Origin of the sequence: Thiohalophilus sp., from assembly GCF_034522235.1 — a bacterium.
Taxonomy (GTDB): Bacteria; Pseudomonadota; Gammaproteobacteria; order UBA6429; family Thiohalophilaceae; genus Thiohalophilus.
The window spans coordinates 1823105-2053790 of sequence record NZ_JAXHLN010000003.1 but is presented as its reverse complement, the minus strand read 5'-3'; the positions used below and the strand labels follow the sequence as shown (position 1 = coordinate 2053790).

The window sequence follows — 230686 nt, the reverse complement described above, 5'->3', positions numbered from 1 at the left end:
TGCAGGCCCCACCCGGGGCCTGTTGTGTTTCGGGCTGGTTGAATTTGCTTTGTTAGTAATTATTAATCTCCATAGATACGGAATGGAACTTGAGCCCGGTTGTCTGGATGCGATTTCGTGTGTAGTGAAGTATCACAGTGTGTTTGATCAATTGTAGTTATAGACTGGTTATTGAGTCGCCAATCGCTCGTTTATTAATCATCTGTCATTTCGTAGCACCTTGCTCAGGACCGAACCGGATCAAGCGCGGCCCTGGCGCGAAACGGTCGCGATGAGCGATGGCCATGTAGTGGTGACGCTGGATGAACACAACGTGGCCAGCTTTCTGGAGCTGTATGACGGGCAATCCCTGGCGGAGGATGAAATCCTGCTGCGCTATCGGGTGTGCCACGGCCGGGTGAAGGCGGATTAATCCATTCTGATGTTATACAGAGCCCGTTTTATTGCCGTTAAACTGTGAACCCGTTCACAGTTTGTCGGCCCGTCGGATGAGTTATGTGGTTTTTCTTATAAAGGATTTTAGATGTATACCGATATTCTTATACATAACGAAGCGTCGATAACCGAACGGTTGTCGATTAATTGATTAATTAAATCGCAGAAAGGATTCTATGTTCATCACTGTCAAACAGCTTGGGGCGCTGTCTTGAAGCCGGCCATAGTGGGATTACGAGGCCGCCTGTTGCTACTGGTCTTGCTGGCGGTGATCCCGGCATTTGTGCTGATCGGTTACACGGCCTATCAGCAACGCCAGCAGGTAGCGGCGGATGTGGAAGAACGGGCACTGAGCATTGTACGGGGTGCAGCCCGTGAGCAGCGTCAGCTGATCAGCATGACCCGCCAGTTGCTAATGAGTATGGCGCAACTGCCGGCGGTCCGTCCGGATAACCGGCGTGTGAACGTGTGCAGTGATATTCTAAGCATGCTGCGCAAACCCAATCCCTATTACACTAATTTCGGCGTGGCCACGCCCGACGGTGAGATGTTCTGCAGTGCATTGCCGATGCATAAGCGGGTCAATATTACCGATCGCGGCTACTTCCAACGCGCGCTGCGCAGCCGGGATCTGGGCATTGGGGAGTATCAGGTGGGCCGGATCACCGGCGTGCCGGCAATCAATTTCGGTTATCCAGTCACCAATGATAATAATGAAATTGTCTCGGTGGTGTTCGCCGCGCTGAATCTCTCCTGGCTGGAGGAGATGATAGGCAGTGTGGAGCTGCCCAATGGCGCCAGCCTGATGGTGATCGATAATCTCGGAACACTCCTGGCCCGTTATCCGGAAACCGCCTGGTCGGGTGAATCCCTGCGCGGTGAGAAGATCTTTGCTGCCATCAAGGAGCAGGACAATGAGACGGTACTGACGCTGCAGGACCCGCAGGGCAAATCGGTGCTTCATGCCGTCGCCCCGCTGCACTACAGTACCTCGGGTCGTATCTATATCAGCATCGGCATTCCTTCCGGTGTGGCATTTGCCGATGTCAATGAGTATCTCTATCGCAGTGCCAAGTTGCTGCTACTGGTGGTAATGCTGGTGTTCGCGGCGGCCTGGTTCGGCGGTGATGCTCTGGTATTACGGCGTATCCGCGCTTTGAGAAGCGCGGCGGAGAAACTGGCGGCCGGCGACATGTCCGCGCGCAGCGGTCTGCCGCGTGGCGCCGAGGAGCTGGGCCAGCTGGCGGCGACCTTTGACGATATGGCCGCTACGCTGCAACGGACGAATCGGGCGTTGCGTACACTCAGCGCGGGTAACCATGCCGTCGTGCGCGCAACCGACGAGTCGGGCCTGCTACGCGCCATGTGCGACAACATCGTAACTTCCGGCGGCTATCAGTCTGCCTGGGTGGGCTATCGTGATGGGCAAAACCCCCGGCAGGTGCGGCTCAAGACGTTGGCACCGCAGGACGACGATGTCCCGACGGAACAGGATCCCCTGGCCCTGGTCGGCTCGGCGGAACAGGCCGACAGCCCCCTACACAGCGTGATCGATCAGGGCGAACTGTTTGTCAGTCGGGATCTGATTAACGATCCCCTCATGACGCCATGGTGCGTCATGGCCAAACGTCACGGAATTAATGCACTCTTACTGTTTCCACTACAGGTTAATCACCGAATCATCGGCATTCTCGGGATCGGCTCATCCGATTCCAATGCGTTCGATGCGAATGAAATATCGCTGCTGGAAGAGGCGGCCGAGGATCTGGCTTACGGTATTCGTGCCCTGCGTATGTCGGCGGAGCACGAAAAGGCCCACGCCACTATCGCCCACATGGCTTACTATGATGCCCTGACCGATTTACCCAATCACACCCTGTTCGATGAGCACTTACACAAGCGTATTACCAAGGTGCAGCCCACTATTTTACTGTTTATTGATCTGGATCGTTTTCGCGAGATCAATGAAGCGCTGGGTTTTCATCGCGGCGATACTCTGTTACGCGATGTCGGTGCGCGCATCAGTCAGTGCCTGCCTGACGAAATGGTCCTGGCGCGCATGCGTGGTAATGAATTTGCGCTGTTGGTGCCGGGCGAGAAGGCGGGGGTAGTGGAGAAAACGATTCAGGATATTCTTGCTTCACTGGAGACGCCCTTTAATGTTGACGACCTGACCCTGGATGTCAGCGTGACCATTGGCGTGGTCCGTTTTCCCGAACATGGCAATGACATTCCCGTGTTGATCCGCCGGGCGGAAACGGCGGTGCGTCAGGCACGCAATGCCAGTGAAAGTGTTGCTGAGTACAAACCCGAAGACGAGGAGCTTGGCCAGCGTCGTCTGTCTCTGGCTACTCAGTTGCGTTATGCGATTGAAAATGATGAGCTGGTGTTGCATTACCATCCCAAGGTCGACCTGCACAGTGAAAAACTGTTGGGCGTCGAGGCACTGGTGCGCTGGGAACATCCTCGCGAAGGCATGATCCCGCCGGATCATTTTATTCCCCTGGCCGAGGAGACAGGCCTGATCAAGCCGTTGACCGATTGGGTACTCAGAACCGCCATGTGTCAGTCTACCAGCTGGCGCCGGAATAATCTTCGCCTGCCTATCTCTGCCAATCTCTCCGCCCGCAATCTGTATGATCGCCATCTGGTGGAGAAAATCGAGCATATGCTGTATGTCTGCGATACCGATGTCAGCCTGATCAATCTGGAGTTGACCGAAAGTGCCCTGATGACGAACCCGGACAAGTCAATGGAGACCCTCAGAAAGCTGCACAAGCGAGGCTTCTCGTTGTATATCGACGACTTTGGCACCGGCTACTCGTCACTGAGTTATCTGCAGAAGATGGCTGTTTCCGTGCTGAAAATCGACAAGAGTTTTGTTCAGGCGATGCTCTCTGCTCCCGAGTCACTGACCATTGTCAGCTCCACCATCACCATGGCCCATGATCTGGGACTGAAAGTAATTGCCGAAGGGGTCGAGACCAAAGCCGAGTGGGTACGCCTGCAAGAGCTGGGCTGCGATGCGGGGCAGGGTTACTACATCACCCGGCCGTTACCGGTGGACGAACTTGAGGCCTGGCTTGTCCAGTCGCCCTACAGGACCGATTCCCTCAACGAGTGATCGATTTATCGGCTGCACCTTGATTCATGCTCCAGGCCTTGCTAAACATAAAACCTGATAACAATAATATCGCTAAACGATCTGTTCGAAAGGTTTCATCCTGCTTTCAATCGGCGAGGCGCAAGGGTGTATTTGACGTGGGTGTTACCAGTGGACCATATACCTCGGCGGGTTTCGCAGAGACGAAAACATCCGGCTGAAATTTTTCAGTCCTTGCTGCATTCAGAATCACTTCTTCATAGAGCCAGTAGATCAATCCACTTTCCTCTACCCGGTAACGCCATTGATAATGAGCCTGTATCCAGGGTTCATACAGGCTGCCGAGAACATTCCAGCTTCTATCGTCGGTATAAGCCAGATGCTGATCATCAATATGGAAGCGATCGATTCGCAGAGAGTGATCCGGCAGCGTCCGGTATTGCAGTCGGTTACCCAGTCGATCATCGCCGTGACAATCAATAATGATATTATCAGAACCGACTCTCTGTGCCGGCAGCCGTTCGAGGGGGTAGCGATCCGGCAATGCTGCACGTCGCTGGACATCGACTTCAGTGCATTCGCCCTTATCCCATTGTCGAAAAATAATCTGCAACAGCAGTTGGTCCATGGGATGTCCCGCTCACAGGGTTATGCTGTCATTATCGCAACTTGCCGGATAACATGTCACCTATCGGATAAGGGTTATTTCCCGCTATTCAATATCTTCGACGGTATAGCGTGAGACTTTCAGTGTGTCGGACCAGTAGTCGGCCGGCAGGCCGGCCTTGAGTTTCAGATGTTGCAGAAACTGTTCGGGGTGGGGCAGGCTCTCCCAGACGGAGGGCAGAAAGGTTCCCCGGTGCTCCCCATCCTCGAGGATCAGGCCATCAACCTGTGGACGAAGCTGTTTCAGCAGATCGGCTTGATCCTTAAATTGCATGGCTTTGGCCGGATTGAGCAGGGAAATATGATATTCAAGATAGGGGAATTCGGCGGCGGTTAATGGCGCAAAGCGGGGATCGCGAAAGGCGGCGGCAAAGGCGTTTTCAGCCACATCGATCACCAGGGGGCGATGCGCTTGCAGACTGCCGATGCAGCCGCGTAACTGCCGATTTAACATCAGCGTGACAAAACTGGCGCCCGGGTGTTGTAACGACTCGTCATAGTCGCAGGGGTCGATGGTTAAAGGTCGGCTATGTTGCAGGCCGTGTTGAATGGACTGGCGGGCAATGGCCAGTAACTGTCGGCGCTGGTTGTCGTCCATCACTGGATAAGATACGCCCCGTAACCAACGACCTGATCCCGGGGGCCGGCGGTATCACCGGAGTTACGCAAATCCACCATGGTGGCATGCAGACCGTGTTCCCGGGCGAACTGCAACAGACCGTTGACCGGATTACGACCGCAGGCATCACCATAGCCGATGGCATCGGGCTGCAAGGACTCGATGGCCTTTGATGTTGCACTGTCGAGTCGTTGTGCGGTGGCATAATCATGGTAATGGCTGAGATCGGAGCTGATGACGATCAGGGTCTGATCATCCCAGAACTGTTCAATGACCTCATCCACTTCATGGGGATCGGCATCACCCACGACCAACGGTACCAGGACAAATTCATCCAGTACTATTTGTAAAAACGGCAACTGTACTTCCAGACTATGTTCCATTGCGTGGGCCTGATCCGCACATGTCACTTGTGGTAAAGTTTCCAGCCGTTCGATTGCCGCACGATCCAGCGGAATCTGGCCGAACGGTGTGAGAAAATGGCTTGCGCTGCTGGTGGCCAGCCCACGCACTGCCACGCGGTGTGATGGACCGAGTAACAGCACCCGTTTGAAACGTGCGTGGGCGGGCTGAATCCGGGCGTAAGCGCTGGCAGCGACCGGACCGGAATAGACGTACCCGGCATGCGGGGCGATGATGGCGCGCGGTACCGGTTGTTCGGTGTCGAGTTTGGTCCTGGCCTGCTGCAGATACTCTTCGAGCATCGAGCGCAGCCGGGCGGGTTCGGCGGGATAAAACATCCCGGCCACGGCGGGTTGGCGAATGTGCTGGCTCATAATCTCACCATAGGGTCACGGTGACTGGGTTTCAAGATAACCCTGAGCTAAAAGCGGTAAATAATCAAGGCAGGAAATATATGTTTTCAAGAGGTAGTGCGCCATACAACTACATCCTGGTCGGGTTACTGATGGTGTTGGGAACAACCCCGCTGATGGCGGCAGAGGAGGGCGAGCAGTCCGGGGCAGAGCAGAGCCCTCCCGCTGAAGAGGCCACCCCGGCTCCGAGCAAGTGGGACGGTGCGGCTGAGCTGGGCTTTATTATGAACCGGGGTAATACCGAGACCGAGACGCTGAATGCCCAGTTCCGGGTGGAAAATACCCGCGCCAAATGGTTGCACCGGGCGGAGTTCAAGGTGCTGCAAGCCTCCGAGCAGGAGACCACCACCGCGGAGAGCTATGAACTGTCGGGGCGTTCCGAGTATTCACTGGACGACAACGATTACCTGTTCGGCAGCCTGCGCTACGAGGATGATCGGTTTGCCGGCTATGATCGGCGCACCACCGAGGTCGTCGGTTACGGGCACCAGTATCTCAAAAGGGAAGATATGACGCTCAAGGGTGAGTTCGGTGTGGGTAGCAGACAGAGCAAAAATACCGACGGCAGCAGTGACAGCGAAGGCATCGCCCGCGTCGGACTCGACTATAAATGGCAGATTACCGATACCAGCTCCTTCGGTGAAACCGTTTATGTGGAACACGGTGAGAATAATACCTATACCGAATCGGTCACCGCTGTGACCGCGAAAATCAATAACAGCCTGGCCATGAAGGTGAGCTATACCATCAAGGATAACAGCGATCCGCAGCCCGGTTTCGAGAATACCGATACCCGTACCGCCGTGACCCTGGTGTATGATTTTTAAAACCAGAACCTTTTTCCATTCAAGCATGCAGCAAGCGAGATACGTATGACGCAGCGAGTTCAAATAGGCATCGTAACCGTCTCAGACCGCGCCAGTCGGGGCGAGTACGAGGATCAGGGCGGGCCGGCGATCAAGGATTGGCTGGACAAGGCGTTGATCAATGAGTGGGAGGCGGTAACGCGGCTGGTGCCCGATGAGCAGGATCAGGTCGAGGCGGCACTGAAAGAGCTGACGGACGAACAGCAATGTTGTCTGATCGTCACCACCGGGGGTACCGGCCCCGCGCGGCGCGATATTACCCCCGAAGCCACCGAAGCGGTATGCGACAAGGTGCTCGACGGTTTTGGTGAACAGATGCGCGCGGTCTCCCTGCAATATGTTCCCACCGCGATTTTGTCACGACAGATGGCCGGGATCCGGGGGGGCAGCCTGTTGATCAACCTGCCGGGCAAGCCCTCGGCGATAGCCGATTGCCTGGATGCGGTGTTTCCGGCGGTGCCGTATTGTATCGATCTGATCGAGGGGCCGTATCTGGAAACCCGCGATGAGATGGTCAAGGCCTTTCGTCCCAAACATGCGCAAAAGCCGGCCGGCTGATCGCGATGGACAAAACCGATATCTATCGCGCATTGGCCCCGGCAGCCGATATGCGCGAATTGATCCTGCAAAGTGAGTCTCTGCTCGATGCAAGCGGGATCTATTTCGGCCACGGTACCGACAATGCGCTGGACGAGGCGGCTTATCTGGTTTCCTACAGCCTGGGATTAGCGCCGGATTTCACCGATCAGGATCTGCAACGTCAGGTCACTGATGAACAAAAACAGCAATTGGCCGATTTGTTGTGGCAGCGAATCAGCACTCGCAAGCCCGCCGCCTATCTGACGCATGAGGCGTGGTTCGCGGGCTTGAAGTTTTATGTGGACGAGCGGGTGTTGATCCCGCGCTCGCCCTTCGCTGAACTTATCGCGGATCAGTTCGAACCCTGGGTGGATGCGGCGCAGGTGCAGCGAGTCCTGGATCTGGGCACCGGTGGAGGGTGTATTGCCATTGCCATGGCCGAGGCCCTGCCGCAGGCCCGGATCGATGCCAGTGATGTCTCTGCCGAGGCACTGGCGGTGGCCCGGATCAATGTGGATCAATACGACCTGGCGGATCGGGTTGAACTGATCGAATCGGATCTGTTTGCCGGGCTGGGCGGGCGGCGTTACGATTTGATTGTCAGCAACCCACCCTATGTGGATGCCGATGATATGGCCGCGCTGCCCGAGGAGTACCGGCACGAGCCGGCCATGGGTCTGGCTGCCGGAATGCAGGGACTCGATTTTGTCCTGCCCATGTTGCGCGCGGCCCCGCAACACCTGAACCCGGGCGGGGTATTGATCGTGGAAGTGGGGAACAGTGCCGACACCCTGGCCGACCTGTTGCCCGACGTGCCATTCACCTGGCTCGAATTCGAATTCGGCGGCCATGGCGTCTTCCTGCTCACCGCCGAACAACTGAGCGCGGCATTGCCTGCAATTCAGAAATTATGAATAAAAAATTTCACCGCAGAGACGCAGAGAACGCAAAGTAATTCATAAAAATCTCTGCGTCTCTGCGGTAAAAATTCAAAATTACAGTGGTAGGTCGGACATAGCAACGCGGTGTCCGGCAATCGGCGGTGTTGCCCGATACCGCGGAGTTTATGCCCGCAGGATGCTTTATCGGGCCTACGACTCCCTGAATTCTTCGTTGCTTGACCAGCGGGGTCGAATGACGATGAACGCGGAAAAGCCTTCACCACGAAGACGTGAAGCCACGAAGGTTTGATGAATTTGTCACTTCGCGTTCTTCGTGCCTTCGTGGTGAGCTCTTTATCCCTGATTTGAGCGACGTCCGCGAATCATGAAATACGCCGGATTTGATCCAGATCATAGTCCGCAGGCGCCAAAAATGCCGATAATGTCGGCAATTTCCCGGGGGAATGGCCATGTATGAGCTGGAATTCGACAAGGAGCTGATTCGCCGTTACGACAGGGCGGGGCCGCGCTATACCTCCTATCCGACCGCGGTCCAGTTTCACGAGCAGTTCCGGGCGGACGACTATTGTCATATGGCGGATCTGAGTAACCAGCAGGGTCAGCCCCTGTCACTCTATTTTCATCTGCCGTTTTGCAATACGGTCTGCTTCTATTGCGCCTGCAGCAAGATTATTACCGCCAATCGTCGTCGCGCCGCGCCTTATCTGCAACGGTTGCACCGGGAGATAGAGCTGCAGAGTGAATTGTTCGATGCCGGGCGCCCGGTCGAGCAGCTACACTGGGGTGGCGGGACACCGACCTTCATCAGTCATGATGAAATGCGCGAGCTGATGGCCAAGACCCGGGAACATTTCCAACTGCTGGATGATGATACGGGCGAGTATTCCATCGAGATCGATCCGCGCGAAGCCGATCGTGAAACCATCGCTCTGTTGCGCGAACTGGGTTTCAACCGCATCAGCCTGGGTGTACAGGATTTTGAGCCGGCGGTACAAAAAGCGGTCAACCGCATCCAGTCCGAGGCACAGATCGCCGAAGTGATGGCGGCCGTACGGGAGTACGGGTTCCGTTCCACCAGTTTTGATCTGATCTACGGGCTGCCGTTGCAAACGGTCGAGAGTTTTGCGCGCACGCTGGACAAGGTTGTGGCGCTGCAACCGGAACGCTTATCGATCTTCAACTACGCCCATCTGCCCGAGCTGTTCAAGCCGCAACGCCAGATCAATGCGGATGATCTACCCGGCCCTGACGAAAAGCTGGCGATTCTCAAGTATTCCATCGAGAAATTAACAGAGGCAGGTTACGTCTATATCGGCATGGATCACTTTGCCAGGCCCGATGATGAGCTGGCCATCGCCCAGCGCAACGGGACTCTGCATCGCAATTTTCAGGGGTATTCGACCCATGCTGACTGTGATCTGGTTGCCATGGGCATGACAGCAATTGGCAAGGTGGCCGACAGTTACAGCCAGAACGTCAAGACGATGGACGAGTATTATGCGCGTATCGATCAGGATCAGTTACCGGTGTTTCGCGGGCTGGAACTGGACGATGATGATTTACTGCGCCGGGAGGTTATCAATCAGCTGATCTGCCATTTCCGGCTCTCTTTTCCGGCGCTGGAGCTGGCTTTCGGGATTTGTGTGCCGGAGTACTTTGCCACCGAACTGGCGGAGCTGAAGGCCATGCAGGAGGACGGTTTGTTGCAACTCGACGAACGGGGTATCACTGTACTGGGGGCCGGCAAGCTGCTGATCCGCAACATCTGCATGGTGTTCGACAAGTACCTGCGCCAGCAGCAGACCCGGCGCTATTCCAAGGTTATCTAATACATCTTCGTAGCCATTTCAGGGCGGCAGTCCCATCTGTCACACGACGCCGAGTTCCATTACAATGGGTGTTCCTGAACCCCATTGGAATGCGCGAAAAATGTCCGGTAACAGTTTCGGCAAGTTGTTCACCCTCACCAGCTTCGGCGAGAGCCACGGCCCGGCCATCGGCTGTGTCGTCGACGGTTGTCCGCCGGGTCTGGCCCTGAGCGAGGCTGACCTGCAGCAGGATCTGGATCGCCGTAAACCGGGCAAGACGCGGCATACCACCCAGCGCCGCGAGTCGGACGAGGTGCAGATTCTCTCCGGGGTGTTCGAAGGGCAGACGACCGGCACGCCGATTGGACTCATTATTCATAATACCGATCAGCGCTCGAAGGATTACTCGAATATCATGCGCCAGTTTCGTCCGGGGCATGCCGATTACACCTATCAGCAGAAATACGGCGTGCGCGACTATCGCGGCGGGGGACGCTCCTCGGCCCGCGAGACTGCCATGCGCGTGGCAGCCGGGGCGATCGCCAAAAAATATCTGCACGAAAAACTGGGGATTCGGATCCGCGGCTACATGAGTCAGCTCGGGCCGATCAAGGCCGAGACCTTTGACTGGGCGGCCGTGGAGGAGAACCCGTTTTTCTTTCCCGATGCCGCCAGGGTCGGGGAGCTGGAAGATTACATGGACGCACTGCGCAAATCCGGGGACTCCATTGGTGCGCGCATCAATGTGGTGGCCGACGGCGTCCCGCCGGGACTGGGTGAGCCGATTTTCGACCGCCTGGATGCGGACCTGGCGCATGCCCTGATGAGTATTAACGCGGTCAAAGGCGTGGAGATCGGCGCCGGTTTTGCGGCGGTGGAGCAAAAGGGCACCGAGCACCGCGATGAAATGACGCCGGACGGTTTTTTGAGCAATCATGCCGGCGGGGTGCTCGGCGGTATCTCCAGCGGCCAGCCCATTGTGGCCAGCCTCGCGCTCAAGCCCACCTCCAGCCTGCGCCTGCCGGGCAAGGGCATCGACACCGAGGGCAATCCCATCGAGGTGATTACCAAAGGACGCCATGATCCCTGCGTCGGTATTCGTGCCACCCCCATCGCTGAAGCGATGATGGCGATTGTGTTGATGGACCATCTGTTGCGCCATCGCGCCCAGAACGCGGATGTGCACTCCACCACGCCGGTGATCCCGCCCGCCGTCCGCTAACGGTGACCGGGATCGTGGTGCAATCCGGATTCTGTCTGCCAGCTTTGAGTTATAAAGCGCAGGAACCACCGAACACACCGAACGCCCCGAAATCACTGAAGTTGTTTCATCGCAGATATCTTTTTCGGTGTATTCGGCGTGTTCGGTGTGTTCAGTGGGTGATCTCCAGCTCATGCCTGTGGAAGCTGTTGGCCGGTTTGATGTGTCCCCTTGAACAATGGGCCGAGGTTTGAACGTGTCGTCCAAAGCGCCGTACTGGCGGTTATCCGCGTTTTACCTGTTTTATTTCGCCAGTCTCGGTGCGCTGGTGCCGTACTGGGGGCTGTACCTCAAGTCGCTGGGCTATGAGGCAGCCGCCATCGGGACGATCATGGGAGTGGTTATGGCGACCAAGATTGTCTCGCCCAATATCTGGGGCTGGATTGCCGATCATACCGGCAAGCGCATGGCGATTGTACAACTCGGCAGTCTGCTGGCGTTACTCACGTTCACCGGTGTCTATTTGTCATCGGATTTCTGGTGGCTGGTCCTGGTGATGGCGGTGTTCAGTTTCTTCTGGAATGCGGCACTGCCCCAGTTCGAGGCGACGACCTTCAATCATCTGGTCGGTCAGGTCCATCGTTACAGTTCCATTCGTCTGTGGGGGTCGGTCGGGTTCATTCTTTCGGTATGGGCAATCGGTTCCACCCTCGAGGGCGAAGCGATTCGCTGGTTGCCTCATGTTCTGCTGTTCCTGTTCGCCGCGATCTGGCTCAGCAGTATCGTGGTCCCCGAAGAGGCGGCCGGCCATATGCCGCTGGATCATCCGCCGTTGCGCCAGGTGCTCGCCAAACCGGCGGTCGCGGGCCTGTTGATCGCCTGTTTTCTGATGCAGGCCAGTCATGGGCCTTACTACACCTTCTATTCCATTTATATGGAAGAGGCCGGCTACTCGCTGGATAAAATTGGTTTGCTCTGGGCACTCGGGGTACTGGCGGAGGTGGCGGTGTTTCTGGTGATGCACCGGCTGGTCCCACGCTTTGGCCTGCGCGGGCTGTTAATGCTCAGCCTGCTGCTGGCGACCTTGCGCTGGGTGCTGATCGGACTGTTTCCGCATTGGGTTTTGATTATGGTGTTTGCCCAGCTGCTGCATGCCGCCAGTTTCGGCATCTATCACGCCGCGGCGATCCAGATGATTCACCTGTTTTTCAGCGGTCGCCATCAGGGCAAGGGGCAGGCATTGTATAGCAGCCTCAGTTTCGGTGCCGGTGGTGCGGTGGGCAGCTTCTATAGCGGTTATTTATACGATTTGAGCGGGCCGTTGGTAATGTACAGTCTGGCCGCGGCGCTGAGTCTCATCGGTATGCTGGTGGTTTACGTGTTTGTTTATCCTCCCACTGATGAATCCGTTGCGGTAAAATAAATGTCCCGCGCCGGCAGCCGATAAATCAACTCCGCAGTTTTATAAACCCTGACAGGTAAAAGGTGTTATTCCCCCGATGTTAACCCAGGCAAGAATCCATGATGGACCGATTTATGATGTACTGATTATTGGTGGCGGTATATCCGGCGCTGCGCTTTTATATACGCTGGCGCGTTATACCGATCTCGGTGAGATCTGTTTGCTGGAAAAACACGACAGTATTGCCGATCTCAACTCCCATGGCCGTAACAACAGTCAGACCCTGCATTGCGGTGACATCGAGACCAACTACAGCCTGGAGAAAGCGGTCAACGTGCAGGCAACCGCGCGCATGGTGGTCAACTATTGTCAGCGGGTGCCCGAACAGGAGAGCCTGATCTTCAAGTATCCTAAAATGGTACTGGGAGTCGGGGCCAAAGAGTGTGCCGAATTACGGGAACGTTATGCCCGGTTTCATGATCACTTTCCGGGGATGCGGCTGCTCGAAAAGAACGAGATTGCCGAAATCGAACCGCGCGTGACACAACAGCGTGGCAATGAGGAACTCGTGGCCCTGGCGGTGCTGGATGAATACAGCGCCGTCGATTTCCATGCCCTGTCCAACAGCTTTATTCATCAGGCCCGCCAGGAGCGCAACAAGCAGGTTGACGTACATCTTTCCACTTATGTAAAGGATATTCGTCGCCATGATGGCTATTACGAAGTCATCAGTAGCCGGGGCACCTACCGAACAAAATTTGTGGTGGTCTCCGCCGGCGCACACAGTCTGTTATATGCCCAGCGTCTGGGTTACGGCCTGAACTACTCTTGCCTGCCGGTAGCGGGGAGTTTCTATTACACACCGAGGGTACTTAACGGCAAGGTCTATACGGTACAGAATGAGAAGCTGCCGTTTGCCGCGATTCACGGTGATCCCGATGTTCTGGTTCCGGAGAAAACCCGCTTCGGTCCGACCGCACTGGTGCTGCCACTGCTGGAACGTCATAACCTGCGTACGGTCGGTGAGTTTCTGCGCGTCTTTCGCCCGGACTGGGGCGTTATGAAAGTATTATGGGATCTGTTCAAGGTTTCGGACATTCGCAACTATATGTTCAAGAACTTTCTGTTTGAGATTCCTTTTGTTCGCCGGCTATTGTTTTTACGCGATGCGCGCAAGATTGTCCCTGATCTGACACTCAAGGAACTGAAATTTGCCAAAGGTATCGGTGGGATACGACCTGTCATGATCGATAAACTCAACCGAAAGTTACATCTCGGCGAGGCGAAGATTAATCCGGGTAACGGTATCATTTTCAATATGACGCCTTCGCCCGGCGCCACCAGCTGCCTGGGCAATGCCGAAAAGGATATGCGAATTATCGCCGATTATCTGGGTTGCAAGATCGATGAGACACGCTTTAGCGCTGAACTTTTAGCCCAGGAATCGTCGCCTAAAGGCTGTTTCTCTTCTGAATAATTCTTCCTGATTTATCCGAATTTGCTATACCGGAAAGTTTAACCGGAGGTTAAGTATGCGCTCGAATGCCATTATGACATCGACAATGGATATGACATCACAGCTTGAGGAAGCACAGCAAAGACTTTGCGAGCATCCTCTTTATCAGGTTCTGGATGATCCCCGGGCTTTAACCCTGTTTATGCAATATCATGTTTTGCTGTCTGGGATTTTATGTCGTTATTGAAAGCTCTGCAAAAAGGATTGACCTGTCTGGAAGTGCCATGGCAGCCGGTTAGCGGACCAAAAGAGGTGACACGGTTTGTTAACGAGATTGTTCTCGGGGAGGAGAGCGATCTCGATCAAAACGGAGAAGCGTGTGATCATTATGGGGAAGCGCACTCGCACCTGGCCCGGCGGTGCCTGGACAGCCTGTGCCAAGACGATCCGGCGTTACTCGATGAGGCCTATGAAACTGCGTTTATGAGTCTCGAGTTGCGCAGCCGGCTGTGGGATGCCGTGCTCGAGCAGTACCGTCAATCCTGAATCAATTTCAGCCTGGCGTTGACCTGTTTCACGCCGGGCGTCTTGCGGCACAGACTGATGATTCTTTGTCGGGTGGCTTCATCGCTGACCTCGCCATCCAGTGTCACCATACCCTCTGTCGTGTTGATTGCAACACGCCCCGCATTGATGTCGGGATCCTGAATGAGTTGCCGTCGAATGGCGGCACCGATACTGGCATCGGACGGTGTTGTGCCCTTGCTGTCAAAGCCGTATTCACTGCTGCCGCTGTGTCCTCCGGTGGCGGCGAGCGTACCACACGCCGTGATCTGAATTGCCAGCAGCAGGGCGATCAGCAGGGCAGGGAGTCGGAACATGGCATTGCGCTCGATGTTGGCTGGTTTGGCGAGTTTAACCCGGATCGGCGTTTTGTTGCAGACATTCCAGCATGGACCTGGCGGCATTGCTCAGGGTGCGTCCGGCGTGCCAGACCACGCCCAGTTGCCGTTCCAGCTTGAGTTGCGGCAACTGCAGCGTCTGCAACTCGTTATCGAGCAGGGTTTGCGGGAGTACGCTCCAGCCCAGACCGATGCTGACCATCATCTTGATGGTCTCCAGATTATTGGTGGCGAGTTTGACCTGGAGGACGCTATCGGGACAGGCATCCGCAAAGGCCTGCTCCACCAGTTCACGGGTGTAGGTGCCGCGCATCGGCAGGATGACCGGATAATCCAGTAATGTGTCGGGATCGGTGGATGCGGTGTGGGCCAGTGGATGGCCCAGACCGATCACGATAGTCAGCGGATCACGCCAGATCGGCTGAAATTTGAGTTCCGCGGGGGGCGCCAGCGGCAAAGTGACCACACCCAGCTCGCAATCGCCGTGCAACACGCCATGACAAACCTGCTCCGATTCCATGAACTGCAGATCCAGTTCGACAGCAGGATACGCCGCCGTATAGTGACGCAGCACCGCTGGCAAGCGATGCAGGCCGATGTGATGGCTGGTGCCCACGCTCAGTTGACCGGCGATCTGGCCGGAGAGGTTGCGGATGGCGCGGCGGCTGTCCTCCAGATCCAGCAGCAGCTGGCGGGCCCGGGGCAGCAGTGCCCGGCCTGCCTCGGTCAGCTGCACCTGATGGCCGATGCGGTCAAACAGCGGACTGCCCAGCTCCGCCTCCAGCGCCGCGATGCGTTTGCTGATGGCCGGCTGGGTGAGAAACAGCTGGCCGGCGGCGCGTGAGAAGGAGCGCTGCTCCGCAACGGCGATGAAGGCTTGCAAATTGGCAAAATCCATGAATAAAAGTTATAGATAATATGAAAATAATGAATTTGGGTAATAGTAGTTTGCAGGTTAAACTTTGTCCAATCCGGACACAGGAACAGGAACGATGAGCGCCAGAACCTTATACGACAAATTGTGGGATCGGCATGTGGTACGCGATAATGGTGACGGCACCGCGCTGCTGTATATCGATCGGCACCTGATCCACGAGGTGACCTCGCCCCAGGCCTTCGAAGGCCTGCGCCTGGCGGACCGCCAGCCCTGGCGGGTCGGCGCCAATCTGGCCACGCCCGATCACAACGTGCCGACCACCGATCGCCGTGGGGGCATCGCCGATCCGGTCTCGCGCCTGCAGGTGGAGACCCTGGATCAGAACTGCCAGACCTATCACATCACCGAATTCGCCATGGCCGATTTACGCCAGGGCATCGTGCATGTGATTGGCCCGGAGCAGGGCGCGACCCTGCCGGGGATGACCGTGGTCTGCGGCGACAGCCATACCTCCACCCACGGCGCCTTCGGCGCGCTGGCCTTTGGCATCGGCACCTCCGAGGTGGAGCACGTGCTGGCCACCCAGACCCTGGTGCAGCAAAAGTCCCGATCCATGCTGATCAGCGTCGACGGCAAGACCCCGGCCGGAGTGACCGCCAAGGATATCGTGCTGGCGGTGATCGGCCGGATCGGGACCGCCGGCGGGACCGGTTACGCCATCGAATTCGGCGGCGAGGCGATTCGGGATCTCTCCCTGGAAGGGCGCATGACCCTGTGCAACATGGCCATCGAGGCCGGTGCCCGGGCCGGCATGGTGGCGGTGGATGACAAGACTATCGACTACGTCAAAGACCGGCCCTTCGCGCCCAAAGCTGAACTGTGGGAACAGGCGGTGGCCGACTGGCAGGATCTGCACAGCGATGCCGATGCGAAGTTTGACAAGGTGGTGCATCTGGATGCGACAACCCTGCAACCGCAGGTCACCTGGGGCACCTCGCCGGAGATGGTGGTCGGCGTCAACGGTGTGGTACCGAAACCGGAAGATTTTGCCGAACCGGTCAAGCAGGAGGGCGCGAAGGCCGCGCTGAAATACATGGGTCTGGACGGCGGAGGCATGCCCATCAGCGAGATAAAGCTCGACAAGATCTTCATCGGCTCCTGCACCAATTCGCGTATTGAAGATCTGCGCGCCGCCGCCGCCGTGGTCGACGGCCACAAGGTGGCGGACAATATCACGCTGGCGATGGTGGTCCCGGGCTCCGGGCTGGTCAAACAGCAGGCCGAGGTCGAGGGGCTGGATAACATCTTCATCAAAGCCGGCTTTGAATGGCGCGAGCCGGGCTGTTCCATGTGCCTGGCGATGAATGCGGATCGGCTGGAGCCGGGCGAGCGCTGTGCCTCGACCTCGAACCGCAACTTCGAAGGCCGCCAGGGCCAGGGCGGACGCACTCACCTGGTCAGCCCCGCCATGGCCGCCGCCGCCGCCATCGCCGGCCACTTTGTCGATATTCGAGAGCTTTCATTATGATCGCAGAGGACGCAGAGGCGCAGAGTCGCAGAGGAAAACAATATTATTATTCTCCGCGTCTCTGCGCCTCCGCGAACTCCGCGTTAATTATCGGGATCTGAATCATGGAAAAATTCGAAACGTTAACCGCCATCGCCGCGCCGCTGGATCGATCCAATGTCGATACCGACGCGATCATTCCCAAGCAGTTTCTCAAGTCGATCAAGCGCACCGGCTTTGGCCCGAATCTGTTCGACGAGTGGCGTTATCTGGATCACGGCGAGCCGGGCAAGGACAATAGTCACCGGCCGATCAACCCGGACTTCGTGCTCAATCAGCCGCGTTATGCGGGCGCGCAAATCCTGCTGGCCCGCGATAACTTCGGTTGTGGTTCCAGTCGCGAGCATGCGCCCTGGGCATTGCTGGATTACGGTTTTCAGGTGATTATCGCGCCCAGCTTCGCCGATATTTTTTATAACAACTGTTTTAAAAACGGCATCCTGCCCATCGTGCTGGATAGCGATACCGTGGATAAGTTGTTCAGGGCCGTGGAAGCGCAGGAAGGCTATCAACTGACGGTGGATCTCGAGCAGCAACAGATCCGCGCGCCCGACGGCGCGGTCATCCCCTTCGAGATCGATGCCTATCGCAAACAGCGTCTGCTCGAAGGCCTCGACGACATCGGCCTGACCCTGCAGTATGCCGAGGAAATCCGCACCTACGAGGAACAGCAACGCCAACAAAGACCCTGGTTGTTCAGTCAGTAAGCATTGTCTCTGGGAATCAACGCGGAGTTCGCGGAGTCGCAGAGACGCAGAGGAAAACGTTATTGTCATTCTCCGCGCCTCTGCGACTCCGCGTACTCTGCGTTAAATAGACGAATTTAAAAAGGGAAAGAAAAGCTGTGTCTGAAAATATTGGTACTAAGGCACGAATCCCTGCAGAATATCGACGCACTCCGTGTTTATGAGAAAGAGCAACGGCAGCAGCGTCCATGGTTGTTTAATCAATAATAGACGCTCGGGAAAATAACGCGGAGGTCGCAGAGGCGTTTATGTCCGTTGTTTGGGTGCAAAGACGCAGAGGAAAAAAACAATCAATTATTTCTCCGCGGCTCTGCGACTCCGCGTCCTCTGCGTTAAATAGACGAATTTGAAAGAGGAACAGAAGTGTCAATAACGTCCGTGGCTGTTTCGTTAATTAGTTGATGCTCTGGGAAGCAACGCGGAGGTCGCAGAGACGCAGAGGAAAACGTTATTGTCATTCTCCGCGTCTCTGCGACTCCGCGTCCTCTGCGTTAAATAAACTGAATTTGATAAAGAGAAAGAACTTATGACGAAAAAGATTCTGGTACTCCCCGGCGACGGAATCGGACAGGAGATCGTGGCCGAGGCGGTGAAGGTGTTGAACGCCCTGCGCCAGGACGGTCTCGATATTGAACTGGAAGAGGCGCTGGTCGGCGGTACGGCCTATGACGCGCACGGTACGCCGCTGCCCGCCGAAACCCTGAATCTGGCCAGGGAGGCGGATGCGATTTTGCTCGGCGCGGTGGGTGGTTATAAATGGGAGTCGCTTGAGATCGCGGTGCGCCCGGAAAAAGGGCTGCTGGGCCTGCGTTCGGAACTGGAACTGTTTGCCAATCTGCGCCCGGCGATCCTCTATCCGCAGCTGGCCGACGCCTCGACATTGAAGCCGGAAGTGGTGTCCGGGCTGGATATCATGATCGTGCGCGAGCTGACTGGCGGCATTTACTTTGGCCAGCCGCGCGGTATTCGCACCCGCGAGGACGGCCAGCGCGAAGGTTACAACACCCTGGTCTACAGCGAGTCGGAGATCGAGCGCATCGCCCGGGTCGCCTTCGATATCGCCCGCAAGCGCAACCACAAGGTCTGCTCGGTCGACAAGGCTAATGTGCTGGAGTGCACCGAGCTGTGGCGGGAAGTGACCACCACGGTCGGCAAGGAGTACGATGATGTGGAACTGAGCCATATGTATGTGGATAACGCCGCCATGCAACTGGTGCGCGCGCCCAAGCAGTTCGACGTAATGGTCACCACCAACATGTTCGGCGACATTCTCTCCGATGCCGCCGCCATGCTCACCGGCTCCATCGGCATGCTGCCCTCGGCCTCGCTGGATGCCCATGGCAAGGGCATGTACGAGCCGATCCACGGCTCGGCCCCGGACATCGCCGGGCAGAACGTGGCCAATCCGCTGGCAACGATCCTTTCCGTGGCGATGATGCTGCGTTATTCCCTGGACGAGCCGGCCATGGCCGATCGGATCGAGCAAGCGGTCAATACCGTGCTGGATGAGGGGCTGCGCACCGCGGATATCTATCAGGATGGCATGCAGAAAGTCGGCACTTCCGAGATGGGGGATGCGGTGGTTGCTGCGCTCCAAGAATAAAAGGGCCGAGGGACGAGTTACGAGGGACGAGGAAAAACGGAATGAGCGATAACTCGTCAGGAATTTATCAGCCTCGTCACTCGTCCCTCGTACCTCGGCCCTGTTCGGGGTTACAATAACGGTACAGTTTTTAATTGAGGTGGAGTAGTGATGAAACGCACGGGTTTGATAGGCTGGCGCGGTATGGTGGGGTCGGTCCTCATGCAACGCATGCGCGAGGAAAACGATTTCGATCATATCGAGCCGGTGTTCTTTTCCACCTCGCAGACCGGTCAGCCCGGTCCCGACATCGGCAAGGACGTGCCGCCGTTAAAAGACGCCAATGACATCGATGAGCTCAAGCAGATGGAAGTCATCATCTCCTGTCAGGGCGGCGACTATACCGGGAAGGTCTATCCCGCACTGCGCAAGGCGGGCTGGGACGGTTACTGGATCGACGCGGCTTCCACCCTGCGCATGCAGGACGACAGCATCATCGTGCTGGACCCGGTCAACAAATCCGTCATCGAGGCGGGACTGGACAAGGGGATCAAGACCTACGTGGGCGGCAACTGTACCGTCAGCCTGATGCTGATGGCCGTTGGCGGCCTGTTCGACCGGAACCTGGTCGAATGGATCTCGCCCATGACCTATCAGGCCGCCTCCGGCTCCGGTGCGCAGCACATGCGCGAGCTGATCCGGCAGATGGGTGCCATCAACGAGTCGGTCAGGGAACTCAACGCCGATCCGGCCACCGCCATCCTGGATATCGATCGCCAGGTGGCCGAGTTCATCCGCAGCAAGGACTACCCGGTCGACCAGTGGGGTGTGCCCCTGGCCGGCAGCCTGATCCCCTGGATCGACAAACCGCTCGACAGTGGCCAGACCAAGGAAGAGTGGAAGGCCCAGGTCGAGTCCAACAAGATCCTCGGGCGTAGCGACCGGCCGATCCCGATCGACGGCATCTGCGTGCGCATCGGCGCCATGCGCTGTCACAGCCAGGCGCTGACCATCAAGCTGAATAAAGATGTCCCGCTGGATGAAATCAGCGACATCCTGGCGCAGGCCAACGACTGGGTGAAAGTCATTCCCAACGATAAGGACGCCAGCATGCAGGCGCTGAGTCCGGCCAGTGTCACCGGCAAGATGCACGTGCCGGTCGGGCGCCTGCGTAAACTGAGCATGGGTAACGACTACCTGTCCGCCTTCACCGTCGGCGACCAGCTGCTGTGGGGCGCCGCCGAACCCCTGCGCCGCATGCTGCGCATCCTGCTCGAGCACTGATGCTGCTTCCATTTCGAGGCTCTGAAAATAAACGCAGAGCACGCGGAGTCGCAGAGGCGCGGAGAAAAACAAATATTAATCTCTGCGTCTCCGCGCCTCTGCGTCCTCCGCGTTTGAATTCCCATTTATGAAAGAAGTGAGTATGTTGGGTATGCCTTACAGTCGGATTTCTTTTGATGGTTAAAAGCGTGGATATCGCAATTGTCGGGGTCACCGGCGCGGTGGGCGAGGTGATGCTGGAGATTCTCGAGCAGCGGGATTTTCCGGTCGGGGCGATCTATCCGCTGGCCAGCGCCAGCTCGGCCGGCAAGCGGGTGGAATTTCGCGGCAAGTCGCTGGTGGTCAGGGATCTGGCGGATTTCGACTTTTCCCGGGTGCAACTGGCGCTGTTTTGTGCCGGCGAGACGGTGGCGGCCGAGTATGCCCCCCGTTCCGCGGCGGCCGGTTGTGTGGTGGTCGACAGCAGCGCGCGGTTTCGTGCTGATGAATCGGTGCCGCTGGTCATCCCCGAGGTTAATCCCCGGGCGATTGCCGGTTATACGGCGCACCACATCATCGCCAGCCCCGACGCGACCACCGTGCAACTGTGGGTCGCCCTGAAGCCGCTTTACGACACGGTCGGGATCGAGCGGCTCAATGTGGCGACCTACCAGGCGGTGTCCGGCAGCGGCAAGGCCGGGGTTCAGGAGCTGGCGGGACAGACGGCGAATCTATTAAATGCCCAGCCGCTGAAAAACCGGGTGTATGATCGGCCGATCGCCTTCAACGCCCTGGCACAGCTCGGGCCGCTGGAAGAGAACGGTTATACCCGGACCGAGATGAACCTGGTGCGCGAAAGTCGCAGACTACTTGGCGATGAGAACCTGCCGATTAATCCGACCGCGGTAACGGTTCCGGTGTTTTACGGTCACGGCATGGCCGTGCATCTGGAAACCCGCGATAAACTCGGTGCCGGGCAGGCGCGGGCCTTGCTGGAAGATGCGCCGGGTATCACGTTGATGGATGAAGGTCGCGAACACAGCTATCCGAGCCCGGTCACTGATGCTGCCAACGAGAATGCCGTGCTGGTGGGACGCATTCGTGAGGACATCTCCCATCCGCGGGGGCTGGATTTGTGGATAGTGAGTGATAATGTGCGAAAAGGTGCCGCATTAAACAGTGTTCAAGTTGCTGAAATTTTGGTAAAAGAGTATTTATAAGCTATAGTTAGTGCATACTCATAAAAAATCTTCCAAGAATCCGGGATAAGTTGTTGAATTACAAAAATAAAATGGGTTACCGCCAGTTTGGGGGGAGCGGGAGCATGACAGACTGGAGAATTTCTATGTTGCGAAAGCTGGTTTTGGGCCTGGCTTCGGCCTGTCTGGTTTTGCTGCCGATGAGTGTCCAGGCGTTGGGATTTGGCAACATCAAGCTCAATTCCGCCCTCAATGAACCCCTCGATGCCCGCATTGATCTGATCTCCCCGACCGAAGCAGACCTCGAAAGTCTGACGGTAAAACTGGCTTCCGAGGGCGCCTTTACCCGTGCCGGTCTCGATCGGCCGCATTTCCTCAGCAGTCTTGAGTTCGAAGTTGTCGAGAAAGAAGGCGTTATCCGGGTTCGTTCCAAACAGCCGATCCGCGAGCCGTTTGTCAATTTCCTGGTGGAGTTCAGCTGGGACAACGGCCGCATGCTGCGCGAATATACCATGCTGCTGGATCCCCCCGGGCAGATGATGCGCGAGCCGGCGCCGGCCATGGCCGAGACGCCGGTTACAGAAGAGCCGAGCGATACCATCCAGCGTTATGAGCCGCAACCCTATACCCCGGAACCGGTTACCGAAGCCGAGCCGACCGCGCCTGACGCCCCTGAAATGGCGCAGCAACCCGAGCCATCAGCCCCGCAGGCGCAGCCGGAGATCACCGACGAACCCGGATTCGCCGCAGAAGAAGAGATGGCCGAGGCGCAAGCGGAGGATGTGGCGACTGACACCGGGACGGCTTCCGATCGCTATACCGATCCCTTTGTCGATGACGGCTCCCTGTTCCCGCGTATCGATATCAGTGGTTATCGTTCGACAGGTGAAATAGAACTGGGCGAGCTGGACTACGGCGTCACCAGGCAGGGTGACAATGCCTGGACCATCGCCGAAAAACTCAAGAGTAACGCGGGTTCGGCCAGTATCTACCAGATCATGATGGCCCTGCTGCAAAGCAACCCGGAGGCCTTTGTCGACGGCAATATTCATCGACTTAAAACCGGGCAGGTCTTGCGCATTGAGGATCCCTCGTTGCTCAACGCCATGAATCAGCAACAGGCGGCCAACGAATATATGGCCCAGACCGAAAACTGGGAGCAGTATCGCCAGGCGGTAGCGGAACGGACCGGTCGCCAGGCCGTGGTTGCCGAAGCCGGTACCCGGGAGCAGCCGGTGCGTGCCGAGCAGGGCGGGGAATTGACTCTCTCGTCGCCGGATGGTGATCAGTTGCAGGCCGGTGCGGGCGCCAGTGAAGAGGCAATGAGTAACGATCTGATTGCCCTGCGGGATGAAATGCGCCAGTTGCGCGAGAACGCCTCGAGTACCCAGGAACGGAACAGCGAACTGAACCGGCAACTGCAGGAGATGGAAGAGGAGCTGGCTCGTCTGCAACGTTCTGTTTCCATCAAGGATGACGAACTGGCTGCCTTGCAACAGCAACTGGCCGAACTGAACGCCAAACCGGCGCTGCCTGAAACCCCGGCCATTGATGAGGCGGCCGGCGCAGAGGCCGTCGAGCCGCAACCGACCGAAGAGGCCACACCTGAACCGGAGATGGCGGCCGCGGAAGCCGGGGCTGAAAGGGAAGCCGCTATGGCGCCGCAGCCCGAGGAGGCGGAACCGGCTGAATCACCTCAGGCGCCGGTCGAAGACGAAGCCCCTGCCGCGGAGGACGCGCCTCAAGTCACCCCTGCGCCGGAAACCGAGACTGAACCCAAAGGCATGGTCGCGGAATACCTCGCCATGGCCAAAGATATCTTCAACAGTGCCGTCGGTGTTGTCACCGGCATGATCGGCGCTTCCGGCAATTCGTTGCTGATGTATGTGGCGGCGCCGGTGTTACTGGTGCTGGTCATTCTGATGCTGATCGTGGTGCGCCGGCGCCGCCTGGCCGAAGGGAACTATCAGGAGAGCATTCTCTCTGGCGGTCCCTCCACCATGACTAACAGTACTGAAACCGGTGCCGAATCCGGGGAGTCCTCGTTTCTGAGTGACTTTGCGGTCAGTGGCGCCGGGGCGATTCAGACCGAGGATTCGGAAGTGGATCCGTTGACCGAGGCGGATGTGTTCATCGCCTATGGCCGTTATGAAGCCGCCGAGGAGCGCCTGCAGGAAGCGATCGAGCAGGAACCGGGTCGCAAGGAACTCAAGCTCAAGATGCTGGAGCTGTATAACACCACCCAGAACGCCAGTGCGTTTGAAAATCTGGCCGAGGAATTTTATGCCAGTCTGGGCGGCGAGGCCGAATCGGATCCCATGTGGGAGAAAGTTGTGGGCATGGGCAAGCAGCTGGCGCCGAATAATCCCCTGTTCGCCGCCGGCGCTGCGGCTGCCGCAGCTTCCACCGCCTTTGGCAATGACGATTCCGGTGTGGGCCTCTCCGATAGCCAGGTGATGGATATCGGACTGGACAGCGGCGTTTTCGACAGCAGTGATTTTGCCGGCGGCGGCCAGGCCGAGTCCCAGGATTCGGAGCTCGATTTCAATCTTGATTTTGGCACGGACAGCGATACCGCCAGCGCCTCTGAGCAAGCTGACGGCGGGGGACTCGACTTCAGTCCGGGCGAGGGCGGCGAATCAAGCCAGACTGCGGATTCGGAACTGGATTTTAATCTGGGCGGCGGCTCGGACGACACGGAAGGTGGGCTGGACTTCAACCTCGGCGGCGAGAGCGACAGCGGTGATACCAAAAATGATCTGGAGTTCAATCTCGATGATATGGGTGGCGGTGCCGACTCCCAGGCCGATAGCGGCCTGAGTCTCGACTTCGATAGCGGCAACGAACAACCGGCCGCAGGCGGCGGGGATGCGGGGCTGGATTTCAATCTCGGCGGGGAGGACGATACCCAGTCGCTGGATACCGGCGGCGGTGAGCAAGCCGCTGACGAGGCGACCCTGGCCCTCGACGCAGGCGGTCTCGATTTCGGCGGCGCGGATGAAGGCGGGAGGGATCTGGAGCTGGACACGAGCCCGGATTCCGGCGAATCGGACATGCCACTGGGCGGCGGGGATGAAGTGGGGACCAAACTGGATCTGGCCCGTGCCTATATCGACATGGGCGATCCCGATGGGGCCCGCAGCATCCTTGATGAAGTGCTTGATGAAGGCGACGATTCGCAGAAACAGGAAGCTCAGCAGCTGATTCAGCAGATCGCCTGAACCCGATGCATCCGGTCATCCGGGTTGTCAGCTTCCTGGTATTTTGTGTTGCCCTGGCGCGTCCCGAACCCGGTCAACTGATCGTCGCTATCCTCATCATTGGCGGCCTGTTGTTTACCCTGACGCTGGTACAGGTGCGTCAAACCCTGGTGATGGTGCGACGGCTACGCTGGCTGCTGCTCTCCATACTGGTTATTTACGGCTGGTTCACACCCGGTGTTCCGCTGGATCTGCCGCTCCCCGAGTACCTGCTGCCGACCCGCGCCGGGCTGGAAGACGGCTTGCCGCGGGTCCTGACACTGATTCTGATTCTGCTGGCGGCCGGTATTCTGCTTGTCAGCACCTCACGCCAGCAGCTCATCGCGGCCCTGTACTGGTTATTGTCGCCCTTGCGTCATCTGCGCTGGCCGCCCGAGCGTCTGGCGGTGCGTCTGGCACTTACGCTGGATTATGTCACCCAGCAGGCGTCGTTGTGGCAGATCCCGCCGACCACGCCCGCAACCCGGGGCATAAGAGGGCGGATCACGCACATCGCACAACACCTGGCGGGGCTGCTGCCGCGCTTGTTTGAACAGGCTGAACAGCCATCGACCCGGGAAGTGACGCTGGATATACTGCCGCCGCCATCGGTGCGCCAATGGGGTTGGCCCGTGCTGCTTGTTATCGGGCTGATGGCCGGCGCCCTGATCGAACTGTAATAATCTTGTCATTATTTCCCGGGGGAATTGTGCGGATTGCGGCAGGCGTAGAATACGACGGCAGTGCCTTTTGTGGCTGGCAGTATCAGGAACACTCGCCCAGCGTGCAGGTGGCGGTGGAACGTGCGCTGGCAAAGGTGGCCAATCACCCGGTGCGGGTTGTTTGTGCGGGGCGTACCGACACCGGCGTGCACGGGGCCGGGCAGGTGATCCATTTCGACATGCATGCCGAGCGCAGCGAGTTTTCCTGGGTACGCGGTGCCAACAGCAATTTGCCCTACAGCGTTCGTCTGCTCTGGGCCCGACCGGTTGAGGCGGCTTTTCACGCCCGTTTCAGTGCCCGGCGACGCTATTACCGGTATGTCATTTTCAATCGCGCGATTCGCCCGGCCTACCTGCATCGGCGGGTGAGCTGGGAATACCGCCCGCTGAATGTCGAGCCGATGCGGCAGGCGGCACACTATTTACTCGGCGAACATGATTTCAGCGCCTATCGCGCGGTGGCCTGCCAGGCCAGGAGTCCGGTGCGTACCCTTTACCAGCTGGATGTGGTGCGCCGTGGCGAGTTTATTATTCTGGATCTGAATGCCAATGCCTTTTTGCATCACATGGTGCGGAACATTGCCGGGGTATTGATGACCATCGGTGCCGGTGAGGCCGAACCCGACTGGGCCCGACAGGTGCTTGAGCAACAGGATCGCACCCTCGGCGGTGTTACCGCACCGCCCGACGGGCTCTATTTCATGGGAGTCGATTATCCCGCCGAGTTTAATCTGCCCAAACCGGTTGTTGCTGATCCGATCTGGTGAGCCAGGATAACCACCGGGAAATCACTCAATAGACTTGTTTGGCAATTACCAGGACGGCTTTCTTATTATATTTTGTATGTTCGGTGTCTTCGGTGATTCACTTCAGCCCTGGCAATAACCGATGGGCATGTTTTGCCCCTATGAACGCTTTTTTCGCTTAATTGATTTGCATCAAATTATTCGGCACGCATTTTCGGCACTCTGACATCTGCTAACGGTGTATTCTCCATAGCTGATTTTTCCCGCCGACCCCCGGCGGGATTTTTTTGCCCTGTACTCTCTGCTTCGTTCCTGTCCGTGCCTCAAGCTTCATAGTTAGACTGAATGCTATATACACAACCTCGTGCTCATTGACGGTATAGAGTCTGACCGTCGGCTGAAACTGGTCATGAACGTCACTTTTTTGTTCATCTGAAGTGTTCCGTGCCAGGCCGTCCTTTTTCTTGCGGTTGTGTGCTAAGTACCTGTAAAATCAATAACCTTTGTATCCGACCGGGGTTATCACCGGGCGGGTAACCAGTGCTCAAACGGAATCCGACGCGCATGCAAACCAGGGTGAAAATCTGCGGCATTACCCGTCCGCAGGATGCCATAGCGGCGGCCCAGGCCGGTGCCGATGCGATTGGACTGGTGTTTTATCCGCATAGTCCCCGCGCTATCGAGATCGAGCAGGCCCGGGAGATCATTGCCGCCCTGCCGCCGTTTGTGACCCCGGTAGGGCTGTTTGTCGACGCCGAAGAGACGACGATTCGTCGGGTGCTGGCAGCGGTACCGCTGGATATGCTGCAATTTCACGGTGAGGAATCCCCGGCCGAGTGCCGGCGTTATGCCCGGCCCTATCTCAAGGCGCTGCGTATGCGCGAGCAGGCCGATGTGCTGGCCACCGCAAGGCAGTATCACGATGCCGCCGGATTGTTGCTGGATACCTACCAGGCCGGCATGCCCGGCGGTACCGGCGACCGCTTCGACTGGCGGCGGGTGCCCGCGCAGCTGGCCATGCCGGTGATTCTGGCGGGCGGTTTGAACGCGGAGAATGTCGCCGAGGCGGTGACCACCGCGCGCCCTTACGGAGTGGATGTCAGCGGCGGGGTCGAATCACAAAAGGGCATCAAGGACGCCTATAAAATCCGATCGTTTATCGCAGAGGTAGAACGCGTTGGCAGAGACTAAATCCAAATATCACTATCCGGACGCCCGTGGCCATTTCGGCCCCTACGGCGGCCGGTTCGTGGCCGAAACCCTGATGGGGCCGCTGGAGGAGCTGCGCGAGGCCTACGAGCGTTATATGGCCGATGCCGATTTCCAGGCCGAACTGGACGAGGAACTGCGCCAGTATGTCGGCCGGCCCAGCCCGCTCTATTACGCCCGGCGCTGGAGCGACAAACTCGGCGGGGCGCGCATCTATCTCAAACGCGAGGATCTCAATCACACCGGCGCCCACAAGATCAACAATACCGTCGGCCAGGCCCTGCTGGCCCGGCACATGGGTAAGACCCGGATCATTGCCGAGACTGGCGCCGGCCAGCACGGCGTGGCCACCGCCACCGTGGCGGCCCGGCTGGGGCTCGAATGCGTGGTCTACATGGGTGCCGAGGACGTGCAACGCCAGTCGATGAATGTCTATCGCATGAAACTGCTGGGCGCGCAGGTGGTGCCGGTGGAGTCGGGCTCGCGCACGCTCAAGGATGCGTTGAACGAGGCGATGCGCGACTGGGTGACCAACGTCGACAATACCTTCTATATCATCGGCACCGTGGCCGGCCCGCATCCGTATCCCGCCATGGTGCGCGATTTTCAGGCGATCATCGGCCGCGAATCCCGCGAGCAGATACTGGCCCAGGAGGGGCGTCTGCCCGACGCGCTGGTGGCCTGCGTGGGCGGGGGCTCCAACGCCATCGGCCTGTTCTACCCGTTTATCGATGATGAATCAGTGGAGATGTACGGTGTCGAGGCCGCGGGTTTCGGCCTGGAGACCGGCCAGCATGCCGCACCGCTGTGTGCCGGCAAGTCGGGTGTGCTGCACGGCAACCGGACCTACCTGATGGAAGACGCCCACGGCCAGATCATCCATACCCATTCGATCTCCGCCGGTCTGGATTATCCCGGGGTCGGCCCCGAGCACGCCTGGCTGAAGGATTCGGGACGGGCCCACTATGTCGCGGTCAATGACGACGAGGCGCTGCAGGGCTTCCATGATCTGACCCGCATCGAGGGTATTTTGCCGGCGCTGGAGTCGAGCCATGCCCTGGCCTATACCACCAAGCTGGCGCCAACGATGAACAAGGATCAGATCATCGTGATCAACCTCTCCGGACGCGGCGACAAGGATATTCACACCGTTGCCACCCATCAGGGGATCAGCCTATGAGCCGTATCGCCGGTTGTTTCACGGCCGCCCGCCAGATCGGCCGCAAGGTGCTGATTCCCTATATTACCGCCGGGGATCCCGCCCCCGAACAGACCGTCACCCTGATGCACGCCATGGTGGAGGCCGGGGCCGATATCCTCGAGCTGGGGGTGCCGTTCTCCGATCCCATGGCCGAGGGGCCGGTGATTCAAAAAGCCATGGAACGGGCCTTGACCCATGATGTGACCCTGGATGATGTGCTCGACATGGTGCGCACCTTCCGCCAGCAGGATGAGCGGACGCCGGTGGTGCTGATGGGCTATCTCAATCCTATCGAGGTCAAAGGCTACGCCCGCTTCGCGGCCGAGGCGTCCGCGGCGGGCATCGACGGCGTGCTGACGGTGGACCTGCCACCGGAAGAGGGCGAGGACTACATCCGCACCCTGCAGGAGCATGCTATCGATCGGATCTTTTTGATCTCGCCGACCACCGATGCCGAGCGCATGGGTGTGGTCAGCCGGGCGAGCAGCGGGTTTATCTATTACGTCTCCCTCAAGGGAGTCACCGGGGCGGCCAATATTGACACGAAAGCGGTAGGTGATCGCGTTGCGAGGATTCATGCGTTGACAGATTTGCCGGTAGGAGTAGGCTTTGGCATTAAAGATGCCGAGTCCGCCGCCGCCGTGGCCGCCGTGGCCGATGCCGTAGTGGTCGGCAGTGCGCTGGTGCGGCAGATCGAGGCGAATATGACCTCGGCCGAGAAGATTAACCACGCTGTGGCGGCGTTGCTGAGCGACATGCGCCGGGCGATGGATGCCCGCTGAGGGCATCACCAACATGACTTAAGGTTGTTCATCGATGAACTGGTTTACCAAGTTATTACCCTCCCGCATCCGCACCGAAGGCGGTAACCGTAAAAGCGTTCCCGAAGGGCTGTGGAGCAAGTGCCAGGCCTGTGGCGCCGTGCTCTACCGGGCGGAAATGGATCGCAATCTCGATGTCTGCCCCAAGTGCGATCACCACATGCGCATCGGCGCCCGCCAGCGTCTGGAACAGTTTCTGGACGAGGCGGGACGCGAGGAGATTGCCGCCAATCTCAAGCCGGTCGACGCCCTCAAGTTCCGGGATATCAAAAAATATAAAGATCGTCTGGCTCAGGCTCAGCGGGCGACCAGTGAAAGCGATGCTCTGGTGGTGTTGCAGGGCACACTCAAGGGAATGCCGCTGGTGGCCGCCGCGTTCGAATTCAAATTCATGGGCGGCTCCATGGGGTCGGTGGTGGGCGAGCGTTTCGTGCGCGCCGTCAATACCTGTATCGAGCACAATATGCCGCTGATCTGTTTTTCCGCCAGTGGCGGCGCGCGCATGCAGGAGGCGCTGTTCTCCCTGATGCAGATGGCCAAAACCAGCGCCGCGCTGGCGCGCCTGAATAAAAAAGGCATTCCGTTTATTTCGGTGATGACCGATCCCACCATGGGCGGCGTCTCCGCCAGTCTGGCCATGCTCGGGGATATCAACGCCGCCGAGCCCAATGCCCTGATCGGCTTCGCCGGACCCAGGGTGATTGAGCAGACCGTGCGCGAAACCCTCCCCGAAGGCTTCCAGCGCAGCGAGTTCCTGCTCGAACACGGGGCCATCGATATGATCATCGACCGCCGCGAGATGCGCGATCGCCTCGCCAATGTGCTGGCCATGCTTACCAGACAACCCTCTCTCTAAAAGGGACGAGTGACGAGTTACGAGGGACGAGGTGATTTGGGGCTTGTAACCTCGCTCCTCCTTGTCATCAGCCTGGAATCTTTTCGCCGATAAAATCGCCTCCCACACCAATTGTCTATGCGTTTTAAAACCCTTTCGGAATGGCTCCGTTGGCAGGAAACGCTGCATCCCAGTGAAATCGAACTCGGGTTGGAGCGCGTCAGCCGGGTTTTTCATCAGTTATGTCCTGAGCCGCTGCCGTTTACCGTGGTCACGGTGGCCGGGACCAACGGCAAGGGCTCGAGTATCGCGGCGCTGGAGGCAATGCTGCGGGCCGGAGGGTACCGGGTCGGTGCGTATACCTCACCGCATTTACTGCGTTACAACGAGCGGATTCGTCTCGATGGCGAGGAGGTGACTGATACGGCGCTGGTCGAGGCCTTCGAGCGGGTGGATCAGGCGCGCGGCGACACCTCGCTGACCTATTTCGAATTCGGCACTCTGGCGGCGTTGCGCATCTTCGCCGATGTCACGCCGGATATCGTGCTGCTCGAGGTGGGCCTGGGCGGGCGGCTCGATGCGGTCAATATCGTCGATCCCGATGTGGCGCTGATTACCGCCATCGGCATCGATCACACCGCCTGGCTGGGGGCGGATCGGGAAACGATCGCGGGCGAAAAGGCCGGTATTCTGCGCCCGCATCGGCCGGTGGTGTGCAGTGATCCGGCGCCGCCGGCGGCCATTCTCGATCAGGCCCGGGCCCTGGGCGCGCCGCTTTATCAGCTGGGCCGCGAGTTTGACTATCAGTTGACCGGCGACTCCTGGCGCTGGCACTGCCGGGTTCCAACGGCGTCCGAGCAGACGGATCTGCTCCGGCCGCTGCTCGGGGGCGAGCACCAGTATCGCAATATCGCCGGCGCGTTGATGGTGTTGGCGCTGCTGCAGGGGGCATTTCCGCTCGAGCGTCGGCAGATCGACGCCGGACTGGCCCGGTTGCAGCTGCCCGGCCGGTTGCAGTTGATCCCCGGCGAAGTGCCGCTGCTGCTGGATGTGGCGCATAATCCCGACGGGGTGGCCCAGCTGGCCGCGGCGCTGCGGGCCGAGCCGGTGGCCGGGCGCAACTGGGCGATTGTGGGGATGATGGCGGACAAGGATCTGCGCGGTGCTCTGACGCCCCTGTTGCCGCTCATCGACGGCTGGTTTCCCGTGAATCTGTCCGCCGTGCCGCGGGCCGCGTCTGCCGACCGACTGGCTGGCCTTCTGAATGAGCTGGGTGCCGGGACCGTGGTCCCCTGTACTGATTTGCCCCAGGCCCTGCAACAGGCCCGCGCCGCCGCCCGGCACGGGGATCGTATTGTGGTGTTTGGATCGTTTTATACGGTGGCGCAGGCCCTGGCCGAGCCCCTATAATACGCCCTTGTTTCCAGTGCCCTGTTCGGGAGTATCGTGGACGAGAACCAGCTTAAGCAACGTATCGTAGGTGCCATTGTGCTGGTTGCCCTGGCGGTGATTTTCATTCCCATGTTGCTCAGTAGCGATCGGGACGGGGACATAGCGATTATCGAATCCAATATCCCGCCCAGGCCGGACAATGTGGCCCGGGTCAAAACCCTTGATATCAAACCTGATAGTCCGGCCCCGAAGCCGGTCGAGACCCCGAGCTCCCGCACGCCCGTTGATGAACACACCCCGGAAGCGGATGACACGCCAGCCTCCGACGAGACACCCGATACACCGGCCAGCGAGGAACCCGAAACGACTCAAGCCGCTACGCCGGCGAACGATACCAATACCAATACCGATACGGATCCCAAGGCCTGGGCGGTACAGGTTGGCAGCTTCCGCAAACAGAGTAATGCCCTGGGGCTGCGGGACAAGTTGCGCGATCACGGTTACCGGGTTTTTGTCGAGAGAGTGGCAACGGACAAAGGCAATGTCTATCGGGTGCGGGTCGGTCCGGAGGTTCGCCGCAGCAAGGCCGAAGCGCTGCAAAACGATCTGCAGACGAAGCTTGAACTCGAGGGACTGGTAGTCGCTCACCCATGACAGAATCTGAACGCGCGGCATTCTGATGCTGGGAGTCGATTACGCGATCCTGGGAATCCTGGTGATTTCCACGTTCATCAGCCTGTTGCGCGGCTTTGTTCGCGAGGCCCTGTCGCTGGCCGGCTGGATACTGGCGTTCTGGGTCTCACTGACATTCGCCACCGGATTGGCCGGGTTGCTGACCAATACCTTCGAGGATCCGACGTTCAGATTGATTGTGGCCTTTGTCGGGCTGTTTGTGTTGTCCCTGATCGTTTCGGGCGTGGTGAATTTTTTCGCGGTCAAACTGGTTTATCGTACCGGGTTGACCAAAATGGATCGGTTTCTGGGCTTGTTGTTCGGATTCGGACGTGGCGTGTTGATTATCTCGATACTGGTCCTGCTTGCGGGGCTGACAACTTTGCCCAAAGAACCCTGGTGGGACGAGTCGTTTTTTCTGTTCCGTTTTCAGGCAATTGCCGAAGGGATTCAAAGCCTTTTGCCGGACTCGATTGGCGACAATTTCCGGTTTGAATGACCGGTGGCAGAACTATACTTTGACTGTGTAACCCTCTTCGGGTTGGACAAAACATGAAAGGGTAATCTGGAATGTGCGGAATTATTGGCATGGTGGCAAAGCAGTCGGTCAACCAGGCGCTGTATGATGGTCTGACGGTACTGCAACATCGCGGTCAGGATGCGGCGGGGATTATGACCTGCGAAGGTGACCGGATGTACATGCGCAAGGACAATGGTCTGGTGCGGGATGTTTTCCATACCCGGCATATGCTGCGCCTGCCGGGCAAGATGGGCATCGGCCATGTGCGCTACCCGACCGCCGGCTGCTTCAGCTCGGCGGAAGCACAGCCCTTTTATGTCAACTCCCCGTTTGGTATTGCGCTGGCGCATAACGGTAATCTGACCAATGCGGCGGATCTGAAACGGGACTTGTTTCTGTCGGATCGTCGTCACATCAATACCAATTCGGATTCGGAAATTCTGCTCAATGTCTTTGCCCATGAATTGCAGAACCAGGGAACGTTGGATCTGACACCAGACGACATCTTTGCCGCGGTCAGTGCTGTGCACCGGCGCTGTCAGGGCGCTTATGCGGTGGTCGGTATGATTACCGGGCGGGGGATATTCGCTTTCCGCGATCCCTATGGCATACGGCCGGTGGCTTTCGGCAAGCGGCATACCGACAAGGGCACCGAATACATGATTGCGTCAGAGAGCGTGGCGATCGACGTGCTCGGTTTCGAGCTGGTGCGGGATCTCGATCCGGGCGAGGCAATCTATATCGATGTCGACGGCAATCCGCACACCCGCCAGTGTGCCGACAAGACGCTATTGTCTCCCTGTATTTTCGAGCATGTTTACTTCGCCCGGCCCGATTCGATTATCGACGGCGTCTCGGTCTACAAGGCCCGCTTGCGGATGGGGGACTATCTGGCGCGCAAGATCATGCGTGACTGGCCGGACCATGATATCGATGTGGTGCTGCCGATTCCCGATACCAGTCGTACCTCGGCGTTGCAGCTCTCCTATACCCTGGACGTCAAATACAGTGAAGGGTTTATCAAAAACCGCTACATCGGTCGCACCTTTATCATGCCAGGGCAGAAGCAACGCAAGAAATCGGTGCACCAGAAACTCAACGCGATTGAACTGGAGTTTCGCGGTAAGAATGTGTTGCTGGTGGACGACTCCATCGTGCGCGGCACTACCTCGCAGCAGATCATCCAGATGGCACGCGAAGCAGGGGCCAACAAGGTGTATTTCGCCTCGGCGGCGCCGCCGGTGCGCTATCCCAATGTCTACGGTATCGACATGCCGGCAGCCAATGAGCTGATCGGCCACGGCCGGGACGAGGCGCAAATTGCCAGTGAAATCGGTGCGGACAAACTGATCTATCAGGACCTGTCCGATCTGATCGAGGCGGTCAAGAAAAAGGTCCCGAGCCTCAAACAGTTCGATACCTCTGTGTTCGACGGCAAATATGTGACCGGTGATGTGAGCGAAGCCTATTTGCAACACATTGAATCCTTGCGCAATGACAAATCACGCAAGCAGGATTTTAATGACGACGGCGAAGTCGTGGAAATGCGCAATAACGTCTAGGCGCTTGACGCTGTCAAAAACCTGACCTATGATTAATTTCATCGCGCCGATTTAACTCAACTTGCGGGCGCGTAATAAATCCAGCTAAAGCGAGCGCGGACCCGCTTTGGCTTGAACGGCTTGGCGGGTTTTTTGTTTTCGGTGGTTAATCGCTTTTTATGACAATCAGGTCAGGCGAACGAATTACGAGGATCAACGATGACGAACTTTGATGACGAGTGGGCGATAGAGACGCTGGCGGTACGCGCCGGGCAGGTGCGCACGGCAGAAAACGAACATTCAGAACCGATTTTTACCACCTCCAGTTATGTGTTCGGCAGCGCTGCCGAGGCGGCGGCGCGCTTCAAGGGTGAATCGCCGGGGAATATCTATTCGCGCTTTACCAACCCGACAGTGCGGACTTTCGAACACCGTCTGGCCGCGATGGAAGGCGGCGAGTCCTGTGTGGCGACGGCTTCGGGCATGTCGGCGATTCTCAGTACCTGCCTGGGGCTGTTGCAACAGGGCGACCATATTGTCTCTTCGCGATCGATTTTCGGCACCACGGTGGTGTTGTTCGACAAGTACCTGAGCAAGGCCGGCATCGAGACCAGTTATGTCCCGCTGACCGATCTCGAGGCGTGGCAACAGGCGATCCGGCCCAATACCAAACTGCTGTTTCTCGAAACGCCGTCCAACCCGTTGACCGAGGTGGCCGATATCCAGGCGCTGGCCGATCTGGCGCATGCCAACGATTGCCTGCTGGTGGTGGATAACTGCTTGTGCACACCGGTGCTGCAACAACCCTTCAAGTTGGGTGCGGATATTGTGATCCATTCCGCGACCAAATACATTGACGGGCAGGGCCGTTGCATCGGCGGTGCGGTGGTAGGCGACAGCAAACTGGTCGGTGAAGAGGTATTCGGTTTTTTGCGCACTGGCGGACCAAGTCTCAGTCCGTTCAACGCCTGGGTCTTTCTCAAGGGATTGGAAACCCTGAACGTGCGCATGAAAGCACACAGCGAGAATGCCCAGGAACTGGCCGAGTATCTGCTGCAGCATGCCAGAGTCAGCCGGGTGTTTTATCCCGGCCTGACGAGTCATCCGCAGCACGAACTGGCTTCGCGTCAACAGATCGGCTACGGCGGCGTGCTGGCCTTTGAGGTGGCAGGCGGCCAGGAAGCCGCCTGGAAGCTGATCGATCGCACCCGGTTGTTGTCTATTACTGCCAACCTCGGTGATGCCAAAAGCACCATCACCCACCCGGCCACCACCACCCACGGCCGACTCAGCGACGAACAGCGTGCCGAGTCGGGTATCACCCCGGGGCTGGTGCGGATCGCCGTCGGACTGGAAAACGTGGGCGATATCATCGCTGATCTTGAACGGGGGCTGAAGTAATGTTGAATTTTTAATGTTGAATTTTGAATTTAATGTGGATTCCATAATTCAACATTCACAACTCAACATTCAGCTTGTAGGAATTTTCCTACAGGTTTTTCAGAAAAGGCTGACATCGCATTGGCAAACGCCGCTGCTAGAATTCGTTTATCCATCAGGATGATACTGAATGGATTCGAAACCAGAGGGATGTTGCAGTATGAAACCTTACGCTTTCACGGAAAGCCGTCCATGGATGATCAATGAAGATCATCCGGAGCCGTCACCGGATGCTGATACCGAGCAGGAGGAAGATCCAGAAGTCAGCTATCCGCGCGAGTTGAACAAGCGGGGGCTGCTGGTGTCACTGGCTGTGTCGCTCGGGGTCGTGGCACTGCTGGTCATCGCTATCGTCTGAAACCGGCCCGGCTTCCAGCCGGGCCAGAAGCTGGCGGGTCGTGGTGTTGATGTCCAGGCTCGCCAGGGTCTGAGGCGCCACCCAGGCGGCGTCGAGCGCGTCGTCGTCGGCCTGCGGTTCGCCGCCGAGATACTCGGCGAGCAGATCCACGATCACATAGTGATAGCGCAGCTCGCCCTGGGCGTCCCGTTCGATCACATCAAAATAGAATATCGGCTCCCCGGCCCGGATAACGACGCCGGTTTCCTCTTTAATTTCCCGTTCCGCGGCCTGTTGCAGGGTTTCGCCGGCCCGTACCTTGCCGCCGGGGATGGCCCATTGACCGGTATTAGGGGCGGTGGCGCGTTGTACCAGTAACACGGCGGTGCCGCGCCGGACGATGGCGCCGACCGCCAGTTGGGGAAAGGACATAAAAATCTCTTTGCAGCGGCTGCTGCAAAGAGCTTATCAGATTTGTCGTAAGGGCAGGGTTGCCTACTCGGCCTGCCATTCCTGGTCCGGAAACAGTCGCGCCGCTTGGCGATGGTTACGCCGTAGCCACAGCACCAGCACGCCGGTAATACTCATCAGCAGACCGGAGACGAAGGACATGACTCCTCCTTCCAGCAACAACATGGCGGCGATGCCGACGCAGAGGTAGAAATAGGGCAGCAGTTCGTAAACGGGTTTGGGAATCATCGGCGATGCCTCGCTGGTTTCGTTCCTTGAAAGGCCGGCTGTTTACCGGGCGTATTGCCGAATCGGCACTCTTTTTAGCCTAGCACTGTTTCCCGGCAACGCCAGAGCGCGGCAGCTTTATTGACCCCGGCGATAAAACGGGTATGGTGTCAGCCCATGCAACTTGCCGATGCCAACGCCGAATCACTGCTGCTGGAGCTTTATCACGCCGGCCTGGGGGCGGTTGCCGGCGAGTCGGTGACCGCGCGTTATCTGCGTCAGCGGCCCTGGCAGCCGGAGAAGCCGGTGGCGCTGCTGGCCTGTGGCAAGGCGGCGCCGGCCATGGCCCGGGGCGCGGCGGCAGTCCTCGGCCAGCGGGTTGAACACGCTCTGCTGGTAACCAAACACGGTTACCGCGAGCCGGGCTTGCCCGCGCACTGGCAGTGCCTGGAAGCCGGCCACCCGCTGCCGGATGAGGCGAGTCTGCAGGCCGGTCAGCGGGTACTCGAATTTGTCGCGGCGTTGCCGGCCGACATGCCGCTATTGACGCTGATCTCCGGCGGCAGCTCGGCCCTGCTGGAAGTGTTGCCGCCGGGGGTGAGCCTGGCGGATCTGCGCCGGGTCAATGACTGGCTGCTGGGCAGCGGCGCTGATATTGCTGCCATGAACCGGGTGCGCAAGACGCTCTCCTGCATCAAGGGGGGCAAGCTGGCCGGCTATCCGGACGGGCGGCCGGTACTGAATCTGATGATTTCCGATGTCCCCGGGGATGATCCGGCGGTGATCGGCTCGGGATTGCTGACCTCCCAGGGGGCGGATGCGCCACTGCCGGAGCTGCCCGACTGGCTGGCGATGTTGCTGGCCAAACGGGCCGATTGTCCGCCGACGGCGGCCTCGACGTCGCTGATTGAACAGCAAATTATCGCCTGCAATCGGGATGCCTGTGAGGCTGCCGCTGAGGCGGCCCGGGCCCGCTCGCTGGCGGTGGAAGTCCATGATCCGCTGTATGCGCCACTCTCCGAGGTGACGGCGCAGCTGGCCGGGTTTTTGCGCACGGCAGCGCCCGGCGTGCATATCTGGGGCGGGGAACCGACCCTGAGCTTGCCCCCGTCGCCGGGCCGTGGCGGGCGTAATCAGCACCTGGCCCTGAGCCTGGCGCTGGCCTTGCAGGGGGAATCGGATATTACCGTATTGTGCGGGGCCACCGACGGCAGCGATGGCCCCGGTAATGATGCCGGTGCGATTATTGACGGCACTACCGTGCAACAGGCTATCGATTACCCGGCCGGCGCCGGCCGGGCCCTGGCGCGTGCCGACAGTGGGACATTTCTGGCCGAAGCCAGCGCACTGATCGACACCGGGCCGACCGGGACCAATGTTATGGATCTGGTTATCGCCATCAAAACAGGGCCGAGGGACGAGTAACGAGGGACGAGGCAACCTTAGCCCGGCTCTATTTTGGTTAGTTTTTCATCGCGTTATTCTTCCCTTTTGGGCAGGCTGTTACAATACTCGCCATGAACCACCCGGATACGCCTCGTAACTCGGCCCTCGTCCCTCGGCCCTCTGTTTTTGATGAAGCCGAGGCCTGTCTGCGTGTCCCGGATCCCGATACTAAACTGCAGCAGACACGGGCGGTATCGGCGGCCTGGCAGGCGGGGGCGTTAGGTTACGAAGCCGGTGACAAGAGTGTATTGCTCTCGGAGCCGGGGCGTCCGGCGCGACCCGAGCTGGTGGCGCCACGGGATCTGCCGGCCCGTAGTACGGCCAGTGACGTTGGCCGGGCGGCGCTGATCCATTCCATTTGCCATATCGAATTCAATGCCATTAACCTGGCCTGGGATGCGGTGTACCGGTTTCGTGAATTACCGAAGGCCTATTACACTGACTGGATCAAGGTCGCGCGCGAGGAGGCGTACCATTTCAGCCTGCTGCGCGATCATCTGCGTCATCTGGGTCACGATTACGGCGATTTTCCGGCGCACAACGGGTTGTGGGAAATGTGTCTGCAGACCGCCCATGATCCGCTGGTGCGCATGGCACTGGTGCCGCGGGTGCTGGAAGCGCGTGGCCTGGATGTGACGCCGGGTATCATGCGCAAGCTGGAGCAAAACGGCGATGATAACGCCGTGGATCTGTTACGCATTATCCAGCGCGACGAGGTAGGACACGTGGCCATCGGCTCACGCTGGTTTCGTTATTTGTGTGAACAGCGAGAACTTGAACCGGAAGCCACATTCCGGGAATTATTCAATCAATACATGCCGGGTGGTGGCCGGGGGCCACTGGACAGGGCTTCGCGCCTTGAGGCCGGCTTTTCCGAAGCAGAACTCGATTACATCGAAGGGGCAGGATGATGTTGCAGTACAAAGCAGTAATAACCGGTCTGGCCGCTCTGGCGTTGCTGGGCGGTTGTAACAACGCAGAACAGACGTCGCCGCAAAAACAGACGTCGGTCAAGATTGATTTTGTCGAATACGCAAAACATGCCGAGCCCTATCCGACCCGGTTGATTGTGACCAATAAGTTCATGCGCTTCGATGATGGGGAAGGTTCAACCAGTTTTATCCTGTTTAATCGCAACAGCAATACAATCTACAGCGTAAACGATGACGATCGCACGGTGATGTCATTGAAGAGCCAGGCGATTGAACTGGAACCGCCGATGGAACTTGAGCTGGAGGAGCACAATCTGGGGACTCTGGAAGATGCGCCGTCGATACAGGGCATGGAACCGCTGCATTACGAGTTCAGTGCTGACGGCGATGTCTGTTACAACGTGGTGGCCGTCAAGGGTTTGATGCCGGATGTGGTCGACGCCATGCAGGCGTTTACCGCCATCCTGGCCGATGACAGCAAGGTGACCTTCAACAATATCCCCGCCGATTTGCACGACGCCTGTGATATGTCGATGAGTACTTTTGCCGCCGGGCGGCATCTGAAACACGGTTTCCCGATCCAGGAGTGGAGCGTCGATGGCGATGGCCGCACGCTGGTCGATTATACTGAAGACTACGAACCGGATCCCGCGCTGTTTGAACTGCCACAGGATTACCGCCATTTTTCCGTTCAGGAGATGCGCGAGGGCAAAGTTACCGGCGGGGAACATTAAGCCAACGGACAAGCTTTTCACCACAGAGGTCACAGAGGATTCAATGAACAACAGACCATTGGATTATGCGAAACGTTCTGTCTGTTAAACGCTACTACAGAAGAAATCTTCTCTGTGCCCTCTGTGGTAAATAGTTGAGCGCTTAAAGGGGTAAACCTTCCAGAGAGCAGCCACTTTCATCACATACCAGTACGCTACCCTGTTCATACCAGTCACCCAGTACGATACGTCGTGCCGCCTGGCCGTCCAGTTCGAACTCATGGATGGCCGGGCGATGCGTATGGCCATGGATCATCTGTAACAGGTTGTGATGGCGCAGGGTCTGCGCTACGGCCTCGGGATTGACATCCATGATCGCCTCATCCTTGCTGCCGGTCTCGATCTGGCTGGTTTCACGATATTCTTTTGCCAGGGCCAGGCGCTGTTCGGGGGATTTGGCCAGCAGAGCTTTCTGCCACTGTGGATCACGCACCATGCGCCGAAACTCCTGGTAGGGGCGATCGTCGGTGCAGAGAATGTCGCCGTGCAGCAGCAAAGTCGGTGTGCCGTAGAGGTTGATGGTGCTCGGTTCAGGCAGCAGCGTTGCGCCGCTCTGCCGACAGAATTCCTCGCCCATGAGAAAATCCCGGTTGCCGTACATGACGTACAACGGGACCTGCCGGGAGAGCTGCTGCATGGCTTGCAGCGCCTCCTGGTACTCGGACAGGATCATGTCGTCCCCGAGCCAGACCTCGAACAGATCGCCGAGAATATACAGCGCCTGGGCCCGAGGCGCGCGGGTCTGCAGAAACTCGATGAACAGCCGGGTGATCGCCGGGCGTTCACCGCTGAGATGCAGATCCGAGATGAACAGGGTGGCCATGCCGGGCTTATTCGACTTCCACCCGCTCGATCACGATATCCTCTTTGGGCACATCCTGGTGATGACCGAAAGAGCCTGTATCGACCTTACGGATTTCATCCACCACATCCATGCCCTCGGTCACTTTGGCGAAGACACAATAGCCCCAGCCGTCCGGTGTTTCGGAGCGAAAGTTCAGAAAGTCGTTGTCGGAGACGTTGATGAAGAACTGTGATGAGGCGGAATGGGGATCCGGCGTACGCGCCATGGCCACGGTGCCGCGTTCGTTGGGCAGGCCGTTGTTGGCTTCATTCTGAATGGGAGCGTGACTTTTTTTCTCACGCATGCCCGGCTCCATGCCGCCACCCTGGACCATGAAACCGTCAATCACACGGTGGAAAATCGTTCCGTCGTAAAAGCCTTCCCGGGCATAGTTGAGGAAGTTTTCCACGGTCCCGGGGGCCTTCTCGGCATTGAGTTCCAGCACAATCGTGCCTTTGTTGGTATGCAACTTGACCATAAATCAGGTTCCTTTATTCGGAAGAGGCGGATTGCGCCGGGTTGAGCAGCGTAACCTGTTTAATGATGACCGGTGTGCGCGGAACGTCCTTGGGGAACGGACCGCCGGGACCGGTGGATGTGGCTTTAATCTTGTTTACCACGTCCATGCCCTTGATCACTTTGCCGAATACGGCGTAGCCCCAACCGCGCGGCGTCTTGGCGCTGTGGTCGAGAAAGTCGTTATCGGCCACATTAATAAAGAACTGGGCGGTGGCGGAATGCGGATCGGCCGTACGCGCCATGGCGAGGGTACCGGTTTTGTTTTTCAGCCCGTTATCCGCTTCGTTGATAATGGGGGGATGGGTTTGCTTGCGTTCGTAACCCGGGGTAAATCCGCCGCCCTGGATCATGAAGTCATCGATAACACGGTGAAAAAGGGTATTGTCGTAAAAATTTTCTTCCACATACTGGAGAAAATTGGCAACAGTTTTGGGGGCTTTTTCCGCGTTCAGCTCCAGGACGATGGTGCCCATGCTGGTTTGCATTTCAACCCGGGGTGTGGATTCCTGGCCAAAGGCGCTGAGCGGGATCAGCAACAATGACAGTTTGAGCCAGAGCAGGAGATGTTTCATAGACAAGCTTTCCATGGTTGTTGCACAAGTGCCTATGATAATCGGTTTGCCGGGCGGGTAAAAGGCCGAAAACGGTGGTCGAATTTTGTCTGGAGTGCTGAATTCCGGTACCCTACGCGCTGGCCGGGCGCATGAGGCCGGCGCCAGTGGAACGAGCGAGTCAAATGCTGCAAATTCATAACAATCTGAGCAAACGCAAGGAACCCTTCAAGCCGATCGATCCGGCCGATGTCCGGATGTATGTCTGTGGGATGACGGTGTATGACATGTGTCACATCGGTCATGCCCGGGTGATGGTGGTGTTCGATGTGGTTTATCGTTATCTGTGCGAAGTGTTCGGGAGCGACCATGTCACCTATGTGCGCAATATTACCGATATCGACGACAAGATCATCCAGCGCGCCAGGGAAAATGATGAAGGCATCGACAGTCTGACCGGGCGCTATATCGATGAGATGAACCGCGATGCCGAGGCGCTGGGGGTGCTGCATCCAAACCAGGAGCCGCGTGCCACCGGGCACATGCAGCAGATTATCGACATGATTGGCACCCTGGTGGACAAGGGGTACGCCTATGCCGCCGATAACGGCGATGTCTATTATGATGTCAGCCGGTTCGAGCATTATGGACGCCTTTCGGGCAAGCACATTGAGGATCTGCGCGCCGGCGAGCGTATTGCCGTGGATGAAGCCAAGCAGGATCCGCTCGATTTCGTGCTCTGGAAGGCGGCCAAGGCGGACGAGCCGGCCTGGGATTCACCCTGGGGCAAGGGGCGTCCCGGCTGGCATATCGAGTGTTCGGCTATGTCCACCCATTGCCTCGGTCACCATTTTGATATTCACGGCGGCGGACTGGATCTGCAGTTTCCCCATCACGAAAATGAAATTGCCCAGTCCGAGGCGGCAACCGGTGAGACCTTCGTCAATGTCTGGATGCACAACGGCTTTGTGCGCGTTGATGAAGAGAAAATGTCCAAGTCGCTGGGCAACTTTTTTACCATCCGCGATGTGTTGCAACAGTATGCGCCGGAAGTCCTGCGCTACTTTATTCTCTCCAGCCATTATCGCAGCCCGTTGAATTATTCGGATCAACATCTGGATAACGCCAAGGCGGCGCTGACCACCCTGTACACGGCTTTGCGGGGTTTCGACGATGTGGCGCCGGCGATCAGCGGCGATACGAGCTATGTGGAACGTTTTCGCGCGGCAATGGATGATGATTTCAATACACCCGAAGCGCAGGTCATCCTGTTCGAACTGGCCCATGAGATCAATAAACAGACTGATCCGGCTGCCGCGCGACAGGCGGTCGCTACCCTCAAGTATCTCGGTGCGCTGCTGGGCCTCCTGGAGCAGTCGCCGGAGGCCTTCTTGCAGGGCGAGAGTGCCGGCGAGGGCCCGGACAGCGCGGCCATCGAGGCACTGATCCAGCAGCGCACCGAGGCGCGGGCCAACAAGGACTGGGCGGAGAGTGACCGGATCCGGGATCTGTTGCGCGAACAGGGGGTGATCCTGGAAGATGGCCCCGGCGGCACCACCTGGCGACGTGTGTAAGTTTACGACGTCAACTCCGACAAATAGATCGAACCCGTGGTAAGGAGGTGACTGTGCATCAACATAAACTGCTCCTGTTCATAGGGCTGATGCTGTTATACAGTAATGCGACTTTCAGCCAGTCGCTCGGGGAAGACGAGACGCATATCCGGACGTGGAACCGCTTCGCGGATCAGACGCTGGCACTACACAACAAACTGATCGATGAACTGCCGGTAAAACGTGAAACCGACAGCGGGGGCTATGCGCACCTGCCGGATTTCTATCGGGAAGAGTCCTATTACCACAGCGGCAAGCTGATCAGCCGGGTGCAGTGGGAGAAGGAAACCGGTGACCTGCATGTCATCGAGGTCTTTATCCGCGATGATCAGGGCCGCGTCGTGCGCGATTATACCGCCGCCTACCTGCCCGAATACCATAACGCACCGACCCAGACCCTGGTGAGTTTCCATGCCTACAATAATGGTCTGCACGCATTTCGCAGCTTCGATGCCTCGGGAGATCTGAATGTGGAACGGTGTACCGGAACGCACGAGGGTGAGCCAGTAGAATTGCTGGTTGATTTGGGATCGGTTTTTGGAAGCGTCGAGGAAGATAGCGAATTGCAGCAAACCCCTGTTTACCGACGCTGCTTCGCAGGCCTGCCTGAGAAGCCGGGCAAGTACCTCGAGCCTCAGTAAGTGCCAGGAACCACGGCCTGAAATTGCATTAAAAATCGGCTAAATTCCCACCGAAGCACTGAATACACCGAACAATACTGATATCGATCCGAATCTGAATTCGACACAGAAGTAGGCCGGACATAGCAAAGCGGTGTCCGGCAATACAGATACCAGGTACTGCCCGAAGGGCATCAATGATCGTGGAAGTTATTACAGGCGTCGACCGTGTTCTGCAACAGCATCGCCACGGTCATGGGGCCGACCCCGCCGGGTACCGGGCTGATCCAGGCGGCGCGCTGGCTGGCGCTGGCAAAATCGACATCCCCGATCAGCTTGCCGTCCTCGGTGCGGTTGATACCCACATCGATCACGGTGGCCCCGGGTTTGATCCAGTCGCCGTCGACGACGCCCGGTTTTCCGACGGCCACCACCACAATCTCCGCCTCGCGCACTTTGTCTGCCAGATTTTGGGTAAAACGGTGGCAGACCGTCACCGTGGCGCCGGCCAGTAGCAGCTCCAGCGCCATCGGGCGGCCGACGTGGTTGGAGGCGCCGACGACCAGTGTGTCCTGGCCCTTGATCGGCTGGCCGGTGCTCTCCAGCATGGCGATCACCCCGCGCGGGGTGCACGGGCGCAGGACCGGCATGCGTACCGCCAGGCGCCCGATGTTGTAAGGGTGAAAGCCGTCCACATCCTTGTCGGGCTTGATGCGTTCGATGACAGTTTCCTGATCGATATGCGGGGGCAGGGGCATCTGGACCAGAATTCCGTCCACAACCGGATTGGCGTTCAGCTCATCGATCAGGGTCAGCAGTCGATCCTGTTCCGTATCGATGGGCAGGTCATAGGCATAGGAGTGGATCCCGGCTTCTTCGCAACCCTTGCGCTTGTTACGCACATAGACTTCCGAGGCCGGGTCATTTCCCAGCAGAATGACAGCCAGCCCGGGGGCCCGCTTCTCGACCTCCAGCCGGGCATCCACTTGCTGTTTTATCAACTGGCGCCGCTGTGCGGCGAGGGCCTTGCCATCGATAATCTGAGCTGTCATGCAAACCTGTCCGAATTCGGGTTTCTGGGATTTAAAACCCTGTTATGATCGCATGATAGCGGCGTAAGGCCAAGCATTCGGTGAAAATGACAGCAATTTCATTGACCTGCATTGCCCGGGTGCGTATTATCGCCGCCCTTACACGGGGAATAGCGCAGCCTGGTAGCGCGCCTGCTTTGGGAGCAGGATGTCGGGGGTTCAAATCCCTCTTCCCCGACCAGAATCAAGCTTTGCGCCCGTAGCTCATCCGGATAGAGCATCGGCCTTTAAGCCTCGTCTGAAATGACGAACCAGGAGCCTTTGCAGGGAAACCGAACCTGCAGAGTGGATCGCACTGTATCGGGGAAACCTTAACAGGTCAGGCTGATGGCAATCCCGAGGAAACCGGTGGTTCGCCCTCTGGGCAATGTGATAAAATCACCGGGATCCGTAGAGGCCATACGTGCGGCACCTGAGACGGTGAAGAGATGGTCCAGACCCCAAACGGAAGCGATTTCCGGCAGCGAAAGCTGTAGCGGGTAAGCTAAGCCGAGGGTAGCAGGTTCGAGTCCTGCCGGGCGCGCCAAATGCCCAAAGCAATGGGATGGAGGTCGCATATGACTTCATCGCGTGTTAGAGGTAAGGACGAGAACCTGCGTATAAATCAGGCAGGTTCGACAAATCGGCAGGGATAGCCGATTTGGACGTCGCGGAGCGACGCCCGCAGGGTGAGGGGCAGGAGCCCCGAGTCAGTCCTGCCGGGCGCGCCAAAATACCCGGGTTCTAGCGGCTAGTAACTAGAATCTAGATACTGTTGTTCTATGGTGGCTGTAGCTCAGTTGGTAGAGTGCAGGATTGTGGCTCCTGTTGTCGTGGGTTCGATTCCCATCAGCCACCCCATCTGACCCGCGGGCTGTCTTGTTCAAGACGGCCCGTTTTTTTCATATTCCTTCGCCTTCCTTGATACCTGAATAAGTATTCCGAATACCAGTACCGTTTAAAACCAAAGCGATCGAGCATTCGGAACACTTATTTAGGCAGACGTATCTGACAAATAACATGGGTAATTCCCCGTTCTGGAATAAACGATAATAATGTTTTTCTATTTGATCCGTGCATTGACACAGGACAGAAATCTGCTTCGCTTTAACGTGACAGGATGCACTGTTAAATCAGCCAGGAGGAGTGGAATATGAACTATCCGAGATTATTAAGCGTATTGGCATTTTGCCTGACTTTGTCGTTCTCCGTGCCCGTCAGCGCGCATGGCGGTTCGGGCATGGGCATGATGGGTCAGATGGATGACGATGATTATCAGAATCGTATGATGCAGCAACGCGGAATGATGGGTGGCATGGACATGATGGGCGGCCAGGGAATGATGGGTGGCATGGGCATGATGAATGGCCACGGCATGATGGGCGGTATGGGACCGATGATGCAGCTGGATCTTGATGACAGCCAGCGCGATACGATTCGCCAGATGCAGCGGGATATGCAAAAGCAAAACTGGGAGCGAATGGGCGAGATGATGGAGTTACGCCATCAGCTGCAGGATGTCATGCAGACGGAGAATCCCGACCCGGCTGCAGCAGGTAAAATCTACGACAAGATGGCTAAACTGCGTAAACAGATGTTTATGGACCGCCTGGAGGCCCGCAACAAGATGATGGGCAAACTGACCGATGAGCAGCGTGAGCAACTGCGCCAATACCGGGGGCGGGGGATGATGCTGGAGTAGTAGCCGGATCCCGGCTGCGGAAAGTGAGTAGGCCGGACTGAGTGCAGCGGTGTCCGGCAACCCGAGGAATGCCCGATACCGCTGTGCTTGATCGAGCCTACGGTTTTTCAGGCAGCGGGTTTTCTCACGTTGCTCCACCAGATCCGGCAGGCACCTTCGTCGGAGACCATGCACGGACCGATCGGATTGCGGGGGGTGCAGGCGGCGCCGTACAGTTTGCATTCGGTGGGATAGATCTTGCCCAGTACCACCCGCGCACAGTCGCAGCCCGGTGGCATCTCGCCGGCCCGCTTGCGGGCGTCATCCTGGTAGCCGGCGTATTTTTGCCGCGCATCATGTGCTTGATAGGCGTCTTTCAGACCAAAACCGGATAACGGAATGGTGCCGATCCCGCGCCAGTTGGCGTCGGTGACTTGCATGACGTTGTACAGGTGCTGTTTGGCGTGGCGGTTGCCCTGTTCGGTGACCAGTTCGGGATAGCAGTTATCCAGAAACGGCTTGTCCTCCAGTAACTGGCGCAGCGTCGAATAAAAGGCGGCCAGCAGGCTTTCGTTGTTGAAACCGGCCACGGCCGCCGGAATGTTGTGCTGTTCGACGACAAAGCGCCATTCTTCCGAGCCCATGACCGTGGCCACGTGGCCCGGTGCCACCAGGCAATCAAAACCGGGGTCTTCCGAGTTCAGCAGCATGGCCACCGCCGGCCAGGTCAGTCGCCCCGAAAGCAGTAACAGCAGATTGGCCGGCACGCCTTCGGCCAGCATCGCGGCGACCGGCGCGGTGGTGGTTTCAAAGCCGGCGGCAAAGAACACCACCTCTTTGTTGGGATGCTCTCTGGCGATCCGGACCACGTCGGTGGGCGAGGCTACCGGGCGAATATCGGCGCCGCGGGCCCGGGCCTGTTCCAGTGAGCGCGCTTCGCTTTTGCGGACATTGACCGGGACGCGCAACATATCGCCGAAGGCCAGCAGAATAACATTCTCGTTCAGGGCAATCTGGATGGCTTCATAGACATCTTCTTCGGGGCAAACGCAGACCGGACAACCGGGACCGGGAATCAATTCGATGTTGTCGGGCAGGGCGCTGCGCAGGCCGGCCTGGGTGATCGAACGCTCGTGCCCGCCGCAGACATTCATGATGCGCATTTTCTTCGGCAAGGGCAGTTGCCGGATCTGTTGCAGCCATTGTCGCGCGTCGAGGCTCATCAGCGGTTGTCGACCTCAGGGATGGCCCGCTTCGCCGGTGTGCCACCGGGCACCGTCCGACTGGATTTTGGGCAAGACCGTTTCGCCCTGTTCAAGCCGCTGGCGGTGGGAGGCAATGGCATCATCCAGCCAGTCGAACCACGCTTCCAGGCCCTGTTGCCGGGTGGCCGACAGTGACAGCATGGGCGCCGGATTGGCCAGTTGCCGCAGGCACTGTTCGGCCTTTTGCGGTTCAAAATCATCCAGTACCGCGAGCAGATCGGTCTTGGTCAACAGCATCAGATCGGCGGCGCGAAACATGATCGGGTACTTGGCTGGCTTGTCGTCGCCTTCGGTCACCGAAAGCAGGGTGATGTTGTGGTGATGGCCCAGATCGAAACTGGCGGGGCAGACCAGGTTGCCGACGTTTTCGATAAATACCAGATCATAATCGGCCAGGTTCAGCCGGTGCAGGGCATCGTGCACCATGTGGGCATCCAGGTGACAGGCGCTGCCGGTGGCGATCTGGATCGCCGTGACGCCTCTGGCGCGGATGCGCTCGGCATCGTTCTCGGTTTCCAGGTCCCCTTCGATGACCGCAATGCGGTAACGGCCGGCGAGGGCGTCGATGGTGGCTTCGAGCAGGGCGGTCTTGCCGCTGCCGGGGGAGGACATCAGGTTGATGGCCAGCACCCCGTGTTGATCAAAGTGCTGACGATTGTGCAGGGCCTGGTGATCGTTTTCCGACAACAGGCTTTGCAGTACCGTCACCGCTGACTTGCCGTCGGCGGTTTTTTCCAGCTTGCCGGCCGGCTGCAGCAGATGCCGGTTACCGTTTGTTACATTGCAGCCGCAGGTATCACACATATCGCCTCCTTTTGGAAAAGTTCTAAAGCTAAACCACCAAGACACCAAGACACCAAGATTTAAACAAACATAAAGATATTTTTATGTCGGGCTTTTATATAAATTTTTCTTGGTGCCTTTGTGTCCTGGTGGTGAGTATTGTTTTGTTAACCATTAACAGTCTGTTCATCGGTCGGTCGGTCCAGTTCCAGGCTCGCCAGTAACATTTCATCGCCGCTGAGCAGGCGCGTTTGCCAGTGACCGCATTGTCCGCAAATCAGTTGATTGGCCGCGGCTGCCTCGGATTCGGCGCCACATTGCCGGCATTCCAGACGAATGGGTAGCAGTTCAATATCCAGCGTCGCGGTTTCGGCAATACTGCCCGCCACGGCGATGGGAAAGGCCTGTTGCAGCAACTGCGGCTCGACCCCCGACAGGGGACCGATCTTAAGACTCACCCGGTGCACACGACTGGCATGGTGCTGCCGGGCCGTCAGTTCGATCTGGCCGAGCAGGCTCTGGCAGACCGACAGTTCATGCATCGTTCTGCACCGCCTCGGCGGCGAGGATTTCGTCGAACAGCTCCCAGCTGGAACGGGCATCCTGTTCGCTGATCTTCTGAATCGCGTAGCCCACGTGCACCATCACATAATCGCCGGGCTTGACCGCGTCATCCTGCAGCATGAACAGGCTGACATCCCGTTCCACGCCTTTGGCTTCGCAACGGGCGTTAAAACCGTTGATTTCCACAATCTGCATCGGAATGCCCAGGCACATGGGCTACTGGTCCCGGCGCTTGCGCGCGGCCCGGCGAGCGACAAGGCTTTTCAGCATCAACATCGCGAACACGCCGGCCCCGAGTATCATCAGAAGATGATCCGGCTGGCTGAGCAGGTGCAACAGGCCTTGTGTAAAAGACATGCTGTGGTCGGCCGCGGGGTGAGCAACTCCGTAATTGGCGAATAACAGTCCGCCACTGGATAACAAACCTGTAGTGAGAATACGTGACATGGTTTACTCTCCTTCCTGTCAGACGACTTTGATCTTGACCAGCTCGTCTCCCTCAGTATCGGTCACATGTACGGCACAGGCAATACAGGGATCGAAGCTGTGGATGGTGCGCAATCCGCAGGGCGTGCCCGGCTAACAGATTCGCGGCAGGGGATCGTCCTCCAGTTCCTCGAGCATGCGCTCACCACCCAGTTCGGTTTCCAGCACCACGCCGGGGTCGTCGCGACTCAGCTGCCCGATAATGGCGGCCTGCTCACCGCCGGGAAGCGGCTGCCAGGCATCCAGTAAAGCCTGAGCCTGTTCATTGGGGATAACGGCAACGATGCGCCCTTCACAGGCCAGATAATAGGGATCGTAGCCGAGCATCTCGCAGACCGATCGGACCGGTTCGCGGACCGGAATGCGGGACTCCTGGACCCGTATTCCCAGTCCGGTGGCGCGCTGGATCTCATGCAGTACCGTCGCCAGCCCGCCACGGGTGGGATCGCGCATATAACGCAGGCCGCCCAGTTCGGTGGCGGCCTGCGCCAGGGGCAGGACACTGGCCGCATCGGAACGGACCTCGCCGCGCAGACCGAACTGTTCGCGGGCCAGCATCACGGCAATCCCGTGGTCCCCGACCGGCCCGCTGACGAGGATCGTGTCTTCCGGCTGGATACGGGACATACCCAGTTGTAACGAACGCGTTCGCAGACCGACGCCGGTGGTGGCAAAATAGACGCCGCTGCCTTCGCCGCGCGGCACCACCTTGGTATCGCCGCAGGCGATGCGCACGTCGGCGTCACGGGCGGCACCGGCCAGGCTGTTGAGCAGGCGTTGCAATAACGCCACCTCGAGCCCTTCTTCGATAAACAGGTTCAAGGTCAGGTAATGGGGAATCGCGCCGCTGACCGCCAGATCGTTGATCGTACCGTGTACTGCCAGCGACCCGATATTGCCGCCCGGGAATTCCAGCGGCTTGACCGTAAAGCCGTCGGTGGTGATGAGTAATTCGGCATCGTCACATGCCATGTCGATACCGGCCGCATCATTTTCAAAATCCAGCAGCCGATTGCCGAGACAGCCAGCAATCAATTCTTCGATCAACTCGCGCATCAGCCGGCCGCCATTGCCATGGGCGAGGGAAATGTGCGTGTCAGTCAGCTTGCTCATGGAATTGAATTTTTCACCGCAGAGACGAAAACATAATTTTGAATTTTGAATTTTGAATTTTGAATTTTGAGTTAAATCTGGATACAGGGGTTCAATTCAAAATTCAGCATTCAAAACTCAAAATTACCTTGCCGCCTCTGCGGTGAAATCGTTTTTAATCTTTAGTCCGCTTGAAGCCGGGCCCGGGCTTCGATGATCTGACCGTAACACAAACCGGCATCGTTGACCGGCACCTGTTGCGGCAGATAGACGCGAAAGCCGGCCTGTCGACACTGTTGCAGGACCAGTTCACAGAGTAACCGGTTCTGGAACACTCCACCCGACAGACCGATCGCGAAATCGCCATGTTGTTGCTGAATCCGCCAGGCCTGATCGAGCAGGGTATGGGCCAGGGTCGCGTGAAAGGCCCGGGCGCGATCCGCCGTCGGGATACTCTCGTCCAGCAACAGAGGAATCAGCGGTGTCATGTCACTGCGCCAGAGCGCACCGTCCCACACCTGCGGTAGCTGAATTCCGTCATGTTGACCCTGCCAGGCCAGTTGTTCCAGCCACATGGGCGCCTGGCCTTCGAAACTGGCCGTCTGGCAAAGCCCGAGCAGGGCGGCGGCTGCGTCGAACAGCCGCCCAACAGCTGTCGTCCGGGGTGTGTTGAGTCCTTTTTGCCAGGCGCGATACAGCAAGGCCGTGTCGGCGGGCGCCGCCGACCAGTCGGTGTCGGATTGCCAGCACAATCCCAGGGCCGTGCGCCAGGGTTCTCGCGCCGCTTTGTCGCCACCGGGGAGACTGAAGGGGGACCAGCTGGCAAGCCGTTGCCATTGGCCGGGTTGCCCGAGCAGGGCTTCACCGCCCCACAACGTGCCGTCCGGCCCCAGTCCGACACCATCCCAGGTAAAGACCAGCCAGGTCGACTCCTGCGGAAATTCGCCACTCAATTGGGCCGCATGGGCATGGTGATGCCAGATCGGACAGAGCGGCAATCCCTGTTGTTCGGCCCAGTGATGGCTGTAATAACCGGGGTGCTGATCGCAGCTTAAGACCGTCGGCCGAATACCATAGAGCTGCTGCAGATCGGCGATGACCTGCGCATAAGTTTGTCGACCGCGCGGCGAATCGAGATCGCCGATATGCGGTGAAATGACAATCCGCTGATCCCAGGCCAGCGCAATGGTGGTTTTCATCTGTCCGCCGCAGGCGAGTAACGGCTGACTGAGTGGTTGGGGCAGTTCCAGCTCCAGTGGCGCGGTACCGCGTCCCAGGCGCAAGTGACGTGGTTGCCGATCGATGACGCGGATCAACGGGTCATCGGCCGGGCGCACGATGGGACGATTGTGATGCAGACGATAAGGAGTGACGGTGGCAAGCCGGCGGTTGACTTCGGCGGCATCGGTCAGTACCGGTTCGCCGCTCAGGTTGGCGGAGGTTGCCACCAGTGGTTTGCCGAATCGGCTTAGCAACAGGTAGTGCAGCGGACTATAGGGGAGCATAGCGCCGATCTCCTGCATACCGGGAGCCAATTCCCCGGGCAGGGTGCAGTCAGGGCGTTTTGTGATCAGCACAATGGGGCGTGCGGGCGAACGCAATAGTCTGCCCGCTGTTTCATCCAGTTGTAATTCCAGGCGTACTGCCTCCAGCTCGTCGGGCCCCCGGGCCGGAAACATCACGGCCAGCGGTTTATGCGGGCGTTGTTTGCGTTGACGCAACTGTGTGACGGCTTGTGCGTTGGTGGCGTCACAACAGAGGTGATAACCGCCGATACCTTTAATTAAAATAATGTCACCCAGCTCTAACAGTTCCAGAACCGGTTTGACAGGGTCGGTGATGGTTTGAATTGCCTGGCCGTTATCAAATTGCAGTTGCGGTCCGCAATCGGGGCAGGCAACAGGTTCGGCATGAAAACGGCGTTGTGCCGGATCACTATATTCGGCCTGACAGGCCGGGCAGAGCGGGAATTCCGCCATTGCGGTGTTGGCCCGATCGTAAGGCCACTGTCGAATCAGGGTGTAACGCGGTCCGCAAACCGAACAGTTGATGAACGGATAGTTGTAGCGGCGGTTGGTTGGATCGTTGAGTTCGCGCAAACAGTCGGGACAAAGAAAATAATCGGGAGGAACATGGATGTCCGTTGCGGACGTAGTCTGCGACGCGAGTATGGAAAAACTGTTTTCATCAACAAGTGTCAGCTTCGTATCCTGGCTAATTACGGGGCAGGCGGTGACAGGCGGGTTGGTCTGAAGTTCCTGGATAAAGGCGCCGATGTCCTGGTCGTTACCCTGGACTTGAAGTTGCACGCTGTCGCCGGTATTTCTGACCCAGCCCCCGAGTTGCAGGCGCCGGGCGAGTTGATAGACAAAGGGACGAAACCCGACGCCCTGCACCCTTCCGCTGATAATAAGTTCCCGTCGCTCTGGCATAGGTGGTAAGCCCGAAATTGTCGCCTCGTCATCGAGACCGGTAAACGGTATAATGCATCAAGCCACGTGACAGTGCTTGCGGGTGAAGATTATCCGGAATCGACTCCCATGTCATAATAAGCGTTCTGTTGATACTGTAAAGCCTGTATTGTTGTACCGCTACCGGCGGGTCGTAACCTTCGCATTAACCGGAGCTGACTGGATATATGGATCTGTTGAATAACCTGTTGTTGATTGCGGCCCTGCTGTTGTTCGGCAGTATCGTGATCAGTTCTGTTTCAGCCCGGGTCGGTGCGCCCTTGCTGCTGATCTTTCTGGTTATCGGCATGCTGGCCGGCGAGGAAGGGCCGGGCAATCTGGTATTCGACGATGTCGGCACAGCTTATTTAATCGGTTCGGTGGCGCTTGGCATTATTCTGCTGAACGGCGGCCTGCACACCAAGGTAGAAAGTTTTCGGGTCGGACTGCGACCGGCATTGAGTCTGGCTACTGTCGGCGTATTGATCACCAGCGCACTGGTTGGTTTCGCGGCAACCTGGATTTTTGAATTGCACTGGATGCAGGGGATGTTGCTGGGCGCAATTATCGGCTCCACGGATGCGGCGGCGGTCTTCTCCCTGTTGCACGCCCGGGGTATGAATATCGAGCGGCGGGTGGGTGCCACCCTGGAGATCGAATCGGGCAGCAATGATCCGATGGCGATTTTTCTGACCATCATGTTGATTGAGGTAATCCAGAGCCAGGAGCCGTTGCTGAGCTGGAATACCTTGTTAATGTTCACTATTCAGATGGGGATCGGTGCAGTGGCAGGTGTGTTGGGGGCACGCCTGCTCGGCTTCATGATTAACCACCTGAGTCTGGCCAATGGTCTGTACCCCCTGTTGGTGACCAGTGGCGGCCTGCTGGTGTTCGCCCTTGCCAACAGCCTGGGCGGCAGCGGTTTTCTGGCGATTTATCTGCTGGGGGTGGTGCTCGGTAATCGCAAGCTGCATGCCGGCCAGAATATTCTGCGTGTGCATGACGGGCTGGCCTGGCTGAGCCAGATCGGTATGTTTTTGATTCTGGGACTGCTGGTAACGCCATCGGCGCTGTATTCGGTGGCCTGGCATGCCCTGCTGGTGGCGCTGATCCTGATCTTTGTGGCCCGCCCGCTGGCAGTATTGTTGTGTCTTCTGCCGTTTCGTTTTGCCTGGCGTGAACAGGTTTATATCGCCTGGGTCGGTCTGCGCGGAGCCGTACCGATTATTCTGGCGCTGTTTCCGTTACTGGCCGGACTGGAGCAGGCCGAGCTCTATTTCAATGTCGCCTTTTTCGTGGTCCTGGTCTCGCTGTTACTGCAGGGCTGGACCGTGGCACCTGTGGCACGCTGGTTGCACCTGGATATTCCGCCCGGCCCGGAACCTGTTATGCAAATCGATACCCTGATCCCCGGCCATCCTGAATGCGAAATTCTGGTTTATCATCTTGGTCGCAACAGTCCGTTGCGGCATCGTTCACCGGATTATTTTATTTTGCCGGGAACAGCCCGCCTGACCTCTATAATACGTGGCGGTATTTCCTATGATGCACATAATATAAGCCGTTTTGAAGTCGATGACTATTTGCATATTCTGGCGGCCAGTGATGAGGTCGATCAGATTAACCGGTTGTTTACGACGCTGGAATACGCAGCAGATCACCAGTTTTTTGGCGATTTTATTCTCGACCCTCAAGCCAGGCTTTGCGATCTGTCGACGGCCTATGGTGTTTCCGTGCCGGAACGATGCGATACAATGACTGTAGGAGAGTATTTGACACAACAATTTCGCAACAAGCCTGTAGTCGGCGATCGGGCGCGTCTTGACAAGGTTGAACTCGTAGTGCTGGAAATCGAACAGGGTGAGATTGTCAAAGTCGGCTTGAAAATCTCATAATCCTTCTGTTGAAAGATATTCAGGCGGTAGCCAGTCCCGAGCGGATGCGTTGATAAATTGTCGTAGTCGACCATGTTGAGAAATCACGAGCACTGGGCTGCCGGCATAAAACTTGATAAACAACCCCCGGTTGTGGTTCAATTCGGCGCTTGTGGGGCCGTTAGCTCAGTTGGTAGAGCAGGGGACTCTTAATCCCTTGGTCGTAGGTTCGAATCCTACACGGCCCACCAGTTTCCAGGCCGATTTCCCCGCAAACCGCACGGATTACACCTTCAGCCCCGGTCTCTGTATAATTCCCCTGACGAGTATTCGCGGAAGTGGTGAAATTGGTATACACGCCAGATTTAGGTTCTGGTGCCGCAAGGCGTGTGGGTTCGAGTCCCACCTTCCGCACCAGACGCTGGCACATATTAAGTATATGAATCTAAAGAAATAAATAACGAGGGCAAACACATGCAAGTCTCTGTAGAAGCCACTGAGGGTCTGGTGCGCCGGATGACGGTGAATGTCGACGAGGAACGGGTCGCTTCCGCGGTCGACGATCGACTCAAAAACATGATCCATACCGTCAAGCTCAAGGGCTTCCGCAAGGGCAAGGCGCCGTTCAAGGTGGTCAAGCAGCAGTTTGGCAAACAGGTACGCGAGGAAGTAGTCGGCGAGGTGCTGCAGTCCACCTTCTACGAGGCGGTCAGCCAGGAGCAGTTGCAGCCGGCCGGTAACCCGAATTTCGAGGATCTCAAAAACGAGCCGGGGCAGGGGCTGGCCTATACCGCCACGTTTGAAATCTACCCGAAGATCGAGCTGGCCCCGCTGGCCGAGCAGACAGTGGAAAAACCGGTGACCGAGATCAGCGATGCCAATATCGACCAGATGATCGAGACCATCCGCAAACAGAACGTCAGCTGGCAGACGGTGGAGCGGGAAGCGAAAGAGGGCGATCGGGTCAATCTTGATTTCAAGGGGATGATCGACGGCGAGGCCTTCGAAGGCGGCAGCGGCCAGGGCATGCAGGTGGAACTCGGCCAGGGGCGAATGATCCCCGGTTTTGAAGACGGGCTAATGGGCGCCAAAGCCGGCGAAGACCGGACTCTGGAAGTGACTTTCCCCGAGAATTATCATGCCACGGAGCTGGCCGGTAAACCGGCGGTCTTTGAGGCACATATAAATAGTGTCGAGGAGCCGGTGCTGCCCGAGGTGGACGCCGAGTTCGCCAAAAAGCTGGGCGTGGAAAGCGGTGATCTGACCGAGATGCGCAACGAGATCCGCGACAACATGCAGCGTGAGTTGGACACCCGTCTGCGCAGCCGTCTCAAGGAGGCGGTGATGGATACCCTGCTGGCGGCCAATTCGATCGAAGCACCCAAATCCCTGATTGAAAGTGAGGAGCGCACACTGTTACAACAGATGCTGCAGAATCTGGCCAGCCAGGGCATGCAACAGCAGGATTTAAGCGGTATCAACCCGGAAATGTTCCGTGAACAGGCCCAAAAACGGGTCAGCCTGGGGTTGATCATGTCCGAGATCGTCAAGGCCAACGACCTCAAGGTCGAGCCGGAGGCCGTCAAGGCCCGTATTGAGGAGATTGCCGCCCCTTATGAGCATCCGGAAGAAGTGGTCAAATGGTACCAGTCCGATCGTCAGCGTCTGAGCGAGGTTGAATCGCTGGTATTTGAGGACCAGGTGGTCGACTGGGTGCTGGAGCAGGCCAGGGTAGTTGAGAAACCGGTCTCATTTGATGAAATAATGACGTCCGAAAACGCGAAATAACAAGCTAGCAGCTTAAAGGATAGGTAGTCGTGACCGATAATAATTCCAGGTACACGGAGACTGTCGCACAGATGGTGCCGATGGTGGTTGAGCAAACGTCGCGTGGCGAGCGCGCCTATGATATTTACTCACGTTTGCTCAAGGAACGGGTGATCTTTGCGGTGGGACAGGTCGAGGATCACATGGCCAATCTGATCGTGGCCCAGTTGTTGTTCCTCGAGTCTGAAAACCCGGACAAGGATATCCACCTGTATATCAATTCACCCGGGGGCTCGGTTACTGCGGGACTGTCGGTTTATGACACCATGCAGTTTATCCGACCAGATGTCAGCACCATGTGTATCGGCCAGGCGGCCAGCATGGGTGCGGTCCTGCTGGCCGGCGGCGCGAAGGGCAAACGCTTTGGTCTGCCACATTCGCGGACCTTGATTCACCAGCCCCTGGGCGGTTTCCAGGGCCAGGCATCGGATTTTGAAATCCATGCCCGGGAAATCCTGGATGTGCGCGAGCGGTTAAACCAGATTCTCGCCGAACATACCGGCCAGCAGTTGGAACAGATTCAGAAAGACACCGACCGGGACTTCTTCATGAGTGCCTCGCAGTCGGTTGACTACGGACTGATTGATGAGGTTATGACCAATCGTAACGGCGAGCCGAACAAGTAAACCGGTTATCCTTTATCCGGAAAAGCCCGTTGGGCGGGTAAAAGGCCTGACGGTGATAGGGCGTTAAAACAGGCAACTGCTACTTGAAAAATGCGCCAAATCGACGCATGGTATGAAGACAGTCAGCACACATATTTTGAGGTAGGGACATGAGTGACGACACAACCAATTCCGGTGATAACGGCAAGCTGTTGTACTGCTCTTTCTGCGGCAAGAGCCAGCACGAAGTACGCAAGCTTATCGCGGGTCCCTCCGTGTTTGTTTGTGACGAGTGTGTTGAATTGTGCAATGACATCATTCGCGAGGAAGTTCAGGAACAAAGCGGTTCAGTGACCGGCAGCAAGCTGCCGACCCCGCACGAAATCCGTGACAAGCTGGACGAATATGTCATTGGCCAGGAACGCGCCAAGCGGGTGCTGGCCGTCGCGGTGTACAACCACTACAAGCGCCTGGAATCGGGTCAGAAAAAAGACGATGTGGAGCTGGCCAAGAGCAATATCCTGCTCATCGGCCCGACCGGCTGCGGCAAGACCCTGCTGGCCGAGACCCTGGCCCGGCTGCTGAACGTGCCGTTTACCATCGCCGATGCCACGACCCTGACCGAGGCCGGTTACGTCGGCGAGGATGTGGAAAACATCATCCAGAAGTTGCTGCAAAAATGCGACTACGACGTCGAGAAGGCCCAGACCGGGATCGTCTATATCGACGAAATCGACAAAATCTCACGCAAATCGGACAACCCCTCCATCACCCGGGACGTCTCCGGTGAAGGGGTACAGCAGGCCTTGCTGAAATTGATCGAAGGCACCGTCGCCTCCGTGCCGCCCCAGGGCGGGCGCAAGCATCCGCAGCAGGAATTCCTGCAGGTCGACACCGGCAATATTCTGTTTATCTGCGGGGGGGCCTTCTCCGGCCTGGACAAGATCATCCGCGATCGCTCAGAGCGCGGCGGGATCGGCTTCGGTGCCGAGGTCAAGACCAAACAGGAGAAGAAAAGCGCCAGTGAAGTGGTCAGCGAGGTCGAGCCCGAGGACCTGACCCGTTACGGTCTGATTCCCGAGTTCGTCGGCCGTCTGCCGGTGATCGCCACGCTCAACGAGCTGGACGAGGAGGCCCTGGTGCAGATCCTGACCCAGCCCAAGAACGCGCTGACCAAGCAGTACCAGAAGATGTTCGAGATGGAAGGCGCCGAGCTGGAGTTCCGCGAATCCGCCCTCAAGGCGGTGGCGCACAAGGCCATGGAACGCAAGAGTGGGGCGCGTGGACTGCGCTCAATTCTGGAGCACATCCTGCTGGATACCATGTACGAGCTGCCCTCGATGGAGGATTTGAACAAGGTGGTTATCGATGATTCGGTGATACGCCAGGAGGGGGATCCCCTGTTCATTTATGAAAGCTCCGACTCCAGGGCGGCATCGGCGGAAGACTGAAGATTTAAGGGGTATTTCGATACCCCTTAATTTTTACGGGCATGCGAAAAACGGCGCGGGATGTTGAATTCCTGAGTGCCAAACCCCAGATTAGCCTGTAACGGTCCCCGGGACCCCACGCAAACAAGAGTACCAGATTATGTCAGATGTGATTGAAGAGCCGTTGACCGAAATTCCGATCCTGCCGCTGCGGGACGTGGTGGTCTATCCCCACATGGTCATTCCGCTGTTCGTCGGTCGTGAAAAATCGATCAAGGCGCTGGAAGCGGCCATGGAAGACAACAAACAGATTCTGCTGGTCGCGCAAAAGAGCGCTGCCGAGGATGATCCCAGGGCCGACGATATGTACAGCATCGGTACCGTGGCCAGCATCCTGCAATTGCTCAAACTGCCCGACGGCACCGTCAAGGTCCTGGTCGAAGGCGGCAAGCGCGCCAAGGTCCTGAACTTCGGTGAATCTGAAGAGGAATATTTTACCGCCCAGGCCAAGGCGTACGAAGAAGAAACCGTGGATGATCGCGAAGCCGAAGTGCTGGTGCGGTCCCTCACCACCCAGTTTGATCAGTACGTCAAGCTGAACAAGAAGGTCCCGCCGGAGATTCTTACCTCCCTGTCCAGCATCGATGATCCGAACCGTCTGGTGGACACCATAGCCGCGCACATGTCGCTGAAAATCGAGGAGAAACAGAAGATTCTCGAGAACTTCTCGCTGCGTGATCGGGTGGAACAGCTGATGGGCCTGATGGAGTCGGAAATCGATCTGCTCCAGGTCGAAAAACGCATCCGCGGTCGCGTCAAGCGCCAGATGGAGAAGAGCCAGCGCGAGTACTATCTGAACGAACAGATGAAAGCGATCCAGAAGGAACTGGGCGAGATGGACGATGTGCCCAACGAGCTCGAGGATCTGGAGAAGAAAATCGAGTCCGCCGGCATGTCCAAGGAAGCCAAGACCAAGGCCAAGGCCGAGTTCAACAAGCTGAAGATGATGTCGCCCATGTCGGCCGAAGCGACCGTGGTGCGCAACTATCTCGATTGGCTGGTGGGTGTACCGTGGAAGAAACGCAGCAAGGTGCGTAACGACCTGGCCCGTGCCGAACAGGTGCTGGAAGAGGACCATTATGGTCTGGAAAAGGTCAAGGAGCGCATCCTCGAATATTTGGCCGTGCAGACCCGCATGAAGAAAATGAAAGGCCCGATCCTCTGTCTGGTGGGGCCGCCGGGTGTGGGCAAGACCTCCATCGGCAAATCCCTGGCCCGCGCCACCAACCGCAAGTTCATCCGCATGGCGCTGGGCGGCGTGCGTGACGAGGCCGAAATTCGCGGTCACCGACGGACCTACATCGGCTCCATGCCGGGCAAGGTGATTCAGAACCTGTACAAGATTGGCACGCGCAACCCGCTGTTTTTGCTCGATGAGCTTGACAAGATGGCGATGGATTTTCGTGGCGACCCGGCTTCGGCCCTGCTCGAGGTGCTGGATCCGGAACAGAACCACACCTTCAACGATCACTATATGGAGGTCGATTACGATCTTTCCGAAGTGATGTTCGTGGCCACCTCCAACACCATGAACATTCCGGCGCCGCTGCTGGATCGTATGGAAGTCATCCGTCTGCCGGGTTATACCGAGGACGAGAAGGTCAACATCGCGCTCAAGTACCTGGTTTCCAAACAGGTGAAGGCCAACGGCCTCAAAGAGGGCGAGGTGGAGATCACCGAGGAGGCGATCCTCGATATCGTGCGTTACTACACCCGTGAAGCCGGGGTACGTAACCTGGAGCGCGAGATCGCCAAGATCTGCCGCAAGGTGGTCAAGGAGATCCTGAGCGAGCCCTCCGAGGAGACTGTGGTGGTCAAGGCCGACAGCCTGGAAAAATACCTGGGCGTCAAACGTTTCCGCTTCGGCCTGGCCGAGGAAGAAGATCGCATCGGCCACGCGACCGGCCTGGCCTGGACCGAAGTGGGCGGCGAACTGCTGACCATCGAAACCGCGGTCATGCCCGGCAAGGGCAAGCACAACATCACCGGCCAGCTGGGCGATGTGATGAAAGAGTCCATCCAGGCGGCCCTGTCGGTGGTACGCAGCCGCGCCAACGTGCTGGGGCTTGAGCCGGACGTCTTCGAAAAGAAAGACATCCATGTACATGTTCCCGAGGGGGCGATCCCCAAGGACGGTCCCAGTGCCGGTATCGGCATGTGTACCGCCCTGGTCTCCGCGCTGACCGGCATCCCGGTGCGCGCCGACGTGGCCATGACCGGGGAGATCACCTTGCGCGGCGAAGTGCTGCCCATCGGCGGGCTCAAGGAAAAACTGCTGGCGGCCCACCGCGGGGGGATCAAGACTGTGCTAATCCCACATGAAAACGAGCGGGATTTGACCGAGATCCCGGAGAATATCAAGGAAAAACTGGATATTCACACGGTGCGCTGGATCGACGAAGTGCTGCAGTTGGCCCTGACCCGCCAGCCGGAACCGCTGGAAGAGAAGGGTGAGGAAAAACCGGCCGAGGTGGTCAAAAACAGCGAGAACGTCGATTCGCCCGGTACGCTGCGGCCGCATTGAGCTTGTCACAACAGGGGGTACTCGCAAGTTGTCAAGGGTTTTATCACGCCGGCCGGTAATTAAACCGGCAATGATTCCTTGACCGCTTGCCAGTCCCGTTGGTATAAAATTTCGCAAATAATATATCCAGACCGCCGGTTCCGTGCTGGCGGTGTTTTTTTACCTCAAACAACACTGAAAAATAAGGGGGATCCCTACTGTGAATAAAGCCGAACTGATCGATGCAGTTGCCGAAGGCGCCGATATTTCCAAAGCCGCCGCGACCCGTGCCGTTGACACCATGTTTGACAAGATTACTGATTCTCTTAAACAGGGTAACCAGGTAACCCTGGTCGGGTTTGGAACCTTCTCTGTCAAGGATCGTGCCGCGCGTACCGGGCGCAATCCGCGTACCGGGGAGCCCATCCAGATCGCCGCTTCCAGAGTTCCTGGATTTAAGGCTGGCAAAGCGCTTAAAGATGCCGTAAACTAGCGCGCCTTTGCTGGGGTGGTTAGCTCAGCTGGGAGAGCATCGCCCTTACAAGGCGAGGGTCGCAGGTTCGATCCCTGCACCACCCACCAGTCCGGACCGGTAGTTCAGCTGGTTAGAATGCCGGCCTGTCACGCCGGAGGTCGCGGGTTCGAGTCCCGTCCGGTCCGCCATACGTCGAAAAAGGGCGAGCTTTAACAAGCTCGCCCTTTTTTCTTGTCGGAATAAAGTTAAAATAGCCACTTCGCCAATAACCGAATCTGTTTAAATCATGCTGCAACTTATACGCGACCGCGCCCAGGGATTGTTCGTCTGGGCCATTGTTGGTCTGATCATAATCACTTTCGCCCTGTTCGGGCTGAGCAGTTATCTTGGCGGTGGCGGACAGGCCTCGAGTGTCGCCGAAGTCAATGGCACCGAGATCAGCGAGAACCAGCTGTTACGCGCCCAGCGCGATTACCTGCAGCGCCTGCAACGATTCCAGGGCGAGCAGTTTGATCCCGCCCTGTTCGACAGCCCCCGAATCAAGCGCGAAGTCCTGCAGGGGCTGATCACCCGCGAGTTGATCCAGCAGCACATCAATGAAAGGGGTTACCAGCCCGGTCCAACCCAGGTGGTGGAGACTATTCGCAATTTCGAGGTTTTCCAGGAAGAGGGGCGTTTCTCCAGTGCGCGTTATAAACAACTGTTGCGTCAGCAGGGGCTGGTGGCCGAGCAGTTCGAACGCAATGTGGCCAGCGACCTGGCGGCCGAGCAATTGCGCAACGGGATTATCCGCAGCGCCTTTGTGACGGACGCCGAGTTGGAGCGTTACCTGCGTCTCAAACACCAGCAGCGGGAGATCGGTTATCTGGTGCTGGAACTGGACCGGTTTCTGGATCAGGTCGAGCTGGAGGCGTCCCGGATCGAGGCGTTCTACGAGGCCAACCGCAGCCGTTTCATGAGCCCGGAGAAAGTCAGCATCAATTATCTGGAACTCGATTTGAAGCGGCAGGCCAGAACGTACGAGGCGGACGAACAGGCGATCCAGGAATATTATGCCAGCCACCGCGACAATTACACCCAGCAGCCCGAGCAGCGCCAGGTGAGGCATATTCTGGTGGCGATGAATGCCGAACGCTCGCAAAGCGAGGCCCGCGACAAGGCGGAACAGTTACATCAGCAGCTTGCGACTGGCGCGGAGTTTGCCGAGCTGGCCCGCCAGCATTCGGATGATCCCGGCTCGGCCTCCCGGGGAGGCGATCTGGGTTACATCAAGCGTGGCGCATTTGATCCCGACTTCGAGGAGGTCGCTTTTTCACTGGATGAGGGCGAGATCAGTGCGCCGGTGAAAACCCGCTTTGGCTATCATGTCATCAAGGTTGAGACGGTACAGCCGGCCGAGGTCAAACCGCTGGCCGAGGTGAAAGATACGATCCGTCAGGAGCTGCGCATGCGGCAGGCGGAGCAGGACTTTTACGAGAAAGTGAGTGAGCTGGAGCGCTACAGCTACGAGATGCCCGATTCGTTGCAGGGTGTGGCCGAGCAGCTGGGTCTGGAGGTGAAACAGAGTGCGCCCTTTACCCGCGAAGGGGGCGAGGGGGTCCTGGGTCACCCCAAGGTAGTCAATGCTGCTTTCAGTGAAGAGGTCCTGGCACAGGGGCGTAACAGCGAGGTGCTGGAGCTGAGTGACACGCACTTTCTGGTGTTGCGGGTTAACGAACACAACCCGGCACAACAAAAACCGCTGGAGGCCGTCAGATCGCAGATTGCCCGGCAGTTGAGGCAGCAACAGGCCCACCAGCTGGCGGCTGAGACCGCGCAGAGCCTGCGTACGGAACTCGAAGAGGGGGAGGCCTCGCCCGCTGCCCTGGCGAGCCGACATGGCGCGCAGTGGCACACCCCGGGCTGGATCAAGCGTGAACCGCAGCAGGGGAAAAGCCTGGACAATACCCTGCGTCAGGCGGCCTTCCGTATGGCCCCGCCCGAGGCGGGTCGGCCCTCGGTGACCACCACGACCCTGCCCAATGGCAATGTGGCGGTGGTCCGGCTGCAGGCGATTCAGCCCGGGGAAGTGCCGGCCGCCGACACGCTCAAGGCAGAACGTCAGCAGCTGAGCGCCGCCTTTGGCACCAGCGAATACAATGCCTTGCTGGAGAGCCTGCGCCGTGAGGCAGAGATTCGCGTCAGCGACAAGCTGAGCGCCGACAGCAACTAACTTCGGTATCGGGATACGGCAGAGAGAACCGGGCACGCACCACCCGAGCAGAGATCGGGCGTAACGTGCACTGACTTTTTTCTGATTGCGCCCTGGTGCCGGGTTTTTTACGTTTCAATCCGGTGCTATATCGGGCCGTTCATGCCTTCGCTGGCTCAATAACAACGGATAACAGGCCATGTTGAAACTGAAACTTCACTGGCAGATCCTGATCGCGCTGATCCTGGCCGTGGTAATCGGGGCCTGGGCCGGCCAGGAAGGCCGGCTATTCGGGGTGCAGCTGTATAGCGTCTTCGATTTTGTCGGCAGTCTGTTTCTCAATGCGCTGAAGATGATCATCGTGCCGTTGATCGTCGCATCGATCATTGTCGGTATCGCCGGCATCGGCGGCGGTCACGGGCTGGCCCGGCTCGGCGGCAAGACAATTCTCTACTACATGGTCACCAGCCTGGCAGCGATTCTGATCGGCCTGTTTTTCGTCAATCTGTTGTCTCCGGGGCTGATCGACGGTCAGCCCGCCGGCGAGATCCTGGGGCTCAGCCAGCAACAGGCGGAGTTGGCCAAAGAGTCGGTCGGTGAGCGGAGCGCCAGCGATATCGCCGGCGTTTTCTTGAGCATGATTCCGGCCAATATTGTCGCGGCGGCCGCCAACGGCCAGATGCTGGGTCTGATTTTCTTCAGTCTGCTCTATGGCTTTTTCATGACCCGCATCGAGGAAGATTACGCCGAGGCCCAGTACAACTTCTGGAACGGCGTGTTCAGCATCATGATGGGGATTACCGATCTGGTGATGAAGTTTGCTCCGCTGGGTGTTTTTGCCCTGGTCGCGAAGGTGGTGGCGGAAACCGATCTGGATCAGCTGGGCGAACTGGCGCAGACGCTGGGCCTGTTTGTTGCCGCGGTCCTGCTGGCCCTGCTCACCCATGTGCTGGTGCTGTTGCCGCTGCTGCTCAAATTTGTCGGTAAGGTCCGGCCACAGCGGCACTACCGGGCCATGGCCCCCGCCTTGCTCACCGCCTTCTCTACCGCCTCCTCGGCCGCCACGCTGCCGCTGACCATGGAGTGTGTGGAGAAAAACGCCGGCGTCTCCAACCGCACCAGCAGCGTGGTACTGCCGCTGGGGGCGACCATCAACATGGACGGCACGGCGCTGTATGAATGCGTGGCGGCCCTGTTTATCGCCCAGGCCTACGGCCTGGAGCTGGGCTTTGTCACCCAGTTCACGGTGGTGCTGGTGGCACTGCTCACCTCCATCGGCGTGGCCGGGATCCCCGCCGCCAGCCTGGTCGCTATCGTCATCATCCTGGCCACCATCGGCCTGCCGCTGGAGGCGCTGGGGCTGATCCTGGCCGTGGACCGCATTCTCGACATGTTCCGCACCTCGGTGAATGTGTTCAGTGATTCCTGTGGCGCGGTCATCATCGCCCGCACGGAGGGGGAGACCGACCTGTTGATTGACGAACAACCCGCTGTGAAAACAGCCTGAATCCTGCGTCGCTGGCAAAAGGGCCGAGGGACGAGTTACGAGGGGCGAGGAAAAGCTTCACCACCAAGACGCCAAGATAGCAAAAAGCTGTTCAGAAATGATGAGTTTCTACCTGGTGTCTTTGTGTCTTGGTGGTGAGTATTTCCAGCTCTGGATTTACTCGGCGTGCCATTATTCACTATCAAGGGGGCGCATGCCGATGGTGCTGTAGCCGGAGTCGACGTAGGTGACTTCGCCGGTGATGCCGGCCGCCAGGTCGGAGCAGAGGAAGGCGGCGGCGTTGCCGACATCCTCGATGGTGACGTTGCGCCGCAGCGGGGCGGTGTTTTCCACCTCGGTGAGCATTTTCCGGAAATTGCCAATCCCGGCCGCCGCCAGGGTTCTGATCGGGCCGGCGGAGATGGCATTGACGCGAATCCCGTCGGGGCCGAGGCTCTGCGCCATGTAGCGCACGTTGGCCTCCAGGCTGGCCTTGGCCAGGCCCATGACGTTGTAATTGGGCATGGCGCGCACGGCGCCCAGGTAGGTCAGGGTCAGCAGGGCGCCGTCGCGGCCTTCCATCATATTGCGGCCGGCCTTGGCCAGGGCCGCGAAACTGTAGGAGCTGATTTCATGGGCGGTGCGAAACCCGTCGCGAGTGACGGCATCCAGGTAGTCGCCCTCCAGCTCGGTACGCGGGGCAAAGGCGACCGAATGGACGATGATATCCAGGCCGTCCCAGTAGTTGTCGAGATGGTTGAAGACCTGGTTGATCTCCTCATCACTGCTGACATCACAGGGAATCATGATTTCCGAACCCAGCTCGGCAGCCATCTTGGCGACCCGGTCCTCCAGTTTGTCGTTCTGATAGGTGAAGGCCAGTTCGGCACCTTCACGGTGCATGGCTTGTGCGATGCCCCAGGCGATGGAGCGGTTGCTGGCCAGGCCGACAATCAGCGCACGTTTACCTTGCAAAAATCCCATTGCGTTACACCTTCTCGTTATTCGGAATCTGAAATGGATCGACAGGTATCGAGCCGGACATGCGACTGGCCGGAATACCCTGTGTTTGAGCGGTTAAAATACCGCAATTCATCGGTGGCGAAAAGAGGAAATTGCGCTCTTGTGACGCTGTCTTTATCATCGGGGCAGGTTGCGGCGAGCTGGCGCTTCACATAATCATTTCGAATAAAGGGGGAGTACGCCTGACATGGTGTGGTTGCGGGCGATAAGAGAGAGACAACCTGCAGGGGGTGGCATAAGTCGTTCGCGCGGCCGTGCTCTAGCACTTCTGTTGTTGCCCGCTGTATTGAGCACAGGCGGGTGTGACGGTTTGTGGAACAATCCCTATCCGGACAGCGAAGCGGACGCCAATATCCTCTATGCCTCCTTCAGCGAACGACCCAAGCATCTGGATCCGGTACAGTCCTACAGCTCCAACGAGTATCAGTTTCTCGGCCAGATATACGAACCGCCCCTGCAATATCACTATTTGAAACGCCCTTATGAGCTGGAGCCGTTGACGGCCGCGCAGATGCCGAGGGTGACTTATCTGGATACACAGGACAATGTCCTGCCGGAGGATGCCTCACCGGCGGAGATTGCATACAGCGTCTATGAAATCACCATCAAACCGGGTATTGAATACCAACCCCATCCGGCCTTTGCCACTGATAAAGCAGGGAAGCCCCTGTATCGGGATCTTGGGCGTGAGGATCTGGCGGAGATCGATGTGCTGGGGGATTTTGCGCAGACCGCCACTCGCGAGTTGACCGCCGGGGACTATGTTTATCAGATAAAACGCCTGGCTCACCCGCGAGTACACTCACCGATATTCGGCGTGATGAAAGAGTATATTGTCGGTCTGGGGGACTATGCCGATATGCTGAGGGAAGCCTATCGCGAGCAGGCAGCGGCGCAAGAGGAACCATTTTATTTTGATCTCAATGATTATCCGTTGGAAGGCGTGCAGCAGGTCGATCGCTATACTTACCGGATCAAGGTAAAAGGCAAATATCCGCAACTGCGTTACTGGCTGGCGATGCCGTTTTTTGCTCCAATGCCGCATGAGGCAGTGGAATTTTATTCCCAACCGGGGATGAAGGAGCGCAATCTTTCCCTGGATTGGTATCCGGTCGGCACCGGGGCCTATTATCTGACCATCAACGATCCCAACCGCAAGATGGTGCTGGAGCGCAATCCCCATTTTCATGAACAGTACTATCCGACAGAAGGTGAGGCAGGCGATCGGGAGCAGGGCTTGCTGGAGGATGCCGGCAAACGGCTGCCATTTATCGACAAGGTGGTATTCAGTCTGGAAAAGGAGAGTATTCCCTACTGGAGCAAGTTTCTGCAGGGCTACTATGATGCTTCCAGTGTGATCAACGAGAGTTTTGATCAGGCAATTCAGTTCACCGCCGGCGGCGAAGCCCGCCTGACTCCGGAGATGCGTGACAAGGGTATCGAACTGTTGACCGAGGCCCAGGCATCTACCATTTACATCGGCTTTAATATGCTGGATTCACTGGTCGGCGGGGATTCGCGCCGGGCACGGCTGCTGCGCCGGGCCATCTCCATTGCGGTTGATATGGAAGAGTATATTTCGATCTTTCTCAACGGCCGGGGCATCGCGGCTCAAAGTCCGCTTCCCCCGGGAATATTCGGCCACAAGTCCGGTCGTGAGGGGGTCAATCCCTATGTTTATGAATGGCGACAGGGTCGGGCGCAGCGTCGATCAATTGACGAAGCCAAAGCGCTGTTGGCCGAAGCCGGCTACCCGAACGGGGTTGAAAAGGAGACAGGTAAACCCTTGCTGATTAATTTCGATATCACCGGGGGAGGTCCTGAAGACAAAGCCCGGTTTGATTGGTTACGCAAGCAGCTCAAGAAAATCGATGTTCAGCTGATTATTCGCAACACAGATTACAACCGTTTTCAGGAGAAGATGCGCAAGGGCAATGCACAGTTGTTCATGTGGGGCTGGAATGCGGATTACCCCGATCCGGAAAACTTCATGTTTTTGTTACATGGCCCCAATGGCAAGGCGAAGCACAACGGCGAAAACGCCGCCAATTACGATAATCCCGAATTCAACCGTCTGTTTAATCAGATGCGGAACATGCAAAACAGTCCAAAGCGGGCTGCGATTATCGAAAACATGCTCGAGATCGCCCGGCGCGATGCACCCTGGATATGGGGCTTTCATCCCAAGCAGTTTTTGCTGCATCACGCCTGGTATCAGAACGTCAAGCCCAACCTGATGGCGCACAACACCATGATGTACAAGCGCATAGATCCACAATTGCGCCAGCAACGGCGTCAGCAGTGGAACCAGCCTGTGGTCTGGCCGGTGGTGTTGCTTGCCATGATACTGCTGATTAGCCTGATACCCGCCATCATCGCCTATCGTCGTCGCGAGCTGGCCAGCGGACGGGAGGCGAATTAGCCATGTTTGCCTATATCATCCGACGCCTGCTGTATGCCATTCCGATTCTGATCGGGGTCAACCTGATCACCTTTGCGCTGTTTTTCGTGGTAAACAGCCCGGATGATATGGCGCGCATGCACCTGGGCGTAAAGCGGGTTACCCCGGAGGCGATTGAAAAGTGGAAAGAAGATCGGGGTTATGAGAAACCGTTGTTATATAACAGTGATGCGGGCGGGGTGGGCAAGGTTACCGAAACTATTTTTTTTACCAAATCCGTACGCCTGTTTGCCTTCGATTTTGGCAGTGCCGATGACGGAAGGGACATTGGCTATGATATTCGTCAACGCATGTGGCCGAGCCTGGCCATCGCCCTCCCGGTGTTTCTGGTCGGGTTGTTAATTAATATCACTTTTGCACTGTTACTGGCGTTTTTTCGGGCCACCTACATCGATATATGGGGCGTGGTGTTGTGCGTGGTTTTGATGTCGATATCAGCGATGTTTTATATTATCGGCGGCCAGTATCTGATTGGCAAATTACTACACCTGGTGCCCATCTCGGGCTTTGATGTGGTCGGGCTGGAGACGATCAAGTTCCTGATTCTGCCGGTATTGATCGGAGTGGTGATGGGGATAGGCAGTGGCACGCGCTGGTATCGCACGATCTTTCTCGAGGAGATCGGTCGTGATTATGTCCGCACCGCCCGGGCCAAGGGGTTGTCGGAACCGCGGGTATTGTTCAAACATGTACTGCGCAACGCCCTGATTCCGATTCTTACCGGCGTGGTGGTTGTTATCCCGCTGCTGTTTCTCGGTAGTCTGTTGACCGAGTCGTTTTTCGGCGTGCCGGGACTGGGCAGTTACACCATTGACGCGATACAGGCACAGGATTTTGCAATTGTGCGTGCCATGGTCTTTCTTGGTTCGGTGTTGTATATCATCGGGCTGTTACTCACCGACATCTCTTATACCGTGGCCGATCCACGGATCAGGTTGAGCTGATGTTATCTCAGGCGGCGATACGTTTCTGGATTTGGCCGGCAGCGATTGTTACGGGACTGCTGCTGTTGTTGTGGGGCGTGCCGCAGTTTTTGCCGGTACGGGCCAAATATCAGCTGACTGATATATTGATTTTCTGTCTGGTGGCGGGAATTATTTTCTTGATTGCCTATATCCGTCACAAGCCCCATTTGCTGGAGCCGTGGCGACGCGTGTTACAGAGTCATCGCGCCATGGCGGCGGCAGTTGTCCTGGTCTTTTACGTGGTGATCGGACTGCTGGATTCGATTCACTTTCAGGAACCCCTGGAAGGGCAGCCTGCAAGTGTCGGTCACTATTCTGTCGAGGTGCCCAGTCTGTTCGACTTTTTGACCCGCAGTTTGCAGGAGCAGGCGGAAAAAACCTATTCGGCGCCGTTGGCGACCCATCTTTTTGTCAAAGAGAGCGTCGTATTGGAAGATGGCACTTCAGCACAACAGTACCCGCGGCTGGAATACGGCGGAGCACATCTGGCCGATCCCCCGGCCGACAAATGGCGCGATGTGGCCTACACGGGACTGCAAGGGCTGTTGTGGGGCTTGCTGCTCTGGAGTGCACTGGCTGTGCTGGTCAATATCTGGCACGCGCGCACAGCCCGACTGTCACCGGGTGCAAGCTGGCGTGAGATCTGGCGGGGTCACTGCCACTATCCATTGAATACTATGCTGGTGACCGCCGGTATATTACTGGTCGTACTTGCGATATTGTTTACCTTGAGTCAGAAATATCATGTTTTTGGTACAGACAAGGTCGGCCAGGATGTTTTTTATCTGTCGCTCAAGAGTATTCGCACGGGACTGGTGATCGGCACCCTGACAACGTTGGTAATGCTGCCTTTTGCCATATTGCTGGGAATCATGGCCGGCTATTTTCGTGGCTGGATCGATGATCTGATCCAGTATATCTATACCACGCTCAACTCCATCCCCGGTGTGCTGTTGATCGCCGCGGCGATTCTCTCGATCCAGGTTTATATCGAAAATCATCGACAGTTGTTTGACAGTGCCATGGACCGGGCCGATCTGCGCCTGCTGGCGTTGTGTGTGGTGTTGGGTATCACCAGCTGGACCAATCTGTGCCGACTGTTGCGTGGCGAGTCACTCAAGTTACGCGAGCTGGAGTACGTGGAGGCCGCGCGGGCTTTTGGCGTACATCATTTTACGATTCTGGGTCGGCATATATTGCCCAATGTACTGCATATTGTCTTGATCGTCATTGTTCTGGAATTCAGTGGCCTGGTGCTGGCCGAGGCGGTGTTGTCCTATGTAGGCGTCGGAGTAGATCCCAGTACTATTAGTTGGGGGAATATGATCAATAGCGCCCGGCTGGAGCTGGCAAGAGAGCCAGTTGTCTGGTGGTCACTGGTGGCGGCGTTTGTTTTAATGTTTGCCCTGGTGCTGGCGGCCAATCTGTTTGCGGATGCGGTTCGCGACGCCTTTGATCCCCGCCTTGGCCGGATGACGAGAAACTGACCATGGCTGGTGATAACGACAAGACACTGCTCAAGGTCACTGATCTGAAAACCTGGTTTTCCGACGGGGAGCGTACGGTGCGGGCGGTCGATGGCGTCAGCTTTACGATCCGTCGAGGTGAGACCTGCGCCATTCTCGGTGAATCCGGTTGTGGCAAGTCCATTACCGCCTTGTCACTGATGCAACTGGTACCGGCGGGCGGACGTATTGTCTCCGGAGAAGTCGCTTTTCACGGCCGGGATTTGTTGCAATATTCGGAACGCCAGATGCGCACGGTGCGCGGCAATCGCATCGCCATGATTTTTCAGGAGCCTATGACCTCGCTGAATCCGGTGCTAACCACGGGCGAACAAATTGCCGAAGTATTGCAACAGCATGTCGGGCTCAAGGGTGAGGCCTTGAGCCAACGGGTGGAGGCGTTGTTGCATCAGGTGGGAATTCCCGATCCGCGCAAGCGCCAGCAGGACTATCCACATCAGCTTTCCGGCGGGATGAAACAGCGCATCATGATTGCCATGGCGCTGGCTGCCGAGCCGGAATTGCTGATTGCCGATGAGCCGACCACCGCGCTGGATGTCACCATTCAGGCCCAGGTGTTGGATCTATTGCGTTCATTACAGCAACAGCACCATATGGCAATGCTGTTGATCACCCATGATCTGGCTGTGGTCGCGGATCGCGCGGACAAGGTGGCGGTCATGTATGCCGGGCAGATCGTCGAGCAGGGCCCTCGTGAACAGTTTTTTGCCGAACCCCGCCACCCCTATACCCGCAAATTGTTTGCCGCACTCCCGGGGCGGGGCAAGCGTCGGCAAAAACTGGAAGTGATCAGCGGTACCGTCCCGGCGCTGGATCGCGAGTTCAACGGGTGCCGCTTCGCCGATCGTTGCGAGGAGGCATGGCCGCTGTGTCGCGAACGCCGTCCGGCATGGACAGTACTGGATGAAGCCGGGGAACGCGGCGTGCGTTGCCATCGCTATGATCCCAGGGTGGATTTCGTACCGCAAGTCACGCCCGCGCAACCGGCCAGGGATGCGGGTGAACGCGATCAACAAGCTGCAGCGATCGTGTTGCAGGCGCGGGATCTGAAAGTCCATTTTCCCATCCGCAAAGGCCTGTTCAAGCGCATTGTCGGTCGGGTGTATGCCGTCGACGGGATTGACCTGACTCTGTACCAGGGACGTACTACGGCACTGGTTGGCGAATCAGGCTGCGGTAAGACCACGGTGGGCAAAGCCTTGTTGCAATTGATTGAACCGACCGCCGGTCGGGTCAACTATCTGGGGCAGGAGCTGACCACATTGCGTGGCGAGAGCCTGCGACGCATGCGCAAGCACCTGCAGATTATTTTCCAGGATCCGTTTGCTTCCATGAATCCGCGGATGATGGTCGGCAACATCATCGAAGAGGGCATGGTGACCCAGAACATCGAGCCGAATGAGTACAACCGGCAGCAACGAATCGCACAGTTGCTCGCACAGGTTGGCCTGTCAGCCGAGGCGCGTCACCGTTATCCCCACGAGTTCTCCGGTGGACAGCGTCAACGTATCTGTATTGCCCGGGCACTGGCACTGGAGCCGGATGTAATTGTCTGCGATGAACCGACCAGTGCACTGGATGTGTCGGTGCAGGCCCAGATGCTGAATCTGCTTAAGCAACTTCAACAGGATTACGCACTCAGTTATCTGTTCATCACCCATAACCTGTCGGTGGTCGAATACCTGGCCGATGATATTGCGGTGATGTATCTGGGCCGGATTATCGAACGCGGGCCGGTGGAACAGATCATGAGCGATCCCAGACACCCCTACACGCAGGCCCTGCTCTCGGCCGTGCCGATGATTGAAAAACAGACCGGCCGGGAGGTGATCAAACTGGAAGGGGAACTGCCTTCGCCCATCAATCCGCCGGCGGGCTGCCACTTCCATCCCCGCTGCCCGCAGGCCATGGCTATTTGCAGGCAGGCCTATCCCGGCGTGACAACAATGGAAGGGGAGAGGGAGGTGAGGTGTCACCTGTACGGTGATTGAGTGGGGGGTCACGCTCGTTGAATATCCCTCTTCTTTATGGCTACTGTAAATAACGCAGAGGTTTCATAGTTTACTAATTTCTCCGCAGCTCAGCGCCTTTGCGAACTCCGCGTTAAAATTGGATACTGGAGAAAAAAGACTAGCTCGATGTCTGCATGACATCGACATACAACGTCAGCCGTTGCCCCGGCTGCAGGTATTTGCCGACCGGCAGGTTGTTCCATTTGCGCAACTGGCCGATGCTGACCCGGAATTTTTGCGAAATGCGCGCCAGTGAGTCCCCTTTGCGCACCCGGTAGCCGATCCGTTTGGTCAGGCTGCGTTGTTGCGGGGCGGTGAGGTAACCGTTGTTAAGGGCGGAAAGCTGTTCGCTACTGCGTGACCAGATGATCAGACTTTGGCCCGGTTTGAGCGGATCGCCGGGGGCCATGGCGTTCCAGCCGGCCAGGGCGCGGACGCTGACCCCGTGGCGTTGGGCCAGTGCCCAGAAAGTATCGCCGGGCCGGACCACGTGCGTAATCTTGTTGCCCTGTCGCGGGCGGTTCTGCAGGCGTTGGGTGCGCTGGGACTGGCTGAGACGATAACTTTCCGGTTGCTGACTGGCGACCGGAATCATCAGGCTCTGTCCGACCCGGAGCAGATCGCCGCGCAGCTGGTTGATCCGTTTAAGGGTCCGGATACTGGTATTGTATTTGACGGCGATGCTGCTGAGGGTTTCCCCCTGGCGAATCCGGTGGCGTTGCCAGGTGACCATCTGGTCGGCGGGTAATTTTGCCAGCGCACTCTGGAATGTTTCAGTCCGATCGACGGGCAGCAGCAGATAGTGGGGGCCGTCGGGAGCGGTTGCCCAGCGATTGAAACCGGGATTGAGCCGATACAGCTCATCCAGTTCCACGCCCGCCATTTCGGCTGCCCTGGCCAGATCGATCTGGCCTTCCAGTTCGACTCGGGCAAAGTAGGGCCGGTTCGGGATGGCGTCGATCTCGATGTCATATGCTTGCGGATCGGCGATCAGTTTTTTCAGCGCCAGCAGTTTGGGTACATAGGCTTCAGTTTCACGCGGCAGGTTCAGGGCGAAAAAGTCGGTCGACCGGTTGCGCGTCTGGTTGCGGCGAATGGCGCGATTCACATTGCCGAGACCGGAGTTATAAGAGGCCAGCGCGTGCATCCAGTCGCCATCATAATAGTCGTTCATGCGTTTTAAAAATTTTGCCGCCGCCTGGGTCGAGGCATAGATGTCGCGGCGTCCGTCATACCACCAGTTCTGTTCCAGACCATAAAGACGTCCGGTGGCCGGAATAAACTGCCAGATGCCCGAGGCGCGTCCATGGGAGTAGGCAAAGGGTTGGAACGCACTTTCGACGATGGGCAACAGGGCAATCTCCATCGGCAGATCATGCTGTTCGAGGGTCTCGACAATATAGTACAGATAGGGGCGAGCGCGCTGCACCACCCGTTGCATGTATTCGGGATGACGGGCGTACCAACGCAACTGCTGTTCAATCCGGGTGTGATCGACATCCGGCAGGCTAAATCCGGCACGGATGCGCTCCCAGAGATCCTGCGGCGTGTCCGCCTCCTCCGACAGTTGGGCAACAACGAGTTCATTGCGCATCAGAGTGGGAAAGGGTGCATCACCAACGATACTGTATGTGAGTTCTGCCGCTGGCGTGGCCTGAGACCCGGAGCTGGTCGGAGGAGATGAGGCGGGCAGCGCACAGCCACTCAGGGCTGCGATCAGTGCAACAAGGATCAATCGGCGCATGGTGTTATTATCTAATGAGGTCCTGGCGACTGACTATAGTGAATTCGGATAGTAAAAACTGTGAACCAGGCGGTCAAGCACTTATCCTGTCGGCGTGGTTTCCTCGGCGCCTGACAAACGGGCATACTGTCAGTATACCTTAACCACAATCGGTAACCGGATGTTGTTTCGCGCACAAAAATCCCCGACACGCCAGTTTCATCACTGTCCCCAGGGCGACGGCGTCTGGTCCGAGCTGGAGCAGTGGTATGCCAGTCGCCTGGGCGAGCTGATGGCCGAGCAGGAGCAACAGCAACTGGATACGGAACTGGTGGATCTGTTCGGGTATCATCTGCTGCATATGGGCAGCCCCACGGAGGCGGCGATGTTGCGCGCCAGCCGGGTCAATCACCGTATGCGCACCCGGCTCGATGCCGACAGCCGCGCAGCGGGCCGGGACGAGCGGGTATTGTGTCTTGAGCCGACGGCCCTGCCGTTCAGCCCCGATACCCTGGATGTGGTGGTGTTGTCCCATGTGCTGGAGTTTTCGAACGATCCGCACACCGTGTTGCGGGAAGTGGAGCGTAGCCTGATTCCCGAGGGGCATGTGGTCATTCTGGGCTTCAATCCCGTCAGCCTGTGGGGACTGATCCGGCTGTTTCGCAGCGGCAAAGGTCAGCTGCCCTGGTGTGGCCATTTTATGACCCTGACCCGGCTCAAGGACTGGCTGGCCCTGCTCGGTTTCGATGTGGTGCAACAGCGTCGCTATTGCTACCGGCCCCCCTGGCAGCGGCCCCGGTTGATGCAACAGCTGATGTTTATGGAGCGGCTCGGGCAACGCCTGTGGTCCTTTTTCGGCGGCGGCTATCTGCTGGTGGCGCGCAAGCGGGTCACAACCCTGACCCCGATCCGCCCGCGCTGGCGTGCGCGGCGGCGCATCGCCGTCAGCGGTCTGGTCAAGCCGCTGAATAATGAAAGACAACAAAAAGGAGCCCGTTTTGAGTCAGATCGTTGAAGCCTTTACCGACGGCGCCTGTCGCGGCAACCCCGGCCCCGGCGGCTGGGGGGTGTTGCTGCGCTACAACGGCCACGCGAAACGCCTGCACGGGGGGGAGCCCGAGACCACCAACAACCGGATGGAACTGATGGCCGCCATCCAGGCGCTGGAGAGCCTCTCCCGGCCCTGCGAAGTGCACCTGACCACCGACTCGACCTATGTGCAAAAAGGCATCAGCGAATGGCTGGCCAACTGGAAAAAACGGGGCTGGAAAACCGCGTCCAAAAAACCGGTCAAAAACGTGGACCTCTGGCAACGCCTGGACGCGGCCGTGCAAAAGCATCCGAAGGTGCACTGGCACTGGGTCAAGGGCCACAGCGGTCACGACGAGAACGAGATCGCCGATGAGCTGGCCAACCTCGGGATCGATGAGTTGCTGGGCAACTCATCGAAGAAGGGCCGAGTGACGAGGGACGAGTGACGAGGCGTATGAAGTTCTACGTGGTTTTTTAGCATGAAAAATCCTGCGTTTTACGATAATCTTGCCAGGATGAAACGACTCAACGCATTTCCTCGTCCCTCGTCCCTCGTCCCTCGTACCTGGTCATGAGGCAGATCGTACTCGACACCGAAACCACCGGCCTGGAGCCCGCCCAGGGCCACCGCATCATCGAGATCGGGTGTGTGGAGCTGGTCAATCGGCGGCTGACCGACAATCGCTATCACCAGTACATCAATCCCGAGCGCGAGATCGACGAAGGCGCGGTCGAGGTGCACGGGATCACCACCGAGTTTCTGGCGGACAAGCCTCGCTTTGAAGAGATTGCCGAGGATTTTGTCAATTTTATCCATGGTGCCGAGCTGATCATCCATAACGCGCCGTTCGATGTCGGTTTTATCAACCATGAGCTCAAACAGTTCGATGGAAATCGTCAGCCGGTCGATCAGTCCTGCCGTATCGTCGATACCCTGGTGATGGCGCGGCAGATGCACCCCGGCCAGAAGAACAACCTGGACGCCCTGTGCAAGCGTTACACCATCGATAATTCCTCGCGCGAGCTGCATGGCGCGCTGCTGGACGCCGAGATCCTGGCGGAAGTCTATCTGGCCATGACGGGTGGCCAGGTGCGGCTGTCGCTGGAAGGGCGGGGCAGTGGCGAGGCACGAAGCCGCATCGAATCGCGCCGGCCGCTGGCGGCCGGGCGTCCCCCCCTGAAGATCATCCGCGCCAGCGAGACCGAACAGCTTGCCCATCAGGCGCGTCTGGAGGCGATCGATCAGGCCAGCGACGGGCAGTGCCTGTGGCGCAAGCTCGATACCTGATTGGGTTGTCCGCCCCGGGCTGTGCTCTCCTTCTTTGTAAAATCCCCCTTTAAAACAGTTAGTTACAGACCGCGAAAAAATTAAAGTCCGGGCTGTCGAGTGCCGACAATTTATACAGCTTCGGAGAAACTGGTGGGTCCGACAAAGTGAGAAAAGTTGTGGTGAGTTGTTGTTCTGGTAGTTGTGTTTCCTCCCCTTGCGCAGAAATCGCGCAATTCTGAATCCCCGCATCGTTGCGGGGATTTTTTTGCCTGGATGTCGGGTCAACCGCCACGCCGGCTGTTGACCCGTTAACCCCATCAGGGCAAGGCCACGCTTTTGAGCTTGCCGCTTTCCCCCCCGGCTGAACAAATCGGCGGATGTTCCGGGAGCGGGAGCGAGCGGTGCGGAGGAATAAAAACAGCTAGCGTTCGTGATAGACCACGATGTCCATCCCGTGGACTTCGATGATCTGTTGCTCGGCCATGTTTTTCAGCACCCGGCCGGCCATTTCCCGCGAGCAGCCGACGATCCGGCCCAGCTCCTGACGCGAGACATGGATCTGGGTGCCGGCGGGGTGTGACATGGCTTCGGGATGCGAGCACATGTCGAGCAGGGCACGGGCGATCCGGCCTGCGACATCCATGAAGGCCAGCTGACTGACCTTGCGATTGGTGGTAATCAGTCGTTGTGACAGCTGCAGCCCGACGGCCTTGAGAATATCCGGCTGGGCGTCTTTGAGCTCGTTGTCAAACAGACGGTTTAATTCGTCATAACTGATCCTGGCCAGCTGACAGCTGGTGCGGGTTCGCACCAGCGCCGCACGACATTTGGTGCGATAAAACAGACCCATCTCACCGATGAAATCGCCGCTGTTGAGATAGGCCAGAACGATTTCGTGACCCTCATCGTCATCGTCTTCCAGCAGGACACTGGCCGAGCCATCGATCAGATAGTAGAGGGTATCACTCGGATCGCCGGCCCGAACGATCACGCTTTTCTTCGGCAGGGTGTATACCGTGCAAAATTCCAGAAACCGTTCCATTGAGCGGGGATCGATCTCGCAGGCGAGGGCCTGTTCATCATCATCCAGTACGATCGTCATAGTTTACTCCAGCTTCTGTCTGAGATAACGCCGGATGCCGAGCCTGTTCCGGCACAGCCTCCGGCGGTTCCTCTGGTGTCTGAACGGAGCTGCGGCATCCGGGCTCGGTCGTGAAGCGGGCAGACTGTTCCATTGACAAGTTATAATGCGCTTCCATCATCCTTCTCCGGCAACGTTCAGTCGTCTGGGTTAGCGCCTGGAGAGGGCGTTTGTTATTAATTTATCAATCGGTCCTGATGGCAGGGACTTTAATATAATTCGACATAAAATGGTCAGCGTGGCCGTTCCCTGCCGGTACAAAAGTGCTCACCCGGGGGGCGAATCGGCGGGCGGGGACTGCATTTTTGCCCTGCGGCGAGTACAATACAGCCCCCCGCAGGGCCAAGATGACTTATTTTTCAAGGATTTGGTTTTAATGTCCATTCGTACCCGTTTCGCTCCCAGCCCGACCGGTTATCTCCACATCGGCGGGGCCCGCACGGCCCTGTTTTCCTGGCTCCACGCCCGTAAGCACGGCGGCCGGTTCGTCCTGCGGGTCGAAGATACCGATCTGGAGCGCTCCACGGCCGAATCGGTCAACGCCATCCTGGAAGGGATGACCTGGCTGGGGCTGGAATACGACGAAGGGCCGTTCTATCAAACCGAACGTTTCGAGCGCTATAACGAAATGATCGAGCGTCTGCTCGCCGAAGGCCACGCCTATCGCTGCAGTTGCAGTCGCGAGCGGCTGGATAAACTGCGCGAGGAGCAGATGGCCCGCAAGGAGAAACCCCGCTACGACGGGCATTGTCGTCATCGGGAAGTGTCCGCCGATGAACCGCACGTGATCCGGTTTAAAAATCCGCTGGAAGGGCAGGTGGTGATCGACGATCTGGTCCGTGGCCGGGTGATTGTGCAAAATTCCGAGCTGGATGATCTGATCATTCGTCGTACCGATGGCGCACCGACCTACAATCTGACCGTGGTGGTCGATGATCACGATATGCAGGTCAGCCATGTGATTCGCGGAGATGATCATCTGAACAACACGCCGCGCCAGGTCAATATTCTCAATGCATTGGACGCCCCCGTGCCGGTCTACGCTCATCTGCCGATGATTCTGGCTGAAGACGGCACCAAGCTGTCCAAACGCGTGCACGGGGAGTCAGTCAGCGTCATTCAGTATCGCGAGGAAGGCTATTTGCCGGAGGCGCTACTCAACTACCTGGTACGGCTGGGCTGGTCGCACGGCGATCAGGAGATCTTCTCGCTGGATGAGATGGTGCAGCTGTTTGATCTTGGCGAAGTGAATAACTCTGCATCCAGTATCAATATCAGCAAACTGTTGTGGCTGAATCAGCAATACATCAAAAACAGTGATCCAAACTATATTGCTCATCATCTGGGTTATCACCTGGGTAAGCTGGAGATCGATCCCAGCGAGGGACCGGATATCGTCGCCGTGGTCGAGGCCCAACATGAACGGGCCCAGACGCTGAAGGAGCTGGCGGATATCTGCCAGTTCTTCTATCGCGATTTCGACAGTTATGATGAGAAAGTGGCGAGCAAGCAACTCAAGGCTGCGGCACTTGAGCCATTACAGCTGCTACGTCAGAAATTGTCAGATCTGGGCGAATGGCAACAAGGCCCTATCCACGACGCTATCCACAGCACGGCCGGGGAACTGGATCTTAAAATGGGCAAGGTGGGCATGCCGTTGCGCGTGGCCGTAACCGGAGGTGCGCCGTCACCGTCGCTGGATCTGACAGTGTATCTGATCGGCCGGGAACGGACCTTGAATCGCATTGATATGGCGCTGGCGTATATTCGCCAGCGCACCGAACAATAACGCTTTTACACGGATTGAGCCATCATGCCCAGCGACACCCCCAGGTCGAACAACTTTATTCGCCAGACCATCGAGGCCGATCTGGCCGCCGGTAAACACGACGGCCGGGTCATGACCCGTTTCCCGCCCGAACCCAATGGCTATCTGCATATTGGCCATGCCAAATCGATCGTGCTGAACTTCGGGGTGGCCGAGGACTATCATGGCGCCTGTAATTTGCGTTTTGATGACACCAACCCGCATAAAGAGAACGTCGAATTCATCGAGGCGATCAAACGTGATGTGCAGTGGCTCGGCTACGAATGGCAAGGGCTTTACTTCGCCTCCAGCTATTTCGAGCAGTTGTACGCTTATGCCGTAGAGCTGATCAAACTGGGCAAGGCCTATGTTTGTGATCTGTCCGGTGAGCAGATCCGTGAATATCGTGGCACCCTGACCGAACCGGGCAGGGACAGCCCCTATCGCGAGCGCAGCGTCGAGGAGAACCTGGATCTGTTCGCGCGCATGCGCGCCGGGGAGTTCGAGGACGGCGCCAAGGTACTGCGCGCGAAAATCGATATGGCCTCGCCCAATATCAATCTGCGCGATCCGACCATTTATCGCATTCGTCACGGTGTGATCCACCATCAGACCGGTGAGGAGTGGTGTATCTATCCGATGTACGATTTCACCCATTGCCTGTCGGATGCCATCGAGGGAATCACCCATTCCCTCTGCACCCTGGAGTTCGAGGATCATCGCCCCTTGTATGACTGGTTTCTGGTGACACTTGAGACGCCACATCATCCGCAACAGATCGAGTTCTCGCGCCTGACCCTGGAACATACCGTGACCAGCAAGCGCAAGTTGACCGAACTGGTGGAGCAGGGCTTTGTGGAAGGCTGGGACGATCCGCGTATGCCGACCATCGCCGGACTGCGTCGCCGCGGTTACACACCGGCCGCGTTGCGTGATTTCTGTGAGCGCATCGGCGTGACCAAGTCGGACAACTTCGTCGAAATGGGCGTGCTGGAGAACAGCATCCGCGAGGATCTCAACCGGGTGGCGCCGCGCCGCATGGCCGTGCTACACCCCCTGAAGATGGTGATTACCAATTATCCGGACGATCAAAGCGAACAACTCGAGGCGCCCAATCATCCTCAGGACGAGAGCCTGGGCAGCCGACAGCTCACCTTCAGTCGCGAGGTCTGGATCGATCGGGATGATTTTATAGAAGTGGCGCCCAACAAGAAATTCAAACGCCTGGTCAGCGGGGGCGAGGTGCGCCTGCGCAACGCCTATGTGATCCGTTGCGATGAGGTGATCAAGGACGCGCACGGCGAGATTATCGAGCTGCATTGCAGTTACGATCCCGCTACGCTGGGCACCAACCCCGAGGGGCGCAAGGTCAAGGGCGTCATCCACTGGGTCAATGCCGTCGATGCGCTGCCGGTCGAAATCCGGCTCTACGACCGCCTGTTCAACCATCCCAATCCCGACAGCGCCAGAGACGGCAAACTCTGGACCGAGCATCTCAACCCCGACTCCCTGCGCACCTTGACGCACAGTCTGGTGGAGGCGAGCCTGGCGTCGGCCGCCCCCGGCGAAGTGTTCCAGTTCGAGCGCGAGGGCTATTTCTGTCTCGATGAGGCCCGCCGAGAGGACGGGATGCCGGTCTTCAACCGCACCGTGACCCTGCGGGACACCTGGGCGAAAATTGAGCAAAAATCCGCGGGCCAGTGAGATCCGCAGACGACAACGGGTCGAGCGTGAGGGCCTGGTTTTGCGGGATGGCGAAACATTCGGCAAATCACTGAAATTCGGACGGATCCTCGAAAAATCCTCCCCGGATGATTGACATAAGAGGGCCGCTGACGTAAATTGCGCGCTCTCGATTTTCGGGGCTATAGCTCAGCTGGGAGAGCGCTTGCATGGCATGCAAGAGGTCGGCGGTTCGATCCCGCCTAGCTCCACCAGAGACCACAGCGAGGTGACGAGTGAAACAGATCGGACGCTTTGCTGTGTACCTCGGGGTTATACTCATAGTACTGGGTATGATCGCCGGATTCGGTGCGATGCTTGTCAAACAGGACAGCGCGGGCATTCAATGGCTCGGTGTCGTGCCAGTAGGGTTTGTAGTACTATTGGCGGGCACTGTCATGTCGCAGCTGTCACGTCCCGACGACGAATAACAACAGTTTTCGTCCCCATCGTCTAGTTGGCCTAGGACACCGCCCTTTCACGGCGGCAACAGGGGTTCGAATCCCCTTGGGGACGCCAAATAGAAAAACGCCCGGTCAGCGACCGGGCGTTTTTGTTTGCGATCGGGTGATATCAATTACAGATCGATCAACGCATAGCCATCCATCTGCAAATCCGCCACCGCGATATGACCACCCGGGACGAATGTCACGCCCTCGATCTTGTTAGCCTTTTTGATGCCCAGCACTCTTGAAGCCATCTGGCACAGGTAAAATTTGACGCCGATCGCCTGCGCGCGTTCGACCAGGTGCCGGAAAGGGTTGCTGCAGGTTTTGCCGACACCGGGATTCATCGGGCAATCCGGCTCACTGCCGCTATTATCGCGCATCCAGGCCGGATGATGGGTCGTCATCAGCAGTGCGCCGGCGTTGCTGGCCACAGCGATCACTTTGACATCCTCGCCGATTTTCATGTCGTGCATGTCTTCGTAATTCTCACGCATATATTCGATGTTGGAAAGAAAACGGGCGTTATTGACTCGCGCATGACCGTTTTTATCCACTGGTTTTTGTTTTGCTGACTTCCTGAGGGGTATCGAGCCGTTTGGCTTTAACCCACTATAGGGTATTTCGCCCGTTACCGAGAGTGACTTGAGTTACACAAGGGCCTGACCCGGGGCACTGTTTCGAGATTGACACGGGTTGGTTGCATTTGCTGAAAATCGCTCTATACTAACTGACCAGTCAGTCAGTATTATTCGGGCCAATGAAAAACCCCCATTCAAAACAGTTGGATAGCCATCGTCATCAGCGGCGCAAGGCCGCGCGTCCGGGCGAGATTATCGCGGCGGCGCTGGAGCTGTTTGTCGAGCACGGCTTTGCCGCCACCCGACTGGAGGATGTGGCGCGCCGGGCGGGTGTTTCCAAAGGCACGGTGTATCTCTATTTTGACAGCAAGGAAGCATTGTTCGAGGCCGTAGTGCGGGAGATCGTGATTCCCCAGGTCGAACGTAGCGAAACGCTGGCGCAGCAGCATCAGGGCAGCCAGGCCGAATTACTTGAACAGCTGGTAATGAACTGGTGGCAATCGGTCAGTACCGGGCCGATTTGCGGCATTCCCAAACTGATCATCGCCGAGTCGGCCAATTTTCCGCAGGCGGCGCAATTTTTTGTGGATAACGTCATCAACCGGATGCGTCGGATTTTCAACCAGGTGATTGAAAACGGTATCGAAGAGGGTGAGTTTCGCCGGGTCGATCCTGAATACATCACCCGCCTGTTGATGTCACCGATGGTCTTGCTGGCCATCTGGCGTCACTCTCTGCAACCGTACGACCAGACCTTCCCGATGGACGAGCAAACCTATTTGCATCAGCACCTTGATCTGTTTCTCAACGGCCTGCGCAAGGAGAAAGCATGAGATTGGTTGGCATGATCAGCCTGCTGTTGCTGGTACTGGGCCTGCTGCCAGCGCAGGCCGATGAACCGGCACTCGGTTTTGAGGGGGTCGTGGAAAAAATTCTGCAACAGTATCCGACCCTGGAAATAGCACGCCTGCAGGTGCAACGCTCGCACCAGGAAATCGCCCGGGTCGAAAGCCGGCTGGGCTGGGAACTGGCCGGTGACGCCGGGATATCGCATGATGTCTCCGTATTCGGGACACCGACCGATCGTGCCGATGTGAACCTCTCTCTCGAGCGGCAACTGGAATCGGGTCACCGGGTCGGGGTCAGCGGCAATTATACCTATGAAGACAGCTCGTTCACGTTATCTGGGTTACCTAACCCTTCGCACGCCACGCAGCTGGATCTCAATTACCGGATTCCGCTCGGCCAGGGCGAGGGTAATCCGGCCTACAGCGAAAGCCTGACCGGTGCCGAAGCCGGGGTCAAAGCCGAACGTGCCGCCGCCCGGACCCTGCGCAACGAGATCGCCAATCAGGCGCTGGATCTGTTTTATGCCAAGGCATTGACCGAGGCGCGTCTGAGCAGTGCCCGCGAGGGCGTGGAGAATGCGCGTCGCCTGCAGGCTTACATCGCCGAACGGCGTGAGCTGGGGCTGGCCGAGGAGAAGGATGCGCTGCAGGCGCAGGCCCAGCTGCGGGCCCAGGAGACCGCCTTGCAGCGGCTTGAAATGGCCCTGGAGCAACAGCGCATTGCCCTCAACCGGCTGATGGGCGAGCCCTGGCAGTGGAGTTACCGCAGTGCCGTCCGGTTAGAGATACAACTGACCGATTATGGGGTGGCCGAATTAACCGAGCAGGCGGCAGCCCGCTATCCGCCCTTGCAGCAAAACCGCGCCCGCCTGGAAGTGACCGAAACAGTGCTGCGCCGCAGCCGCGATCAGCGCAAGGATCAGCTGGATCTGGTCTTCTCGGTCGGGACCCGCACCCGCAGCGGCGATGCCACCACCGGCAGCGTCAGCGAAGAAGACATGGCCGGCCTGATTCGTTTTGAATATCGTGAGTCGCTGAACAAACAGGGACTGGATGCCGAGGTCCGTCAGGCCCAGCTGGATCGCACCATCGCCATTGAGGAGATCCGCCGCGCCCGCGATGAGCTGCGCTACGGCGTCGCCAGCCTGGTCCAGGAGATCCGCGCCACCCGTCGGGCACTGGACAGCGCCCGGGGACGCCTGCAAAGCGAACAGGATAAATACCGGGAGGCCATGCAGCGTTACCGCCAGGGGCGGGAGCAGACTGATCGGCTGATCCAGTTTGATAATGAACGCAATGAGGCCCGCCTGACGGTGGCTGAACTGGAGGTCGAGCTGGCGCGCCGGCTCAGCGCGCTGCAGATTCTGCATGGCAGCTTCTGGACCTCGCTGGATAGCGGGATCGATGTCGGGGAATTGCCATGATTCGCTTTCTGGTCGAACGCAGTCTGGTGGTGCATCTGGTTTCGGTCTTTTTGATCGTGCTGGGTATCATCGCCATCGCCAATATCAATCGTGAAGCCTTTCCCAACGTCAATCTCGACAAGGTGCAGATCGAGATTGCCTATCCCGGTTCCTCCCCCGAGGAGATCGAACGCATCATTATCACGCCGATCGAGCAGGAGCTGCGCTCGCTCGATGGCATTGACACCATGACCTCGATCGCCTTTCCGGGGTCGGGACGCATCAATCTGGAAGTGGACCCGGATGCCACCAACCGGGAGCGTATCGTCAGCGATGTGCAACTGGCGGTCGATCGCGCCAGGCTGCCAACGGATATGCCGGAAGAACCGATCGTCCTGGAAGTGGACGGCAAGATGATCCCGATCATTCAGCTGGCGATCTCCGCGCCGCGCGATGAGCTGGCGCTGAAACGGCTGGTGGATGACATGGAAGACGATCTGCTGAATATCGAAGGCATCGCGCGGGTCCAGATCCAGGGCGATCGACGGGCCGAGCTGCGGGTGGTGGCCAAACCCGACAAGTTACGCGAGCACCGCATCGCCATCGGCGAGCTGGCCGAGGTGCTGGAGAACTGGAATGTCAACGCGCCGGGCGGGGATCTGGATACCCCGCAGGGCCAGCGGGCCATTCGCATCGTCGGCGAATATCAGCGCACACGGGATATCAGCGAGCTGGTGTTGCGGGCCAACGAGCGGGGCGAGGGCATTCGAGTGGGCGATATCGCCGAGGTGACCGAGTCACTGGAGGAGGCCGATGTCTATTACGATGTCAGCGGCACCCCGGCGCTGAATGTGATCGTGATGAAAAAGGCCGAAGCCGACATTATCGAAGCGGTGGATCGGATCAATGCTTATTTAGAGACGGTGCCGCAGCGCTATGGTGACGATATCCAGATCGAAAGCTTCCAGGATTTTTCCTATTTCGCCAAGTTGCGCCTGGGCGTACTGACCAACAACGCCCAGGTCGGGCTGATCCTGGTCTTTCTGTCGTTGATCATGTTCCTGCGTCCTTCGGTGGCGTTGACTACCACCTGGGGCATTCCGATTGTCTTTTTGACCGGACTGTATGTGCTATATCTGTCCGGCATCACGCTCAACCTGGTTTCCATGCTCGGCTTTATCATGGTGCTGGGGATGCTGGTGGATGATGCCATTATTATCGGCGAGAACATCACCTATCACATGGAACGGGGACTGTCGCCCAACGAGGCGGCGGTCACCGGCGCCAGAGAGCTGATCGGGCCGGTGACGGCGACCATCCTGACCACGGTCACGGCCTTTATGCCCATGTTGTTCATGAGCGGTATCATCGGCAAGTTCATTGTTGCCATCCCGACCGTCGTGATCGCGCTGCTGGTGTTCTCCTGGCTGGAGTCGTTTTTGATTCTGCCCAGCCACGTTGCGCATGTGACCAACAGTAAAAAACACCCCGCCGAACGGCGCTGGCTGATCAGTCTGGAAAATGCCTATGCCTGGATCCTGGACAAGGCGATCCGGCGCCACTGGATCACCCTGCTGATCTCCGTTGCGGCGCTGGCATTGAGCCTGTTTGCCGCCGTCAATGTGCTCAAGTTCCAGCTGTTTCCGCCGGTGGACGTGGATGAATACATCGTGCGGGTGACAGCTCCTGCGGGTACCAGTCTGGAGGATATGCGCAAGCAGATGCGCACGATCGATGAAATCGTGCGCGAGAAGACCAACCCGGACTATCTGGAGACCACGATCATATCCACCGGCCAGATTGCCATGGATGCCAACGATCCCCTGATGCAGCGCGGCAGCCGTTTCGGGCAGATCCGGGTCAATTATATTCCCGCGGTATTGCGCGAAGATCATGATGTGCTGGATGACATGCGTCGTTTTGAAGCGCTGTTAACGGAAAAATTCCCCAATCTGGAGATCTCCCTGGGCGAAATCAAACAGGGCCCGCCCACGGGGCGGGCACTGGAGGTGGAGATATCCAGTAATAACAACGAGGTTAACGAAGAAGTCGCCTACCGGCTGATGGATTATGTGAAGTCCCTGCCGGGGATCACGACCATCGAAAGTGGCCTGCAACCGGGGGACCCGGAGCTGCACGTGGTGGTGGATCGGGTCAGGGCGGCCTATGCCGGTATCGATCTGGCGACCATCGCCAGTCATGTGCGCGCGGCGGTCGACGGCCTGCGGGTGACTACCACGCGCAAGGGCACCGAAGAAGTGGATATTACCATCCGCCTGCCGAATGAGAGCGACGATCCTGTCGGCAAATTGATGCAACTGGACATCCCCAATCGCACCGGCGGGCTGGTGCCGTTGAACCGCCTCGCCAAACTCGAGGAGCATGAAGGCTATACCACCATCCGGCACAAGCAGGGCGTGCGCGCGGTCACCGTGGTCGCCAATATCGACAGCAAACAGACCACCAGCCTGGAGGTCAACCGGGCGGTGGAAAAAGGGGAGCCAGAGTGGCTGGGCGAGGATGCCGACAAAGTCCGGGTGGTTTACGGCGGCGAGAACGAGAAAAACCAGGAGTCGTTCGAGGATCTGGGCATGGCGTTCGTGGTAGCCCTGATCGGTATCTTCTTTATTCTCGCAATTCAGTTCAACAACCTGGGTTATCCGCTGCTGGTGATGCTGGCGATCCCGTTCGGGGTAGTGGGAATCGTGATCAGTTTCCTGCTGCACGATCTGTTCTGGAAAGACATGCCGTTGTCGTTTTTCTCGACTCTGGGCATGGTGGCCCTGACCGGCGTGGTGGTGAACAGCTCGCTGATCATGGTGGTGTTTATCCAGCGCGCCCTGCAAGCCGGCAATAACGTTTATGAGGCAGTGATGGAGGCCGGGCGACGGCGCCTGCGGGCAGTGATCCTGACCGCCGCCACCACGGTGCTGGGACTGTTACCGACGGCTTATGGCTGGGGCGGTTCCGATCCTTTCGTCGCGCCCATGGCCCTGGCGCTCTCCTGGGGGCTGGCGTTTGCCACGCTGGTGACCCTGCTGACCATCCCGGCGGCGTTTGTTGCCGCCACGCGGGTCAAGGAGGGGGTGCTGCGCTTGGTTAAGGCTGGTGATAAATCGTGAATCGTTCGTAACGGCACAAAGCTCGTATACTTGTGTATTAGATATCAGCCGGATATTATTGGCCAGTATTAAATTATTACTTTGTTTTATATGTACTCTGCGTCATTGTACCCAAACAACGGGCATAAACGCCTTTGCGAGAGACAATAATCGCCTTCCGTATTACTCAATATAGAAGAACTTCATCTGGGTGCCGGCCAGTTCGATCACATCCTGATCCTTGAGAGTGATGGCTTCCGTGGTCAGCTGTTTACCGTTAATCATGGGCGTGTCAGAGGCGCGGCGAAGTTTGTTGCTGCGCAGAGATGAGATGGTGTAGTTATTGGTGTTGCGCGCGATCATGGCCATTTTGATACCGTTAAAACCGATGGTATTGAACGGCTTGCGCAGTTCCAGCACTTTTTTGGCCAGCGGCCCGTTGAGGATCTTGACCCCGGCCAGTTTTTCGCCTTTCAGGTTGGCTTGTGCCGGAGCTCTGGTATCCATCACCTGAGTGTCCTCGATCTCGGCCTGGATAAACATGGTCGGCTCGTATTCCTGATCTTCATCGTCAAAATAGGTGAGTTGGTAGTTTCCTATCTGAATGACATCATTTTGTTTGAGCAGGGTCTTGGTGATGCGCGAGCCGTTGAGTAAAGTGCCGTTGGTACTGCCCAGGTCATCGACATAGACATGCTCGCCCATGGTGACAATCAGCGCATGACGACCGCTTACCGTCAGATCATTGAGCTGTATATCATTACCATGTTTTCGGCCGATGCTGATGCTCTCTTTGTCGATGGGGTATTCCCTGACTACCGCCCCGTCGAGCGTCATGATTAATTTGCTTCCCATGGTTGTTTCCTGCTTTTCAGACTATTTTTTTAAGTCAGGTTCTGAGGAGAGGACAATCTCCTCCACGTCATCACTTGCGTTTACATTGTATTTCTCGTCTATCATATCTTCAACGGCTTCTTCATAACCATCAATGTGCTTGGCAAACTGATGTTTGCTGCGCGCCTTCAAGTAGGCATCTTCGCCTGTAATGATTTGTGAATCAACCAGGCGTTTCAGAGCGGTATCCATCAATTGCATACCTTGCATCGCGCCACCCTGGATAATATTCTCCAGTTGCTCGGTCTTGCCTTCACGTAGTACGTTGGCGATTGCAGGATTGTTGATCATGATTTCAAGAGCGGCAACCCGGCCCTTGTTGTCACAGCGGCGTACCAGTTGCTGGGAGATAATGCCTACCAATGAGGTGGAGAGCATGGTGCGTACATAAGCCTCTTCTCCGGATGGGAAGACGTTGAGGATTCGATCTACCGTTGAAGCAGCAGTACTGGTGTGTAATGTCGCCATTACCAGAATCCCCATTTCCGCCGCGGTAATGGCCAGGTGTATGGTTTCCAGATCGCGCAACTCACCTACCAGGATGACATCCGGATCTTCTCGCAAAGCAGAATGCAGCGCATTTGCAAAACGGGATGTGTGCTCGCCGACCTCGCGCTGGCTGATCAGGCAGTTTTTATTGTGATGTACAAACTCGATCGGGTCTTCGATAGTCAGGATATGACCCTTGCGTTCGGTGTTGATGAAATCAACCATCGCGGCAAGGGAGGTGGATTTGCCGGAGCCGGTCGGCCCGGTGACCAGAATCAGTCCCTTGCGTTGGCGAGCGAGGTTTTTCAATACCGGCGGTAGCCCAAGATCGTTGAGCGATTTTATTTCGGCCGGAATAACACGAAATACGGCGCCAATGCCGGACAGGTGCTGGAATACGTTGACACGAAAACGGGCCAGGTTTTCCGCTTCATAGGCAAAATCGACGCCGTTATTTTCCTCAAAGTATTCTTGTTGATCATTGGACATGATTTCAAAAATCAGATCCTGGGTTTCTTCGGCAGTGAGTTCCCGATATTTTATCGCGAATGTATCGCCGTTAATCCGTACACGAGGCGGGTTACCGGCGACCATGTGCAGATCGGAGCCGTTCTGTTTGACAACCAGTTCCAGGAAGGTGTCAATACGCGCCATGGATTAACCCCCGGTAGCCAGATTGACCTGGGGGAGCAAATCAGGGTTGGTAACAAAACGCTGGAAGGGTTTCTTGTCCTGGGCGTTGATATAGGCGTCATCCGGGTCGATTTGCTTGTTCTTCAAAGCTTCCATCAATGCTTGATCCATCAGTTGCATGCCCTGCTCCCGCCCGGACTGCAGTAGGGAGGGGATCTGGAATATCTTGCGATGCAGAATCAGATTGGCTATGGCGGAGGTATTGAGCATGACTTCAAGAATCGCCTTGCGTCCACGGCCATCGGCAGTACGCACCAGTCGTTGACTGATTACACCTTTTAAATGCTGCGCCAGAAACGTCGCGGTCAACCCTTTTTGTTCGATGGGCATGGCGTCGATGATACGATCCAGTGTCTTGACTGCCGAGGTGGTATGCAGCGTAGCCAGTACCAGGTGTCCGGTTTCGGCCGCCGTCATTGCCATCGATATGGTTTCGGGATCGCGCAATTCACCAACCAGAATGACATCCGGATCCTCACGCAAAGCGGCATGCAGACCGTCGGCGAAGCTCTTGACGTGATTGCCGACGCTGCGCTGTATGACCAGCGATTGCTTACTCTGATGAAGAAATTCAACCGGATCTTCGAGGGTGATAATATTGAATTTACGGTTCGCATTAAGCCAGTCGATCATTGATGCCAGCGTAGTGGATTTTCCCGTACCGGTGGCGCCGGTGACCAACAACATTCCCTGATTGGCATGGAGCAATTTCTCGACGATCTCGGGCAGTTCCAGATCTTGCATGGTGGGTATGCGTGGGGGAATAATTCTAAAGACACCACCGGAACCAGTCAGTTTATGGAACAGGTTGACACGATAGCGTTCACCTTCACTACTTTGATAGGAAATATCCAGATCCCGGCCCTGTTGATAAACATGTCGCTGATCCTGGGTTAATATCTCATCAATGAGACTGTCGAGTTCATCAGCAGTCAGCTCTCTGTACTTGATCGGGTCAAGATCACCATACAGGCGGATCATGGGCGGGACGCCAACGGCCAGATGTACGTCTGAAGCCCCCTGTTCACGCCCCAGTTTGAGAAAAGCGTCGATGCGTGCCATATTATGTTACTGCCTCTTGTAGTAATTTTTCTATGTCATGTTGAAGTTGTTCTATATGTTGATAACGCTTTTCAGGATCAACGTTGATGGCGCGCATGATGACCTGGTTCAAATTATCTGAGACAATGGGGTTTACTTCATTTGCCTGTTTGGCCTTGCCTTCGACATGCTGGAACAGCGTTGCCATGTGATCCTTGTCTTTATAGGGTGGCTTGCCGGTGAAGAGCTCATACATGACAATACCCAGACTATAGATATCAGTGCGGATATCGATATCTCGACCTCGAACCTGCTCCGGTGCCATGTAGGTCGGGGTGCCGACCAGAATACCGCTCTTGGTCAGGCGGGCATCGCCCTGGCTGACCGCCGAGGCCAGACCGAAGTCCACAATTTTCACCACGTCGTTGTCGTTGATCAGAATATTGGCGGGCTTGATATCGCGATGCACGATCTTGAGATTGTGCGCGATAGTTAATCCCTTGCAGATGTCTGTCAGTAATTCGAGATTGCGCTTGAAATCCCGGTTTCTCTTTTGTTTTATCTCCTGGGCCAGTGAGTGACTGTCGAAATATTCCATGCTGATGGCGTAGGACTTGCCAAAGGTCAGAAAGTCATAAATCCGGATCACGTTGGGATGGGTGATTCTGCGCGTATAGCGCATCTCATGGACAAAGCGCTGGATCACACTCTCGTCGGACGCCATGTGCGGGTTAAGGAACTTCAGAATAATCTGCTCGTGTACCATCTGGTCCTCGACCAGGATGACCACGCCGAAGGCGCCTTTGCCGACTTGCCGGATAATTTTGTAACGGTTGGCCAGTATGCTGCCGATGTCCAGTGACTCCGCATCGATATACTGATTTTCGCTCGCTACCTGTGTTGGACCCGCAGTGGAGGGTGTGCTGGGACTCATGGAAGAGGGTTGTGGCGTGCTGCCCGGTTCATTGCGTCGGGTGATCAGTGTCTGCATAGTCTGATTGGCGACATCCTGGGTTTCACGATCACCGGTATTCGCAACTATGGTTAACGCAGCTTCGATATCGTCGATATTGTGACTATTGATCAGCCCTTCCAGTGCCCGAATTATGGTTTTTTTGTTTTTGACCTGGCTGTTTTGCAGCGATTGCAGCATCGGTTTAACAGCTTCCTGCCCACCCAGACGGGCTACGGCCTGAATCATGGCGGGCGAGGAATCAGGATGTTTTTTCAAAACTTCCAGCATTCCAGGCAAGGCGCGTTGCTCTTCCATGTCAGCCAGCGCATCCGCAGCCCGTTCTCGTACCCACCAGTCATCGTCACCAAGCGCTTCTGTTAGATGGTTTATAGCGCGTTCATCCTTGAGTTTGTTGATGATTTCCACCGCTGAGCGGCGCAGGAACTCGTCGTCGCTTTTGATCAGACCAAGTACAGCAGTGATGACATTCTCGCCGCCGATGGTTGCCAGGGCATCGGCGGCGCGGGATCTAACCCACCAGTCCTTGTCGCGCAGGGCACTGAACAGATCGCTAATGGCGGACTCGCTCCCGACGGTGTTCAGCACTTCCACTGCGGCACGGCGGATATCTTCCGAATCGTCCTGCAGCATCTCGATCAGGTATTTGACGAGATTCGGATCGTTGATATGGCTCAAGGCCTCGATTGCCTTGCTCTGGACGTTGAAATCGGGATCCTTGAGCATCTGGGTGAGGGGCCGGGCCGAAATAGGCACGCTGAGATTGCCCAGCGAAGTGAGGGCAGCCAGGCGAACAGCCTTGCTGGTATCCTGCAGCCGCGCCAGCAAAACATCGCGGGATCGTTCATTGTCAAATCGCCCCAGCAGCATGGCCAGTTGCTGGCGGACATACTGATCTTCATGCTCCGATACTTTAATCAGATCAGTCTGCATTCTGTGATCGGCGATATCATTGAGAATATGAAATACCAGCTGCTGGGTGTTACGGTCGGATTTATCCAGCTGTTTGAGCAGTTTCTTGCGATCCAGTTGCTTGCGCTGGGCATGCAGGATTTTGAGTAGAGCTGCCTTGGGAATATCCGGCTCGGTGAGCAAGTCAAATAACTTGTTCGGATCGTAACGGTTGGACTGGCTCATGACACTGGTAACGCCGGCTACGACACGCTTGCTGTCGTCACGTAGTGCGTCGATGTACTTTTTCAGCGTCTTGTTATCCAGCTGGTTGAGCAGCAGGGTCTCGAGAGCCGGGTTGGGGTAGGAGTCGTCAAAGGCATCGATCAGTTTGTCGATGGTGGACGGACCGGCTTCTTTCAGATGATGAAAGGCTTCTTTAAATTCAAGCGAACTGGGGTGCTGGCCGGAAACCAGCACGTCAATTGCTTTTTTCACTTTTATGGAATTAAACAGGCCCATTATACTCAGTCACTCAATACGCGCCGTTGTTAATCATGTCAGCTGGCTTCATCCGCCGGGCTGACGTAATTAATAAATGCCTTGTTGATCAAGCAGACTTCTGTATCGGACAGATACAGTCGGATGAACCGGCTTTTTTCTTTGTTAAGGTAATCGAACAACCGGGCCCGTTCGGGCGGAAAGGTTTCGTGAATCTTTCCCTCAAGTATTGAACCATCCATCATATAAATGGTGCAAGGGATAATGGTCTGCTTGCCCACCTTCTCGCCGGAGTCTCTATGAGGGTACTCTACCCGGATAATACTGGTTCGATTGTAAAAGCGCAGCTGTTCGGGATTGTGCAGGCGGACCACGACAAAAGGGCTCTCCTGGTTCAACACCTCTATCGGCTCTTCCTGACCGGCGTGCTCGTGGCTCTGCTCCAGCAGGAACAGAGAGCCTTTGACCATCCCGTCCGGGTTTACCCACAGTGAGACCTCTTTTTCGGTTTTCGGAACCTTGAGAATCTTGTTCTTCACGCGCGCTCCTTACTTGTTGTTGCTATTCGCGTCGTTCTCTGGAATTATCAACCACGGTAATTTAATGAATTTGTTACCAAAATGGTAATACTTCGGACAGAGTTCGGATATACGGGTTTACCCTAACCGACGAGATAGCGCTAAAACGAATACCGACAATATCGGTTAAATATCGCCCGGTCTTTAGCTATATTTAAACCGAATACCCGCGCCTGGTGAAGTGATTTTTGGGACACTGCCTGTGGGCAGCGATGTCCCGCAGTATTTCGCAGCAGCGTATAAGGCACCAAAATGTATCATGGCTGAACTGATTGTAACCACCGGTCCCAATGCGGGGCGACACTACCCGCTGCAGGAGAACCCGATGATTATTGGCCGCTCCCGGGAACAGCACCTGTCTCAGGACGATTACCTGCTGCTGGAGGATCCGGAAGTCAGTCGCCGGCATCTGCGCTTGTTTATGGAGCAGGGCCAATGGTACGTGGAGGATATTGGCTCCTCCAATGGCACAGCACTGGAAAGCATTCTCCTGCAATCCGGCATCGCCTATCCTTTGCAAAATGGTGCGGAATTACAACTGGGTTCGACGCAGTTGCGTTTTGAAACCGGCAAGGAGCATTTTCGTATTCCATCCGGGCTTGAAGCGGGATCGACCGGGCTGGATATGGATCTGGCCACGTTCTCATACCCCGCCTCGGCCTCGGTACAGGTGATTTCCTCCGAGGAACACCAGCCCGATGTCAGTATGACCCTCGATGCGACCCGGTTTCTTGAGGAGCTTCAGGGGAAATCCGCGGCTATTTCACTGGGCCACGAAGTGGACCTGGTCAAACGTATGCAGGCGATGATTCAGGTCAGTCTGGCACTGGGAGTGGTGACCGATCTGGAGGCGCTGCTGGCCCGGATCATGGACTTTGTGTTCGAGCTGTTTCCCGGTGCCGAACGGGCTTTCGTGGTTGCCTGTGACAATAAAGCGCAGGATCTGCAACCGCTGATCCTGCGTTACCACGACGGCCGGGAGCTGGATGAGAGCGACCCGATTGCGCTGTCGACTACTATCGTGACCGAGGTAATACGCCACCGTAATGCGCTGTTGCTCAAGGATGCCCTGGGGGATCGCCGCTTCGGGGCCCAGGAGTCGGTGGTCAATCTTTCCATTCGCAGCGTGATGTGTGCCCCGCTGTTGTATGAGAACAAGGTTCTGGGGTTGCTCCAGGTGGACAGTTCCTCCGCCACACACATGTTTACCCAGGATGATCTGGAACTGCTGACCGCGATCTCGGCACAAATCGCCATCTCCATGAAAAATTCCCGGTTCTATCAGGAGATCGAAAATCTCTTCGAAGGCTTCGTGCGTGCCTCGGTGCAGGCCATCGAAGCCCGCGATCCGGGGACCGCCGGGCACTCCTTCCGGGTGGCGGAATATACCGATAACCTGGCCCGGGCGGTGGATCGCAATGACAGTCCGGCATTGCGCGATATTCGTTTCGATCGTGATCAGTTGCAGGAGTTGCGTTACGCGGCGTTGCTGCACGATTTTGGCAAGGTGGGGGTGCGTGAGCATGTTTTGACCAAGGCCAAGCGGCTCTATCCCCATGAGATTCGACTCATGCGCCAGCGCTTTCGTTACGCCCGGGCCTGTCTTGAACGTCAGGTCTATCGTGAGCTGGTGGAAGCCCAAAGTCGCGAGCCGCTGGATCGTAAAGCATTTGGTGCGCTGCGTGAGGAGAAGGAGGCCGAACTAGGCGAGCAGGTCAAAGAACTCAATCGCTTCTTTGAGGCGATTATGGCGGCCAGCGAACCGGATACCAATTCCGGCCAGCTTGAAGTACCGTTATCGACTATTGTCGATTACCGCTTTCGGGATGTGCACGATGAACCCTTGTCGCTGCTGAATCCGTTTGAATTTTCCGTGCTCAGCGAATCCCAGGGCAGCCTGAATCCACAGGAGCGGCGCGAGATTGAATCCCACGTCAGTCATACCTTTGATTTTCTCAAGCTGATTCCCTGGACCGAGAAGTTTGCCGACATCCCCGATATCGCGCACGCCCATCACGAAAAACTCGATGGCAGCGGTTATCCGCGGGCACTACCGGCCGAACAGATCCCGTTGCCCTCGCGCATTATGACCATCGCCGATATCTACGATGCTCTGACCGCCGGTGACCGCCCCTATCGTGACGGCGTCAATCCCGAACAGGCGCTGACTTTGATCGAAGAGCAGGTCAGGGTCGGCAAACTGGACGAGGCACTATTTAAAGTATTCATCGAAGCGGAAGCCTACAAATCCCGCAAAACGTGACTGTCTTCGAGAAAAGACTCAACGCAGAGGCGTAAAGGCGCAGAGATACAAAATAATTTTGAATTCTTAATGTTGAATTCTGAATTAAATGCCTATCCGCAATTCAAAATTTAAAATTCAACATTAAAAATTATTTACAGTCGCCCGGCGGAGGCGAAGTGGCGGCGCCAGTAGGGATCGCGCAGGTTGGCGACACTGACGGTTTTACCGCTGGAGGGCGCGTGGATGAAGCGATTGTCACCCAGGTAGATGCCGACATGGGAGACAAAGCGATTATATTTGGTGCTGAAAAAGATCAGATCGCCGGGGCGCAGGAAGCGGCTGGGGATGTGCTGCACACTGCGGTATTGCTGGCCGGTGGTACGCGGGATGTCGACACCGGCCTGTTGATAGGTGTACTGCACAAGGCCGCTGCAATCAAAACCGTTCTGGGGCGAATCACCACCGTAGCGATAGGGCGTGCCGAGCATGCTGCGGGCGACTTCCACCAGCCTGTCCCGATCGATCCCGGTGTCGGCCGAGCGGTGCAGCGGGGTGCCGCAACCGCAAAGCAGGAGCAATGCCAGCCCCGCCGGCCATAGCCAGCGCATGCGGGTGTTGAGCCGTGAATCGGCTTGCTGAGTTCGCCACCTTATTCCATCCATGGGCTAGTTCTAGCTCATTTAACTCGTCAGGTCAATAATTCTATTAATATCAAGTATTTCAATGCTTTTCTTGATGCTATTTGGAAGTTAAGTGGCAGGTCGGACTCTGATTCTGTCCGCCGGCACAAGTTTATCACCGGGCTATCGGTTATCCTGTGATCGACTTGTCAGTGCCGCTTCGACCGGTTTGCCGCCGATCCTTTATACTGAGCGCTTTATCATGACTGCGGTATGACCTGCCCCGGTCGGTTGTTTTGACGGGATATTGATCGACTATGCCAAGCCGTAAATCCGTTGCCCCTCGTCGTAAACGCAGCACGCGGTCGCGGCGCGCCTTGCGTAAATCCTCGCCTCGAAAGAAAACGGGCGGTTTTCGCTGGCCTTATCTGTTTGTCGCGCTGGCGCTCGCGGCTGTGGGGTATGTCGTCTATCTGGATTACACCATTCGGGATCAGTTCGAAGGCAAACGCTGGGCCCTGCCGGCCAGGGTCTATGCCCGCGCGCTGGAAATTTATCCCGGCCAGCGACTACTGGTGGAGGAACTGATTCAGGAGCTGCAGTTACTCGGTTACCGGGAAACCCCGGGGCAATTGACGGCGGGCAGTTATCGCCGCCAGGGCAACCGTCTGCGGTTTACGACCCGGGCCTTTCAATTCTGGGACGGTCCGGAACGCTCCCGCGAAGTGGCAGCGGTGTTCGACGACGAGGTGCTGGTACGCCTGCAGGATCAGCACGGGGGCCAACTGAACCTGTTGCGGCTCGAGCCCCCGGCCATCGGCGGCATTTATCCGGGCCATCGTGAAGAGCGGGTCCTGGTCCGCCTGCTGGAGGTGCCGCCGCTGTTGCAGCAGGCGCTGGTCGCCGTTGAGGATCGGGCTTTTTACGAGCATCCCGGGATTAACCCCAGGGCGATTGCCCGCGCGCTGCTGGCCAACCTGCGCGCCGGGCGCACGGTGCAGGGCGGCAGTACACTGACACAGCAACTGGTGAAAAACTTCTTTTTGACCAACGAGCGCAGCCTGTGGCGCAAGGCCAACGAGGCGGTGATGGCACTGCTGCTGGAATGGCATTACGCCAAAACCGAAATCCTCGAAGCCTATATCAACGAGATTTACCTGGGACAGGACAAACAGCGGGCGATACACGGTTTTGGCATGGCGGCCCACTTTTACTTTGACAAACCGCTGGCGGCGCTGGATGCCGCGGAGATTGCCACGCTGGTGGCGTTGGCCCGGGGGCCGTCTTATTACCATCCCGAGCGCCATCCCCAACGCTTGCGCCAGCGGCGTAATCGGGTGATCGACATTCTGGCGCAGGATCACGGACTCGATCCGGCCCGGGCGCAACAGGCTCGAAATCAACCCCTGGGGATCGTGGCCGGCAAACCGGGGGCGATCTCCGAGTATCCCGCTTTCATGGATCTGGTGCGCCGACAGTTGCGCGAGCAGTACCGGCAGATCGATCTCACTTCCGAAGGCCTGCAGATTTTTACCACCCTGGATCCCGCGATTCAGCGCCGGGCCGAGCAGAGCCTGAGTCGCCGTATCGCCGCCCTGGATCGCCAGCGGGGTCTGGACGGCGGGTTGCAGGGTGCCGCCGTGATCACCGGCACCAGCGGCGGCGAGGTGCTGGCGCTGGTCGGGGATCGCCGGGTCCGTTACCCCGGCTTCAACCGGGCGCTGGATGCATCGCGCCCCATCGGTTCGTTGATCAAACCGGCGGTCTATCTGACCGCGCTGGATCGGCCGCAACAGTACACCCTGGCGACCCGTATCGAGGATACGCCTATCACCCTGGAGGCGGACAACGGGACCCGCTGGTCACCGCGCAATTACAGCGGCGAGTCGCATGGGCGGGTCCCGTTGTTCCGCGCGCTGGTCAACTCCTATAACCAGGCCACGGTGCGACTGGGGATGCAGCTCGGCTTTGAGCCTATCGCCGAGACCCTGCAGCGTCTGGGTGCCCCGCGTTCTGTCCCGGGTTATCCGTCGATGCTGCTGGGGGCGGTCAACTTTACGCCCTATGAGGTGGCGGGCATGTACCAGACCCTGGCCGCCGGGGGCTTTCGCAGTCCCTTGCGCGTCATTCGCGAAGTGCTCGCCGCCGACGGCGAACCGTTGCGCCGTTATCCGTTGAACGTGGAACAGACCCTGAATGTCGACAGCGTGCAGGTGTTGCTCAGCGCCCTGCAAGAAGTCCCGCGCAGCGGCACGGCGCGGGCGTTGCCGGCGATGTTGCCGGCCGGACAAACGGTGGCCGGCAAGACGGGCACCACCGATGATCTGCGCGATAGCTGGTTTGCCGGGTTCACCGGCAGTCATCTGGGGGTGGTCTGGCTGGGCCGGGATGATAACGGCACTACAGGGTTGACCGGTGCGAGCGGCGCGATGCGGGTCTGGGGCGATATCTTTGCCGAGCTGCCGGGCATGCCGCTGGAGCCCCAACCCAATCCGGGGGTCGAATACCACTGGATTGATTCGCAGAGCGGCTTGATCAGCCGGCAGGGCTGCCCCGGTGCGGTCTATCTTGCCTTTATACAAGGTACAGCACCGCAGGAGAAGATCGACTGTGCCGGCGGCGGGGTGCGTGACAAAATGGATAGTACGCTGGACTGGTTCAAGGGGTTGTTTCAATGAGAATACGTTATTGCCGCCAGTGGGGAGCTCTGCTGCTCGGGATGCTGCTTGTGGCCTGCAGTGTGACCCCGGATCCGGCCTCGCCCGGTTTGCAGGTGGATGACGAGACGGCCCAGGTGCGCCCGGCGGCACAGACCAGCCGACCGGTACTGGCGCTGCTGGAGCAGGCCAACAAGGCGGCACGCCAGGGCGAGGTGGCCGTGGCCGAATCCCGCCTGGAGCGAGCGTTGCGAATCGAGCCGCGCAACGCGGTGTTGTGGTATTACCTGGCCAAGCTGCGCCTGCACCAGGGGCGACTGGATCAGGCCGCGGGACTGGCCGCCAAATCCAACAGCCTGGATCGCGCGCAAAATTATCAACTGCAGGCCGATAACTGGCGCATTATCGCCCACGCCCGGCACCGCGCCGGGGATCTGCAAGGGGCCAAAACCGCCCAGCAACGGGCCGATGCGCTGTTGCAGGAAAAATGATCTTCTCGGTGGCGACGGGAAGTGCGTGACGTTGGTCTGAACATCGTCGACGGCCTGCCGAAGGTTTCCCGGGGCGCGCCGTGGTGCCACAGAGTGCGCTACAATGCGCCATCTTTTACAGACGGGTCGTCGTTGTGTCTCTGTCCGGCCGGGTGATCCTTTGAACAGCATACCCGGCGATGTCGGCATCGCTTCCCCGTTATCGTCAACCTGAACAGGTATAACGCAGCGCAGTGGATTCCCCCAACGAGATTCTAGGTCAACACGGTCCGTTTGCCCAACAGGTGGCGGGGTTTGCCCCGCGGGTCGAACAACAGGCGATGGCCGATGCCGTACAGGCGGCGCTGGAGCAGGGCGAGCATCTGATCGTCGAGGCGGGCACCGGTACCGGCAAGACCTTCGCCTACCTGGTGCCGGCGCTGCTGTCGGGCCGCAAGGTGGTGGTCTCCACCGGCACCCGAAATCTGCAGGATCAACTGTTTCACCGCGATCTGCCGGTGGTGCGCAAGGCGTTGCAGGTCCCTGCCAGCGTGGCGCTATTAAAAGGCCGTAGCAACTACCTGTGCCTGCACCGCCTGCAACTGGCCGAAGAGACGGCCTATCAATATCCGGCCGAGATGAAAAAACTGCAGCGCATTCGTGACTGGGCCGGGCGCACCCGGCGCGGCGATATCGCCGAACTGCCCGAGGTGGACGAGCAGGACATGATCTGGCCCAAGGTCACCTCCACCGCCGATAACTGCCTGGGGCAGGAGTGCGAGTACTTCGATCGCTGTCATCTGGTGGAGGCCCGGCGCGAGGCCCAGGCCGCCGATGTGGTGGTGATCAACCATCATCTGTTATTCGCCGACATGGCACTGCGCGAGGCCGGTTTTGGCGAGCTGTTACCCTCGGTCGAAGCGTTCATCGTCGACGAGGCCCATCAGCTGCCGGAGGTGGCCTCCGGTTTTTTCGGTACGGCCCTGAGCGCTAACCAGTTACTGGAGCTGGCACGCGATAGCCGCGATGAATATATCAATGAACTCAACGAGGATCGCGAGCTGGTGCGCCTCGCCGATGAACTGGAAAAAGCGGTGCGCGACATGCGGCTGCTGTTTCGTCAGCCGGGCCAGCGCGGCAACTGGAAGACCCTGGCCGACCAGCCCGATATGCAGGCGGTCACCGCGCAGCTCGGTCAGAAACTGGCCCGGCTACAGGCGGCACTGGAACCCTGTGCCCCGCGCAGCAAGGCCCTGGATAAGTGTTACCAGCGGGCCCGGGAGCTGGGCGCCCGCTTTGAGGAGCTGGTCGCGGTGCATGACAGTGACGACATTCACTGGTACGAGGTGCATCCGCGCAGCTTTACCCTGCACCTGACGCCGCTGGATATCGCCGGTAACTTTCGCGAACAGCTGGAAAGCTCCTCGGCCAGCTGGGTGTTTACGTCCGCGACCCTGGCGGTGGCCGATCGCTTCGACCATTTCCAGCAACGGCTGGGGCTGGAACAGGCCGCTACTGCGCGCTGGGACAGCCCCTTCGACTTCGCCCGGCAGACCCTGCTCTATCTGCCCGAACAGATGCCGGCCCCCAATGCGCCGGACTATACCGAAGCGGTGGTGGCGCAGGCCCGTCGGGTCCTCAAGATCAGCGGCGGGCGGGCGTTTTTGCTGTTTACCAGCCATCGTGCGCTGCAGGAGGCCGCCGGCCTGCTGCGCGATCAGGTGCCGTGGCCGCTGTTCGTGCAGGGTGAGGCGCCGCGCGATGTGTTGCTGGAGCAGTTCCGGCGCGCCGGTAACGGTGTTTTGCTCGGCACCAGCAGTTTCTGGGAAGGGGTAGACGTGCGCGGTGAGGCGCTCTCCTGCGTGATTATCGACAAGCTGCCGTTTGCCTCGCCCGGCGATCCGGTGCTGCAGGCGCGCATCGAGGCGCTGCAAAAGCAGGGGGTGAATGCCTTCATGGCCTATCAGCTGCCCGCCGCGGTAATCACCCTGAAACAGGGCGCCGGGCGTCTGATTCGCGACGTCAATGATTACGGCCTGCTGATGATCTGCGATCCCCGTCTGCACAACAAACCTTACGGCCGGGTGTTTTTACAATCGCTGCCGCCGATGCCCCGCACCCGCGATCTGGCCGAGGTGCGCGGCTTTTTCACGCAACACGAGCAGGCGGAGACCGCGCCGGTATGAAGATCCTGGCACTGGATGCGGTCACCGAGGCCTGTTCGGCGGCATTGTATATCGATGGTGCCAGCCGGCAGCGTTATGCGGTGGCGCCGCGCGAGCATACCCGGTTGATGCTGCCGATGGTCGATGCGTTGCTGGGCGAGGCGGATCTGGCGCTCGGCGATCTGGACCTGATCGCCTTCGATCGCGGCCCCGGATCGTTTACCGGCATTCGCATCACCCTGAGCGTGGTGCAGGGGCTGGCCTTCGCCGCCGATCTTCCCGTGTTGGGGGTCTCCAGCCTGGCCGCGCTGGCCCAGGCGGCGTATCGGCAGCGGCAGGCTGAATCGGTGCTCAGCCTGATCGATGCCCGCATGGGCGAACTTTACTGGGGCTATTATCAGTGGCAGGGGGATCGCATGCAGTTGCAGGGCGAAGAGCAGGTCTCCCGCCTGTCGGCGATCCCGCTGTCGGCCGAAGCCCAGGTGTTCGGCAGCGGTGTGGCCGCCCGGGGTGAGGCACTGCGCCAGCACGGCTTTACCCGACTGAACGACGAGGCGGCCCTGCGTTATCCGCACGCCGAGTACATTGCCGAACTGGCCGCGGCAAGCCCGGAACAGGCGGGGACGGTGGAGGCGGCACAACCGGTTTATTTACGCAACAAGGTGACCGGCTGACTTGAGCCCGACCCGTGGCCTTGGTAGGCTTGACGCTTCTTCAACAGGATTAACAGGGACGCCGTGATGACCACCTTGCCCGTCCGGATCATTTTCCCGTTACTGGCACTATGCCTGTTTTTCACTGGCGCCCCGGCCAACGCCCAGGAGGTGGAAGGCAAGGCGCAGAGCGATTCCCGCGTCTATGTCAAAAACGTCAAAAAGCCGCTCACCGAGGTCTACAGCAAGGTCTTTACCGCGCTGGAGAACGGCGGGTACTTCGTCCTGTTTGAGCCCAACATCGGCAAGAACCTGGAACACTTCACGCAGCGCTGGGGGGATGATTACAACCGTAACAAGCTCGAGGCGATCCGCAGCCTGGTCTTCAGCAACGCCTGGTACGTCAACCAGATCAGCAATGCCGATCCCGAATTGCTCGCCCTTTCACCATTACACCTTACCTTTACCTACAAAGAGGGGATGACGACCATCCTCTTCACGCGTCCTTCCGGCGTCGCCGCCGACAGCCCCGCCAAAAAAGTCGCCACCGAACTCGAAAACGACGTCATCAATACTATAGAACGAATTGTATTCTATTAAGCTGGGATAACAAACGCGGAGGACGCAGAGGCGCGGAGACGCGGAGAAATTATTGATAATTGATTTGATACTGTTTGATGGTTTGTTGAGCTAGCCTGTTTAGTGATGATGTTGCTTGAATCAGGATAGCAGGATCCTCATTCCGGGATACGAACTCCATCGAAAAGGAATACATTGATTTTACTCCGCGCCTCAGCGTCTCCGCGTCCTCTGCGATAATTTCCAGAGCCCGGACTAGTTATCGACTAGTAGGTTAACGAGAATCTGTTCGTAGATGGCCGAGAGGGTGTCGAGTTCGGCGATGTCGGTATGTTCGTCGATCTGGTGGATGGTGGCGTTGAGCGGGCCGAGCTCGAGCACCTGTGCGCCGGTGGGGGCGATGAATCGGCCGTCGGAGGTACCACCGGCGGTGGATAGTTGCGTCGGATAACCGGCTACGGATTCGATCGCCTGCCGGGTGGCGGCTACCAGTTCGCCCTCGGGGGTCAGAAAAGGTTGACCCGAGAGCGTCCAATCGATCCCGTAATCGAGGCCATGTTTGTCGAGGATCGTCTCGATGCGCTGGCGTAGCTCGGCATCGGTGACCTCGGTGGAAAAACGGAAGTTGAATTGTACCTCCAGCTCGCCGGGGATGACGTTGTTGGCGCCGGTGCCGGCGTGGATATTGCTGATCTGGAACGTCGTCGGCGGGAAGTGATCGTTGCCCTGATCCCACTCGATATTCACCAGCTCCCACAGGGCCGGGGCGAACAGGTGCACCGGGTTTTTCGCCAGGTGCGGATAGGCGACATGGCCCTGCTTGCCGCGTATGGTGAGAATCGCGCCGAATGAACCCCGGCGTCCGTTTTTTATGACATCTCCCACTCTCTTGGTGCTGGAGGGTTCGCCGACCAGACACCAGTCGATTTTTTCATTGCGTTGTTCCAGAGTCTCGACGACCTTGACGGTGCCGTTGATCGAGGGACCTTCCTCGTCGCTGGTAATCAAAAAGCCAATAGAGCCGGCATGATCGGGATGTTGTTGCACGAAGCGTTCGCAGGCGGTCACCATCGCCGCGATAGAGCTTTTCATATCCGCGGCACCCCGGCCGTATAGCTGGCCGTCACGCTCGGTGGAGGCGAACGGCGGTGATTGCCACGCCTCTTCGGGACCGGTCGGGACAACATCGGTGTGACCGGCGAAGACGAACAGGGGACCGTTATCGCCGCGCCGTGCCCAGAGGTTATCCACCTCGTCGAAGCGCATCGGTTCAAGTTGAAAACCGATCGCCGTGAGTCGTTCGCCGAGCAGGGGCTGGCAGCCGGCATCCTCGGGGGTGACAGAAGGCCGTTCGATCAGGGCTTTGGCGAGTTTCAGGGTCTCGGACATGCGCCCAGTCTAACCGAAATGTTGCTGATAGTCGGCTTCCCTGAAGCCGACCAGGATCTGATCGCCGTGCTGAAGACGTAGTCGATCGCGTGGGCATCGAGCCACTTGCGCGCTTTTTTGACCGTGTCGCAGTTTTTGATACCGAACAGTTCCATGGTTGCCGTGACGATCAGATATCGCGCAGCAGTTCGTTGAGACCGACCTTGCCGCGGGTCTTTTCATCCACCTGTTTGACGATCACTGCGCAGTAAAGACTGTACTTGCCGTCTTTGGAGGGCAGGTTGCCAGAGACCACCACCGAGCCGGCGGGAATCCGGCCGAAGGTGATCTCGTCGGTTTCGCGGTTGTAAATGCGGGTGCTCTGACCCAGGTAGACCCCCATGGAAATGACCGACCCCTCTTCGACGATCACCCCTTCGACCACCTCGGAGCGGGCGCCGATAAAGCAGTTGTCCTCGATGATAGTCGGTGCGGCCTGCAATGGCTCGAGTACGCCGCCGATGCCGACGCCGCCGGACAGATGCACGTTCTTGCCGATCTGGGCACAGGAGCCGACGGTGGCCCAGGTATCGACCATGGTGCCGGAGTCGACATAGGCGCCGATGTTGACATAGGAAGGCATCAGGACCACGCTCGGCGCGATATAGGCGCCTTTGCGCACGGTGGCCGGCGGCACGACGCGCACGCCGTCGGCGCGAAAATCGCGCGAGTTGTATTCGTTATATTTGGCGGGAACCTTGTCATAATAATTGGTAAAACCGCCTTTCATGAATTCGTTGTCATGGATGCGGAAGGAGAGCAGGACGGCTTTTTTCAACCATTCGTTGACAACCCATTGCCCCTCTTTTTGTTCGGCAACCCGGGCTTCGCCCTTGTCGAGCATGGCGATGGCTTCGGTGACCGCTTCCTTGACGATGGTGTCCACGCTGCGCGGGGTGATCTCGGCGCGATTTTCAAAGGCGTTATCGATAATATTGATAATGTCACTCATGGGTTTCTCCGCATTGATGATTCGGTTGGCGGGCCGCTGGACCGCAACAAGGGGCAATTATACCGGGCCGTACCGGTTCACGCAGCTGTTCACAGGGCGTCGATGAGGTTTTTTATGCGCCCGGCCGCCTCGACGCACTCCTCGATATCCGCCACCAGCGCCATACGTATCCGATTGTGGCCGGGGTTGGTCTGACGACTGTTGCGCGACAGGTATTGACCGGGCAGTACGCTGACATTCTGTTCCGCGTACAGGCGACGGGCGAAGTCTGTATCCTCAATGGGCGTTTGGGGCCAGAGATAAAAACCGGCTTCGGGCCGGCTGACCGTCATCACCGGTTGCAGAATCGTCAGTACCGCATCAAACTTGCGCCGGTACAGCTCGCGATTTTCCCTGACATGTTGTTCATCGGACCACGCGGCCACACTGGCGAGCTGGTGATGCGGCGGCATGGCACAGCCGTGATAGGTTCGATAACGGTGAAACTTGTCGATTATGGCCGCATCACCGGCGACAAAACCGGCGCGCAGGCCGGGCAGGTTGGAGCGTTTGGACAGGCTGTGAAACACCACGCAGCGTTTGAACTGATCGTTACCGGCTGCCGCGGCGGCCTGCAACAGGCCGACAGGCGCTTGTGTTTCGTCAAGATAGATTTCCGAATAACACTCGTCGGCGGCGATGACAAAATCGTGCTGTTCGGACAGTTCCATCAGTTTGATCAACGTGGCCTGATCCAGCACCGCACCGGTCGGGTTGCCGGGGGAACAGAGATAGAGCAACTGGCAACGGGCCCAGGTTTGTTCGCTGACCGCCTCGAAATCGGGAATGAATCCGTTGTCCGCCTCGCAGTTGAGATAGCCGGGCTCGGCACCGGCCAGCAGCGCCGCGCCCTCATATATCTGGTAAAAGGGATTGGGCATGAGTACCAGCGGATCGCGCGTGCGATCCACGACCGCCTGGGCAAAGGCAAACAGTGCCTCACGGGTGCCATTAACCGGCAGAAGATGCTGTTCCACATCCAGACTGTTATCCGGTAACGCAAAGCGTATGTTGAGCCACCCGGCGATCGCCTCGCGTAACGCCACGCTGCCGCGGGTCAGGGGATAGCTGGCCAGCGTCGGCAAGGCATCGCGAATCACATCCAGCACAAATTCCGGGGCAGTGTGTTTGGGTTCGCCGATGGACAGGGCGATATGTTCCAGATGCGCCGGAGGCGTTACGCCGCTTTTAAGCTGCGCCAGCTTTTCAAAGGGATAGGGGTGTAATTTATCGAGTTCCGGATTCATACTGTGGGCTGTTAAACGGGTTGGATTGAGATCAGCAGGAACAAAAGATGGGTAGTATAGGGGATTCAGACCGGGCCGCCAAATTGCACGCGGCCACACCGGTATTCAGTTTGCTGCTGGCCGCGACCCTGTGGGGGATTTTCTGGTTTCCATTGCGCTGGCTGGAACAGTTTGGCCTGACCGGATTGTGGCAAACCTTCTTTATCTATACCGGCACCCTCTGGGTGGTCATTATCATCCTCTGGCGCCAGAGGCTGGATTTTTTCCGGGAACTGGGACTGGCTCCCTGGCCCCTGTTATTCATGGCATTGACCAGCGGTGTGTGCAACACCACCTTCATTCTGGCGATGCTCGAAGGCGAGGTTATGCGGGTACTGCTGCTGTTTTACCTCTCGCCACTGTGGGCGACCCTGATTGGCTGGCTGTTTCTCAAGGAAGAACTGCATGTTCTGTCAATTGGAGTCCTGATCGTGGCCATCGGCGGTGCCGTGGTGATGTTATGGCATCCGGGGATGGGTTATCCCTGGCCCGCCGATAAAGGCGACTGGCTGGCGCTGGTGGCCGGAATCAGCTTTGCGATTCTCAATTCGCTGGTGCGATTTACCGACAGGGTCTCGATACCGGTGAAAACATCGGTGGCCTGGTTCGGGGCAATACTCGTTTCCGGTTCTTTGATTTTATTCAGTGGAATGGGGTTGCCGGAGGTCTCTTTTCAGGTTGCGGGTTATGCCTGGTTAATCGGGGCCCTGATGATGGTGATCATGACCTTTAGCGTGGTCTATGGCGTGACCCACATGCCAGTACATCGTTCGGCGATTATATTATTGTTTGAACTGGTGGCCGGGGCAGTATCGTCGCAATGGCTGACCGAAGAGGTGATACTGCCCAAAGAATGGATCGGCGGAACACTGATAGTTATCGCGGCCTGGTTGTCGGCACGCCGCCAACTGCAAAGTCCCGACAAGGACCTGATCGTATGAGTAATATAACATCTATCCATCATGTCAGCGTGATTGTCAGTGATATATCACGCGCGCTTGATTTTTATGAACAGGTATTGGGGCTGTCTGTTGATGAGGCGCGCCCCGATCTTGGTTATCCCGGGGGCTGGTTGCGTATCGGCGATCAACAACTGCATTTGCTGGAACTGCCCAACCCCGATCCGGTCACGAACAGACCGGCCCATGGTGGCCGGGATCGCCATCTGGCCGTGACCGTGAATGCACTTGATGAATTGATCGAGCGTCTTGATCAAAAGAAGATTGATTACACCCTCAGTCGCTCCGGACGTCGTGCGCTGTTCTGCCGGGATCCCGATGGCAATGCGCTGGAGTTTATCGAGCAGAGCTGATCGAATTAGCTGATTGACTACCCGGTACCAGCGCCAGGACCTCATTGGCAAACAGCCGCTCCTGGGCGGCACGGGTCAGGCCATAGGCCTGACGGATTTCACGCTGCATCGTATTGAAACAGGTTGAACCCTTGTCCAGCGCCGGGTTCCGGCGCCAGTTATGGCAGCGGGCCTGCTCGGGATCGGCCAGCGGGATTTCAACCAGCTTGTCGTTCCCCACGAACCAACCCAGCGTTCCACCGTGATAGTACTCGGCAATCTGCGGGGCAGCGTCATTCAATAACGAATGGCCCATGGCGTAGGGCAGGGAAAGCTTCAGAATCTCTGCGACAGTGGGGGCGACATCCCGGTGATGGGAAATGTGTTCGGGGTTACCGGGTTCCACCAGATCGGGCGCGTAAATGGCAAACGGCACCTGAAAACGTTGCACCGCCGAGCCCCGGACCCGGGCGGTGTGGTCGGCGACCAGCACCAGCATCCAGGGGTGCTGCCACTCGTGATTTTCCAGCGCATTAACAAATTCCCCCAGCTCATGATCGGCCAGATGCAGGGTATTGCGTTCGCGATTCAGTCGTGAGTCCGGTTTGACCAGCGGGGAAAAATCATCGTGTAACCGGATATCATGGGTGGTGTTGGTATTGATACCGATCAACAGCGGCTCCGGCATGTCGGGTAATGCGCGCAGGACGTGTTGATAAAGATCATGGTCGTAGACGCCCCAGTTGTTCTCCGGGTACTTCCGTTCGCTAATTGCCTGCTTGCCTTCGCTCAGCTCGAAACCCAGCGACTGGGCATAGGCCCCGACACCGCTGGTGTTTTCGTGGGTGCCCTGGTAATAGGCGGTTGACCAGCCGGCATCGGCAAGCCGACGTGGCAGACAATCATAGTCGAACAGGGCTTGCGGTTGGCGCGCCAGGGTTTGCCCCAGCGGGTTTTGGTAACTGCAAAAGATGGCAAACATCCCTTCTGTGGTGCGCATGCCGCTGGCGATCATCTCACGATCGGAAAAGGCACGGCTGGCGAGAGCGTCGAAGTTTGGCGTGACCGGCGTGCCATCCTCCAGGGCTTGCATGTGATGCGTCGACCAGCTCTCCAGGAGGACCACAATGACATTGACCGGCATCGGCCCGGCCTGATTCTCCGACATCCGGGGCGGCGTTGAGTAGAGGCTGGCAACGGCTTTTTCTGCTGCTTCGGGCGACAGCCAGTCCAGTGGATAGTGATGCAATCCATCGTGTCCGTTTTGCAAACCGTGCAGGGCGGCATAGGCACCGTTCAAAGCAGCAGTGGCTTCACTCGCGTCGTTCATGCGCATGGCATCGTGGGGCCCCTGGGGAATGCCGCTGGCATTGCTGCGGACAAATAGCACACTCACGAGGATGACGCCCAGCAGACTCAGATCCTGTTGCAGCCAGTGGCCACGTGTTTCGACCTCGACCCAGCGCACTGTAAAGGCCAGGACAGTGGCGATTAACAGGCCAATCATCCACGGCCAGTGATCGAGCAGCATATTAAAAAGACTGTCGAGTGAGTTGAACAGCTCGGCCGCTTCGTAGCCGATATGCCGGCCGGTTTCATGCCAGTAGAGCCAGTCGCCCAGATGAGCGCCCAGCAGGACGAGACCGGCGGGTACCAGCCAGCCCCGACGTGGCACGGGCAGCGGCGAGCGGCCGACAAGCCAGAGACCGAGGACAGTGAGACCGGCCAGCAGGGCGGCGACCGCCAGGTCAAAGCGCAACCCCCACCACCAGGCCCGGGGCCACAACGCCTCGGGTACCATCAAGGCATCACTGAGCAGGCGCAATGACCAGGTCGTCAGGCCCAGAATGACAAAAAATTTAAACCAACTTTTGAGCAGGTCCGGAGACGACATGCCGCTGCTGGAGACAGGTTTATTCATTAATCGTTCGAGGATCTTGTTGTTGGATTATCCGGCAGTGTTGCCGCCGGGGCTGAATCTGACATTTTGGTCTAATTATACGAATTTTTTGCAAAATGTGAACTGGTCGATGTTCTGGCAGGCCTTGGGGCCAGTGACAGGACTGTCGCGGCCGGGGAAGGGGCGCTTATTTCTCGAGTTGTTTGCGGGTGGCCAGGCGTAACTTTTCCTGCAATTACTGGCTTAGAGGCAAATCGTCCCGAGCGGTGATCATGAAGAACTGCATGTATTGTCGATTGGGGTATTGATTGTGGCCATCGGCGACGCCGTGGTCATGTTATGGCAGCCGACAAGGACCTGATCGTATGAGTAATATAACATCTATCCATCATGTCAGTGTGATTGTCAGTGATACATCACGTGCGCTGGATTCTATGAACAGGTACGCGGTGATTCTGATATGCGAACGCCCTAACCCTTTCTTTGCTTACCCTTTTTATCCCTGGTTCCCGATCCCGAATGTATTGAGTTTTGGTGCTCTGGCAGAAATGTCATGTCGACATGACAGAGATTGCGGTACATGTCAGGTGTGATACCTGTTGAGGTTCATGCAAAACAGTCACTTATGAAGTGGCACGTCGCTTGCAATATGATTTTTCCAGAGCAACATATTGTTGAACGGTCGCAGGAGTTGTTGATGAAAATGAAAGCGTTAATCCTGACATGTATGTGTGTTGGACTGTGGGGTTGCGGGGCGCCGACCAAACCTCCTGAACCTGAACAGCCGGCGTCTACATCGGTACAGGAAACAAAACCGGCAGATAATGAGGAGGAAAAAAAAGAAGAACCAAGCATGGAAAACCTGGAAGAAGATTGTTAACACTTAAATAAAACAGACTGATAATCATCATGAGGAGAGTTTTATGTCAAAAGCCGCATTAGGTAGAAATTTTCTTGTCACACTTATCTTTTGTCTCTCGTCTGTGGCGTGTGCCGCGAATGACAAGCTGGCAGTAAAAATCACATCTGATCTATCCGAGGTGAAGGTCAAGCATGATGGGAGCAATGTCGTAATTCGGCGTGATCAGAACCAGAAGGCCACGGTGGATCAAAACTTTGCCAAAACCTCGCGCAAATGCCCGCCGTTTTGTATCCAGCCCATCAAGCTGGCACCGGGCGTGGAAACCATCGGGGAAGTGGAAATGTTGAGCTACCTGGATCGCCTGCATAATCGGGGAGATGATTCCATCCTGGTAGTCGATTCACGTACCCCGGGCTGGGTCAAAAAAGGGACGATTCCCGGCTCTGTCAATATTCCCTGGACCAAGCTTAATCCGGCCAAGGGCGCCGATCCGCTCACGATGAGCGATATTATGGAAAATCAATTTGGCGCCAAGCAGATAGAGGCGGGCATCTGGGACTACAGTAATGTCAAAACCCTGGTGTTGTTCTGCAACGGTATGTGGTGCGGGCAATCACCGGCCAACATCAAGCAGCTTTTGAAAATGGGCTACCCGGCACACAAGATAAAATGGTACCGGGGTGGTATGCAAAACTGGTCCAACCTGGGCTTTACCACGGTCAAATAAGCGCCATCGTCAATAATTATAAACAAGTAACTCCTCGAAGCCGTTTACGCGAGACTCTCTCCCGGTCTCGCGTTTTTTTATTTGCTTTTTTATGGAATCGCGGAGTTAGATTTGATCTTTTGCAGATGTCGGTACAGCGTGCGCTCGCTCATGCCAAGCTCGCGGGCGGCACTGACGCGATGACCGGCGTGCTTTTGCAAAACAGCCAGAATCTCTTCCTTGTCAATATCAGAACGGTGACGTTGTAATACATTGTTATGCCTGGCCATGGGCTCGTCTGATTCAGCAGAGCCTTGTTGTTGCGGCGCGGTTTCGTTCAAAAAGGAAAAGTGTTCCGGTGACAGGGGTTCATTCCTGGCCAGTATGGTGGCGCGTTCTATTATATTGCGAAGTTCCCTGACATTGCCCGGGTAGTCATAATTGAGCAGGTGGGACTGGATCTGGGGGGATAATGGCGGCTTGTGTCGGGTATCCGGAATTTTCGCCAGAAAATATTCCGCCAGCCCGATAATATCTTCCTTGCGCTCGCGCAACGGCGGGATATGAATGGGAAACGCTGTCAGTCGGAAATAGAGATCCTCGCGGAACTGCTTTTGTTGAACCATTTCCCGCAGATCCCGGTGCGTGGCGGCAATGATCCGGATATCGACATCGATGAACTCGGTCGCGCCGACCCGTCGAATCTGGCTGGTTTCCAGCAGACGCAGCAGCTTGGTTTGCAAAGCGGGGGAGAGTTCGCCGATTTCATCAATGAACAGGGTACCGCCGTGGGCGGACTCGATCAGTCCCAGCTTGCGTTTATTGGCACTGGTAAAGGCGCCCCGTTCGTGACCAAACAGTTCGCTTTCAACCAGATGCTCACCCAAAGTGGTGCTATCGACAATGACAATCGGGCCATCGGCGCGGTTGGAGTTGTGATGAATATATTCGGCAACACACTCTTTGCCGGCCCCGCTTTCTCCCTGTAACAGGACTGTGGTCTGGGTAGGGGCCACGCGTTGCAGAATTTCGGTCAGGCGTACCATGACCGGGGAGTGGCCCAGCAGTTTACGTTTTGCCTCGTCCGGGGAGCCAAGCCGGTTAATGGCTTCGCTCATGGCCACGACATTACCTTCGTTGTCGAGGATTGGCGTGGCCTGCAGCTGGACATTTTCCTCATTGCCCTCGGAATCATAGTGGACATGGATGACGTGCGTGGCACGTCGGGTTCTGAAGACCTCATCAAGCGGGCAATGTTCGCCGTGGTTCCGGCAGGGCGTATCGGAATGATGGGAGACCTTGTAACAGAAGCTGCCGACAACCTGGTCTTCGCTGGCCCGATACTGATCGAGATAGTGCCGGTTGGCTGCCTGGATCCGGTAATCCCGGCCGATGATAACAAACGGTTCGGGGAATACGTCGATTAATTGTTTGCAGGAAGGCAGTAACGTGGGCGAGTCACGTCTCTGATCCATATCCGTCTCCGACTTCGTAACGAAATGTTACAGGGCAGTATAAATAAAACGATCGAATAACGGTAATTTTTTCGTGCTTCAGTATGTGTTGATATACTGAAAAATTAGTGAGGGGCGTTATAAGCACAACATTTGCTTGATCTGGATCAAGTCGCTTGCCTAAAAGCATTGGATTAAGACTCATTCTATCAAACGTGTTTTTTTAAATGACAGCCTGCCTGGCAACATGACATGTCTGACAGCATGGCAGATATGTCATGGCAAACATTCCGCAATATTGTTCGATTTGGCGATCCTCTCTTAAACAGGTGCCGTTAGGTCCTTTATTTTACGGGCTAAATCTTTCGGTGTTGCGATTCTCCCAATAATTGTTGTGTATGGCACAGCTCTTGCTCTCACTGTTGGTATCTCTGTTTGTAGTGCAGGGCAACGTACAGTACGTCAAATAATTCTATGTGGGAGTGATTATGAAATCTGAATTGAAAGTTATTGCCGCCGCGGTTCTTACCGCGGCGTGTGTTTCATCGCCGGCATCGGCCAATGAAGTCTACGGCGATGTCCGTCTGTCGTTAAACAGCATCGACAAGGCTGACGGGACCTCCAGCGACAGCCAGGACAGCAATGCCTCACGAGTCGGCTTCAAGGGCAGTTATAAGCTCGATGCTGGTTTGAAGGCGCTCTATCATATCGAGGCAGGAATTGATGCCGAACCTGCCGGCGGCGGTGAAGAAAATGACATGTTTAGCCGCCGCTTTGGCTTTGCCGGCCTTGCCGGGAATTTCGGTAAGGTGTTGTACGGCACTCTGTCCTCGCCCTACAAGATGGCCGGCCTGAAGATTGACCCTTTCTACGATACTGCAGCCGGTGAAGCCATGGGCGGTAAAAATTACGGCCTGTCCGGTTTTACCAATGGCTGGTTTGACAATGTGCTGGCCTATATCACGCCTGATATGAACGGTTTGCAGGCCAATGCAGTGATGGTAATGGATGATACTGATAGTAATGACCATCATTATAACTATGGGGTGAGCTATAACCAGAATGGTTTCAGTGCCGGCGCGCAGCTGCTTCAGGTTAATACCGTTGGTTCTGAAATTGATGCCACGCGCTTTACCGCCGGCTACAAGACGGATCAGTGGAGTGTCGGGGCGAGCATGGAAAATGTCGATCCCGAAGGTCTTGCTGACACGGATTATCTTTATGTTGCCGGTACTTATAGTATTTCCGCGAAAAACACCTTGAAGCTTTCTTACGGGGATGTGGACAATGACGGCACCGGTCTGGCGGCGGGTATGTCCCATAATCTGGGTAAAAAGACCGAACTTTACGCCCTCTACAGCGATGTGGACTATGATGACACAACTCTGGATAACCGCACGGTTATCTCGATTGGCGTCAGCCACAAGTTCAGTATCGGCGGCAATTAAAGCCCACGCAGCAGTGCGGGGCCGGCCAGATAGATCTGGCCGGCCTATTCTTCCAGTTGCTCGAGCGTGCTAACGCGCAGGGTTTCTTTTTGCTCGGCTGTCAATGGCCGATCATTACTGGATGTGATTTCAAAAATATCTTCGACCCGTTCACCGAAGGTGGCGATCTTGGCGTTATGCAACTGGATGTCGTGTGTATAAAAGACCGAGCCTATATTCGATAACAGCCCCGGACGATCGTAGGTTTTGACGTGCATGATGGTACGTTCGCCATCATCTTCGTAATGAATCTCGGTGGGTATTTTGAAGTGCTTCGCCTGGCGTGGCAGACGGCGGGTGATCTCGGGCGCTTCCTGCCCTGGATGGCGCAGCAGGTGATAGAGCTTGTTGCGGATCTCACTGTTACGCTGGCTGTCGCGTACCGGTTCACCGCTACTGTCGAGAAACTGGAACGTGTCGAGTGTGTACCCGTCTCGCGAGGCGAGAATGCGCGCATCGACGACGGTCATGCCGGACTGGCTCAGCACCGAGGTGATCAGGGCGAACAAATTGGGATGGTCACGAGTGTAGATAAAGATCTCGGTGCCGCCGCGACGGCTTTGCTCGCGAAACAGAATGACTGGCAGATCTTCCAGATCAGTATTGAGGATAGCCTGGGTATGCCAGACGATTTCGTCGGGAAAATAACGCAGAAAGTACTCATCACCGAGATTATCCCACAACTGATTGATCAGCACATTGTGTACATCATCCGATTCCAGCAGCTCGGCGGCGGCTGCGCGACGTTCCTGTACCAGTTCCGATTGTACCAGCGGGTTTTTCAGACCACGGCGCAGAGCACGCATGGTCGCGTGATAGAGTTCCTGCAACAGCGCATCTTTCCAGGAATTCCAGACGTGTTCGCTGGTGCCGCGAATATCGGCGACGGTTAACAGATAGAGATAATTGAGGTACACCATGTCGCCAACCTGTTCGGCGAATTCATGCACGATTTCGGGATCACTGATGTCCTTGCGCTGGGCCGTGGAGGACATTAACAGATGATTTTTTACCAGCCAGGCCACCAGGTTGGTGTCGTATCGACTCAAACCATGATTTCGACAAAACTCGTGCGCATCGGTAGCACCAAGAGTGGAGTGATCGCCACCTCGACCCTTGGCGATATCATGGAACAGGGCGGCCAGGAGTAACAGTTCCTGTTTGGGGATGCGTTGCATGATCTCGCTGCACAATGGGAATTCATGAAAGTATTCCGGCACGGTAAAGCGACGCAGGTTACGGATCACCATCAGGGTATGTTCGTCGACGGTGTAGACATGAAACAGATCATGTTGCATCTGCCCGACGATGCGACCGAACAGCGGCAGATAAGCGGCCAGCACGCCATAACGGTGCATGCGTCGCAGTGCATGGGTAAAACCATGGCCGTAACGGACGATTTCCATGAACAGGGAGCGGTTACGCAGGTCAGCTCGAAAGCTGCCATCGATCAGATGCGTGTGATCGCGGATCAGGCGAATGGTATTGGCGCGTACACCGTTAAGTTCCGGATGCTGCATTAAAATCAGAAATACTTCCAGCAGGGCGAAGGGATAGTGGACAAAGATGTTGTCATCCCTGACTTCCAGATACCCCTTGCGAGCCTGAAAGCGTTTATTCAGCGATATCGGCTCGGCCTGTTCCTTGGTCAGTAGTATTTCTTCTTTGAATAACTGCAGGAGCATTTCATTCAGCCGGCCCAGTTCCATGATCGTGCGGTAGTACTGCTTCATGAACTGCTCGACCGCCAGTCCCTTGAAGTTGTCCCGATAACCGAAATGCCGGGCCAGCTCCCGTTGATGATCGAACAGCAGGCGATCCTCCCGGCGTCCGGCGATCAGGTGCAGGCCGAAACGAACCTGCCAGAGAAACGCCTGTCCTTCATGCAGGGTCTGGTATTCGTTTTCGGTGAGAAAGCCGTGGTTAACCAGCTCACTCAGATTCTCGGCATTGTAATGACGCTTGGCGACCCAGCCGATGATCTGGATGTCGCGCAGACCGCCGGGGCCTTCCTTGATGTTGGGTTCGAGGTTGTAGGCCGTATCATTGAACTTTTCATGGCGTTGCTCCTGCTCCTGCAGCTTGGCCTCGAAAAACTCCCGGCTGGGCCAGATCTGTTGCGGGCCACACAGGGCCTTTTGCTGTTCAAACAGTGCCGAGGGGCCAATCAATAGCCGGGCTTCCTGCAGGTTGGTGGCGATAGTGATGTCGCGGGTCGCCTCCTGCTGGCATTCATTGAGTGTACGCACGCTCTGACCCACTTCCAGACCGATGTCCCAGAGAAAGGTGAGAAAACCTTCGATGGCCGTGTGATACGGCTCGGGCGCCTCGGCCAGTAACAGCATCAGATCCACGTCGGAAGCCGGATGCAGTTCGCCGCGCCCGTAGCCCCCCACGGCCAGCAGGGCGATCCCGGGATCGCCGGGCTCGAAATAGAGTTTCCAGGCGCGCTGCAAGAGGGTATCGATCAGGCCGGCCCGGGAGGTGACCAGTTCGGTGGCGGCCCGGCCGGCGTAAAAACGCCGCGCCAGTTCCTCGTGGGCGGTTTGCAGGGCGTCGCGAAACAGGGGCAGGGGAGAGTTCGTTTCCTGCAGCGCCGTGTCGAAAGCTTCGGCATTGAACAGGTCCGCGTCGACCGGGACCAGCGAAGCAGTCATGGTTAAAAATTTTCCTCGCCCCGGCGGGTCAGCACTTCATGGCCGTCCCCGGTCACCAGAATGGTATGTTCCCACTGGGCGGAGAGGGCGTGATCCTTGGTGACCACGGTCCAGCCGTCCTTGAGCACCTTGGTCTGGCGCTTGCCGGCATTGATCATCGGCTCGATGGTGAAGGTCATACCGGTCTCGAGCACCAGTGTGGTGCGCGGATCGTCATAGTGCAGCACCTGCGGCTCCTCGTGGAAGTTCTCACCGATGCCGTGGCCGCAATATTCGCGCACCACGCTGTAGTTCTGCTGCTCGGCGTATTGCTGGATAGCGCGGCCAATATCGCGCAGGGGCAGCCCCGGCCTGACCATATCGATGCCGATTTTCAGACACTCATACGCGGTGTTGGCCAGCCGGCGGGCCTGAATCGAAGGCTCGCCGACAAAGAACATCTTGCTGGTATCGCCGTGGAAGCCGTCCTTGATGACAGTCACGTCGATATTGATGACATCCCCTTTTTTCAGCCGCTTTTCGTTGGGTATGCCGTGGCAGACTACATGATTGACCGAGGTGCAGACCGATTTGGGGAAACCGTGATAATTGAGCGGCGCGGGGATAGCCTGTTGTTCGTTGACAATGTAGTCATGACAGATCCGATCCAGCTCGGCCGTGGTGACGCCGGCCTGGACATGGGGTTCGATCATTTCCAGTACCTCGGCGGCGAGACGGCCGGCGGTGCGCATTTTTTCGATTTGTTCGGGGGTTTTAACGCTGACACTCATTGGTTTTCCTCCACGCTACAGGCGTGGGGTTGGCTCCTGTCGCAAAATTCGTGAATGGCGCCCGGTCCCGGTTTGGGGCGGTGGGGGCTCTTTTTAGCGCACAAACCGGGTGGTTTCGTTGTCGTCAACAGCGGTTTATGGTATAAATCGCGCGCTTGTTTAGCAAACCTAACCGATCGGTGGCTTGCCCCGGTCAAAAATGACACACATGTACCGGCACATCTGCCCGGGTGCCCGCCAAGGCGGGTTGGCAGATGGGGTACATGGAGGCCTAACCCAATACAGGAGACACTATAATGGCTGACGTTACGATGCGCCAGATGCTTGAGGCTGGCGTCCACTTTGGTCACCAGACCCGGTTCTGGAACCCCAAAATGGCCCCCTACATCTTCGGGGACCGCAACAAAATCCACATTATTAATCTGGAAAAGTCCCTGCCGCTGTACAACGAGGCGATGAATTTCATCAGCTCGCTGGCCGCGAACAAGGGCTCCATCCTGTTTGTCGGCACCAAGCGCGCCGCTCAAAAGCTGGTCAATGAAGAGGCCGAGCGCTGCGGGATGCCCTACGTGAACCACCGCTGGCTCGGTGGTATGCTGACCAACTACAAGACCGTCAAGCAGTCGATCAAGCGTCTCAAGGAGCTTGAATCGATGATGGAAAGTGGCGCTGTCGAAGGTCTGAACAAACGTGAAGTGCTCAGTCTGAGCCGCGAACAGGAAAAACTGGAACGTAGCCTCGGCGGGATCAAGAACATGAATGGTCTGCCCGATGCCATGTTCGTCATCGACGTCGGTCACGAGAAAATCGCCGTCGCCGAAGCTGTCAAGCTGGGTATCCCGGTAATCGGTGTGGTTGATACCAACAACAGCCCGGACGATGTCGATTATGTGATTCCGGGGAATGACGACGCCATTCGCGCGATTACCCTTTATACCCAGGGTGTCGCGGCCGCGGTGCTCGAAGGCAAGGCGACGACGGCCCACATAGGTGAAGGCTCCGGTGACGATTTCATCGAGCTGGATGAAGAAGGGGAAGTGACCCCGGCCAGCAAGAAGAAAACCGCCAAGAAGAAAACCGCAGCCAAGAAAAAGGTCGCCAAGAAAAAAGCCGCCAAAAAGAAAACAGTCAAGAAGGATGACGAATCCGGCACGGACGAGCCGGAAACGGTTGAACCAACGACAACACCGGAAGCCGCTTCAGCCGAGGCGGACTCCGAGTAAGGCTCACGTTACTGGCAACCTGGGTAACAATAAAGAAAAAGGGGGCAACGCCCCCTTTTTCGGATTTTCACAAACAGATTTGAGCTAACAGCTAATACAGATTAGAGGACAGGGTTCATGGCAATTACAGCTGCAATGGTTAAGGAACTGCGCGAACGTACCGGCGCGGGCATGATGGAATGTAAAAAAGCTCTGGTTGAAACTGACGGCGATCTTGATGCGGCCATTGAGCAGATGCGCAAGTCCGGCATGGCGAAAGCCGACAAGAAGGCCGGCCGCACCGCCGCCGAGGGTCTGGTTGCAATCAAGGTCACCCCTGACAACAAGACCGCCGCGATTGTGGAAGTTAACTGCGAAACCGATTTTGTCACCAAAGGCGAAGATTTCCAGAATCTGGTAAACAATGTGGCTGAGCGTGTACTGGCTGACAAGCCGGCCGATCTGGATGCCCTGATGGCCATGCCGATCAGTGACAGTGACAGCACCAGCATCGAAGAAACTCGCAAGGCCTTGATCGCCAAAATCGGCGAAAATATGGCTGTGCGTCGATTCGAAGTCATTGAAGCCAAAGGAACATTAAGTCATTACATGCACGGCAGCCGTATCGGTGTGGTGGTTGATCTGGAAGGCGGAGATGACCAGTTAGGCAAGGATCTGGCCATGCATATCGCCGCCAGCAGCCCGGTCTGCGTTTCCGAGGGAAATGTGCCCGGCGATGTGATCGAAAAGGAAAAAGAAATCTTTTCCTCCCAGGCGGCCGAAAGCGGCAAGCCGGCTGATATTATTGAGAAAATGGTCGAGGGGCGTATCAAGAAGTTCCTGAAAGAAGTAACGCTTCTGGGCCAACCTTTCGTCAAGGATGCAGACCAGACCGTGGAGCAGCTGCTTAAGTCCGCAGGGGCGACTGTACACCGTTTTGTCCGCTTTGAGGTTGGCGAAGGTATCGAGAAGAAACAGGAGAACTTCGCCGAGGAGGTTATGGCTCAGGCGAAGAACTAAACCCGAAATCATCAATATAACAACGATAACATATGGCCAAGACACCTATATATAAACGCATACTGCTCAAACTGAGCGGCGAGGCCCTGATGGGCGAGCATGAATACGGCATCGATCCGGCGGTGATCAATAGCATCGCCGCGGATGTCAAGGAAATCAATCAGGCTGGTGTTCAGGTAGCCATGGTTATCGGCGGCGGTAATATCTTCCGTGGCGTCAATCTGGCATCCGAAGGAATGGATCGGGTTACCGCCGATCATATGGGTATGCTGGCGACGGTCATTAATGCCCTGGCGCTGCAGGATGCGATAAAGCGTCAGGAGCTCCAGGTACGGGTCATGTCGGCCTTGCCTATCCATACGGTATGCGAGGATTACATCCGTTTACGGGCGATTCGCCATCTGGAAAAAAATCGGGTCGTTGTATTTGCGGCCGGTACCGGTAATCCTTTTTTTACCACTGATACGGCGGCCAGTCTGCGTGGCATTGAGATCGGCGCCGATGTGGTGGTCAAGGGAACCAAGGTGGATGGTGTCTATTCCGCTGATCCGGTCAAGGACCCCTCCGCCAAACGGTTTGAAAAACTGGGATATGACCAGGTCATCGAACAGAAGCTGGCGGTAATGGATACCACGGCGATTGTTTTATGCCGGGACAACAATATCCCGATTCGCGTATTTAATATGACCAAACCCGGTGCTCTCATGCGCCTGGTGATGGGTGAGAGTGAAGGCACGCTGGTTGAGTAGGGAGCGTTATGCATGATTAATGATATTAAAAAAGATGCAGAAAGCCGCATGGGCAAAAGTGTCGAGGCCTTGAAGACCGAACTGACCAAGCTGCGGACCGGTCGGGCTCATACCAGCCTGCTGGACCATGTCATGGTGGAATATTACGGATCACAGGTTCCTTTGAACCAGGTCGCGAGTATCTCTGTTGGTGATGCGCGGACGCTGACGGTTCAGCCCTGGGAAAAACCCATGGTGCAAAAGGTCGAAAAAGCGATTCTTGAATCGGACCTGGGGCTGAATCCGGCCACGGCCGGCGAGGTCATTCGGGTGCCATTGCCCACGCTGACGGAAGAGCGGCGTAAGGATATGATCCGTATTGTTCGTCAGGAAGGGGAAAACACCCGCGTTGCGATTCGAAATATCCGTCGCGATGCGATCAGTGATTTTAAAAGCCTGTTGAAGGATAAAGAGATCACTGAAGATGAAGAACACAAGGCAGAAGAAGACATACAAAAACTCACGGACAAATATATTGCCAAAGTCGATGAGGCGCTGGAAGCGAAAGAAAAAGATCTCATGGAGATCTGAAACGGTCCTGATGCGAACATATGACCCGAGTTTTATTATTCAATGAGCAGTATGCCCCAGGATATCAGTAATGAGGAGCGCGATGGCTATGTGAGCCTGCCTCGTCATGTCGCCATCATCATGGATGGTAATGGCCGCTGGGCACAGCAACGTCATTTGCCGCGGTTTGCCGGCCATCGGGCCGGGGTGGAATCCGTGCGTGAAATTGTCCGGGCTTGCGGCGAGAAAGGCATACAGGTTCTGACGCTGTTTGCTTTTTCCAGCGAAAACTGGCGGCGACCCCAGAAGGAAGTCGGTTTGTTGATGGACCTGTTTCTGACCGCGCTGGAACATGAGGCCAAGAAATTACACAAAAACGAAGTGCAACTGCGCATCATTGGTGACACCAGTGCCTTTCCCGAAAAGATCCGTAAACGCATCCGCGAGGCTGAATCCCTCACCGCTGATAATAACCGGTTGATCCTGAATATTGCCGCCAATTACGGCGGTAAATGGGATATTACCCAGGCTGTTCAGCATCTTGTCCGGCAGGTACAGCAAGGTGAACTGACGCCGGAGCAAATTGATGCCGAGCGGATTGCCGGGCAACTCAATATGCATGATTTGCCGGAACCCGATCTGTTTATTCGCACCGGTGGCGAACAGCGCATCAGTAATTTCCTGATCTGGCAACTGGCCTATACCGAACTCTATTTTACCGATATCTTGTGGCCGGACTTTAACCGCAATGAGCTGGAGCAGGCACTGTCCTCGTTCGCAGATCGACAACGTCGTTTTGGCCGCACCGGTGAACAGGTGGAGCAGCTTAAACATGCTTAAGCAACGGGTGTTGACCGCGTTAATTCTGGCTCCGCTGACGATATGGGCCCTTTTTGCGCTACCGGAAACGGGTTTCATCATATTATTGCTGGCGATTTTTTCTCTGGCCGCCTGGGAGCTGGGTGGCCTGGCCGGGTTATCGCAACCGGGTCCGCGACTGTTTTACGTGGTTGGTATGTTTGCGCTAATGGGCGCGACAGTTTTTTACGCTACATTACAGGATCGCATTCTGGATATTCTCTACCTGGTGATTGCCGCCTTCTGGTTGTTGGCTTTCGCTGGTCTATTTTATTTTTATCATCATACGGTAAGTCGTTCAGATTTCAGCCTGTTCCGACTGTTAGCCGGGATCGGGATTGTTCTTGGTCCGTTTGTCGCCTTGCTGGTATTGCGTCACCGCGAACCCTTCGGCCCGCAGTGGGTGATGTATCTGCTGTTGTTGATCTGGGTTGCCGATAGCGGGGCCTATTTTGCCGGCCGTGCCTTTGGGCGGCATAAACTGCTGTATAACGTCAGCCCCGGTAAAAGCTGGGAAGGGGTGGCCGGTGGGTTGCTGAGCTGTTTATTGATGGCGTTGATCGCCGGGTGGTGGTTTAAGCTGGTCGGGTCGGCTTATCTGTGGTTTATTGCGATCAGCCTGTTGGTGGTGGTGTTCTCCGTCGCGGGTGATCTGGTAGTAAGTCTGTTTAAACGTCAGGCCGGCGTCAAGGATAGCGGGCACATCCTTCCCGGTCATGGTGGCATTATGGATCGCATTGACAGCCTGACCGCCGCCGCACCGGTTTTTGCCGGTGGCCTCTTTCTGCTGGAGTTGAGCGCATGAAACAGGTGACCCTGCTTGGCGCAACCGGTTCGATTGGTCTGAGTACACTGGATGTCATTGCGCGCCATCCGGATCAATTTTCCGTGTTTGCACTTACCGCCAATACCCAGGTCGAGCGCCTGTACCAGCAATGTCGCGCATATCAACCCGAATATGCGGTCATGGTCGACCCGCAGGCTGCAGAACAATTGCAACAAAAGCTGCAGCAAGCCGCTCTGGATACGCGGGTATTGGCCGGTATCGACGGATTGATTCAAGTGGCATCGGATAAGCGTACCGATTATGTGATGGCTGCTATTGTCGGTGCCGCCGGCCTGCAGCCAACACTTGCGGCTGCACGGGCCGGTAAACGGGTGCTGTTGGCCAATAAGGAAGCACTGGTAATGTCCGGCAGATTGTTCATGGACGCGATCAAGGAAAACCAGGCAGAGCTGTTACCTATTGATAGTGAACATAATGCGATTTTTCAATGCATACCGGGCAGGCTCGCAGGCAATGTCAAAGAGCTCGGCGTCAGGCGAATTTTGTTGACCGGCTCCGGCGGACCGTTTCGTCAAACACCATTGAGTCAACTTGGCGCAGTTACCCCGGAACAGGCAGTTGCACATCCGAATTGGGATATGGGGCGCAAAATATCGGTTGATTCAGCAACCATGATGAATAAGGGGCTGGAGCTTATCGAAGCCTGTTGGTTGTTTGACGCTGTGCCCGATTTTATCCAGATCGTCGTACATCCTCAAAGTGTCGTGCATTCGATGGTAGAGTATAATGACGGTTCGGTCCTGGCCCAGTTGGGTCAGCCGGATATGCGCACCCCGATCGCCCATGCCATGGCCTGGCCGGCGCGCATGGATTCCGGGGTCGACAGGCTTGATCTGTTTGATGTAGCGCACCTGGATTTTGAAAGGCCGGATTATGAACGTTTTCCCTGTCTGCAACTGGCGGAACACGCCGCCCGACAGAGTGGTACTGCTCCGACTATCCTGAATGCCGCCAATGAGGTTGCGGTACAGGCATTTCTGGATAACGGGCTGGGTTTTACTGGTATTGCTGATGTAGTTAAATCTGTACTCAATGTCATGAGCAGCCGCGATGCGAGCGATTTGGATACCATCCTGGCGGATGATGAGCAGGCGCGGCAGTATGCGCATGAATATATTCATCAAGCCCACACCAGAGTTAAATAATGCTGGATTTTATTTATTTTACTCTGGCGTTTCTTGTTGCAATCAGTGTGCTTATTGCGGTACATGAGTTCGGACATTTCTGGGTTGCCAAAAAACTCGGTGTCAAGGTATTACGTTATTCGATTGGCTTCGGACGCCCCATCTTGCGGGTGGTACGCGGAAAGGATCGTACTGAATATATGATTTCAGCATTGCCGCTGGGCGGTTATGTGCAGATGCTGGATGAAAAAGACGGACCGGTAAAAGACGAGGAAAAACATCGAGCCTTCAATCACCAACCTATATGGAGGCGATTTGCCATTGTTGCTGCCGGCCCGGCATTCAATTTCCTGTTTGCGATTCTGGCTTTCTGGCTGATGTTTATTATCGGCACCAATGCGCTGAAACCGGTTATCGGGGATGTGGCAGAGAACTCTATTGCGGCTAAGGCGGATTTCCGGTCAGAGCATGAAATTGTCGCCATTAACAGTACACCGACGCCGGTCTGGGAAGTTGCCATGAATCAGCTTCTTCCGGCTGTGGTAGATCGGGAGTCCATTAGCGTCACCCTGCGCAGTCCTGCGGGCTCAGAATCGCAACATCAACTGGCATTAGATCAAATTCAAGGCGAACTGGACCCGGATAATCTGTTTGAACTGATCGGTTTTAAACCATGGCGTCCCCGTGTCGAACCCCGCGTAGGACAGGTACTCGAAGGATCCCCGGCCGAGCTGGCCGGGCTGCAAGAGGGCGATCGTATTCTGGCGATTGATGGGCGACAAATTAATCAGTTTACCGATATGTCTGAATACGTCAGGCAGCGCCCAGGCGTGGAGTTAGCATTTAAAATTTCACGTGGTGACGCAATTCGTACCGTAGTCATCACGCCACGCCGAATTGAAAATGACGGCCGTGAAATCGGTCAAATTGGCATAGGCCCCCTTGACCCTGGCACAATCCCGGATGGGATGGTTGTCTATTATGATCATTCGGTGCTGGGGGCGATCCCGAAAGCAGTGGCCCAGACTGGATCAATGACAGTCCTGACTTTGAAGATGCTCGGAAAACTGTTTACCGGGGAGGTTTCCGTCAAAAATCTCAGCGGTCCGATCAATATCGCCAAACACGCGGGACTATCCGCCAGTGCCGGTTTGAACCGGTTTCTGAATTTTTTGGCGATTGTCAGTATCAGTCTGGGCATTCTGAATTTGTTACCCATCCCTATTCTTGATGGCGGCCATTTGATGTTCTATGTGGTGGAGATGGTAAAAGGTAGCCCGGTATCGGAAGAAACTGAGATGACGGGACGTATGATCGGAATTTTTCTTCTGATGATGTTGATGGGCCTGGCATTTTACAATGATATTATGCGATTGGCTGGGAACTAGATATATATGAAGTTTTTATTAAAAAGCGCTCTGATCGCATTGTTGTGGATAAGTTTGGTCATCCCGGCACTGGCGTTCGAACCGTTTGTCATCAAAGATATTCGTCTGGAAGGACTTCAGCGTATTTCTGCGGGCACGGTATTCAACTATTTGCCACTCAAGGCAGGCGACAGACTCGATCCTGAATTAAGTAGCCGGGCGATAAGGGCTCTTTATCAGACCGGATTTTTTAAAGATGTCAAACTGGAGCGCGAAGGGGATGATTTGATTGTCTTTGTCGCCGAACGCCCGGCGATTGCTGATATTCGTATCGAGGGTAATGACAGTATTCCGGACGAGCAGCTCGAGTCGTCACTACAGCAGATTGGTCTGGTGCGTGGCCAGGTTATGGACCGTTCGACACTGGATAAGGTTACTCAGGAGCTGGAACGCCAATATTATGGACAGGGTAAATACGGTGTCGAGATTGAAACTATAACTACACCACTGGAACGAAATCGTGTTGATATCGAAATTAATATTGCAGAAGGCGTTTCCGCGGAAATTTACTCTGTCAATATTGTTGGGAATAAGGATTTTGATGATGAGGAGCTGCTGAAAAACTTTTCTCTGGCGGCCAATTCGTACTTTGGCCGCAACCAATATTCACGTCAGGAATTAAGTGCCGATCTGGAGAGCCTACGCTCCTATTATCTTGATCGGGGTTATATCAATTTTAATATCGATTCCAGCCAGGTTTCCCTGACGCCGGACAGGCAGGAGGTCTATGTCACGGTCAATATCACCGAAGGCGAGCAGTATATTGTTAGCGATATCAAAGTGACTGGAGAAACGATTGTTACCAAAGAAGAAATCGATGAATTGATAACACTGAAAGTGGATGAGGTCTATTCGCACAGGAAAAGCACGGAAACGACAAGCAACATCAGCGATAAGCTGGCGGAAAGAGGTTATGCCTTTGCCAATGTTAACCTGATCCCCGATCTTGATAAGGATACAAAAACCGTTGCGCTAACCTTGTCAGTTGATCCGGGCAGGCGAGTTTATGTCCGCCGCATCACCATCACGGGAAATACCAAGACTCGTGATGAAGTTATACGACGGGAAATGCGTCAGCATGAAGGGGATTGGCTTTCCACCGAGAAAGTCGCTCAGTCACGGACGCGTCTTAACAGACTGGGATTTTTTGAGCAGGTTTCCGTTGAAACACCGTCTGTTCGTGGTACCAGCGATCAGGTCGATGTCAATATCAATGTCAAGGAGCGTCCGACCGGCTCTTTAACCGCGGGGATAGGTTATTCGGATAACCAGGGGCCACTGATCAATTTCGGACTTACCCAGCAGAACTTCCTTGGCACCGGTAAACGACTGGGGCTAAATCTCAACAACAGTGACGTTACCAAGTACTATAATTTGAGTTATACGAACCCGTACTACACGGATGACGGCATCAGCCGGGGGTTCAATGTGTACTGGCGGGAGGTTGACGCGGAAGAGGCGCAGCTGACCCGCTATACGACCAATAGTAAAGGGATTTCAATGAATTACGGTATTCCCTTGTCGGAAATCACGCGCCTGAACCTTAGTCTGGGTTACGAGGGCACAGAGCTCATACCCGGCAATACTGTGGCACAGGAAATACTTGATTTTATAGATCAAAATGGTAGTGTTTATGATAATTACGAACTGTCCCTGGGCTGGCGACGAGACAGTCGCAACCGGGCGATTTTGGCCGACTCGGGTTCGTTAACCTCCCTGTCAGTCAGTTCCTCCGTTCCCGGCAGTGACCTGGAATATTACAAAATCAATACCCAGCTCCAGAAATATTTTGGTCTTAGTGAGAATATCACCCTGTCTACCGAATTGAATCTGGGCTATGGCGACAGCTATGGTGATACCGAAATAAATGGACTGCCGCCACATATGAACTACTATGCGGGTGGCAGTCGTTCGGTACGTGGTTACGACAGTAACAGTCTGGGGCCGGAAGGTTCCACCGGGGATCCGCTGGGCGGCAACAAACGGGTCGTGGGTAATCTGGAGCTGATATTGCCAAACATTTTCGTCGAGCAGAGTCAGTCCACCCGGATTGCTGCATTCTTTGACGTGGGTAATGTTTTTGGACCGGATGAGACGGTCGAATGGGATAATTTACGGACTTCGACGGGGCTCGCGTTCATGTGGCTGGCGCCGATTGGCACCCTGCGCTTTAGTTATGCCGTACCGCTAAACGATAAACCGGGTGATGACGTGCAAAACTTCCAGTTCACTATGGGTTCTGATTTTTAATCATTAATCAAGTTCGAGGTGATTAACGTTGCGTAAAATCTGGCTGCAATATCTCGCTCTGACGCTTTTTCTCGTGTCAGGACTTTCTGTTGCCAATGCAGAGACCCGGATTGGTTTTGTTAATATTGCGCTGGTACTTAAGGAAGCGCCACAGGCTGATGCTGCGCGCAAGAAACTGGAAGAGGAGTTCGCCCCGCGTGACGACAAAATAGTTGCGATGCAAAGAAAGCTCAAGCAGCTGGAAGAAGAGATGGCAAAGGATGCCGGTGTTATGAGCGATGAAGTTCGCAAGAAAAAAGAGCGGCAAATTGTTCTGGAAAAGCGTGAAATCAAGCGTACTCGCGAAGAATTCAATGAAGATTTGAATATACGTCGAAATGATGAGTTGAATAAACTGCAAAAGCTCGTCTATGACACTATTGTTACTCTTGCCAAGGACAAGGATTTCGATATCGTTTTTGGCGATAATGTTATCTATGCTTCTGATGCAGTCGATCTGAGCGAGCAAGTTCTGGAGCGTTTAAGCGCGCAATACGATTCAAAGACCACTAATAAGTAATTTGACAGGGCATTACGTGAAATTTACTTTGCAACAACTTGCCAAGCACATTGGAGGGCGGGTTGTCGGTGACGGTGATGCCGTCATCGATAGCGTTGCAACACTGAATAATGCCGGCCCCGGTAGCATTACCTTTTTAACCAGCCCTTCTTATCGGCAATACCTTCAGGACACACGAGCCTCGGCTGTAATTCTAAGACAGACAGACCTTGAGCATTGTCCGGTAAATTCACTGGTCGTTGATGATCCGTATGCCTCTTACGCCAGACTGGCCGGCCTGTTATACCCGGAGAGCAGGCCTGTTTCCGGCGTCCATCCCGCTGCGGTTGTAGATGAATCCGTTCAAATCCCGGAATCGGTTTCCATCGGCCCCCACTGTTATATCGGACCTTTGGTTAAAGTGGGGGAGAATGTTTCCCTGGGTCCGGGTTGTGTGGTCGAGTCCGGAGTGGAAATTGGTGAGGGCAGCTACTTGCAGGCAAATGTTACAATCCGGCAAGACTGCATTATTGGTAAACAGACTATTATTCATCCGGGTGTGGTCATCGGTGGTGACGGATTTGGGCAGGCCAACGACAAAGGAACCTGGTTGAAAATACCCCAGATCGGCAGAGTGATCATCGGTGATGATGTTGAAATTGGGGCCAACACCACGATAGACCGTGGTGCGATAGAGGACACCATTATCGGGGAGAACGTCAAGCTCGATAATCTGATACAGGTAGCGCATAATGTCCGGATTGGCGCGCATACGGTGGTTGCCGCCTGCACCGCCATTGCCGGCAGCACGCAGATTGGCTGTCATTGCATGATTGCCGGCGCGGTGGCTATTGCCGGGCACATAGAAATTGCGGACAATGTGACGATTACCGGCATGTCGCTGGTGACCCATACTATTCGGGAATCGGGGGTATATTCTTCCGGTGTGCCACTGGACACGAATCGTCAGTGGCACAAAAATGCTGTCAGATTCAAGCAGTTGAACGAGATGGCCAAACGCATTAAGGAATTGGAATCCCGCCAGGGGAAATAAGATATCGTTATATAGGGGTTGAATTTTGGTCTCGTTGAATATTTATGAAATTCTTGAACATTTGCCGCATCGCTATCCGTTTCTGCTGATTGACAAGGTCCTGGAGTGCGAACCGGGAAAATCACTTGTCGGGATTAAAAATGTCAGCCATAACGAGCCCTATTTTCCCGGGCATTTCCCCAACCATCCGATTATGCCGGGGGTACTGATCCTCGAGGCTCTGGCTCAGGCGACCGGAATTCTGGCTTTTCAGACCGTGGGACGTAAACCGGACGGCACTTCATTGTATTATTTTGTCGGCATTGATAATGCCCGTTTCAAGCAGCCGGTTATTCCGGGTGATCAAATCCGCCTTGAAGTCGAATATATTCGAAAAATGCGCGGCATATGGAAATTTAATGGTCGTGCCCGGGTGGATGATAAAGTGGTTTGCAGCGCTGAACTAATGTGTGCTGAACGTGAGATAGAATGAGCATCGATCAGCGCGCAGTCATTGATCCCTCTGCTCGTATCGCCGATGATGTCAGCATCGGTGCGTTCAGCATTATCGGTGCTGATGTCGAGATCGGGGCGGGTACCGTTATAGGTCCGCATGTCGTGATCAACGGCCCGACCCGCATCGGCCGTAATAACCGTTTTTTTCAGTTCAGCTCCATCGGTGAAGTTCCGCAGGATAAAAAATTTCATGGTGAGGATTCCCGCCTGGAAATCGGTGACGGGAATACCATTCGCGAATTCGTTACCATCAATCGCGGGACCGACGACGGTGGCGGGCTAACCCGCATCGGCAACGACAACTGGCTGATGGCCTATATCCATATTGCCCATGATTGCCTGGTCGGGAACAACACGATCTTTGCCAATGGCGCCTCACTCGCCGGACATGTCGAGATCGAAGATTATGTGATTCTGGGTGGATTTACCCTGGTGCACCAGTTCACCAAAATCGGCATGGGTGCCTTCTGTGGCATGGGCAGCACGGTTAGCAAGGATATTCCGCCCTATGTGATGGTCAGCGGCAATCCCGCAAGCCCTTACGGCATCAACAGCGAAGGCCTCAAACGTCGTCAACACAGCAAAGACGCTATCAAGGCTGTCAAGGATGCCTATAAGATTATCTATCGTTCAGGTCATACCCTCGACGAAGCAAAGCAACATCTCAAACCGCTCGCCGAACAACATCCCGAAGTCCAACCCTTGCTCGATTTCCTCAACCGCTCCCAACGCGGTATTTTGAGATAGGTTACCGGCTTCAAGGTTTTTATTTAACGCAGAGGTTGTGAAAATTTTGAATTTTGAATGTTAGATTTTGAATTGGCGAGTACGGGTAATTCAAAACTCAAAATTCAACATTCAAAATTATTTCAGCTTTGCGCCTTTGCGTTCTCCGCATTATTTACAGTGAATCAGAAAAATGAAAGTTACTGCTGCGTCAGCATGTCGACGGTGACGGTGGCGATATCGGTGATGTGGCTGTCGTCTTCCAGTTTATGCCGGACTTCTTTCAACCCCTGTTTGATTTCTTTTCGGTAATCTCTGTCGTCGAGCAGTCGCTCGAGTTCTGCAGCGATGGCCTGCGGTGTGGCGTCGTTTTGTATCAATTCGGGGACAATACGGTGTTGGGCAACGATATTGCACAGGGCGAGGTGATCGATTTTCAGCATACGCCGGACAATCTGATAGGTCAGCCAGGCGACCCGGTTGATCACGACCATCGGCGTGCCGATCAGGGCGATTTCGAGTGTGACAGTACCGGAGACGGTGACGATCGCGTCACTGGCCTGCATGGCATCGTACGGCCGTTGTTCGATATAGTGAATATCGAGTTCATGTTCGGGCATGTTCTCCCGGATCAGTGCCGGATTCAGGGTCGAGGCGATCGGCAGGATAAATTGCAGTTGTGGGCGCTGCTGCTGTAAAAGACGGGCGGTATCGATAATAATCGGTAGCAGGCGTTTGATTTCACTGCGCCGGCTGCCGGGAAATAATCCCACAACGGGGCGGTCGGGATCGAGGCCGAACTCCCGCAATAGCTCGTCGCGATCAGCGCTGGCCTTCACCTCGTGGGCGAGGGGATGGCCGACATAAGTGACCGGTACGCCATGGCGGGCATAAAAGTCGACCTCAAAAGGGAATACCACGGCCATTTTATCGACCAGCTGCTGGATCTTTTTCACCCGGCCCTGACGCCAGGCCCAGATTTGCGGGCTGATGTAATAGAGAACTCTGACACTACATGCCCTGGCGGTGCGCGCCAGGCGCAGGTTGAACTCGGGATAGTCGGTCAGAATCAACAGATCCGGCGGATCGTTGCGCAAAATGTCACGCATTTGATTGAGTGCGCCGAAGATGACCTTGCGGTGGGCCAGTACCTCGATCAGACCGACCACGGCCAGTTCGGCGGAATCCACCAGGATTTCCACGCCGGCCTTGCGCATGGCGCTGCCGCCGATACCGAAAAACTCGCTATCCGGCAGGCGCTGTTTGACGTCTTCAACCAGTTTGGCGGCATGCAGATCGCCGGAGGCTTCCCCGGCAATGATCATTATCCGTTTCAATGCGGTGCTCTCAGATTGACTGGATAACGTCGACGATTTGATCGATCTGCTCGTCCTTCAGCTCCGGATAAACCGGCAGGGACAGGCAACGGTTGGCTATTTCCTCGGTGACCGGCAGACTGACATCCTTGCAGATGTCGGCAAAAACCTTTTGTTGATGCAGGGGTACCGGATAATAAATAGCCGAGCCGATCTGGTTATCCGCCAGTTTTTTCATCACCGCTTCCCGTTGGTCACTGAGCACGGTGTATTGATGATACACGTGGGTTCCCAGTCCATCCTCGTGTGGCGGCGTAACGGCGCTGCCGGCCAGACCCGCTGAATAACGCTGCGCCACACGTCGGCGCTGCTGATTATACTGCGGCAGACGCTTGAACTTGGCGCGCAGAACGACTGCCTGCAGCTCATCCAGTCGGCTGTTGTAGCCGACCACATCATGATAATAACGCTCCTTGCTGCCGTGGTTGCGCAGCATCAACAGCATCTCGGCAATCGCATCGTCATTGGTGGTGATCATGCCGCCGTCGCCATAGCAACCCAGGTTCTTGCTGGGGAAGAAGCTGTGCGCGCCGGCCAGACCGATACCGCCGGTCATCTTGCCATTGATATCGGCGCCGAAGGACTGGGCACAATCCTCGATAACCTTCAGGTTATGTTTGTCGGCCAGTGCCATGATCGAGGGCATATCGGCCGGCTGGCCGAACAGATGGACCGGCAGAATGGCGCGGGTCATGTCTGTAATTGCCGCTTCGATCAGCTCGGCATCCAGATTATAGGTATCCGGGCGTATATCCACGTAAACCGGGATCGCACCTACATAGCGTATCGCTTCGGCGGTGGCGATGAAGGTAAACGATGAAGTGATAACCTCATCCCCCTGGCCAATGCCGGCGGCGACCAACGCCAGATGCAGTGCATCGGTGCCTGAGGCGCAGCTGATAGCGTGTTTAACTCCCAGGTAGTCGGCCACTTCGGACTCAAAGCTCTTGACGTTGGGGCCGAGGATGAAACTGGTGTTTTCGAATGTTTCGGCAAAACCCTGATCGATTTCCGCTTTCAGGCTCTGGTATTGCTCTTTCAGATCAACCATCGGGATCATGTTGCTGCTACCTCAATAGTGCAAATACGGGGCAATCAACCTTCGGTCAATTGCCGATTGATTTCAAAGGCGGTTTCCAGGGCACGCAAACCATCGGCACCACTGACGACCGGTTTGGCGCCTGTATTAATAGCCTGGAGAAACGCACCGATTTCACTCAGCAGGGCATCACCCTGATCAAAGGCGTGTTCTTCACTGTCGATTTCGGCAATGCCCGGATACATCTCGCCTTTACCCTTGCGATGTATGCCGAGCTGTTTGTTTTGAAAATCGATGGTGATATAGGCGTCGGACTGGAAGATGCGCATCCGGCGCTCGCTTTTCATACTGATGCGACTGGCAGTGACATTGGCGACACAGCCGTTTTCAAACTCCAGACGGACGTTGGCAACATCGATTTCATCAGAGAGTACCGGCACGCCACTGGCGTGAACTGCCTTGATCGGCGAGCCGACAAAATCGAGAATGATATCGATATCATGAATCATCAGATCCAGAATTACATTCACATCGGCGCCGCGCGGGTTGAAGGGGGCAATCCGGTGGGTTTCGATAAACAGGGGCTCGACCAGCACGTTCTCCAGTGCCAAGATGGCGGGATTAAAACGTTCCAGATGGCCGATTTGAAATTTCAGATTGTTATCTTCGGCCAGCGCCACCAGCTCCCGGCCCTGTTCCAGCGTCGAGGTGATCGGTTTTTCCAGCAGCACATGCACGCCATTGTCCAAAAAGACTTTGGCAACTTCGTAATGTTTCTGGGTGGGCACCACGATACTGACTGCATCCACCTGGCCGATCAGATCATGATAATCGCTGTAGACTTCGACACCATGTTCGTTTGCAATCGTTTGGGCGATATCCTGATTGGTATCGCAAACACCGACCAGTTGCGAGGCGGGCAGCTGGGCGTATTTCTGGGCGTGAAATTTTCCGAGGTAACCGACACCAATGACGGCGGTTCTGAGTGTTGTCATTAAAATAACTCTGTTGCGGTTGGCAGGTCAGCGGTTCGGGGTAAAATGGCGCAACGTGAGTGATGCAACGCCGTTCCGAGCCGGAGGCATAAATAAAATAATCGCATTTTTCGCCTGTAAATTCAATTACATAACCCGGGCATTTAGGCTCATTAACAGGGGATACCTTGCGTTTGGACACAGATTGGACATTTACCCTGCAAAAAGACCGCCTGGCCGGTCTGGATGAGGTCGGCCGGGGGCCGCTGGCCGGGCCGGTGGTGGCCGCGGCCGTGATTCTGGATCCGGCCCGTCCGATTCCCGGTCTGCTCGACTCCAAACGGTTGAGTGAGGCACGCCGGGAGCAGCTGGCGGCACAGATTCAGGATCAGGCGCTGGCCTGGGCCGTGGCGCGGGCCGAGGTGGCCGAGATCGACCGGTTAAATATCCTGCAGGCCAGTTTGCTGGCCATGCAGCGGGCCCTGGCCGCGCTGGATCCGGCGCCACTGGAAGCGCTGGTGGACGGCAACCGCTGTCCCGAACTGCCCTGTCCGGCACAGGCCGTGATCAAGGGGGATAATTGCGTGCCGGCGATCATGGCCGCCTCCATCCTGGCCAAGGTCAGCCGGGACCGGGAGATGATTGCCATGGCCGAGCTGTACCCCGGCTACGGGCTGGAAAAACACAAGGGCTATCCGACCCGGGCCCACATCGTGGCGCTGCAGCGTCTGGGGGTGAGCGAGATCCACCGGCTCAGCTTCGGGCCGGTGCGCAAACTGCTATAGACAAAGTTGGCAGTCGCAGTTGGCAGCTGGCAGTCGGTGGAACGGGGCTGTTTTTCCTCGTCCCTCGTAACTCGTCCCTCGGCCCTGGCGTTCTAAACATTTGTTTTCCTGTCAAAAAGCGGGTATAAAATTGAATCAGGCACAATACTTGATAATAGGGTTCGGGGCAGGAGCGCGTCATGTCGTCGTTACCATTGATTCTTAGACTGGATATCAACGGCCAGCCGGTTAACTGGATTCCCTGGCAGGAGGCCGCCTGTATCTATTCCCGCGGCCGGGTCGCCTGGACGGCCGGGGATCACATGTTCCAGCTGCACGGCGGCCACAGTCGACTGACGGGTGAGCAGAGCCTGCTGGAAATCAATTCCATTATCGCCGTCAAGGGCGAAAACAAGATCACCGGGCGCCATAGCACGCCGCCGCTAAGTAACCGCGAGCTGTTCCGCCGTGATCGCCATACCTGCCTGTATTGCGGCCATGAATTCCGCGATCCGCTGTTGACCCGGGATCACGTCAAACCGCTGTCCCGCGGCGGACGCGATCACTGGCGCAATGTGGTCACCGCCTGCAAACGGTGTAACGCCCGCAAGGGCAGCCGTTCCCCGGAACAGGCCAACATGCCGCTGCTGGCCATCCCCTACGTCCCCAACCTGGCCGAGTACCTGGTGCTGCGCAACCGCCGTATCCTCGCCGATCAGATGGAATTTCTGCGGGTCCAGTTTAAACAGATGGGCAAGGACTGGATGTAGCTCCCTGTCAAGTCTTGCACTCCTGACGGATTGATCTGACACTTTGCGCCATGGATTCCTTCGTCCACCTCCATCTGCATACCGAATATTCACTGGTCAACGGTCTGGTGCGGATCAAGCCATTGGTCAAAGCCGTGGCCGATGCCGGAATGCCGGCGGTGGCCGTGACCGACCAGTGCAATTTGTTCGGCATGGTCAAGTTCTACAAGGCGGCGATCGCCGCCGGTGTCAAACCGATCATCGGCGTGGATGCCTGGCTGCACAACGAGGAGGATCCCAATCAACCGAGCCGCCTGGTGCTGTTGTGTCAGGATAATACCGGCTATCGCAATCTGACCCGGCTGGTCTCGCGCAGTTATATCGACGGCCAGCATCGGGGCCAGCCGACCCTCAGTCGCGAGTGGCTGGAGGGGGCCACCGACGGTTTGATCGCCCTGTCCGGGGCCCGCGACGGGGACGTCGGTCAGGCCCTGCGCAACGGCAATCCGGAGCTGGCGGCACGGCGGCTCGAGCAGTGGCAGAGGCTGTTTCCCGATCGCTATTACCTGGAAGTGCAGCGCACGGGGCGTGAAGGGGAGGAGGATTACCTGCATGCCGTGGTGGAGCTGGCCATCGCCCATGATCTGCCGGTGGTGGCCACCAATGATGCGCACTTCCTTGAGCGCGACAACTTCGAGGCGCACGAGGCGCGGGTTTGTATCACTGAAGGGCGAACCCTGGATGATCCGCGCCGGCCCAAACGTTTCAGTGAGCAGCAATATCTGCGCACGCCGCAGGAGATGGCCGAGCTGTTCGAGGATCTGCCTGAAGCGCTGGCCAACACGGTCGAGATCGCCAAACGCTGCAATGTCGAGCTGACGCTGGACAAGAATTATCTGCCCGACTTCCCGGTGCCCGCCGGCATGACCATCGACGAGTTTCTGCGCGAAGAATCGCGCAAGGGACTGGAAGCCCGGCTGAACAAGTTCTTTGATACCACGGCAGCGGACTATGAACGTATCCGCCGTGAATATCACGATCGGCTGGAGATGGAGCTGGATGTGATCATCTCCATGGGCTTTCCCGGCTACTTTTTGATCGTGGCCGACTTCATTCGCTGGGCCAAGGAGAACGGCGTCCCGGTCGGACCGGGACGCGGTTCCGGCGCCGGCTCGCTGGTGGCCTATGCCCTGACCATCACCGATCTGGATCCCATCAAATACGATCTGCTGTTCGAACGTTTTCTCAACCCCGAACGTGTCTCCATGCCCGACTTCGATGTCGACTTCTGTATGGAAGGGCGCGATCGGGTGATCGATTACGTGGCCGATCATTACGGCCGCGAAAAGGTCTCGCAGATCATCACCTACGGCACCATGGCGGCCAAGGCGGTAGTCCGCGATGTGGGGCGCGTCCTCGGCCATCCCTACGGCTTTGTGGATCGCATCGCCAAATTGATTCCCTTCGAAGTGGGCATGACCCTGGAGAAGGCGCTGGAGCAGGAAGAGCAGCTGCAGGAGTTGTACGACGAGGACGAAGAGGTGCGCGGCCTGATCGATCTGGCCAGGATGCTCGAAGGCTGCGCGCGCAACGCCGGCAAGCACGCCGGCGGTGTGGTGATTGCGCCCTCGCAACTGACCGATTTTACACCATTATATTGTGAGCAGGGCTCCGGCAGTATCGTCACCCAGTTCGACAAGGACGATGTGGAAGCCGTCGGCCTGGTCAAGTTCGACTTTCTCGGCCTGCGCACGCTGACCATCATCGACTGGGCGGTGCGTGCCATCAATCAGGACAAGGCCGCCAAAGGCGAGACGCCGATTGATATCATCTCCATTGCGCTGAATGATGAAAAAACCTTCGAGCTGTTAAAAGCCAACCAGACCACCGCCGTCTTCCAGCTCGAATCGCGCGGCATGAAGGATCTGATCAAGCGCCTGCAACCGGACAGCTTCGAGGAGATCATCGCCCTGGTGGCGCTGTTCCGTCCCGGTCCCTTGCAATCGGGCATGGTGGATGACTTTATCAACGTCAAGCACAAGCGCAAACAACCGGAATATCCGCATCCGGATATCGTCGCCATCCTCGAGCCGACCTACGGCGTCATCCTGTACCAGGAACAGGTCATGCAGATTGCCCAGGTGCTGGCCGGTTATACCCTGGGCGGCGCGGACCTGCTGCGCCGGGCCATGGGCAAGAAAAAACCTGAAGAGATGGCCAAACAGCGAGACATCTTCACCAAAGGCGCGCTGGAGCGGGGCGTCGAAGAGAAGACCGCCACCTATATTTTCGACTTGATGGAGAAGTTCGCCGGTTACGGCTTCAACAAATCTCACTCGGCCGCCTACGCCCTGGTCTCTTACCAGACCGCCTGGCTCAAGGCGCACTATCCGGCGCCGTTCATGGCGGCGGTGCTCTCGGCGGATATGGACAACACCGACAAGGTGGTCACGCTGATCGACGAGTGCAGCGACATGCAGCTGACCGTGTTGCCGCCGGATATCAATCAGTGCGAATACCGGTTTACCGCCCAGGATGACCAGACCGTGGTCTATGGTCTGGGTGCGATTAAAGGCGTCGGTGGCGCGGCCATTGACAGCATGATCGCGGAGCGCAACGCCAACGGGTCGTTCGCCGATCTGTTTGACTTCACCCGCCGCATCGATACCCGCAAGGTCAATCGTCGCACGCTCGAGGCGTTGATCATGGCCGGCGCGCTGGATGTGTTCGGCGAGAACCGCGCCACGCTGATGGCCTCCCTGCCGGCGGCGCTCAAGGTGGCCGAGCAACACAGCCGCGATCAGGCGGTCGGGATGCAGGATCTGTTCGGCATGGGCGCGGTGGTCGAGGCGGACAGCGGTCCGGTGGCCTATCATCGCCAGCCACAGTGGGGCGAGGACGAACGGCTGGCGGCGGAAAAGCAGACCCTGGGACTTTATCTGACCGGGCATCCCATCGAACGGTATCTGGAGGAGTTAAGCGGCTTTGTTTCCGCGCGCATTGTCGATCTCAAACCGACCCGCGATCAGACCGTGGTGGTGGCCGGCTTGATTGTCGCTATGCGGACCATGAATACCCGGCGCGGCGATCGCATGGCTTTTATTACGATTGACGATCGCAGCGCTCGCATCGAACTGGCGGTGTTCAGCGAACCGTTCCAGCGCTACCGGGATCTGCTGGCCAAGGACAAACTGATCGTGGTCGAAGGCGAGGTGAGCATCGACGAATACAGCGGCGGTTACAAGATGAGTGCGCGCAGCATCTACGATATCAACCAGGCGCGTGAACACTTCGCCCGCAAATTGTTGATCAGCGTCGATCACAACAAGGCCGGCAACGGCTTCGTCGGCGATCTGGAACAAACCCTGACGCCGTTTCGCGAAGGCTTCTGCCCCGTGATCATCGACTACCAGCGCGACGACGCCCGCGCCCAGATCGCCCTGGGCGAAACCTGGCGCGTCCACCCCACCGACGAACTGCTGCATCGCCTGCGCGACAGCCTCGGCGACGAGCGCGTCAAAGTCATCTATTAGCTAATTCACTGGAAAGTAATGCGGAGTACGCAGAGGCGCAGAGGACATGATAATTTTGAATGCTGAATTTTGAATGTTGAATTCATAAGGAAGGACACCGCAATTCAAAATTTAAAATTCAGCATTCAAAATTAATTTATTTGCGCCTCTGCGTCCTTTGCGTCTTTGCGCCCTTTGCGTTTTTTCCAGTATCCCGGCTGATGGAAACCGGAACCGGGTCGCGCTTGCGGGTGTATACAGGCGGCCGGATTCGCTATACTATTCAGTCAATTAGCGCCAATCTGACCCGATAACACTATTATGAATCTGAATTTTCTCGATTTCGAACAGCCCATCGCCGAACTGGAAGCCAAGATCGAGGAGCTGCGCTATGTCGGCTCCGACAACGAGATCAATATCGGCGAGGAGATCCAGCGGTTGCAGAACAAGAGCCGGGATCTGACCGAATCCATTTTTTCCAATCTCAAGTCCGCCCAGATCGCCCAGCTGGCGCGCCATCCCCAGCGGCCCTATTTTCTCGATTATATCGAGCAGCTTTTCACCGACTTCGAGGAGCTGCACGGCGACCGCGCCTTTGCCGACGACAATGCGATTGTCGGCGGGGTGGCGCGTCTGGATGGCCGGCCGCTGATGGTCATCGGCCAGCAGAAAGGGCGCGATACCAGGGAGAAGGTGCGGCGTAATTTCGGCATGCCGCGCCCGGAGGGCTATCGCAAGGCGCTGCGCCTGATGCACATGGCCGAGCGCTTCAAGCTGCCGGTGCTGACCTTTATCGATACCCCCGGCGCCTATCCCGGTGTGGGCGCCGAGGAGCGCGGCCAGAGCGAAGCCATCGCCCGCAATCTGTTCGAGATGTCGGCGCTCAAGACCCCGATTATCACCACGGTGATCGGCGAGGGCGGTTCCGGCGGCGCGCTGGCCATCGGCGTCGGCGATCGGTTGATGATGCTCCAGTACAGCACCTATTCGGTGATCTCGCCGGAAGGCTGCGCCTCCATCCTGTGGAAAAGTTCGGACAAGGCCCCCGAAGCCGCCGAAGCCATGGGCCTGACCGCCCCCCGGCTCAAGGAGCTGGGGCTGATCGACCACATTATCAGCGAGCCGCTGGGCGGCGCCCATCGGGATTTCGAAATGATGGCTGCCAATCTGCGCCAGGCGCTGCAAGAAAGCCTGGACATCGTCGATGCCACCCCGCTCGACAAGCTGCTGGAGCAGCGTTACACCAAACTGCTGCGCTACGGGAATTACGCGGAGTAATCCCCGTCCCGGCGCGCCGCACATGACCTTCTCGGCCGCGCAACTGCGGGATCAGCTGGCGCAGATGCCCCCGGCCAGTCGTTATCGGGTCGCCTACAGCGGCGGCTGTGACTCCCACGTCCTGTTACATGCCCTGGCCGGCCTGCGCGAACAACTGGCGGTGCCGCTGGAGGCCATCCATATCAACCACGGGCTCGCCCAACGCGCCGACGCGTGGGCCGCGCACTGCCGGCAGGTGTGTGCGACCCTGGATGTGCCACTGGTGGAGGTGACGGTGCATGCCCATCCCGGGCTGGGCGAGAGCCCCGAGGCGGCCGGCCGCGAGGCCCGTTACAGTGCCTGGCGGCAGTTGCTCCAGGCCGGCGACGGCTTGTTGCTGGCCCAGCATCAGGATGATCAGGCCGAGACGGTATTGCTGCAGCTGTTGCGCGGCAGCGGGGTGAAAGGGCTGGCGGCCATGCCGGTCAGCACGCCTCTGGCCGACGGCTGGCTGGGCCGGCCGTTGCTCGGCTATACCCGCGCGGCCCTGCGCCGCTATGCCGCCGACCACGATCTGCACTGGATCGAGGATCCCTCCAATTTCGATACCGATCTGGATCGCAATTACCTGCGCCACGAGCTGTGGCCGCGCTTGCAGCAGCGCTGGCCCTCGGCGGCGCTGACCCTGAGTCGGTCGGCGCGCCACCAGGGCGAGGCGGCGGGGCTGCTCGACGAGCTCGGCGAACTGGACTACCGGCAGTGCCAGGGCGAGAGCCCGGACAGTCTGCGTCTGGCCCCCCTGCAGGCGCTCAATCCGCCCCGGCAGCGCAATCTGCTGCGTTATTGGCTGGCGCAAGTGCGGGGTCTGCCCCTGCCGGACAGTAACCATCTTAACCGGATCCTGGACGAGGTGCTCTATGCCGCCCCCGATGCCATGCCGCAGGTCGGCTGGGCCGGGGTCGAGGTGCGACGCTATGCCGATCACCTCTATGCCCTGGCAAACCGGCCGGATTTACCGCTCCCGTCGCCGCAGTCCTGGGATCCGCTACACCAGCCGATCCTCGAACTGGAGGGGCAGATCCTGCAGGCCGAGCCGTGTCAGGGGCAGGGACTTTCCCGGCGTGCGATCGCGCAGCACGGCCTGCAGATCGCGTTTCGCCAGGGTGGCGAATCCTGTCGGCCGGCGGGCCGCGGCCATCGCCACGAGCTCAAAAAACTGCTGCAGGAGTGGCGGGTGCCGCCCTGGCAACGCCAGCGGATCCCGCTGATCCTGATCGACGGGCAAATAGCCCAGGTGGTGGATTACTGTCTTTGCGAGCCGTTTGCCGCGGGCGCTGATGAATCGGGTCTGTTGATCACCCGCCGGGCGAGTCCGGTAATTTAACATGCTGTAGAGATTGAATCAGCGGCCGAAAACAACGACAATATTAGCCCAGCAATCAGACAGGTTACCGAACACTGGTAACGCCGTTTCACCTTCAACACTTTGCTGGGTTCATGACTAAATACGTCTTCATTACCGGTGGTGTCGTCTCCTCGTTGGGGAAGGGCATCGCCTCCGCCTCATTGGCCGCGATCCTGGAAGCGCGTGGGCTCAAAGTCACGCTGCTCAAACTGGATCCCTATATCAATGTCGATCCCGGCACCATGAGTCCGTTTCAGCACGGCGAGGTGTACGTGACCGAGGACGGCGCCGAAACCGATCTCGATCTGGGCCATTACGAGCGCTTCGTGCGCACCACCATGACCCAGAAGAACAACTTCACCACCGGCCGTATCTACGCCAACGTGATCAGCAAGGAGCGCCGGGGCGATTATCTGGGCGGGACGGTGCAGGTCATTCCGCATATCACCGACGAGATCAAACGCAGCATTGTCGAAGGCGCCGACGAGGCCGACGTGGCCATGGTGGAGATCGGCGGTACCGTGGGCGACATTGAATCCCTGCCGTTTCTCGAAGCCATTCGCCAGATGAGTGTGGAACTGGGTCATGACAACGTGCTGTTTATGCATTTGACCCTGCTGCCCTATATCCCGACCGCCGGCGAGTTGAAAACCAAGCCGACCCAGCACTCGGTCAAGGAGCTGCGCTCTATCGGGATCCAGCCCGATATCCTGATGTGCCGTTCGGATCGCCCGATCCCCGAAGACGAACGGCGCAAGATCGCCCTGTTTACCAACGTCGAGCAGCGCGCCGTCATCACCGCGCTGGACGTGGACAGTATTTACACGATCCCGCTGCTGCTCAGCGAGCAGGGGCTGGATCAGATCGTGGTGGACAAGCTCGGCCTGGATGTGCCGCCGGCCGATCTCAAAGAGTGGCGCCACGTGAGCGAAGCGCTGGCCCATCCCGAGGGCGAGGTCACCATCGCCATGGTCGGCAAGTACGTGGAGCTGACCGAATCCTACAAGTCACTGTCCGAAGCGCTGATTCACGCCGGCCTGCATACCCGCAGCCGGGTTAATATTCAGTATGTCGATTCCGAAGAGATCGAACGTGAAGGCACGGCCTGCCTGCAGGGGATGGATGCGATTCTGGTCCCCGGCGGCTTTGGCGAGCGGGGCGTGGAAGGCAAGATCGCCGCGGTCAGATACGCGCGCGAGCAGCGCATTCCCTATCTGGGCATCTGCCTGGGCATGCAGGTGGCGGTGATCGAATTCGCCCGGCATGTGGCGGGGCTGGACAAAGCCCACAGTACCGAATTCGAGCCCGCTACCCCGGATCCGGTGATTGCGCTGATTACCGAGTGGGTCAACGCCGACGGCAAGCGGGAAACCCGCGGCCAGAATTCCGATCTGGGCGGCACCATGCGTCTCGGCGCCCAGCAGTGCCGCCTGGAAGAGGGCTCGCGGGCGCGGGAGATATACGGTCACGAGATCATCAACGAACGTCATCGTCATCGTTACGAGTTCAATAACAACTACCGCGACAAGCTCAGCCAGGCCGGTCTCAAACTGGTCGGGACCTCGCTGGATGGCAACCTGGTGGAAGTGGTGGAGCTGGAGGATCACCCCTGGTTTATCGCCTGCCAGTTTCATCCGGAGTTTACCTCCACGCCGCGCGACGGGCATCCGTTGTTCAGCTCGTTTATCCGTGCCGCGCGCACGGTGCACGAACCGGTCGCAGAGGAGGCGCTGGGCGTGTAACAGGGTCAAACCTTGTTTCCTTCGGGGCTGCAACAACAATCCAGTAATGCCGCTTTGGTGTGAGGCCGGGCGACCGCTGCCATGAAACGAACAATCTTTTTTAATTAACAACCCTTACTATTGAATCTGGAGTAATACGATTAATGAGTCGAGGAACCGAAATCGTCAACATTGTCGCGCGTGAGATCATCGACTCACGCGGCAATCCGACTGTCGAAGCCGACGTTATCCTGCAGTGCGGTGCCAAAGGCCGTGCCGCGGTTCCTTCCGGCGCCTCCACCGGCGCCCGCGAAGCCATCGAGCTGCGCGACGAGGATAAAAAACGCTTTGGTGGCAAGGGCGTGAGCAAGGCGGTGGCCAACGTCAATGGCCCCATTCGTAAGGTCCTGCTTGGAGAGAATGCGGCCGACCAGCAACAGATCGATGACATCATGCTCAAGCTCGACGGCACCGATAACAAGAGCAAGTTGGGCGCCAATGCGCTGCTGGCCGTCTCCATGGCCACCGCCCATGCCGCCGCCAGCGCGCAGGGCGTGCCGCTGTATCAGTATCTGTATACCGGCGAGGCCTATCGCATGCCGGTGCCGATGATGAACATCATCAACGGCGGGGCGCATGCGGATAACAGCGTCGATCTGCAGGAGTTCATGATCATGCCGGTCGGTGCGCCCAGTATCAACGAGGCGATTCGTTACGGCGCCGAAGTGTTTCACGCACTGAAAGGCGTGCTGCACGCCAAGGGGCTGAATACCGCCGTTGGCGACGAAGGCGGTTTTGCTCCGGACCTGTCATCCAACGAATCTGCGATCGAGGTGATCCTTGAGGCGATCGACAAAGCGGGCTATAAGGCCGGCAAGGATATCTTTATCGCCATCGACGCGGCCAGCAGCGAGTTCTACCAGGACGGCAAGTATGTCCTGGCCTCGGAAAACAAGAGCCTGACTGCCGCCGAATTTATCGACGTGCTGGAGCAGTGGTGCGACAAGTACCCAATCATCAGCATCGAGGACGGCATGGCCGAGGATGACTGGGACGGCTGGCAGCAACTGACCAACCGCCTGGGCAAAAAAGTGCAGCTGGTGGGCGACGATCTGTTTGTGACCAATACCGAAATCTTCAAACAGGGGATCGACAAGGGCATCGGCAACTCGATCCTGATCAAGGTCAACCAGATCGGTACCCTGAGCGAAACCCTGGCCGCGATCGAGATGGCCAAAAAGGCCGGCTATACCGCGGTCATTTCGCACCGTTCCGGCGAGACCGAAGACACCACCATCGCCGATCTGGCCGTGGCCACCGGCGCCGGCCAGATCAAGACCGGCTCCATGTCCCGTTCGGATCGGGTCGCCAAGTACAACCAGTTGATTCGCATTGGCGAAGGGCTGGGTGACGAAGCCCGCTATCCCGGGCAGGATGCTTTCTATAATTTACGCTAGACTCGGAGGGAACGGCACAAGCAACAGCCAGAGCCAGAGCCAGAGCCCATGCGAATCCTGATAGCCATACTGCTGATCCTGTTTGTCACCCTGCAATACGATTTATGGGTCGGGGACGGCAGTCTGGCCACGGTCTGGCATCTGCACCAGGAAGTGGAAAAACAGAAACAGGAAAACCGCGAACTCAAGGCCCGCAACCGGGCGCTGGAAGCCGAAGTCGAAGATCTCAAACAGGGCCTCGACGCCCTGGAAGAGCGCGCCCGCGATGAGCTGGGGATGATCAAGGAAGGCGAAACCTTTATTCAGGTCATCGAAAAGGACAGTGACGAGGGACGAGTGACGAGGGACGAGGAATAAGCGGGATTTTCGTCATGCTTGCGATTTCCCTCTGTTAACGGTCACTGTGAATAACGCAGAGATCGCAAAAGGTCGCTCCCGGCATCCTGCCTCCCGCGACAGAGCCTGCCCCATGAGCGTAGCGAGTGTTTTGGGTACTTGTACATCCCTGTACACCGCGCGGAGGACGCAGAGGAATATATAAAATGGCTTGGGCGGAAGTAGGCCGGATTAAGTACCCTTCGGGCATAAACTTCGCGAATCCGGCAACTCTACCGGGATCGACTCAATTATCCAAAATGGATTGAATAATAAAATCGCACCCCAATGAACTCGTCCCTCGTCACTCGTCCCTCGTCCCTGAATTTCTGGTGCGTGATTCCCGCCGCCGGGATCGGCAAGCGCATGGGCAGCGAGATCCCCAAACAGTATCTGGAATTGAATGGTCGGGCGATTATTCTGCATACCCTGGATCGGCTCCTGGCGCATCCGTCGGTGAACGGCGCGATCGTGGCACTGTCGCGCCACGACGGTTGGTGGGAACACCTGGATACACGTTATGCTAAGCCGGTGACGCGGATTGAGGGCGGTATCGAACGTTGCCATTCGGTGTTGAACGCCCTGCATGAACTCGCCCTGCATGCTGACGACGCGGACTGGGTGCTGGTCCACGATGCGGCACGACCGTGTCTCGCACCGTCCGATCTGGAACATCTGATGACCACGCTGGCCGAAGACGAGGTGGGCGGCCTGCTGGCCGTGCCGGTGCGCGATACCATGAAGCGGGCCGAAGCCAGTGGCCGCGTGGTCGATACCGTGGAGCGGGAAGGGCTGTGGCATGCGCTGACTCCGCAGATGTTTCGCCTGGGGTTGCTGCGCTCGGCGCTGGAGAATGCCATCGAAGCCGAACAGCTGGTGACCGACGAGGCCTCGGCCATGGAGTATGCCGGTTATCAACCGCTGCTGGTGGAAGGCAGTACGGCCAATATCAAGATCACCCGGCCGGAGGATCTGGCACTGGCTGAATTTTATCTGCAACAACAGGAGCAGGCGTGATGCGAATCGGACAGGGCTTTGATGCGCACCGTTTCAAACCCGGTGGCCGCCTGGTACTGGGGGGCGTGACGATTCCGCACGATCAGGGGCTCGAAGCCCACTCCGATGGTGATGTGGTGATCCACGCCCTGTGTGATGCGCTGCTCGGCGCGCTGGCGCTGGGCGATATCGGCCGGCACTTTCCGGATAGCGACGCGGAATTCAAAGGCATCGACAGTCGCATTCTGTTGCGCAAGGTCATGGAACTGATTGCGCAACGCAAGCACAGCATCACTAACGCGGATATCACGATCATCGCTCAACGACCCAAACTGGCCCCGCATATCGATTCCATGCGGAAAATGCTTGCCGGCGATCTGCAAACCGACAAGGCTAACCTCAGCATCAAGGCCACCACCACCGAAGGCATGGGCTTCACCGGTCGCGGCGAAGGCATCGCCGCGATGGCGGTCGTTCTGATTGAGAAAAAACCATAACGTAGAGGCGCGAAGATATAATTATGAATGCTGAATGTTAAATTCTGAATTGGGCATAGGGTCTTGATTCAACATTCAACATTCAACATTCAAAATTAATCTCCCTCCTCTGCGGTAAAACTTTCTTTATGAATTTGCATTGGTCCAGTCTTGCCTACGCCTTAGGTCAACCGACGGTGACAGGGGTGTTGCGTCAACGGGTCGACGATTTTGTGGTCGAGGAGCAGCTCGGCTTTGAACCGATCGGCGAGGGCCAGCATGTCTGGCTGTGGATCGAAAAACGCGAACGCAATACCCAGGACATTGCCCAGCTGCTGGCTCGCCATGCCGGTGTCAGATCCAATGCCGTGGGTTTCTCCGGGATGAAGGATCGGCGGGCGATCACGCGTCAATGGTTCAGCCTGGATCTGGCCGGCAAGGTCGGGCCGGACTGGTCAGCGCTGAGCGATGACGGTTTGTCGATTCTGCAGGCCACCCGCCACGGCAAGAAACTGCGCCGCGGCGTGCACAAGACCAACCGCTTTGAGATCACCCTGCGCGATCTGCAGGGCGATACCGCGACATTGCATGATCGGCTGACTGCGATTGGGCAAAGCGGTGTGCCCAACTATTTCGGGGCGCAGCGCTTCGGGCGCGATGAGGCCAACCTCGACTGGGCCCGTCGCCTGTTTGCCGGCGAGCGGATCAACAACCGTAACAAGCGCAGTATCTATCTCTCCGCCGCCCGCTCGTTGTTGTTCAACCAGCTGTTGTCACAACGGGTCAGTGAAGGCACCTGGCAGCGGGCGCTGGAGGGCGATGTGATGCAGCTGGCCGGCAGCCACAGTATCTTCGTCCCTGAAGCGATCGATGAGACCATCCAGCAGCGCCTGATGGAGATGGATATCCATCCCACCGGGCCGCTCTGGGGCCGGGGGGAACTCAAAAGCGGCGGTACGGTTAAGGCAATGGAACAACAGCTGGCTGACGCCTATCCCGATTACTGTCAGGGCCTGGAACAGGCGGGGCTGAAACAGGAACGACGCAGTCTGCGCCTGGCGGTCAAACAGCTCGACTGGTTCCAACAGGGGAGGCAGCTAACGCTCGGTTTTGAACTGGAAACCGGGGCCTATGCCACCGGCGTGATTCGTGAATGCATCGATGTGTCAGACTCGGATCACTGAACGCCTGGATTGAACTAGTTTAAAGCGTACCGCTAGCTGCCGCGCTTGAGCAGCACGTAAATCGCGCCGCTGCCGCCGTCCACCGGCCGGGCGGAGCAGAAGGCGAGGATCTCGTCGCGCTGTTGCAGCCAGTGGTTGACGTACTGCTTGAGCACCGGGCGCTTCTGCTCGGAGCCGTGGCCCTTGCCGTGAACGATGCGCACGCAGCGCACGCGGTTTTGCCGGCATTCATTAAGAAAGCTTACCACCGCCTCACGGGCTTCCACGCGGAACAGGCCGTGCAGATCCAGCTCGGCCTCAATGGCCAGCTCGCCGCGGCGCAGTCGCTTGAGCAGTTTATGCTGCAGGCCGGTGCGGGCGAACAGCAGCTCCTCGCCGGTTTCCAGATCTTCGGGATGAACCGGATCGGAGAGCATTTCATCGAGCACCGCCGCCTCGTCCAGTTCCCGCTGGCGCGGCCGGGGCGTGGGTTTGGGGCGCGCCGGTCGCTGGCGGGGTTCGCTTTGCAGTCGTCGCACGTCCTGCATGGCCTGGCGAAACAGTTCCAGCTCCTCTTTGTCGGGGGATTTTTTGCTCATGCGGATCCGCCTGGCGTCAACGTGGCTTGAATACGGGCCCGCGTTCGCGCAGCGAAGGAAAATCTAGGCGGGATCGTGCTTATCCGGTATAGTAGGGCCAAATTTACCATCCATTCAACCACTTCCAACGATGATGTAACCTCCTGCAGCAGCTATGCGGATACTGTTGAGCAATGATGATGGCTATGAAGCCCCGGGGATCAATGCCCTGGCGCAGACCCTGCAGGAGATTGCGGAGATCACCATCGTGGCACCCGAGCGGGATCGCAGCGGCGCCAGCAACTCCCTCACCCTGGAAATGCCCATCCGCGCACGGCGTCTGGGCGACAACCTGATCCGGGTCGACGGCACCCCGACCGATTGCGTGCATCTGGCCATCACCGGGCTGCTGGATCACGAGCCCGACATGGTCATCTCCGGGATCAATGCCGGCGCCAACATGGGCGACGATGTGCTTTACTCCGGCACCGTGGCCGCCGCCATGGAAGGGCGCTTTCTCGGCCTGCCGGCCATCGCCGTTTCCCTGGCCGGCAGCGGGCACCGATTCACCCACTATGCCACCGCTGCGGAAGTGACCAAGCTGTTCATCGATCGGCTGGCCGCCGATCCCCTGCCGCAGGACACCATTTTGAATATTAACGTGCCGGATCTGCCGTTCGCGGATCTGTCGGGCTATCAGGCCACGCGCCTGGGTCATCGGCACAAGGCCGAGCCGGTGATCAAGGCCGAGGATCCGCGCGGCCGGGATATCTACTGGGTCGGCCCGCCCGGTGCCGAGCAGGACGCCGGGCCGGGCACCGACTTTTACGCGGTGCGCAACGGCTATGTCTCGGTGACGCCGATCCAGATCGATCTCACCCGCCATCAGGCTCTGCAGTCAGTCGCCGACTGGCTGGCGAAGTGGGGCGCATGAACAGCCATCTCGGGATCGGCATGACCTCGCAGCGCACCCGCGACCGGCTGATCGACCGGCTGCGGGAGAAGGGCATCGCCAACGAGGCGGTGTTGGAGGCCATGCGCCGCACGCCCCGGCACATCTTTGTCGACGAGGCACTGGCCACGCGCGCCTATGAAGATACCGCGCTGCCCATCGGCAGCGGTCAGACCATCTCCCAGCCCTATATCGTCGCGCGCATGACCGAGGTGCTGCTCGGCTCCGGCTGTCCGCAACGGGTGCTGGAGGTGGGCACCGGTTGCGGTTATCAGACCGCGATCCTGGCCCAACTGGTCGGCGAGGTGTTCAGCGTCGAGCGTATCGCGCCGTTACAGCAGCGGGCGCGCAACCTGTTATATGAGCTGCGTCTCACTAACGTGCGTTATCAGCACAGTGACGGCAATTGGGGCTGGAAAAAACACGCTCCCTATGATGGGATTATCGTCACCGCCGCGCCGGAGAACGTGCCCCCGGAGCTGCTCGAACAACTGGCGGATGGCGGCCGGCTGGTGATTCCCACCGGCGGGCAGGGTCAGGCGCAACGCCTGCGTCTGATCACACGCCAGGGCGATGAATTTAATGAGACCCTGCTGGAGGCGGTCAGTTTTGTGCCGCTGGTACAAGGAGATATTTCGTGACACTGTTTTCCGCCCTGTTCGACCGGGTCATGCTCTGGTCGGCGCATCGTCATGCGCCGGGCTATCTGTTTGGCCTCAGTTTTGCCGAATCCTCTTTCTTCCCCATCCCGCCCGATGTCATGCTGGCGCCGATGTCCCTGGCGCGCCCGGATCGCGCCTGGTACTTTGCGCTGCTGACGACCATCGCCTCGGTGCTCGGCGGCATGGCCGGTTATCTGATCGGCATGTTCGCGTTTGAAATGATCGAACCGGTGTTACACAGTGCCGGTTACTGGGAAAAATACCTTCAAACCCGACAGTGGTTTGCCGATTGGGGGATCTGGGTGATCTTCATAGCAGGGTTTTCCCCGATACCCTATAAGGTTTTCACTATTACCGCCGGGGTTGTCGGCATGGTGTTTCTGCCGTTTGTCATCGCCTCGGCGGTGGGACGCGGGGCACGCTTTTTCATGGTGGCCGGATTGATGAGGTGGGGCGGACCGGCGATGCAACAAACCCTGCGCCAGTACATCGATCGCCTCGGGTGGCTGGTGATTCTGGCCATTATAACCGCGTATTTTGTATTGAATAACGGATGAAACTACGGGTCGCACTCATTCTCGTCTTGATCGCCGCGCAGTTCGGTTGTCGGCCCTTTGTGCATTACGACCCGGATCGCGATCAACCCGCCAAGAGCCGCGTCTACACCGTCAGCAAGGGCGATACCCTCTATTCCATTGCCTGGGAATATGGTCATGACTATCGCAGCGTGGCGCGCTGGAATGGCATCAATCCGCCCTATACGATCTATCCCGGCCAGGAGATCCGTATGTATCCCGGCAGAACCGCCGGCGTGGAACAAACCACTAATGCCGCCGACACTTCGGCCGTTAATACAACGGAGGCTACCAGTAGAAATCAGGTTGACGCCAATGACGATCATACACTGTCATGGGCGTGGCCGGTGGAGGGCAAGATTGTTGGCACATTCCCGGGCAGTGATCCGGGCAAAAAAGGGCTGGATATTGCCGGCAGAATGGGGCAGTCTGTAAAGGCTGCCGCGGACGGCAAGGTGGTCTACAGCGGTGGCGGTTTACGCGGTTACGGGAAACTGATAATAATAAAACACAATACCACTTACTTCAGCGCCTATGCGTACAATGACAAGTTGCTTGTTCAGGAGAATGACACCGTCAAGTCCGGGCAGCGCATAGCCGAGATGGGAAAAAACAGTTCGGATCAGGCGATACTGCACTTCGAGATTCGTCGTAACGGTACACCGCAGGATCCAGTTAAATACTTGCCAAAGAAGGGGTCGTAGTCACGGTAGTCGCCTATGACTGAGTACGGAGATAACGCGGATAAACTCAAGCAGGACAAGGACGCCGATGATGAGCTGGATGCACTGCCGGAAGAAGATGCCGAACAGAGCAAACTCACCGTCGACGCAGAGCTGGATACCGAGACAGAAGCCGAGCCGATCGAAGAACCTCACCGGTACGAGCCCGGCGTGATTCCCGACGGCCAGCTCGATGCCACGCGCCTGTATCTCAGCGAGATTGGCTACTCGCCGCTGCTGACCGCCGAAGAAGAAAAATTCTACTCGCGCAAGGCCCTCAAGGGTGATGACGCCGCGCGCAAGAAAATGATCGAGTGCAACCTGCGCCTGGTGGTCAAGATCGCCCGGCGCTACCTCAATCGCGGGCTCGCGCTGCTGGATCTCATCGAAGAGGGCAATCTCGGCCTGATCCGCGCGGTGGAAAAGTTTGACCCCGAACGCGGCTTCCGCTTCTCCACCTATGCCACCTGGTGGATACGCCAGACCATCGAGCGGGCCATCATGAACCAGACCCGTACCATCCGCCTGCCGATCCACGTGGTCAAGGAGATCAACATCTACCTGCGTGCCGCCCGGCATCTGTCGCAGAGCCTGGATCACGAGCCGACCACCGAAGAGGTCGCCGAGATGCTCGACAAGCCGATCGAAGAGGTGAAAAAAATGCTCGGCCTCAACGAGCGCATCGCCTCGGTCGACTCGCCCATGGGCCACGATGCCGACAACTCCCTGCTCGACGCCATCCCCGACGAAAACAACAGCGATCCGGTCACCCTCCTGCAAGATGAGGACGTCAAAGCCAACATCGAGCAGTGGCTGGAGCAGCTCAGCGAGAAGCAGCGGGAAGTGGTGGAGCGGCGCTTCGGCCTGCACGGGTATGACGTCGCCACGCTGGAGGAGGTGGGCAACACCATCGGCGTCACCCGCGAGCGGGTGCGGCAGATCCAGCTCGAGGCGCTGAAGAAGCTGCGCGATATCCTCGAAAAAGACGGCTTCTCCGTCGACGCGCTTTTCAAATAAGGCGTCATTGCGAGCAACGCGCGGCAATCTTTCGAAGCTACTCGCCAATCTTTACTAAATGTTCGCCCTGCGGGCGAGCTGAATCCTGAAAGCGTTGGTTTTTCCCTTTGTGGGAGGCGATTCCATCGGCGACTCTTGTCGGAACCACCCGGCTTATCTAAATGTGCGCCCTGCGGGCGATCTGGATCTTGAAAGCGGGCTCTCGCGCCCGCGCGGCGAGGTACTTTCTTGTATCGACAAGAAAGTACCCAAAGAAGCTCCCCGAAAGCCGCCGCCGGTTCAGCCATTTCCAATGGTTGAACCGGTTCCCTGCGCTTCTCGCTCCAGTCGGGCTCGCCAGAAGGGCCATCCCTGGCCCTCTGGCGAGTGGCGGCATCCCTGCCGCCACCCTTCGGGCTAATCCTCCTTCCGCTGCGATGCTCGGCGGCGTCTAACGGGATTAAGAGCTTATAGCGATAGGGTACCGTCCCACGCACCGTCAATTTTGCTGTATGCCGCTGGGAAACGCCGAGAAAGTGGTGCCGCAGAGGCGCGGCGAAACTCAACCCCGTCACTCGTAACTCGTCCCCCGGACCTGTTTTTTTGATGCACGGCGGCGTCTGACGGGATAAAACCCGGCTAGTGATAGTTGGGGAAAACCCTGATATTGCAGGAATAATTCGTGTTTCCTGCGTCGAAAAAACATGGAATGCTTGCTAGGATTAGGGGTAATTGAGGAATATCCGCGCGACTGTTCGTTTTTGCAGCTTTATCCGGATTTAGGCGAACGGCCGCCTAATACCGAAAATTACGAACGGCCGTCTATTTAACTGTTAGAAGGCTAAGCCCATGGGATACAAGATGCCGGAACGGCTCCCCTTTCTTGAAGACGCACTTCAAGGCCTTGCCTTCTGGGTCGGGTATCGACGTTCCTATTTCCGCGACTATCCACTAGCTGAGGCCGCGTTAATAGCAGAAACGTGCAATCTGATTCAGTCTAAGATCACAGATGCCCAAGTACTTCGCCCAGAAGTGCTTTATCGACGCCTCGCCGACACCTCCATGAAGGACGAGCTTCGTGACCTCTGGAGAGCGGACCTCGCAATCCTGGACGCCGCATATCCAAATCCATACCAAGATAACGTGTGGGATGCGGTGCATTTCATCTTTGAGGTGAAGCGCGGCAGCTCTCCTAAAGCGGAGATCGATCAAGACCTACGGCGTCTTTTCCACTTCAAAGAAGTCTGCCGTTCTGGCGCTCGTGCGTTCCTCATCGTGGTCTCTGAAGCGAAACTACCCAAACGCTTCGTCGACCCCAAGAAGGGGAAGTCCAAGCTTCACGGGCACCCGATTCCAGGCACGACTGGCGTGTATCACGTTCGTCGGACGGTTAAGGCGGCAAGCAGCTTCGACAGGAAGGAAACCGCAAACTTTGCGTGCATTTGCGAGGTGTTCAGCCAGCCACCCAAGAAGGTGCTGCCTGAGGTGTAATCTGAATCTCGTACGCCTTCTAACAAATCGTTGTAGCGGACGTTTGACCCGCAGCCCATTTTGCTCCCGTAAAATCGGCTGCGCCTCAAACGCCGCTGAACTCAAGCGTAAAAAAGGAAACATAATGATCAGATTGATATCCCTAATAGCGGTAGCCATATTTTTTTTGCAAGCCTGTGCTCAGATGCCTGCTGGTGAAACAGGCTCCACGGATGGCAGAACGACTCAAACTCAACAGCCTACCGTTTCCTACATGCCGGGCGACCGTGAGCAATTTGTACTTGCAGAAAAACCTGACCAGCTGCAGAAATATGGATTTGATGGGTTCTGTACCGACACAGAGTCGTTCGCATGCAGAAATCGGCTCGATTACGAACGATACGTCGGGATGAAAGGCTACTTCAATACGGACGAACCAAGCCACACCGATTTTTCCGGTTATCAATTTTGGCCTGTCGTGTTGGAAAACGGTCGCGAGTTCTACTACGTGAGCAATCCAAAATACGGTGGCAAGTACGGATCCAGTGCTGATATCGTTCCGCTAGAACAGTATGAACAAGCAGCCAGTTACTCAGCAGAGCCTTTAGTGCCTGGCTCCAAAATCTTAGTCGAATCAGTCGAAATCAGTTTCGGCAGAGATGTATTCACTCTTGATAATGGGGATCAAATCGGGCGTGATAAGCTGGATCATATTAGAAATATCGCCTCTCAGTTTCCGGCCTCTCAGGCAACAATAGCAGAAGCACTTTTAAGCTTCCGCATCACACATGATGAGGTTGAAAATCGATATTTTATCCAGCCTAAGGGAAGCGCATTAAGAAACGAGGCCAGGTTATACATTGGGGTGAAGCCAGATAAGACATGGCTTCGAATGAAAATCAAGTATTACGGTGATGATTGGTTATTTGTTCGGTCGTACAAAGTTGCTGCTGATTCTTTCCGGTGGGAATCCCCTTCGCTTGAATTTGAGCGAGACCACTCGGGTGGCAATGTCTGGGAATGGATAGACAAGTCTCCCACAGATGAGGACTTACGCAACATGCGTGCATTGGCCGCAGCAGCTAATCCAATAATCCGTTTTCAAGGGCGCCAGTACTATTCGGACTTCAAGCTTACCGGCGAGCAACAAAGCTCTATTACTAGCATCTTGAGGCTCTACGAACTACTGAAACGTTAATGCTCCCAAATTCCGGGGACAGTATGCCTGATTAAACGTTAGAAGGAACTTACTTGCTTCCCGATGAACTCGAACACTATCTCCACGAGCACATCCCGCTGTCGAAGGCGATGGCGGTGTCGGTTGTGGTCGCGAATCAGGATGAGGTGGTGTTGAGCGCGCCGCTGGCGCCGAATATTAATCATCGCGAGACGGTGTTTGGCGGTAGTGCCTCGGCGCTGGCGACGCTGGCAGCCTGGTCATTATTGCATCTCCGACTTCGAGCCGACGGCTTTTCGAGTCGACTGGTGATTCAACGCAATACGATGGACTATGATTTGCCGATTGACGGATCATTCACGGCGCGGGCGTCCGTTGAATGGGTATCAGACTGGTCGCGCTTTATCCGTATGTTGTCACGCAAAGGCAGGGCCAGGATCAGTGTGGCGTCAGTACTGGAATACAACGAGCGGGTGGCCGGGCGGTTCTGTGGTGAATTCGTGGCGCTGGACGGCGGGACTCAAGACAATTGATTATGGGTGCTAATAACTTTACCGCAGAGACCCAGAGGGTACAGAGAAATAATTGATTTTGTCTTGTGGGAAGCGATTGACGCACAGGGAAGTACAAATGTCACGAGAGGCATGGGCGCCGAAAGTGACGTATCGACGATTTTCCAGGCACAGAGAGTCGCGGCTGAAAGTCCCTCCCATATAGAATTGCAATGGTTTTTAAGCTTGTTAATCTCTGTGTTCTCTGTGTTCTCTGTGTTCTCTGTGTTCTCTGCGCCTCTGCGGTGAATGTTTTTAAATCATCATCAACGCGGCGACAACGTTGCGCCCTTCAGCCACTAATATATTAAAAGTCCGGCAGGCGGCGGCGGTGTCCATGACTTCCAGGCCGACGCCGGCTTGCTGGACCCGCGCCATGGTCTCGCCATTGGGGAAGCGCAGTTGCGCGCCGGTGCCCAGCAGGATCAGTTCCGGTTCGTAAGCGAGCAGGGTGGTGAGGTGTTCGGGCTGCAGTTCATCGTAGGTTTGCGGCGCCCAGTCGCAGGTGAGATGTTCGCGGCTGATGATGAAACTGTCATTGAATTCGGCGTTACCTTCCTGGTCCTGCTCGATATTCACCACCCCGCGCAGAGGATGCCAGGGGGGGATGACCACGGTGACCCGTCCGGTATCGTAAGCGCGGATGGTGAGTCCGCCGACCTGTTCGAGACTGAATTTCATCCGGATTCCTGTTAAGACCAGTAGGCTTGCGGCGACAGCTTCGTTCAGGGGCGGGCGCGGCGTCAAGTCCGCTGCCCGATCGTGGGCTAAGTCCCTGAAATTTACGGGAACATTGACAGTCTACCGGCGAACCCGTTAATGTTACCCGCTTTGCGACGAGACGGGGCGGCACGCGAACCCCGGGTCATTAACCCTTTTTTCTTATCGGATTGCTCACTTGATAGACGATTTTCCGAGAATCAAACGGCTGCCGCCGTATGTCTTTAATATCGTTGGTGAATTGAAGGCCGCGGCCCGGGCGCGTGGCGAGGATATTATCGACTTCGGCATGGGCAATCCCGATCAGCCGACCCCGCAGCACATCGTCGACAAGCTGGTCGAGGTGGCCCAGCGCCCCGATACCCATCGCTACTCCCTGTCGCGCGGCGTTCCGCGTCTGCGCCGGGCCATATGCCGCTGGTACCAGCAGCGTTTCGACGTGGAGCTGGATCCCGAGTCCGAGGCGATCGTCACCATCGGTTCCAAGGAGGGGCTGGCCCATCTGGCGCTGGCCACGGTCGGCCCGGGCGACGCGGTACTGGTCCCCAATCCGGCCTATCCGATTCATCCTTACGGTTTTATCATTGCCGGTGCCGATATTCGCCATGTGCCGCTGGTGCCGGGGGTCGACTTTTTCGAGGGGCTGGAGAAGGCGATCAAGGACTCCTGGCCCAAGCCCAAGATGCTGGTGCTGAACTTCCCCGGCAACCCGACCACCCAGTGTGTCGATCTCGAGTTTTTCGAAAAAGTGGTCGATATCGCGCGCGAGCACCAGATCTGGGTGGTGCACGATATTGCCTATGCCGACATTGTCTTCGACGGCTACAAGGCACCGTCGATTTTGCAGGTCAACGGCGCCAAGGATGTGGCGGTGGAGTTTTATTCCCTCTCCAAGAGTTACAACATGCCCGGCTGGCGGGTCGGCTTCATGGTCGGCAATCCGACCCTGGTGGCGGCGCTGGCAAGGATGAAATCCTATCTCGACTACGGCATGTTCACGCCGATCCAGGTGGCGTCTATTACGGCACTGGAAGGCCCGCAGGATTGTGTCACCGAGATCGTCGAGCGTTATCGTTCGCGTCGTGATGTGTTGTGCGACGGGCTCAAATCCGTGGGCTGGGAGATCGAAAAACCCAAAGGCACCATGTTTGTCTGGGCGCCGATCCCTGAGGAGTACAAAGAGATCGGCTCACTGGAATTTTCAAAATTACTGTTACAGGAAGCCAAGGTGGCGGCGTCGCCCGGCATCGGCTTCGGTGACTACGGTGACGATCATGTCCGTTTCGGGTTGATCGAAAATGAACACCGTACCCGGCAGGCCATTCGGGGCATCCGGGACATGCTGCGCAAGGATCCAGAGGATCTCAAAAAGCAGGCCGGCAAATAATCAAGAGGAAGCAAGTCAGTGGAACCGGTTAAAGCAGGATTATTGGGATTGGGCACCGTCGGCGGCGGGACCGTGAATGTATTGCGACGCAATGCCGAGGAGATCGAACGGCGCGCCGGGCGCGGTATCCGCATTACCCATGCCGCCGCACGGGATCTGGACAAGCCGCGCATTTGCGACACCACCGGCATTACGCTTACCACCGATCCGCAGGACGTGGTCAGCAATCCCGATATCCAGATCGTTATCGAACTGATTGGCGGCGACGCTCTGGCCAAAGATCTGGTCATGCAGGCGATCGAGCAGGGTAAGCACGTGGTCACTGCCAACAAGGCGCTGATCGCCAAACATGGCAACGAAATCTTCGCCGCGGCGCAGAAAAAGGGCGTCATGGTCGCCTTCGAGGCGGCGGTGGCCGGCGGTATTCCTATTATAAAGGCGATCCGCGAAGGGTTGGCCGGGAACCAGATCCAGTGGCTGGCCGGTATTATCAACGGCACCGGCAACTTCATTCTCACCGAGATGCGCGACAAGGGCCGTGAGTTCGAGGATGTGTTGAAAGAGGCGCAGGAACTGGGTTATGCCGAGGCCGATCCCACTTTCGACGTGGAAGGCATCGATGCGGCGCACAAACTGACGATTCTCTCGTCGATCGCTTTCGGTATTCCGTTGCAGTTCGCGGCGACCTATACCGAGGGCATCAGTAACATCACCCGCGAAGATGTTGCCTATGCCGAAGAGCTGGGTTATCGCATCAAGCATCTGGGCCTGACCCGGCGCACCGACAAGGGGGTCGAGCTGCGCGTGCATCCGACCCTGATCCCCGAGCGCCGCCTGATCGCCAATGTGGATGGCGTGATGAACGCCGTGCTGGTGATGGGCGACGCCGTCGGACCCACTTTATATTACGGTGCCGGCGCGGGTGATGAGCCGACCGCCTCGGCAGTGGTGGCCGATCTGGTCGATGTGGCGCGGGTGCTGACCTCTGATCCCGAAAACCGCGTTCCGCACCTGGCCTTCCAGCCCGATGCGATCTCCGATCTGCCGATCCTGGACATGGAGGCGGTCGAAACCGCCTACTATCTGCGCCTGCAGGCCGAGGACAAACCCGGCGTGCTGGCTGAAGTGACTCGTATCCTGGGCGAGCGCGATATCAGCATTGAGGCGATCATCCAGAAAGAACCGAGTGAAGGCTCCGACAAGGCCAACGTCATCATGCTGACTCACGTGGTGCGCGAGAGTAAAATGAACGAAGCCATTGCCAAAATCGAGGCCATGAAATCGATTCAAGGCAATGTCACCCGCATCCGCGTCGAGTCACTAAAGGCATAGAATACGAATTTAACGCGGAGGTCGCAGAGACGCAGAGGCAAAAGAGATAATTTTGAATGTTGAATTATGAATTTTGAATAGTGATGTTTTGTGTCATTCAAAATTCAACATTCAGAACTCAACATTGTTATCTCCTCCGCGTCTCTGCGACTCCGCGAACTCTGCGTTTGAAGTCGATTGTTTTAAAATGGGTAATGTTGAACATGCCCTGTATTGAGGAATTTTGAAGATGCCATTTCGTACCCGTTATACCGGTTTAATTGACAAGTACCGCGACCGCCTGCCGGTACATGATGACACCCGCATCATCAGCCTGGGCGAGGGCAATACGCCGCTGATTCGGCTGAACAACATTCCCAGGGCGCTGGGCAAGGACGTGGATATTTACGTCAAGTACGAAGGCCTGAATCCGACCGGTTCGTTCAAGGATCGCGGCATGACCATGGCGGTGACCAAGGCGGTGGAAGAGGGCAGCCGTGCGATCATCTGTGCTTCCACCGGCAATACGTCGGCTTCAGCGGCGGCCTATGCCGCGCGTGCCGGGATTACCGCGTTTGTGCTGATTCCCGACGGCAAGATCGCACTGGGCAAGCTGGCCCAGGCAATGATGCACGGTGCTACGGTTATCCAGATCAAGGGCAACTTCGATGAAGGGATGCAACTGGTCAAGGAAGTCGGCGCCGAGGCGCCGGTAACCATTGTCAACTCCATCAACCCCTATCGCTTGCAGGGGCAGAAGACCGCCGCGTTTGAGATTGTCGAAGAGCTGGGCAGTGTCCCGGACTTTCACTGTATTCCGGTCGGCAACGCCGGCAATATCACCGCGCACTGGATGGGTTATAGCGAATATCACGAAAACGGCATCGTCAACAGCCTGCCACGCATGGTCGGTTACCAGGCCAGCGGCTCCGCGCCGTTCATGCGCGGCAAGATGGTCGACGATCCCGACACCGTTGCCACCGCGATCCGCATCGGGCATCCGCAAAGCTGGGACAAGGCCTGGAAAGTCCATGAAGAATCCAAAGGCTGGTTCGACGAATGTTCCGACGATGAGATCCTGGCTGCGCAAAAACTGCTGGCCGAAAAGGAAGGCGTATTCTGTGAACCGGCTTCGGCCACCTCGCTGGCGGGCGCCATGCGCGATATCACCAGTGGCAAGATCCCCGAAGGCAGCAAGATCGTCTGCACCCTGACCGGTCATGGTCTGAAAGATCCCGATATTGCGATCCAGCAAAGCACGCCGGTGCAGGCGGTGGACGCCACACTCGAAGAAGTGAAGAAGGCGATTCTGGCGAATATGGCATAAAACAAAGTTGGCAGATGGCAGTTGGCAGTCGGCAGATAAAATAGTGCTGAGTGCTGAGTGTTGGGAGCTTATTCCCGTCATTCCGGCCTTGAGCCGGAATCCAGGGCGCACCCCGGTTCGGGACTGGATGCTGCCGGCATGACGTAACCGGTTTCCAGTTGTAGGGTGCGTTCTACGCACCGAATCCCTGGCGAATATGGGATAAAGCACTCGGCAGTCTGAAATCGGAAGTCTGAAATCGACTTGCGTCCCGGGTTTCAGGCTTCCGACTGGGAATTGAGATTCAGGACTTATGACTGACGATTCAAGACTTGATTTAACAGTCTATGTCCCCGGCTTGATGGGCCCGCAACCGGTGTTGTCGCAACTGTCGTCTGCCGAGTTGCCGGACTTCACCGTACTGGAGCAGGCGCTCTCCCGCGCTGATATAAAACCCGATCCGATTAACGACGCTTACGCCGGCCTGTTTCAGCTGTTCGGTATCGAGCCCGATTCAACCGGCGATTATCCCGCCGCCGCCGTTTGCCAGTCGGTGCAGCAGCTGCAACTGGATAACTATTGCCTGCGTGCCGATCCGGTTCATCTGCAGGTGGATATGACCAGTGTCGTGTTACGGGGTCATCAGGAATTGCGTCTGGATAGCGATGAGGCGCAACAGCTGGTCGACAGTATTAACCGGCATCTTCACCAGGACGGCCTGCAGCTGGTCATGGGACAACCCCATCACTGGTACCTGAGTTTGCCCGAAACCCCCGGACTTCAGACCTCGCCTTTGCCATCACTTCTTCTGCAGGATATCAATCCCCATCTGCCGCGCGGTGACTCGGCGGCCGACTGGCACCGGTTGATGAACGAGGTGCAGATGCTGCTGTACGATCACCCGGTCAATCAGCAACGCGAGGCCGAAGGGCGCCTGACGGTGAACAGCCTGTGGCTGTGGGGCGGGGGCCATCAGCCTGATACAGCCTCTGTCCACTGGCAACAGGTCTATACTGACGACTGGCTGCTCGACGCGCTGGCCCGCTTTCATGATGTCGCCAGCGAGGATTTGCCCGAATCGGTCGAGACAGTGCTGCAGGATTGCCATGGCGAGGTCCTGCTCGACATCGAAGATTGCCTGCAACCCCTGCGCCAGCAGGATCCCTTCGCCTGGGTGGGTGCCGTCGAACAGTTTCAAAACCTGTGGCTGCAACCCTTGCTGGAAGGATTACGGAAAAATCGTTATCAGCGTCTGACGCTGTTGCCGGCCAACGGCCAGCGCTATCAATTCACTAAACAGATGTTACGACGCTGGTGGCGCCGCCGCCGGCCGCTGGCAAAGTGGGTGAGCGATGGCGCTTGAACAACATATCCGGCGCCGCCCGTTGCCGGATGAGCTGCCGCCACTGGCGGCGGACCTGCATCCGGTTCTGGCGCGGGTATTTGCCGCGCGGGCAGTGCGCGATCCCGACGAGCTGCAATACGAGTTGCAAAAGCTGTTGCCCTATCAACAGCTCAAGGATATCGATCGTGCCGTCGATCTGTTAATCGAGGCGTTGCAACAACAGCAACGGGTTTTGATCGTCGGGGACTTCGATGCCGACGGGGCGACCAGTACCGCGCTGTCCGTTGCCGCCTTGCAGGCGATGGGCCTCAAACAGATCGATTACCTGGTGCCCAACCGCTTCAAGTTCGGTTATGGCCTCACCCCCGAGATTGTCGAGGTGGCGCGCGAGTATCAGCCGGATCTGATCATCACCGTGGACAACGGCATTGCCAGTCTCAGTGGGGTGGAGGCGGCCAACGCGCAGGGCATCAAAGTGTTAATCACCGATCATCACCTGGCCGGCGAGCAATTACCGGCGGCCGAGGCGATCCTCAATCCCAATCAGCCGGACGATACGTTTCCCAGCAAGGCACTGCCCGGCGTCGGGGTAATGTTCTATCTGCTCATGGCCTTGCGCGCGCGATTGCGCGAGCTCGACTGGTTCGAACAACAGGGCATTGAACAACCCAACCTGGCGCAGTACCTGGATCTGGTCGCGCTGGGCACGGTGGCCGATCTGGTGCCGCTGGATCGCAACAACCGCATCCTGGTGGCGCAGGGGCTGGCGCGGCTGCGCGCCGGTCAGGCGCGTCCGGGGATTCGCGCGTTGATCGAAGTGGCCGGGCGGACGGCCGAGCGGCTGAGCGCCAGCGATATCGGTTTTTTTATCGCCCCGCGTCTCAACGCGGCCGGGCGCATGGATGATATGTCCCACGGCATCGAATGCCTGCTGGCGGAGAATGAACAAAAAGCGCGCGAGCTGGCGCAACAACTGGACAATCTGAATCGCGAGCGGCGCGGTGTCGAGGCGACGATGAAGCAGGATGCCCTGCAGTTGCTGGACGCCATGCAGCTGGACGAGCAGAACCTGCCGCACGGGCTCTGCCTGTTCGACGAGAACTGGCACGAAGGGGTGGTCGGGATTCTGGCCTCGCGGGTCAAGGAACAGGTGCATCGCCCGGTGATCGCCTTCGCGGCTACCGCCAATGGCGAGATCAAGGGCTCGGCCCGCTCGGTGCGCGGGCTGCATATTCGCGACGCGCTGGATGCCGTCGCCACCCGCCATCCGGATCTGATCAGCCGGTTCGGCGGCCATGCCATGGCTGCCGGCCTGAGCCTGCCGCGGGAGAATTTCGAGCCGTTTGCCGCCGCCTTCGATGCCGAGGTGCGTCGCCACCTGGATGACGCCGAGCTGTGCGGTGAGCATTTCAGCGACGGGCCGCTGGCGGCCGAAGAGATGACCCTGGAACTGGCCGAGGCGATCCGCCAGGCCGGCCCCTGGGGGCAGGGTTTCGAGGAGCCGCTGTTCGATGGCGAGTTCGAGCTGGTGCAGCGGCGCATCGTCGGCGAGCATCATCTGAAAATGGTATTGCGCCATCCCGAGGCCCCGGATCGCTTGTTCGACGCGATCGCCTTCAATCACGTGGACCACGACTGGCCGGTCGAGGTGGATCGGGTCGAGCTGGTCTATCAGCTGGACGTCAACGAGTACCGCGGCCAGCGCAACCTGCAATTGCTGGTACGCTATCTGCGTCCTGTCGCCTGAATCACTGTTCCGCAGAGGGGGTAGGTCCGGTGGCGCGCCGCGCTACCTGACATTCTCCGTATCGGCAGGGTGTCACGCAGGCTAACGCCAGCGTGACCTGCATGATGAGCCAGAGTATGAGGGGGCACGAATTTAGTAAAAAAACCAGGGGACGAGTTACGCGGGAGGAAGACCCGAATCTGTAGGAGCGGCTGCGCCGCGATAGACGTCTCTATGTTGCACGGCCTGTCGCGCCGGAGGCGCTCCTGCCTCACTGTCAACTGATTGCCTCACCTCCACCTGGACCCAGAACCTATCTGCGTATCGGCTGAGGGGTCACGCAGGCTAACGCCAGCGTGACCTGCAGGATTAGCCAGGGTATAAAGTGGGCATGAATTTGGACCAGTTGTTTAGATCCCTGTCGTCGTGATCCAGGAATTGGTGTATCATACGTGCCTCACATTTTCCGGTGGTTTATCAATATGTTGGAAGTCAACGCAATCCAGACCCGTATCAAGGACATGCAAGGGCGACTCGAAGCCCTGAGGGGGTATCTTTGACTTCGATATCAAGTCCGAACGGCTGGACGAGGTCACCCGGGAACTGGAAGACCCGGATATCTGGAACAAGCCTGACTATGCCCAGGAACTGGGTCGCGAACGCGCGCGCCTGGAAAAAATCGTTGAAACCATCACCACACTGACCCAACGGCTCGACGACGCCGACGAGCTGCTGGAGATGGCGGTCGAGGAACAGGATGAAGAGGCCATCAACTCGGTCATCGCCGATCTCGACAACCAGGAAAAAAGCCTCGAACAGCTCGAATTCCAGCGCATGTTCTCCGGGCAGATGGACGACAAGAACGCCTTTATGGACATCCAGGCCGGCTCCGGTGGCACCGAGGCGCAGGACTGGGCCAATATCCTGTTGCGCATGTACCTGCGCTGGGGTGAGAACGCCGGCTTTACCACCGAACTGATTGAAGTCTCCGAAGGCGAAGTGGCCGGCATCAAAAGCGCCACGGTCAAGTTCAGTGGTGAATACGCCTACGGCTGGCTGCGCACCGAAACCGGCGTGCATCGGCTGGTGCGCAAATCGCCGTTCGATTCGGGCAATCGCCGTCACACCTCCTTTGCCTCGGTGTTCGTTTATCCCGAAGTCGACGAGTCGATCGAGGTCGATATCAACCCGGCGGATTTACGCATCGATACCTACCGCGCCTCCGGCGCCGGCGGCCAGCACGTCAACCGCACCGACTCGGCGGTGCGCATTACCCACATGCCCTCCGGCATCGTGGTGCAGTGCCAGAGCGGGCGTTCCCAGCATCAGAATAAAGATCATGCGATGAACCAGCTCCGGGCCAAGCTGTACGAGATGGAGCTGCAAAAACAGACCACCGAACGACAGGCGCTGGAAGATTCCAAATCCGACATCGGCTGGGGCAGCCAGATCCGCTCCTATGTGCTGGACCAGTCCCGCATCAAGGACCTGCGCACCGGCGTCGAATCCAGCAACACCCAGGCCGTCCTCGACGGCGATCTGAACCAGTTCGTCGAGGCCAGCCTGAAAAGCGGATTATAAATAACAGGGCCGAGGGACGAGTTACGAGTAACGAGGTAAACAAACCGTCATTCCGGCGCATGCCGGAATCCAGTCATTAAACTCAACACGGTCACATGACCGGGATTTAATTACATAATTATGTTTACTTCGTGTCTTGGTGTCTTCGTGGTGAAAACTTTGATCAAAGAGATAACGCATGGCAGATAATAACGAACAGCAACCGGAACAGCCCGTCGACGAGCACAAGCTGATCGCGGAACGCCGGCGCAAGCTGGCCGAGCTACGCGAGTCCGGCGTGGCGTTTCCTAATGACTTTCGGCGCAATGTGATGGCCGGGGAGCTGCATGCCGAATACGGCGAGAAGAGCGCCGAGGAGCTGGAGGCCAACCCGGTACGGGTCAGTGTCGCCGGACGCATGATGCTGCGTCGGATCATGGGCAAGGCGAGCTTCTGTACCGTGCAGGATATGTCGGGTCGCATTCAGCTCTATGTGCGTCGCGACGATCTGCCCGAAGGGATCTATAACGAACAGTTCAAGAAGTGGGATCTGGGCGACATCATCGGCGCCGAAGGCACGCTGATGAAAACCAGGACCGGCGAGTTGTCCATCAAGGCGGACAGCGTTCGCCTGCTGACCAAATCCCTGCGCCCCTTGCCGGAAAAGTTCAAGGGCCTCTCCGATCAGGAGACCCGCTATCGCCAGCGCTATCTCGATCTGATCATGAACGAGGAATCGCGCACCACCTTCCAGATCCGCTCGAAGATCATCAGCCATATCCGCGAGTTTCTGATCCAGCGCGGCTTTCTGGAAGTGGAAACCCCGATGATGCAGGTGATCCCCGGCGGCGCCACCGCCAGACCGTTTTCCACCTATCACAATGCGCTCGATATGGAACTCTACCTGCGTATCGCGCCGGAGCTGTATCTCAAGCGGCTGGTGGTCGGCGGCTTCGAGCGGGTGTTTGAGATCAACCGCAACTTCCGTAACGAAGGCCTCTCCACCCGGCACAACCCCGAGTTCACCATGCTCGAATTCTACGAGGCCTATGCGGATTACCGCGATCTGATGGATCTCACCGAAGCCATGCTGCGCGACACTGCCCAGTCCGTACTTGGTAATACGGTTATCACCTATCAGGGCGAGGCGTACGATTTCGGCAAGCCTTTTGCACGCATGAGCGTGAAGGAATCGATCCTGCATTTCAATCCCGATATCAAATCAGAAGAGCTTGATGATCTGGATAAAGCCCGCGAACATGCCAAACGGCTGGGTGTGGAACTCAAGGACAGCTACGGCCTGGGCAAGGTCCAGATCGAAATCTTCGAAAAGACCGTCGAGCATCGCCTCAAAGATCCCACCTTCATTACCGCCTATCCGACCGAAGTCTCCCCCCTGGCGCGGCGCAATGACGACGATCCGTTCGTCACCGATCGCTTCGAATTCTTCGTCGGCGGCCGCGAGATCGCCAATGGTTTCTCCGAGCTCAACGACGCCGAGGATCAGGCCGAGCGCTTCCGCCAGCAAGTGGAAGAAAAAGAGGCCGGCGACGAAGAGGCCATGTACTTCGACGAGGACTACGTCACCGCCCTGGAACACGGCATGCCCCCGACCGCGGGTGAGGGCATCGGCATCGACCGCCTGGTCATGCTGTTCACCGACTCCCCCTCGATCCGCGACGTGCTGCTGTTCCCGCACATGCGCCCGGATGTCGGCTAAGTTTTACCACTTTTTGGCGTAGGTTAAAAAAACGCGGAGGTCGCAGAGACGCGGAGGCGCAGAGGATGAAAAGACAATTCTGAATGTTGAGTTATGAATTTTGAATTACTCCGATACCACTCAATTCAAAATTTAACATTCAGAATTTAACATTGTAAAAATGGTGACGAAGGGATTGAATTTTGAACGATCTCTTCGTTTTTTATTGTCGCTAAGTAAGAAAGCCTAGCCGGTCTCCAGCGCCACGCTGTAGGGCAGTTCCTGAAATTCCAGTTGCGGGCCGTTGGGCTGGCCCAGGTGGATCGGGCCGGCCTCGGCGCTGCTGATTTGCAGCACGGCGAGCAGATCGACGCCGCCGTTGGGTGCGGGCTGGGCAAGGACCACTTTACCGGCGCTGCTCTCGCTGTCGGCGCTGTAGAGGGGTTCGCCGGGGGCGGGCGGGGTGTCGAGGTTGACGTGGGCGCGGTACATGCGGCGCTTGAGGGTGCCCAGGTAGTGCATGCGCGCGACCACTTCCTGGCCGGTGTAGCAGCCCTTTTTGAAGCTGATGCCGCCGAGGCTGTGCAGGTTGGCCATTTGCGGGACGAAGGCGTCGGTGGTGTCGGTGTCCAGACTGGGGACGCCGGCGATGATATCCAGCCAGCTCCAGGCCGGATAGCCGACCGGGATCGCGCCGCCATTGTGGAGCGCCTGCCACAGCTCTATTAATTGTTCGGCCGGGCCGTGAATCTCGAACCGGGCCTGCGTGCCGGGGATACGGATCACGGTCAACGCCTGATGTTGCACAACTTCATCGACCGCTGCCGGCAGCCCGGGCAGGTGGGCGCCGAGCAGCGTTTCGGCGTCGGGACCGGCGATACCGAAACGGGCCAGCGCATCACTGGCGTCCTCCAGGGTCACGTTGCTGCGCAGCACGAACATGCGCAGCCGTTTGAGCGTCGGCTCGAGAAGCGGGCGGGGCAGGGTCAGGCAATAGTGATCGCCACGGCGAAACAGACGCATGCTGGCGAGCATACGCCCCTTGGGGCTGCAATAGGCGGTCAGCTGGCTCTGTTCGGGCGTGACCTGCTGGACATCGTTGGTGAACTGTCCCTGCAGGAAGCTCTCGGTGTCGCTGCCGGTGGCGCTAATTATCCCCTGATGGGAGAGATCGGCGATCACCGTGGCCGAGTCGGCCGCGCTCAGCTCATCCTGCGGCGCACCAAAGTCACTGACCTGATCGTCTGCGATGCTGGCCTGTTGTTGCGCCAGAAATGTTTGCCATTCACTGTTCATAACTTGACCATTCACCCGCTTGATATGTGTTGGCAGATAACGGATAGTAACATTTCTCACTGCATCTTCATAAGTTCGAGAGCGTCGCTGAATTTGTATAGCTGGACGTTGCGCCTGAAACGACTAAACTGGCAATAATGACAACAAAAAACGTACGGCCAAAATTTCTTAACCTGTTCAGGATTCATCTGCCCGTGATGGGGGTCGTGTCGTTTGCGCACCGCGTCAGTGGCGCCGTGCTGGTGTTGTCGCTGCCGTTTGTGGTCTTTCTGTTCTCTTTGTCCCTGCACAGCGAACAGGGTTTTGAACGGGTCAGTGAGATTCTGCAATGCGGCTGGATCCGCCTGCTGTCTTTGCTCGTTCTCTGGGCGTTGTTTTCCCATCTATTCTCCGGGGTTCGCTTTTTATTGCTGGATCTGGATATCGGCATGCGCCTTGCGCCCGCGCGCGCCAGTGCCTGGCTGGTGCTGGCACTGGCCGCACTGGTGTTGGCCGCACTGCTGCTGGGAGTGTTGCTGTGAGTCTCCACGGACAGGGCTTGCGGGCCTGGCTATGGCAGCGGCTGACCTCCGTGTATATGACACTGTTTATTGCCGCGGCTCTGATCACCTACGCCGTCAACGCGCCGCTGGATTATGCCAGCTGGCGCGCATTACTGGCGCACCCGGCAATCAATGTGGCGACCACCATCTTTATTCTGGCGTTGTTGTTTCATGCCGGGGTTGGGGTGCGGGATATTCTGGTGGACTATGTTCACTCGCTGGCCTGGCGCTTTACGCTTCTGGTCTGTTTGCTGGTGATTTTGTTGGCACTGGGTATCTGGTCGATGTGGATTCTGATTTCGGTAGTCGCGTTATGACAATTGCAAAACGACAATTCGATACCCTGGTGATCGGCGCCGGTGGTGGTGGCTTGCGTGCGGCGCTGCAACTGTCCCAGGCCGAAGCCAGTGTGGCCGTGGTCTCGAAAGTTTTTCCCACCCGTTCGCACACGGTGGCGGCCCAGGGCGGCATGAATGCGGCACTGGCCAATGTGTTGCCCGACAGCTGGCACTGGCACATGTACGACACGGTCAAGGGCAGCGATTATCTCGGCGATCAGGATGCTATCGAATATATGTGCCGCTCGGCCTCGAATCTGGTGGTAGAGCTGGAACATGCCGGCGTGCCTTTCAGCCGGCTGGATAACGGCAAGATCTACCAGCGCCCATTTGGCGGCCAGAGTCAGAACTTCGGTGGCGATCAGGCCGCGCGCACCTGCGCGGCGGCGGATCGCACCGGTCATGCCATTTTGCATACCCTCTATCAGCAGAACATTCGCGCCAAGACCCATTTTTTCGACGAGTACTTCGCCATTGATCTGATCAAGGATGATGAAGGCTTTATTCTCGGCGCCCTGGTGCTGGAGATCGAAACCGGTGAGCCCCTGCTGATCGAGGCCAAGACCACCCTGCTGGCCACCGGCGGGGCGGGGCAGTTGTTTCGCACCAACACCAACGCGCATATCAATACCGGCGATGGACTGGCGATGGCGTTGCGGGCCGGAATACCGGTCCAGGATATGGAGTTCTTCCAGTTCCATCCGACCGGCATTGCCGGGCGCGGGATGTTGATCACTGAAGGGGCCCGGGGTGAGGGAGGCTACCTGATTAATAAGGACGGCGAGCGATTCATGGAGCGCTATGCCCCCCATGCCCGCGATCTGGCCAGCCGTGATGTGGTCAGCCGGGCGATTTCCACCGAAGTGCGTGAAGGGCGCGGCTGCGGTGCCGATGGGGAACATGTGCTGCTGAAACTGGATCATCTGGGCCGCGAGGTGCTGTACAAGCGTCTGCCGGGGATCTGCGACACGGTGAAAACCTTCCTGCACATCGATCCGGCCGAGGAGGCGATTCCGGTGTTTCCCACGGCGCATTACACGATGGGCGGGATCCCCACCGATCGCCATGGCCGGGTGATCGTGCCGGTGGCACAGGGTCAGGAGTCGATCCCGGGGCTGTATGCAGTGGGCGAATGCGCCTGTGTGTCGGTCCATGGCGCCAACCGCCTCGGTGGCAACTCGCTGCTGGATATCGTGGTGTTCGGTCGGGCTGCCGGCAATGACATCATCGACTACCTGAACGATAATCGCTATCACCGGCCACTGGACAACGACAGTGTCAAGCAGGCCATGGCGCACCTGCGGCGTTGGGAACAAAAAGGCGAGGGGGAGTCGGTTCCGGCTTTGAAAAAGGAATTGCAAACCACCATGGAGAACTACTGCGGGGTATTTCGCAGCGAAGAGGTTTTGCAACAGGGACTCGACAAGGTATTGCAGCTGGAACAGCGACTGCAGGATGTGCGTCTCAAGGATCACAGCAAAATCTTCAATACCGCGCGGATTGAAGCCCTGGAGCTGGAAAACCTGATGGATATTGCGATTGCCACCGTGGCCTCGGCGCTGGGACGCCAGGAGAGTCGCGGCGCGCATTCGCGGGTCGATCATCCCGACCGGGACGATCAGCGCTGGCTGAAACATTCGCTATACTATAAGGAACAACATCGCCTGGATTACAAGCCGGTGACGTTGAAACCGTTGACAGTTGACTCGTTTCCGCCGAAGGAGCGGGTCTATTAATCAGGGACTAGAGACCAGGGGCCAGGTACCAGGAAAAGGGCCGAGGGACGCGTGACGAGGGAGGAAGACCTGAATTCGTAGGAGCGGCTGCGCCGCGACAGACTTATCCGTGTTGCACGGCCTGTCGCGCCGAAGGCGCTCCTACCCGATTGTGAGCCGATTTTCCTCGGTCCTCGGCCCTCGTCACGCGTCCTTCGGCCCTTTTCGAAAAGTGATAAAGACCAGGCTAGAGTTATACTGTTAATGTAACTCAATAACCTTGATGATCTGACACGATGCGATTTCAAATCTATCGATACGATCCCGAAAGCGGCCAGGATCCCTGGATCCAGGAGTTCGAACTGGAGGCGCGTCCGGGGATGATGCTGCGGGATGCCCTGCTCAAGCTTAAAGAGCAGGACGAGACACTGGTGTTTCGTCACTCCTGCGGGGAAGGGGTGTGCGGCTCCGATGCGCTCAATATTAACGGGACCAATGCGCTGGGTTGTCTGACGCCGCTGGCGGAGCTGAAGGAGCCGGTGGTGGTGCGGCCGGTGCCGGGCATGCCGGTGATCCGGGACCTGGTGGTGGACATGGATCAGTTCTTTTCCCATTACCGGGCGGTCAAGCCGTATCTTATCGTCGACGATCCCGAGCCGGAGGTGGAATACCGGCAGACGCCCGAGGAGCGGGAAAAGCTCGACGGCCTGTATGAATGCATTCTCTGTGGCTGCTGCACGACCCAATGCCCCTCGTTCTGGTGGAACCCGGACAAGTTCCGGGGCCCGGCGGCGTTGTTACAAGCTTATCGCTTTTTGGCCGACAGTCGGGATCAGGCCCGGACGCAACGGCTCGAGGAACTGGAAGGCCCCTTCCGGCTGTTTCGTTGTCATACCATAATGAACTGTACCAGTGTCTGCCCAAAGGGACTCAATCCTACCGAAGCGATTAACAACATCAAGAAGATGATGGTCAAGGATATGTTCTGATCATGAATGCACTGACGGACAGCAAACAGGAGCAATCCCGTATTTACTGGCAATGCCGGCGCGGTATGCTGGAACTGGATCTGATGCTGCAACCGTTTGTGGAAAATCACTTCTTCCGTTTGACCCAACAACAGCGACTCGCCCTGGCAACACTGCTGACGTACCCTGATCAACAATTACTGGACTATTTGCTGGGACACGGTGTCCCGCACGACAAGGATGTGGCCGATGTGGCAGAACAAATTCGAAACACGGCTGGAACTTGAGCCGACGCCCTCCCGCTATTTACTGATCTATCTGATTGTACTGCACGCGCTGGCCGGCGCGGCGTTGTTACAGCCGCTGACCTTGCCGGCGGGCCTGCATTTTGTGTTGCTCGCGGCGGTGGCGGCCAGTCTGCTGTGGCAGGTGTGGCGCCATTACCGGGACAGTCAGCAGACAAAACAGTTGATCTGGCGTACTGACGGCATCTGGGATTACCGGACGGATGGACAGTTATGGACGGATTTGGCCCTGTTGCCGTCCACCTACATCACCCGCGGCTTGATCATCCTGCACTTGCAGCCCGTAAACGGACGACGACTTTATATCGTACTCTTACCCGACAGTCTGTCCAGGGCGCAATGGCACCTTTTATGGCTCAGGCTGCGTTATGCCAGCCCTTCCGGACAGGGCCGAGTGACGAGTGACGAGTGACGAGGGGGTGTTAGTCGTAGCGCAGGTCGCGCTGGCGATAGCCTGCGTGACATCTGATGTTTATAAAACCTCACCACGAAGACGCGAAGACACGAAGGAAAATTAATCTACTTCGAGACTTCGCGTCTTCGTGGTAAAAATAGTTGTAGTCCTTGCTTCGGTTCGAGGTTGTGTCACGTAGGCTATCGCCAACGTGACCTACTCAGCACTCAGCACTCAGCACTTTTATTCCGCCAGCGTCAACGCCGAGGTCGCGGCCGCAGGGTGATTCGGTTGCAGGATGGTGTTGTAGGGTGTTTGATGTTCGTCCCGCTGAGGGTAATCGATGTTGTAGTGCAGACCACGGCTTTCCTGGCGTTGCATGGCAGAGCGGATAATCAGCGCGGCTACCAGGGCAAGGTTACGCAGTTCCAGCAGATCGTTGGTGACGCGAAAGTTGCCGTAGTATTCATCGATTTCCGACAGCAGCAATTGCACACGGTGTTCGGCCCGTTGCAGACGCTTGTTACTGCGCACGATACCGACGTAGTCCCACATGAAACGGCGTAACTCATCCCAGTTATGGGTGACGACCACTTCCTCGTCCGAATCGGTCACCCGGCTTTCGTCCCAGTCGGGAACGGTGACCTCGTCCGGTTTGTTTTCGGCTTTTTGCTGACGAATATGCAGGCTGGCGGCCTGGGCGAAGACCAGGCATTCGAGCAGGGAGTTGCTGGCCATGCGGTTGGCGCCGTGCAGCCCGGTGAAGGCGGTCTCGCCGATCGCATAGAGGCCGTCCAGATCGGTTTTGCCATGCAGATCGGTCATGATGCCGCCACAGGTGTAGTGGGCAGCCGGCACCACCGGAATGGGCCCCTGGGTCAGGTCGTAACCGAATTCCAGGCAGCGCTGGTACACCGTTGGGAAGTGCTGGCGAATAAAGTCGGCCGGTTTGTGGCTGATATCCAGATAGACGCAGTCGGCCCCCAGGCGTTTCATTTCATGGTCGATGGCGCGTGCCACAATATCCCTCGGGGCCAGTTCAGCGCGGCTATCGAATTTTTCCATAAAGGTGCTGCCGTCGGGCAATTTCAGTTTGCCGCCTTCACCGCGCAGAGCTTCGGTGATCAGAAACGACTTGGCATGCGGGTGATACAGGCAGGTTGGGTGGAACTGGTTGAATTCCATGTTGGCGACCCGGCAACCGGCGCGCCAGGCCATGGCAATGCCGTCACCGGTGGAGGTGTCGGGGTTGCTGGTATACAGATACACCTTGCTGGCGCCGCCGCTGGCCAGCACGGTCTGGTTGGCCCGAAAGACCCGGACCCTGTCCGCCTCGCGGTCCAGCACATAGGCGCCCAGACAGCGGTTATGCTCCAGCCCCAGCTTGGCGCCGGTGATCAAATCCACCGCGATATGGTTTTCGTAGAGGTGGATATTGGGGTGCCGGCGCACCTCGTTTTCCAGGGTGGTCTCGATCGCCTTGCCGGTGGCATCGGTGGCATGAATGACGCGGCGATGGGAGTGGCCGCCCTCGCGGGTCAGATGGTATTCCCCCGGCTGTCCGTCGTCGCGGGTGAAAGCGAGCCCCTTGTCGATCAACCAGCGAATGTTTTCGGCGCCATGCTGGACGGTAAAACGGACCACCTCTTCGTTGCAGAGTCCGGCACCGGCCTGCAGGGTGTCCTCGATATGGGATTCCAGGCTGTCATCGGGACCGAGCACCGCGGCGACCCCGCCCTGGGCGTAGAGGGTCGAGCCTTCCTTTAATATCTCTTTTGAAATCAAGGAGATAGAGTAATCATCGGCCAGTCGCAGGGCCAGGCTGAGGCCGGCGGCGCCGCCGCCGATAACAAGGACGTCGGTTGATATTTGCATGACTGTTATCGGGCCTGGCTGTCGGAATCCGGGTTGATTTGCCGAAACATTTCTTCTCGCAGCAAGATAAGATTAGAATTGTACGGATTACGGCGTGAATTGTCACAATTCCCGCTGTATCCGGGAATATAACCAGAAAACCGGCGGCCAGGCGAACTCTCCGATGCGATTGCGGTCAATATAGCAGGTATTCGGGTGACTGGCCCATTTTTAGGGGGAAGTGGCCCGAATGGGCGGTAAGACGACGGATCAATTGCTTGTCGAGCGTGTACAGGCCGGAGACAAAAAAGCTTTCGACATTCTGGTGATGAAATATCAACAGCGGGTCATGAAAGTGCTGTCCCGCTATGTGCGTAATCATGCGGAGCTGGAGGATCTGGCGCAGGAAACGTTTATCAAGGCGTACCGTGCGCTGCCGCGGTTTCGGGGTGACAGCGCCTTTTATACCTGGTTGTATCGCATTGCGATCAACACCGCCAAGAATTTTCTGGTTGCCCAGGATCGGCGCCCGCCGGCCGACGATATTGAGGCCAGCGACGCGGAACATTTTGAGGGTGAATCGGGTCTTAAAGAGTACGCAACCCCGGAAAAGGAAGCCCTCAGGGATGAGATTCAGCAGGTCATTATGCGTACCATCGAGGATCTGCCGGATGACTTGAAAACCGCCATTACCCTGCGTGAACTCGAGGGGATGAGCTATGAAGAAATAGCCGAGGCAATGGATTGTCCGATTGGGACCGTGCGGTCGCGAATTTTTCGCGCCCGTGAGGCAGTGGACAAAAAACTGAAGCCGTTACTCGGTTAATTATTGTGTGGTGAAGCTATGAGCAACAACAGCGACGAAAAATTATCAGCATTTATGGATGATGAGTTTCATCCGGATGTTCTTGAATCACTCAAGCAGGATACCGACGTTCGGGCACGCTGGGCACGGTATCATCTGATCCGGGATGTGCTTTCCGGACACAATGAAACGGTTCCTTCCCCGTCATTTGTCGACCGTGTCAGCGCGGCGTTAGGCGATGAGCCGACGGTGCTGCGTCCGGCCCGGCGTAAACTTGCCCATAGCGTCCGGCAGGTGGCCGGTCTGGCGATTGCCGCCACCGTCGCCACGGTGGCGGTATTAACCGTGCAGCAAAGCGATGTGACAGGCCCGTCGGGATCGCAGCCGGCGATCGCCAGCGCAGAGAATACCGCTGCGGAATACCGCAATGTCAGCGACAATTCCTCGGCACGCTTGCCCATCGACAGCGAGGTGCAGTCCAAGCTCAGCAATTACCTGATCAATCATAACGAATATTCCATCTCTTCGAGAATGCAGGGCATGCTGCCGTATATGCGCATTGTCAGTGTGACCCCTTCGGAGCGTGTCGTTACTCGTGCCAATGATAAATAAACTGGCCTCGACCCTGTTGGGGTCCGCGATTCTACTGCAGGCCGCCTGGGCTTCGGAGATTGATGAGGTCCAGCCGTGGCTGGAAAAGATGCATCAGGCCGCGCACATGCTTAATTACGAAGGGACCTTTGTTTACGGCCAGCAGGATCAGTTGAGCTCGATTCGGATTATCCACAGCGTAACGGAAGCCGGCGAGCGCGAACGGCTTGTATCCATGGACGGGTCGGGCCGCGAAGTGTTGCGTGACGGCGATCGGGTAATCTGTATCTATCCGGACAGTCAGTCGGTGATAGTGGAAAAGAGCCGGCCCCGGGCCAAGTTTCCCCCGGTGTTTCCGGTTCAGGTCGGTGTGCTGGACAATTATTACCGCCTCTCACTGGCCGGCAAGGACAAGGTGGCCGGCGAGCCAACACAAAAGATTCTGATCGAACCTCGGGATAATCTGCGTTACGGTCACGCCTTGTGGGTACATGAAAAAACCGGTCTGTTATTAAAGACCGAGTTGCTGAATGAAAACAACAAGCCGGTTGAACAGTTCATGTTCACCCAGATCATATTCAAGGACAAGATCCCCGAAGAGGCACTGAAAGCGGATATCAACAAGGGAAACTTTACCTGGTACGAAGCCGAGTCGGGTCAGCAGCCGATCACAAGTGACCAGGAAACGCACTGGCAGGTGACCGCGCTGCCGGCGGGATTTGAACAGGACATGACCCGTATACACCAGATACCCACCAGTATCATGCCGGTCGAGCATCGGATCTACTCCGATGGCCTGGCCTCGGTCTCGGTATTTATCGAAAAAAATGCTGAAAAGGGCGAGGACAATCTGTTTGGCGGTTCGCATATGGGAGCGGTTAACGCGCACGGCCGGACGTTGAACGGCTACCACGTGACGGTGGTTGGCGAAGTGCCGCAGGCAACGGTTAAAATGATCGGTGAATCGGTGCGTTACCGGGAGTCACCATGATCGAGGAGACGGCCGTTGTGGTGAAATGCGAGGGCGATTACGCCTGGGTGGAGGCGCAACGCAAGTCGTCCTGCGATCAATGCCAGGTCAAAAAGGGCTGTGGCACCTCGGTGTTGGCCCGGGTCGTCGGGCAGAAAACCAGCAGGATGCGGGTATTGAATTCGCTGCAGCTCCGCGAGGGCGAATCCGTGATAATCGGCCTGCATGAGTCAGCGATGCTGAGCGGTTCGATGGCCGTGTATCTGGTACCGCTGTTGAGTCTGCTGTTGTTTGCCATTACCGGTCAGGTGCTGGCCGAGCAGCTACAGATCCCGGCCGAGGAGCTGGTATCGATTGTTTTTGCCATAATTGGTATGCTGGTGGCAATTGTCTGGCTGCGGTTGTTTACCCGGCGCATAGCCCATGACAGCCGCTATCAGCCGCAAATTCTGCGCCGTTTGCCATCGGCCGGCATATCCGCTTCGAATATCGTACATTCATAAGCAAATCGCTTTGCGCAATTATTAAAGAGGCATCAATGAAGGCTCGTATTGTTAATCTGTTGAGCATCTTTCTGATTCTGGGCTTTTTTGCCACGCCCTCATACGCCCTTCTGGGCGGCAATGACAAACTGCCCGATTTTACCGAGCTGGTGGAGAAAAACAGCCCGGCAGTGGTGAATATCAGCACCACCCAGAAAGTGAGTCGTGAACACGCTTTACCGCCGGGCTTTGAGATTCCCGAGTTCCCCGAAGGCTCGCCGTTTGGCGATCTGTTCCGGCGCTTTTTTGGGGAAGAGGGACCACCGGGTTCGGGCCCGGAAGAGTTCGACAGCCAGTCACTGGGTTCCGGCTTTATCATCAGTCGGGATGGCTATATTATTACCAACTATCACGTGGTCAAGGATGCCGAGGAAATTACGGTTCGCTTGAGTGATCGTCGTGAACTCAAGGCACAAGTCATCGGCAGCGACAAACGCAGTGATATCGCCCTGCTCAAGGTCGATGCCGGAGATCTGCCGGTGGTCGCTATCGGCAATTCGGAGAAGCTCAAGGTCGGCGAGTGGGCCATGGCCATCGGTTCGCCGTTCGGTTTTGACCATTCGGTTTCGGTGGGCGTGATCAGTGCGATTAATCGTAATCTCCCCAGCGAGAACTATGTTCCCTTTATTCAGACCGATGTGGCGATTAACCCGGGGAATTCCGGCGGTCCGCTGTTCAATCTCGATGGCGAAGTGGTCGGGATCAATTCACAGATTTTCACCCGCTCCGGCGGTTTCATGGGCCTGTCGTTTGCAATCCCCATTGATGTGGCGATGGATGTGGTCGAGCAGCTCAAGACCAAGGGCAAGGTGAGTCGCGGCTGGCTGGGTATTTTGATCCAGGACGTCAATCGTGAACTGGCCGAATCTTTCGGTATGAAAAAGCCGATGGGGGCCGTGGTGCTACGGGTGTTGCCCGACAGCCCGGCCGAGAAGGCCGGCTTCAAGGAAGGTGACGTGGTGGTGGAATTTGCCGGCCGGACGATTCATCGCCAATCGGATCTGCCACTGGCGGTCGCCGCTTATCCGGTGGACAAGGAAGCGAAGGTCAAGATTATCCGCGAAGGCAAGACCCGGTATCTGACCGTGAAAACCGGCGAATTGCCGCCCGAGGAAGAGCTGGCCCAGGCTTCTCCCGATCAGCCCTCAAGCCAGGGCGAGAGCGCGACCCTGGGCATGGTATTGCAGGATCTGACCCGGGAGCAGCGCAAGCAGCTGGGTATCGACGACAAGCGTGGTGTACTGGTTAAGGAGATCCGCGAGGGACCGGCCGCCGAGGCGGAGGTCCGTCCGGGTGATGTGATCCTGATGATCAACCACCAGAATATCACCAGCCGCAAGCAGTTTGAGAAACTGCTGAGCGATCTGCCCAGGGGCAAGCTGCTGCCGATGCTGGTCCAGCGTGGCAAGGCGCCGCTGTTTATGACCATCCGGCTCGAGGAATGAGCCGGCCGGTGCGTCTGACCCTGTATCTGCGCAGTGGTTGCCATTTGTGCCAGGCGATGCTGGCGCAGCTGCAGGCGGTCCAGGCGCAATACAATTTTGAGCTGGATACGGTGGATATTGACGGCGATCCGGCACTGGAGGCGGCCTACGGCGAACTGGTTCCGGTGCTCAAGCACGGGGAGAGGGAAATTTGCCATTATTTTCTGGAAGTTGGCAAGCTCCAACAGTATTTCAGCCAGGCCTGAAATTGGTTACAATTCCGCATTGCCATTAATATAACTTCTGACAAATTCCTTCCCTGGAATTTGTCAGTATGCACGCTCGATCCAAAAAGGCGCAATTGTGCGCCTTTTTAGTATGACTCAAGGTGGAATGTGACCGACCTTTCCCAGATACGCAATTTTTCCATTATCGCCCATATCGATCACGGTAAATCCACCGTCGCGGACCGGATTATCCAGATGTGCGAGGGCCTGACCGAACGCGAAATGAGCGAGCAGGTGCTCGACTCGATGGACCTGGAGCGCGAACGCGGCATCACCATCAAGGCCCAGAGCGTCACCCTCAATTACACCGCCCGGGACGGCAAGACCTATCTGCTGAACTTTATCGATACCCCGGGGCATGTGGATTTCTCCTACGAAGTCTCGCGCTCGCTGGCCGCCTGTGAAGGGGCGCTGCTGGTAGTGGATGCCTCCCAGGGGGTCGAGGCACAGAGCGTGGCCAACTGCTATACCGCCATCGAACAGGGACTGGAAGTGCTCCCGATCCTTAACAAAATCGATCTGCCGGCGGCCGAGCCGGATCGGGTGATCCAGGAGATCGAGGAGATCATCGGCATCGAGGCCAAAACCGCCGCCCGGGTCTCGGCCAAAACCGGAGAGGGGATGAGCGAGTTGCTGGAGGAGATCGTGCACCTGATCCCGCCGCCCGAGGGTGATGTGAACGCGCCCCTGCAGGCGCTGATCATCGACTCCTGGTTCGACAATTACCTTGGGGTGGTGTCGCTGATTCGGGTCAAGCAGGGCACCCTGCGGCGCAAACAAAAGATCCGCATCATGGCGGCGGACCGCAATCACCAGGTGGATCGGGTCGGGATTTTCACCCCCAAAAAACGCGATACCGAACAACTGCATGCCGGTGAGGTGGGCTTCATGATCGCCGGTATCAAGGAGGTCGACGGCGCGCCGGTCGGCGATACCATCACCGATGCCGCCAATCCGGCCGACGTGCCGCTGCCCGGTTTCAAACCGATCCAGCCGCAGGTCTTTGCCGGGCTGTTTCCGGTTGAAGGGGATGATTACGAGGGGCTGCGTGAAGCACTTTCCAAGCTGAAACTGAATGACGCCGCACTTTATTACGAACCGGAAACCTCCCAGGCACTGGGCTTCGGTTTTCGTTGCGGTTTTCTGGGTATGTTGCACATGGAGATCGTGCAGGAGCGGCTGGAGCGCGAATACGGTCTGGATCTGATTACCACCGCACCCTCCGTCGTTTATGAGGTGCTGACCCGGCATAACGAGCTGCTGAACATCGAGAATCCGTCCGAGCTACCCGAACCGAACGACATCGAGGAGATTCGCGAACCGATTGTCCGGGCCTCGATTTTGGTGCCCCAGGAACATGTCGGTAATGTGATTACACTGTGTGCCGAAAAGCGGGGCGTGCAGAAAAAAATGCAGTATCTCGGCAGTCAGATTCTGCTGGAATATGAATTGCCGATGAACGAGATCGTGCTCGACTTTTTCGACCGGCTCAAATCGGTCAGTCGCGGCTATGCCTCGCTGGATTATGAACTCCTGCGTTTTGAGTCCGCCAATCTGGTCAAGCTGGATATTCTGATTAACGGGGAAAAAGTCGACGCCCTGTCGATCATCGTGCATCGCGATCAGGCTGAATATCGCGGCCGGGATCTGGCCGAACGCATGAAGGAGATCATCCCCCGGCAAATGTTTGAAGTGGCCATCCAGGCGGCCATCGGGTCCAAGATCATTGCCCGTGCCACGGTCAAGGCACTGCGCAAGAACGTGACGGCAAAATGTTACGGCGGCGATGTCTCGCGCAAACGTAAACTACTGGAAAAACAAAAAGCCGGTAAACGGCGCATGAAGCAGGTGGGCAAGGTGGAAATTCCGCAGGAAGCCTTTTTGGCGGTACTTAATGTAGGGAAGGAAAAATGAGTTTTGATTTTGAGTTGTTACTGGTGCTGGCGACTGTCATCAGCGGAGTCATCTGGCTGGTCGATGCGCAATATTTTGCCAGGCACCGGGAACCGGTTCAAACGCCAAATGAAGCGGGCGAGAGCGAGACGAACGAGCCCTATCTGGTTGAATTTTCACGTTTTCTGTTTCCGGTGGTGCTGGTGGTACTGGTGCTGCGCGGCTTTGTGGCCGAACCGTTCAAAATTCCGTCCGGCTCCATGTTACCGACTCTGGAGGTAGGTGATTTCATTCTGGTCAACAAATTCGCCTACGGTCTGCGCCTGCCGGTCGGGCATCAGCGTATTGTGAACCTGGGCGATCCCGAGCGGGGGGATGTGATTGTCTTTCGTTACCCCGAAAATCCCGATATTGACTATATCAAGCGCGTAATCGGTCTGCCGGGCGACGAGGTGGCTTACTATAACAAGACGCTCTATATTAATGGTGAGCCGGCACTGCAGAAGCCGATTGATAATTACAATGCGGATTACTCCCTGGAGCTTCGTTATGAAGAGACACTGGGCGATGTGCGTCACCCTATTCTGGTCAGTGCGGGTTCGTCGCCCCGGGATTTTGTTGTCAATGTCCCGAAAGGAAACTATTTTGTAATGGGAGACAATCGGGATAACAGCCGCGACAGTCGGGTCTGGGGTTTTGTTCCCGAAGAGAACCTGGTCGGTGAGGCCTTTTTAATCTGGATGAATTGGGACTGCACTTTTAGCGAAATAATTCAACTCAACTGCCAAATGCCAAGCTGGAACCGCATCGGAAATTTAATCGAATAACGATAATGGTGAGGAGGGTAAATATGAATAGTATAGGGCACCAGAAAGGTGTATCTGCTCTTGGCTGGATATTGATTCTGGCGTTGATCACATTTTTTTCTCTGGTGGCACTCAAGCTTGCACCGCTTTACATAAACTCACTCACTGTTAGCTCAATTTTATCGGATATAGAAAAAGAACCTTCGATGGGAGATAAAACCCCCGCGGAGATTCTGGAGACGCTAAATAAGCGGCTGAGTGTAAATATGATAAAGTATATACGTCGCGATGAAATTTATATTGAAAATACAAAAGACAACATAATTCTCGAACTGGATTATGAAGTTCGAGAGGACTTTGTTGGTAATATTGATATTGTTGTAAGCTTTAATAAACGCGCGGAAATACCGAAATAGTAATGCAGAACCTGGACAGACTTTGTCGCAAACTGGCTTATTCTTTTAAGCGGCCCGATCTTCTGGAACAGGCATTAACACACCGGAGTTTCGGTTCGAGTAACAATGAGCGCATAGAATTCCTGGGTGATGCTATTCTCGGTTATTTGATTAGCATCGAACTTTACCGGCGGTTTCCCGAAGCAAGTGAGGGTGAATTGAGCCGCCTGCGTGCAAGTCTGGTCAAAGGTGAAACTCTGGCCTCTATTGCGACAGAACTGGAACTGGGTGATTATCTGAATCTGGGTTCCGGTGAGCTGAAAAGCGGCGGACATCGTCGTCGCTCGATTCTGGCCGATGCGTTTGAAGCCATCATTGGCGCTGTTTATCTGGACAGTGATATGGACAATGCCAGTGCGCTGGTTGAGACTTTTTTTAAAGAACGAATCGCTGAGCTTGATCCCCGGACCCTGAAAAAAGATCCCAAGACCCGTTTGCAGGAATACCTGCAGGCCCGGGGTGACGAATTACCCGAATACCAGGTCGTGGCGACGGAGGGCAAGGCACATGAACAGCGTTTCAAGGTCGAGTGTACGATCAGTTCACTCGCCGACAAGGTTGTGGGTGAGGGCACCAGCCGCCGCAAGGCCGAGCAGGCGGCGGCCGAGAAGATGTTACAGGTACTGACTAACTGATATGACAAATGACACTTCTCGCTGCGGTTATGTGGCGCTGGTTGGGCGCCCCAATGTCGGCAAGTCCACCCTGATGAACCATCTTCTGGGACAAAAGCTCAGTATTACCTCACGCAAACCGCAAACCACCCGGCATCGTATAATCGGGATCAAAACCACGGAACAAGCCCAGATTGTTTACGTGGACACGCCCGGTATCCATCAGCAGGCCAAAAAGGCCATGAACCGGTTTATGAATCGGGCCGCCAGTTCGGCGATTGATGACGTCCATGTTGTGGTATTTGTGGTCGAGGCATTGAAATGGACGGACGAAGACGAGATGGTCCTGTCTGTATTAAAAGGCATCACGGCCCCTGTCATACTGGCGGTCAATAAAGTGGATCGTCTCAAGAAAAAAGAAGAGTTGTTACCGTTTTTACAAACGCTGCACGAGAAGCTCAATTTTTCTGAAGTCGTACCGATCTCGGCCAAAAGTGGAACCAATCTACCACAACTGGAGACGGAGATTATCCGTTATCTCGAAATTTCCGAGCCGTATTATCCCGAAGATCAGCTGACCGATCGCAGCAGCCGTTTTCTGGCTGCGGAGATTGTGCGTGAGAAACTGATGCGCAATCTCGGTCAGGAGTTACCCTATGCCACGACCGTGGAGATCGAGAAATTCGAAGAGCTGGAGCGGCTAAACCGGATTCACGCGCTAATCTGGGTGGAGCGAGACAACCAGAAGTCCATCGTCATCGGCGAGAAGGGCGAACGGTTGAAAAAAGTCGGCCAACAGGCACGTCTGGATATGCAGAAACTGTTCGACAAGAAGGTACATCTCGAACTCTGGGTCAAGGTCAAGGCTGGCTGGTCCGATGACGAACGTGCACTTTCCAGCCTGGGTTATCGGGACGACCATTGACCCAAAAGTAGACAAAACTAATGCCGGCGGACCATCGTCAACAGTTGCAATACGGCTTTATCCTGCATAGCCGGCCGTATCGTGATACCAGCAGCCTGCTGGAGGTCTTTACCCGAGACGGTGGCCGGGTCTCGCTGGTGGCCCGGGGTGTTCGCGGCAGTCGCGCGCGCAACAGCGCCCGCCTGGAAGCGTTTGTCCCCCTGTTGTTTTCCTGGGCCGGTCGCGGCGAGTTGCGAACTATGACCGCCGTGGAAGCCGCTGGCGGCACTTTTTCGCTGCCGGGCAGCCGCATTATCAGCGGGTTTTACATGAACGAGCTGATCCTGCGACTGTTGCATCGTGACGATCCGCATCCCGAACTGTTCGTCTGCTATGAGCGCGGCCTGCAGGGTTTGCTGGATGACGCCAAACCCCAGGAAGCGGTGCTGCGCCGGTATGAGCGGGAATTGCTGGAAGAGCTGGGCTACGGACTGGCGCTCGATGTGGATACCGAAACCGGCGAACCGCTGCACGCCGATGCCCAATATTGTTATTATCCGGAACAGGGACCGGTACAGTCTGTCGTCGCAAAACAGGTTGATTGTCCGCAGATCAGTGGCCGAACGCTGCTGGCGATCCGCGATAACGACTATCAGGATCCACAGGTCTTGCGGGAAGCGAAGATCCTGATGCGATTCCTGCTGAGCCGGCACCTGGACAATCGGCCGCTTAAATCCCGCGAACTCTATTGGCAAAGTCGCGATTTATAAGTTACTAGTCGCTAGAAACTAGTAACTAGAAACTGATTTCGAACGAGGTAAACAATCTGTGTCTGGCACAACAGCGAACGAAATATTGTTGGGTGTGAATATTGATCACATCGCGACCCTGCGCCAGAGCCGGGGAACCCTGTATCCCGAACCGATCCAGGCGGCATTACTGGCCGAGCAGGCCGGCGCTGATTCCATTACCCTGCATCTGCGCGAGGATCGACGGCACATTCAGGATCGCGACGTGCAGATGTTGCGTGGAATTTTGCAAACCCGGATGAATCTGGAGATGGCGGTCACCGACGAGATGCTGGCCATTGCCGAACAGCTGCAACCGGCGGACTGTTGTCTGGTGCCCGAGCGACGCGAGGAGCTGACGACCGAAGGCGGTCTGGACGTTAAAGGTCAGCGTCCACGGATTACCGAAGCCTGCCGGCGACTGGCGGATGCCGGGGTGCGGGTGTCATTGTTTATTGACGCCGAGCCCGAACAGATCGTGGCGGCGGCGGAATGCGGCGCCCCGGTAATTGAAATTCACACCGGCCATTATGCCGATGCCGGCACAGCCGCTGCGCAAGAGCGGGAATTTGTGAAAATTGCCGAAGCGGTGGAGCACGGTCTGGCCGCGGGCCTGCAGGTCAACGCCGGTCACGGCTTGCATTATCACAATGTCAGCCGGATCGCCGTGCTTCCAGGGATCCGCGAACTGAACATCGGCCATGCGATTGTCGCGCGCAGTGTCTTTACCGGCTTCGAAGCGGCGGTCCGGGAAATGAAACAGCTGATGGTGGCCGTCCGGACCGGGTAGGTTGTTAACCGTCACCACCATAACCCCGGGGATAGTGAAATTGCCGACCGGGCTATGATCGGGCGGCTGACAGGAGCCGGCTCTCTAGCGGGATTTCGATTGATTCCGGGTGTTCGGTGAGCGCACAGCCCGGGTGGGTCGGCACCCGGGCTCATTCCACCGCCCAGGGCCCCTCGGCCAGCTGCGGGCCCTGTTCCAGCAGGTTGTCGATCTCCGCGGACAGGCGGGCAAAACAGACTGTCAGCTCAGCCTCATTCTGCTGCTTGATGCATTCCTCCATGGCCCGGGCGGCCTCGCGCAGGGCAGGGACACCGCAATAGGCGGTCGACCCGTACAGTTTGTGAGCGTGATTCCACATGGCCTCTGCCCGCTTGTCGGCAAGGGCCTGTTGCAGTTGCTGCTGCAGCACGGGCAGATCGTCCAGGAGCATGCCGAACAGCTCCCTGGCCAGGCTTTCACTGCCCCCGGCCTGCTCGAGTGCCTGATCTTTGTCCAGAATCGCCCGGCTGCGGGCTGGTGATGCATTATCCGCCATACTGTTAGTGACCTGGTTCGTCCCATTCCCGGATATACAGGATGGACAGTTTATTATCGCTTCTTTGCAAAATGGTAGCGGGTAATGAAAAGTCATGCCAGAACAAGGTAAACTGTCACGATGAATTACCCCACGATTGAAGCCTTTGTCGGCAATACCCCGCTGGTGCGCCTGCAACGTTTGCCCGGCGAGACCAGCAACACCCTGCTGGTCAAGCTGGAGGGCAATAACCCGGCCGGCTCGGTCAAGGATCGGCCGGCGCTGAGCATGATCCAGCATGCCGAACAACGCGGTGAAATCCACCCGGGGGAGACCCTGATTGAGGCGACCAGCGGCAATACCGGCATTGCCCTGGCCATGGCGGCCGCGATCAAGGGCTATCGGATGATTCTGATCATGCCCGAGAACATGAGCGTCGAGCGCCGCGCGGTCATGAAGGCCTTTGGCGCCGAAATCATTCTGGTCAGTGCCGAGGCAAGCATGGAAGGGGCGCGGGATCAGGCCGCGCAGATGGCTGCCGAGGGGCAGGGCAAGGTACTGGATCAGTTTTCCAACCCGGACAACCCGCTGGCTCACTACGAGACTACCGGCCCCGAGATCTGGCGCGACACCGGCGGCACGATCACCCACTTCGTCAGCGCCATGGGCACTACCGGCACCATCATGGGGGTCTCCCGTTACCTCAAGGAGCAAAGCAGCGCCGTGCAGATCGTCGGCGTGCAGCCCGCCGAGGGGGCGAAGATACCGGGCATCCGGCGCTGGCCCGAGGCCTATCTGCCGGGTATTTTCGAAGCCGCCCGGGTGGATCAGACTCTGGATGTCACCCAGCAGGCCGCCGAGGAGACCACCCGGGCGCTGGCCGCACAGGAGGGGATTTTCTGTGGCATCTCCTCCGGCGGGGCGGTGGCCGCCGCCCTGCAACTGTCGCAACAGGTGGAGCAGGCCACCATCGTTTCGATCATCTGTGATCGGGGTGATCGCTATCTGTCCACCAATGTGTTTCCCGCCTGATCCGGTTGCCTTGCATGCACCTGTTTGACAAGCCATTGTCGCCGGTCAAGCGATAGACCGGCGCCTGTTAATTACGAAGTTTTTATGTCACGCAAACGCCGCGCCCTGCCAAGCGAACCGTTCATCGCCGAGATCGAAAGTATGACCCATGAAGGCAAGGGGGTTGCCCGAATCGCGGGCAAAACGGTGTTTATCGATGATGCCTTGCCGGGCGAGAAAGTGGAATTTGTCTATACCCGCAGCCGGCGCAACTATGACGAGGGCCGTCTGTATCAGGTGCTCGAGGCCTCCCCGGCACGCATCGAACCGGCCTGTGAGCATTTCGGGCTCTGTGGCGGTTGCCGTTTACAGCATGTGTCGAGTGACGAGCAAATTCGCCTCAAACAGCAGACTCTGCTGGAGGATCAGATGCGTATCGGCCATGTGGAACCGCAGACGGTATTACCGCCGCTGACCGGTCCGGTGTGGGGTTACCGTAACAAGGCCCGGCTTGGCGTCCGTTATGTGGATAAAAAAGAAAAAGTCCTGGTCGGATTTCGCGAGCGCGGCAGTCACTTTCTGGCCCAACTGCAACACTGCAAAATATTGACGCCGCCGCTCGGCGATCGACTGGTGGAACTGGGCGAACTGATCGCTCAGCTCAGCTGTTACCGGCGCATCCCCCAGATTGAAGTGGCGGCCGATGATGAAAAAATTGCCCTGGTATTTCGTAATCTGGAACCGTTGACCGAGGCGGACATTGCCTTGCTGATCGACTATGGCAAAACGACCGGCTTTGTCATTTATCATCAACCCGGGGGGCCGGAGAGTATCACGCTGTTGTATCCGCAACAGGCGACACTGCGTTATTCGATTCCACAGTTCGATGTCAGCTTCGACTTTCAGCCGACTGACTTTATCCAGGTTAACAGCGACATCAACCGGCGTATGATCGGCCAGGCCCTGCAATTGCTGGAACCGCAGGCCACGGATCGGATTCTGGAACTGTTTTGCGGCCTGGGTAACTTCTCCCTGCCGTTGGCGCGTCGTGGCGGCGAAGTGGTGGCGGTTGAAGGCGAGGCGGGATTGATCGAACGGGCGCGGGCCAATGCCGCATTAAACGGGATTGACCAGGTCCGCTTTCATGTCGCCAACCTGTTCGAACCGACGGATCACGAACCCTGGCTCAAGGGACAGCAGTATGACAAGATTCTGCTGGATCCTCCGCGCAGCGGGGCCGCCGAAATGGTGCCGTATCTGGCGGCCAGCGGGGCGCAGCGCATTGTTTATGTCTCATGTAACCCCGCCACCCTGGCCCGCGATGCCGGCGAACTGGTCAATCGCCATGGCTATCGTCTGCAGCAGGCCGGTATTATGGATATGTTCCCGCACACGGCTCATGTGGAATCCATGGCCCTGTTTATCAAAGGCTCCTGATGGCGACCGAGATTGAACGCAAATTCCTGATTCGCGATGATCGCTGGCGCCAGCAGGCGGATGCGGGACACCGTATTGCGCAGGGCTATCTCATTGGCGCCCGGGATGCGTCGGTGCGCGTTCGCATCGAGGGCGATCAGGCCAACCTGAATATCAAAAGCGCCACACTGGGAATCCATCGACAGGAATACGAGTACCCCATTCCGCTGGAAGATGCGCGCGAGATGCTGGACAATCTGTGTGACAAACCGATCATCGAAAAAGTCCGCTACCATGTGCCGCATGTCGGCCATGTCTGGGAGATCGATGTCTTCGAGGGTGAAAATGCCGGTCTCATAGTGGCGGAAATCGAACTGGACAGTGAGGATGAAGTGTTTGAACAGCCCAACTGGCTCGGTGAAGAGGTTTCCGATGACGTGCGGTATTACAACGTGAGTCTGGTCAACCACCCTTATAAGGATTGGCACTGATGCCGGAACAGCGGGAAATTAAAGTCAGTGTCACGCGTCAGGAACTGTCTGTGCTGGAGCAGGGCGGTTGCGTTGCCACATTTTCCGTCTCGACCGCCAAAAACGGCGTCGGTGAGCGCAACGGCAGTGAACAGACGCCCCGGGGGCAACATAAGATTCGCGCCAAAATCGGCGCCGGGCAACCGGTCAATACCGTGTTTGTCGCACGGCGTCCTACCGGCGAGACCTATTCGCCGGCATTACGCGAACAATACCCCGGGCGTGACTGGATACTGACCCGTATTCTGTGGCTCAGTGGCCTGGAGCCGGGCGTCAACCGACTGGGCGCGGTGGATACCATGCGTCGCTATGTCTATATCCACGGCTGCCCCGACGAGGACAAAATGGGAATACCGAGTTCACATGGCTGTATCAAAATGCGCAACAACGATATTCTCACACTCTTTAACATGGTGCCGTATGGCACCCCGGTCCTGATAGAAGAATAGGCAATCAACGATGTCACTGGGTCCTGTCATGCTGGATATTGCCGGTACTGCTCTGTCCGAAGAAGATCGGGAGATACTGCTGCATCCGCATGTTGGTGGTGTCATCCTGTTCACCCGCAACTTCGAGTCGATCGAACAACTGCAGCAACTGGTTCGCGAGATTCATGCGCTGCGTGAACCCCGCCTGCTGGTTTCGGTGGATCACGAGGGCGGTCGCGTGCAGCGCTTTCGCGACGGCTTCAGTCATATTCCGCCGGCACGCCTGTTTGGTCAGGTCTATGAACAGGATCACCAGAGAGCCCGGGCATTAACCCGGCAAGCCGGCTGGTTGATGGCGATCGAATTGCGGGCCCTGGAGATTGATTTCAGCTTCGCTCCGGTGCTGGATCTGGATTACGGGGTCAGTGAGGTCATCGGTGATCGCGCCTTTCATCACAAACCGGAAATCGTCGCCGAACTGGCCCATGCCTGGATGCAGGGGATGGCCGATGCCGGCATGGCGGCCACCGGCAAGCACTTTCCCGGCCACGGTGCGGTGGCGGCGGACTCGCATCATGCCATACCGGTCGACGGCCGTGACTACAACGATATTTATGCCCACGATATCCTGCCGTTTCGCCGTATGATCAGTTACGGTCTGAGCGCCATCATGCCGGCGCATATCATTTATGATAAAGTCGATCGATTGCCGGCCGGCTTCTCTTCCATCTGGCTGAAACAAATTCTGCGCGAGAGACTGCGGTTTCAGGGTGTGATTTTCAGTGACGATCTGGATATGGAAGGGGCCAGTGTTGCTGGCGAGCAGTACAGTGATCGGGCCAGGTCGGCACTGCAGGCCGGGTGTGATATGGTCCTGGTCTGTAATAATCGTGCTGCGGCTGTTGAGGTACTGGAAGCGCTGGGCGATTATGATGATCCGGTAGCGCACCTGCGGCTTGCGCGTATGCATGGCAAGGGTGAGGTGGATCGGCAACAACTGCACGCCGGGAGCCAGTGGCGTCAGGTAAACGCGCAGTTGGATAAATACAGTGCCAATCCGACTCTGGCGTTCGATTTCTAACGACCAGCATATAAGGAAAAGATATGCTTGAACAGATTACCAACTATGTCGACCAGCTACTGGGTGGCAACTGGTGGATCGTGCACAGCTTTGTCATCATCTTCGCCACGCTGTTGCTGGACTTTATCCAGAAACGGGTTCTGAAGCATCTGGAAAAACGTTTTGAGAAGACGGCCAGTATCTGGGACAACTCCCTGGTCAACTCCATTCGCCATCCGGTGACCCTGTTTATCTGGGTCCTGGGTATTTCGCTTTTGATGGCGGTATTTGATCTCGAATCCGACCGTGCGGTGCGTGAGGTCGGGGCGATCATTGCGATTGCCTGGGCGCTGCTGCGTTTTGTGGATCAGATGGAGAAAAACATTCTCGATCGCAAGGATCTGGAAGGCAAGCCACTGGATAGAACCACGGCCGATGCGATCACCCAGTTGCTGAAAATCTCGGTGTTTATCACGGCTTCCCTGGTCATGTTGCAGACACTCGGGGTCAATATCTCGGCGATCCTCGCTTTTGGTGGTATCGGCGGCATCGCTATCGGTTTTGCGGCCAAGGACCTGCTGGCCAACTTCTTTGGCGCCATGATGATCTACTTTGATCGGCCCTTTGCCATTGGCGACTGGGTCCGCTCGCCGGATCGTAATATCGAGGGCACGGTAGAGAAAATCGGCTGGCGCCTGACGATTGTTCGTACTTTCGACAAGCGGCCCATCTACGTGCCCAATTCCGTGTTTTCCAGTATCGTGGTGGAAAACCCCTCGCGCATGTTCAATCGCCGTATTTTCGAAACCATCGGGGTGCGCTATACGGATCTGGATGTGTTACCGAAAATTATCGATGATGTGAAAGCCATGTTACAGGCACATCCGGAAATCGATCAGGAGCAGACTCTGATTGTTAACTTCAACGCTTTTGGTGCCTCGTCGCTCGACTTCTTTGTGTATACCTTTACCAAAACGGTCAAATGGATCGAGTTTCATGAAGTCAAGCAGGACGTGCTGTTTAAAATCAGTGATATTATCGCCAGTCACGGCGCCGAAGTGGCCTTCCCGACCCGGACATTGCATATGCCGGATCTAATAGAAGGTGCGAATCTGCCACAACCACCGACAACACAATAATGAATATCAATACCGTTAACCAGACAATGAACGAGGCGGATTGCCTCTATGATCAGCAACAGGTCGAAGCGGCGCTGGACAAAATGGCCGCGGCAATGACCCAGGTACTGAAAAACAGCGATCCGCTGGTCCTGTGCGTGCTGACCGGTGCCATCATCCCGGCTGGTCATCTGCTGACCCGGTTGAACTTTCCCTTGCAGATCGACTACATCCATGCCACCCGCTATGCCGGTGGGACCAGCGGCGGCGATCTGAACTGGCAGGTGCGGCCTACACATCCTCTGGCGGGACGGAATATTCTTATCATTGACGATATCCTGGACGAGGGGATTACACTGGCGGCGATCATGGAGCACTGCCGCGCCGAGGGCGCGACCGAAGTCTATAGCGCGGTACTGGTGGAAAAAATGCACGATCGCAAAAACGGTTTGCAGGCGGACTTTGTCGGTCTGCGGACCGAAGATCGCTATCTATTCGGATACGGGATGGATTACAAAGGCTACCTGCGCAATGCGCCGGGTATCTACGCAGTCAAAGGGTTATAACATGTCAAAAGTGGCAATAATCGGCGGTACCGGGCTGACCAGCCTGCAAAACCTGAAAATCTCCGGTCGTGAAATTATGCACACCCCTTATGGCGAACCGTCCAGTACGCTGGTGCGGGGGACGCTGGGGGACAATGACGTGCTGTTTTTACCGCGTCATGGCTCGGGACATACTATTACCCCGCACCGCATCAATTACCGCGCGAATCTCTGGGCGCTCAAAGAAGCCGGGGCCGAGATGATTATCGCCATTAACGCCGTCGGCGGGATTCAGTCCCAGTACCAGCCCGGTTGCCTGGTTATTCCAGATCAAATCATTGACTACACCTGGGGACGTCACAATACATTTTTCGATGAGGGGGACAATCCGGTCTTGCATGTCGATTTTACCTGGCCGTACTGTGAAACTCTGCGCCAGTCACTGCTACAGGCCGCCAGCCAGTCCGGTGTCGGCGTCATCGACGGAGGCACCTATGGTGCCACCCAGGGCCCACGTCTGGAAACCGCCGCCGAGATCAACAAACTCGAAGCCGACGGCTGCAACATCGTCGGTATGACCGGCATGCCCGAAGCGGTACTCGCCCGGGAACTGGAAGTCTGCTATGCGTCAATCGGCGTCGTCGCCAACCTGGCTGCGGGCCGCCATGATGGCGAGATCACCATGGGAGAGATCGAACAACACCTGAAAGAGGGCATGACAAACGTCCGCACCCTGCTGGAACACGTCATTCCGTTATTGTAATAATTTTTACCGCAGAGACGCAGAGGGTGAAAAGATAATTTTGAATGTTGAATTATGAGTTTTGAATTACACCGATATCCCTTAATTCAAAATTCAACATTTAGAATTTAACATTGGTATTTTCTCTGCGTCTCTGCGGTGAAAAATCTAGAGCTTGTCGGTTTCGACCGGATGCATGGTGATCAACATCCCGAGTACGGGATGGTCGAGGTAGTGGACTTCGGTGCTGCGAATGCGGTTACGCAACTGTTTCAGCTGGTAAACCACCGGTTCGTCGGCTTCTTCAATGAAGAACTCGAAACGGCCGAGTTGTGGCCGGGTCCGTAATACGACGTCGGCATCGACATGCAGATAGCGTGACAGGATCACCCGGATATACGCTTTCAGCTCACCGGATTCGCCCTGCAGGGCAGTTTCTTTAGCCTCTGCGTCCTCGGCTGATGCGGGAATGGTCCGGCTCAGACGGACGTTGAGTGCTTCTTCGCCACTCATACCGGGCTGGGTCCAGGCGGTATGCAGCAGCACCCGGCGGGTCGATGACTCCTTGATTTTTTCTGCTGCTTTACTCAGGCGATACTGGCTCTTTGGCAGGCTCTTGAAAGTAAGCGAGGGATCGTAGTTTTCCGGGATCGGGCCCGGAAAGGGGCGATCGAGTTCGATCATGACCTCGGATTCGGGCAAACCCTGTTCTACCGAACTTGGCCAGATTTCACTCTCTCTGCCGCGCTGGTTGAGGTGTTCGAAGATGATCACTTCGACCTCGTAGTAACGAACCTCCTCGTCGGCGCCAATCGCGTTAAGAGGCAGGAGACAGAGAATTGCCAGGCACAGATATTTTTTCAATGCTATATTCCTTGTAACCATCAGGTGTGTAATGTAACCAATTATACCCCGGCTTGACCAGCGAGAGGTGTTATGGCCGTCAAAGAAGTGCTTAAAATGGGACATCCGCTGCTGCAACAGGTGGCTGAACCCGTGGGTGAGTTCAACAGCCCAAAACTGGATGCCCTGATCACGGATATGCTCGACACCATGCACGCCCTGGACGGCGCCGGTCTGGCCGCGCCGCAGATCGGCGTCTCGCAGCGAGTGGTCATCTTCGAGGTGGCTGCCAATCCCCGCTATCCCGACGTGGAGAGCGTGCCGCGCACGATTTTAATCAACCCCGAGATTACGCCGCTGGATGACAGCCGTGAGGCCGGCTGGGAAGGGTGTCTGAGCGTGCCGGGCCTGCGCGGTCTGGTCCCGCGTTACACGCAGGTCCGCTACAGCGGTTTCGATCCCGGCGGCACGCCCATCGAACGTGAGGTCGGCGGCTTTCATGCCCGGGTGGTGCAGCACGAGGTGGACCACCTAAACGGGATACTCTATCCGCAGCGCATGGACGATATGCAGTATTTCGGTTTCGAGGAGGAACTGATTCAATACGGGGTGCCCGGCAGCGGGCCGGCGTCGCGGGAATAAATCAAAGATAGTTGGCAGAGGGCAGTTAGCAGTTGGCAGTACTTGTAGGAGCGGCTACGCCGCGAGTTGAACCGGAACAGGGGCTGTTCTACGTATCACTGCACAACCCAGAAGACATTTAATTTAACCTTGGTAAACCGCCATCTTTGGCGGCGAGTCGGGTAGGGTGCGTCCTACGCACCACCCTCCCGATACCAGGATAACGGTGCGTGGAACGCACCCTATCCCTGATATAGCCTACTCCGGGGCTTTCATCATACTACCCGCCTTGCGGATAGTATTTTATTGTAAGAGGGGCTTTCAGCTGCGACATAGACAGGATGAATTGATGAGTTGGTTGAAGATTATTCACGTCAGTACGGTTGTCATTACGATCAGTCTGTTTATGATCCGGGGCATGGGGCTGTTCATGAACGCCGGTTTCATGCGTCAGAAATGGGTCAAGATCGTCCCGCACATCAACGATACGGTATTGCTGGTCAGCGGCATCTGGATGGCGGTGCTCATCCAGCAATATCCGCTGGTGCACGGCTGGCTCACCGCCAAGCTGGTAGCACTGCTGGTCTATATCGGACTGGGGTTGATGGTGTTCCGCTTCGCCAGCACCCGGCGTGAGCGGATGGCGTACTGGCTGGTGGCGATCCTGGTGTTTGTCTACATGGTCAGCGTGGCGTTGTATCATCATCCGCTCGGGTGGCTGGTCACTCTTTGATTTGTCATTATGCCGGCGCAGAGTCTGGCCCGGCATGCTTTAAGCTGGGGCCGGCATCCATTTTGTGGGAGGCGCTTTCAGCGGCGACTCTTCGTCGGAGCACCTCACTTATTAAAATGTTCGCCCTGCGGGCGGGCTGAGTCTTGAAAGCGGGCTCTCGCGCCCGCGCGGCGAGTGACTTTTCTTACTCGTCTAAGAAAAGTCACCAAAAGAAGGACGCCCGAAAGACACCACCGGTTCAGCCATTTCCAATGGCTGAACCGGTTCCCTGCGCTTCTCGCTCCAGTCGGGCTCGCCAGACGGCACCTCCGTGTGCCGACTGGCGAGTGCGCGCGGTCGCTCCCGGCATCCCTGCCTCCCGCGACATTAGTACCTCCATGTACGTCATCCATGCGCCCACCCTTCGGGCGATTCCTCCTTCCGCTGTGATGCTCGGCGGCGTCTAACGGGAATCAAGAGCCCATTAGCCAGAATCAGGGTTAACCCGCATTGAAATCACGGATAATGATATCTAAGCTGTTAATTATTTGAGAAAGTGCCGAACAGCACCTGATTACGGGAAAAATGGATTCTGTCGACATTACTCAGGTGCCGGTCATCGTACTGACCCCGCTGCCAGGAATTTTAGGGGGAGCCAATGGACATATTTACGCGCTTCAACCGCAAGTCGATCGATGATCGTCAAATCGACACCCTCATTGGACTTAGTAAAGGAGTATTAGCTGATGGCAAGGTTGATCAGACCGAAGCCGAGTTTCTTCAGAACTGGTTAGCTCAAAGCCGGCAGGTAACGGACAATCCAATTATATTGAATTTGTTGGGAAAGGTAGATTCCATGCTATCAGATGGCGTCCTCGACCAGGAGGAATCTGATGAACTCATGGGTTTACTCCAAAAAATATCTGGTGAAAAATCCGAACTCGGCGAATTAGCCAAGACCAGCTCATTACCTGTCAATAACCCGATGCCCGATATCGTCTTTGAGGGAAATTTTTTCCTCTTTACCGGAACCTGCGCCTTTGGAACGAGAAAGCAGTGTCAAGAAGCAGTTAAATCACTCGGTGGACTGAACGCCAAGGGTGTAACAAAGTCACTCAATTTCCTGGTCCTTGGAACATATGTCACGGATAGCTGGTCACACGAATCGTTTGGCCGCAAGATCGAGAAGGCTATCGACTACCGGGACAATGGAGTGCCTCTGGCGATAGTAACCGAAGAGCACTGGGCAAAATCCGGAGGCTTGATGTGATTAATAAAAGGTGTCAAAAAAGTAACGAAGGGATTAAAAAATGGTCAATCCTATCAGCTGGATAAAATTAAATCCCTCCGTCACCTTTTTCCTACCTTTTTCCTAAATCTGTGTCTAATAAGGGTACACCTCTATGAACCGTTGACCGGTTCGGAAAAGTGTGTTTATCCTTAATTTATAAACAAACCGCTGCCGGCTCTCCGGCAGAAGACATCCCAGGAGGTAAGTATGCAAGCACGAGGAAGCCGGGCCGTTTGGCTCATGGGGCTATTGGCCGTTCCCGCTTTGGCCATGGGATCGGGAACCGCCTCCATCCAAAGCGAGAACCAAACCCTTGACGTGCTGTGGCAAGACAAGAGCAAGGCACGGGTCGATCCCCAGGGCCAGCCGGCCTACTTGGTGATGCGGGATGATAAACTGTACAGCGTTTCTACGGGGGGCAGGCGCACCATGGTCATAGACCTGTCCGCCATGGCGGGCATGATGGGAGGCCGGATGGGTGCCGAAGTCCCCTCCACCAGCCCCGGGACGGATCGAGCGGTGGAGGTGGAATCCTTCGGAGCCACAGGGGAAAAGGAGGTCGTGGCGGGGATCCAGGGGGAGGTCTATGAGATCCGCTGGCGCGACGAAGATGGCCGGACCCATACGGATCAAGCGGTCCTCAGCGACAACCCTCTGGCAGTGGAGCTGACGTCGGTAATGCATGAGGTCGCTCGAACCTACGCGGAGGCTATGGATCGGGAGCATAGCGGCGTGGTGGAGGATGCCCTCTCGGCCCGGGGGCTGGGGATCTTGCGCTACGGCGACATGCGCCTGACCGAGATCTCCGGGGAATCCCCCGGTGAAAAAGCCTTCACGCTACCGGCAAAGCCCATGGATCCTTCCGGTATGGGGGGCATACCCGGAGGGCGTTAAGAACAGCCTATGGGACACACCCACTTCATTACCGGGCACGATTTAAAACCGCTATCCTGTTTATTGCGGTGGGTGTCCTTGATGCCTGATAAATATGAAACAGTGGTCCCACTATAATCTGGTGAAGTCCAAAAATTTTAGTAAAGGAGTTTCCAGCATGTTCAAAAAAAATATTTTATTTGCTGTATTGATTTTTGTTTTTAGCGGTGCTGTTTCATCCCCTGCGCTGGCTGAAAAGGATAAGGAAGGGAGCACAGATCATCCCATGATCTCCCGGTACGAAGGTTCTTACATTAGTGGTTATGAACACTTTAATTATGACCGTTTGACCTTTTATACAGGAAAGAAAAATGGCGAGCTACAGGAGATAGCTCCGGAAGGGGAAGTCACACAGATTTTGTATTTCTTACCCGCAGAAGGTTTATCAGTATTGCAGGTACAGCGAAACTACCAGATGGCGCTAAAGGAAGCCGGTTTCGAAATTGTATATGAATGTTTCAGGGATACAGATGAATGTCCATACTCAGTTTTCGAGGGTATGCTTGGACATCATTACAGTGGAGATCATAGCAAACATGTTTTTGTTGGAAAAGATCAAAGCTATTTTTTAGCCAAGCTTCCGCAAGATGATGGGAATATGTATGTTTCTGCACATACTTTGCTTAGTGAACATGCTGATGAGGACAATCAACCTGTAACGCTTCTTCAGATCCTTGAAGAAAAACCCATGGAGACCGGAAAAGTTAAGGTCGATATCGATGCTCAAGCTATGGCAGACGATATTGATGAAAAGGGCAGTGTCCGCGTTTACGGCATACACTTTGACACGGACAAGGCCATGATCAAAAAAAAATCTGAATCCACACTGGCTGAAATTGCCGCTCTTCTGGAACAGGAGTCGGATCTCAGGCTTTTCGTTGTCGGCCATACTGATGCTGTGGGAGACATGGAATATAATTTGGATCTCTCCGAAAAGCGCGCAGAGGCGGTAGAGGAGTTTCTGGTCTCAGAGCACGGAATTTCCGAAGACAGGCTCAGTCCCCATGGCGTAGGTCCTCTTGCCCCTGTTGCCAGCAATGAGGATGAAGATGGCCGGGCACAGAATCGGCGGGTTGAACTGGTTAAGATTATAGTTCAATAGATACGGGTATTACGTCAATATAATCGATTACCTGGCCGGAGACACCAGTATGGGGACATGGTAATGGTATTCAATACCCACGGTGGTAAAGTCTTTGTTGCGGCTACCAAAAGAAAGGATATGCGAAATGGAGAAAAATAAGACGACTCTGGGGATTGACCAGAATATTGAGGCAGTTCTCTGTTATGTGCTGGGCTGGCTGACAGGAATTGTTTTTTTGCTGCTGGAAAAAGAAAACCGATTTGTAAGATTTCATGCGATGCAATCCCTCGTGGTCTTTCTTGCCTTGTTCGTCCTGAGCCTGATTGTGGGTTGGATTCCGGTTATTGGTTTACTGTCTCCTGTAATATTCCTGTTGGCTGTAATACTTTGGATTTTGCTCATGGTTAAGGCGTTTCAGGGAGAGATATATAAGCTGCCATGGGCCGGAGATTTTGCCGAGAAGCAGGTTTTCACCGCAAAGGACTGAGGAGAGCGGGCCTGGGAAGTGATGAACTTTTCACTGACCAGGCACTTCCAACCTTATACCAGCTGATCTGTATCCCCGAATAGGGGAGGAAATCCGGGGACAATGTATCTATTTCTCTGTGTAGACTAGCACCTAGCACCTAGCACCTAGCACCTAGCACCTAGCACCTAGCACCTAGCACCTGATCTTCAGGCCGCTTCCTTCTCCGCCAATGTCGCCAGCAGGGTGTTGAGTTCGTCGAACCGGTCTTCGGTGTCAGGCAGTTCCTTGTTGATGCGCAGTTTTTCCCCGCCGTCCAGTTTGTATTGATCCGGGTGTGACTGGATCAGTTGAATAATCCGTGTGGGATCGATGTCGGGCTGTTCGACGAACAGGATGCGGCCGCCTTCTTCGCCCAGTTCGATCTTGCGGATGCCCAGCGGCAGGGCTTTGAGTTTGAGTTCGGTGACGGCGAACAGGTTTTTGACTTCCTCGGGCAGCAGGCCGAAGCGGTCGATCATTTCCACTTGCAGGTCTTTCAGTTCCTGCGAGTCGGCGGCGTTGGCGATGCGCTTGTAGAGGATCAGGCGCTCGTGGATGTCCGGCAGGTAGTCGTCGGGGATCAGGGCCGGGCAGTACAGGTTGATCTCGGCGCCGTGGTTGAGGGGTTTGTCCAGTTGGGGCTCGTGGCCTTCTTTTAATGCCTTGACCGCGCGCTCCAGCAGTTCGGTGTACATGTGATAGCCGATTTCCATCATCTGGCCGCTTTGTTCGTCGCCCAGCAGTTCACCGGCGCCGCGGATCTCCAGATCATGCGTGGCCAGGGTGAAGCCGGTGCCCAGGGTCTGAATGGATTCGATGGCTTCCAGTCGCTTTTGCGCGTCCTGGTTCATGGCCCGGCGCGAGGGCGTAATCAGATAAGCATAGGCGCGATGATGCGAGCGACCGACGCGGCCGCGCAACTGGTAGAGCTGGGCCAGGCCGAAGCGATCGGCGCGGTTGATGACGATGGTGTTGGCCGAGGGGATGTCGATGCCGGTTTCGATGATGGTGGTGCAGACCAGGATGTTGAAGCGCTGGTGATAGAAGTCGGACATCACCTGTTCAAGATCGCGCTCGCGCATCTGGCCGTGGGCGTAGCGAATGCTCGCCTCGGGAACCAGCTCGGCCAGCTTGGTGACCTGCTTTTCGATGGTCTCGATGTCGTTGTGCAGGAAATAGACCTGCCCGCCGCGGCGGATCTCGCGCAGGCAGGCTTCCTGGATCAATCCGTCCTGCCATTCGCTGACGAAAGTCTTGATCGCCAGACGCCGCGCCGGCGGGGTGGCGATGATGGACAGGTCGCGCATGCCGGACATGGCCATGTTCAGGGTACGCGGGATCGGCGTGGCGGTCAGGGTCAGGACATCCACTTCCGAACGCAGTGCCTTGAACTTGTCCTTCTGGCGCACGCCGAAGCGGTGTTCCTCGTCGATGATCACCAGGCCCAGGTTCCGGTATTGCACATCGCCTTGCAGCAGCTTGTGGGTGCCGATGATGATATCCACCTTGCCGGCCTCGAGATCGCGCATGATGGCCTGTTGCTGTTTGGTACTGACAAACCGCGACAGCGCCTCGACTCGCACCGGCCAGTCGGCAAATCTGTCACGAAAGTTCTCCAGATGCTGCTGGGTGAGCAGGGTGGTCGGGGCCAGGACCGCCACCTGTCTGCCGTCCTGCACGGCGATGAACGCGGCGCGCATGGCGACCTCGGTCTTGCCAAAGCCGACGTCGCCGCAGACCAGGTGATCCATGGGCTGATCGGCGCGCATGCTTTCGATGACGTTGTCGATGGCCTGTTGCTGATCGGGCGTCTCTTCAAAGGGAAAGCCGGCGGCGAAGGCGCGATAGTGCGCCTCGTCGATATGATAGGCGTAACCGTGACGAGCGGCGCGCCGGGCATAGATATCCAGCAGTTCGGCGGCCACGTCGCGCACCCGCTCGGCGGCCTTGCGCCGCGCCTTCTCCCACTGGCCGCTGCCCAGTTTGTGCAGCGGGGCGGTCTCCGGCGAGGCGCCGGTGTAGCGGCTGATCAGATGCAATGAGCTGACCGGCACATAGAGCTTGTCGGCGCCGGCGTATTCCAGGGTCAGAAACTCGGTATCCTGGCCGTTGAGCTGCAGCGTCTGCAGCCCCTTGTAGCGGCCCACGCCGTAATCCTCGTGAACCACCGGCGCGTCGACGGTCAGTTCGGCCAGGTTGCGAACAATCGCGTCGCTGTCGCGATCGCTTTGCTTGCGCCGGCGTCGCTGCTGCACCTGCTGGCCGAACAGCTGGGTTTCGGCGATCACCGCCAGCGCCGGATCGTTCAGCAGCAGGCCCTGATCCAGCGGCGCGACGGTGATGGCCAGCCGTTCGTCGCTGTCGACAAACTGCTGCCAGCTGTCCACCTCGCGCGGGCGGATGTGATAGTGGCCCAGCAGATCCAGAATGTATTCGCGCCGGCCGGTGGTCTCGGCGGCGAACAGGGCACGACCGGGGAAGGTGTCCAGAAACTGCCTGAGCTGGCGGGCCGGCTCGGCGGCGCGCACGTCCAGATTCAGTGGCGGCGGCGCGGCGGTGGCGAACTGGATCGCCGTGTCCTCTTCGAACTTGAAGTTTTGCAGCGCGACCCGCGGGTGCTGTTTCAGGCCCGCGAACAGCTCCGGCACCGGTATAAATAGCTCGCTCGGGCTGAGCAGCGGGCGTTCCTGATCGTGGCGCAGCTGCTCGTAACGCTGGCCCACCTCGGTCCAGAAGCCCTCGGCGGCTTCCTCGAGTTGCGCTTCGCCCAAAAACAGGGTCGCCTGCGGCAGGTAGTCGAACAGGGTCGCCATCCGTTCGTGAAACAGCGGCAGATAGTACTCGATGCCGGCGCTGGCCAGCCCCTCGCTCACATCCCGGTAGACCCGGGCCTTTTGCGGATCGCCCTCGAAACGGGCCCGGAAGGCCTGGCGAAAGCGGGAGATGGCCTCCTTGTGCAGCGGGTACTCGTGGGCCGGCAGCAGGCGGACCTGCTCGACCTTGTCGGTGGAGCGCTGGGTCTCGGGATCGAACAGGCGGATGCTTTCGATCTCGTCATCGAACAGCTCGATACGATAGGGCACCTCGCTGCCCATGGGAAACAGATCGAGAATGTTGCCGCGCACCGCGAACTCGCCGTGTTCCATCACCGCCGAGACACACCGGTAGCCGGCCGATTCCAGGCGCCGGCGCATTTCATCCAGTTGCAGGGTCTGGCCGCGATCCAGCATCAGGGTGTTGGCCTGCAGATACTCGGGCGGCGGCAGGCGATGCATCAGGGTCTGGACCGGAATCAGCAGGATGCCCTGCTGCATGTCGGGCAGGTGATACAGGCTGGTCAGGCGCCCGGAGATGATGTCCTGGTGCGGCGAGAAGACATCGTAGGGCAGGGTTTCCCAGTCCGGAAAATTGAGAATCGGCAGATCGGTGTCGGCCAGATAAAAACGCAGCGCGTATTCCAGGCGCTGGGCGGCGGCGGTGTCGGCGGCGATGACCACCAGCGGCCCGTTGTGCTCACGGGCCGCCCGGGCGATGACCAGTGCCGGGCTGTTGCCATACAGTTGCCCCCAGCGGGACAGCTCGCCGGCGCGGGCGGGCAACGGTGGATGAAACGGATTACACAGGGTGACGTCTGACATGCGAACGGTTGGCGGCTGACCACGGTGAAAACAGGGCGGTCATTTTAGCGGGATCGGCCGCGGATGTGAAAACTATCCTGCCTGCCGGTGTCGATTTAGCTAATATCCTCGATCGACAGCTGCTTGCTCATGATGTTGGGTGTGATCAGCCCGTAGCCCTGCTGCTGCCAGTGCACCAGTTCGGTGATGGCCGACGGCGCCAGTTTGATGAAATCCTGGAAGTCGTCGGTGCTGTAATCATAATCCTTCGCCGCCAGGCCGCAGACGATGAACTCCACGCCCAGCTGGTCGTAATACTTCATCCGTTCGACCGCCTCCCGGTACTTTTCATAATTGTGTTTGGCGACGGTGACGATCTCGGTGCCGTGAATGACCACCTTGACGCTCATAAACTCGGGCGAAAAGTTATACGGCGCCTCGCCCAGCGGATTGATATAGGAGCGCACCCAGTAAAGCGCCGAGTTGATCTTCTCCGGGTGATCGAAATAGAAATCGAACACCACTTTGGGATCTTCATAGGGCGTTTTGACAATCTCCCCGCTATGCGCAAGGCTATGGAACAGCAGCAGGGTGAACAACAGAACGGAAAGACGGGTCATGGCGGCACTCCTTTAACGGGGCCTATAACCCAGTATAGAAGAGACAGGGCCGAGTCACGAGGTACGAGTGCCGAGTAAAAGCGCTGTTAGTAAAAAATCGTGATACCTTGTTAACCGTAGTGTTATTCGGTCGAGCAAGCAATGTAAATGGTTTTGTCGAGCAAAAGAAAAGGGCCGGGAACGAGGATGATACAAATCCTCGTCCCTCGGCCCTCGTCACTCGTCCCTGTGTTTTTAAAAGTGCAGATAGACTCCGGCAAAGGGTCCATCGAATTTCATGTTGGAATCGACATCATCCAGATCGTCCAGCTCCAGCTCCAGCGAACGGTAGCCGGCTTCGATGCCGAGCATGTAATTCGTGGTGTAACTGACCTTGGCGGTGATATCGGTGAGACTGTTGTCGCCCACGCTCAAGGCACTGCCTTCCAAACGCAGTTCCACGCCGGGCCAGGGAGAGGCGCCCACGGCCAGATACCCCATCGGCACCACGCCGTCGAAACTGTTGGTGACCGAGTCGTTATCGCCGCTGGTCTGGGTAACAGTGGCTTCGGCGTCGACCATCTTGGCGACCAGCCCGAAATCGAAGCTGACAATATTGTCCAGCAACTGCCAGTACGCGGTCACGTCGGTGTGATCCAGCACCAGTTCCGAGCGGACAGATTCATTGGCTTCATAAGTATTTCCGCCATATTGAAATTCGGAGTTGATGGTCCCGGAACCGCTGCTGGTCAGGCCGGTTCGCATCACCTTGACGTTGGGGATCAACGGCACCGGATGCTCGACGAGGGCGTAGAAGTAGCCTTCCTGGTCGGACTCCAGGTTCAGATCGTCCTTGAGGTCGGCGTTGTGGCTGCTGCTGGTGGACTGGTAGCGAATATGACCGCTGGGATCGTGGTTCCACATACCGGCGCCGGCGCGCACTCCGATGGTGTCGGCGAAGGCGGAGGAGCTCATCGCCAGGGCGGTCAGGGAAAGGGCAAGTTTGCGTAACATCATGATCGGGTTCCTTATCGGATTGTCGGTGAATTCCTGGCTGAATCCGGGTTAATTATTGGCTTATTGACGCTTGATGCAAGGAGTTTATCGCGGATTTGTGCGGTTTTCACGGAATAACATGGCATGGCTACTGCCGCAGGGTCAATGTGTTGTCTTTCTGGTTCATCTCCAGCTGGCGCAGGAAGCTCATGCCGAGCAGAATTTCGTCATGGGCAACATTCGGGTTGATGGAGGCCGGCAGGTCGGTCAGGCGGATATTGCCGAGGCTGACGCTCTCCAGCCGGGTACTGTAGCCCCGGGCCACGCCGTTGGCGGTCTGGAACTGCACCTGCCGCCCGCGGGGCAGGCCGAGGCGGTTGGCGATATTCTCCGGGATGGCGATATCCGTGGCACCGGTGTCGAGTAAAAAGGTCACTTCCTGGCCGTTAATCTTGCCATTGGCCAGATAATGGCCCTGGCGATTTTGCTTGAGCACCACTTCCCGGCTGCCGTCGGCGGCCTGGCGCTGCACCACCTGTTGATTGGGGTTGTGCTGATCGCCCAGGTACTTGTCGAAAAACAGGGTCAGCAGGGCCAGCAGCACCAGCCACATGGCAAACACCATGCTCTTGCCGATTTTCCGTTGCTGTTGTTCGGGTGAATTCATCTCAATTGCGGTCGCGATAGCGCAATAACAAGTCATCATAGGCGTCGATGCGTCGATCGCGCAAATAGGGCCACAGGCGCCGAACGCTGTCGCTGCGGGCCAGGTCGAGCTCGGTGATCAGCAGATGCTCCTCGTCGCTCGGGGCTTCGGCCAGGATTTCCCCCTGCGGGCCGGCGATGAAGCTGTGGCCCCAGAACCGGATCCGATCGCCGGTCACGGGGTCGGTCTCCACGCCGGTGCGGTTACAGGCCAGCACCGGCAGCCCGTTGGCCACGGCATGCGCGCGCTGGCTGAGCTGCCAGGCCTCGAGCTGGCGCTGCTGTTCTTCGGCAGAATCGTTCTCGTCCCAGCCAATGGCGGTGGGATAGAGCAGCAACTCGGCGCCGGCCAGGGCCATCAGCCGCGCCGCCTCGGGGTACCATTGATCCCAGCAGACCAGCACACCGAGACGGCCGACCGAGGTGTCGATGGGGGTAAAGCCGAGATCGCCGGGGGTGAAATAGAACTTCTCGTAATAGCCGGGATCGTCGGGAATGTGCATCTTGCGATAGATCCCGGCAATGCGGCCATCGGATTCCAGCACCACGGCGGTATTGTGGTACAGGCCGGCGGCCCGTTTTTCGAACAGCGAGGCAACGATCACCAGTCCCAGTTCGCGGGCCAGCGCCCCCAGCTGTTCGCTGCCCGGACCGGGAATTGGCTCGGCCAGATCAAACAGTGCCGGATCTTCACGCTGGCAAAAATAGAGCCCTGTATGCAGCTCTTGCAGCAATACCAGCTGTGCGCCGGCAGTGGCCGCCTCGCGGATCCGCGCTTCGCTGGTCTGCAGGTTGGCCACCCGATCCGCGCTGCAACGCTGCTGGACCAGGGCAACTTTCAAAGTCTGGTTCATCCGTACGCTTCCCGGTGAGTGATGGCGTTAGTCTAACAACGCCCTGATAGTCGATGATATACGCATTTGCCAAATCTGTTTATAATACTGAACGTGTGTGAATTCACTGCAAGGGGGACGGATGAGAACGCTGTGGGTTATTTCTCTGGCGGTGCTGCTGAGTGCTTGCAGTACCACACCGAGTGAGCTCGATGCACTGGACAAGGTCTTGCGTGCGTACGAACACAGCATGCGCTGGTCGCGCCTGGAACTGGCCGGCCAATACTATAAAGAGCCGCCGGTGTTCAGCAAGCGGGAAAAACAGCATCTCAAGGAGATCAAGATAACCAGCTACAGGGTTCTGGATCTCAATGCCTCCAAAACCGAAGCGATTCAACGGGTCGAGATGCGTTACTTCAATACCAACAATGCTGTCGAAAAAGAATTCACCGACATCCAGAAATGGGCGTATGACGAGGAAGCCGAACATTGGCAGTTGACCTCGGAATTTCCCGAATTTAAATAATGATCACCCGATAAAGAGAAGCCCCTAGTCGAAAGCGCTTGTGTCGACGATTCGATATTATCTCGCACTGTCGAAGGTGCTCCAACCCTCGATTTCAATCAGTAATTCTTTATAGATGATAAAGCCGGGACCGGTTGTGCCCGGGGTGCTGGCGGCCGGTAGCCGGGTTTTATAATCAGGTTCTGTTGCCAGAGCAACATGTCGACCCGTGCAAAAAAGCGGATAGCGTTCCACGCCCTGCTCGAACCCGACAATATCCGACAGGTAATTCCATATATGTAACGGAGGGGTAGCCCAGGTGACGTAATTGCGTGAGAATCGTCTCATAGGCCCGTTGCGTGGCCTGCTCCAGATCCGGCTTCTCATCCACCTGTAATGCGCCGAACAAAAAAGGGGCATGGGTGTGGAGTCGTTGCGGCGTCGCCATTCTGTATGCGGAGAGCCAATTGAATACTGACAAAAATTATATATAATCTGGCGGCTGAGGACCAGACTATGGACTTTATTGCTGGCTTGCAATAACAAACAAGAATACTCGCCAGCACCCCCGGAACAGCCAAATAATGCACAGGATAAATCATCATGTCAGGATTTTGCCCAGAGCAACGTACTGCGACGGCTGTATCGGCGTATTTTGTTTGCCCGCGCGTCGGTTTACGCTCGCCCATGCCGGGTCTGTCCGAATTCCCCCGGCGCTTTGTTACACCCCTGCGATCTGTCTGCGTGTCTCTTGAGTGAATTAACTGTGGCGCGCCGCGCCTCTCCACTGCTGCTGCTTGTGTATCTGGTCGCGGTCCATTACGGCGTGATGACCGGCAGCTTTGTTCCCGCGATTGTTGCGTTGGCGCTGTTGGCAGCGACGTTGGCAGGGTTGTGTGCGCAAGAGTTTCATTATGCGGGCGCGTTACTTGTCGCCACGGTCATCCTCGCGGCAGGATGGATCGTCAAGGATCAATTTAATTTGCTTGTCTTGCCTCCTCTGTTGTTCTACTTCGGTCTGGCAATGGTCTTTGCCGTGAGTCTATTGCCCGGACGTGAGCCGCTGGTGACACGCTTTGCCCGGCTGCTTGATGGCGAGGCGGATGTGGCAGTCCAGCGCTATACCTGGAAAGTGACGCTGGCCTGGGCGCTCTTTTTACTGTTGCTGGGTGTCGTCAGTTTGTTGCTGGCCTGCTGTGCCAGCCGGCAATCGTGGTCGCTGTTTACCAACTTGCTTGGGTATGTGTTGGTGTTAGTGTTTTTTATTGTCGAGTTTGCCTGGCGCAAACGCCGTTTTCCCAGGCGATCGCAATACAGCTTCATTGGTTTTATGCGTGCCATGGGGCGCCTGGGTTCCCGGGGTGGTTGGAAATGATGTCGGAAAAGGGAATACCGCTGACAAGCCATGCGCCTGAGGAGATTATCGCCTGGCATAATGCCCGGGCGGTGGCGACGCAGGAATTTGTGGGCCAGGCGCTGGCGCTGGCGAGGCGCTTGCCGTCTGCCACGCACGCCGTGAATTTGTGTGAGGATCGTTATTTGTTCCTGTTAGCGTTTGCCGCACTGCTGATTCGTGGTCAGGTCTGTCTGCTGCCTCCCAACCGGGCCACGGGGGTGGTGTCATCCGTCGTGGCGAAGTATCCCGGCAGTTATTGTCTGGTGGATCGATCCTCTGACGAACTGGCGCTGCCGCAATTTTTCGTTTCCCTCCAGTCCGACGCCTATGCGGTGCGCACCTCGCCATTGATTGACTCCGGTCAGGAGGCGGTGGTGATTTTTACCTCCGGCAGTACCGGCGCCCCGCAACCCTACCGTAAATTCTGGGGCGATCTGGTCCGGGGAACGATGCTGGCCGCGCGCCGTTTTGCCCTGGATGAGTTTGCGGGCGGGACAGTGATTGCGACAGTCCCGCCTCAGCATATGTACGGTCTGGAATCCACCATTCTGTATGGCCTGCACTCGCCACTGGCAGTGCACGGGGGACAGCCGTTTTATCCGGAGGATGTCCGTCAGGCCTTGTTAGAGATATCCGGTCCCCGTCTGTTGATAACCACCCCGGTGCATTTGCGTGCCTGTGTCGGTGCCGCGCTGGCGTGGCCGCCAATGGGTTTGATTATTTGTGCCACGGCACCGTTGTCGACGCTGCTGGCGGCGCAGGCCGAGGCGCATTTTGGTTGTCCTGTGCGAGAGGTTTTTGGTTCGACCGAGACGGGTGCCATTGCCAGTCGGCATACCCTCACAGAACCGCTCTGGCGGCCCTACGATGGGGTGCAGCTGCATTGTAAGGCTGATGGCCGCTGCCAGGTCGAGGCCGATTTTCTCCCTCAGCCGATGCCGTTGAATGATATTATTGAATCACAGGCGGCAGGCTTCCAACTGCTGGGGCGCGACAGTGATATGATCAACATTGCCGGTAAGCGCGCCTCGCTGGGTGATCTGACCCGTCGGTTGCTGGATATTCCCGGGGTGGACGATGCGGCCCTGGTGTTGCAGGAGGACGCAAGCCATGAGCGCGGCGGGCGCATCTGCGCGCTGGTGGTGGCGCCTGAGCTTTCCGAACAGGCGATACTGGCCGCGATGGCGCCATTGATGGATGCCGTGTTTATTCCACGGACCCTCTACCGGGTTGATCGCTTGCCGCGCAGTGAAACCGGCAAGTTGCCGCGTGATGAGTTGCTGACTCTGCTGACGCGGCTGCGTCAGCGCGGCGTTTGAAGTGGTGTGTCATATCGCAATTCAAAAAATAGTCAACGTTACTTACCTCTATAACCCCAGCGTGAAGTATTTATGTCGTCCGAGCCCCTTCTGATTACCGCCAGTAGCACAGTCAGTGCACTCGGCCGGGGCATCCAGGTGGCAAAGACGGCGTTGCTGCAGGGACGCAGTGGTTTACGCCGGAATGATTATGATGACGGGCGTCTGGATACCTGGATCGGGCGGGTCGAAGGGGTCGAGAATGTCGTGTTGCCCGGGGCGCTGGCGCCGTTTGATTGCCGCAATAACCGGCTTGCGGCGCTGGGGCTGGAAACCGATGGCTTTGCCACTGCCGTGGCAACTGCGCGTCAGCGTTATGGCGCCCGGCGTATCGGTCTTTTTCTGGGGACCAGTACTTCCGGTATCGAAGCGACCGAACAGGCCTATCTCCAGCGCGGCAGTGGCGACGGTCCGCTGCCGGCCAGCTTTGATTACCGGCACACTCATAACACCTATTCCTGCGCCGACTTTACTCGCCAGTATCTGGAACTCGAAGGACCGGCCCAGGTAATTTCGACGGCATGTTCGTCCAGTGCCAAGGTCTTCGCGACCGCCAGCCGTTATATTCAGGCCGGCTGGTGTGACGCGGCCGTGATCGGCGGGATCGACAGCCTCTGTCTGACGACATTGCTGGGCTTCAATGCGCTGGAGCTGGTCTCTGCCCAACCTTGCCGTCCCTGGGACAGGCATCGCAACGGCATCAATATTGGCGAGGCCGCCGGGTTCGCGCTGCTGGAACCTGACCCAGGCCGTGCGGGCGTCGCGCTGCTGGGTTATGGCGAAAGCAGTGATGCCTACCACATGTCCACGCCTCATCCACAGGGGGAGGGGGCTTTACTGGCCATGCGCCGGGCGCTGGACAGCGCCGGGTTGACGCCGGTGCAGGTGGATTACATTAACTTGCACGGTACTGCGACGTCGTCCAACGATCGGGCCGAGGATCAGGCGGTAACACGCCTGTTCAAGGAGGTGCCGTGCAGTTCGACCAAGGGCTGGACCGGCCATACCCTGGGCGCGGCCGGTATTACCGAAGCGGTCTTCTGCAAGCTGGCCATTGAAAATGGCCTGATGCCCGGAACCTTGAATTTGCAGGACATCGACCCGGGGTTATCGGCTCCGATTCTGCGTGATACCCAACAACGGCCGGTGCGGGTGGCAATGAGCAATTCGTTCGGTTTTGGTGGCAGTAACTGCGCACTGGTTTTCGGGTGGCAGGGATGATGCGGATTTCGATTGAACATATTGGGCTCATGGCACCGGGCATGGCCGGCTGGGATGCGGCCCGCCCGGTATTACGCGGCGAACAGGCACCGGATACGCAGACATTACCGGCCTTTTGGCCTAACCTGTTGCCGCCCAATGAGCGCCGTCGCACCACAGCGTTAATCAAGTTGGCTTTGCAGGCCGCCGAGGATGCCCTGCGCCACAGTCCGTACGCCTTGTATGAACTGGCCTCGGTATTTGCCTCTTCGGAAGGCGACGGCGAAGTCGTGGATCGGATCTGCCAGAGTCTGACCTTGCCGGATCGGCCGGTCTCACCGACGCATTTTCACAATTCTGTGCATAACGCGCCGGCTGGCTACTGGGCAATTGCCAGCGGGTCACGGCAATTTTCCACCAGTCTGGCGGCGGGGGCGGACACTTTTGCGGCCGGTCTGCTCGAAGCGGCCACCGTGGCGATATTGCAACAACGACCGGTGCTGTTGCTCAGTTATGACTACGCCTTGCCACCGGCTTTGGCCGGGCGCGGTTATGTGGATACGATTTTCGGGGTAGCGCTACTTTTGAGTGCACAGGCGAGTGATGCCACGATGGGGAGTCTGCAGTTGGAACTGAAGGCGGGGACAGTAGTACCACCGATCTTGCCCGCTGAACTGGCGGAATTGCGGGAATATAACCCGGCGGCTGCGGCCTTGCCGCTGCTGATCGCTCTGGCCAGGGCCGAGACTGCTGATCTGGCCCTGCCCTGTCATGACAAGCTGACCTTGCAGATCGGTATTGATATGTGAGAACCGTTTTTTACAACTTCGGGCCTGCCCCGACGTTACAGGCGAGGCAAGACGAAGAAGCGGGCTTGTGTTTGTCAGCCTCTAGACGTTATCACCCGGATGTTGGGTATCTATAGGATTGGTTAACCAAAGGGCAATATTCCCCGGCCCGGCGCCTTGACCGTGCGTCCAAGTACAGAGTCGGTCCATGGAATGTGGAATGTCTGCTGGAGTAAATAGTGCGGGGTTTTCCGTCTATCAATGATTACCCTTTGCTGCGCGGGTGGGATGGTTTAGTGTCAAATCTCATCCTGTTGAGTTGTGCCACCGACGAATTTCAAGCGCGCATTGCGCCGCCGACGCAGATAAAATTCGAGGGTGCGATGCAGATGTCGGATAAAGACGAAATAGTAGATACTCTTGAATGCCATAAGCGCCCACTGTACTCGCGTGGTGCGATAGACGTCTCCGGCGAGCAGGGAAATGACAGCCTGTTCCATCTTTAGCAGATTACGCGGGGCCATGAACAATTGCCGCATGGCCGGACTGTTGAATCGATATATCATCCAGGAGAAGCGCTTTACCGCCCGGCGTATATCCCGTTCGTAAGCATCCAGTATCCGGCTTGCTTTTGTCGGTTGCGCCAGACAACGGTCGACAGCATCGGCGGCACGAAAGGCGCTGGACATGGCGATGTACACCCCGCTGGAAAAGACGGGGTCCACAAAAGTGAAGGCATCACCGACCAGTAAAAATCCGGGGCCATGCGCCTTGCCGGACATGTAAGAGAAATTGCCGGTAGCGTTAACCTCGCCCACGCAATGGGCGTGTTTCATGCGTTCCAGTGCCGGCGGGCACAACGCCAGCGTTTGCCAGAGAAATTCTTCCGGTGGGCATTGACGCTGCTTCAGGTATTCGGGAAAACACACCGCGCCCACGCTCACCGTGTCGTCACGCAGTGGGATCATCCAGAACCAGCCATGCGTAAACCAGTAGATGCTGATATTGCCGGCATCGCGCCCCGGGCGCCGGGTAACGCCTTTAAAGTGGCCGAAAATTGCGGCACTGTTGTGTTCGGGATTACGGCTCTTGAGATTCAGCCGGCGGGATAAAAATGTGTCGCGACCGGAGGCGTCGACGACAAACTCCGTATCATAATAGTGCAGGTTACCGTCATCGTTTTGCACGGTGACTCGCCGGGTGTTGCCCGTATTTAATTCGACGTGGGTGACTTTCATGCCTTCACAGACCCGGGCGCCGAGCCGGGCGCAGTTTTTCAGTAACAGGTGATCGAATTCGGAGCGACGTACTTCGTAGGCGTGCGGTGGGGTGTCTGTATTTAATGCGCGATCAAAGTAATACGTGCGTGGCTTGTCGGGCGCTTCGGGAATGTTGAATTCGGCGCCGTATTTCATCACGCCGATATCCTGTACGGCCTCGTCGAGGCCGAGTTCCTTGAATAGCGGCAGGTTCATTGGCAACAGGGATTCCCCGATGTGAAAACGGGGATGATGATCCTTCTCCAGCAGCACTACGTCACGCCCCTTTTGTGCCAGTCGGGCCGCGACTGTGGAACCGGCGGGTCCGCCGCCGATAACGACAACCTGGCAACGATTAATCCGCTTGTTTTGTTCCTGATCGGTGGTTTTATACATGACGGGTGGCCCATCCTGTTTTTATCAGGGATAACGATTGCTTGTTAGTATCAAGTTGCATTATATCATTGTGATCAGGCTGATGTTTGACGGCCGTTTCGAACCGATGTTTCGCCATACAGTGTTCGCCGTTTGATAACGGTGTTATAACACGCCCTCAGGAAACTGCATGGTCAGGCAATGCAGACTGCCGAACTGTTCAATCAACGGCCGGCAGTCGATGCCGATGATCTCCCGATCCGGGAAAGCTGTTTGCAGGTGTGACAGAGCCTGTTGATCATTGCTGTCCCCGTATTGCGGGACCAGCACTGCGCCGTTGATTACCAGAAAATTTGCGTAACTGGCCGGTAAACGTTCGCCGGCTGGATTGAAGATCGGTGCGGGCCAGGGTAGCGGTAACAGTCGATAAGCCTGTCCGTCGGATGTGTGTAAGTGTTGCAGCTCTTCCTGCATCGCCTGCAGTTCAGTGTAATGCTCGTCATCGGGATCATCGCACTGCATATAGGCGATCGTATCGTCGGGGCAAAAACGTGCCAGCATGTCGATATGACTGTCGGTGTCGTCCCCGGCCAGATAACCGTGACTCAGCCAGAAGATACGATCGACGCCGAGCAGTGTGCTCAGCCGGGCTTCAATCTGTGTCTGATTCAGTTCGGGGTTGCGGCCTGGATTCAGCAGGCAGTTGCGGGTTGTCAGCAGACTGCCTTCGCCGTCGGTGTCGATACTGCCGCCCTCCAGAACAAAATCAAGTGACTCCAGTGGTATCTCGCCAAAGGGGCCCTGACGTTGCAGTTCCCGGTTGATGGCGTTGTCCCGATCGGCCGGGTGCTTGTTGCCCCAACCGTTGAAGGTAAAATCGAGCAGGCGGGGTTGTCCGTTGACCAGCACGGTAATGGGCCCGTGATCCCGGGCCCAGGTGTCGTTACTCGGCGCGATGGCAAAGCGGACCTGGGTGAGCAGGCAGGAGTGGCGAACGAGTTGCTGTTCGACGTGCTGGCGGTGGGAGGTGCCGGTGACTACGATCAGTACGCTCTCGCGGCGGGCGATCTGGCTGGCGATTTCGGCGAAGACAGGTTCGACCTCGTCCAGGTGTGGCCCCCAGTCGCTCTCCACATGGGGCCAGGTGAGCATCACGCCGCTTTGTGTGGCCCACTCGGCGGGAAACCGGCGTGTACTCATACAGACTCGGGGTTGTGCAAAAGTGGGGGCTGCTTATTGCCGGCGCGGTGCGGCGGCATCGTCGTGGGCTACGGCGTTGATGACATACTGGTATTCAAAATAGACCGTGAAATCGGGATAGACCCAGCGGGTAATGGGCGGGTCGCCCACTTCATTGTGTTTTGTACGGGGAGTCCCAAAACGCTCTTCCACGGCGGTCATGCTCATGCCACGGCCGGGCAGGGTGACACTGTGCTCCGCTGCGGGTTGATCCTGCAGCGCCGGCGGACCGGCCGGCATCTCCAGCGTGTCGGCGCGGGCCGGTAGCAGCGTAATGACGCCCAAAAGCGCGGTGAAAGTGGCGGTTTTCCACAGCCTGGTCATGGTCGGGCTCCTCTGGCACAGTGTACGGCCGAATATGCGGTAAAATATACTCTATCAATGGCTTACACGCAAAAGTTTAAGCAGTTTTTCCAGAATCCAGCCTGACAGGTTGCACAAATTGTGAATTTTGACCCGCCTTTGATTCCCGCCACGCTGCTGCGGCGCTACAAGCGTTTTCTGGCCGATGTCCGCCTGGACAGTGGTGAGGAATTGACGGTCCATACGCCCAATACCGGATCCATGCTGGGCTGCGCCGAGCCGGGCACCCGGATCTGGCTGCGTGACAGTGCCAATCCGGCGCGCAAATACCGCTATTCCTGGGAACTGGCCTCAACCGCGGACGGCATCCCCGTCGGGGTCAACACCCATCTGGCCAATCAGCTGGTGCAGGAGGCCATTGAACAGGGCGTGATTACCGAGTTACAGGGGTATACGCAAATTCGCCGCGAAGTGAAGTACGCGGCGGGCAGCCGGATCGATCTGCTGTTGTCGGCGACCGGACGGGCGGAGTGCTATGTGGAAGTCAAAAACGTGACGGCGCTGGCCGAGGGGCAATGTGCGATCTTCCCCGATGCACCGACCGAACGGGGTCGCAAACATTTGCAGGCGTTGCGGGACATGGTCCGGGGCGGATATCGGGCCGTCCTGTTATTGCATGTGGCACGCGATGATGCCCGGGCGTTTCGCCCGGCGACGGAGATCGACCCGGCCTATGCCCGACTGTTGGCCGAGGTGTACGCGGAAGGGGTGGAAGTACTGGCCTGGGTGTCCCGTGTCTCATCGCAAACGATCGGATTGTATCGTTCGATTCCTGTGCGCCTGGCGTGATGTGTTTTCACCGCAAGCATGTATAATGCCGCCCCATGTTCAGACCATTCGCCCTTTATGTCGGCCTGCGTTATACCCGCGCCAAACGCCGCAATCATTTTATCTCCTTCATTTCGCTGACCTCCATGCTGGGCATCGCGCTGGGCGTGATGGCATTGATCACCGTGTTGTCGGTGATGAACGGTTTTGAGAAGGAAGTACGCGAGCGGATCCTCGATATGGTCTCGCACCTGACGGTTACCGATTACCGGCGCGGCATTGCCGACTGGCCGGAGGTGGCCCGTGCCACCGAATCCAATCCGCACGTGATCGCCACCGCCCCCTATGTGGAAGGCGAGGGCATGTTGATCCGGGGCAAGGGGGTCAACGGGGCGCGGATTCGGGGGGTGTTGCCCGACCAGGAGCCGGGTGTGTCCGCGGTCGGCGGCAAAATGGAAGCGGGACAGTTGTCGGATCTGAAGCCCGGGGCGTTCAGTGTGATTCTGGGCCGGGATCTGGCCCGGATTCTGGGGGTGGACGTGGGCGACAAGATCACTATGGTCACGCCCAGTCTGAACGTCACACCGGCCGGCATGGCGCCGCGTTTGAAGCGTTTCGAAGTGGTCGGATTGTTTCACATCGGTATGTATGAGTACGACAGCGCGCTGGCGGTGATTCATATGGAGGATGCCCAGCGCCTGTTCCGTCTGGGAACCCGGGTCACCGGCGTGCGCGCCAAACTGGACGATCTGTTCGCGGCGCCGCAAGTCCGTTATCAGTTACAGGAGGGTGCGCTCAGCGGGTTTCATGTCCGCGACTGGAGTTCCTATCACGCAAACTGGTTCCGCGCGGTCAAGATCGAAAAGCGCATGATCTTCCTGTTGCTGCTGCTGATCATTGCCGTGGCGGCGTTCAATATCGTCTCCACGCTGGTGATGGTGGTCACCGACAAGGAGAGCGACATCGCCATTTTGCGTACCCTCGGCGCCTCGCCGGGACACATCATGCGTATCTTTATGGTACAGGGCACGGTCATCGGCGTGATCGGTACTGTGCTGGGCACGATCCTGGGAGTGACGCTGGCGCTCAATCTGGATATCGTGGTGCCCTGGCTGGAAGGCCTGTTCGGGATCCAGTTTCTGGATCCGGGGGTCTATTACATCAGTGAACTGCCCTCGGATCTGCACTGGGATGATGTCTGGATGATTACCTCGGTATCGTTCCTGTTGGGGATTGTGGCCACCATTTACCCGGCCTGGCGCGCCAGCCGCACTCAGCCGGCGGAGGCTTTGCGTTATGAATGAGTCGATTCTGGCCTGCCGCAATCTGACCAAGGTGTTCCGCGAGGGCAGCCGCGAGGTGGCCGTGCTCAAGGGCGTGGATCTCGCTGTAAGCCGGGGTGAGCAGGTGGCCATCGTCGGTGCCTCGGGTTCGGGCAAAAGCACCCTGCTGCATCTGCTCGGGGGACTGGATTTGCCCAGTGCCGGCGAGGTGGAGGTCAATGGCGAGAACATGGCCAAACTGGACGATACCCGGCGGGGACAGTTGCGTAACCGCGATCTGGGCTTCGTCTATCAGTTTCACCATCTGTTACCCGAGTTCACCGCGCTGGAGAACGTGGCTATGCCGTTGCTGATTCGCGGACTCACCACCGCCGAGGCATCCGCGCAGGCGGCGGCCATGCTCAGCGAGGTCGGCCTGGGCGATCGCCTGCGCCACAAGCCCAATGCCCTGTCCGGTGGCGAGCGTCAGCGGGCGGCCATCGCCCGGGCGCTGGTTACCCGGCCCAAATGCATTCTGGCCGATGAGCCGACCGGGAATCTCGACAGTCAGACCGCCGAGCAGGTTTACCAGCGTATGCTGGAGTTGAACACGGCACTGGGGACCAGCTTTGTGGTGGTGACCCACGATACGGCCTTTGCCCGGCGCATGGATCGGGTACTGCATCTAAAAGATGGTGTTCTGGAATTATAATAAAAATAATAACTTATAATTATTTGTTAATGTAAATTAAAAGTTATTTGTCACCCTTTTTATCCTTATTATTTCCCCGTTGCAGAGCGAAGCGCAGCCGGCGATTGCGCAGATAATTGCGCAGCCGCAGGCGCCATAGCAGCCGTATGACGCCGTAACCCAGCACTGCACTGACCAGGCCGACCACCAGGCTGCCGAGTATCAACGGTTGCCAGATCACTCCCAGTTCGCTGCTGAACCACTCCCAGGAGGGGGCGAACTGGACTTCACGGATCGGCGTGCCTAAAAACCAGGTGCCGACTTTGTAATTGAAGAAAAAGATCGGGCCCATGGTAAACGGATTGGTGATCCAGACCAGGGCAGCGGCGATGGGCAGGTTGCAGCGCACGATGATAGCCACCGCGGCGGCCAGCAGCATCTGAAAGGGTATCGGCATAAATGCGATGAACAGGCCCACAGCAAAGGCGCTGGAGACCGAGCGACGGTTCAGGTGCAGCAGATTCGGATCGTGGAGCAGATTGCCGAAAATACGGTTTAACTGAACATGGTTGCGGATCTTGTCATGATCCGGCATATACTTTCTTATAAACTTGCGTGGCATGTCTGGCGATTCAGAGAGCGTTGTCAGCCGGGCTATTATCCAGTAATTGTATTACAACCGATAATCTTTTATGCGATCAGGGACGATAGCATTTCTTCTGGGCATTCTCAGCCTGCAGGGGTTCAGCGACCTGCCCGCGCCGGGCTGGATCACGCTGTTGCTGCTGTCGATCCCCGCTGCCTTGTGGTTGCCGCTGCCCTGGCGTCTGCTCGGCTGGGGGGTGAGCGGCTTTCTCTGGTGTCTGTGGAGTGCCCATCACATCCTGGGCGTCAGCCTGCCAGCCGATCTTGAGGGCCAGGATATTCAGGTGGAAGGGCATGTTGCCGGCTTGCCTGAATTGTTCGAACGCCGCAGCCGGTTTGAGTTCGATGTGCATCACCTGTGGGTGGATGGTGAGCGCCGCCGCTGGCCGGCGCGGATCCGCCTCAGCTGGTACGGCCGGACCCCGCCGGTATTGGAGGCCGGGGATGCCTGGCGTCTGCAGGTGCGGCTCAAGCGGCCCCACGGCTTTCGCAATCCCGGCGGTTTTGACTATGAACGTTGGCTGTTTGCCCGGCACCTGCGTGCCAGTGGTTATGTGCGCCATGAATCCATGGCGATCGAGCGAGCCGTGCCGCTGCGTTATCGACTGGACCGCTATCGGCAGCGGTTGAGCGAGCGATTACAGGCGTATTTACAGGGGCCGGCCGCAGGACTGTTTCTGGCCTTGACCGTCGGTGATCGCCGGGCTATCGATACAGACACCTGGGAGGTACTGCGGGTCACCGGCACGGCACATCTGCTGGCGATCTCGGGCATGCATATCGGCTTGCTGGCCGCGCTGGTCTTCTGGTTGGCCCGGCGGCTGTGGCCGTTAGCCGGCGAGCGGGCGCTGCTCTGGCTTCCGGCACCGCGGGCGGCGGCGTTGCTGGCCACCCTGGCGGCCACGTTTTATGCGGCGCTGGCCGGGTTTGCCATTCCCACCCAGCGGGCATTGATCATGTTGCTGGTGGTGATGCTGGCGTTGTGGCGGATGCGGCCGCTGCAGCCGGGGCGCACCCTGGCCTGGGCCGCCTTGCTGGTCTTGCTGCTCGATCCGCTGGCGGTCCTCTCGGCGGGGTTCTGGCTGTCGTTTGCCGCAGTGGCCCTGATTCTGTTAGCCCTGGGCGGGCGTCGGCAGCGTCTGTCGCGGCTCTGGCAGTGGGTACGCATCCAGGGCTGGATCACCCTGGGTCTGGCACCTTTATTAATACTCTGGTTCCAGCAGGTGTCGCTGATCGCCCCGCTGGCGAATCTGGTGGCGATACCCCTGATCAGCCTGCTGGTGGTGCCACTGGCCCTGCTGGCGGTGATCGGCGTGCTGCTGCTGGCCCCGGACCATGCCGGCGCCCTGATCGACGTGGTAAGCGGCCTGCTGGCGGGGTTGCTCGAGCTGCTGGGTGTGCTGGCCGCGTGGCCGGGTTCGCACTGGCAGAGCGGGGCGGCCAGTGGGGTTGCCGTACTCCTGCTGGCACTGGGTATTCTTATGCTATTGGCCCCGCGCGGCCTGCCGGGGCGCTATCTCGCCCCGCTGCTGTGCCTGCCGTTGCTGCTGGGCGCGTATGCCCGCCCCCCGCCGGGGCAGGTCTGGCTGACCCTGCTGGATGTGGGCCAGGGCCTGGCGGTGGCGGTACAGACCCATTCCCGGGTGCTGGTGTTCGATACCGGCCCCCGCTACAGCGCGCGCTTTGATACCGGCGCGGCGGTGGTGGTGCCGTATCTGCGGCAGGCGGGCTATCGGCACATCGACCGGCTGGTGATCAGCCATGGCGACAATGATCACATCGGCGGCCTGGCGTCGGTGCGCCAGGCCTTGCCGGTCGGGCGGATCGATACCAGCATACCGGGGGAGATCGATGGCAAGAATGTGCACCGCTGCCAGGCCGGGCAGCAATGGCGCTGGGATGGAGTTCATTTTGCATTTCTGGGGCCGGCGGCGGACAGCGGGGCGGGTAATGACGCCTCCTGCGTGCTGCGTGTAGAGGCCGGCGGGCAGGTGGCGCTGCTCAGCGGGGACATTGAAAAGGCCTCAGAGCGAACCCTGGTGCGCCGGCGGCGTCCCGAGCTGGCCGCACAGATCCTGGTGGCGCCGCACCACGGCAGCCTGACCTCCTCAAGCCCGGCGTTTGTCGCCGCGGTCGACCCCGACTATGTGTTATACCCGGTCGGTTATCGCAATCGTTACCGGTTTCCGCGCCCGCCGGTGGTCGAACGCTATGCCCGACGGGGTGCGCGCCAGTATCGGGTGGATGAAGAAGGCGCCCTGCGCTTTGTCCTGGGCGAACCCGGCGGGCCGCACAAGGACTTTAGCTATCGGCAGACTCGCCAGCGTTACTGGCACGTTGTGGACAATGGTAAGTAAGGGGCGGGAGAGTGATCCGGGACGCGTTACCGGCCTGATTCACGACGATCACAAAGCGGGCGATTTAATTTCACCACAAGTGATTCCCGCACTTTCAGGGGTGGCCGGTCTTTGTTAAAGTTAGCCGCAGTTTTTACATCTCCTTGTTTATCTTCAAAAAGGACGTGCCACGTGTTTGAAATGATCCAGGCGGGCGGCTGGTTGATGCTGCCGATTCTGTTGTGTTCCGTTATTGCACTGGCCATCGTCGGCGAGCGCTTTTGGGCCCTGCAACAAACGCGTATTGCGCCGGACTACCTGGTAGCGCAGGTCTGGCAGTGGTACAAAAATCAGTCACTCGACGAGAGCCAGATTCAATCCCTGTCACGCAATTCGCCACTGGGCCGGATTCTGGCCGCCGGACTGGTCAATCGTCAGCATCCGCGCGATATCATGAAAGAGAGTATCGAGGAGACCGGCCGCCAGGTGGTGCTGGAGCTGGAACGCTATCTCAATACGCTGGGCACCATCGCCTCGATCACCCCGTTGCTGGGTTTGCTTGGTACCGTCATCGGCATGATCAAGGTGTTTGCCGCGATCACCACCGAAGGCGTGGGTAACCCATCGGTCCTGGCCGGCGGGATTTCCGAAGCGTTGATTACGACCGCTACCGGCTTATCAGTTGCCATTCCCAGTCTGATTTTTTATCGTTATTTTCGCGGCAAGGTCGACTTTCTGGTCCTGAAAATGGAAGAGGAGGCGATGAAAGTTGTTGATGTCATGCATGGCGAACGGGAAACCGGCCAGGATGCGGCGGCATGATACTGCGTCACGATCGTAACAAAGAGCCTGAGCTGAACCTGACACCACTGATCGATGTGGTGTTTCTGCTGCTGATCTTTTTTATGGTCTCCACCACTTTTGAGAAGGAATCGGAGATCAGCATCGAATTGCCCGAAGCGGCGGGTGAAAAGAGCGAACAGGAACGCTTTACCATCGAGATTACCATCGACAGCGAAGGCCATTACTTTATTAATGAAAAACGGACCCGGGATGAAGAACTGGCAACCCTGAAAAAAGCCTTGCGTGACGTTCGCGCCGACCATGAAGAGCCCCATCTGATACTCAGTGCCGATCGCAATACGCCACACCAGGCTGTGATTCGGGCCATGGATGCGGCACGCCAGATAGGATTGGTCAATCTCACCTTTGCGACCAAACAGACCGACGAGAAGTAGCCGCCGATGCGATCATCACCCGGAGACAATGCCGATGGTTATGTGATTTATCGTCGGCTGCTCAGGTATGCCTTCCCTTACTGGAAAGTCTTTCTGATCGCTGTATTCGGTATGGTATTGTTTTCCCTGAGTCAGGGCGCCTTTACCAAATTGATCGAACCCATGGTGGACGGCAGTTTTGTCGACAAGGATCCGACTCTGATAAAATGGGTGCCGATCCTGATGATCGTCGTGTTTGCCGTGCGCACCCTGGGCACCTTTCTCTCCGAATACGGCATGGCCTGGATTGCCCGCAGTGTTATTCAGAACCTGCGCAGTCTGGTCTTTAACAAGCTGCTCTGCCTGCCCATCGGTTATTATGATACGACCTCGTCCGGCGGATTGCTGTCGAAGATGATCTACGATATCGAACAGCTGGCGGGTGCTGCTTCGACGGTAGTCACTACCCTGATCCGTGACACGCTTACTATCCTCGTTTTGCTCGGTTTGATGATGTACCTGAATGTCACACTGACCCTGATTTTGCTGGTGTCGATTCCGCTGATTGCCGTGGCGGTGGTCCTGGTCAGCAAACGTTTTCGCAAACTCAGCCACCGGATTCAACGCTCGATGGGCGATGTCTCCAATGTCACCGAAGAGACCATCGAGGCCAACCGGGAGATCAAGATCTTTGGCGGCCAGGCGTACGAAACGGGGCGATTTGAAAAGATCAACGCCTACAACCGTCGCCAGCATCTCAAGCTGGTGGCGACCAATGCCATCAGTTCGCCGTTGATCCAGCAAATTGTTGTGACCGCTTTTGCCGGGATTGTCTATATCGCCACCAAGCCGGGCTTTCTCGATGAGATGACCGTGGGCAAGTTCATGTCCTTTATGCTGGCCATGATTCTGCTACTGCAACATGCCAAGCGTCTGACCACCATCAATGCCAAACTGCAACGGGGTATCGCTGCCGCTTACAGCGTGTTCACTTTCATAGACAGCGAACCCGAGCCTGATAGCGGTACCCGCGAGTTGCCGCGAATAACGGGCAAGGTACAATACGAAGCGGTGACTTTTGGCTACGGCGGTAAAGAAAGCGAACCTGTACTGTCCGAGATAAATCTGACAATCGAGGCGGGAGAGAGTATCGCCTTTGTGGGCCGTTCCGGCGCCGGCAAATCCACGCTGGTCAACCTGTTACCACGGTTTTATGAAATCGATCGGGGTCGGATTCTGATCGACGGTATAGATATTCGGGATGTCACCTTGTCCAGCTTGCGCGATCAGATTGCCCTGGTCAGCCAGCACGTGACGCTGTTCAATGACACGATCGCGCATAACATCGCCTACGGTGCACTGGAACAGGCCGATGAAGGTGCGATCCGCGAAGCGGCCAGGGCGGCCTACGCCCTGAACTTTATCGAGCGATTGCCGCAGGGTTTTGATACGGTTGTCGGCGAGAACGGGGTGTTGCTCTCCGGTGGACAACGCCAGCGCCTGGCTATCGCCCGGGCCATACTCAAGAATGCGCCGATCCTGATTCTGGATGAGGCGACTTCGGCGCTGGATACCGAATCGGAACGTTACATCCAGGGTGCCATTGAACACTTGATGGAAGATCGTTCCACGCTGGTCATTGCCCATCGGCTGTCAACCATCGAGAAAGTCGATAAGATTGTGGTACTGGAAGCCGGGCGTATTGTCGAAGTCGGTCGACACGATGAATTGCTCGCCAAAAATGGCCCCTACGCCAGTCTTCATGGTATACAGTTCGGCGCGGATTAATAACCAAACGGATTCAAGACGTGGTGCAACAAAAACTGCAAGGGTTATGGGAAAAACGCTCTATAGAGGCGGTTTTATTATTGCCGCTGAGCGGTCTGTTTTGTGTGCTGGTCTGGTTGCGTCGTTATGGCTATCGTAAAGGATTCCTGTCGCGGTCACGCGTCGCGGTGCCGGTGATTGTTGTAGGCAACATTACCACTGGCGGCACCGGCAAGACCCCACTGGTGATTGCGGTGGTCAATATTCTCAAACAGGCCGGTTTCAAGCCGGGCATTATCAGTCGCGGTTATGGCGGCAAGGCCCGTTCCTGGCCGCAACAGGTGCGCGCGGATGCCGATCCGGTCATGGTGGGGGATGAGCCGGTGATTATTGCCCGGCGTACCGGTTGTCCGATGGCGGTTGGACCGAACCGTGTCGAGGTGGTCAATGCCCTGCTGGCCCATCACGATTGCGATATTGTAGTCAGTGACGACGGGTTGCAACATTACGCCCTGGAAAGGGATGTCGAAGTGGTGGTGGTCGACGGCATGCGCCGTTTTGGCAACGGCTGGTGTTTGCCTGCCGGCCCGTTACGCGAACCGGTGTCGCGATTGAGCGAAGCGGATTTGATCGTGACCAACGGCTCGCCGGTGGGTGATGAGTACCCTATGGATTATGTCGGGCGCCAATGGATTAATGTGCATGATAACAGCCGCACCGCCGAAATGACGCAATTTGTCGGGCAACGCGTGCATGCCATAGCGGGGGTCGGTAATCCACAACGCTTTTTCAATATGTTACGTGATCAAGGGATGGAGGTTATCGAGCACACCTATCCGGATCACTATGCGTTCAAGCTTGATGATTTTGATTTTGAAGAGAAGTTGCCGATTCTGATGACTGAAAAAGATGCGGTCAAATGCGAGCGCCTGGGACTTGACGATGCCTGGTATGTGCCGATCCAGGCGGATATTCAAAAGAAATTTCATTATCACCTGTTAAATGTACTGGAGGCCAAACGTGGACAAAAAACTGCTTGATATCCTGGCCTGCCCGGTGTGCAAGGGCCCGCTGGTTTATAACAAGGAAAACCAGGAGCTGATCTGCAAGGCCGACCGGCTGGCGTATCCGATTCGCGATGATATTCCGGTCATGCTGGAAGACGAAGCCCGGCAACTGAGTGCCGACGAAGAGATCTGATGCTATATAAGTTTAGTCCAGCTCCAGCGCCAGGTATTGGGGATGAAACTCGCGTTTGTCGCGGGTCAGTACCGGCACGGTGAAAGTTTCATGGACCCGGCGGTTGCCTTCGCCGTGTTGATTGGACTGTACGGGTTTGTCGGGATTATGACTTTGTAGCACGATGGCAGGGCCATCATCCAGAACCTCGATAATCTGACATGGCATGCCGTTGTGCATGACGTGTAAGCCAATCATGCCACGCAGTTGCTGCAGGGTGATACTGATTTCGCTCATCAAAGTTCGTGCTGCTTATTGTGTTTGTCGCGAACAATGCAGGGTATCATGCGGCATAGTCTTTGAGTCGCACTGGCTGGCGTTTTGCACCCCAGTTCCCCGGCCGGGATTCAAATATGCCGGCGCAGGCGGTGCCGCACTGGTTGCATTTGCCGTCGGCAGTCAGATTCCATTCGCCCAGGACATACCAGTCCCGGCCAATCAGTTTATGACCGCAATGGTGGCAATAGGTACTGCCGCCGGTTTCATCATGCACATTACCCGTATAGACATAACGTAGCCCGTTTTGCATAGCAATGTTACGAGCCCGGGTCAAAGTCGCGGCCGGGGTAGGCGGTACGTCCATCATCTTGAAATCGGGATGAAACGCACTGAAGTGCAGCGGGACATCCGGGCCCAGTTCGTCGAGAATCCACTGACTCATTGATTCAATTTCCTCGTCCGAGTCGTTTTTCTCGGGAATTAATAAAGTGGTCAGCTCCAGCCAGACATCGGTTTCATGCTTGAGATATTTAATGGTATCCAGTACCGGCTCAAGGTGACCGCCCGTCAGTTTGTAATAGAACTTTTCCGTGAAGGCTTTGAGGTCGACATTGGCCGCATCAATGTATTGATAAAACTCCTTGCGCGGTTCCGGGGTCACATAACCGGCAGTCACGGCGACTGACTTGATGCCTTTCTCATGACAGGCTTTGGCTACATCAATCGCATATTCATGGAAAATGACCGGGTCGTTATAGGTATAGGCCACACTGCGACAGCCGAGCTGCTCGGCGGCGCTGGCGATCAATTCAGGCGAGGCCTCGTCGGCCAGCGTATCGATCTCCCGGGATTTGCTGATATCCCAGTTCTGACAGAACTTGCAGGCCAGATTACAACCGGCGGTGCCAAAGGAGAGCACCGGTGTGCCGGGCAGAAAATGATTCAGCGGTTTTTTCTCGATCGGATCGATGCAATAACCGCTGGAGCGTCCATAGGTCGTCAGCATGATCTGGTCATTGATATTCTGGCGCACAAAACAAAGGCCGCGCTGGCCCTCGTGCAGCTTGCAATAGCGCGGGCATAGGTCGCACTGGATGCGGCCGTCGTCGAGTTTGTGCCAGTAGCGGGTGGGGACGGTGTCTTGCATGGGGAACGCTCAGTATATTTGCTCAGTGTATACACAATATAGGGTGGATTGATCCGATTTCAAATCGATACGTCCGATTCAAGGCGCGGAATCAACAGTGCCAAAATGGCCACAGAATCTGATAAAATTCGAGCAGGTTCTATAGGTATTTGAAAAGTCGATGAAAAAAGTACACGTGTTATTTGTCTGTCTTGGTAATATCTGCCGTTCACCGACCGCCGAGGGGGTGTTCCGGCATCTGCTCCGGCAGGAGGGGCTGGACGGACAAATTGTGACCGACTCGGCCGGGACCCATGCCTACCACGTCGGATCGCCACCGGATCCGCGTGCTCAGGAGACCGCTCGGGAACGGGGTATCGATTTGAGCGATCTGCGCGGACGCAAGGCGCTGGCCAACGATTTCGACAAGTTCGACTATGTGCTGGCGATGGACGAAGAGAACTATCACAACCTGGCGCGGATCTGTCCGCCGGAACATCGCGACAAACTGCACATGTTCCTCGACTTTGCGCCTCATCTGAACGAGTCCGAAGTGCCGGATCCCTATTACGGCGGTGCGAAGGGATTTGACCGGGTCTTCGATATGGTGGAAGCGGCCTCGCGCGGATTGCTGGACGATATTCGAAAACGCCATCTCGGGTGAAAACATGAAGATATTCACCACCAAGACACGAAGACACCAGGAAAACAAAAATAATAACGTTAAAAAATCTGACGGGTACGAGCGTCGAAGTAACCTGCTCAGGATTTTCTGAACTTATAATTATTTTCTTCGTGTCTTGGTGTCTTGGTGGCAAGGCTTTTCAAATCAGGCAGGATAGCAATGCGCCTTCGATTTTGTTCCAGTCCGGATCACCCTGTATGATGATTTCGATACGGTTTTGTGGCGGGGTTTTCCGGGTGCTAACCTGCATGTCGCCCTCGATGCTGTTGAACAGGTAATTTCCCTGATCCGTTCTTAGCGCGGCCTTGATGCGCTCTGCGCTCAGGGCCGTCAGCAGGCTGTTTATCTTCCGGTAATCGAAGCGCAGCTGTTCGGCAAACAGCCAGCCACAACCGGCGAACTCACCGCTGCGGTTCTCCAGTCGCCGCCAGGACTCTCCCGCGTCAAGTTGAACGGCCTCGATTTGTGTGCCGACCTCCGGCGTTGCGCGGGCGTGTAACAGGGAGCGGTCGGCGTCCTGTCGTTCGGCAAGCGGCAGATCCAGCCAGGCGAGTTCCAGTTGTCCCTGTGAAACCTGACCACTGGCGCGCGGTTGGCGTGTTTCGACCAGTTGAGCGAAGGTGGCGAGATCCGCGTCATTACACTGGTCCACCTTGTTGGCTACCAGTACATCCGCGATATCGAGCTGTTCCCGGTAGTATTCGTTCTCGCGATAGCGGGGATTATCGAGATGCCGGGGATCGATCAGGGTGATACAGGCGCGCATATCGAGCGTTTGATCGAAGGGTGGCCGGGTCAGTTGTCGGATGATCTGTTTGGGATGGCCGATGCCGGTCGGCTCGATCAACAGACGATCCGGTCGGGCGTTGGCCAGCAGGGCGTTGATCCCGACCTGGACCGAGACACCGGCGGCACAACACATACAGCCGCCGGGTAACTCCTTGATAGCCACCCCTTCCTGCTCCAGTATTTGTCCGTCAATGCCGATCTGACCGAATTCGTTCACCAGCACGGCCCAGCGTTCTGTGGCCGGTTTGTGTTTGAGAAGATGCAGGATCGCCGTGGTCTTGCCGACCCCGAGAAAGCCGGTGATGACATTGGTGGGAATGTGTTGGATTAATTCAACCATGGAAGTCTCACAATAAGCCGTTTGCGGATCAGCACCACGGCAAGATAATAACCGATGAGGGTATAGCCTGCCAGCACACCGAGGTGAAGTAACGGATTTTCTACCGGGTTACCGGCGATCGGCGGTCGGGTCAGTTCCACCGCGTGGGTCAACGGCAGAAGATAGACGATTGACTGCATCACCTCGGGCAGAGTCGAGATGGGATAGAAGACCCCGCACATAATAAACATCGGTGTGACAGCCAGCATGAAGTAATAATTGAAAAAGTCATAGCCGGGGGAGAGGGCGCTCATGATAATAGCGGGACCGGCAAAGCAAAGGCCGGTCAGAAAGACGACCGGAATGGTCCACAGAGCATGCCAGCTGTGCACCGCGCCCAGCAGGGCCGCGACCAGTAAAATGGCGATGCCGCTGAACACACTCTTGGTACCGCACCAGAGCATTTCGCCGGCCAGGATATCGTCGATATCCAGGGGCGTGGTGAGAATCGCTTCGTAGGTGTTCTGTGGCACCATGCGAGTATAGACCGAGTACATGCCTTCGAAGGACGAAGTGGTCATCGCCGTGGAGGCGATAATGCCCGAGGCAAGAAAGGTCAGATAAGGCATGTTGGCCATCTCGCCGATAAAAAAACCCAAACCGAAGCCAAGCCCCAGAAGATAGAGCGCCGGCTCACCGAAATTCATCACAATCGCCGGACCGATCAGTTTGCGCCAGACCAGGATGTTGCGTCGCCAGATGGTCAGGGCGCTGCGCCGGATAATCGGTAATTCCCAGTTCATTGCGTTCATGTGTCGCGCAACTCGCGGCCGGTCAGTTTGAGAAACACGTCTTCGAGATCCGCCGGGCGGTGCAGGAAGACCAGATCGTGCTGATTCTGGAGATGGTCCAGCAGCGGGCGCGGGTTATGGGTATAACAATAATGTGAACGGCCTATATGTTCGACCCGACAGAGCTGCTCGATTTCACGGCTGTCGAGCAGCTCGCCGCGGATCTCGATCACGTCCGGTTCCACATGACGTTTAATCAATTGTGCCGGACTGCCTTGATCCAGAATCAGGCCATGATCCATCACCACCAGTTCGTCACACAGCCGTTCGGCTTCTTCCATGTAATGGGAAGCGAAAAATAGCTGGCATAGATCTGCAGATTCTCGCGCACCGTAAAGTCGGGATCCAGATTGTCGTGTTGCGGTACCATACCGATACGACGACGGATCTCACGCGCCTGTTGCTGAATATCCAGATCAAAAATTGTCATTTGACCGCCGGTAGCCGGTGACAAACCAAGCAGAATGCGCAGGATCGTAGTCTTGCCAGCCCCGTTGGGGCCGAGAAAGCCGAAACATTCACCGTGCGGAATAGAGAAACTGACATCCTTCACCGCGGTGAATTTGGCGAAATGTTTTGCCAGATGCCGGGCTTGAACGATGGACTGCATCTCAATTCCGCTTCGGGTTGTAGACAATGGCGTTGATATAATAAGTCACTGTGCCTCCCGGGGTCTCGACCATGATTTCATCATCGACTTCCTTCTTCAGCAGTGCCCGCGCCAGAGGCGAGTCGATGCTGATATCGCCCTGATCCGGCGCCAGCTCGTCGGGACCGACGAGGCGGTAGTCTAGCGTGTTGCCCGATTCATCTTCCAGCGAAACCCGGGCCCCGAAAAAGACCTGTTGCGGATTGGAGGGCGTATCCGGCGCAATGGTCAGCTCCGGAAGGCGCTTTTGCAAATAGCGGATGCGTCGATCGATCCCGCCCAGCTCCTTTTTACGATAGATGTATTCGGCGTTCTCGGAGCGATCGCCTTCGGCAGCCGCGGCGGCCAACGCCTGCGTCACCTCCGCGCGCCGATCCCACAGGCGGCGCATTTCCTGCTGCAGACGGTCGTAGCCCTCCCGGGTAATATAGGGAGAGGCTTTGGGTTGGGGAGGTCGGTAACGGCCCATAATTCCAGTTACGAGTGACGAGGGCCGAGTGACGAGTTTACTAATTGCATTTGCATGGCTTTAATTTAACTTGTGTCTTGATTGACGGTTGGCAAGGCCCGTCTGTCGCGCCGGTGTGATT

Annotated in this window: 214 protein-coding genes, 8 tRNA genes and 3 pseudogenes (1 of these 225 only partly in view); 161 read left to right on the top strand and 64 right to left on the bottom strand. The window is 57.1% G+C overall.

Features of this window, described 5'->3' with window-relative positions; genetic code table 11:
* Positions 1–271 precede the first annotated feature (271 nt).
* Together U5J94_RS13000 and U5J94_RS12995 are read left to right on the top strand one after the other, a co-directional pair.
* Complete coding sequence (locus tag U5J94_RS13000; RefSeq protein WP_322566049.1) at positions 272–412, top strand: hypothetical protein; 141 nt, start codon at positions 272–274, stop codon at positions 410–412.
* 234 nt (positions 413–646) lie between these two features.
* Positions 647–3559 (top strand): EAL domain-containing protein, encoded by a 2913-nt coding sequence (locus tag U5J94_RS12995; RefSeq protein WP_322566048.1) that lies wholly within the window; start codon positions 647–649, stop codon positions 3557–3559.
* Between the two features lie 106 nt (positions 3560–3665).
* Here U5J94_RS12995 and U5J94_RS12990 read toward each other — a convergent pair whose 3' ends face one another.
* The 3 genes from U5J94_RS12990 to amrB all read right to left on the bottom strand — a co-directional run bounded on the left by U5J94_RS12990 (position 3666) and on the right by amrB (position 5599).
* Positions 3666–4166 carry a hypothetical protein gene (locus tag U5J94_RS12990; protein ID WP_322566047.1) on the bottom strand — a complete coding sequence of 167 codons (501 nt, stop codon included), beginning with the start codon at positions 4164–4166 and terminating at the stop codon, positions 3666–3668.
* Positions 4167–4250: 84 nt separating this feature from the next.
* On the bottom strand, positions 4251–4802 hold the full coding sequence (amrA, locus tag U5J94_RS12985; protein WP_322566500.1) for an AmmeMemoRadiSam system protein A: 552 nt from the start codon (positions 4800–4802) through the stop codon (positions 4251–4253).
* A complete protein-coding gene (gene amrB / locus U5J94_RS12980; protein WP_322566046.1) occupies positions 4802–5599 on the bottom strand; it encodes an AmmeMemoRadiSam system protein B in 798 nt (265 codons plus the stop codon). The genes amrA and amrB overlap by 1 nt, the downstream gene beginning before the upstream one ends.
* 80 nt (positions 5600–5679) lie before the next feature.
* Between amrB and U5J94_RS12975 the strand changes: the two genes are divergently transcribed.
* From U5J94_RS12975 to U5J94_RS12940, 8 genes are all read left to right on the top strand, one after another.
* Positions 5680–6465, top strand: coding sequence for a DUF481 domain-containing protein (locus U5J94_RS12975; protein WP_322566045.1), 786 nt, complete (start codon positions 5680–5682; stop codon positions 6463–6465).
* Between the two features lie 45 nt (positions 6466–6510).
* The gene (gene mog / locus U5J94_RS12970; RefSeq protein WP_322566044.1) at positions 6511–7062 is read left to right on the top strand and encodes a molybdopterin adenylyltransferase; all 552 of its coding nucleotides are present in this window, start codon (positions 6511–6513) and stop codon (positions 7060–7062) included.
* Positions 7063–7067: 5 nt separating this feature from the next.
* The gene (gene prmB / locus U5J94_RS12965; protein WP_322566043.1) at positions 7068–7997 is read left to right on the top strand and encodes a 50S ribosomal protein L3 N(5)-glutamine methyltransferase; all 930 of its coding nucleotides are present in this window, start codon (positions 7068–7070) and stop codon (positions 7995–7997) included.
* 437 nt (positions 7998–8434) lie between these two features.
* Positions 8435–9814, top strand: a complete 1380-nt coding sequence (gene hemN, locus U5J94_RS12960) for an oxygen-independent coproporphyrinogen III oxidase (RefSeq protein ID WP_322566042.1) — start codon at positions 8435–8437, stop codon at positions 9812–9814.
* 100 nt (positions 9815–9914) lie between these two features.
* Positions 9915–11015 (top strand): chorismate synthase, encoded by a 1101-nt coding sequence (gene aroC / locus U5J94_RS12955; RefSeq protein ID WP_322566041.1) that lies wholly within the window; start codon positions 9915–9917, stop codon positions 11013–11015.
* A 235-nt stretch (positions 11016–11250) separates the two neighbouring features.
* Positions 11251–12417, top strand: a complete 1167-nt coding sequence (locus U5J94_RS12950; RefSeq protein ID WP_322566040.1) for an MFS transporter — start codon at positions 11251–11253, stop codon at positions 12415–12417.
* A 76-nt stretch (positions 12418–12493) separates the two neighbouring features.
* Complete coding sequence (locus tag U5J94_RS12945; protein ID WP_322566039.1) at positions 12494–13873, top strand: FAD-dependent oxidoreductase; 1380 nt, start codon at positions 12494–12496, stop codon at positions 13871–13873.
* A 213-nt stretch (positions 13874–14086) separates the two neighbouring features.
* Positions 14087–14398 (top strand): DUF3050 domain-containing protein, encoded by a 312-nt coding sequence (locus U5J94_RS12940; protein WP_416224180.1) that lies wholly within the window; start codon positions 14087–14089, stop codon positions 14396–14398.
* Here the strand turns inward: U5J94_RS12940 and U5J94_RS12935 are convergent.
* Both U5J94_RS12935 and U5J94_RS12930 read right to left on the bottom strand, forming a co-directional pair.
* Positions 14389–14733: a BON domain-containing protein gene (locus U5J94_RS12935; RefSeq protein ID WP_322566038.1), complete on the bottom strand. Its 345-nt coding sequence runs from the start codon at positions 14731–14733 to the stop codon at positions 14389–14391. The genes U5J94_RS12940 and U5J94_RS12935 overlap by 10 nt on opposite strands.
* A gap of 34 nt (positions 14734–14767) precedes the next feature.
* Positions 14768–15652: a LysR family transcriptional regulator gene (locus U5J94_RS12930; protein ID WP_322566037.1), complete on the bottom strand. Its 885-nt coding sequence runs from the start codon at positions 15650–15652 to the stop codon at positions 14768–14770.
* Between the two features lie 94 nt (positions 15653–15746).
* On the opposite strand from U5J94_RS12930, the gene leuC reads away from it, so the two are divergent.
* The 18 genes from leuC to U5J94_RS12840 all read left to right on the top strand — a co-directional run bounded on the left by leuC (position 15747) and on the right by U5J94_RS12840 (position 36684).
* The gene (gene leuC / locus U5J94_RS12925; RefSeq protein ID WP_322566036.1) at positions 15747–17159 is read left to right on the top strand and encodes a 3-isopropylmalate dehydratase large subunit; all 1413 of its coding nucleotides are present in this window, start codon (positions 15747–15749) and stop codon (positions 17157–17159) included.
* Positions 17160–17263: 104 nt separating this feature from the next.
* A complete protein-coding gene (gene leuD / locus U5J94_RS12920) occupies positions 17264–17905 on the top strand; it encodes a 3-isopropylmalate dehydratase small subunit (protein WP_322566035.1) in 642 nt (213 codons plus the stop codon).
* Positions 17906–18470: 565 nt separating this feature from the next.
* Positions 18471–19547, top strand: coding sequence for a 3-isopropylmalate dehydrogenase (gene leuB / locus U5J94_RS12915; protein WP_322566034.1), 1077 nt, complete (start codon positions 18471–18473; stop codon positions 19545–19547).
* 150 nt (positions 19548–19697) lie between these two features.
* Positions 19698–20810: an aspartate-semialdehyde dehydrogenase gene (gene asd / locus U5J94_RS12910; protein ID WP_322566033.1), complete on the top strand. Its 1113-nt coding sequence runs from the start codon at positions 19698–19700 to the stop codon at positions 20808–20810.
* Between the two features lie 176 nt (positions 20811–20986).
* Positions 20987–22009, top strand: a complete 1023-nt coding sequence (locus tag U5J94_RS12905; protein ID WP_416224228.1) for an aspartate-semialdehyde dehydrogenase — start codon at positions 20987–20989, stop codon at positions 22007–22009.
* Positions 22010–22134: 125 nt separating this feature from the next.
* Positions 22135–25209: a FimV/HubP family polar landmark protein gene (locus U5J94_RS12900; RefSeq protein WP_322566031.1), complete on the top strand. Its 3075-nt coding sequence runs from the start codon at positions 22135–22137 to the stop codon at positions 25207–25209.
* 5 nt (positions 25210–25214) lie between these two features.
* Complete coding sequence (locus U5J94_RS12895; RefSeq protein ID WP_322566030.1) at positions 25215–25907, top strand: hypothetical protein; 693 nt, start codon at positions 25215–25217, stop codon at positions 25905–25907.
* Positions 25908–25933: 26 nt separating this feature from the next.
* Positions 25934–26716: a tRNA pseudouridine(38-40) synthase TruA gene (gene truA / locus U5J94_RS12890; RefSeq protein ID WP_416224227.1), complete on the top strand. Its 783-nt coding sequence runs from the start codon at positions 25934–25936 to the stop codon at positions 26714–26716.
* A gap of 591 nt (positions 26717–27307) precedes the next feature.
* A complete protein-coding gene (locus U5J94_RS12885; RefSeq protein WP_416224226.1) occupies positions 27308–27886 on the top strand; it encodes a phosphoribosylanthranilate isomerase in 579 nt (192 codons plus the stop codon).
* Positions 27873–29084, top strand: a complete 1212-nt coding sequence (gene trpB / locus U5J94_RS12880) for a tryptophan synthase subunit beta (protein ID WP_322566027.1) — start codon at positions 27873–27875, stop codon at positions 29082–29084. Before U5J94_RS12885 ends, trpB begins: the two co-directional genes overlap by 14 nt.
* Complete coding sequence (gene trpA, locus U5J94_RS12875; RefSeq protein ID WP_322566026.1) at positions 29081–29887, top strand: tryptophan synthase subunit alpha; 807 nt, start codon at positions 29081–29083, stop codon at positions 29885–29887. Before trpB ends, trpA begins: the two co-directional genes overlap by 4 nt.
* Before the next feature lie 34 nt (positions 29888–29921).
* Complete coding sequence (gene accD, locus U5J94_RS12870; RefSeq protein WP_322566025.1) at positions 29922–30782, top strand: acetyl-CoA carboxylase, carboxyltransferase subunit beta; 861 nt, start codon at positions 29922–29924, stop codon at positions 30780–30782.
* A 117-nt stretch (positions 30783–30899) separates the two neighbouring features.
* Positions 30900–32171: a bifunctional tetrahydrofolate synthase/dihydrofolate synthase gene (gene folC / locus U5J94_RS12865; protein WP_322566024.1), complete on the top strand. Its 1272-nt coding sequence runs from the start codon at positions 30900–30902 to the stop codon at positions 32169–32171.
* 36 nt (positions 32172–32207) lie between these two features.
* Positions 32208–32807 carry an SPOR domain-containing protein gene (locus U5J94_RS12860; RefSeq protein ID WP_322566023.1) on the top strand — a complete coding sequence of 200 codons (600 nt, stop codon included), beginning with the start codon at positions 32208–32210 and terminating at the stop codon, positions 32805–32807.
* A gap of 25 nt (positions 32808–32832) precedes the next feature.
* Positions 32833–33324 (top strand): CvpA family protein, encoded by a 492-nt coding sequence (locus tag U5J94_RS12855; RefSeq protein ID WP_322566022.1) that lies wholly within the window; start codon positions 32833–32835, stop codon positions 33322–33324.
* A 71-nt stretch (positions 33325–33395) separates the two neighbouring features.
* A complete protein-coding gene (gene purF / locus U5J94_RS12850) occupies positions 33396–34907 on the top strand; it encodes an amidophosphoribosyltransferase (protein ID WP_322566021.1) in 1512 nt (503 codons plus the stop codon).
* 198 nt (positions 34908–35105) lie between these two features.
* Positions 35106–36287 (top strand): O-succinylhomoserine sulfhydrylase, encoded by a 1182-nt coding sequence (locus U5J94_RS12845; protein WP_322566020.1) that lies wholly within the window; start codon positions 35106–35108, stop codon positions 36285–36287.
* Between the two features lie 199 nt (positions 36288–36486).
* The gene (locus U5J94_RS12840; RefSeq protein ID WP_322566019.1) at positions 36487–36684 is read left to right on the top strand and encodes a hypothetical protein; all 198 of its coding nucleotides are present in this window, start codon (positions 36487–36489) and stop codon (positions 36682–36684) included.
* Here U5J94_RS12840 and U5J94_RS12835 read toward each other — a convergent pair.
* Complete coding sequence (locus U5J94_RS12835; protein WP_322566018.1) at positions 36631–37095, bottom strand: NUDIX hydrolase; 465 nt, start codon at positions 37093–37095, stop codon at positions 36631–36633. The two genes, U5J94_RS12840 and U5J94_RS12835, sit on opposite strands and share 54 nt — an antisense overlap.
* A 63-nt stretch (positions 37096–37158) precedes the next feature.
* Positions 37159–37362, bottom strand: coding sequence for a hypothetical protein (locus U5J94_RS12830; RefSeq protein WP_322566017.1), 204 nt, complete (start codon positions 37360–37362; stop codon positions 37159–37161).
* Positions 37363–37518: 156 nt separating this feature from the next.
* Here U5J94_RS12830 and U5J94_RS12825 point away from each other — a divergent pair, with 156 nt between their 5' ends.
* The 3 genes from U5J94_RS12825 to U5J94_RS12815 all read left to right on the top strand — a co-directional run bounded on the left by U5J94_RS12825 (position 37519) and on the right by U5J94_RS12815 (position 40453).
* Positions 37519–38766, top strand: a complete 1248-nt coding sequence (locus tag U5J94_RS12825) for a glycerate kinase type-2 family protein (protein WP_322566016.1) — start codon at positions 37519–37521, stop codon at positions 38764–38766.
* Between the two features lie 92 nt (positions 38767–38858).
* Positions 38859–39698: a ferritin-like domain-containing protein gene (locus tag U5J94_RS12820; protein WP_322566015.1), complete on the top strand. Its 840-nt coding sequence runs from the start codon at positions 38859–38861 to the stop codon at positions 39696–39698.
* Entirely contained in the window at positions 39698–40453 is a 756-nt protein-coding gene (locus tag U5J94_RS12815; protein ID WP_322566014.1) for a hypothetical protein, read from the top strand. Before U5J94_RS12820 ends, U5J94_RS12815 begins: the two co-directional genes overlap by 1 nt.
* Before the next feature lie 142 nt (positions 40454–40595).
* On the opposite strand, the gene U5J94_RS12810 is transcribed toward U5J94_RS12815, so the two are convergent.
* From U5J94_RS12810 to U5J94_RS12800, 3 genes are read right to left on the bottom strand one after another with little or no spacing between them, the layout of a single operon-like run.
* Positions 40596–41315 (bottom strand): UDP-2,3-diacylglucosamine diphosphatase, encoded by a 720-nt coding sequence (locus tag U5J94_RS12810; protein ID WP_322566013.1) that lies wholly within the window; start codon positions 41313–41315, stop codon positions 40596–40598.
* Between the two features lie 7 nt (positions 41316–41322).
* The gene (locus tag U5J94_RS12805) at positions 41323–41814 is read right to left on the bottom strand and encodes a peptidylprolyl isomerase (protein WP_322566012.1); all 492 of its coding nucleotides are present in this window, start codon (positions 41812–41814) and stop codon (positions 41323–41325) included.
* A gap of 13 nt (positions 41815–41827) precedes the next feature.
* Complete coding sequence (locus U5J94_RS12800) at positions 41828–42427, bottom strand: peptidylprolyl isomerase (protein ID WP_416224179.1); 600 nt, start codon at positions 42425–42427, stop codon at positions 41828–41830.
* Positions 42428–42591: 164 nt separating this feature from the next.
* On the opposite strand from U5J94_RS12800, the gene cysS reads away from it, so the two are divergent.
* Entirely contained in the window at positions 42592–43980 is a 1389-nt protein-coding gene (gene cysS, locus U5J94_RS12795) for a cysteine--tRNA ligase (RefSeq protein WP_322566011.1), read from the top strand.
* Positions 43981–44033: 53 nt separating this feature from the next.
* A complete protein-coding gene (locus U5J94_RS12790; RefSeq protein WP_322566010.1) occupies positions 44034–44660 on the top strand; it encodes a hypothetical protein in 627 nt (208 codons plus the stop codon).
* A 173-nt stretch (positions 44661–44833) separates the two neighbouring features.
* Here U5J94_RS12790 and folD read toward each other — a convergent pair whose 3' ends face one another.
* The gene (folD, locus tag U5J94_RS12785; protein ID WP_322566009.1) at positions 44834–45691 is read right to left on the bottom strand and encodes a bifunctional methylenetetrahydrofolate dehydrogenase/methenyltetrahydrofolate cyclohydrolase FolD; all 858 of its coding nucleotides are present in this window, start codon (positions 45689–45691) and stop codon (positions 44834–44836) included.
* Between the two features lie 143 nt (positions 45692–45834).
* Between folD and U5J94_RS12780 the strand changes: the two genes are divergently transcribed.
* The 3 genes from U5J94_RS12780 to U5J94_RS12770 all read left to right on the top strand — a co-directional run bounded on the left by U5J94_RS12780 (position 45835) and on the right by U5J94_RS12770 (position 47411).
* Positions 45835–45911 (top strand) — tRNA-Pro (locus U5J94_RS12780).
* Positions 45912–46494: 583 nt separating this feature from the next.
* Positions 46495–46570 (top strand) — tRNA-His (locus tag U5J94_RS12775).
* A gap of 292 nt (positions 46571–46862) precedes the next feature.
* A complete protein-coding gene (locus U5J94_RS12770; protein WP_322566008.1) occupies positions 46863–47411 on the top strand; it encodes a Spy/CpxP family protein refolding chaperone in 549 nt (182 codons plus the stop codon).
* A gap of 107 nt (positions 47412–47518) precedes the next feature.
* Here the strand turns inward: U5J94_RS12770 and hypD are convergent, their stop codons facing one another.
* The 8 genes and pseudogenes from hypD to hypF form a co-directional block, all read right to left on the bottom strand.
* Positions 47519–48613, bottom strand: coding sequence for a hydrogenase formation protein HypD (gene hypD, locus U5J94_RS12765; RefSeq protein WP_322566007.1), 1095 nt, complete (start codon positions 48611–48613; stop codon positions 47519–47521).
* A gap of 15 nt (positions 48614–48628) precedes the next feature.
* On the bottom strand, positions 48629–49459 hold the full coding sequence (gene hypB, locus U5J94_RS12760) for a hydrogenase nickel incorporation protein HypB (protein ID WP_322566006.1): 831 nt from the start codon (positions 49457–49459) through the stop codon (positions 48629–48631).
* Between the two features lie 146 nt (positions 49460–49605).
* A complete protein-coding gene (gene hypA, locus U5J94_RS12755; protein ID WP_322566005.1) occupies positions 49606–49980 on the bottom strand; it encodes a hydrogenase maturation nickel metallochaperone HypA in 375 nt (124 codons plus the stop codon).
* Positions 49973–50215, bottom strand: a complete 243-nt coding sequence (locus tag U5J94_RS12750; protein ID WP_322566004.1) for a HypC/HybG/HupF family hydrogenase formation chaperone — start codon at positions 50213–50215, stop codon at positions 49973–49975. Before U5J94_RS12750 ends, hypA begins: the two co-directional genes overlap by 8 nt.
* 3 nt (positions 50216–50218) lie before the next feature.
* Positions 50219–50449, bottom strand: coding sequence for a HupE/UreJ family protein (locus tag U5J94_RS12745; RefSeq protein WP_322566003.1), 231 nt, complete (start codon positions 50447–50449; stop codon positions 50219–50221).
* A gap of 18 nt (positions 50450–50467) precedes the next feature.
* Positions 50468–50563 (bottom strand): annotated as a pseudogene (locus tag U5J94_RS15360) (nickel-dependent hydrogenase large subunit); the annotation flags it as partial.
* 18 nt (positions 50564–50581) lie between these two features.
* A complete protein-coding gene (gene hypE / locus U5J94_RS12740) occupies positions 50582–51592 on the bottom strand; it encodes a hydrogenase expression/formation protein HypE (protein WP_416224225.1) in 1011 nt (336 codons plus the stop codon).
* Between the two features lie 170 nt (positions 51593–51762).
* Entirely contained in the window at positions 51763–54012 is a 2250-nt protein-coding gene (gene hypF, locus U5J94_RS12735; protein WP_322566001.1) for a carbamoyltransferase HypF, read from the bottom strand.
* Between the two features lie 206 nt (positions 54013–54218).
* Here hypF and U5J94_RS12730 point away from each other — a divergent pair, with 206 nt between their 5' ends.
* The 12 genes from U5J94_RS12730 (at position 54219) to U5J94_RS12675 (ending at position 66502) form a co-directional block, all read left to right on the top strand.
* Positions 54219–55925 carry a potassium/proton antiporter gene (locus tag U5J94_RS12730; RefSeq protein ID WP_322566000.1) on the top strand — a complete coding sequence of 569 codons (1707 nt, stop codon included), beginning with the start codon at positions 54219–54221 and terminating at the stop codon, positions 55923–55925.
* Between the two features lie 154 nt (positions 55926–56079).
* A tRNA-Lys gene (locus U5J94_RS12725) sits at positions 56080–56155 on the top strand.
* An 81-nt stretch (positions 56156–56236) separates the two neighbouring features.
* A tRNA-Leu gene (locus U5J94_RS12720) sits at positions 56237–56321 on the top strand.
* A 57-nt stretch (positions 56322–56378) separates the two neighbouring features.
* Positions 56379–57692, top strand: a complete 1314-nt coding sequence (gene tig, locus U5J94_RS12715; RefSeq protein ID WP_322565999.1) for a trigger factor — start codon at positions 56379–56381, stop codon at positions 57690–57692.
* A 29-nt stretch (positions 57693–57721) separates the two neighbouring features.
* A complete protein-coding gene (gene clpP, locus U5J94_RS12710) occupies positions 57722–58357 on the top strand; it encodes an ATP-dependent Clp endopeptidase proteolytic subunit ClpP (protein WP_322565998.1) in 636 nt (211 codons plus the stop codon).
* 149 nt (positions 58358–58506) lie between these two features.
* On the top strand, positions 58507–59787 hold the full coding sequence (gene clpX / locus U5J94_RS12705) for an ATP-dependent Clp protease ATP-binding subunit ClpX (RefSeq protein WP_322565997.1): 1281 nt from the start codon (positions 58507–58509) through the stop codon (positions 59785–59787).
* A 139-nt stretch (positions 59788–59926) separates the two neighbouring features.
* Positions 59927–62350, top strand: a complete 2424-nt coding sequence (gene lon / locus U5J94_RS12700) for an endopeptidase La (RefSeq protein ID WP_416224178.1) — start codon at positions 59927–59929, stop codon at positions 62348–62350.
* 199 nt (positions 62351–62549) lie between these two features.
* Positions 62550–62822 carry an HU family DNA-binding protein gene (locus U5J94_RS12695; RefSeq protein ID WP_322565996.1) on the top strand — a complete coding sequence of 91 codons (273 nt, stop codon included), beginning with the start codon at positions 62550–62552 and terminating at the stop codon, positions 62820–62822.
* Positions 62823–62835: 13 nt separating this feature from the next.
* Positions 62836–62911, top strand: a tRNA-Val gene (locus U5J94_RS12690).
* A 4-nt stretch (positions 62912–62915) separates the two neighbouring features.
* Positions 62916–62992 (top strand) — tRNA-Asp (locus U5J94_RS12685).
* 98 nt (positions 62993–63090) lie between these two features.
* On the top strand, positions 63091–65016 hold the full coding sequence (locus U5J94_RS12680) for a SurA N-terminal domain-containing protein (protein WP_322565995.1): 1926 nt from the start codon (positions 63091–63093) through the stop codon (positions 65014–65016).
* Positions 65017–65194: 178 nt separating this feature from the next.
* A complete protein-coding gene (locus U5J94_RS12675; RefSeq protein WP_322565994.1) occupies positions 65195–66502 on the top strand; it encodes a dicarboxylate/amino acid:cation symporter in 1308 nt (435 codons plus the stop codon).
* 171 nt (positions 66503–66673) lie between these two features.
* Here the strand turns inward: U5J94_RS12675 and U5J94_RS12670 are convergent, their stop codons facing one another.
* On the bottom strand, positions 66674–67465 hold the full coding sequence (locus U5J94_RS12670) for an enoyl-ACP reductase (RefSeq protein ID WP_322565993.1): 792 nt from the start codon (positions 67463–67465) through the stop codon (positions 66674–66676).
* 226 nt (positions 67466–67691) lie between these two features.
* On the opposite strand from U5J94_RS12670, the gene U5J94_RS12665 reads away from it, so the two are divergent.
* From U5J94_RS12665 to U5J94_RS12650, 4 genes are read left to right on the top strand one after another with little or no spacing between them, the layout of a single operon-like run.
* Positions 67692–69926, top strand: a complete 2235-nt coding sequence (locus tag U5J94_RS12665; RefSeq protein ID WP_416224177.1) for an ABC transporter substrate-binding protein — start codon at positions 67692–67694, stop codon at positions 69924–69926.
* Between the two features lie 2 nt (positions 69927–69928).
* Entirely contained in the window at positions 69929–70909 is a 981-nt protein-coding gene (locus tag U5J94_RS12660) for an ABC transporter permease (RefSeq protein ID WP_322565991.1), read from the top strand.
* Positions 70909–72417: an ABC transporter permease gene (locus U5J94_RS12655; RefSeq protein WP_322565990.1), complete on the top strand. Its 1509-nt coding sequence runs from the start codon at positions 70909–70911 to the stop codon at positions 72415–72417. Before U5J94_RS12660 ends, U5J94_RS12655 begins: the two co-directional genes overlap by 1 nt.
* Before the next feature lie 2 nt (positions 72418–72419).
* Positions 72420–74447, top strand: a complete 2028-nt coding sequence (locus U5J94_RS12650) for an ABC transporter ATP-binding protein (RefSeq protein ID WP_322565989.1) — start codon at positions 72420–72422, stop codon at positions 74445–74447.
* A 139-nt stretch (positions 74448–74586) separates the two neighbouring features.
* Here the strand turns inward: U5J94_RS12650 and U5J94_RS12645 are convergent, their stop codons facing one another.
* On the bottom strand, positions 74587–76062 hold the full coding sequence (locus tag U5J94_RS12645; RefSeq protein WP_322565988.1) for a LysM peptidoglycan-binding domain-containing protein: 1476 nt from the start codon (positions 76060–76062) through the stop codon (positions 74587–74589).
* A gap of 310 nt (positions 76063–76372) precedes the next feature.
* Between U5J94_RS12645 and U5J94_RS12640 the strand changes: the two genes are divergently transcribed.
* From U5J94_RS12640 to dnaQ, 3 genes are all read left to right on the top strand, one after another.
* The gene (locus U5J94_RS12640; protein WP_322565987.1) at positions 76373–77206 is read left to right on the top strand and encodes a class I SAM-dependent methyltransferase; all 834 of its coding nucleotides are present in this window, start codon (positions 76373–76375) and stop codon (positions 77204–77206) included.
* Positions 77190–77669, top strand: a complete 480-nt coding sequence (gene rnhA / locus U5J94_RS12635; RefSeq protein WP_322565986.1) for a ribonuclease HI — start codon at positions 77190–77192, stop codon at positions 77667–77669. Before U5J94_RS12640 ends, rnhA begins: the two co-directional genes overlap by 17 nt.
* A gap of 125 nt (positions 77670–77794) precedes the next feature.
* Positions 77795–78511 (top strand): DNA polymerase III subunit epsilon, encoded by a 717-nt coding sequence (gene dnaQ, locus U5J94_RS12630; RefSeq protein WP_322565985.1) that lies wholly within the window; start codon positions 77795–77797, stop codon positions 78509–78511.
* 403 nt (positions 78512–78914) lie between these two features.
* On the opposite strand, the gene crp is transcribed toward dnaQ, so the two are convergent.
* Entirely contained in the window at positions 78915–79595 is a 681-nt protein-coding gene (gene crp, locus U5J94_RS12625; protein ID WP_322565984.1) for a cAMP-activated global transcriptional regulator CRP, read from the bottom strand.
* A 415-nt stretch (positions 79596–80010) separates the two neighbouring features.
* On the opposite strand from crp, the gene gltX reads away from it, so the two are divergent.
* The 4 genes from gltX (at position 80011) to U5J94_RS12605 (ending at position 83682) form a co-directional block, all read left to right on the top strand.
* Positions 80011–81423 carry a glutamate--tRNA ligase gene (gene gltX, locus U5J94_RS12620; protein ID WP_322565983.1) on the top strand — a complete coding sequence of 471 codons (1413 nt, stop codon included), beginning with the start codon at positions 80011–80013 and terminating at the stop codon, positions 81421–81423.
* A gap of 24 nt (positions 81424–81447) precedes the next feature.
* Positions 81448–83145: a glutamine--tRNA ligase/YqeY domain fusion protein gene (locus U5J94_RS12615; protein ID WP_322565982.1), complete on the top strand. Its 1698-nt coding sequence runs from the start codon at positions 81448–81450 to the stop codon at positions 83143–83145.
* 157 nt (positions 83146–83302) lie between these two features.
* Positions 83303–83378, top strand: a tRNA-Ala gene (locus U5J94_RS12610).
* A 227-nt stretch (positions 83379–83605) separates the two neighbouring features.
* Positions 83606–83682: transfer RNA gene (locus tag U5J94_RS12605), tRNA-Glu, on the top strand.
* 58 nt (positions 83683–83740) lie between these two features.
* Here the strand turns inward: U5J94_RS12605 and U5J94_RS12600 are convergent.
* Positions 83741–84166, bottom strand: a complete 426-nt coding sequence (locus U5J94_RS12600) for a DsrE family protein (protein ID WP_322565981.1) — start codon at positions 84164–84166, stop codon at positions 83741–83743.
* A 203-nt stretch (positions 84167–84369) separates the two neighbouring features.
* Here U5J94_RS12600 and U5J94_RS12595 point away from each other — a divergent pair, with 203 nt between their 5' ends.
* The 3 genes from U5J94_RS12595 to U5J94_RS12585 are packed head-to-tail and all read left to right on the top strand — an operon-like array spanning position 84370 to position 89563.
* The gene (locus tag U5J94_RS12595; protein WP_322565980.1) at positions 84370–85023 is read left to right on the top strand and encodes a TetR/AcrR family transcriptional regulator; all 654 of its coding nucleotides are present in this window, start codon (positions 84370–84372) and stop codon (positions 85021–85023) included.
* Entirely contained in the window at positions 85020–86462 is a 1443-nt protein-coding gene (locus U5J94_RS12590; protein WP_322565979.1) for a TolC family protein, read from the top strand. Before U5J94_RS12595 ends, U5J94_RS12590 begins: the two co-directional genes overlap by 4 nt.
* The gene (locus U5J94_RS12585; protein ID WP_322565978.1) at positions 86459–89563 is read left to right on the top strand and encodes an efflux RND transporter permease subunit; all 3105 of its coding nucleotides are present in this window, start codon (positions 86459–86461) and stop codon (positions 89561–89563) included. The genes U5J94_RS12590 and U5J94_RS12585 overlap by 4 nt, the downstream gene beginning before the upstream one ends.
* 162 nt (positions 89564–89725) lie before the next feature.
* Here U5J94_RS12585 and U5J94_RS12580 read toward each other — a convergent pair whose 3' ends face one another.
* The 5 genes from U5J94_RS12580 to U5J94_RS12560 form a co-directional block, all read right to left on the bottom strand.
* Positions 89726–90397, bottom strand: coding sequence for an FHA domain-containing protein (locus tag U5J94_RS12580; protein WP_322565977.1), 672 nt, complete (start codon positions 90395–90397; stop codon positions 89726–89728).
* Between the two features lie 21 nt (positions 90398–90418).
* Positions 90419–91579, bottom strand: coding sequence for a type IV pilus twitching motility protein PilT (locus tag U5J94_RS12575; RefSeq protein WP_322565976.1), 1161 nt, complete (start codon positions 91577–91579; stop codon positions 90419–90421).
* A gap of 3 nt (positions 91580–91582) precedes the next feature.
* On the bottom strand, positions 91583–92680 hold the full coding sequence (locus U5J94_RS12570; RefSeq protein WP_322565975.1) for a PilT/PilU family type 4a pilus ATPase: 1098 nt from the start codon (positions 92678–92680) through the stop codon (positions 91583–91585).
* Position 92681: 1 nt separating this feature from the next.
* Positions 92682–95021 carry a protein kinase domain-containing protein gene (locus U5J94_RS12565; protein WP_322565974.1) on the bottom strand — a complete coding sequence of 780 codons (2340 nt, stop codon included), beginning with the start codon at positions 95019–95021 and terminating at the stop codon, positions 92682–92684.
* Positions 95022–95083: 62 nt separating this feature from the next.
* Complete coding sequence (locus U5J94_RS12560; RefSeq protein WP_322565973.1) at positions 95084–95563, bottom strand: hypothetical protein; 480 nt, start codon at positions 95561–95563, stop codon at positions 95084–95086.
* A 298-nt stretch (positions 95564–95861) separates the two neighbouring features.
* Between U5J94_RS12560 and U5J94_RS12555 the strand changes: the two genes are divergently transcribed.
* Positions 95862–97865 (top strand): HD domain-containing phosphohydrolase, encoded by a 2004-nt coding sequence (locus U5J94_RS12555; RefSeq protein ID WP_322565972.1) that lies wholly within the window; start codon positions 95862–95864, stop codon positions 97863–97865.
* 134 nt (positions 97866–97999) lie between these two features.
* Here U5J94_RS12555 and U5J94_RS12550 read toward each other — a convergent pair whose 3' ends face one another.
* On the bottom strand, positions 98000–98509 hold the full coding sequence (locus U5J94_RS12550; protein ID WP_322565971.1) for a C40 family peptidase: 510 nt from the start codon (positions 98507–98509) through the stop codon (positions 98000–98002).
* A 275-nt stretch (positions 98510–98784) separates the two neighbouring features.
* Between U5J94_RS12550 and mrcB the strand changes: the two genes are divergently transcribed.
* The 5 genes from mrcB (at position 98785) to U5J94_RS12525 (ending at position 105012) form a co-directional block, all read left to right on the top strand.
* A complete protein-coding gene (gene mrcB / locus U5J94_RS12545; protein ID WP_322565970.1) occupies positions 98785–101145 on the top strand; it encodes a penicillin-binding protein 1B in 2361 nt (786 codons plus the stop codon).
* Positions 101142–101615 carry a tetratricopeptide repeat protein gene (locus U5J94_RS12540; protein ID WP_322565969.1) on the top strand — a complete coding sequence of 158 codons (474 nt, stop codon included), beginning with the start codon at positions 101142–101144 and terminating at the stop codon, positions 101613–101615. Before mrcB ends, U5J94_RS12540 begins: the two co-directional genes overlap by 4 nt.
* A gap of 233 nt (positions 101616–101848) precedes the next feature.
* On the top strand, positions 101849–103780 hold the full coding sequence (locus U5J94_RS12535) for an ATP-dependent DNA helicase (RefSeq protein WP_322565968.1): 1932 nt from the start codon (positions 101849–101851) through the stop codon (positions 103778–103780).
* Positions 103777–104433 (top strand): tRNA (adenosine(37)-N6)-threonylcarbamoyltransferase complex dimerization subunit type 1 TsaB, encoded by a 657-nt coding sequence (gene tsaB, locus U5J94_RS12530; protein WP_322565967.1) that lies wholly within the window; start codon positions 103777–103779, stop codon positions 104431–104433. The genes U5J94_RS12535 and tsaB overlap by 4 nt, the downstream gene beginning before the upstream one ends.
* 66 nt (positions 104434–104499) lie before the next feature.
* A complete protein-coding gene (locus U5J94_RS12525; RefSeq protein WP_322565966.1) occupies positions 104500–105012 on the top strand; it encodes a DUF302 domain-containing protein in 513 nt (170 codons plus the stop codon).
* A 234-nt stretch (positions 105013–105246) separates the two neighbouring features.
* Here U5J94_RS12525 and dapE read toward each other — a convergent pair whose 3' ends face one another.
* From dapE to dapC, 4 genes and pseudogenes are all read right to left on the bottom strand, one after another.
* Positions 105247–106380 carry a succinyl-diaminopimelate desuccinylase gene (dapE, locus tag U5J94_RS12520; RefSeq protein ID WP_322565965.1) on the bottom strand — a complete coding sequence of 378 codons (1134 nt, stop codon included), beginning with the start codon at positions 106378–106380 and terminating at the stop codon, positions 105247–105249.
* A 71-nt stretch (positions 106381–106451) separates the two neighbouring features.
* Positions 106452–106535, bottom strand: a pseudogene (locus U5J94_RS15355) (arsenate reductase); the annotation flags it as partial.
* Positions 106536–106549: 14 nt separating this feature from the next.
* A complete protein-coding gene (dapD, locus tag U5J94_RS12515; RefSeq protein WP_322565964.1) occupies positions 106550–107371 on the bottom strand; it encodes a 2,3,4,5-tetrahydropyridine-2,6-dicarboxylate N-succinyltransferase in 822 nt (273 codons plus the stop codon).
* A gap of 89 nt (positions 107372–107460) precedes the next feature.
* Entirely contained in the window at positions 107461–108657 is a 1197-nt protein-coding gene (gene dapC, locus U5J94_RS12510; RefSeq protein WP_322565963.1) for a succinyldiaminopimelate transaminase, read from the bottom strand.
* 47 nt (positions 108658–108704) lie between these two features.
* Here dapC and U5J94_RS12505 point away from each other — a divergent pair, with 47 nt between their 5' ends.
* Both U5J94_RS12505 and U5J94_RS12500 read left to right on the top strand, forming a co-directional pair.
* Positions 108705–109637 (top strand): DMT family transporter, encoded by a 933-nt coding sequence (locus U5J94_RS12505; protein WP_322565962.1) that lies wholly within the window; start codon positions 108705–108707, stop codon positions 109635–109637.
* Entirely contained in the window at positions 109634–110008 is a 375-nt protein-coding gene (locus tag U5J94_RS12500) for a VOC family protein (RefSeq protein ID WP_322565961.1), read from the top strand. The genes U5J94_RS12505 and U5J94_RS12500 overlap by 4 nt, the downstream gene beginning before the upstream one ends.
* On the opposite strand, the gene U5J94_RS12495 is transcribed toward U5J94_RS12500, so the two are convergent.
* Positions 109992–111881 (bottom strand): LTA synthase family protein, encoded by a 1890-nt coding sequence (locus U5J94_RS12495; RefSeq protein WP_322565960.1) that lies wholly within the window; start codon positions 111879–111881, stop codon positions 109992–109994. The genes U5J94_RS12500 and U5J94_RS12495 overlap by 17 nt on opposite strands.
* Between U5J94_RS12495 and U5J94_RS12490 the strand changes: the two genes are divergently transcribed.
* From U5J94_RS12490 to U5J94_RS12480, 3 genes are all read left to right on the top strand, one after another.
* Positions 111880–112110, top strand: coding sequence for a hypothetical protein (locus U5J94_RS12490; RefSeq protein ID WP_322565959.1), 231 nt, complete (start codon positions 111880–111882; stop codon positions 112108–112110). The genes U5J94_RS12495 and U5J94_RS12490 overlap by 2 nt on opposite strands.
* 474 nt (positions 112111–112584) lie before the next feature.
* Complete coding sequence (locus tag U5J94_RS12485) at positions 112585–112767, top strand: hypothetical protein (RefSeq protein ID WP_322565958.1); 183 nt, start codon at positions 112585–112587, stop codon at positions 112765–112767.
* A 160-nt stretch (positions 112768–112927) separates the two neighbouring features.
* Positions 112928–113476 (top strand): rhodanese-like domain-containing protein, encoded by a 549-nt coding sequence (locus U5J94_RS12480; RefSeq protein ID WP_322565957.1) that lies wholly within the window; start codon positions 112928–112930, stop codon positions 113474–113476.
* Between the two features lie 89 nt (positions 113477–113565).
* Here the strand turns inward: U5J94_RS12480 and U5J94_RS12475 are convergent, their stop codons facing one another.
* Positions 113566–114930, bottom strand: coding sequence for a sigma-54 interaction domain-containing protein (locus U5J94_RS12475; protein ID WP_322565956.1), 1365 nt, complete (start codon positions 114928–114930; stop codon positions 113566–113568).
* Between the two features lie 467 nt (positions 114931–115397).
* Between U5J94_RS12475 and U5J94_RS12470 the strand changes: the two genes are divergently transcribed.
* Complete coding sequence (locus U5J94_RS12470) at positions 115398–116357, top strand: porin (RefSeq protein WP_322565955.1); 960 nt, start codon at positions 115398–115400, stop codon at positions 116355–116357.
* Between the two features lie 44 nt (positions 116358–116401).
* On the opposite strand, the gene glnD is transcribed toward U5J94_RS12470, so the two are convergent.
* Positions 116402–119053 carry a [protein-PII] uridylyltransferase gene (gene glnD, locus U5J94_RS12465; protein ID WP_322565954.1) on the bottom strand — a complete coding sequence of 884 codons (2652 nt, stop codon included), beginning with the start codon at positions 119051–119053 and terminating at the stop codon, positions 116402–116404.
* Positions 119054–119055: 2 nt separating this feature from the next.
* On the bottom strand, positions 119056–119823 hold the full coding sequence (gene map / locus U5J94_RS12460) for a type I methionyl aminopeptidase (RefSeq protein WP_322565953.1): 768 nt from the start codon (positions 119821–119823) through the stop codon (positions 119056–119058).
* A 296-nt stretch (positions 119824–120119) separates the two neighbouring features.
* On the opposite strand from map, the pseudogene rpsB reads away from it, so the two are divergent.
* The 13 genes and pseudogenes from rpsB to lpxA form a co-directional block, all read left to right on the top strand.
* A pseudogene (rpsB, locus tag U5J94_RS12455) lies at positions 120120–120866 on the top strand (30S ribosomal protein S2); the annotation flags it as partial.
* A gap of 297 nt (positions 120867–121163) precedes the next feature.
* Positions 121164–122045: a translation elongation factor Ts gene (tsf, locus tag U5J94_RS12450; protein ID WP_322565952.1), complete on the top strand. Its 882-nt coding sequence runs from the start codon at positions 121164–121166 to the stop codon at positions 122043–122045.
* Positions 122046–122077: 32 nt separating this feature from the next.
* Entirely contained in the window at positions 122078–122794 is a 717-nt protein-coding gene (gene pyrH / locus U5J94_RS12445) for a UMP kinase (protein WP_322565951.1), read from the top strand.
* 12 nt (positions 122795–122806) lie between these two features.
* Positions 122807–123364: a ribosome recycling factor gene (gene frr / locus U5J94_RS12440; RefSeq protein ID WP_322565950.1), complete on the top strand. Its 558-nt coding sequence runs from the start codon at positions 122807–122809 to the stop codon at positions 123362–123364.
* 42 nt (positions 123365–123406) lie between these two features.
* Positions 123407–124183 (top strand): isoprenyl transferase, encoded by a 777-nt coding sequence (locus U5J94_RS12435; RefSeq protein ID WP_416224176.1) that lies wholly within the window; start codon positions 123407–123409, stop codon positions 124181–124183.
* Complete coding sequence (locus U5J94_RS12430) at positions 124176–125006, top strand: phosphatidate cytidylyltransferase (RefSeq protein WP_322565949.1); 831 nt, start codon at positions 124176–124178, stop codon at positions 125004–125006. Before U5J94_RS12435 ends, U5J94_RS12430 begins: the two co-directional genes overlap by 8 nt.
* Positions 125003–126193 (top strand): 1-deoxy-D-xylulose-5-phosphate reductoisomerase, encoded by a 1191-nt coding sequence (ispC, locus tag U5J94_RS12425; protein ID WP_322565948.1) that lies wholly within the window; start codon positions 125003–125005, stop codon positions 126191–126193. The genes U5J94_RS12430 and ispC overlap by 4 nt, the downstream gene beginning before the upstream one ends.
* On the top strand, positions 126193–127560 hold the full coding sequence (rseP, locus tag U5J94_RS12420; protein WP_322565947.1) for an RIP metalloprotease RseP: 1368 nt from the start codon (positions 126193–126195) through the stop codon (positions 127558–127560). The genes ispC and rseP overlap by 1 nt, the downstream gene beginning before the upstream one ends.
* A gap of 6 nt (positions 127561–127566) precedes the next feature.
* Complete coding sequence (bamA, locus tag U5J94_RS12415; protein WP_322565946.1) at positions 127567–129849, top strand: outer membrane protein assembly factor BamA; 2283 nt, start codon at positions 127567–127569, stop codon at positions 129847–129849.
* 28 nt (positions 129850–129877) lie between these two features.
* The gene (locus U5J94_RS12410; RefSeq protein WP_322565945.1) at positions 129878–130408 is read left to right on the top strand and encodes an OmpH family outer membrane protein; all 531 of its coding nucleotides are present in this window, start codon (positions 129878–129880) and stop codon (positions 130406–130408) included.
* A gap of 16 nt (positions 130409–130424) precedes the next feature.
* On the top strand, positions 130425–131441 hold the full coding sequence (gene lpxD / locus U5J94_RS12405) for a UDP-3-O-(3-hydroxymyristoyl)glucosamine N-acyltransferase (protein WP_322565944.1): 1017 nt from the start codon (positions 130425–130427) through the stop codon (positions 131439–131441).
* Between the two features lie 34 nt (positions 131442–131475).
* Positions 131476–131913, top strand: a complete 438-nt coding sequence (fabZ, locus tag U5J94_RS12400; protein WP_322565943.1) for a 3-hydroxyacyl-ACP dehydratase FabZ — start codon at positions 131476–131478, stop codon at positions 131911–131913.
* Positions 131910–132683, top strand: a complete 774-nt coding sequence (gene lpxA / locus U5J94_RS12395) for an acyl-ACP--UDP-N-acetylglucosamine O-acyltransferase (protein WP_322565942.1) — start codon at positions 131910–131912, stop codon at positions 132681–132683. Before fabZ ends, lpxA begins: the two co-directional genes overlap by 4 nt.
* A gap of 179 nt (positions 132684–132862) precedes the next feature.
* Here the strand turns inward: lpxA and lpxB are convergent, their stop codons facing one another.
* Genes lpxB through U5J94_RS12380 form a run of 3 tightly spaced genes read right to left on the bottom strand, consistent with a single transcriptional unit; the run spans position 132863 to position 136072 of the window.
* Positions 132863–133987, bottom strand: coding sequence for a lipid-A-disaccharide synthase (lpxB, locus tag U5J94_RS12390; RefSeq protein WP_322565941.1), 1125 nt, complete (start codon positions 133985–133987; stop codon positions 132863–132865).
* A gap of 22 nt (positions 133988–134009) precedes the next feature.
* The gene (locus tag U5J94_RS12385) at positions 134010–135098 is read right to left on the bottom strand and encodes a DegT/DnrJ/EryC1/StrS family aminotransferase (RefSeq protein ID WP_322565940.1); all 1089 of its coding nucleotides are present in this window, start codon (positions 135096–135098) and stop codon (positions 134010–134012) included.
* A 35-nt stretch (positions 135099–135133) separates the two neighbouring features.
* On the bottom strand, positions 135134–136072 hold the full coding sequence (locus tag U5J94_RS12380) for a Gfo/Idh/MocA family oxidoreductase (protein ID WP_322565939.1): 939 nt from the start codon (positions 136070–136072) through the stop codon (positions 135134–135136).
* Positions 136073–136245: 173 nt separating this feature from the next.
* Here U5J94_RS12380 and rnhB point away from each other — a divergent pair, with 173 nt between their 5' ends.
* From rnhB to truD, 11 genes are all read left to right on the top strand, one after another.
* Entirely contained in the window at positions 136246–136836 is a 591-nt protein-coding gene (gene rnhB, locus U5J94_RS12375) for a ribonuclease HII (protein WP_322565938.1), read from the top strand.
* A 179-nt stretch (positions 136837–137015) separates the two neighbouring features.
* Positions 137016–137585: an HNH endonuclease gene (locus tag U5J94_RS12370; protein ID WP_322565937.1), complete on the top strand. Its 570-nt coding sequence runs from the start codon at positions 137016–137018 to the stop codon at positions 137583–137585.
* Between the two features lie 50 nt (positions 137586–137635).
* Positions 137636–141097, top strand: coding sequence for a DNA polymerase III subunit alpha (gene dnaE, locus U5J94_RS12365; protein WP_322565936.1), 3462 nt, complete (start codon positions 137636–137638; stop codon positions 141095–141097).
* A 300-nt stretch (positions 141098–141397) separates the two neighbouring features.
* Complete coding sequence (accA, locus tag U5J94_RS12360) at positions 141398–142354, top strand: acetyl-CoA carboxylase carboxyl transferase subunit alpha (RefSeq protein ID WP_322565935.1); 957 nt, start codon at positions 141398–141400, stop codon at positions 142352–142354.
* Between the two features lie 22 nt (positions 142355–142376).
* Positions 142377–143717, top strand: a complete 1341-nt coding sequence (gene tilS, locus U5J94_RS12355; RefSeq protein ID WP_322565934.1) for a tRNA lysidine(34) synthetase TilS — start codon at positions 142377–142379, stop codon at positions 143715–143717.
* A gap of 113 nt (positions 143718–143830) precedes the next feature.
* The gene (locus tag U5J94_RS12350) at positions 143831–145480 is read left to right on the top strand and encodes a CTP synthase (protein ID WP_322565933.1); all 1650 of its coding nucleotides are present in this window, start codon (positions 143831–143833) and stop codon (positions 145478–145480) included.
* A 143-nt stretch (positions 145481–145623) separates the two neighbouring features.
* Positions 145624–146916: a phosphopyruvate hydratase gene (gene eno / locus U5J94_RS12345; protein WP_322565932.1), complete on the top strand. Its 1293-nt coding sequence runs from the start codon at positions 145624–145626 to the stop codon at positions 146914–146916.
* Between the two features lie 48 nt (positions 146917–146964).
* Positions 146965–147273: a cell division protein FtsB gene (ftsB, locus tag U5J94_RS12340; protein WP_322565931.1), complete on the top strand. Its 309-nt coding sequence runs from the start codon at positions 146965–146967 to the stop codon at positions 147271–147273.
* Between the two features lie 306 nt (positions 147274–147579).
* Positions 147580–148308 carry a 2-C-methyl-D-erythritol 4-phosphate cytidylyltransferase gene (gene ispD / locus U5J94_RS12335; RefSeq protein ID WP_322565930.1) on the top strand — a complete coding sequence of 243 codons (729 nt, stop codon included), beginning with the start codon at positions 147580–147582 and terminating at the stop codon, positions 148306–148308.
* On the top strand, positions 148308–148784 hold the full coding sequence (gene ispF, locus U5J94_RS12330) for a 2-C-methyl-D-erythritol 2,4-cyclodiphosphate synthase (RefSeq protein ID WP_322566496.1): 477 nt from the start codon (positions 148308–148310) through the stop codon (positions 148782–148784). The genes ispD and ispF overlap by 1 nt, the downstream gene beginning before the upstream one ends.
* A 128-nt stretch (positions 148785–148912) precedes the next feature.
* Positions 148913–149947 (top strand): tRNA pseudouridine(13) synthase TruD, encoded by a 1035-nt coding sequence (gene truD, locus U5J94_RS12325; protein WP_322565929.1) that lies wholly within the window; start codon positions 148913–148915, stop codon positions 149945–149947.
* A 32-nt stretch (positions 149948–149979) separates the two neighbouring features.
* Here truD and U5J94_RS12320 read toward each other — a convergent pair whose 3' ends face one another.
* Positions 149980–150525 carry a Smr/MutS family protein gene (locus U5J94_RS12320; protein WP_322565928.1) on the bottom strand — a complete coding sequence of 182 codons (546 nt, stop codon included), beginning with the start codon at positions 150523–150525 and terminating at the stop codon, positions 149980–149982.
* Positions 150526–150679: 154 nt separating this feature from the next.
* Between U5J94_RS12320 and surE the strand changes: the two genes are divergently transcribed.
* The 8 genes from surE to U5J94_RS12280 all read left to right on the top strand — a co-directional run bounded on the left by surE (position 150680) and on the right by U5J94_RS12280 (position 157591).
* Positions 150680–151438 carry a 5'/3'-nucleotidase SurE gene (gene surE / locus U5J94_RS12315; RefSeq protein WP_322565927.1) on the top strand — a complete coding sequence of 253 codons (759 nt, stop codon included), beginning with the start codon at positions 150680–150682 and terminating at the stop codon, positions 151436–151438.
* The gene (locus U5J94_RS12310) at positions 151435–152097 is read left to right on the top strand and encodes a protein-L-isoaspartate(D-aspartate) O-methyltransferase (protein WP_322565926.1); all 663 of its coding nucleotides are present in this window, start codon (positions 151435–151437) and stop codon (positions 152095–152097) included. Before surE ends, U5J94_RS12310 begins: the two co-directional genes overlap by 4 nt.
* Positions 152094–152675 (top strand): YqaA family protein, encoded by a 582-nt coding sequence (locus tag U5J94_RS12305; RefSeq protein ID WP_322565925.1) that lies wholly within the window; start codon positions 152094–152096, stop codon positions 152673–152675. The genes U5J94_RS12310 and U5J94_RS12305 overlap by 4 nt, the downstream gene beginning before the upstream one ends.
* Positions 152672–153397, top strand: a complete 726-nt coding sequence (locus U5J94_RS12300; protein WP_322565924.1) for a peptidoglycan DD-metalloendopeptidase family protein — start codon at positions 152672–152674, stop codon at positions 153395–153397. Before U5J94_RS12305 ends, U5J94_RS12300 begins: the two co-directional genes overlap by 4 nt.
* A gap of 15 nt (positions 153398–153412) precedes the next feature.
* Positions 153413–154432: an RNA polymerase sigma factor RpoS gene (gene rpoS / locus U5J94_RS12295; RefSeq protein ID WP_322565923.1), complete on the top strand. Its 1020-nt coding sequence runs from the start codon at positions 153413–153415 to the stop codon at positions 154430–154432.
* An 828-nt stretch (positions 154433–155260) separates the two neighbouring features.
* Positions 155261–155902 carry a hypothetical protein gene (locus U5J94_RS12290; protein ID WP_322565922.1) on the top strand — a complete coding sequence of 214 codons (642 nt, stop codon included), beginning with the start codon at positions 155261–155263 and terminating at the stop codon, positions 155900–155902.
* A gap of 124 nt (positions 155903–156026) precedes the next feature.
* Positions 156027–157079 carry a hypothetical protein gene (locus U5J94_RS12285; protein ID WP_322565921.1) on the top strand — a complete coding sequence of 351 codons (1053 nt, stop codon included), beginning with the start codon at positions 156027–156029 and terminating at the stop codon, positions 157077–157079.
* 53 nt (positions 157080–157132) lie between these two features.
* Positions 157133–157591 carry a YiiD C-terminal domain-containing protein gene (locus tag U5J94_RS12280; protein WP_322565920.1) on the top strand — a complete coding sequence of 153 codons (459 nt, stop codon included), beginning with the start codon at positions 157133–157135 and terminating at the stop codon, positions 157589–157591.
* Between the two features lie 273 nt (positions 157592–157864).
* On the opposite strand, the gene U5J94_RS12275 is transcribed toward U5J94_RS12280, so the two are convergent.
* A complete protein-coding gene (locus tag U5J94_RS12275) occupies positions 157865–158290 on the bottom strand; it encodes an Mth938-like domain-containing protein (protein ID WP_322565919.1) in 426 nt (141 codons plus the stop codon).
* A 217-nt stretch (positions 158291–158507) separates the two neighbouring features.
* Here U5J94_RS12275 and alaC point away from each other — a divergent pair, with 217 nt between their 5' ends.
* The 7 genes from alaC (at position 158508) to lysS (ending at position 168684) form a co-directional block, all read left to right on the top strand.
* A complete protein-coding gene (alaC, locus tag U5J94_RS12270; protein WP_322565918.1) occupies positions 158508–159716 on the top strand; it encodes an alanine transaminase in 1209 nt (402 codons plus the stop codon).
* An 18-nt stretch (positions 159717–159734) separates the two neighbouring features.
* Positions 159735–161048 carry a homoserine dehydrogenase gene (locus U5J94_RS12265; protein ID WP_322565917.1) on the top strand — a complete coding sequence of 438 codons (1314 nt, stop codon included), beginning with the start codon at positions 159735–159737 and terminating at the stop codon, positions 161046–161048.
* Positions 161049–161277: 229 nt separating this feature from the next.
* Positions 161278–162354, top strand: a complete 1077-nt coding sequence (gene thrC, locus U5J94_RS12260) for a threonine synthase (protein ID WP_322565916.1) — start codon at positions 161278–161280, stop codon at positions 162352–162354.
* A 292-nt stretch (positions 162355–162646) separates the two neighbouring features.
* Positions 162647–163696: a hypothetical protein gene (locus U5J94_RS12255; RefSeq protein ID WP_322565915.1), complete on the top strand. Its 1050-nt coding sequence runs from the start codon at positions 162647–162649 to the stop codon at positions 163694–163696.
* The gene (gene recJ, locus U5J94_RS12250) at positions 163686–165425 is read left to right on the top strand and encodes a single-stranded-DNA-specific exonuclease RecJ (protein ID WP_322565914.1); all 1740 of its coding nucleotides are present in this window, start codon (positions 163686–163688) and stop codon (positions 165423–165425) included. The genes U5J94_RS12255 and recJ overlap by 11 nt, the downstream gene beginning before the upstream one ends.
* Positions 165426–165886: 461 nt before the next feature.
* A protein-coding gene (prfB, locus tag U5J94_RS12245) for a peptide chain release factor 2 (RefSeq protein WP_416224175.1) occupies positions 165887–166985 on the top strand; the annotation gives its coding sequence in 2 pieces (ribosomal slippage) (positions 165887–165961 and positions 165963–166985; 1098 coding nt in all).
* A gap of 178 nt (positions 166986–167163) precedes the next feature.
* A complete protein-coding gene (lysS, locus tag U5J94_RS12240) occupies positions 167164–168684 on the top strand; it encodes a lysine--tRNA ligase (RefSeq protein ID WP_322565913.1) in 1521 nt (506 codons plus the stop codon).
* A 225-nt stretch (positions 168685–168909) separates the two neighbouring features.
* On the opposite strand, the gene U5J94_RS12235 is transcribed toward lysS, so the two are convergent.
* Positions 168910–169959, bottom strand: coding sequence for a folate-binding protein YgfZ (locus tag U5J94_RS12235; protein ID WP_322565912.1), 1050 nt, complete (start codon positions 169957–169959; stop codon positions 168910–168912).
* A gap of 137 nt (positions 169960–170096) precedes the next feature.
* Here U5J94_RS12235 and sdhC point away from each other — a divergent pair, with 137 nt between their 5' ends.
* The 6 genes from sdhC (at position 170097) to U5J94_RS12205 (ending at position 174239) form a co-directional block, all read left to right on the top strand.
* Entirely contained in the window at positions 170097–170480 is a 384-nt protein-coding gene (gene sdhC / locus U5J94_RS12230) for a succinate dehydrogenase, cytochrome b556 subunit (RefSeq protein ID WP_322565911.1), read from the top strand.
* Positions 170477–170818, top strand: a complete 342-nt coding sequence (gene sdhD / locus U5J94_RS12225; RefSeq protein WP_322565910.1) for a succinate dehydrogenase, hydrophobic membrane anchor protein — start codon at positions 170477–170479, stop codon at positions 170816–170818. The genes sdhC and sdhD overlap by 4 nt, the downstream gene beginning before the upstream one ends.
* Positions 170815–172575 carry a succinate dehydrogenase flavoprotein subunit gene (sdhA, locus tag U5J94_RS12220; protein ID WP_322565909.1) on the top strand — a complete coding sequence of 587 codons (1761 nt, stop codon included), beginning with the start codon at positions 170815–170817 and terminating at the stop codon, positions 172573–172575. The genes sdhD and sdhA overlap by 4 nt, the downstream gene beginning before the upstream one ends.
* Before the next feature lie 275 nt (positions 172576–172850).
* The gene (locus U5J94_RS12215) at positions 172851–173543 is read left to right on the top strand and encodes a succinate dehydrogenase iron-sulfur subunit (protein ID WP_322565908.1); all 693 of its coding nucleotides are present in this window, start codon (positions 172851–172853) and stop codon (positions 173541–173543) included.
* A gap of 2 nt (positions 173544–173545) precedes the next feature.
* The gene (locus U5J94_RS12210) at positions 173546–173809 is read left to right on the top strand and encodes a succinate dehydrogenase assembly factor 2 (protein ID WP_322565907.1); all 264 of its coding nucleotides are present in this window, start codon (positions 173546–173548) and stop codon (positions 173807–173809) included.
* Positions 173772–174239: a protein YgfX gene (locus U5J94_RS12205; RefSeq protein WP_322565906.1), complete on the top strand. Its 468-nt coding sequence runs from the start codon at positions 173772–173774 to the stop codon at positions 174237–174239. The genes U5J94_RS12210 and U5J94_RS12205 overlap by 38 nt, the downstream gene beginning before the upstream one ends.
* A 225-nt stretch (positions 174240–174464) precedes the next feature.
* On the opposite strand, the gene nadB is transcribed toward U5J94_RS12205, so the two are convergent.
* Positions 174465–176096 carry an L-aspartate oxidase gene (nadB, locus tag U5J94_RS12200; RefSeq protein ID WP_322565905.1) on the bottom strand — a complete coding sequence of 544 codons (1632 nt, stop codon included), beginning with the start codon at positions 176094–176096 and terminating at the stop codon, positions 174465–174467.
* A 229-nt stretch (positions 176097–176325) separates the two neighbouring features.
* Between nadB and rpoE the strand changes: the two genes are divergently transcribed.
* The 13 genes from rpoE (at position 176326) to pdxJ (ending at position 186944) form a co-directional block, all read left to right on the top strand.
* On the top strand, positions 176326–176901 hold the full coding sequence (gene rpoE / locus U5J94_RS12195) for an RNA polymerase sigma factor RpoE (RefSeq protein WP_322565904.1): 576 nt from the start codon (positions 176326–176328) through the stop codon (positions 176899–176901).
* Positions 176902–176919: 18 nt separating this feature from the next.
* Positions 176920–177492, top strand: a complete 573-nt coding sequence (locus tag U5J94_RS12190) for a sigma-E factor negative regulatory protein (protein ID WP_322565903.1) — start codon at positions 176920–176922, stop codon at positions 177490–177492.
* The gene (locus tag U5J94_RS12185) at positions 177482–178462 is read left to right on the top strand and encodes a MucB/RseB C-terminal domain-containing protein (RefSeq protein WP_322565902.1); all 981 of its coding nucleotides are present in this window, start codon (positions 177482–177484) and stop codon (positions 178460–178462) included. The genes U5J94_RS12190 and U5J94_RS12185 overlap by 11 nt, the downstream gene beginning before the upstream one ends.
* Entirely contained in the window at positions 178459–178944 is a 486-nt protein-coding gene (locus U5J94_RS12180) for a SoxR reducing system RseC family protein (RefSeq protein ID WP_322565901.1), read from the top strand. The genes U5J94_RS12185 and U5J94_RS12180 overlap by 4 nt, the downstream gene beginning before the upstream one ends.
* Before the next feature lie 35 nt (positions 178945–178979).
* Positions 178980–180428, top strand: coding sequence for a DegQ family serine endoprotease (locus U5J94_RS12175; protein WP_322565900.1), 1449 nt, complete (start codon positions 178980–178982; stop codon positions 180426–180428).
* The gene (locus U5J94_RS12170) at positions 180425–180673 is read left to right on the top strand and encodes a glutaredoxin family protein (RefSeq protein ID WP_322565899.1); all 249 of its coding nucleotides are present in this window, start codon (positions 180425–180427) and stop codon (positions 180671–180673) included. Before U5J94_RS12175 ends, U5J94_RS12170 begins: the two co-directional genes overlap by 4 nt.
* A 129-nt stretch (positions 180674–180802) precedes the next feature.
* Positions 180803–182608 (top strand): translation elongation factor 4, encoded by a 1806-nt coding sequence (lepA, locus tag U5J94_RS12165; protein WP_322565898.1) that lies wholly within the window; start codon positions 180803–180805, stop codon positions 182606–182608.
* Positions 182605–183414: a signal peptidase I gene (gene lepB, locus U5J94_RS12160; RefSeq protein WP_416224174.1), complete on the top strand. Its 810-nt coding sequence runs from the start codon at positions 182605–182607 to the stop codon at positions 183412–183414. The genes lepA and lepB overlap by 4 nt, the downstream gene beginning before the upstream one ends.
* Positions 183415–183437: 23 nt before the next feature.
* The gene (locus U5J94_RS12155) at positions 183438–183809 is read left to right on the top strand and encodes a DUF4845 domain-containing protein (protein ID WP_322565897.1); all 372 of its coding nucleotides are present in this window, start codon (positions 183438–183440) and stop codon (positions 183807–183809) included.
* A gap of 2 nt (positions 183810–183811) precedes the next feature.
* Positions 183812–184483: a ribonuclease III gene (rnc, locus tag U5J94_RS12150; protein WP_322565896.1), complete on the top strand. Its 672-nt coding sequence runs from the start codon at positions 183812–183814 to the stop codon at positions 184481–184483.
* A 1-nt stretch (position 184484) separates the two neighbouring features.
* Positions 184485–185387, top strand: a complete 903-nt coding sequence (gene era, locus U5J94_RS12145; protein WP_322565895.1) for a GTPase Era — start codon at positions 184485–184487, stop codon at positions 185385–185387.
* 20 nt (positions 185388–185407) lie between these two features.
* Entirely contained in the window at positions 185408–186136 is a 729-nt protein-coding gene (recO, locus tag U5J94_RS12140; protein ID WP_322565894.1) for a DNA repair protein RecO, read from the top strand.
* A gap of 58 nt (positions 186137–186194) precedes the next feature.
* A complete protein-coding gene (gene pdxJ, locus U5J94_RS12135) occupies positions 186195–186944 on the top strand; it encodes a pyridoxine 5'-phosphate synthase (protein WP_322565893.1) in 750 nt (249 codons plus the stop codon).
* A 151-nt stretch (positions 186945–187095) separates the two neighbouring features.
* Here pdxJ and U5J94_RS12130 read toward each other — a convergent pair whose 3' ends face one another.
* Positions 187096–187479 carry an Hpt domain-containing protein gene (locus U5J94_RS12130; protein ID WP_322565892.1) on the bottom strand — a complete coding sequence of 128 codons (384 nt, stop codon included), beginning with the start codon at positions 187477–187479 and terminating at the stop codon, positions 187096–187098.
* Between the two features lie 120 nt (positions 187480–187599).
* Here U5J94_RS12130 and cysM point away from each other — a divergent pair, with 120 nt between their 5' ends.
* The 8 genes from cysM to U5J94_RS12090 all read left to right on the top strand — a co-directional run bounded on the left by cysM (position 187600) and on the right by U5J94_RS12090 (position 194329).
* Positions 187600–188490 (top strand): cysteine synthase CysM, encoded by an 891-nt coding sequence (gene cysM / locus U5J94_RS12125; protein WP_322565891.1) that lies wholly within the window; start codon positions 187600–187602, stop codon positions 188488–188490.
* 84 nt (positions 188491–188574) lie between these two features.
* On the top strand, positions 188575–189906 hold the full coding sequence (rlmD, locus tag U5J94_RS12120) for a 23S rRNA (uracil(1939)-C(5))-methyltransferase RlmD (protein ID WP_322565890.1): 1332 nt from the start codon (positions 188575–188577) through the stop codon (positions 189904–189906).
* Entirely contained in the window at positions 189906–190376 is a 471-nt protein-coding gene (locus U5J94_RS12115) for a CYTH domain-containing protein (protein WP_322565889.1), read from the top strand. Before rlmD ends, U5J94_RS12115 begins: the two co-directional genes overlap by 1 nt.
* Entirely contained in the window at positions 190376–190864 is a 489-nt protein-coding gene (locus tag U5J94_RS12110) for a L,D-transpeptidase (protein WP_322565888.1), read from the top strand. The genes U5J94_RS12115 and U5J94_RS12110 overlap by 1 nt, the downstream gene beginning before the upstream one ends.
* A gap of 10 nt (positions 190865–190874) precedes the next feature.
* Complete coding sequence (nagZ, locus tag U5J94_RS12105) at positions 190875–191924, top strand: beta-N-acetylhexosaminidase (protein WP_322565887.1); 1050 nt, start codon at positions 190875–190877, stop codon at positions 191922–191924.
* A 23-nt stretch (positions 191925–191947) separates the two neighbouring features.
* On the top strand, positions 191948–193042 hold the full coding sequence (locus tag U5J94_RS12100; RefSeq protein WP_322565886.1) for a mechanosensitive ion channel family protein: 1095 nt from the start codon (positions 191948–191950) through the stop codon (positions 193040–193042).
* Positions 193042–193587, top strand: a complete 546-nt coding sequence (locus U5J94_RS12095; RefSeq protein WP_322565885.1) for a hypoxanthine-guanine phosphoribosyltransferase — start codon at positions 193042–193044, stop codon at positions 193585–193587. The genes U5J94_RS12100 and U5J94_RS12095 overlap by 1 nt, the downstream gene beginning before the upstream one ends.
* Position 193588: 1 nt before the next feature.
* Complete coding sequence (locus U5J94_RS12090; RefSeq protein WP_322565884.1) at positions 193589–194329, top strand: S-methyl-5'-thioinosine phosphorylase; 741 nt, start codon at positions 193589–193591, stop codon at positions 194327–194329.
* A gap of 147 nt (positions 194330–194476) precedes the next feature.
* Here the strand turns inward: U5J94_RS12090 and U5J94_RS12085 are convergent, their stop codons facing one another.
* The gene (locus U5J94_RS12085; RefSeq protein ID WP_322565883.1) at positions 194477–195172 is read right to left on the bottom strand and encodes a CsiV family protein; all 696 of its coding nucleotides are present in this window, start codon (positions 195170–195172) and stop codon (positions 194477–194479) included.
* Between the two features lie 72 nt (positions 195173–195244).
* Here U5J94_RS12085 and def point away from each other — a divergent pair, with 72 nt between their 5' ends.
* The 6 genes from def (at position 195245) to U5J94_RS12055 (ending at position 200279) form a co-directional block, all read left to right on the top strand.
* Positions 195245–195793, top strand: coding sequence for a peptide deformylase (gene def, locus U5J94_RS12080; protein WP_322565882.1), 549 nt, complete (start codon positions 195245–195247; stop codon positions 195791–195793).
* Positions 195794–196121: 328 nt separating this feature from the next.
* On the top strand, positions 196122–196505 hold the full coding sequence (locus tag U5J94_RS12075; RefSeq protein WP_322565881.1) for a SirB2 family protein: 384 nt from the start codon (positions 196122–196124) through the stop codon (positions 196503–196505).
* Positions 196506–197142: 637 nt separating this feature from the next.
* A complete protein-coding gene (locus tag U5J94_RS12070; RefSeq protein ID WP_322565880.1) occupies positions 197143–197754 on the top strand; it encodes a BRCT domain-containing protein in 612 nt (203 codons plus the stop codon).
* A 450-nt stretch (positions 197755–198204) separates the two neighbouring features.
* A complete protein-coding gene (locus tag U5J94_RS12065; RefSeq protein ID WP_322565879.1) occupies positions 198205–198669 on the top strand; it encodes a hypothetical protein in 465 nt (154 codons plus the stop codon).
* A gap of 157 nt (positions 198670–198826) precedes the next feature.
* On the top strand, positions 198827–199810 hold the full coding sequence (locus U5J94_RS12060; RefSeq protein ID WP_322565878.1) for an OmpA family protein: 984 nt from the start codon (positions 198827–198829) through the stop codon (positions 199808–199810).
* 127 nt (positions 199811–199937) lie between these two features.
* Complete coding sequence (locus U5J94_RS12055; protein WP_322565877.1) at positions 199938–200279, top strand: DUF4870 domain-containing protein; 342 nt, start codon at positions 199938–199940, stop codon at positions 200277–200279.
* A gap of 188 nt (positions 200280–200467) precedes the next feature.
* Here U5J94_RS12055 and mfd read toward each other — a convergent pair whose 3' ends face one another.
* From mfd to U5J94_RS12030, 5 genes are all read right to left on the bottom strand, one after another.
* Positions 200468–203938, bottom strand: coding sequence for a transcription-repair coupling factor (mfd, locus tag U5J94_RS12050; protein ID WP_322565876.1), 3471 nt, complete (start codon positions 203936–203938; stop codon positions 200468–200470).
* A 95-nt stretch (positions 203939–204033) separates the two neighbouring features.
* Entirely contained in the window at positions 204034–204537 is a 504-nt protein-coding gene (locus U5J94_RS12045; RefSeq protein ID WP_322565875.1) for a DsrE family protein, read from the bottom strand.
* A 234-nt stretch (positions 204538–204771) separates the two neighbouring features.
* Positions 204772–205533, bottom strand: a complete 762-nt coding sequence (locus U5J94_RS12040; protein WP_322565874.1) for a TIGR04219 family outer membrane beta-barrel protein — start codon at positions 205531–205533, stop codon at positions 204772–204774.
* A gap of 127 nt (positions 205534–205660) precedes the next feature.
* On the bottom strand, positions 205661–206179 hold the full coding sequence (locus U5J94_RS12035; protein ID WP_322565873.1) for a retropepsin-like aspartic protease family protein: 519 nt from the start codon (positions 206177–206179) through the stop codon (positions 205661–205663).
* A 1-nt stretch (position 206180) separates the two neighbouring features.
* The gene (locus tag U5J94_RS12030) at positions 206181–207071 is read right to left on the bottom strand and encodes a carbon-nitrogen hydrolase (protein ID WP_322565872.1); all 891 of its coding nucleotides are present in this window, start codon (positions 207069–207071) and stop codon (positions 206181–206183) included.
* Positions 207072–207192: 121 nt separating this feature from the next.
* On the opposite strand from U5J94_RS12030, the gene U5J94_RS12025 reads away from it, so the two are divergent.
* Positions 207193–207576, top strand: coding sequence for a hypothetical protein (locus tag U5J94_RS12025; RefSeq protein WP_322565871.1), 384 nt, complete (start codon positions 207193–207195; stop codon positions 207574–207576).
* Positions 207577–207633: 57 nt separating this feature from the next.
* Here U5J94_RS12025 and U5J94_RS12020 read toward each other — a convergent pair whose 3' ends face one another.
* Positions 207634–207903: a hypothetical protein gene (locus U5J94_RS12020; RefSeq protein ID WP_322565870.1), complete on the bottom strand. Its 270-nt coding sequence runs from the start codon at positions 207901–207903 to the stop codon at positions 207634–207636.
* Between the two features lie 418 nt (positions 207904–208321).
* Here U5J94_RS12020 and U5J94_RS12015 point away from each other — a divergent pair, with 418 nt between their 5' ends.
* The 4 genes from U5J94_RS12015 to U5J94_RS12000 all read left to right on the top strand — a co-directional run bounded on the left by U5J94_RS12015 (position 208322) and on the right by U5J94_RS12000 (position 212318).
* Positions 208322–208930: a hypothetical protein gene (locus tag U5J94_RS12015; RefSeq protein WP_322565869.1), complete on the top strand. Its 609-nt coding sequence runs from the start codon at positions 208322–208324 to the stop codon at positions 208928–208930.
* Positions 208927–210270, top strand: a complete 1344-nt coding sequence (locus tag U5J94_RS12010; protein ID WP_322565868.1) for an AMP-binding protein — start codon at positions 208927–208929, stop codon at positions 210268–210270. The genes U5J94_RS12015 and U5J94_RS12010 overlap by 4 nt, the downstream gene beginning before the upstream one ends.
* A gap of 72 nt (positions 210271–210342) precedes the next feature.
* Positions 210343–211530, top strand: a complete 1188-nt coding sequence (locus U5J94_RS12005; protein ID WP_322565867.1) for a beta-ketoacyl-[acyl-carrier-protein] synthase family protein — start codon at positions 210343–210345, stop codon at positions 211528–211530.
* Positions 211527–212318: a beta-ketoacyl synthase chain length factor gene (locus U5J94_RS12000; protein WP_322565866.1), complete on the top strand. Its 792-nt coding sequence runs from the start codon at positions 211527–211529 to the stop codon at positions 212316–212318. Before U5J94_RS12005 ends, U5J94_RS12000 begins: the two co-directional genes overlap by 4 nt.
* Positions 212319–212596: 278 nt before the next feature.
* Here U5J94_RS12000 and U5J94_RS11995 read toward each other — a convergent pair whose 3' ends face one another.
* From U5J94_RS11995 to U5J94_RS11985, 3 genes are all read right to left on the bottom strand, one after another.
* Complete coding sequence (locus tag U5J94_RS11995) at positions 212597–213952, bottom strand: NAD(P)/FAD-dependent oxidoreductase (protein ID WP_322565865.1); 1356 nt, start codon at positions 213950–213952, stop codon at positions 212597–212599.
* A 144-nt stretch (positions 213953–214096) separates the two neighbouring features.
* Entirely contained in the window at positions 214097–215131 is a 1035-nt protein-coding gene (locus U5J94_RS11990; protein ID WP_322565864.1) for an agmatine deiminase family protein, read from the bottom strand.
* Between the two features lie 33 nt (positions 215132–215164).
* Entirely contained in the window at positions 215165–215494 is a 330-nt protein-coding gene (locus tag U5J94_RS11985; RefSeq protein ID WP_322565863.1) for a hypothetical protein, read from the bottom strand.
* A 120-nt stretch (positions 215495–215614) separates the two neighbouring features.
* Here U5J94_RS11985 and sfsA point away from each other — a divergent pair, with 120 nt between their 5' ends.
* From sfsA to lolD, 3 genes are read left to right on the top strand one after another with little or no spacing between them, the layout of a single operon-like run.
* Positions 215615–216322: a DNA/RNA nuclease SfsA gene (gene sfsA / locus U5J94_RS11980; RefSeq protein ID WP_322565862.1), complete on the top strand. Its 708-nt coding sequence runs from the start codon at positions 215615–215617 to the stop codon at positions 216320–216322.
* 35 nt (positions 216323–216357) lie between these two features.
* Complete coding sequence (locus U5J94_RS11975) at positions 216358–217605, top strand: lipoprotein-releasing ABC transporter permease subunit (RefSeq protein WP_322565861.1); 1248 nt, start codon at positions 216358–216360, stop codon at positions 217603–217605.
* A complete protein-coding gene (gene lolD, locus U5J94_RS11970; protein ID WP_322565860.1) occupies positions 217598–218275 on the top strand; it encodes a lipoprotein-releasing ABC transporter ATP-binding protein LolD in 678 nt (225 codons plus the stop codon). The genes U5J94_RS11975 and lolD overlap by 8 nt, the downstream gene beginning before the upstream one ends.
* Before the next feature lie 43 nt (positions 218276–218318).
* On the opposite strand, the gene U5J94_RS11965 is transcribed toward lolD, so the two are convergent.
* A complete protein-coding gene (locus U5J94_RS11965) occupies positions 218319–218876 on the bottom strand; it encodes a DUF2062 domain-containing protein (RefSeq protein ID WP_416224173.1) in 558 nt (185 codons plus the stop codon).
* 70 nt (positions 218877–218946) lie between these two features.
* Between U5J94_RS11965 and U5J94_RS11960 the strand changes: the two genes are divergently transcribed.
* The 6 genes from U5J94_RS11960 to U5J94_RS11935 all read left to right on the top strand — a co-directional run bounded on the left by U5J94_RS11960 (position 218947) and on the right by U5J94_RS11935 (position 225419).
* Positions 218947–221256 (top strand): DNA internalization-related competence protein ComEC/Rec2, encoded by a 2310-nt coding sequence (locus tag U5J94_RS11960; RefSeq protein WP_322565858.1) that lies wholly within the window; start codon positions 218947–218949, stop codon positions 221254–221256.
* A 171-nt stretch (positions 221257–221427) separates the two neighbouring features.
* Entirely contained in the window at positions 221428–222057 is a 630-nt protein-coding gene (locus tag U5J94_RS11955) for a MotA/TolQ/ExbB proton channel family protein (RefSeq protein ID WP_416224172.1), read from the top strand.
* Positions 222054–222473 (top strand): biopolymer transporter ExbD, encoded by a 420-nt coding sequence (locus U5J94_RS11950; protein ID WP_322565857.1) that lies wholly within the window; start codon positions 222054–222056, stop codon positions 222471–222473. The genes U5J94_RS11955 and U5J94_RS11950 overlap by 4 nt, the downstream gene beginning before the upstream one ends.
* A 6-nt stretch (positions 222474–222479) precedes the next feature.
* Positions 222480–224240: a lipid A export permease/ATP-binding protein MsbA gene (msbA, locus tag U5J94_RS11945; RefSeq protein WP_322565856.1), complete on the top strand. Its 1761-nt coding sequence runs from the start codon at positions 222480–222482 to the stop codon at positions 224238–224240.
* A 20-nt stretch (positions 224241–224260) separates the two neighbouring features.
* On the top strand, positions 224261–225259 hold the full coding sequence (gene lpxK / locus U5J94_RS11940) for a tetraacyldisaccharide 4'-kinase (RefSeq protein WP_322565855.1): 999 nt from the start codon (positions 224261–224263) through the stop codon (positions 225257–225259).
* A complete protein-coding gene (locus tag U5J94_RS11935) occupies positions 225240–225419 on the top strand; it encodes a Trm112 family protein (RefSeq protein WP_322565854.1) in 180 nt (59 codons plus the stop codon). Before lpxK ends, U5J94_RS11935 begins: the two co-directional genes overlap by 20 nt.
* 12 nt (positions 225420–225431) lie before the next feature.
* Here the strand turns inward: U5J94_RS11935 and U5J94_RS11930 are convergent, their stop codons facing one another.
* Both U5J94_RS11930 and amrS read right to left on the bottom strand, forming a co-directional pair.
* Complete coding sequence (locus tag U5J94_RS11930; protein ID WP_322565853.1) at positions 225432–225695, bottom strand: hypothetical protein; 264 nt, start codon at positions 225693–225695, stop codon at positions 225432–225434.
* A 46-nt stretch (positions 225696–225741) separates the two neighbouring features.
* Positions 225742–226824, bottom strand: a complete 1083-nt coding sequence (amrS, locus tag U5J94_RS11925; protein WP_322565852.1) for an AmmeMemoRadiSam system radical SAM enzyme — start codon at positions 226822–226824, stop codon at positions 225742–225744.
* Between the two features lie 160 nt (positions 226825–226984).
* Between amrS and U5J94_RS11920 the strand changes: the two genes are divergently transcribed.
* Positions 226985–227467: a low molecular weight protein-tyrosine-phosphatase gene (locus U5J94_RS11920; RefSeq protein ID WP_322565851.1), complete on the top strand. Its 483-nt coding sequence runs from the start codon at positions 226985–226987 to the stop codon at positions 227465–227467.
* Positions 227468–227627: 160 nt separating this feature from the next.
* Here U5J94_RS11920 and U5J94_RS11915 read toward each other — a convergent pair whose 3' ends face one another.
* The 6 genes in view from U5J94_RS11915 to U5J94_RS11890 are tightly spaced (at most 60 nt apart) and all read right to left on the bottom strand, a layout consistent with a single transcriptional unit that may run on beyond the window.
* Positions 227628–228617, bottom strand: coding sequence for a GTP-binding protein (locus U5J94_RS11915; protein WP_322565850.1), 990 nt, complete (start codon positions 228615–228617; stop codon positions 227628–227630).
* Positions 228605–229399 (bottom strand): ABC transporter permease, encoded by a 795-nt coding sequence (locus U5J94_RS11910; RefSeq protein ID WP_322565849.1) that lies wholly within the window; start codon positions 229397–229399, stop codon positions 228605–228607. Before U5J94_RS11910 ends, U5J94_RS11915 begins: the two co-directional genes overlap by 13 nt.
* Positions 229400–229404: 5 nt before the next feature.
* The gene (locus U5J94_RS11905; protein WP_322565848.1) at positions 229405–229728 is read right to left on the bottom strand and encodes a hypothetical protein; all 324 of its coding nucleotides are present in this window, start codon (positions 229726–229728) and stop codon (positions 229405–229407) included.
* On the bottom strand, positions 229689–230057 hold the full coding sequence (locus tag U5J94_RS11900) for an ABC transporter ATP-binding protein (RefSeq protein WP_322565847.1): 369 nt from the start codon (positions 230055–230057) through the stop codon (positions 229689–229691). Before U5J94_RS11900 ends, U5J94_RS11905 begins: the two co-directional genes overlap by 40 nt.
* A 1-nt stretch (position 230058) precedes the next feature.
* On the bottom strand, positions 230059–230565 hold the full coding sequence (gene greB, locus U5J94_RS11895; RefSeq protein ID WP_322565846.1) for a transcription elongation factor GreB: 507 nt from the start codon (positions 230563–230565) through the stop codon (positions 230059–230061).
* Positions 230566–230625: 60 nt separating this feature from the next.
* A protein-coding gene (locus U5J94_RS11890) for a B12-binding domain-containing radical SAM protein (RefSeq protein ID WP_322565845.1) crosses the window boundary here: on the bottom strand, positions 230626–230686 show its 3' end. The gene runs 1448 nt beyond the window's last position; 61 of the gene's 1509 nt are visible here — the last part of the coding sequence; its start codon lies off the right edge, out of view; the stop codon is at positions 230626–230628.

What these genes read in the sequence shown, in the direction of transcription:
- amrB (WP_322566046.1), bottom strand. Translation starts at nt 5,599, where the DNA reads ATGAGCCAGCACATTCGCCAACCCGCCGTGGCCGGGATGTTTTATCCC.
- U5J94_RS12555 (WP_322565972.1), top strand. Translation starts at nt 95,862, where the DNA reads ATGGCTGAACTGATTGTAACCACCGGTCCCAATGCGGGGCGACACTAC.
- U5J94_RS11990 (WP_322565864.1), bottom strand. Translation starts at nt 215,131, where the DNA reads ATGAGTACACGCCGGTTTCCCGCCGAGTGGGCCACACAAAGCGGCGTG.
- U5J94_RS12660 (WP_322565991.1), top strand. Translation starts at nt 69,929, where the DNA reads ATGTTTGCCTATATCATCCGACGCCTGCTGTATGCCATTCCGATTCTG.
- U5J94_RS12645 (WP_322565988.1), bottom strand. Translation starts at nt 76,062, where the DNA reads ATGCGCAATGAACTCGTTGTTGCCCAACTGTCGGAGGAGGCGGACACG.
- U5J94_RS11985 (WP_322565863.1), bottom strand. Translation starts at nt 215,494, where the DNA reads ATGACCAGGCTGTGGAAAACCGCCACTTTCACCGCGCTTTTGGGCGTC.
- U5J94_RS12845 (WP_322566020.1), top strand. Translation starts at nt 35,106, where the DNA reads ATGACGAACTTTGATGACGAGTGGGCGATAGAGACGCTGGCGGTACGC.
- crp (WP_322565984.1), bottom strand. Translation starts at nt 79,595, where the DNA reads ATGACGATCGTACTGGATGATGATGAACAGGCCCTCGCCTGCGAGATC.
- U5J94_RS11930 (WP_322565853.1), bottom strand. Translation starts at nt 225,695, where the DNA reads ATGAGCGAAATCAGTATCACCCTGCAGCAACTGCGTGGCATGATTGGC.
- nagZ (WP_322565887.1), top strand. Translation starts at nt 190,875, where the DNA reads ATGTCACTGGGTCCTGTCATGCTGGATATTGCCGGTACTGCTCTGTCC.
- U5J94_RS12470 (WP_322565955.1), top strand. Translation starts at nt 115,398, where the DNA reads ATGAAATCTGAATTGAAAGTTATTGCCGCCGCGGTTCTTACCGCGGCG.
- U5J94_RS12040 (WP_322565874.1), bottom strand. Translation starts at nt 205,533, where the DNA reads ATGATGTTACGCAAACTTGCCCTTTCCCTGACCGCCCTGGCGATGAGC.
- purF (WP_322566021.1), top strand. Translation starts at nt 33,396, where the DNA reads ATGTGCGGAATTATTGGCATGGTGGCAAAGCAGTCGGTCAACCAGGCG.
- lolD (WP_322565860.1), top strand. Translation starts at nt 217,598, where the DNA reads ATGAATGAGTCGATTCTGGCCTGCCGCAATCTGACCAAGGTGTTCCGC.
- lepB (WP_416224174.1), top strand. Translation starts at nt 182,605, where the DNA reads ATGAGTTTTGATTTTGAGTTGTTACTGGTGCTGGCGACTGTCATCAGC.
- def (WP_322565882.1), top strand. Translation starts at nt 195,245, where the DNA reads ATGGCCGTCAAAGAAGTGCTTAAAATGGGACATCCGCTGCTGCAACAG.
- U5J94_RS11965 (WP_416224173.1), bottom strand. Translation starts at nt 218,876, where the DNA reads ATGCCACGCAAGTTTATAAGAAAGTATATGCCGGATCATGACAAGATC.
- rseP (WP_322565947.1), top strand. Translation starts at nt 126,193, where the DNA reads ATGCTGGATTTTATTTATTTTACTCTGGCGTTTCTTGTTGCAATCAGT.
- mog (WP_322566044.1), top strand. Translation starts at nt 6,511, where the DNA reads ATGACGCAGCGAGTTCAAATAGGCATCGTAACCGTCTCAGACCGCGCC.
- rnc (WP_322565896.1), top strand. Translation starts at nt 183,812, where the DNA reads ATGCAGAACCTGGACAGACTTTGTCGCAAACTGGCTTATTCTTTTAAG.
- mrcB (WP_322565970.1), top strand. Translation starts at nt 98,785, where the DNA reads ATGCCAAGCCGTAAATCCGTTGCCCCTCGTCGTAAACGCAGCACGCGG.
- U5J94_RS12350 (WP_322565933.1), top strand. Translation starts at nt 143,831, where the DNA reads ATGACTAAATACGTCTTCATTACCGGTGGTGTCGTCTCCTCGTTGGGG.
- rpoS (WP_322565923.1), top strand. Translation starts at nt 153,413, where the DNA reads ATGACTGAGTACGGAGATAACGCGGATAAACTCAAGCAGGACAAGGAC.
- U5J94_RS12830 (WP_322566017.1), bottom strand. Translation starts at nt 37,362, where the DNA reads ATGATTCCCAAACCCGTTTACGAACTGCTGCCCTATTTCTACCTCTGC.
- U5J94_RS12205 (WP_322565906.1), top strand. Translation starts at nt 173,772, where the DNA reads ATGTGGCAGAACAAATTCGAAACACGGCTGGAACTTGAGCCGACGCCC.
- lpxB (WP_322565941.1), bottom strand. Translation starts at nt 133,987, where the DNA reads ATGATCATTGCCGGGGAAGCCTCCGGCGATCTGCATGCCGCCAAACTG.
- U5J94_RS12990 (WP_322566047.1), bottom strand. Translation starts at nt 4,166, where the DNA reads ATGGACCAACTGCTGTTGCAGATTATTTTTCGACAATGGGATAAGGGC.
- U5J94_RS12840 (WP_322566019.1), top strand. Translation starts at nt 36,487, where the DNA reads ATGAAACCTTACGCTTTCACGGAAAGCCGTCCATGGATGATCAATGAA.
- U5J94_RS12020 (WP_322565870.1), bottom strand. Translation starts at nt 207,903, where the DNA reads ATGAGACGATTCTCACGCAATTACGTCACCTGGGCTACCCCTCCGTTA.
- U5J94_RS12175 (WP_322565900.1), top strand. Translation starts at nt 178,980, where the DNA reads ATGAAGGCTCGTATTGTTAATCTGTTGAGCATCTTTCTGATTCTGGGC.
- U5J94_RS12945 (WP_322566039.1), top strand. Translation starts at nt 12,494, where the DNA reads ATGTTAACCCAGGCAAGAATCCATGATGGACCGATTTATGATGTACTG.
- U5J94_RS12825 (WP_322566016.1), top strand. Translation starts at nt 37,519, where the DNA reads ATGCAACTTGCCGATGCCAACGCCGAATCACTGCTGCTGGAGCTTTAT.
- U5J94_RS12675 (WP_322565994.1), top strand. Translation starts at nt 65,195, where the DNA reads ATGTTGAAACTGAAACTTCACTGGCAGATCCTGATCGCGCTGATCCTG.
- U5J94_RS12385 (WP_322565940.1), bottom strand. Translation starts at nt 135,098, where the DNA reads ATGATCCCGATGGTTGATCTGAAAGAGCAATACCAGAGCCTGAAAGCG.
- U5J94_RS12475 (WP_322565956.1), bottom strand. Translation starts at nt 114,930, where the DNA reads ATGGATCAGAGACGTGACTCGCCCACGTTACTGCCTTCCTGCAAACAA.
- U5J94_RS12730 (WP_322566000.1), top strand. Translation starts at nt 54,219, where the DNA reads ATGGATCTGTTGAATAACCTGTTGTTGATTGCGGCCCTGCTGTTGTTC.
- frr (WP_322565950.1), top strand. Translation starts at nt 122,807, where the DNA reads ATGATTAATGATATTAAAAAAGATGCAGAAAGCCGCATGGGCAAAAGT.
- hemN (WP_322566042.1), top strand. Translation starts at nt 8,435, where the DNA reads ATGTATGAGCTGGAATTCGACAAGGAGCTGATTCGCCGTTACGACAGG.
- U5J94_RS12570 (WP_322565975.1), bottom strand. Translation starts at nt 92,680, where the DNA reads ATGGCACGCATCGACGCTTTTCTCAAACTGGGGCGTGAACAGGGGGCT.
- U5J94_RS12030 (WP_322565872.1), bottom strand. Translation starts at nt 207,071, where the DNA reads ATGAACCAGACTTTGAAAGTTGCCCTGGTCCAGCAGCGTTGCAGCGCG.
- U5J94_RS12065 (WP_322565879.1), top strand. Translation starts at nt 198,205, where the DNA reads ATGGTCATAGACCTGTCCGCCATGGCGGGCATGATGGGAGGCCGGATG.
- U5J94_RS12185 (WP_322565902.1), top strand. Translation starts at nt 177,482, where the DNA reads ATGATAAATAAACTGGCCTCGACCCTGTTGGGGTCCGCGATTCTACTG.
- U5J94_RS12170 (WP_322565899.1), top strand. Translation starts at nt 180,425, where the DNA reads ATGAGCCGGCCGGTGCGTCTGACCCTGTATCTGCGCAGTGGTTGCCAT.
- U5J94_RS12180 (WP_322565901.1), top strand. Translation starts at nt 178,459, where the DNA reads ATGATCGAGGAGACGGCCGTTGTGGTGAAATGCGAGGGCGATTACGCC.
- U5J94_RS13000 (WP_322566049.1), top strand. Translation starts at nt 272, where the DNA reads ATGAGCGATGGCCATGTAGTGGTGACGCTGGATGAACACAACGTGGCC.
- U5J94_RS12000 (WP_322565866.1), top strand. Translation starts at nt 211,527, where the DNA reads ATGATGCGGATTTCGATTGAACATATTGGGCTCATGGCACCGGGCATG.
- U5J94_RS12215 (WP_322565908.1), top strand. Translation starts at nt 172,851, where the DNA reads ATGCGATTTCAAATCTATCGATACGATCCCGAAAGCGGCCAGGATCCC.
- U5J94_RS12285 (WP_322565921.1), top strand. Translation starts at nt 156,027, where the DNA reads ATGATCAGATTGATATCCCTAATAGCGGTAGCCATATTTTTTTTGCAA.
- U5J94_RS12495 (WP_322565960.1), bottom strand. Translation starts at nt 111,881, where the DNA reads ATGTCGTCTCCGGACCTGCTCAAAAGTTGGTTTAAATTTTTTGTCATT.
- U5J94_RS12500 (WP_322565961.1), top strand. Translation starts at nt 109,634, where the DNA reads ATGAGTAATATAACATCTATCCATCATGTCAGCGTGATTGTCAGTGAT.
- leuC (WP_322566036.1), top strand. Translation starts at nt 15,747, where the DNA reads ATGAGCGCCAGAACCTTATACGACAAATTGTGGGATCGGCATGTGGTA.
- accA (WP_322565935.1), top strand. Translation starts at nt 141,398, where the DNA reads ATGAATCTGAATTTTCTCGATTTCGAACAGCCCATCGCCGAACTGGAA.
- hypB (WP_322566006.1), bottom strand. Translation starts at nt 49,459, where the DNA reads ATGTGTGATACCTGCGGCTGCAATGTAACAAACGGTAACCGGCATCTG.
- cysM (WP_322565891.1), top strand. Translation starts at nt 187,600, where the DNA reads ATGAATTACCCCACGATTGAAGCCTTTGTCGGCAATACCCCGCTGGTG.
- U5J94_RS12290 (WP_322565922.1), top strand. Translation starts at nt 155,261, where the DNA reads ATGGGATACAAGATGCCGGAACGGCTCCCCTTTCTTGAAGACGCACTT.
- U5J94_RS12505 (WP_322565962.1), top strand. Translation starts at nt 108,705, where the DNA reads ATGGGTAGTATAGGGGATTCAGACCGGGCCGCCAAATTGCACGCGGCC.
- msbA (WP_322565856.1), top strand. Translation starts at nt 222,480, where the DNA reads ATGCGATCATCACCCGGAGACAATGCCGATGGTTATGTGATTTATCGT.
- tsaB (WP_322565967.1), top strand. Translation starts at nt 103,777, where the DNA reads ATGAAGATCCTGGCACTGGATGCGGTCACCGAGGCCTGTTCGGCGGCA.
- U5J94_RS12580 (WP_322565977.1), bottom strand. Translation starts at nt 90,397, where the DNA reads ATGGGAAGCAAATTAATCATGACGCTCGACGGGGCGGTAGTCAGGGAA.
- lon (WP_416224178.1), top strand. Translation starts at nt 59,927, where the DNA reads ATGTCAGATGTGATTGAAGAGCCGTTGACCGAAATTCCGATCCTGCCG.
- rlmD (WP_322565890.1), top strand. Translation starts at nt 188,575, where the DNA reads ATGTCACGCAAACGCCGCGCCCTGCCAAGCGAACCGTTCATCGCCGAG.
- U5J94_RS12835 (WP_322566018.1), bottom strand. Translation starts at nt 37,095, where the DNA reads ATGTCCTTTCCCCAACTGGCGGTCGGCGCCATCGTCCGGCGCGGCACC.
- U5J94_RS12055 (WP_322565877.1), top strand. Translation starts at nt 199,938, where the DNA reads ATGGAGAAAAATAAGACGACTCTGGGGATTGACCAGAATATTGAGGCA.
- U5J94_RS12130 (WP_322565892.1), bottom strand. Translation starts at nt 187,479, where the DNA reads ATGGCGGATAATGCATCACCAGCCCGCAGCCGGGCGATTCTGGACAAA.
- U5J94_RS12070 (WP_322565880.1), top strand. Translation starts at nt 197,143, where the DNA reads ATGGACATATTTACGCGCTTCAACCGCAAGTCGATCGATGATCGTCAA.
- U5J94_RS11950 (WP_322565857.1), top strand. Translation starts at nt 222,054, where the DNA reads ATGATACTGCGTCACGATCGTAACAAAGAGCCTGAGCTGAACCTGACA.
- U5J94_RS12815 (WP_322566014.1), top strand. Translation starts at nt 39,698, where the DNA reads ATGTTGCAGTACAAAGCAGTAATAACCGGTCTGGCCGCTCTGGCGTTG.
- U5J94_RS12005 (WP_322565867.1), top strand. Translation starts at nt 210,343, where the DNA reads ATGTCGTCCGAGCCCCTTCTGATTACCGCCAGTAGCACAGTCAGTGCA.
- trpA (WP_322566026.1), top strand. Translation starts at nt 29,081, where the DNA reads ATGAGCCGTATCGCCGGTTGTTTCACGGCCGCCCGCCAGATCGGCCGC.
- U5J94_RS12550 (WP_322565971.1), bottom strand. Translation starts at nt 98,509, where the DNA reads ATGGATGGAATAAGGTGGCGAACTCAGCAAGCCGATTCACGGCTCAAC.
- accD (WP_322566025.1), top strand. Translation starts at nt 29,922, where the DNA reads ATGAACTGGTTTACCAAGTTATTACCCTCCCGCATCCGCACCGAAGGC.
- U5J94_RS12905 (WP_416224228.1), top strand. Translation starts at nt 20,987, where the DNA reads ATGGTTAAAAGCGTGGATATCGCAATTGTCGGGGTCACCGGCGCGGTG.
- U5J94_RS12190 (WP_322565903.1), top strand. Translation starts at nt 176,920, where the DNA reads ATGAGCAACAACAGCGACGAAAAATTATCAGCATTTATGGATGATGAG.
- U5J94_RS12045 (WP_322565875.1), bottom strand. Translation starts at nt 204,537, where the DNA reads ATGACCCGTCTTTCCGTTCTGTTGTTCACCCTGCTGCTGTTCCATAGC.
- U5J94_RS12745 (WP_322566003.1), bottom strand. Translation starts at nt 50,449, where the DNA reads ATGTCACGTATTCTCACTACAGGTTTGTTATCCAGTGGCGGACTGTTA.
- U5J94_RS12975 (WP_322566045.1), top strand. Translation starts at nt 5,680, where the DNA reads ATGTTTTCAAGAGGTAGTGCGCCATACAACTACATCCTGGTCGGGTTA.
- U5J94_RS12115 (WP_322565889.1), top strand. Translation starts at nt 189,906, where the DNA reads ATGGCGACCGAGATTGAACGCAAATTCCTGATTCGCGATGATCGCTGG.
- asd (WP_322566033.1), top strand. Translation starts at nt 19,698, where the DNA reads ATGAAACGCACGGGTTTGATAGGCTGGCGCGGTATGGTGGGGTCGGTC.
- U5J94_RS11905 (WP_322565848.1), bottom strand. Translation starts at nt 229,728, where the DNA reads ATGGAAGAAGCCGAACGGCTGTGTGACGAACTGGTGGTGATGGATCAT.
- U5J94_RS12075 (WP_322565881.1), top strand. Translation starts at nt 196,122, where the DNA reads ATGAGTTGGTTGAAGATTATTCACGTCAGTACGGTTGTCATTACGATC.
- U5J94_RS12255 (WP_322565915.1), top strand. Translation starts at nt 162,647, where the DNA reads ATGACTGACGATTCAAGACTTGATTTAACAGTCTATGTCCCCGGCTTG.
- lysS (WP_322565913.1), top strand. Translation starts at nt 167,164, where the DNA reads ATGGCAGATAATAACGAACAGCAACCGGAACAGCCCGTCGACGAGCAC.
- mfd (WP_322565876.1), bottom strand. Translation starts at nt 203,938, where the DNA reads ATGTCAGACGTCACCCTGTGTAATCCGTTTCATCCACCGTTGCCCGCC.
- dapE (WP_322565965.1), bottom strand. Translation starts at nt 106,380, where the DNA reads ATGTCCGAGACCCTGAAACTCGCCAAAGCCCTGATCGAACGGCCTTCT.
- U5J94_RS12025 (WP_322565871.1), top strand. Translation starts at nt 207,193, where the DNA reads ATGAGAACGCTGTGGGTTATTTCTCTGGCGGTGCTGCTGAGTGCTTGC.
- U5J94_RS12035 (WP_322565873.1), bottom strand. Translation starts at nt 206,179, where the DNA reads ATGAATTCACCCGAACAACAGCAACGGAAAATCGGCAAGAGCATGGTG.
- U5J94_RS12590 (WP_322565979.1), top strand. Translation starts at nt 85,020, where the DNA reads ATGAGATTGGTTGGCATGATCAGCCTGCTGTTGCTGGTACTGGGCCTG.
- cysS (WP_322566011.1), top strand. Translation starts at nt 42,592, where the DNA reads ATGCTGCAAATTCATAACAATCTGAGCAAACGCAAGGAACCCTTCAAG.
- sdhA (WP_322565909.1), top strand. Translation starts at nt 170,815, where the DNA reads ATGACAATTGCAAAACGACAATTCGATACCCTGGTGATCGGCGCCGGT.
- U5J94_RS12940 (WP_416224180.1), top strand. Translation starts at nt 14,087, where the DNA reads ATGTCGTTATTGAAAGCTCTGCAAAAAGGATTGACCTGTCTGGAAGTG.
- eno (WP_322565932.1), top strand. Translation starts at nt 145,624, where the DNA reads ATGAGTCGAGGAACCGAAATCGTCAACATTGTCGCGCGTGAGATCATC.
- U5J94_RS12110 (WP_322565888.1), top strand. Translation starts at nt 190,376, where the DNA reads ATGCCGGAACAGCGGGAAATTAAAGTCAGTGTCACGCGTCAGGAACTG.
- hypF (WP_322566001.1), bottom strand. Translation starts at nt 54,012, where the DNA reads ATGCCAGAGCGACGGGAACTTATTATCAGCGGAAGGGTGCAGGGCGTC.
- amrA (WP_322566500.1), bottom strand. Translation starts at nt 4,802, where the DNA reads ATGGACGACAACCAGCGCCGACAGTTACTGGCCATTGCCCGCCAGTCC.
- U5J94_RS12585 (WP_322565978.1), top strand. Translation starts at nt 86,459, where the DNA reads ATGATTCGCTTTCTGGTCGAACGCAGTCTGGTGGTGCATCTGGTTTCG.
- U5J94_RS12820 (WP_322566015.1), top strand. Translation starts at nt 38,859, where the DNA reads ATGAACCACCCGGATACGCCTCGTAACTCGGCCCTCGTCCCTCGGCCC.
- U5J94_RS12810 (WP_322566013.1), bottom strand. Translation starts at nt 41,315, where the DNA reads ATGGCCACCCTGTTCATCTCGGATCTGCATCTCAGCGGTGAACGCCCG.
- dnaE (WP_322565936.1), top strand. Translation starts at nt 137,636, where the DNA reads ATGGATTCCTTCGTCCACCTCCATCTGCATACCGAATATTCACTGGTC.
- U5J94_RS12010 (WP_322565868.1), top strand. Translation starts at nt 208,927, where the DNA reads ATGATGTCGGAAAAGGGAATACCGCTGACAAGCCATGCGCCTGAGGAG.
- U5J94_RS12525 (WP_322565966.1), top strand. Translation starts at nt 104,500, where the DNA reads ATGACCACCTTGCCCGTCCGGATCATTTTCCCGTTACTGGCACTATGC.
- U5J94_RS12935 (WP_322566038.1), bottom strand. Translation starts at nt 14,733, where the DNA reads ATGTTCCGACTCCCTGCCCTGCTGATCGCCCTGCTGCTGGCAATTCAG.
- U5J94_RS12895 (WP_322566030.1), top strand. Translation starts at nt 25,215, where the DNA reads ATGCATCCGGTCATCCGGGTTGTCAGCTTCCTGGTATTTTGTGTTGCC.
- dapD (WP_322565964.1), bottom strand. Translation starts at nt 107,371, where the DNA reads ATGAGTGACATTATCAATATTATCGATAACGCCTTTGAAAATCGCGCC.
- surE (WP_322565927.1), top strand. Translation starts at nt 150,680, where the DNA reads ATGCGGATACTGTTGAGCAATGATGATGGCTATGAAGCCCCGGGGATC.
- greB (WP_322565846.1), bottom strand. Translation starts at nt 230,565, where the DNA reads ATGGGCCGTTACCGACCTCCCCAACCCAAAGCCTCTCCCTATATTACC.
- U5J94_RS12320 (WP_322565928.1), bottom strand. Translation starts at nt 150,525, where the DNA reads ATGAGCAAAAAATCCCCCGACAAAGAGGAGCTGGAACTGTTTCGCCAG.
- U5J94_RS12805 (WP_322566012.1), bottom strand. Translation starts at nt 41,814, where the DNA reads ATGGTCAAGTTGCATACCAACAAAGGCACGATTGTGCTGGAACTCAAT.
- dnaQ (WP_322565985.1), top strand. Translation starts at nt 77,795, where the DNA reads ATGAGGCAGATCGTACTCGACACCGAAACCACCGGCCTGGAGCCCGCC.
- U5J94_RS12090 (WP_322565884.1), top strand. Translation starts at nt 193,589, where the DNA reads ATGTCAAAAGTGGCAATAATCGGCGGTACCGGGCTGACCAGCCTGCAA.
- U5J94_RS12380 (WP_322565939.1), bottom strand. Translation starts at nt 136,072, where the DNA reads ATGACAACACTCAGAACCGCCGTCATTGGTGTCGGTTACCTCGGAAAA.
- U5J94_RS11910 (WP_322565849.1), bottom strand. Translation starts at nt 229,399, where the DNA reads ATGAACTGGGAATTACCGATTATCCGGCGCAGCGCCCTGACCATCTGG.
- U5J94_RS11975 (WP_322565861.1), top strand. Translation starts at nt 216,358, where the DNA reads ATGTTCAGACCATTCGCCCTTTATGTCGGCCTGCGTTATACCCGCGCC.
- era (WP_322565895.1), top strand. Translation starts at nt 184,485, where the DNA reads ATGACAAATGACACTTCTCGCTGCGGTTATGTGGCGCTGGTTGGGCGC.
- U5J94_RS12235 (WP_322565912.1), bottom strand. Translation starts at nt 169,959, where the DNA reads ATGAACAGTGAATGGCAAACATTTCTGGCGCAACAACAGGCCAGCATC.
- prmB (WP_322566043.1), top strand. Translation starts at nt 7,068, where the DNA reads ATGGACAAAACCGATATCTATCGCGCATTGGCCCCGGCAGCCGATATG.
- U5J94_RS12655 (WP_322565990.1), top strand. Translation starts at nt 70,909, where the DNA reads ATGTTATCTCAGGCGGCGATACGTTTCTGGATTTGGCCGGCAGCGATT.
- recJ (WP_322565914.1), top strand. Translation starts at nt 163,686, where the DNA reads ATGGCGCTTGAACAACATATCCGGCGCCGCCCGTTGCCGGATGAGCTG.
- U5J94_RS12060 (WP_322565878.1), top strand. Translation starts at nt 198,827, where the DNA reads ATGTTCAAAAAAAATATTTTATTTGCTGTATTGATTTTTGTTTTTAGC.
- ftsB (WP_322565931.1), top strand. Translation starts at nt 146,965, where the DNA reads ATGCGAATCCTGATAGCCATACTGCTGATCCTGTTTGTCACCCTGCAA.
- U5J94_RS12210 (WP_322565907.1), top strand. Translation starts at nt 173,546, where the DNA reads ATGAATGCACTGACGGACAGCAAACAGGAGCAATCCCGTATTTACTGG.
- gltX (WP_322565983.1), top strand. Translation starts at nt 80,011, where the DNA reads ATGTCCATTCGTACCCGTTTCGCTCCCAGCCCGACCGGTTATCTCCAC.
- folC (WP_322566024.1), top strand. Translation starts at nt 30,900, where the DNA reads ATGCGTTTTAAAACCCTTTCGGAATGGCTCCGTTGGCAGGAAACGCTG.
- ispC (WP_322565948.1), top strand. Translation starts at nt 125,003, where the DNA reads ATGAAACAGGTGACCCTGCTTGGCGCAACCGGTTCGATTGGTCTGAGT.
- tilS (WP_322565934.1), top strand. Translation starts at nt 142,377, where the DNA reads ATGACCTTCTCGGCCGCGCAACTGCGGGATCAGCTGGCGCAGATGCCC.
- U5J94_RS12665 (WP_416224177.1), top strand. Translation starts at nt 67,692, where the DNA reads ATGGTGTGGTTGCGGGCGATAAGAGAGAGACAACCTGCAGGGGGTGGC.
- folD (WP_322566009.1), bottom strand. Translation starts at nt 45,691, where the DNA reads ATGACAGCTCAGATTATCGATGGCAAGGCCCTCGCCGCACAGCGGCGC.
- U5J94_RS11920 (WP_322565851.1), top strand. Translation starts at nt 226,985, where the DNA reads ATGAAAAAAGTACACGTGTTATTTGTCTGTCTTGGTAATATCTGCCGT.
- sdhC (WP_322565911.1), top strand. Translation starts at nt 170,097, where the DNA reads ATGACAACAAAAAACGTACGGCCAAAATTTCTTAACCTGTTCAGGATT.
- U5J94_RS12670 (WP_322565993.1), bottom strand. Translation starts at nt 67,465, where the DNA reads ATGGGATTTTTGCAAGGTAAACGTGCGCTGATTGTCGGCCTGGCCAGC.
- nadB (WP_322565905.1), bottom strand. Translation starts at nt 176,096, where the DNA reads ATGCAAATATCAACCGACGTCCTTGTTATCGGCGGCGGCGCCGCCGGC.
- U5J94_RS12930 (WP_322566037.1), bottom strand. Translation starts at nt 15,652, where the DNA reads ATGGATTTTGCCAATTTGCAAGCCTTCATCGCCGTTGCGGAGCAGCGC.
- U5J94_RS12490 (WP_322565959.1), top strand. Translation starts at nt 111,880, where the DNA reads ATGCCGCTGCTGGAGACAGGTTTATTCATTAATCGTTCGAGGATCTTG.
- U5J94_RS11960 (WP_322565858.1), top strand. Translation starts at nt 218,947, where the DNA reads ATGCGATCAGGGACGATAGCATTTCTTCTGGGCATTCTCAGCCTGCAG.
- tsf (WP_322565952.1), top strand. Translation starts at nt 121,164, where the DNA reads ATGGCAATTACAGCTGCAATGGTTAAGGAACTGCGCGAACGTACCGGC.
- U5J94_RS11900 (WP_322565847.1), bottom strand. Translation starts at nt 230,057, where the DNA reads ATGCAGTCCATCGTTCAAGCCCGGCATCTGGCAAAACATTTCGCCAAA.
- hypA (WP_322566005.1), bottom strand. Translation starts at nt 49,980, where the DNA reads ATGCATGAACTGTCGGTCTGCCAGAGCCTGCTCGGCCAGATCGAACTG.
- U5J94_RS12650 (WP_322565989.1), top strand. Translation starts at nt 72,420, where the DNA reads ATGGCTGGTGATAACGACAAGACACTGCTCAAGGTCACTGATCTGAAA.
- U5J94_RS12100 (WP_322565886.1), top strand. Translation starts at nt 191,948, where the DNA reads ATGCTTGAACAGATTACCAACTATGTCGACCAGCTACTGGGTGGCAAC.
- U5J94_RS12640 (WP_322565987.1), top strand. Translation starts at nt 76,373, where the DNA reads ATGTTGTTTCGCGCACAAAAATCCCCGACACGCCAGTTTCATCACTGT.
- leuD (WP_322566035.1), top strand. Translation starts at nt 17,264, where the DNA reads ATGGAAAAATTCGAAACGTTAACCGCCATCGCCGCGCCGCTGGATCGA.
- rpoE (WP_322565904.1), top strand. Translation starts at nt 176,326, where the DNA reads ATGGGCGGTAAGACGACGGATCAATTGCTTGTCGAGCGTGTACAGGCC.
- U5J94_RS12750 (WP_322566004.1), bottom strand. Translation starts at nt 50,215, where the DNA reads ATGTGCCTGGGCATTCCGATGCAGATTGTGGAAATCAACGGTTTTAAC.
- lpxA (WP_322565942.1), top strand. Translation starts at nt 131,910, where the DNA reads ATGAGCATCGATCAGCGCGCAGTCATTGATCCCTCTGCTCGTATCGCC.
- U5J94_RS12275 (WP_322565919.1), bottom strand. Translation starts at nt 158,290, where the DNA reads ATGAAATTCAGTCTCGAACAGGTCGGCGGACTCACCATCCGCGCTTAC.
- pyrH (WP_322565951.1), top strand. Translation starts at nt 122,078, where the DNA reads ATGGCCAAGACACCTATATATAAACGCATACTGCTCAAACTGAGCGGC.
- U5J94_RS12485 (WP_322565958.1), top strand. Translation starts at nt 112,585, where the DNA reads ATGAAAATGAAAGCGTTAATCCTGACATGTATGTGTGTTGGACTGTGG.
- U5J94_RS12615 (WP_322565982.1), top strand. Translation starts at nt 81,448, where the DNA reads ATGCCCAGCGACACCCCCAGGTCGAACAACTTTATTCGCCAGACCATC.
- U5J94_RS12540 (WP_322565969.1), top strand. Translation starts at nt 101,142, where the DNA reads ATGAGAATACGTTATTGCCGCCAGTGGGGAGCTCTGCTGCTCGGGATG.
- recO (WP_322565894.1), top strand. Translation starts at nt 185,408, where the DNA reads ATGCCGGCGGACCATCGTCAACAGTTGCAATACGGCTTTATCCTGCAT.
- U5J94_RS12680 (WP_322565995.1), top strand. Translation starts at nt 63,091, where the DNA reads ATGCTGCAACTTATACGCGACCGCGCCCAGGGATTGTTCGTCTGGGCC.
- hypD (WP_322566007.1), bottom strand. Translation starts at nt 48,613, where the DNA reads ATGAGCCTCGACGCGCGACAATGGCTGCAACAGATCCGGCAACTGCCC.
- U5J94_RS12595 (WP_322565980.1), top strand. Translation starts at nt 84,370, where the DNA reads ATGAAAAACCCCCATTCAAAACAGTTGGATAGCCATCGTCATCAGCGG.
- U5J94_RS11995 (WP_322565865.1), bottom strand. Translation starts at nt 213,952, where the DNA reads ATGTATAAAACCACCGATCAGGAACAAAACAAGCGGATTAATCGTTGC.
- ispD (WP_322565930.1), top strand. Translation starts at nt 147,580, where the DNA reads ATGAACTCGTCCCTCGTCACTCGTCCCTCGTCCCTGAATTTCTGGTGC.
- tig (WP_322565999.1), top strand. Translation starts at nt 56,379, where the DNA reads ATGCAAGTCTCTGTAGAAGCCACTGAGGGTCTGGTGCGCCGGATGACG.
- amrS (WP_322565852.1), bottom strand. Translation starts at nt 226,824, where the DNA reads ATGCAAGACACCGTCCCCACCCGCTACTGGCACAAACTCGACGACGGC.
- clpX (WP_322565997.1), top strand. Translation starts at nt 58,507, where the DNA reads ATGAGTGACGACACAACCAATTCCGGTGATAACGGCAAGCTGTTGTAC.
- leuB (WP_322566034.1), top strand. Translation starts at nt 18,471, where the DNA reads ATGACGAAAAAGATTCTGGTACTCCCCGGCGACGGAATCGGACAGGAG.
- aroC (WP_322566041.1), top strand. Translation starts at nt 9,915, where the DNA reads ATGTCCGGTAACAGTTTCGGCAAGTTGTTCACCCTCACCAGCTTCGGC.
- dapC (WP_322565963.1), bottom strand. Translation starts at nt 108,657, where the DNA reads ATGAATCCGGAACTCGATAAATTACACCCCTATCCCTTTGAAAAGCTG.
- thrC (WP_322565916.1), top strand. Translation starts at nt 161,278, where the DNA reads ATGCCATTTCGTACCCGTTATACCGGTTTAATTGACAAGTACCGCGAC.
- U5J94_RS12900 (WP_322566031.1), top strand. Translation starts at nt 22,135, where the DNA reads ATGTTGCGAAAGCTGGTTTTGGGCCTGGCTTCGGCCTGTCTGGTTTTG.
- U5J94_RS12575 (WP_322565976.1), bottom strand. Translation starts at nt 91,579, where the DNA reads ATGGCGCGTATTGACACCTTCCTGGAACTGGTTGTCAAACAGAACGGC.
- ispF (WP_322566496.1), top strand. Translation starts at nt 148,308, where the DNA reads ATGCGAATCGGACAGGGCTTTGATGCGCACCGTTTCAAACCCGGTGGC.
- U5J94_RS12770 (WP_322566008.1), top strand. Translation starts at nt 46,863, where the DNA reads ATGAACTATCCGAGATTATTAAGCGTATTGGCATTTTGCCTGACTTTG.
- U5J94_RS12430 (WP_322565949.1), top strand. Translation starts at nt 124,176, where the DNA reads ATGCTTAAGCAACGGGTGTTGACCGCGTTAATTCTGGCTCCGCTGACG.
- glnD (WP_322565954.1), bottom strand. Translation starts at nt 119,053, where the DNA reads ATGACTGCTTCGCTGGTCCCGGTCGACGCGGACCTGTTCAATGCCGAA.
- U5J94_RS12095 (WP_322565885.1), top strand. Translation starts at nt 193,042, where the DNA reads ATGAATATCAATACCGTTAACCAGACAATGAACGAGGCGGATTGCCTC.
- U5J94_RS12855 (WP_322566022.1), top strand. Translation starts at nt 32,833, where the DNA reads ATGCTGGGAGTCGATTACGCGATCCTGGGAATCCTGGTGATTTCCACG.
- U5J94_RS12370 (WP_322565937.1), top strand. Translation starts at nt 137,016, where the DNA reads ATGTCGTCGTTACCATTGATTCTTAGACTGGATATCAACGGCCAGCCG.
- U5J94_RS12155 (WP_322565897.1), top strand. Translation starts at nt 183,438, where the DNA reads ATGAATAGTATAGGGCACCAGAAAGGTGTATCTGCTCTTGGCTGGATA.
- U5J94_RS12300 (WP_322565924.1), top strand. Translation starts at nt 152,672, where the DNA reads ATGAAACTACGGGTCGCACTCATTCTCGTCTTGATCGCCGCGCAGTTC.
- U5J94_RS12435 (WP_416224176.1), top strand. Translation starts at nt 123,407, where the DNA reads ATGAGCAGTATGCCCCAGGATATCAGTAATGAGGAGCGCGATGGCTAT.
- U5J94_RS12310 (WP_322565926.1), top strand. Translation starts at nt 151,435, where the DNA reads ATGAACAGCCATCTCGGGATCGGCATGACCTCGCAGCGCACCCGCGAC.
- map (WP_322565953.1), bottom strand. Translation starts at nt 119,823, where the DNA reads ATGAGTGTCAGCGTTAAAACCCCCGAACAAATCGAAAAAATGCGCACC.
- truD (WP_322565929.1), top strand. Translation starts at nt 148,913, where the DNA reads ATGAATTTGCATTGGTCCAGTCTTGCCTACGCCTTAGGTCAACCGACG.
- U5J94_RS11915 (WP_322565850.1), bottom strand. Translation starts at nt 228,617, where the DNA reads ATGGTTGAATTAATCCAACACATTCCCACCAATGTCATCACCGGCTTT.
- bamA (WP_322565946.1), top strand. Translation starts at nt 127,567, where the DNA reads ATGAAGTTTTTATTAAAAAGCGCTCTGATCGCATTGTTGTGGATAAGT.
- U5J94_RS12800 (WP_416224179.1), bottom strand. Translation starts at nt 42,427, where the DNA reads ATGAAACATCTCCTGCTCTGGCTCAAACTGTCATTGTTGCTGATCCCG.